The organism is Bradyrhizobium sp. 23AC (genome assembly GCF_054863025.1).
In genome coordinates this window covers 280365-461773 of the sequence record NZ_JAVAYN010000005.1, presented here as the reverse complement: position 1 = coordinate 461773, position 181409 = coordinate 280365, and the positions used below count along the sequence as shown (strand labels likewise).

The following is a 181409-nucleotide window of genomic DNA, read 5'->3' as shown; positions in this document are numbered from 1 at the left end:
ATTTCCTTGGAGGCCATGACGTCGAAGGCGCCGCCATAGGCCTTGCGGGTGATGATGGTGACGAGCGGCACGGTGCACTGCGAATAGGCGAACAGCAGCTTCGCGCCGTGCTTGATCAAGCCGCCATATTCCTGCGCGGTGCCCGGCAGGAAGCCCGGCACGTCCACGAAGGTGACGATCGGGATGTTGAAGGCATCGCAGAAGCGGACGAAGCGCGCGGCCTTGCGCGATGCGTCAGAGTCGAGCACGCCGGCCAGCACCATCGGCTGGTTGGCGACGAAGCCGACGGTGCGGCCCGCGATGCGGCCGAAGCCGGTGACGATGTTCTTGGCGAACATGTCCGCGATCTCGAAGAAGTCCCCCTCGTCCACGACCTTCAGGATCAATTCCTTCATGTCGTAGGGCTTGTTCGGATTGTCGGGGATCAGCGTGTCGAGCGACATGTCGACCCGGCCGATGTCGTCGAAGCTCGGCCATTCCGGCACGCCGTCACTGTTGTTGGACGGCAGGAAGTCGATCAGGCGACGCATCTGCAAGAGCGTCTCGACGTCGTTCTCGAAGGCGCCGTCGGCGATCGAGGAGCGCGTGGCGTGCACCGAGGCACCGCCCAGTTCTTCCGCCGTGACGACCTCGTTGGTGACGGTCTTCACCACATCAGGGCCGGTGACGAACATGTAGCTGGTGTTCTTCACCATGAAGATGAAGTCGGTCATCGCAGGCGAATAGACGTCGCCGCCGGCGCAGGGGCCCATGATGACGGAAATCTGCGGGATCACGCCGGAGGCCAGCACGTTGCGGCGGAAGACGTAGGAATAGCCGGCGAGCGCAGCGACGCCTTCCTGGATGCGGGCGCCGCCCGCGTCATAGAGGCCGATGATGGGCGCCCGCGCCTTCATCGCCATGTCCTGGAGCTTGGTGATCTTCAGCGCGTGCGTTTCCGACAGCGAGCCGCCGAACACCGTGAAATCCTTGGCGAACACAAACGTCTTGCGGCCGTTGACGGTGCCCCACCCGGTAACGACGCCGTCGCCGGGCACCTTGTTCTTCTCCATCCCGAACTCGATGGAGCGGTGCTCGACGAACATGTCGAATTCCTCGAACGACCCCTTGTCGAGCAGCAGCTCGATGCGCTCGCGCGCGGTCAGCTTGCCGCGGGCGTGCTGCGCCTCGATGCGCTTCTCCCCGCCGCCGAGCTTTGCGCCGGCGCGACGATCTTCAAGGGCGTCCAGGATGTGTTTCATTTGCTCCCGCCAGTTCTTAAGTGATGCGGGGTTCTAACACGGCATTTTGCGGACCGGAAAGCGCCTTTCCGCGCCGCAGGGCTGCCCTGTCCGGGCTAAAAGCGTGAGAGATTACAAAGTTTTGCCCGGGAGGCGAGCATGGACGAGAGAATGGCCGAGACCGGTGCGGCGACGGGCGGCGTCAACATCCTGCTGCGGCTGGAGGGCCTCACCCTGTTTATCGGGATGGTGATGCTTTACTGGGCCTGGGACGGCTCCTGGCTGGTCTTTGCCCTGCTCTTCTTCGTCCCCGATCTCAGCTTCCTGGCATACCTGTCGGACGCCAAATTCGGCGCGCTGATCTACAACGCCGCCCACAGCTACATGGCGCCGGTGTCGCTGCTGACGCTGGGCTTCGGCCTCGGCTCGCCGCTCACCTTGTCCATCGCCTTGATCTGGCTCGCCCATATCGGCATCGACCGGGCACTCGGCTATGGCCTGAAATATTCCGTCGGGTTCGGCTTCACTCATCTGGGCCGGATCGGGCGGCAAAAGGACTCCTGACGCCCGCAAATTTGGTGGCTCGGCCCGGTTGACCGGGCCTGCCGATTCAGGCTTGCTTCGCGCTCGCGATCAGGCGCCGAATGTTGCGTGAGCTCAGTTGGTACGGCGGCGGTCATTACGCCTTGGCTCGAGCATCACGCAAGCATCACTGATGTCCGCGACGGTCGTCCCCCTGCCGCCGAACTCGTCATCCCAAACCATCGACTTCCTGCGGCGGATGGCCAGCATGGTGTCGGGGCGGAACGGCGAGATGCTGCTGCGTGCCGCAAGCCTGATCGAGTCGTTGGCACAGCGGGCAATGTCGGCAGAGCGGCTCTATCATGAGCAGCTGGATGCGAGCACGCGTAACGCCGAGCTGCGCGAGGCCGCCGATCTCGCCTCCGATGCCATGGTCGGCCAGATCGAGGTGCTGCGCGCACAACTTGCCGAGGTCACCGCGGCAGCCGCCGCCGAGCGCGCCGCCTTCGATGCGGAGCGCGGCAAGCTGATCGGCGTGATGCAGAATGCCGAGAGCCATATCGGCAAGCTCACGACCGAGCTGGACAGCTTGCGCGCCTCCGTCGACAGCTTCAACGCGACCGCGGTCTCGGTGCCGATCGAGGCGCTGCGGCTGGCGCGGACCCAGTTCGATTTCCTCTCCGCCGGCTTTGCCCGCAAGGGCGACGTGATCTCGCAGGCGATGAGCGAGATCGGCGGCTTTGCCATCGACCAGGCGCTGACGGCGAAGAAGAGCGACACCGCCTGAGGCGGTCGCCCCCTTGCGTCAAATTGACAGCGCGCGGGCCCCTTGTTCTACTGGCTCAAAATCATCAGGGAGGATCCGATGCCGACGGCATTCCGCATCGCAGCCGTGCTCATCGCGCTTTGCCTTTCAACTGAGCTGGCGAGCGCGCAATCCCTGCCGAAGGAAGTCGCCACCCGGGCCGAGATCTATCCGATCCCCTCGCTCACCCTCTCCGACCAGCAGTTCCTTAGCGGCGATGCGGCGGCCGGCAAGCCTGTGACAGTCGCCGGCGAATTCCGCGTCGCGCAAGGCAGCGGAAAGCTCCCCGTCGTGGTGCTGATGCACGGCTCCAGCGGCGTCGGCGCCACCACGGAGGCCTGGGTGCACGCGTTCAACGCCATGGGCATCTCGACCTTCGTGATCGACGGTTTCACCGGTCGCGGGCTGACGGTGGTGGGACCAAATCAGGCGCTGCTCGGCCGGCTCAACCTGATCATCGACATCTACCGCTCGCTGGAAATTCTGGCAAAGCACCCGCGTGTCGATCCTGATCGCATCGTGCTGATGGGCTTTTCGCGCGGCGGACAGGCGACGCTCTATGCGAGCCTCGACCGCTTCAACAAGCTCTGGAACAAGTCCGGCATCCAATTCGCCGCCTACATCCCGTTCTATCCGGACTGGTCGACGACGTATCGGAGCGACGACGAGGTCGCGGCGCATCCGATCCGCATCTTCCACGGCACGCCTGATGACTACAACCCCGTCAGGAGCTGCAAGGCCTTCATCGATCGGCTCAAGGCTGCGGGCCGCGACGTGGTGCTGACGGAATACCCTGACAGCGCGCATGGGTTCGACAGCGGTCTGCTTGGTGCCAACACCGTGGCCGTATCAGCCAATTCGCAGACCGTGCGCAATTGCCGGATCAAGGAAGGCGACGGCGGCGTGCTGATGAACGGCGATACCAATGCGCCCTTCACCTACAAGGACGCCTGCGTCGAGCTCAACCCGCATGTCGGCGGCAATCCGAAGACGGCCGCGGAGTCGCGCAAGGCGGTGGAGGAGTTCTTGCAGGTGTTGTTCAAGTTGGGGTGAGAGGCATCCCGGCCTGCACCGGTGCCGTAGGGTGGGCAAAGCGACTTGTCCGCCGTAGCTCGAAGAGCGAAGGCGGAAGCGTGCCCACGAATCGTCGCTTACGGCATAAAGATCGTGGGCACGGCGCTACGCGCCTTTGCCCACCCTACGGCGGCTGCGCGCGACGAGAACGATTGCACGACTCACAGGCTAGATCGCGCCGATCTCGGAAAGGCAGGCTTGCGTCAGCGTCATGCGCTCGCCGACGAGTCGCGGCTCCTTGCAATCCATGTTGAGCGCGAACACGGTGTGCGCCTCGCCCTTCTCGGCCCAGCCCACCATCCAGCCGAGCGACGGCTCGCCGCGTTCGGCTCCCAGCAGTCCGGACTTGGCGCGAATGACGCTGTCGCCGACCTTGATCACCGGCAGAATGTCGGCGACGAGATCCTGGCTGCGCTTGCTGATCGGCAGCGCGCGGCGCCGCAGCCGGTCGACGAAATCGATCTGCTCGACCGGATCGATGCGTAAATTCCCGGTCAGCCAGAACTGGTCGATGCCGCCGCCGATGTCGCGGTTGCCGTAGTCGAACTCGTCGACATATTTCTGCATGCGCTCCTGCCCGATCCGGCGCGCAATCTCCTGATAGACCGGCACTGCGCTGACCGCGATCGCGCTACGCAGCGTGTGATCCTTGTTCCAGGCCTCGATCGGCCGCTTCACGCCATCCCAGGCAAACACGTCTTTGTCGGGGTCGGTGACGACGCCCGTCTCCAGCGCAATCAGCGAGTTCGGAATCTTGAAGGTCGAGGCCGGCAGCTTGCCCTCGCCCGAGCGCTCCTTGTCGCTGGCGACGACCAGATAGTCCTCCACCTTGTAGCCGACGAAGGTGCCCGCCGTGCCGAGATCGGTGAAGCGCTTTGCGAGACTGTCGCGGATCTCATTGCGCGGCGGCGCGACATGGGCGAGCGCGCGCTGCGGCAGGATGGCAGATGCGGCGAGAAGGCCGAGGGTGGAACGGCGGGTGAGCAAGAGCGATGTCCATTGAGTCATGAAAGCGGCGCGACCATGCAGCCGCTCCGTGGTGAAACGATGACGGTTGAGTTCTATCGCCCCCGGCCCGACAGCCGCAGCACGAACACCAGCACTTCCGCGACGGCCTTGTAAAGATCGGGCGGGATCTCCTCGCCGAGCTCGACCTTGGACAGCGCGCCGGCCAAAACCTCGTTTTCCTCGATCGGGATGTCGTGGGCCTTGGCTATCTCCACGATCTTTTCGCCGATCGTGCCCTTGCCCTTGGCGACGACGACGGGCGCGTTGGTACCCTTTTCGTAATGCAGTGCGATCGCGAGCTTCGATGGGTCGCTCATGTCGCCCGATCCAGAAAGTGGCCGGCACGGGCCGGTGCCGGTTGAGGTGGCGTGCCCTCACGGACCAGAATGTCACCGGGCCTGAGCTCGGCTCGCGTTAGCGCCTGATTGAGCTCGCCGATGCCGGCGCGGAGCTGCTGGACCGTCGCCGGCCGCTCCGCCCACATCCGCACGAAAGTCTTGTCGCCGTTCAGCGTGATCAGCGCGTGCACAGGGCCGGCCGGCTCGACGTTAAGCGAGAAGCGCGCGCGCCAGGCGCGCTTGGCGGCATCGGCAGATTCGCCAGCGCCATCGCGCGAGATCTCGAACTGCGCCATCGCGGTGCCCTGCGGCGTTGCAAAGGGAATCTCGAAATTCCACTGCGGCACGGCCGGGTCAATGCGGTGGCCAGAGGCGTCGGTGCGATCGGGGAGCGAAGCGATTTGCAACAATGTCTGCCGCGCGATCGCGGCATCGGTGTCGTCGAGCAGGCGATGCACGGTTGCGGAAAGCGGCATGTCCGGCGCGAGCGCGGGCGAGGCAATCGCCTGCGGCGAGGGCAATGCGCCGCGGAACGGCGGTGGCGTCGCGCGTGCGGCTGCTTCGAAGATGTGGCCGTCCGGCACCGCCTTATTGGAGCCGGGAACGTTGCCGGTCAGACGCGGCAGGTTTTGCGTGGCCTCCTGCAGCAGGCTCGCGGCAAGGCCGGCGGACATGGTGCGCGGCATCGCGGCTTGCTGAGCGTTGCCGGCAATGTCCGCGAGCACCGCGGCCGCGAGATTGCCGTTGCGCGGCGTCTGCGCGATCTCGGGGCCGGAAGCGGACGCGGACTGCGCGGCCTCACCTGCGGCCTGAGCAGGCGCGGTGGCGACCTGCGGTGTCCCCGTCGTCGCAGCCGGAATTGCAGCGCCCTGTGGCGCGGCAGTCTCGAGCGTGGTCAGCGTCTGGCGCAGCACCAGCAGCGCCGCCTTCAGGTCGGGCGTCGTTCCGGCGGGCGGCCTCGCGCCCGCGGCCAGCGAAGCCTCGAAGAACAAGCCGGATTTCTGGAATGCGGTTTCGACATCGGCGCCATCGAGCCCGGGATTGAGCGGCGTCTGCTGCGCCAGCACGTCCAGCACCGCCTGCTTCAGACCCGCAGGCAGATCGCTGCCGGTGAGGACGGATGCCAGATTGGCGAACAGCGGCGCCTGGCTGCCCTGTTTTGTGGCGGCCTCGGCCGAGGCCGCGGTGACGGCGACCTGCTCCAATGGCGTCAGCGTGTTGCGTGTCGCGGTCGCGGACAGCGCCAGCGGCGGACTTTCCACCAGCGAAGCCGCACGCGGCGTCAGCGTGATCTGATCGACGGCTGACTCCCCTGCCCCGTTCATCACGGCGAGCCTGATGGCGCCGTCGTTCTGCGAGACCGCCAGCTGGAGATTCTGCCCAGGCGTCAGCGCCACCTCCGACATCACGTCCATCGAGAGGTTGGCGATCGCAATCCGCACCAGACTGTCGGCCATCACGCTGACGACCCTGGCATCGACGACGCTGCCGGCCTGCAGCACGAGGTCCGGCGTCGTCGCATCAGCCACGGGGCTGGCGGCACTGACGGGGAGGATGGAAGTGACCGGCGTCGGCATCTCAGGGGGCCCATGGAGCGCTGGCCATACCCTAAGGCCGCCGTCGTAAACCTCTCGTTAAGGACCTTCGGCCGCGGACGCCTTTGCCGCCGCCAGAACCGCCACGGCGGCCTCGAAATCCCTGAGACGGGTGGCCCGACGGCTGGCGGCCTCCTCGTCCACGCCCCATTGGTCGATATTCCAGTCCTCATCGACATGGGCGGCGGCCCAGACCTGGCCGGCATCGCGCACGCCATGAGCCAGCGCCAGCGCCAGCAGCGCCGAGCCGGTCAGGGTCGTCACCACGTGAAGTGCGGCGACCGACCAGGCGTCGCCCGGCAGCGCGGCGCGCGCGGCCTCGACGGCCTCGTCGGGCTGCTTCACATGCATGACGCCCTCGGACAGGATGAAATGCGCGCCCAGCGTCTCCGCGGCCCAGAACAGCACGGGATCCCAATGCGCGGCCTCGCGGGCGACCAGCCCTTCGGGATGGCCGGCACGATAGAACAGCAAATCGGACTCGAAATATTTCGCGAGGTCGTCGCTGACCAGCTCGACGCGGTCGACAACGCCCTCGACCACGCTGTTGGCGATCCGCGTCAGCGGCATGGTCATGGGGTCGATCGTCTCGCCCTGAGCCGCCCATTCCGCGGCCACGGCATCGGCGAGCGTCCGCGCAGGGATCACCACCTGGCGGCCGGACGGCGTGCGGATCGGCTTGCCGTCGAGCGTGATGGCGAAACCGCCTTCGCCATCGGCGACGCCGGCCTCCTTGTAGAAGCGCTTGCGCTGCGGCGGGCGCGCGGACGCGCGCGCCGATTCCCGCGGATCCGGCGGGGGCTGCCCTGCTGCTTCTTCGAACAATTCGCGCATGTGAGTTTTCGGTCCCGGTCGCTGGATGCTAGGCTTTTAAGATAAGAGCGGCGGCCGATAAAGCGAGCGCGGGCATGAGGGAACTTGCGGGCATTGCGGCCCTGTTCGCCGGGCTATGGCCGGCCGCGGCGGAGGCCGGCTTTCGCACCCCGGAATCGCTGGTCCGCAACGTCTACGCCCATTACGGCGACGGCGCGCCGGAGCTGTCCAAAGGCCTGCCGCGGGATGCGGCCACCGCCCGGCATTTCTTCGATGCGCCCCTGCGCAAGGCCTGGAGCGCGCCCCGGGTCGAGCCCTACGACTTCCTCGTACAGAGCCCGAGCTGGCAACTCGGCCCTGTTACGATCGCGGTCGTGCGCAGGCAATACGACAAGACCTATGTCGCGGCGAATTTCAACAATCGCGGCCGGAAGGTCGCGCTGAACTTCGTCCTGGTCGACGGCCCCGAGGGCTGGCTGATCACGGACATCGAGAGGCGCATGACAGTCTGCGGATGTTCCTGGAGCAGTTTCGGAAGTGAGCGGGCATCGTTATGGTCGCAACCACAAACACCGCTGTCATGCTCCGCGAAGGCGGGGCATCCAGTACGCCGCGGCGGATGTGGTGAGAGCGAGCTCTCTAACGCCGGCTTCTGGAATACTGGATCGCCCGCTTTCGCGGGCGATGACAGCTGAGAATGAGGCGACATTGCCTGCCCCTGCCCCTACTCCTCCGGCGCGTTTTCGATCGGATCAAACCGGCTTGCATCCAGCCCGAGCAGATTCCACGACTGCTGCATGTGCGGCGGCAACGGCGCGGTGGCGTCGATCACGCCGCCGCGCGGATGCGGAATGACGATGCGGCGCGCGAGCAGATGCAGCCGATTTTGCAGGCCGCCCGGCAGCTGCCAGTTCTCGATGTTGAAATATTTGGGATCGCCGACGATGGGATGGCCGATATGCTCCATGTGGGCGCGCAGCTGGTGGGTGCGCCCTGTCACCGGCTTCAGCGAGACCCAGGTCAGCTTGTTGCCGGCGGTCTCGACCACTGCGTAATAGGTCACCGCGTGGCTCGCGCCCTCGTCGCCATGCTGGGCGATGCGCATGATGGTGTCGTCCTCGCTCTCTTCCTTGGCCAGGAAGGTCGAGATGCGGCCCTGCTTGGGCTTCGGCAGGCCCGGCACCAGCGCCCAGTAGGTTTTTCGCGCCGACCGCGAGCGGAACGCGCCGGTCAGATGCGAGGCAGCAAACCGCGTCTTGGCGACCAGCAGACAGCCTGACGTCTCCCGGTCGATACGATGCACCAGGCGCGGCTTCTGACCCTTGGAATCGCGCATCACCTCCAGCATCTGGTCGATGTGCCGCGTCATGCCCGAGCCGCCCTGCACGGCAAGGCCGGCCGGCTTGTTCAGGACGAGGACGTCGTCGTCCTCAAAGATCGTCATCTCCTTCAGCGCCTTGAGCGTCTTCTGGGCAGCTTCCGAGAGCTCGCCGACGGCCTTCGGCGTATCGAGCTTGAGCGGCGGAATGCGGACGCTCTGGCCCTCCTCCAGGCGGTCCTTGCTATCGACGCGCTTGCCGTCGACGCGCAGCTCGCCTTTGCGAACGACGCGCTGGATGTGGGAGAACGACAGGCCGGGAAAGCGCGCCTCGAGGAAACGATCGACGCGCATGTTGTTCTCGTCGGCGGTCACCTTGACGGTCTGCACCTTGGTCGGCAGCAGCGCCTCGACGGGCTTTTCGGGCGCGGCCCTTTCCAACTCAGCCTTCTCCAGCCTAGTCTTGGGCGCGCGCCGCTCGGCGCGCTCGCCGGCGAAGCGCGGCGGCTTGCTGCCGCCGGGCTTGCCACCCGGCCGCGGTTCCGCGGTCTTCGCGCTACGCGCCTTGAACGGGCGGGATTCCTTGCGCTCGTCGCGCGAGCGGGGCTTTGGATCGGTTCTTTTGATGCGGCGGCTCATGGTTGCCTGCGTACCCTAAAAGCCGGGTCCCGTCACGGCGAAACGGCCGCTTTTAGCGCGAGCCACCTCGCTCCTTCCGCAGCTTGGCCCAGTAATCCAGCCGCTTCCTGATCTCGCGCTCGAAGCCCCGCTCGGGCGGGTCGTAGAAGGTCTGGCGGCCCAGGGCTTCCGGGAAGTAGTCCTGGCCGGAGAAGGCGTCGGGGGCGTCGTGGTCGTATTCGTAAGCCGCGCCGTAGCCTTCGGACTTCATCAGCTTGGTCGGCGAATTGAGGATGTGCTTCGGCGGCAGCAGCGAGCCGGCCTGCTTGGCGACCTGCATCGCCGTGCCGAAGGCGGTGTAGACCGCGTTCGATTTCGGCGCGGTGGCGAGATAGACCACGGCCTGCGCGATGGCGAGCTCGCCCTCGGGATGGCCGAGGAAATCGAAGGCGTCTTTCGCCGCATTGGCAATGACGAGCGCCTGCGGATCGGCAAGGCCGATGTCCTCCACCGCCATGCGCACGACGCGGCGCGCGAGGAACAGCGGGTCCTCGCCGGCATCTAACATGCGCGCGAGATAATACAGCGCGGCATCGGGATCGGAGCCGCGCACCGATTTATGCAGCGCCGAGATCAGATTGTAATGGCCGTCGGCCGATTTGTCGTAGATCGGCGCGCGGCGTTGCAAAATCTCCTGCAACTGCGCAGCATTGAAAATCTCGTCCGCCCGCGCCGAGCGCCAGACTTCTTCGGCAAGCGTCAGCGACGCCCTTCCGTCGCCGTCAGCCATGCGCACCAGCACCGCGCGCGCCTCGGCATCGAGCGGCAGCTTGCGACCCTCGACCTCCTCGGCATGCGCGAACAGCTTTTCGATCGCGGCGGCATCGAGCGAGCGAAACACCAAGACGCGCGCGCGAGAGAGCAACGCCGCGTTGAGCTCGAAGGACGGATTCTCGGTGGTGGCGCCGACCATGACCACCGTGCCGTCTTCCATGACGGGCAGAAACGAATCCTGCTGGGCACGGTTGAAGCGATGCACCTCGTCGACGAACAGAAGCGTGCCCTTGCCCATCTCGCGGCGGGCGCGCGCGGCGTCGAACGCCTTCTTCAGATCGGCGACGCCGGAGAACACCGCGGAGATCTGCTCGAAATGCAGGTCCGTCGCATCCGCCAGCAGCCGCGCCACCGTGGTCTTGCCGGTGCCGGGCGGGCCCCAGAACACCAGCGATCCCAACGTGCGCGTCTCCAGCATGCGCGTCAGCGCGCCGTCGGGACCGAGGATGTGGTCCTGGCCAACGACCTCCGACAGCGCACGTGGACGCAGCCGGTCCGGCAGCGGATGCGGAGCCTCGTGGTCGAGCCCCGCCGCGGCAAAGAGAGTTGGCGTTTGTGGTCGCTTCGGACTCATCCGCCCAGCGTGACGTTGATCTGCTGGCCGCCGCGCACCAGCGTGATACGCCAGATCCGCGGGCGCTCACCTGCCGCCTTCTCGAGGTCGCCGGTCCTGCTGATCTTCTGGTTGTTGACCGCCAGAATGATATCGCCCTTCTGGAAGCCGACATTTGCGGCCGCACTGTCCCCGCCGAGATCGGTGATCACAACACCCTCGGTATCGGCGTCAAGATGCAGCTCGTCGGCCACCGCCGGCGTGATGGTCGAAACCTTCGCGCCCTGGAACGGCGATCGCGCGGTGACGACGAGCTCGTTACGTCCCGTATCGGGCGCGGTCTCCAGCGCCACCGTCAGCTTGAGCGGCTTGCCGCTGCGCTGCACGTCGATCTGCGCGCTGCCGCCGAGCGGACGGGTGGCGAAGCGATAGTCGAAGGCGTTGGGATCATCCACGGTCTGACCGTCGATCCCGGTGATGAGATCGGAGGACTTCAGGCCGGCCTTCGCGGCGGGGCCGTTCGACACCACGCTCGCGACCAGCGCGCCGGTCGGCGAACGCAGGCCGAGGCTCTCGGCGATCTCGGGCGTCACCGCCTGCAATTTTGCCCCGAGCCACGGCCGCTTCACCGCCTTGCCGCCGCTCTTGGCGGAGGCGACGACGACACGCACCATGTTGGATGGAATCGCAAAGCCGATGCCTTGCGAGCCGCCGGAGCGCGAATAGATCGCGGTGTTGATGCCCGCGAGCTTGCCGCTCATGTCGACCAGCGCGCCGCCGGAATTGCCGGGATTGATCGCCGCATCGGTCTGGATGAAAAACTGATAATCGGTGATGCCGACCTGCGTGCGCGCCAGCGCCGAGATGATGCCGTGAGTCACGGTCTGGCCGACGCCGAAGGGATTGCCGATCGCGAGCACGACGTCGCCGACCAGCAATTCGTCGGAATTGGTGAAATCGAGGGTCGGGAATTTCTCCTTGGTATCCTTCAGGCGCAGCACGGCAAGATCGGTGCGCGTATCCTTCAGCAGGATCTCCGCCTCGAACTCGCGCTTGTCCGACAGCGACACCTTCACCTGGTCGGCGCCCTCGATGACGTGGACGTTAGTGACGACGAGGCCGGACGCATCGACGATGACGCCGGAGCCGAGCGAGCGCTGCATCTGCTCGGGCTGCTGGCCCGGCACGCCGAAGAAGCGGCGGAAGATCGGATCGTCCAGCAGCGGATTGCGGTTCTGCACCACCTTGGCGGCATAGACGTTGACCACGGCCGGCTGCACCCGCTGCACGATCGGCGCATAGGAGAGCCGCAGCTCGGCCGGCGACGACGGGACCCGACGGTCCTGCGCCGCGGCCGGGTTGAAGTGGGCGGAAAAGCCTATGCACAGTGCCGTGACGACGGCGGTCCGGATCGATCGAAACATTCCTACCTCTTGGAAAAGACGCCGGAATATAGGCGTGTTCGCCCCCCAATAGAAGGGCGCTAGGCGGCAATATTCGGCCTCCGTCGGGCGTCTGCGGCCTGCAAGCCAAGCGTGCGGAACGGCGATTTGTCTTGTCTCGTGGATTGGCATGACACGCATCATCTTGCATTCTTGGCTCACGGTGGATTCGGTTGCGGCGAATTTACATCACTGGGAACCACGCAACCGATGCGCGTCGTCGCGGGGCAGTCATCAATCGTTCCTAGCCTCACCGCCTGCGACTTGGGGAAATTGGTCAAACCATGGAGTCATGACGTGAGCAGGACAAGGATTGCAGCCACGGCGATCAGCCTCGCCGGAGCATTGGTGGCTTCGCAGGCCCAGGCCCAATCAGCAAGCAGCAGCGAGCAGGAGATCGCGCTGCTCAAACAACAGTTGAAGATGCTGGAGCAGAAGCTCGACAAGCTCCAGAGCCAGACCGCCGCGAACACGGCGGCCACGGCAAAAGCCAAAGCCGAAGCAAAGGCCGAAGCCAAAGCCGAAGCGCGGTCGGAGGCGAAGGCGGTGGTGGCCAATGCGAACGCGGCGATCCCCGTCAAGGGACCGGCGCCTGCGTCCGGCGTCGTCGTGACCATGCCGAACAACCGGCCGACCATCTGCACCGCCGACCAGGCCAATTGCGTCGCCATCACCAGCCGCCTGCACTGGGATGTCGGCGGCTATGACTATCGTCCCAACACGGCGGCGACCGTGCCGCAGAAGCTCGACAGCGGCCAGAACGTCCGCCGCGCGCGCATCGGCGTCACCGGCAAATTCTTCAACGACTGGAACTTCGCGCTGATCTACGATTTTGGCGGCTCGTCCGACGGTTTTGGCGGCACGGCTCCTGGATCACTGCCGGGCGGCGGCGTCTCCGGCGTCGAAAACGCCTATCTCAGCTACACCGGCTTGAAGCCATTCGGCGGCAAGATGGCGATCGAAGCCGGCATCATGGACCTGCCCTACACGCTCGATGAGGCCACGAGCTCCAACGACATCATGTTCATGGAGCGCGCCTCGGCCGGCATCATCGCCACCAATATCGCTGCCGGCGACTTCCGCTCCGCGGCCGGTACGCGCTGGTACAACGACCAGCTCTGGATCGGCGGCTATGTCACGGGACCCTCGACCGGCGCAATCCACTCGGCTTCGAGTGCGGCGCCGGCAGGCACGAGCGAGCAATACGGTGCTGTGGCGCGCATTGCCGGCAACCCCATCAGCGGCAAGGACTATTCGGTCCATATCGGCGCCGACGCCCAGTGGCTGATTCAGCCGCCGCGCAATCTCATCGCCAACACGCAAACCGTCACGCTCAGCGATCGTCCGGAATTGCGTCTCGATCCGACCACGCTGATCTCGACCGGCGCGATCGCCAATGCCTCGGGCGCGCAGGTCTACAGCGTCGAAGCGGCGGCGACCTACGGTCCGCTCATCGTTCAGGGCGAATACTTCTGGTACAATGTCGACCGGACCGCCAACACCGGCGTGCCACTGGTCGGCGCACCCAGCCTGAAATTCCAGGGTGGCTACGCGCAGGCCGGCTACGTGCTGACGGGCGAAGGCCGCAGCTACAACGCGGCGAACGCGGCCTATAGCGGCGTCAAGCCGGCGCATCCGTTCTCGCTCGAAGGCGGCGGCTGGGGTGCGTGGGAAATCGCGGGGCGCTTCTCGACGGTCGACCTCAACAATCAATTGGGCGCAGCGACCGGCATCGCCGGCGGCCGACAGACCGTCTACACGCTGGCACTCAACTGGTACGTCAACGGCAACGTCCGCTTCATGCTCGACTATCTGCACGGCACGGTGTCGAGGCAAGCCTCGCCGATCGCGACCGCAGATGTCGGCTCGAAGTTCGATGCGGTTGCGATGCGCACGCAGTTCGCGTTCTGAGGGGTATCTCTCCCGGGAGCGGCACGCCGCTCCCGGATCTCTAAGCTGCGCGCTTCGGCTTCTTCACGATCGCCGGCGGCGGCGCACCGGACAGCCGCTGCTGATGGCTCTCGCCCCAGGCCTTGAGGATATCGATCACCGGCCTGAGGCTCTCGCCGAGTTCGGAGAGGCAGTATTCGACGCGCGGCGGCACCTCGGCATAGACCTTGCGGATGACGAGCTTGTCCTCCTCCAGCGCGCGTAGCTGCTTCGTCAGCATGCGCTGGGTGATGCCGGGCATTCGGCGGCGCAATTCGCCAAAGCGCTGGGTGCCGCTCTGCAGGTGGTAGAGGATCACGCCCTTCCATTTGCCGTCGATCAGATCCAGCGTAGCTTCGACCGAGCAGCCCGGGCGACGGGCAAAATCGCGCCGTTTCATGCGTGTTTTTCCCAATAGTATCCAAACAGGGACTATATCCCCGAATTTACAGTACTTGCCAAATTGGAGCTAGCGCGACAGTTAGCAGGCTAGGCGCGCCCATGCCAAGCTGCGCCCCATCTGATGGAGACAAGCCATGAAGGCCGTCGGCTACAAGAAATCGCTTCCGATCGAGGATCAGGATGCGCTGATCGATTTCGAGACCGCAAAGCCCGAGCCCGGAGGGCGCGACATCCGCGTCGCCGTGAAGACGATCTCGGCCAATCCGGTCGATTACAAGGTGCGCAAGCGCGCAGCGCCGCCCGAGGGCGAGACCAAGATCTTGGGCTACGACGCGGCCGGCGTGGTCGATGCCGTCGGGCCCGAGGTCACGCTGTTCCAGCCGGGTGACGAGGTGTTTTACGCCGGCTCGATCCTGCGCCAAGGCACCAACGCCGAATTCCACCTGGTCGACGAGCGCATCGTCGGCAACAAGCCGAAGAGCGTGTCGTTCGCGCAGGCCGCCGCCCTTCCCCTCACCTCCATCACCGCCTGGGAATTGCTGTTCGATCGGCTCGGCGCGGTGCCCGGCAAGAGCGTCGATCCGCGTACGCTGCTGATCACGGGCGGCGCCGGCGGCGTCGGCTCGATCCTGATCCAGCTCGCCCGCCGCCTCACCGGCCTCACGGTGCTCGCCACCGCGACGCGGCCGGACTCGCAAAAATGGTGCCTCGATCTCGGCGCACACGCCGTGATCGATCACGGCAAGCCGATGAAGGAGCAGATCGAGAAGCTCAAGCTGCCGCCGGTCGCGCTGGTGGCGAGCCTCACCTTCACCGATCAGCATTACAAGGCGATCGCCGAGTTCATGGCGCCGCAGGGCCGGTTCGGCCTGATCGACGATCCCCCGGAATTCACAATGAGCACGTTCAAGGGCAAGGCGATCTCGGTGCACTGGGAATCGATGTTCACGCGCTCCTCGTTCCAGACATCAGACATGATCGCGCAGCATCATTTGCTGAACGACGTCGCCGACCTCATCGACAAGGGCGTGCTACGCACCACGCTCGACCAGACTTTTGGCACGATCAACGCCGCCAACCTCAAGCGCGCGCATGCGCTGCTCGAGAGCGGCAAGTCGCGCGGCAAGATCGTGCTGGAGGGATGGTAGGCGCCGCAACGTCGGTGCGGAGGTGGGTTAGCGTAGCGTAACCCACCTCCGGTTCTGCGAAAACACACGGCGGTGGGTTACGCCAGCGGACTGCGCTTCGCGCAGCCGCAGGCTAACCCACCCTACGGCTCCTACGCTTCCGCCGCGCCCTCGACGAACAGAAGCCGCCGTTCCAGCGCGGTCTGCCGCAACTTGAGCGCCTCGGCATATTCCGGCGAGGCGTACCATTCCTTCAGCCGCGCCATCGACGCGAATTCGACGATGACGACGGCCTTCGCTGGAAGGTTGCCTTCGGCAAGCTCGGCCTTGCCGCCGCGGACGAGATAACGCCCGCCATACTGCGCGATCGTCTCTGCGGCGAGCACACGATAGGCTTCGAACCCCTCGGGATCGCGCATCTCGACTTCGGAAATCACATAGGCAGTCATGCGCGGCTCAGGCGATGGTGTTGACGATGCCGCCCTCGGCCCGCAGCGCCGCACCGTTGGTCGCGGACGCCTCCTTCGACGCAACATAGACCACCATGTTAGCGATCTCGTCGACACTGGCGAAGCGTTGCAGCAGCGAGCTCGGGCGATGCTGCTTGACGAAATTGGCCGCAGCCTCGTCGACGGACTGGCCGTTCTGCTTCGCGAGATCCTTCACAAAGGTCTCGACGCCCTCCGACATGGTCGGGCCCGGCAGCACGGAATTGACGGTGACGCCGGTGCCGCGGGTGAGCTGCGCGAGACCGCGCGCGACCGAGAGCTGGGCCGTCTTGGTCATACCGTAGTGGATCATCTCGACGGGAATGTTGAGCCCGGACTCTGATGAGATGAAGACGATGCGGCCCCAGTTGCGCTTGAGCATGCCCTTCAGATAAGTGCGCGACAGCCGCACGCCGCTCATGACGTTGACCTCGAAGAAGCGGCTCCAGTCATCGTCCGGAATCTCGAAGAAGTCCTTGGGCTCGAAGATGCCGGCATTGTTGATGAGGATGTCGACTTCTGGCAGCGCCGCAACGAGCGCCTTGCAGCCCGCTGCGGTCGAGACGTCGGCGGCGATACCGCGCACCTTCGCGCCCGTCCCTTCCAGCTTGCGCACGGCGGCATCGACCTTGTCCTGGCCGCGCCCATTGATCACGACACTGGCGCCAGAGGCCGCCAAGCCTCTGGCGATGGCGTGGCCGATGCCGGCGGTCGAGCCGGTTACGAGGGCGGTCTTTCCGGAAAGGTCGATGTTCATGTCTCATCTCCATCGATGTCGGTGGAGATATCGGGCGCTCGATATGAGACCGCAATTGGCGCTCACTCAGGCGTGAGAAAGACATGGGCTCGTCATCACGGCGAAAGCCGGGACGATACCGCAAGCACCGATAAGGTACCGCGCCGGCCAAAAAAAAGCGGCGCCCGAAGGCGCCGCTCTCTGAATTCAATACCGATCGGCTTACGCCGCCTCGGCTTCCTTCTCCTGCACCGGACCGGAATCCTGGCCCTTGGCATCGACGTCGCGATCGACGAACTCGATCACGGCCATCGCGGCATTGTCGCCGTAGCGGAAGCCGGCCTTGATGATGCGGGTGTAGCCACCCTGACGGTCCTTGTAGCGAGGCGCCAGCACGTCGAACAGCTTCTTAACCTGGTCCTTGTCGCGCATCTCGGAGATGGCCTGGCGGCGCATGGCCAGCCCGCCCTTCTTGCCGAGGGTGACGAGCTTCTCGACGATCGGACGCAATTCCTTCGCCTTCGGCAGCGTGGTGACGATCTGCTCGTGCTTGATCAGCGCGGCGCACATGTTGGCGAACATCGCGCGGCGATGCTCGGCAGTGCGATTGAGCTTCCGATGAACCTTGCCGTGACGCATGTGACTATTCCTTACGTAAAAACTGCCGCGACGGTTCGTCGGACATGTTGCTCAGGTGGGCTGCCTGCGTTCGCCCAGATAGCGAGTAGTGAATGGCGAGTAGTGAGTTGTATTCGCTATTCGCCACTCCCTATTCGCCAAACTCAGTAGTGATCCTCGAAGCGCTTGGCGAGCTCGTCGATGTTCTCCGGCGGCCAGCCTGGCACTTCCATGCCGAGATGCAGACCCATCTGGGCCAGCACTTCCTTGATCTCGTTCAGCGACTTGCGGCCGAAGTTCGGAGTGCGGAGCATTTCCGCTTCGCTCTTCTGCACGAGGTCGCCGATGTAGACGATGTTGTCGTTCTTCAAGCAGTTGGCCGAACGCACCGACAGCTCGAGCTCGTCCACCTTCTTGAGGAAAGCCGGGTTGAAGGCGAGGTCCGGGATGATCTCCTGGGCGACTTCCTTGCGCGGCTCTTCGAAGTTGACGAACACGTTGAGCTGATCCTGCAGGATGCGCGCGGCGTAAGCCACGGAGTCATCCGGCGAGATCGCGCCGTTGGTCTCGATCGTCATGGTCAGCTTGTCGTAGTCGAGGATCTGGCCCTCGCGGGTGTTCTCGACCTTGTAGGAGACCTTGCGGACCGGCGAGTACAGGCTGTCGACCGGGATCAGGCCGATCGGCGCGTCCTCGGGGCGGTTGCGCTCGGCGGGCACGTAGCCCTTACCGGTGGCGACCGTGAACTCCATGCGGATCTCCGCGCCCTCGTCGAGGGTGCAGATCTGCAGATCGGGGTTCAGCACCACGACGTCGCCGACGGTCTGGATGTCGCCGGCGGTGACGACGCCCGGACCCTGCTTCTTCACGACCATGCGCTTGGGGCCTTCGCCCTGCATCTTGATCGAGATGTCCTTGATGTTGAGCACGATGTCGGTGACGTCCTCACGAACGCCAGCGATCGAGGAGAACTCGTGCAGCACGCCGTCGATGTGCACCGACTGCACCGCCGCGCCCTGGAGCGAGGAGAGCAGGATGCGGCGCAGCGCGTTGCCGAGCGTCTGGCCGAAGCCGCGCTCGAGCGGCTCGGCGACGATGGTCGCGAAACGGTTCGAATCGCTGCCGGGCGTGACCTGGAGCTTGTTCGGTCGAATCAGTTCTTGCCAATTTTTCTGGATCGTCACTGTTTCACCCATACAGGCCAGTCAATTTGAGAGTTCAAATACTGGCGTTGGAGAAAGGCCGCAGATCATTCCCGCGGCTTCTTAGAAAAGTCATTGCGGGCGCCAATGCGCCCGCAACTTGGGATCAAACGCGCCGACGCTTGCGGGGACGGCAACCGTTGTGCGGGATCGTGGTCACGTCACGGATCGAGGTGACGGTGAAGCCTGCGGCCTGAAGCGCGCGGAGCGCCGACTCGCGGCCCGAACCGGGACCTGCGACTTCGACTTCCAGCGTGCGCATGCCGTGCTCCTGCGCCTTCTTGGACACGTCCTCGGCGGCAACCTGCGCGGCGTACGGGGTCGATTTGCGCGAGCCCTTGAAGCCCATCGTGCCGGCGGAAGACCAGGCAATCGTGTTGCCTTGCGCGTCGGTGATGGTGATGGTCGTGTTGTTGAACGACGAGTTCACGTGCGCGACGCCGGAGGCGATGTTCTTGCGCTCACGACGACGAACGCGGGTGGCTTCCTTGCCCATAGAGTACCTTTCCTGAAGATCTCAAACGCCGCCGTAATGCCAGCGGCTACACCTGTGGAAGCGAATGGTGAGTAGCGAATGGCGAATAGGGAAAATCCCTACTCGCCATTCGCCATTCCCGATTCGCCAGTTTACTTCTTCTTGCCGGCGATGGCCTTGGCCGGACCCTTGCGCGTGCGCGCATTGGTGTGGGTGCGCTGGCCGCGCACCGGCAGGCCGCGACGATGACGCAGGCCGCGATAGCAGCCGAGGTCCATCAGACGCTTGATGTTGATGCCGACCTCACGACGCAGGTCGCCCTCGACGAGATAGTCGCGATCGATCACTTCGCGGATCTGGAGCACTTCGGCGTCGCTCAGCTGATTGACGCGACGATCCACGGGGATCTTCACCTTCTCCAGGATCTCACCGGCGATCTTCTGACCGATGCCATGGATGTACTGGAGCGCGATCAGCACGCGCTTGTTGGTCGGGATGTTCACGCCGGCAATACGGGCCACGGCCTTCTCTCCTGTTGCCGATCCCTCGTCAGGAACCGGTCTTTAAGTGCTTGGTTTCTCGGGCAGGTGTTCACAAACGCGAACACGACGCCCACCCCTGGTCTTCCTGGGGCCCGGCATCGTTTGAAACTATCCGACTTGGATGCGGGGCTTATTAGGGGATTCCAGGGGCTTTCGTCAACCGCTGCTAGCGCTTAGCTCGCTTTTTCGTGACCTTTTTTGCGGCCTTCTTGGCACCCTTTTTGAGAGCCTTCTTGGCGGTCTTTTGAGCTGCCTTTTTCGCCGCTTTCTTGACGGTCTTCCTGGCCGCTTTCTTGCCGGCTTTCTTGGCCGTCTTCTTGGGGCCCCTCACGGCCGTCTTGGCGGCCTTTTTGGCCGATTTTGCGGTTTTTTTGGTCGTTTTGGTCGGCTTTTTGGCTGTCTTCCCGGCTTTCTTACTCGCCTTGGCCTTCTTGGCCGGGCCCGCCTTGGTTGCGCTTTTGGCGTGGGTCTTGGGCTCGACTGCCCCCAACGCCAGGAGCTGGCGATGAATGGCGCGGGTGACCTCGTCGATCGCCATCATACCGTCGATGGTCGAGAGCTTCCGCCGCTCGGAATAGTAGTGAATCAGCGGTTCCGTCTGGTTGCGGTAGCTGGCTAACCGCTTGGTCAGGACCTCCGGCGTGTCGTCGAGTCGGACCTCCTCCCCGCGCTCACGCATCTGGGCGACGCGGGTCTCGACACGATTCAGCAGCGCGCTCTCGTTGACGCGAAGCTCGATCACGGCGTCGAGCTTGAGGTGCTTGTGCTTGAGCAGCTCGTCCAGCGCCTCGGCCTGCGGCACGGTGCGCGGGAAACCGTCGAGGATGAAACCGTTCTTGGCGTCCGGCTGGTCGATCCGATCGGAGATGATTCCGACCACGACCTCGTCGGGTACGAGACCACCGCTGGCCATGATCTCCTTGGCCTTCAGCCCGACTGGCGTACCGGCCGCAACCGCGGCTCGCAGCATCTCGCCGGTCGAGAGCTGGACGATGCCATAGCGTTGCACCAGCAACTGCGCCTGGGTCCCCTTGCCCGACCCCGGCGGTCCCAGAAGTATAATTCTCATCGGCGTACGCCCCCCGGATTGGTGAGCGATACGTCGCGCACCTGTGCTTTGATATCAAGAGCGGTGCAAACCACAACCAGCGCCCCACCGCCATTGATCATCATACTATAAGGCAGCCCGATCCCGTAAAGCTCGAAGACCTCCGGAATCAACTGCAACACAGTCAGGTAGACGGCTCCGACGACTGTCGTCAATGACACGACGCGGTCGAGATAGTCGGCGGTCGCCTCGCCCGGCGCGACACCGGGAATCGTGCCGTCGCGCGCGGCCAGCGATTTGGCCGCGTGCTCGGGATCGACGACGTAGGCAGTGTAGATGAAGGCGAGCACGAAGATCGCAACCGATCCAAGGACCAAGTGAGCCGGCATGCCAAACCCAAGTTGCCAGTAGGCGGCGGCGACCCACGGCGTATCGGCACCAAAGATGTAGGCCAAACCAGCCACCGGCAGAAACAGAATCCAGGGCGCCACGGTGGCCGGCACCAGAAAGCCTGCGCTGTTGATCTTGATCGGGAGAATCGCTGCTCGCGCGGGCAGCAGGCGATCTCCGAGTCTGCGCTCGGCGAACTCGACACGGACATTGCGTCGCGCACCTTCAACGAAGACGATCAATGCGACGACCACGATCCAGACGAGCGCGTGGAACAGCACGACACTGCCGGATACCTGGCCGTCCTGCAGAATGCGTGCGATGCCGGCGATGTCGACCGGGACATGAACGAGAATATTGACGCTGAGCAGCAGCGCCAGACCATTGCCGATGCCGTGGCGGGTGATCTGTTCGCTGAGCCAGACCAGGACGAACACGCCACCCACGATCGAGGCCGTGGCCGCGAGCACGGGCCATTCCTCGGGATCTGGGACCAGCGCCGGAATTGTCCGGATGGTCGAGGCGTAGCCGTAGGCCTGGAAGGTCGTGAAGACCAGGGTCACGATCAGCGTGTAGCCGGAGATCTTGCGCCGGCCGCGCTCGCCCGACCTCTCGAGGGAGCTCAAGCGCCGCGATACCAGCGAGACAAGCCGGACGACGATCGCGGCCGTCAGATAGGGAAGGATACCGAGCGCGAAGATCGAAAAGCGAACCACATGTTCGCCTGAGAACGACGGGCTCGGCACACCCATCCCGACGACCGGGATCTGGGTGCCGAGCCTGAAGAGGAGCAGCGCGCCAATCGTGAAAGCGATCCGGCGCGCGAGCTCCCTGTTCATCTACGGCGGCCGCGCAGCTTCGACTTGCGGATCAGGCCTTCGTACTGATGGGCCAACAGATAACCCTGCACCTGTGCCACCGTGTCCATGGTGACGCTGACCACGATCAGCAGCGAGGTGCCGCCGAAGTAGAACGGCACCGAGGCGTAGGAGATCAGGATCTCCGGGATCAAGCAGACGATCGCCAGATAGACCGCGCCGAGCACGGTAATGCGCGAGAGCACGTAGTCGATATATTCCGCGGTGCGCTCGCCGGGACGGATGCCCGGAATGAAGCCGCCGTGCTTCTTCAGATTGTCCGCGGTCTCGGTCGGGTTGAACACGATCGCGGTGTAGAAGAAGGCGAAGAACACGATCAGCGCCAGATACATGATCAGGAACAGCGGACGGCCATGGCCGAGCTGGGTCGTGATCCACTGGAACCATTCCGGCCCGCTGCCCGCGTTGAAGTTCGCCACCGTGGTCGGCAGCAGCAGCAGCGAGGACGCGAAGATCGGCGGGATCACGCCGGAGGTGTTGAGCTTGAGCGGCAGATGCGAGGACTGGCCCTCGAACATCTTGTTGCCGACCTGGCGCTTCGGATACTGGATCAGGAGGCGGCGCTGCGCGCGCTCCATGAACACGATGAAGGCGATCACGGCGACGGCCATGATGATGACGACCAGGATCAGGCCGGTCGACATCGCGCCCTGACGGCCGAGCTCGAGCATGTTGGCGAGCGCGGCGGGCAGCTCGGCGACGATGCCGGCGAGAATGATCAGCGAGATGCCGTTGCCGATGCCGCGCGAGGTGATCTGCTCGCCCAGCCACATCAGGAACATGGTGCCGCCGGTCAGCGTGATCGCGGTGGACAGGCGGAAGAACAGGCCGGGGTCGCTGACGACGTTGCCGGCGCCCTCGAGGCCCACCGCGATACCGTAGGACTGGAACGCGGCCAGGATCACGGTGAGATAGCGGGTGTACTGGTTCAGCAGCTTGCGGCCCGACTCGCCTTCCTTCTTCAGCGCCTCGAGTTGCGGCGAGACGGTGGTGAGGAGCTGGATGATGATCGAGGCCGAGATATACGGCATGATGTTCAAGGCGAAGATCGCCATGCGGTGGATGCCGCCGCCGGCGAACATGTTGAACATGCCGAGGATGCCGCCCGCCTGGGAGCGGAACACCTGCTCCCAGATATTGGGATCGATGCCGGGGAGCGGGATGTAGGTCCCGAGCCGATAAACGAGCAGCGCACCCAGGGTGAACCAGATGCGCTTCTTCAGTTCGTCAGCCTTGGCAAACGCACCGAAATTGAGATTGGCTGCCAGTTGTTCCGCTGCAGAGGCCATCTTGGACTTTCTCCCGCCGCCTATTGCGCCGTCATGCCCGCGGCCGGGCTACATTATACCGGACACCGGACATTATCTGGGGCTCGGCTTCGATAAGTCCACGTCCCGCACGCGTAAAGGCCCGCGAGCCGCGGGCCAATGACGCAGTTGTTACGCCGCCTCGCCTTCTTCCTTGGCAGGGGCGAGGATCTTCACCGAGCCGCCGGCCTTCTCGACCGCGGCGATCGCGGTCTTGGTGGCGCCGTGGACTTCGATGTTGAGCTTGGACTTGAGCTCGCCGCGGCCGAGCAGCCGCAGGCCACCCTTGGGCCGGCGCAGCACGCCGCCCTTCACCAGGGCCTCGACGTTCACGACGCTGCCGGCGTCGATCTTCTTGGCATCGACCGCTTCCTGGAGCCGGTCGAGATTGATCTCGGCGAACTCGACGCGGAAGATGTTGTTGAAGCCGCGCTTGGGCAGACGGCGATGCATCGGCATCTGGCCGCCTTCGAAACCCTTGATGCGCACGCCCGAACGCGCGGTCTGGCCCTTGCCGCCGCGGCCGGACTGCTTGCCCTTGCCCGAACCGATGCCACGGCCGACGCGCATGCGCTTCTTGCGCGAGCCGGCGTTGTCGGCGATATCGCTGAGCTTCATCGCCCTTCTCCTTATTTACTTCTCGTCGACGATGCGGACGAGATGGTGAACCTTCTCGATCATGCCACGGACTGCCGGGGTGTCCTGCAGTTCGCTGGTGCGACCGATCTTGTTGAGCTTGAGCCCGATCAGCGTCGAGCGCTGCGAGTGATGGCGGCGGATCGCGCTGCCGGTCTGCTCGAGCTTGATCGTCTTGCTGGCCTTGGCCATGGGAGTCTACTCCAGAGCTTCCGTTAGTCGGCAGCCGCCTCGGCATCACCACCGATACGGCGGGACTGCAGAGTGGACACCTTGATGTTGCGGCGGGCTGCGACCGAACGCGGCGAATCCTGATGCTTCAGCGCGTCGAAAGTCGCGCGAACCATGTTGTAGGGGTTCGACGAGCCGATCGACTTGGCGACCACGTCCTGGACGCCGAGCGTCTCGAACACGGCGCGCATCGGGCCGCCGGCGATGATGCCGGTACCGGCGGGAGCTGCACGCAGGTAGACACGGCCCGCGCCATGACGGCCGGCGATGTCGTGATGGAGCGTGCGGCCCTCGCGCAGCGAGACGCGGGTCAGGTTGCGCTTGGCGGACTCGGTGGCCTTGCGGATCGCTTCCGGCACTTCGCGCGCCTTGCCGTGACCGAAGCCGGCGCGGCCCTTCTGGTCGCCGATCACGACCAGCGCCGCGAAACCGAAGCGCTTGCCGCCCTTGACGACCTTGGCCACGCGGTTGATGTGGACGAGCTTGTCGACGAACTCGCTGTCGCGCTCCTCGCGCTCCCTGCGTTCACGTCCGCCGCCGCCGCGTTGATCGCGTCCACCACGTTGTTCGCGTTCTGCCATTTTTCCAATCCTTCAGAGGCTTGCGCCTCAATCCTCAAATTCTGTTAGAAGCTCAGCCCGCTCTCACGCGCTGCGTCGGCGAGAGCCTTGACGCGCCCGTGGTAGAGGTAGCTGCCGCGATCGAACACGACTTCCTTGACGCCCTTCTCGGCGGCGCGCTCGGCCAGCAGCTTGCCGACCGCCTTCGCCGCATCGATGTCGGCGCCGGTCTTGCCGCCGTCGCGCATCGACTTCTCGAGCGAAGAGGCAGAGGCCAGCGTCTCGCCCTTCAGGTCGTCGATGACCTGGGCGTAGATGTGCTTGGACGAGCGGAACACCGACAGACGCGGACGACCACCACCGGAGCGGCGCAGCTTCAGCCGCACACTCCGCTTGCGCCGGGCATTGGTAACCTTGGCTTTGGACATGACCGGCTCCGTTACTTCTTCTTGCCTTCCTTGCGGAAGATGAATTCGCCAACATACTTCACGCCCTTGCCCTTGTAGGGCTCCGGCGGGCGATAACCGCGGATCTCGGCCGCAACCTGGCCGACGCGCTGGATGTCGCTGCCCGTCACCGTGATCTCGGTCGGCTTCGGCACGGTGATCGTGATCCCCTCGGGGATCGTGTAGATCACGTCGTGGCTGTAGCCGAGCGCGAGCTGCAGGTTCTTGCCCTGCATCGCGGCGCGGTAACCGACGCCGGTGATCTCGAGCTTCTTCTCGAAGCCCTTGGTGACGCCTTCGACCAGATTCGCGACCTGGGCGCGAGCGGTACCGTAGAGCGCGCGGGCGCGATTGGTCTCGAGCCGCGGCTTGACCATGATCTGGCCGCTCTCGAGCTTCACCTCGACGTCGTCATGAACGACGAACTGAAGCTGGCCCTTCGGCCCCTTCATCTTGACGGTCTGCCCATCGACGGTCGCGGTCACACCCGACGGAACCGGCACAGGCCTTTTGCCAACACGTGACATGGATCAAAAATCCTTCTCAGAACACCGTGAAGAGGACTTCACCGCCCACATTCGCGTCGCGCGCGCTGTGGTCGGCCATGATCCCCTTCGGCGTCGACAACACCGAAATGCCGAGCCCGTTGTTGACCCGCGGCAGGTTCTTCACCGAGGCGTAGACGCGACGCCCGGGCTTGGAAACACGTTCGATCTCGCGGATGACGGGCTCGCCGTCGAAATACTTCAGCTCGATCTCGATCTCGCTGCGGCCCGAGGAGTGCTCGAGCGTGGCGTAACCGCGGATGTAGCCCTCGGACTTGAGGACCTCGAGCACGTTCTCGCGCATCTTCGAGCCAGGCGTGGAGACCTTGGTCTTGGAGCGCATCTGCGCATTGCGGATACGGGTGATCAGATCGCTGATTGGATCGTGCGTAGACATCTAAACGACCCTCCTTACCAGCTGGACTTCACGAGGCCCGGGACCATGCCCTTGGAGCCAAGTTCGCGCAGCGCGATACGGGACAGCTTGTTCTTGCGGTAGTTCGAGCGCGGGCGACCCGACAGCTCGCAACGCAGGCGGATGCGGGTTGCCGACGAGTTGCGCGGCATTTCCGCCAGCTTCAACGTCGCAGCGAAACGCTCCTCCATCGGCAGCTTCTTGTCGGCGATGATCGCCTTCAACCGCTCGCGCTTGGCGGCGGCGTTCTTCACCATCCGCTTGCGCCGGTTGTTCTTCTCGACTGAACTCTTCTTTGCCATGCTTGGCTCCTGGGTATCCGCGTTTGAGAGGCTTTAGGTCAGCGTCTCACTGCCGGAACGGGAAATTGAAAGCGGTCAACAAGGCCCTCGCCTCTTCGTCGGTCTTGGCCGTGGTGCAGACGGTGATGTCCATGCCGCGGGCTTCCGTGACCTTGTCGAAGTCGATCTCGGGGAAAATGATGTGCTCCTTGATGCCGAGCGAGTAGTTGCCGCGGCCGTCGAAGCTCTTCGGGTTCAGGCCGCGGAAGTCGCGGACGCGCGGCAGCGCGACCGTCACCAGGCGATCGATGAACTCGTACATGTGGGCCTTGCGCAGCGTGACCTTGCAGCCGATCGGCTGGTTTTCACGCAGCTTGAAGGTCGCGATCGCGATACGCGAATAGGTCACGATGGCCTTCTGGCCGGCGATCTGGGTCAGCTCGGCAGCGGCGGTCTCGGCCTTCTTGCGATCGTTGACGGAATCGCCAACGCCCATGTTCAGCACGACCTTGTCCAGACGCGGAACCTGCATGACGTTCTCATAACCGAACTTCTCGGTCATGGCCGTGCGGATCTTCGCATCGTATTCCGCGCGCAGGCGCGGCGTGTAAGCGGCCTCAGCCATCGATCTCAGCTCCCGAGCTCTTGGCGATGCGGACCTTCTTGCCGTCCGCCAGAATCTTGAATCCGACGCGGGTCGGCTTTCCGTCCTTGCCGACATACGCGATGTTGGACAGTTGGATCGGCGACTCCTTCGAGATGATGCCGCCCTCCTGGGCCTGCGTCTGCTTCTGGTGACGCTTGACCATGTTGATGCCGCGCACCAGCGCCGTGCCGGCGTCGGGACGCACTTCGAACACTTCGCCGGTGCGGCCCTTGTCGCGGCCGGTCAGCACGACGACCTTGTCGCCCTTGCGGATCTTGGCAGCCATCACAGCACCTCCGGCGCGAGCGAGATGATCTTCATGTGGTTCTTCGCGCGCAGCTCGCGCGGCACGGGCCCGAAGATACGGGTGCCGACCGGCTCGGACTGGTTGTTGATCAGAACGGCGGCGTTACGGTCGAAGCGGATGACCGAACCGTCGGCGCGGCGGATGTCCTTGCGGACGCGCACCACGACGGCCTTCATCACGTCGCCCTTCTTCACCTTGCCACGCGGAATTGCTTCCTTGATCGAAACGACGATGATGTCGCCGATCGTGGCGTAGCGGCGCTTGGAGCCCCCGAGCACCTTGATACACATGACACGGCGTGCGCCAGAATTGTCGGCCACGTCGAGGTTGGTCTGCATCTGAATCATTGATGCACCTCGTCCTCTTCTCTTTGCGCCAGCCCAGCCGGCGCTCAACATTTCCCTGAAGTCAGTCGGCTAAAGCCAACAGATCAGGCGCTTTTCTTGTGTTCGCCCCGGATCACGACCCAGCGCTTCAACTTCGAAATCGGCTTCGATTCCTCGATCCACACCATGTCGCCCGGCTTGAATTCGTTGCTCTCGTCGTGCGCGTGGTAGTTCTTCGAACGGCGGATCGTCTTCTTGTAGATCGGGTGCGTGAAGCGGCGATCAACGCGCACCACGATGGTCTTGGCTTGCTTGTCGCTGACGACCACGCCCTGCAAAGTACGTTTCGGCATCTTCGTAAGCCTCTTACTTCTTCTTCGCGCGCGTCTGCGCGGCGACGGTCTTGATCCGGGCGATGTCACGGCGGGCCTCGCGCAGGCGCGAGGTGTTCTCGAGCTGCCCGGTGGCGCGTTGGAAGCGCAGGTTGAAGCGCTCCTTCTTCAGGTTCAGGACGGCGTCGTCCTGCTGGTCGGGGCTCATCGCGCGGATGTCTTCGATCTTCATCTGGGCCATGGCCATTACTCCGCAATGCGCTCGACGAAGCGCGTCTTGATCGGCAGCTTGGCGGCCGCCAGGGTCAGCGCCTCACGCGCCGTCTGGGTGTTGACGCCGTCGATCTCGAACAGCACCCGGCCCGGCTTGACGCGCGCGACCCACAATTCCGGCGAACCCTTGCCGGAGCCCATGCGGACTTCGGCCGGCTTCTTCGACACCGGAACGTCGGGGAACACGCGGATCCAGACGCGGCCGGCGCGCTTCATGTGGCGGGTCAGCGCGCGGCGAGCGGCTTCGATCTGGCGCGCGGTGACGCGCTCAGGCTCCGTCGCCTTCAGGCCGAACTGGCCGAACGCCAACGTCGCGCCCGAAGACGCAACGCCGTGGATGCGGCCCTTATGCGCCTTCCGGAACTTCGTTTTCTTAGGTTGCATCATGGCTTTAAGCCCTCAAATTCCTGTGCGGCTTTAGGCTGCAGCCGTATCGCGGCGCTGACGGCCACCACGATCACCACTGCCACCCGTCTCGCCTTCGGCCATTCTCTTGTCCTGGGCCATCGGATCGTGCTCGAGGATCTCGCCCTTGAAGATCCAGACCTTGACGCCGCAGGTGCCGAAGGTCGTGAACGCGGTCGCAACGCCGTAGTCGATGTCGGCGCGCAGCGTGTGCAGCGGCACGCGACCTTCGCGGTACCACTCCATGCGCGCGATTTCCGCACCGCCCAGACGTCCCGAGCAGTTGATGCGGATGCCTTCCGCGCCGAGACGCATCGCCGACTGGACGGCGCGCTTCATGGCACGGCGGAACGCCACGCGGCGCTCGAGCTGCTGCGCGATCGACTCGGCCACCAGCGTCGCATCGAGCTCCGGCTTGCGGATTTCGACGATGTTGATGACGACGTCGGACGAGGTGATGTCCGCGACCTTCTTGCGCAGCTTGTCGATGTCGGCGCCCTTCTTGCCGATCACCACGCCCGGACGAGCCGAGTGGATGGTGACGCGGCACTTCTTGTGAGGACGCTCGATCACGATGCGGGCGACGGCCGCCTGCTTGAGCTCCTTGTGCAGGATCTCACGGATCTTGACGTCTTCGTGCAGCAGCTTGCCGTATTCCTGCTTGCCGGCGAACCAGCGGGAATCCCAGGTGCGGTTGATGCCGAGACGCAGACCGATCGGATTGATCTTTTGACCCATCGTGTTCTCCTGCGCCCTTAAGCGGCTGCTTCGGCTTCGACCTGACGAACGATGATCGTCAGCTGCGAAAATGGTTTGTAGACACGGCCCGAGCGGCCACGGCCGCGAGCGGCGAAGCGCTTCATCACGAGGCCGTTGCCGACGAAGGCCTGAGCCACGACGAGATCGTCGACGTCGAGATCGTGGTTGTTCTCGGCATTGGCGATAGCCGATTCCAGGCACTTCTTCACGTCGACCGCGATCCGCTTGCGCGAAAACTGCAGATCGGCGAGCGCAGCAGCTGCCTTCCGGCCGCGAATGAGCTGGGCGACCAGGTTGAGCTTCTGCGGGCTCACCCGCAGCATCCGGGCGACCGCCTTGGCCTCGTTCTCGGCGAGGCTCCGTTCGCGCTTAGGTTTGCTCATCGTTTAATCCTCAAGCCTTCTTGGCTTTCTTGTCGCCGGAGTGGCCATGGAAGGTCCGGGTCGGCGAAAACTCGCCGAACTTGTGACCGACCATTTCCTCGTTGACGGCCACCGGCACGTGCTTCTGACCGTTGTAGACGCCGAAGGTCAGGCCGACGAACTGCGGCAGGATCGTCGAGCGACGGCTCCAGATCTTGATGACGTCGTGACGGCCGGACGCGCGGGCGGCATCTGCCTTCTTGAGCAGAGAACCCTCGACGAACGGGCCTTTCCAGACTGAACGAACCATGTCCGGCGTTCCTTACTTCTTCCGCTTGTGGCGGCTTAGGAGAATGAATTTGTTGGTCGACTTGTTGGTGCGGGTCTTCTTGCCCTTGGTCGGCTTGCCCCACGGGGTGACCGGGTGGCGACCGCCCGAGGTACGACCTTCACCACCGCCGTGCGGATGGTCGATCGGGTTCATCGAAACACCGCGGTTATGCGGCTTGCGGCCCAGCCAACGGTTGCGGCCGGCCTTGCCGATCGAGGTGTTCATGTGATCCGGGTTCGACACCGCGCCGATCGTGCCGCGGCAGCGGCCGTGAACCAGGCGCTGCTCGCCCGAATTCAGGCGGATGATCACGTAGTCCTGGTCGCGACCGACGAGCTGGGCATAGGTGCCCGCGGAACGGGCGAGCTGGCCGCCCTTCCCGATCTTGAGCTCGATGTTGTGAATGATCGTCCCGACCGGCATGTTGCCGAGCGGCATGACGTTGCCCGGCTTCACGTCGACGTAGTTGCCGGCGATGATGGTGTCACCCACGGCCAGACGCTGCGGCGCCAGGATGTAGGCCTGCTCGCCGTCCTGATACTTGATCAGCGCGATGAAGCCGCTGCGGTTCGGATCGTATTCCAGCCGCTCGACGGTCGCGGGAACGTCGATCTTCTCACGCTTGAAATCGACGGTGCGCAGCGTCCGCTTGTGACCACCGCCGCGGAAGCGCACGGTGATGCGACCGGTGCTGTTGCGGCCGCCCGAGGAGTGCTTGCCCTCGGTGAGCGCCTTGACCGGCTTGCCCTTGTAGAGAGCCGAACGATCGACCATGACCAGCTGGCGCTGGCCCGGCGTCGTGGGATTGAATGTCTTCAGTGCCATCGTCGTGCGACCTTACAGACCGGTGGTCACGTCGATCCGGTGACCCTCTTCGAGGGTCACGATCGCGCGCTTGGAGTTCGACTGCGAGCCGAGATTGCCGCGGAAGATCTTGGTCTTGCCCTTGCGGACCAGCGTGTTGACGCTCTTGACCTTGACGTCGAACAGCTTCTCGATCGCTTCCTTGATCTGCGGCTTGGTCGCCTTCGCAGCCACCTTGAACAGCACCTTGTTGTGCTCCGAGGCGATCGTCGCTTTTTCGGTCACGACCGGCGACAGGATCACGTCGTAGTGGCGAGCCTCGATGTTCTTCGTCATTTGAAGCGCGCCTCCAGCGCATCGATGGCGGCCTTGGTCAGAACGAGCTTCTGACGGCGCAGGATGTCGTAGACGTTGATGCCCTGGATCGGCAGCACGTCCATGTTCGGGATGTTGCGGGCCGCAGCGGCAAAGCCGTTGTTGAGCTCGGCGCCGTCGATGATCAGCGCGTTGGTCAGACCCAGACCCGAGAAGTGACCGAGCAGCGCCTTGGTCTTGGCGGCTTCCAGCGCGGCCTTCTCGATCACGACGAGATCGCCGTCCTTGGCCTTGGCCGAGAGCGCATGCTTCAGCGCCAGCGCGCGGACCTTCTTCGGCAGGTCGGTGGCGTGCGAACGCACCACCGGACCGAAGGCACGGCCGCCGCCGCGGAACTGCGGCACGCGGGCCGAGCCGTGACGAGCACCGCCGGTGCCCTTCTGCTTGTACATCTTCTTGCCGGTGCGCCAGATCTCGGCGCGGCCCTTGGCCTTGTGCGTGCCGGCCTGACGCTTGTTGAGCTGCCACTGCACGCAACGCGCAATGATGTCCTGGCGCGGCTCGAGGCCGAAAATGGTGTCGGACAGCTGGACCGAGCCGGCTTCCTTACCTTCGAGGGTGGTGACCTTCAATTCCATCTCACGCACCCTCCTGCTGGGCCGCAGCCTCGGCTTCGCCACCGGCAACCTTGAACTTGCCGGGCTTCGGAGCTTCCTTCGGCAGCGGCTTCTTGACGGCGTCGCGCACGCGGATCCAGCCGCCCTTGGAGCCGGGAACGGCGCCTTCGACGAGGATCAGGCCGCGCTCGACATCGAGCTGAACGACGCGAAGGTTGAGCGTGGTGATGCGGTCGACACCCATGTGGCCGGGCATCTTCTTGTTCTTCCAGGTCTTGCCGGGGTCCTGACGGCCACCGGTCGAACCGATCGAGCGGTGCGAGACCGAGACGCCGTGGGTGGCGCGCAGACCGCCGAAGTTCCAGCGCTTCATGCCGCCGGCGAAGCCCTTACCGACCGAGGTGCCGGTGACGTCGACGAACTGGCCGACGACGAAGTGGTCGGCAAGGATCTCGGCGCCGACCGGGATCATGGCATCCGCGGTGACGCGGAATTCCTCGACCCGGCGCTTCGGCTCGACCTTGGCGACCGCGAACTGGCCGCGCTCAGCCTTGGGCATGTAAACGGTCTTGCGGGCACCAGAACCAAGCTGGAGCGCCACGTAACCGTTCTTCTCTTCGGTACGGTGGCCCACGACCTGGCAATTGCCGAGCTTCAGCACGGTCACGGGGATATGTTCGCCGGCCTCAGTAAAGACCCGCGTCATCCCGACCTTTTGTGCGATCACTCCGGAGCGCATCGGCTTGCTTCCTGTTCTTTCTGTCCGCTTGCGCGAACGGGATCCAAAAATCTTAGAGCTTGATCTCGACGTCGACACCCGCGGCCAGGTCGAGCTTCATCAAAGCATCGACGGTCTGCGGGGTCGGATCGACGATGTCGAGCAGGCGCTTGTGAGTGCGCATCTCGAACTGCTCGCGGCTCTTCTTGTCGACGTGGGGCGAACGGTTGACGGTGAACTTCTCGATGCGGGTGGGCAGCGGAATGGGTCCGCGGACCTGCGCGCCGGTGCGCTTCGCCGTGTTCACGATCTCGCGGGTCGACGTATCGAGGATTCGATGGTCGAACGCCTTGAGACGGATACGAATGTTTTGGCCGTTCATTGCCGTGGTCTCTCTTCAGTGGGGTGGCGAATAGCGAATAGCGAATGTCACCATTCGCTACTCGCCGATCCCTATTCTCGTAATTACTCGATGATCGAGGCGACGACGCCGGCGCCGACGGTGCGGCCGCCTTCGCGGATCGCGAAGCGGAGCTTCTCTTCCATCGCGATCGGCACGATCAGGTGCACTTCCATCGCAATGTTGTCGCCCGGCATCACCATCTCGGTGCCTTCCGGCAGGTGCACGACACCGGTCACGTCGGTGGTGCGGAAGTAGAACTGCGGACGGTAGTTGGTGAAGAACGGGGTGTGGCGACCGCCCTCTTCCTTGGTGAGGATGTAAGCCTCAGCCTTGAACTTGGTGTGCGGCTTGACCGAACCCGGCTTGCACAGCACCTGGCCGCGCTCGACGTCTTCGCGCTTGGTGCCGCGGAGCAGCGCGCCGATGTTGTCGCCGGCCTGGCCCTGATCGAGCAGCTTGCGGAACATTTCGACGCCGGTGACGGTCGTCTTCTGGGTCGCACGGAGACCGACGATCTCGATTTCCTCGCCAACCTTGACGATGCCGCGCTCGACACGGCCGGTCACGACGGTGCCGCGGCCCGAGATCGAGAACACGTCTTCAACCGGCATCAGGAACGGCTGGTCGATCGGACGCTCCGGCTGCGGGATGTACTCGTCGACGTTCTTCATCAGCTCGAGGATGGCGTCGTGGCCGAGCTTCTTGTCGGAATCTTCGAGAGCGGCCAGCGCCGAGCCCTTGATGATCGGGATCTTGTCGCCCGGGAAATCGTACTTCGAGAGCAGCTCGCGGACTTCGAGCTCGACGAGTTCGAGCAGTTCCGGATCGTCGACCATGTCGCACTTGTTGAGGAACACGACGAGCGCGGGCACGCCGACCTGGCGGGCGAGCAGGATGTGCTCGCGGGTCTGCGGCATCGGGCCGTCAGCGGCCGACACGACCAGGATCGCACCGTCCATCTGGGCGGCGCCGGTGATCATGTTCTTGACGTAGTCGGCGTGGCCGGGGCAGTCGACGTGGGCGTAGTGGCGGTTCGGGGTCTCGTACTCGACGTGCGCGGTCGAGATCGTGATGCCGCGCGCCTTCTCTTCCGGCGCCTTGTCGATCTGGTCGTACGCGGTGAACGTCGCACCGCCGGCTTCGGCGAGAACCTTGGTGATCGCCGCGGTCAGCGACGTCTTGCCATGGTCAACGTGACCGATGGTGCCGATGTTGCAGTGCGGCTTGTTACGTTCAAACTTTGCTTTGGCCATTTGACTCTCCGTTCAATCGTCAGTTCGTGACCGACGACAATCAGGCAAACTTCTTCTGGACTTCTGCCGACACGTTGGCCGGCGCTTCTGCGTAGTGGTCGAACTGCATGGTGAAGGTTGCGCGCCCCTGGCTCATCGAGCGCAGGTTATTCACGTAACCGAACATGTTCATGAGCGGCACCATCGCGTTGATGACGTTGGCGTTGCCGCGCATGTCCTGACCCTGGATCTGACCGCGCCGCGAATTCAGGTCGCCGATGACCGAGCCGGTGTAGTCTTCCGGGGTCACCACTTCGACCTTCATGATCGGCTCGAGCAGGACGGACTTGCCCTTCTGCAAGGCTTCGCGGAATGCCGCGCGCGATGCGATTTCGAAGGCGAGCGCCGACGAGTCGACGTCGTGATACTTGCCGTCGACGAGCTGAACCTTGACGTCGACCACGGGGAAGCCCGCGACGACACCAGAGCTCATCACGCTGTTGAGACCCTTTTCAACGCCGGGGATGTATTCCTTCGGAACCGCACCACCGACGATCTTGGACTCGAACTCGTAGCCCTTGCCGGGCTCGTTCGGCTCGACCACGATCGACACTTCCGCGAACTGACCGGTACCGCCGGTCTGCTTCTTGTGGGTGTACTTGACCTCGGCCTTCTTGGTGACGCGCTCACGGAACGCAACCTGGGGCGCGCCGATGTTGGCGTCGACCTTGTAGGTGCGGCGGAGAATGTCGACCTTGATGTCGAGGTGGAGTTCGCCCATGCCCTTGAGGATGGTCTGGCCGGACTCCTGGTCGGTCGACACACGGAAGGACGGATCCTCCGCAGCGAGCTTGGCCAGCGCCACGCCCAGCTTTTCCTGGTCGGCCTTGGACTTCGGCTCGATCGCGATCTCGATGACCGGCTCGGGGAATTCCATTTTCTCGAGGATCACCTGCTTGTCGGGATCGCACAGCGTGTCACCGGTGCGCGCTTCCTTCAGGCCGGCCAGCGCGACGATGTCGCCGGCATAGGCTTCCTTGATGTCTTCGCGGTTGTTCGCATGCATCAAGAGCATGCGCCCGATGCGCTCCTTCTTCTCACGGGTCGAGTTCACGACGCCGGTGCCGCTCTGCAGAACGCCGGAGTAGATGCGGCAGAAGGTGATGGTGCCGACGAACGGGTCGTCCATGATCTTGAACGCGAGCAGCGCGAGCGGCTCCTTGTCGTCCGCCTTGCGCACGACTTCGTTGCCGCGATCGTCGGTGCCCTTGATCGCGGGCACGTCGATCGGCGACGGCAGATAGTCGACGACGGCGTCGAGCAGCGGCTGGACGCCCTTGTTCTTGAAGGCCGAGCCGCACAGCACGGGATAGAACGCGCCGGTCAGGACCGCCTTGCGGATCAGCCGCTTCAGCGTCTCTTCGTCCGGCTCCTTGCCGTCGAGATAGGCGGCCATGGCGTCGTCGTCGAGCTCGACGGCGGCTTCCACCATCTTCTCGCGGTATTCCTTGGCCTGCTCGACCAGATCCTCGGGGATGTCGACATAGTCGAACTTCGCGCCGAGCGATTCATCGTTCCAGATGATGCCCTGCATCTTCACGAGGTCGACGAGACCCTTGAAGTTGTTCTCGGCGCCGATCGGAAGCTGGATCGCGATCGGCTTGGCACCGAGGCGGTCGACGATGTCGGCCAGGCACTTGAAGAAGTCGGCGCCGGTCTTGTCCATCTTGTTGGCGAAGACGATGCGCGGAACCTTGTACTTGTCGCCCTGGCGCCAGACGGTCTCGGTCTGGGGCTCAACGCCCTGGTTCGAGTCGAGCACGCAGACGGCGCCGTCGAGCACGCGCAGCGAACGCTCGACTTCGATGGTGAAGTCGACGTGGCCGGGGGTGTCGATGATGTTCAGACGCTTGCCGGCCCAGAATGCAGTGGTCGCAGCCGAGGTGATCGTGATGCCACGCTCCTGCTCCTGCTCCATCCAGTCCATCGTCGCGGCACCTTCGTGCACTTCGCCGATCTTGTGGCTCTTGCCGGTGTAATAGAGGATGCGCTCGGTGGTCGTGGTCTTACCGGCATCGATATGCGCCATGATACCGAAGTTGCGGTAATTCTCTATGGCATGAACGCGGGGCATAGGGTGTTCCTTAGATTCCGTGTGTCGCCGTTACCAGCGATAGTGCGAGAAGGCGCGGTTGGCTTCCGCCATCCGGTGCACGTCTTCGCGCTTCTTGACGGCATTCCCGCGGTTGTTCGACGCGTCGAGGAGCTCGGCCGAGAGCCGCTCGGTCATGGTCTTCTCGTTGCGGTCACGCGCAGCGGAGATCAGCCAGCGGATGCCCAGCGCCTGACGGCGGGTCGAACGAACTTCGACCGGAACCTGGTAGGTCGCGCCGCCGACGCGGCGGGAGCGCACTTCGATCGTCGGCATGACGTTCTCGAGTGCCTGCTCGAACACGCCGAGCGGGTTCTGCTTGGTCTTGGTTTCGATGATACCGAACGCACCGTAGACGATGCCTTCGGCGACCGACTTCTTGCCGGCGTACATCACCGAGTTCATGAACTTCGTGACGATGATGTTCCCGAACTTCGGATCGGGAAGGACTTCGCGCTTTTCCGCTGAGTGGCGACGAGACATGGACCTGGTTCCCGCTTACTTCGGACGCTTCGCGCCGTACTTCGAACGACGCTGCTTACGGTTCTTGACGCCCTGGGTATCCAGAACGCCGCGGAGGATGTGGTAGCGCACGCCGGGCAAGTCCTTGACGCGACCGCCGCGGATCATGACCACCGAGTGCTCCTGGAGGTTATGGCCCTCACCGGGGATGTAACCGATCACCTCGAAGCCGTTGGTCAGGCGCACCTTGGCGACCTTACGAAGCGCCGAGTTCGGCTTCTTCGGGGTCGTGGTGTAGACGCGGGTGCAAACACCACGCTTCTGCGGCGACTGCTGCAGCGCCGGCACCTTCTTGCGCGACTTCTGCACTTCACGCGGTTGAGCGATCAGCTGGTTGATCGTCGGCATCCTGGCCTTACCCTTTGTTCTGTCGCAGACCCTTTTCGGATCCGCTGTCTTGCCGCAGCCCGTTGCCGGGACTGCAAATTCTTTCGAGCTACCCGCCCGACGAGGCCGCCTTCCGCGGAACAATCCGCACAAAGCGAAATCGCGCCAACCGCCCCATCAACGGGCGGAAAGCGCTTCGACGCCACAGAGGACCGCAGTATTGAGGCCGGTCAGCATAAAGCCGCGGCCCGCGCACTGAGGTCATGCATCCGAATTCGATCTCAAGAGAATAAGCTCAAGAGAACTAGAATCGCACTGGCATTGCCTAGCTATGATCGACAGCGTTTGAGCGGCATTCGTCGAGGTTGGTGCCCGCCTTTAGCGATCCCTATTGGCTTTAGTCCTTGGGGATCTAACGGGTGGCCCGTTCCGACGCTGGCGATGCTCACCGCCTGTCGTTAAGTGAGGCGCTTTCTATAAGTGAGAATCGATCAAGTCAAGGCGAAACGACAGCCACGAACCGCTTCAGGAGCCTGTCAAAATCGCTGTTTGCCGCCCTCGCCGCGCTACTCCGATATGGGAACGGACTCTCGGTTCCGCTAGCCTGATTATAATTATACCCGGGCGAAAAGAACTTTTATAACCAGAGCTAAGGCTTTTTTTCCTGTTGATGCGCCAATCTGCGGCCTTCGGCAGGGATGAGCGCCATGCGGTACACCGACACTGCCATTATCGGCGGCGGATTGGCTGGCTCGACCGCTGCCGCGATGCTCGGCCGGGCCCACATTTCGACCGTCCTGGTCGATCCGCATGAGAGCTATCGGCGGACTTTCGCGTCGAGAAACTCAGTGGCCAGGAGCAGGTTGCGCGATTCCTGAGGACCGGAATCGCAGAATCAGTGCTGCGCCGCGCGACCTTTGCCGGCGAGAACTGGATCGCCCGCTTCGGCCGCCTGCTCGACAAGGCGCCGAGCCAGCAGTTCAACATCCTGTACGATTCCCTGGTCAACGCCGTCCGCGACGAAATCCCCACTTCCGTCGAGCGCATCTGGGCCAAGGCCATCGCCGTCGAGACGAGCGAGGAGCGGCAGAGGGTCGTGCTCTCCAATGACGAGACGATCTCGGCCCGCCTGGTGGTGCTCGCCAATGGCTTGAATGTCGGCCTGCGCCACCAGCTCGGCATCGCCCGAAAAGTCATCAGCGCCTGCCATTCGATCTCGATCGGGTTCGACATCGTCCCGGTCGGGCGCCCAGCATTCGCCTTCCCGGCTCTGACCTACTTCTCCGAACGTCCGAGCGACCGCATCCCGTACATCACGCTGTTTCCGGTCGGGACGCGGATGCGCGCCAATCTGTTCGTCTATCGCGCCTGCGACGACCCCTGGCTGCGCGAGCTGCGCCGCGCCCCGACCGAGACGCTGGATGCGGCCCTGCCCCGGCTCAAGGCCATCTCCGGCCCGTTCGATATCCCGGGCGAGATCAAGATCCGCCCGGTCGACCTCTATGTGAACGATTGCCGCGGCCAGCCCGGCCTCGTGCTGGTGGGCGATGCCTTCGCGACCTCCTGCCCCGTCGCCGGCACCGGCTGCGACAAGGTCTTCACCGACGTCGAGCGGCTCTGCAACGTCCACATCCCGGACTGGCTCGCCTGCGACGGGATGAGTGCGGCCAAGATCGCTGCCTTCTACGCAGATCCGGTCAAGCGGGCCTGCGACGAATGGTCGGCCGCGAAGGCGTTCGACTTCCGCTCAGTCTCAATCGCGACGAGCCCCTACTGGACGGCGCAGCGCTGGGCCCGCTTCATCGCCTGGTCGGCTCAAGGCCTGCTGCGGCCGCTTGGAGGCGCCTTCGAGCTCGAGCCGAACTTGCTCGGTCATTCCTCCTCGTCGTCCTCGTCCTCGGCATCCTCGAGGTCGTCTTCGTCCTCATCGTCCCTGCCGTCGTCGGCGTGAGCCGCCGCGCCGTGCGGCTGGTGGATCTGGTCGTTCCACAGCTTGCGATAGGTCCCGTTCTTGGCGAGCAGCTGGGCATGCGAGCCGCGCTCGATCGCCCTGCCCCCTGAGATCACGATGATCTCGTCCATCTCCACCACCGAGGTCAGGCGGTGGGTCGACCAGATCATGGTGCGGCCCTTCGCGACCTTGAGCAGCGTGCGGTTGATCGCGGCTTCCGTGGTCTGGTCCAGCGCCGAGGTGGCTTCGTCCAGCAGCAGCACCGAGGGATTGCGGATGACCGCGCGCGCGATCGCGATGCGCTGGCGCTGACCGCCCGACAGGGTGTCGCCGCGCTCGCCGACCGGCGTGTCGTATCGCTGCGGCAGGCTCATGATATAGCGGTGGATCTCGGCCTTCTTGGCCGCCTCCTCCACCTCCTCGTCGGTCGCGCCCTCCTTGCCGAGCCGGATGTTCTCACGGATCGACATGTTGAACAGCATGTTCTCCTGGAACACCACCGCCATGCTCCGGCGCAGCGAATCCAGCGTCACCTTGCGGACGTCGACACCGTCGATGGTGACCCGCCCCTCGTCGGGCACGTAGAGCCGCAGGATCAGGTTGAGCAACGTGCTCTTGCCGGAGCCGCTCGGGCCGACGATCGCGATGCGCTTGCCCGCGTTGAGCTTGAGACTGAGATTGTCCAGCACCGGCGTCTGGCTGCCCTCGTACTGGAAGGTGACGTGGTCGAAGGTGATGTCGTTGGTGATGCGCGGCAAATCGGGGGCGCCGGGGCGGTCGGCGCCGCGGGTCGGCTCGTCCAGTAGTTCCTGGATATGCCGGATCGCCGCGGCGGAGGAGATCGACACCGGGATGAAATGCATCACATGGGCGATGTTGTAGGAGACCTCCCAGAAGGCGCTCTCGAAGGTGACGAAGGTGCCGATGGTGATCTGGCCCTTGGTGGCAAGATAAGCGCCGATCGCGAGCACCACGAGGTGCAGCATCAGCACCGAGATGGTGACCGTCCGCTCCACCATGGTCGACAGGAACGCGGCTGAGGCAATCTTGTCGCGCGCCTCGTGGTTGCGGAAGGTGAAGAAGCCGAACATCTTGCGCTGCAGGCTGAACGCCTTGATCACGGCCTGCGCCGCCACGTTCTCCTGCACCATGCCGAGCAGCGCGCTTTCGTTGAGCTTCTGCTCGTAATTGGCCTGCACCGCCTTGGGCGTCAGGATCCGCGGGCCGATCAGTGTGATCGGGAACACGAGCAGCGCGACCGCCGCGAGCTGCCAGTTCAGGAACACCATCAGGATGATGCCGGCGATCAATTCCAGAAACGGCAGCGCGGCACTGTTGGCAAACGTCTTGACCGAGCCTTCGAAGGCCGAGAGGTCGACGGAGAAGCGCGACAGGATCTCGCCGCGCTTGGTGCGGCCGAAATAGGCCGCCGGCAGGTCCTGAACGTGCTCGAACAGGCGCTTGCGGACGTCGGAGATGATGCAGGCAGCCAGCCGCGCGTCCCAGCGCTCGTACCAGACCGCGACGATCGAGGTGAAGATGCCGGCGACGGCGAGCACGCCGAGGATCTTGTACAGCGCCTGGAAGTCCTCCTCCCCGAGCGCGTCGTCGATCAGGAACTTGAGGCTGAGCGGCATGATGACGTTGAACAGAGTCTCGACGCAGACGCCAAACGCCACGAAAGACAGCATCCGCTTGTAGTTGGCCAGGAACGGCTTGACGAACCCGACGATGGTTGCGAGCGCGCCGGCGGCCTCGCGCGCGGTAAAGACGACGAGGTCCTCGTCCTCATCATCGTCGTCGACCTCCACCTCGTCATCCGCCTCGTCTTCCGCATCCTCGTCGTCTTCGAGGTCCGGCTTGGCAGTCGAGGCGAGCTTGTCGTCGAGCTCGGCCGCCTCTTCGGCGGCGAGCTTCTGTTTGTCGGGCGAAAGAGGCTTGGATGCCATGAAACCAACCGATGCTGACGGCCGGCATGACCGCAGAGAAAGCAGGACAAAGCGGAAAGCCGCTATTGCACCGATTCTATGCGATCAGGATGAATTCGGCAAAACAATTGGCGAATTCAACGCGCGCTCCGCGGCTAATCCTCGTCCTCGTCCTCGACCTTGTCGAAGAAGGAATAGCGCAGACTGTCGGCGTCGGCGTACCATCGCCCCGGCCCCTTGTTGGCGGCGAGCGTCGCCTCCCACAGGGCATCGGTGCAATCCTTGCGGTGCATCGAGAGGTCGAAACCGTTGCCGAAGAACAGTTCGGACCATTCCCACCACGTGCCGAGTTTTTTGACGCCACGCAGAAGGTCGTAGCGGTCGATCAGCGCCGGCGCCATGTCCGAGGTGATCGAGCCGAACACGAGGCCGGTCTTGACCACGCGGTTCAGTTCCTTGATTGCGCGGACCACCTGCTTCGGGGAAACGTGGCAAAGGCTGGTCTCGAACACGAAGTCGAACGCGCCGTCCTTGAACGGCATGTCGGTGATCGAGCCGAGCTTGTTGTACTTCTTCAGCGCCTTCGGCGTCCTGGCGTGGATGGCGCGGTTGCTCTCGATGCCGAAGGCATCGATGCCGCGCTCGCGCAGCGCGCCGACCAATTCGCCGCTGGCCGAGCCCGCGACGAGCAGCTTGGCGCCCTTGGTCTTGCCCCAGACGATGCCGAGCAGCCGGGTGAGGTAATCGGGATCGGTGAAGTGCCGCCACGCCTCATGATAGGGGCCGAGGCCGCGATAATTATCGAAATAGTCGCGATCGATCTTGTCGGAGAGCGGCTTGTCGTCCTGCGCGCGCTCGCGGCGCAGGCGCATCATCTCAGTCAGGATGATGTCGGTTGCCGCATCCGAGGAGTCGAGCAGGCCGTTCAGCGTCGAATCGAACAGATAGTCGCCGACCACCACGATACCGGGATGCTCCTTCGGCTCGGGCCGGTGATTGGTCATGACGTCGCGCACCGGCAGGCCGCCCGGTATAGCGTTCACCGACGACAACCAGCGATGGATCTTGCCTTCCATGAAATGCAGGCGCGCATCGCCGAGCGAGGCCGGCAGCGATTTCAGCGCGGCATCGATCAGCTCCTGGTCCGACAGATTGGCGAAGGCCAGCGCGTCGGAGCCGGGAATCAGCCAGTTCAGCACGCCGTGCTTGCCGACGTCGTGGCGCGCGCCCTCGTTGTAGACGCAGCAGCCGCCGAAGGCTTCCGACATGAACCAGGCGCCTGAAATCTTCTCGCCCCAGAACGGCGTGTCGAACAGGATCGAGACGCGCAAATAGTGCGCGGGACGGTCGAAATAAGAGACGTGCTTGACCATCGACTTGCGGAGCTGTTCGCCTTCCCACCGCATGGTGGCGAGCCAGGAATGCGGCAGGCAGACCAGCACGAGATCGAAGTCGCGCGTCTCCGGTCCCTTGCCGTTCATCATCTTGAGCTGGTAGCGGCCGGTCGGCGCCTTGCCGACGGTGAGCACGCGGTGATTGAGCTGGATGTCGGCGTTGACCTCCGACTGCAGGCACTCGATCAGCTGCTCGTTGCCGTTCTGGATGGAATAGAGGCCGATATAGCCGTCGACATCCATCAGATAGTTCTTGAGCGCGTTGAGGCCGTTGGTATTGTGGCTCTCGGTGGCGATGTCGGAGCGCGCCATCACCTTGAAGAAGCGCTTTGCAGTTTCGTCCTCGACCTCCTCGTCGAGCACCTGCTCGGCGGTCTTGTAGGCCCAGGGGTTCTCGTTGTCGTGCGCGCCGACGCCCTCGTAATATTCGATCGGTGACATCGCCTCAGCACAGCGCTTGCGGAACGCCTCGATCGCCGCGGCGGTCTTGGCGCCATACTTGCGGCGCATGCCCGGCACGTCGTTGAGGAGCTCGCCGCCGAACTGCACCTGCTCGGCATCCATCGGAATCGTCTGCAGCCCGAAATGCTGGATCAGCTCGCGCAGCGGATCCGGCCCGGTCATCGAGTAGTCGTAGATCTCGGCAACGCCGGCCTCGTACATCGCGGGCGCGGAATCGAATTTGCGGGTGACGATCTTGCCGCCGAGCCGATCGGAGGCCTCGTAGATGGTGACGCGACAGAGGTCGCCGAGCTTGCGCTTCAGATACCAAGCGCTCATCAGCCCGCCGGGGCCGCCGCCTACGATTGCGAGATCAAGCATGTGAGTTCCGTGGTCTCCGGCCCGCCCCCTTCACGGGACCACCGGTCTAAACTCTCCTAGCAGAAGCGCTTTTGCGGCTGAAGGAAAGATGAACAAAGGTTGATCCCGCATCGCAACAGACAAGCAAAGCAACAAAAAGGCCGGCTTTCGCCGGCCTTTTCATTGTCCTCGGTAGTCCTACGGATGAACGATCATTCCGCGGGCGGCAGCGCAGGAAGCTCCGCTTCCGGCGCGGGCGACACGACCGCCGCCTGCTTCTCGCGCTCGTCCAGGATCAGCTTGTCGCGCTTCATGGCGACTTCGCGAATCTTGGCCATGGAGGCGCCGGTGCCTGCCGGAATCAGCCGGCCGACGATGACGTTCTCCTTGAGGCCTTCGAGCGGATCGACCTTGCCGTTGACCGCCGCTTCCGTGAGGACGCGGGTGGTCTCCTGGAACGAGGCCGCCGAGAAGAAGGAGCGGGTCTGGAGGCTCGCCTTGGTGATGCCGAGCAGAACCGGCGTACCCGTGGCGATCTTCTTGCCCTCTTCCTTCGCCTTCTCGTTGAGCGCGTCAAACTCGATCTTGTCGACCTGCTCGCCGGAGATCATGTCCGTGTCGCCCTGGTCGGTGACTTCCACCTTCTGGAGCATCTGACGGACAATCACCTCGATGTGCTTGTCGTTGATGAGCACGCCCTGGAGCCGGTAGACCTCCTGGATCTCGTTGACCAGATAGGCCGCGAGTTCCTCGATGCCCTTGACCGCAAGGATGTCGTGCGGTGCCGGATTGCCTTCCACGATGAAGTCGCCCTTTTCGACGACGTCGCCGTCCTGAAGGTGGATGTGCTTGCCCTTCGGGATCAGGTACTCGCGTGCCTCGTCGGTCTTGTCCATCGGCTCGATCGAGATGCGACGCTTGTTCTTGTAGTCGCGTCCGAACCGGATGGTGCCCGAGATTTCGGCAATGATCGCCGCATCCTTCGGACGCCGTGCCTCGAACAGTTCCGCCACCCGCGGCAGACCGCCGGTGATGTCACGCGTCTTGGCACTTTCGGTCGAGACACGGGCGAGGATGTCGCCCGGGTTGACCTTGGCTCCGACGTCGACCGAGAGAATGGCGTCGACCGACAGCATGTACCGGGCATCGCCGCCACGGGCGAGCTTGAGCACCTTGCCGTCCTTGCCCTTGACCACGATGGCCGGACGCAGGTCCGCGCCGCCGCGGGTCGAGCGCCAGTCGATGACCACGCGCTTGGCGATACCGGTGGCCTCGTCGAGCGTTTCCGAGATCGACTGCCCCTCGACCAGATCCTCGAAGCCGATCGTACCTTCGACTTCGGTGAGGAGCGGACGGGTGTAGGGATCCCATTCGACGATGCGCTGGCCACGCTTGACCATGTCGCCTTCATCGACGTGCAGGCGCGAACCGTACTGAACGCGGTGCGTCGCACGCTCGGTGCCGTCGGCATCGACGATCGCCACCACCATGTTGCGCACCATCGCGACCAGATGGCCTTCGCTGTTGCGGGCGATGGCCTTGTTCCGGATCACGATCTTGCCGTCGAAATTGGCTTCGACGAACGACTGCTCGTTGAGCTGCGCCGCACCACCGATATGGAAGGTGCGCATGGTGAGCTGGGTGCCCGGCTCGCCGATCGACTGCGCCGCGATGACGCCGACCGCTTCGCCGTGGTTGACCGGCGTGCCGCGGGCGAGGTCGCGGCCATAGCACTTGCCGCAGATGCCGTTGACGAGTTCGCAGGTCAGCGCCGAGCGGATCTTCACCTCCTGCACACCACCCTGCTGGATGGCGTCCAGATGGCTTTCTTCCATCAGCGTATCGCGCTTGATGATCACCTTGCCGGAGCTGTCACGGATATCTTCGCAGGCCGTGCGTCCGAGGATGCGCGAGCCGAGCGAAGCCACCACGGTGCCGGCATCGACGATGGCGCGCATCTTGATGCCGAGCTTGGTGCCGCAGTCGCTCTGCGTGATGATGCAGTCCTGCGCCACGTCGACGAGACGACGGGTCAGGTAGCCCGAGTTCGCGGTCTTCAACGCGGTGTCCGCGAGGCCCTTGCGGGCGCCGTGGGTCGAGTTGAAGTACTCGAGAACCGAGAGACCTTCCTTGAAGTTCGAGATGATCGGCGTCTCGATGATCTCGCCCGACGGCTTGGCCATCAGGCCGCGCATGCCGGCGAGCTGGCGCATCTGGGCCGGCGAACCGCGGGCGCCGGAGTGAGCCATCATGTAGATCGAGTTGATGTCGGCATCCGCTCCACTCGCCGTCTTCTTGGTGGAGGAGATTTCCTTCATCATCGCCTTGGCGATTTCTTCCGTGGCCTTCGACCAGGCGTCGACGACCTTATTGTACTTCTCGCCATGGGTGATCAGGCCGTCGTTGTACTGCTGCTCGAAATCCTTCGCCAGCGTACGGGTGGTGTCGACGATCTTCCACTTGGAGTGCGGCACGACCATGTCGTCCTTGCCGAACGAGATGCCGGCCTTGAACGCATTGTAGAAGCCGAGCGCCATGATGCGATCGCAGAAGATCACCGTCTCCTTCTGGCCGCAGTGACGGTAGACCTGGTCGATGACGCCGGAGATCTCGCGCTTGGTCATCAGCTTGTTGATGATCTCGTAGGGGACGCGCGGGTTCTTCGGCAGGAGGTTACCCAGCATGACGCGGCCAGCGGTGGTCTCGATCCAGCGCTTGGAGATCTTGCCGGTCTCGTCGATGCCTTCCCACCGGTACTTGATCTTGGTGTGAAGGTGGATGACCTTCGCGTGCAGCGCGTGCTCGAGCTCGGCCATCTCGCCGAACACCTTGCCCTCGCCGGGCAGGCCTTCGCGCATGATCGAGACGTAGTAGAGACCGAGCACGATGTCCTGCGACGGCACGATGATAGGCTGGCCGTTCGCCGGATGCAGGATGTTGTTGGTCGACATCATCAGGACGCGCGCTTCCAGCTGCGCCTCGAGCGACAGCGGGACGTGCACGGCCATCTGGTCGCCGTCGAAGTCGGCGTTGAACGCGGAGCAGACCAGCGGGTGAAGCTGGATCGCCTTGCCCTCGATCAGCACGGGCTCGAACGCCTGGATGCCAAGACGATGCAGCGTCGGTGCGCGGTTCAGCAGCACCGGATGCTCGCGGATGACCTCGTCCAGGATGTCCCAGACCTCGGGCCGCTCCTTCTCGACGAGCTTCTTGGCCTGCTTCACGGTGGTGGACAGGCCCTTGGCGTCAAGCCGCGAGTAGATGAACGGCTTGAACAGCTCGAGCGCCATCTTCTTCGGCAGGCCGCACTGATGCAGACGCAGCTCGGGACCGACCACGATCACCGAACGGCCCGAATAGTCGACGCGCTTGCCGAGCAGGTTCTGACGGAAGCGGCCCTGCTTGCCCTTGAGCATGTCGGCGAGCGACTTCAGCGGACGCTTGTTGGCGCCCGTGATGACGCGGCCGCGGCGGCCGTTGTCGAACAGCGCATCGACCGCTTCCTGAAGCATGCGCTTCTCGTTGCGGATGATGATGTCGGGCGCGCGCAGCTCCATCAGCCGCTTCAAGCGGTTGTTGCGGTTGATGACGCGGCGGTAGAGATCGTTGAGGTCCGAGGTCGCGAAGCGGCCGCCGTCGAGCGGCACCAGCGGACGCAAATCCGGCGGGATCACCGGGACCACGGTCATGATCATCCATTCCGGCTTATTGCCGGAGTGGCGGAACGCTTCCACGATCTTCAGGCGCTTGGCGAGCTTCTTGTGCTTGATGTCGGAGTCGGTCTCCTGCATCTCGAGGCGCAAGGTCGCCTCGAGCTTCTCGAGGTCCATGCCCTTGAGCAGCTCGCGGATCGCTTCCGCACCAATCATAGCGGTGAAGCTGTCCTGGCCGTACTCGTCCTGCGCCTTCAGATACTCGTCTTCCGACAGCAGCTGGCGGTCCTTCAGCGCGGTGAGGCCCGGCTCGAGCACGACGTAATATTCGAAGTAGAGGATCCGCTCGAGATCCTTCAGCGTCATGTCCAGCAGGAGGCCGATGCGCGAGGGCAGCGACTTCAGGAACCAGATGTGGGCGACGGGGGCAGCGAGCTCGATATGGCCCATGCGCTCGCGCCGGACGCGCGACAGCGTGACCTCGACCGAGCACTTCTCGCAGATGATGCCCTTGTACTTCATGCGCTTGTACTTGCCGCACAAGCACTCGTAATCCTTGATCGGCCCGAAGATGCGGGCGCAGAACAGGCCGTCGCGCTCGGGCTTGAAGGTGCGGTAGTTGATGGTCTCCGGCTTCTTGATCTCGCCGTAGGACCAGGACAGAATCTTCTCTGGAGACGCGATCGAGATCCGGATCTGGTCGAAGACCTGAGCCGGCGTCGTCGGGTTGAAGAGATTCATAATTTCTTGGTTCATCGTCTTCTCCTCGCGTGCCGGTCGCCTCCGGCCGCAAATTCGAAAATCACTCAAGCAGGCGCCCTGCCCTCAAGGCATCGGGAGGGGCGCCAATGCCCGGCCGTGAAGGCCGGGCATGAAAGGTCGTGTTACTCGGCCGCTTCCGACGTCGGCGCCGGTCCAACCTTGGAGTTGTGCAGGTCGACGTTGAGGCCGAGCGAGCGCATTTCCTTGACCAGCACGTTGAACGATTCCGGAATACCGGCCTCGAACGTGTCGTCGCCGCGCACGATCGCCTCGTACACCTTGGTACGGCCGGCGACGTCGTCCGACTTCACCGTCAGCATCTCCTGGAGCGTGTACGCCGCGCCGTAAGCCTCGAGCGCCCACACCTCCATTTCGCCGAAGCGCTGGCCGCCGAACTGCGCCTTGCCGCCCAGCGGCTGCTGGGTGACGAGCGAGTACGGACCGATCGAACGCGCGTGGATCTTGTCGTCCACGAGATGGTGCAGCTTGAGCATGTAGATGTAGCCCACTGTCACCTTGCGATCGAACGCATCGCCGGTACGGCCGTCATAGACGGTCGACTGACCCGAAGCGTCGAGACCGGCAAGCTTCAGCATCTCCTCGATGTCGGCTTCCTTGGCGCCGTCGAACACCGGCGTCGCGATCGGCACGCCGCGGCTGAGGTTATGGCCAAGCTCGATCAACTCGTTGTCGTTGAGCGTCTTGATCGTCTCGTCCTCGCCGTAGACCTTCTTCAAGGTCTCCTTCAGCGGCTTGATGTCCTGCTTCGACAGGTACGCATCGACGGTCTGGCCGATACGTTTGCCGAGGCCGGCGCAGGCCCAGCCGAGATGGGTCTCGAGGATCTGTCCGACGTTCATGCGCGAAGGCACGCCGAGCGGGTTGAGCACGATGTCGGCGTGCGTGCCGTCTTCGAGGAACGGCATGTCCTCGATCGGCACGATCTTCGACACCACGCCCTTGTTGCCGTGGCGGCCGGCCATCTTGTCGCCGGGCTGGATCTTGCGCTTCACCGCGACGAAGACCTTGACCATCTTCATCACGCCGGGCGGCAATTCGTCACCGCGCTGAAGCTTCTCGACCTTGTCGAGGAAGCGCTGTTCCAGCCCCTTCTTCGACTCGTCGTACTGCTTCCGCATGGCCTCGATCTCGGCCATCAGTTTGTCGTTCGGCGAGGCGAACAGCCACCACTGCGACTTCGGGTACTCCTCGAGCACCGCACGGGTGATCTTGGTGTCCTTCTTGAAGCCCTTCGGGCCCGCAATGCCCTGCCGCCCCTCGAGCAGCTCGGCAAGACGGTTGTAGACGTTGCGGTCCAGGATCGCCTGCTCGTCGTCGCGGTCCTTGGCCAGACGCTCGATCTCTTCCCGCTCGATCGCCAGCGCACGCTCGTCCTTGTCGACGCCGTGACGATTGAACACGCGAACTTCCACGATCGTGCCCTGCACGCCCGGAGGAACGCGCAGCGAGGTATCGCGAACGTCGGAAGCCTTCTCGCCGAAGATGGCGCGCAGGAGCTTCTCTTCCGGCGTCATCGGGCTCTCGCCCTTCGGCGTGATCTTGCCGACCAGGATGTCGCCGGCGCGGACTTCCGCACCGATATAGACGATACCGGCTTCGTCGAGGTTCTTCAGCGCTTCTTCCGAGACGTTCGGAATGTCGCGGGTGATTTCCTCAGGTCCGAGCTTGGTGTCGCGGGCCATCACCTCGAACTCTTCGATATGAATCGAGGTAAACACGTCTTCCTTCACGATCCGCTCGGAGAGCAGGATCGAGTCTTCGAAGTTGTACCCGTTCCACGGCATGAACGCGACGAGCACGTTGCGGCCGAGCGCGAGCTCACCGAGATCGGTCGACGGACCGTCGGCGATGATGTCGCCCTTCTTGACGATATCGCCGACCTTCACCAGCGGACGCTGGTTGATGCAGGTCGACTGGTTGGAGCGCTGGTACTTCATCAGGCGGTAGATATCGACGCCCGACTTGGTCGGATCGAGATCTTCCGTGGCGCGGATGACGACGCGGGTGGCGTCGATCTGGTCGATCACGCCCGAACGGCGTGCCGCGATCGCGGCACCCGAGTCACGCGCAACCACGCCTTCCATGCCGGTGCCGACGAACGGGGCCTCGGCGCGAACCAGCGGCACCGCCTGGCGCTGCATGTTCGAGCCCATCAGCGCGCGGTTGGCGTCGTCGTTCTCGAGGAACGGGATCAGCGCCGCGGCCACCGAAACGAGCTGCTTCGGTGACACGTCCATGTAGTCGACCTTGTCAGGCGTCACCGGCAAGACTTCGCCGGCATGACGGCAGACCACGAGGTCTTCGGTGAAGCGGCCCTTCGGGTCGAGCGGCACGTTGGCCTGCGCGACCGTGTAGCGGCCCTCTTCCATCGCCGAGAGATACACGACCTCGTCGGTGACGCGGCCGTCCTTGACCTTGCGATACGGCGTCTCGACGAAGCCGTACTTGTTCACACGCGCGAAGGTCGCGAGCGAGTTGATCAGGCCGATGTTCGGACCTTCCGGCGTCTCGATCGGGCAGATGCGGCCGTAATGCGTCGGATGCACGTCGCGCACCTCGAAGCCGGCGCGCTCGCGGGTCAGACCGCCCGGTCCAAGCGCCGAGAGACGGCGCTTGTGGGTGATCTCCGAGAGCGGGTTGGTCTGGTCCATGAACTGCGAGAGCTGCGAGGAGCCGAAGAACTCGCGGACGGCGGCAGCCGCCGGCTTCGCGTTGATCAGGTCCTGCGGCATGACCGTGTCGATGTCGACCGAGGACATGCGCTCCTTGATCGCGCGCTCCATGCGCAGGAGGCCGATGCGGTACTGGTTCTCCATGAGCTCGCCGACCGAGCGCACACGGCGGTTGCCGAGATGGTCGATGTCGTCGATCTCGCCCTTGCCGTCGCGCAGGTCCACCAGCGTCTTGATGACGGAGAGGATGTCTTCCTTGCGCAGCGTGCGCTGGGTGTCGGGCGCATCGAGGTCGAGGCGCATGTTCATCTTGACGCGGCCGACCGCGGAGAGGTCGTAGCGCTCGGCATCGAAGAACAGCGACTGGAACATGGCCTGCGCCGAATCCAGCGTCGGCGGCTCGCCCGGACGCATCACGCGGTAGATGTCGAACAGCGCGTCTTCACGCGTCATGTTCTTGTCGGCCGAGAGCGTGTTGCGGATGTAGGGGCCGATATTGACGTGGTCGATGTCGAGGAGCGGCAGTTCCTTGTAGCCGTGCTCGTTGAGCACCTTCATCGACTTGTCGGTGATTTCCTCGCCGGCTTCGGCGTGGATCTCGCCGGTCTTCGGGTTGACGAGGTCCTCGGCGATGTAATTGCCGACCAGCTCCTCATCAGCCAGGCGCAGCGCCTTCAGCCCCTTTTCCTGGAGCTGGCGGGCGGCACGGACGGTGAGCTTCTTGCCGGCCTCGAGCACGACCTTGCCGGTATCGGCGTCGATCAGGTCGTTGACGGTCGAGTAGCCGCGGAAACGGTTGGCGTCGAACGGAACGCGCCAGCCTTCCTTGGTCCGCTTGTAGAGAATCTTCTTGTAGAACGTGGACAGGATCGCCTCGCCGTCGAGGCCGAGGGCGAACATCAGCGACGTCACCGGAATCTTGCGGCGACGGTCGATACGCGCATAGACGATGTCCTTGGCGTCGAACTCGATGTCGAGCCAGGAACCGCGATACGGGATGACGCGGGCGGCGAACAGCAGCTTGCCCGAGGAATGGGTCTTGCCCTTGTCGTGATCGAAGAACACGCCGGGCGAACGGTGCATCTGCGAGACGATGACGCGCTCGGTGCCATTGACGATGAAGGTGCCGTTCATCGTCATGAGCGGGATATCGCCCATGTAGACGTCCTGCTCCTTGATGTCCTTCACCGACTTCGCGCCGGTTTCCTCGTCGATATCGAACACGATGAGGCGCAGCGTCACCTTGAGGGGAGCCGCGAAGGTCATGCCGCGCTGGCGGCACTCGTCGACGTCGTATTTCGGCTGCTCGAACTCGTAGCGGACGAATTCCAGCATCGAGGTGCCCGAGAAATCGGAGATCGGAAACACCGAGCGGAATACCGCCTGCAGACCCTCGTCGAGACGGCCACCCTGGGGTTCATCGACCATCAGGAACTGATCATAGGACGCCTTCTGAACCTCGATGAGGTTCGGCATCTCGGCGACTTCCTTGATGTGTCCGAAGAACTTGCGAACGCGTTTGCGACCGGTGAATGTCTGCTGCGCCATCGTGGCCTCTCATTTTCGTCGCCCGCTCTGGGCGCGCCCTCCGGAACGCGGCTGCCACCGCTCCCCGGGTTGAATTTTTCGAACCCGCTTTGGGGGCCGGAGACTCAAGTTCAGGCCGGAATGTCCTGAATCTGTTCTTCAGACCTTCAAAACGCAAAACGACGCGCGGGGCGCTGATGCGCGCCCGCCCGTCACAACCATCCTCTTCACGGACTGCAAAAGCCCGAAATAGCCTGCTCTCCCAACGGCTTACAGAGAATCCGGTATCCCTGCCCACCGCGCTTTCGTGCTGCCGAACCGATATGGGGCGACAATAGTGGAGATTCGAGGGGTGAACCCTCAAATCCCCACACTTTTTCGTGTTCGACCTGCGTCGGGACGTTCCGTCGCACGCCTTTTGCATCAGGCTCGCCCCTTTTTGAGGGGGCAAGCCAGGATCTCGGGCCTGCTTACGCTCGCCCGAGACCTCGCCAGTAAGCGGTGCTTACTTGAGCTCGACCTTCGCGCCAGCCTTCTCGAGCTGGACCTTGATCTTGTCGGCTTCGTCCTTGTTCACGCCTTCCTTGACAGGCTTCGGCGCGCCCTCGACGAGGTCCTTTGCTTCCTTCAGGCCCAGGCCGGTGATGGCGCGGACTTCCTTGATGACCTCGATCTTCTTGTCGCCGGCGCTGGCGAGAACGACCGTGAACTCGGTCTTCTCTTCCGCCGGAGCGGCGGCAGCGCCACCACCAGCCGGGCCGGCCACGGCGACAGCCGCGGCAGCCGAAACGCCCCACTTTTCTTCGAGGAGCTTCGCCAGTTCAGCAGCTTCGAGCACGGTGAGGCTCGAGAGGTCGTCAACGATCTTCTGCAAGTCAGCCATTGTTCAGTTTCCTTACGTGTAAGTCTGGTTCGGGTTTGAGTTTTGCGAAGGGCGTCAGGCCGCTTCGCCCTTTGAGGCATGAGCCTGGATGACGCGCGCGAGCTTGCCCGCGGGCGCATTGGCGAGCTGAGCGATCTTGGTCGCCGGGGCCACAAGCAGGCCGACGATCTTGGCGCGCAGTTCATCAAGCGACGGCAGCGAGGCAAGCGCCTTCACGCCGTCGACATTCAGGACGGTCTTCCCCATCGAGCCGCCGACGATGACGAACTTTTCGTTCGCCTTGGCGAATTCGATGGCGACCTTTGGCGCCGCTACCGGATCGTTCGAAGTGGCGATCACAGTCGGTCCCTTCAGCATGGGGCCGATGGCAATGACGTCAGTGCCTTCAAGAGCAATTTTGGCGAGACGGTTCTTCGAGACCTTCACCGAAGCGCCAGCCTGCTTCATCTGCATGCGCAGCTTCTGCATCTGGGCGACGGTCAGGCCGGAATATTGAGCAACGACCGCGACGCTCGTGGTCTTGAAGACCCCGTTGAGCTGTTCGACCGCTTCCTTTTTTGCCGCTCGTTCCACAGCAAGCTCTTTCCGGTTGGCGGTCATCGCGAAAAGCGGGACCGCCGGGTTGCACCCATCGCCCCACCCAAAACCTGAACCTCCGGGTCAAAACCCATCGGACACGCGCCGGGCGAGACGACGATTCAAAGCCTGCCCTCCGGGAGCTCGTGAGAGCCCACGGCGTGTCGAGGTCCGAACCAGACCCGTTTCGCAACCACCCTTAAGGTGGAAGGCGAAGTGAAATCCGGTCTTCACCCGTCTATGCAGGCCATGCGATTAAGCCGTTGAGAAGTCGAAACTTCCCGCGAGCGCCTGCAGTCTTGGACAGGACAAGGTCAGCCGGCGAACCGTCCGACCCCTGCCCGCACTCCACCAACCGACGGGTTTTCCTTCCTTTTCGGGCAAATCCTCAAGGACGTTCCTGAAAAGGAATGATCTCCTGTCGTGTCGGGTTTTCGAAATGCGTGCACGAACGCGCCAGCCGAGGCCGGCACGTCCGGAAGCGGTTCTTTAACCGCTCTCCGCCTGCTTGCCAAGAGCAAAATTCACACCAGTTCCAATCTGTTGCCCTGGGCGCTTGATCCGGGTCGATAAGGACCGATTCAGGCCGATTTGACCTCATGAGGCAGCGGCTTGCCCTCGAAAAACGCCGTCAGGTTCGCGAGCACGCAGTTCTGCATGGCGACGTGCGATTCGAGGGTGTGGCCGCCGATATGGGGCGCGAACACCACGTTCGGGAGCGCGGTCAGAGCGTCGGGCGCGTGCGGTTCCTTTTCGAAGACGTCGAGGCCGGCGCCGGCGATGGTCTTGTCGGTCAGGGCCGCCACGAGCGCCTCCTCGTCGATCACCGAGCCACGGGAGATGTTGACGACGTAGCCGTTCGCCCCGAGACGCTTGAGGATATCGGCATTGACGACGTGCTGGGTCTCGGCCCCTGCCCGAACCGCGATCATCAGCACGCTGCACCAATCGGCCAGAGCCTCCAGCGTCGGGAAATATTGGTACGGCAGATCGTATTTGCTGCGGCTGAAATAGCCGACCTCGCTCTCGAAGGCGGCGCAGCGGCCTGCGATCTTGCGACCGATCTCGCCCATGCCGTAGACGCCGATACGGCGGCCGGGCATGCCGGCCTGCGGGCGCATCATCGGCGATTGCTTCGACGCCGCCCAGTCGCCGCTGCGGACATATTGGTCGGCGACGAGGATCCGGCGGGTCGTCGCCAGCATCAGGGTCATCGCGATGTCGGCGACCGAAGCGGCATTGGCGCCCGGGCTGTGGCCGACTGCGATGTTGCGACTGGCTGCCGCCTTCAGGTCGACACCGTCATAGCCGGTGCCGTAGCAGACGATGGCACCGAGTTTTGGAAACATATCCATCGCCTCGGCACCGAGCGGCGAGCCGCCTGCGGTCAGCAGTGCGCGGATGCCACTGAGCTCCTCCGCCGAAAACACCTCCCAAGCGGGCTTGCCACCGGTGTCGAGCAATTCGAACCGCTCGGCAAAGCGCGCCATCATCGTCTTGGGAAAGCGCGAATAGATCAGGACCTTGTCAGCCATTGCTCTTGTTTCCGGTGAGCCCTGCCACAAACGACGAGGGGCGGAATCGGTTGCCCAATTCCGCCCCTCGCCTCATGCAATTTCCAGACTTAGCCGAGAATGGTGCCCGGCTCGACCTTCACGCCCGGGCCCATCGTCGAGGACACCGCAACGCGCTGGATGTAGGTGCCCTTGGAACCGGCCGGCTTCGCCTTCGAGACAGCATCGGCGAGAGCCTTGATGTTCTCGACCAGCTTCTCCTCGGAGAACGAGGCCTTGCCGACGCCTGCCTGCAGGATGCCGGCCTTCTCGACCCGGAACTCGACCGAGCCGCCCTTGGCACCCTTCACCGCACCGGTGACGTCCATGGTCACGGTGCCGATCTTCGGGTTCGGCATCAGGCCGCGCGGGCCCAGCACCTTACCGAGACGGCCGACCAGCGGCATCATGTCGGGGGTGGCGATGCAGCGGTCGAAATCGATCGAGCCGTTCTGCACCTTCTCGACCAGGTCTTCGGCGCCGACGACGTCGGCACCCGCAGCCTTGGCCTCATCGGCCTTGGCGCCGCGGGCAAACACGCCGACGCGGAGCGTACGGCCGGTGCCGTTCGGCAGGGTCACGACGCCACGGACCATCTGATCGGCGTGACGCGGATCGACGCCGAGATTGATCGCGACCTCGATGGTCTCGTCGAACTTCGCTTTCGCGCGTTCCTTGACCATCTTGATGGCGTCCGCGAGCGGGTAAAGCTTTTCGCGGTCAACACCTTCGCGGGCTTTGTTCAAACGCTTTCCGATTGCCATGACCGCTTACCCCGCCACTTCCAGGCCCATCGAACGGGCAGAGCCCTCGACCATCTTCATGGCCGACTCGATGGAATCGCAATTGAGATCCTTCATCTTCTTCTCGGCGATCTCGCGCACCTGCGCCTTGGTCACCTTGCCGGCCTTGTCGCGGCCCGGCGCCTTCGAGCCGGACTGGATCTTGGCGGCCTGCTTGAGGAAGAAGGACATCGGGGGCGTCTTCATCTCGAACGTGAACGAACGATCGGCGTAGATCGTGATCACGACGGGAATCGGGGTGTTCTTCTCTTCCTTCTGGGTCTGGGCGTTGAACGCCTTGCAGAACTCCATGATGTTGAGACCGCGCTGACCGAGCGCGGGACCGATCGGGGGCGAAGGATTCGCCGCACCGGCCGGGACCTGAAGCTTCAGGTATCCGGTCACTTTCTTTGCCATGTATCACTCCTGTTGTGCCGGCTGGCTGCCAGCGGTTTCAGGTTCGTGGTCTGGGTCGGATGCGGCTGGCAACCGCCCTCTCCCTCCCACGGCCTCTCTTTGCGCGAAGCTTTTCGGCTTCACGCGCTACCCGGTCAGACCTTCTCGACCTGACCGAATTCCAGTTCGACCGGCGTGGCACGGCCGAAGATCGACACCGCGACCTTCACGCGCGAGCGCGCCTCGTCGATTTCCTCGACGACACCCGAGAACGAGGCGAACGGGCCATCGGCCACGCGCACGTTCTCGCCGATCTCGAACGACACCGACGCCTTCGGCCGTTCCACGCCCTCCTGCACCTGGTGCAGGATGCGCATGGCCTCGGATTCCGAGATCGGCATCGGCTTGTTTTCGGCGCCGAGGAAGCCCGTGACCTTCGGCGTGTTCTTGATCAGGTGAAACGCTTCGTCGGTCAGCTTCATCTTCACCAGCACGTAGCCGGGGAAGAACTTGCGCTCGGCGTCGATCTTGCGGCCGCGGCGCACTTCCGTGACCTTCTCGGTCGGAACCAGCACCAGCTCGAACAGCTCCTCAAGCCCGCGCTGCTTGGCCTGCTCGCGGATCGATTCGGCGACCTTCTTCTCGAAGTTCGAGTAGGCGTGGACGATGTACCAGCGCTTGTCGGACAGTTGAGCGGTTGCGGTTGCCATCAGTGAATGCCCAGAAGGTAAGTGATGAGGACACGGATGATCTGGTCGGCGGCGAAGAAGAAGATCGAGGCCACGGCGACCATGACGAACACCATGATGGTGGTGATCGTGGTCTCGCGGCGGGTCGGCCAGGTGACCTTGGCGGTCTCCGAGCGCACTTCCTGCAAGAACTTGAACGGGCTGACTGCCATCGTTTTGATGTCCAACGTCCGTAGACAGACGCGAATGAATTTCAGGGATCCGAACAGCCGCCGTTGGCCCAGCCCTCTGTCTCGAAGGATGAGCCGGAAACCGGGCTCGATTGTTCGGGGATTTCAAAGCCGCGCCGGAGATCCGCGTCTAACGGGCCGGCTGCGAGTGCGGGGTATCTACTGCGGATAGGACCAAAGGTCAAGATATAGAGGGCCAGACTGGACCAGCCGACCTTCCCGGGCGCTAGAGTAGAGCCCAGCCGGATCAAAGGCTTATCCACCCACCCTTCAGGGCGCAATCGCAGCGCCCGTCCGGTTCCTCCCAGACGCTCCCCCGGAGCGTCCGCCTCGGCCCTATTGCGCGGGTCAGTCGGCCCGCTCGACCATGGAAATGCCCGGCAGCGGCACCACGAACTTTCCGCCTTCGGCGAAGTAGCGGGCGTGCTTGGCCCGGATCGGGTCGACGTAGCGCCAGGCGAAGACGACGACGAACGCCGGCTTGCGCTCGTAAAGAGCCGCAGGCGGCAGGATCGGGATATCGTAACCCGGGCCGGCCATCACGTTCCCCTTCTTGGGATCGTCGTCGACCAGGAAGTCGATCTTGTTCTCCAGACCGAACTGGGGCAGCAGCGTCGTGGTGCCGACCGAGACGCCGTAGCCGGCAACGAGCTGCCCACGCGCATGAGCGGCATCAGCCATCGCGACCAGCTCGTCGCGGATCGCGGCGATCCGCTTCACATAGGGCGCATAATAGGCCGGCTGATCGACGCCCAGCCGTTCTTCCTCGGCGACGAAGCGCGCGACCTCAGCCGACGGCTTCTTGGCGCCGCCGGCGCGCTGCACGGTCACGCGGATCGAGCCCCCCTTGGTCCAGATGTGCTGGACGTCGATCAGCTCCATGCCGAGCCGGGCAAAGAAACGGATCAGCGGCTTGATGTTAAAATACGACAGATGCTCGTGATAGACGGTGTCGAGCAGGTTCTTCTCGGTGACGTCGACGCCGTATTGCGTTTCGAAGACGAACAATCCGTCCGGCGCAAGCACGTCGCGAACCCCGATCACCAGCGGATCGAGATTGTCGACATTGGCGATCATGTTGTTGGCGATCACGACGCTCGCCGCACCGTGGCTCTGCAGGATGCGGTGACCGATGGCATCTGTGAAGAAATCGCCGATGGTCTCGATCCCCGCCTCCGTCGCGCGCTTCGCGATGTCCACAGCGGGATCGACACCCAACACCCGCATGCCGCGCTCTTTGAAGAAGCCGAGCAGCGATCCGTCGTTGCTGCCGAGCTCGACGACCAGCGAGCCCGGCGCGACACCGAAGCGGCTGACGACGTCGTTGGCGTAGCCGGCGAAGTGCTCCCGCAGACCGAGCGAGAGCGAAGTGGTGTAGACGTAGTTGCGGTACTGGATCTCGGGATTACCGACATGGAGAATCTGGAGATGGCCGCAATCCCTGCACAGATGCAGCGCCATCGGCACCGCGGCGCGGAACACCGGATCGTCGACGCTGGCGTCCGGGACCTGGAAGTTCGGCGTGCCGATCGGCATGCCTGCCATCGGGACGACAAGCTCCTGCTTGTCCGAATGACAAAGGCGGCAGGTGTGGCGGACGTAGAACAGGTTTTTCATCGTGGAACCGAAAAATGAGATACGCGATCGGGTGAGGCAATCCCACCCTGTGAAGACCAGACCGCCAGCAACGGGCTCAAGCGGGTCATGGGTGGCTCGAGACTTCCTTGCCCAGCCCGTCGTAGCTGGGGGCTTCCTCCGCCGCCTTGGCGGCCTTGTCCGCTGAATACGATCCGCGCTCCGGACTTGCCAGCCAGATCGCGCCGCCGACGAGCCCGATGATCACGCTGATGGCGCCCAGCAGCAGCGAAACCGACAGCGCTTCCTCGGAAGGAACGCCCGCCAGACCGAGGCAGGCGACCATCGCCCCCTCGCGAACGCCCCAGCCGCTGATCGAGATCGGGACCGCGGTCAACAGCACCACGGGCGGAATCAGGATGCCGGCGTCCACCACCGAGAGCTGCGCTCCGACACCGCGCGCCAGAGCGAAGCAGGCCGCCGCGGTCACGAGATGGATGAGCAGCGCCGACCCGAACAGCAAAGCACGGCGCTCGGACTGCAGGAGGAGAAACCTGACCAGCGCTCCGAACCGGACGAAGCTTGCGATCGCCGGATGGGCGATGAGGCGCTTGGGCAGACGGTCGAGCGTCAACAGAACCACGGTGCCGGCGACGCCGGCCAGCGTCAGACCGCCGATGGCCAGAATGGCGGCATGATCGGACACGCGGGACAACAGGAACGGCAATCCGGCCACCATCAGCGCGATCAGCCCGATCAACGCCGTGAAACGGTCGGCCGCAACGCCCTTGACCGCCTCCGGCCACTGCACGCCGCGCTGGCGCAGCAGCCACATCCGCACCGCATCACCGCCGACCGAGGACGGCAACACTTGGTTGAACCAGAGGCTGATCATGAGGATCCGCCAGCCCGCGAGCCAGTCCAGCGACACGCCGAGCGCGCGCATAATCAGCTCCCATCGGCCGTTGAGCACGAAGGTCTGGAAGAAAATCAACGCCAGCGCCAGGACGAACAGCAAAGGATCGACCGAGACGAGATGGCTGCGCAACCGCTGCAGATCGAGACCGCGCGCGATGTAGACCAGCACGGCAATCGACAGCAGCAGCTTTATCGAAAACAGGGCCGCCTGTTTGAACCGCGACTGCATCGGATGCCCGCCTCAGGATGCCGGATATTCCGCGCGACCGATCACGAGGTCGATCGCGGCCATCATCCAGAACTGGTGCGTGGTCTCGACAATGTTGTAGCTGCGGCTATCGACGAAGAAATTGACGTCGCCGAGATTGCGCAGCGGATTGTCCGCATTCATGCCCGACAGCGTGATCACGTCGAGCTTCATCGTCCGCGCCTGCGCAACCGCGTTGAGGATGTTCTTCGAGCGCCCCGACGAACTGATCGCGACGAGACAGTCGCCGGCACGCGCGCTCAGCCGCACGGCGTGCGCGATCCAGTCCTCGAACCCGTAATCGTTGGCAAGGCACGACATCATGCTCGCGTCGCTGAAGCAGAGCGCAGGCACCGATGCGTTCTTTGCCAGATCGATCGCCAGATGCGAAGCGATGCCGGCCGAGCCGCCATTACCGATGAAAATGACGCGACCGCCCTGCTCGCGCGCGCGCAACCAAGTGGCGCGGGTGGCGGAGATTGCGGCGAAAGCGCCGTCGTCGACCGCCGTCGCGCGATGGAGGCGCCCCACGTAATCGTCGAGGAAAGCCTTGTGATCGGGATCGACGGACACGGCGGGCATGGGCTGGCGGCTCGATTGCAACATGACCGGGTGATACCGGCTATTACCAAGGATTGCAAAGGTATAATACTTGCAAAGTCGGCGAGCGGCTGGTAGTCGGCTTTCGGGTTTCACTCAACATTGGCGGGCCTGTTTCGCTGGGCATTCGCGTCACGGATGTTCCTCATGAAATGCATCGTTACTGGCGGCGCCGGTTTCATTGGAAGTCACCTCGTCGATCGTCTCCTCGACGACGGCCACGAGGTCATCGCGCTCGATAATTTCGTGATCGGGCGCCCCGAAAATCTGGCCGCACGCGCCGGTTCGAGCCAGTTGAAGGTCGTGCGGGCCGACGTCACCGATCTCGAGTCGATCAAGCCGTATTTCCACGGTATCGACTGGGTCTTCCATCTCGCGGCGCTGGCCGACATCGTTCCCTCGATCGAGTCCCCGATCCCGTATCATCGCGCCAATGTCGACGGCACGGTCAACGTTCTCGAAGCGGCGCGGCACGCGGGCGCCAAGCGCTTCGTCTACGCCGCCTCGTCGTCCTGTTACGGCATTCCCGACGTCTATCCGACGCCGGAGAGCGCCGAGATCCGGCCGATGTATCCCTACGCGCTTACCAAGAATCTCGGCGAGCAGTGCGTCATGCACTGGTGCCAGGTCTACAAGCTGCCTGCGGTCGCGCTGCGCCTGTTCAACGTGTACGGGCCGCGCCATCGCACCACGGGCACCTATGGTGCGGTGTTCGGCGTCTTCATGGCGCAGAAGCTTGCCGGAAAGCCCTTCACCGTGGTCGGCGACGGCGAGCAGACGCGCGATTTTACCTTCGTCAGCGACGTCGCGGACGCCTTCGTGACCGCCGCGCGCTCCGATATCTCGCACGAGATATTCAATGTCGGCTCTGACAACACCTACAGCGTCAACCGGCTGGTCGAGCTTCTCGGCGGCGACAAGGTCCACATTCCCAAGCGACCGGGCGAGCCCGATTGCACCTACGCCGACATCACTGAGATCAAGCGGGTCCTGAACTGGACGCCGAAGGTGAAATTCGAGGACGGCGTCGCGACGATGCTGAAGTCGATGGATCAGTACAAGGACGCGCCTCTCTGGACGGTCGACAAGATCGCCGACGCCACCAAGGACTGGTTCAAATATCTCGGTGACGACGACGGCTCGCCGCAGAAGGCAAGCTCTTGAACAGGCTCGCCGGATATCGTTGCTGCGAGTCGATCATTTCAGTCCGGCCATCTGAGACCTGCCGGCGCTTTGGGTAATCCACATGGGTAATGCTGCGACAGACAAGCCGACCGGCCATCCGGCACCGCACGACAAGATCAGGACGATCGAGGAGGTGGGCGAGATTGCGCGCGCCGCGCAGGCCAAGGGCCAGACCGTCGCGCTCTGCCACGGCGTGTTCGATCTGGTGCATCTCGGCCACGTCCGGCACATCCTGGCGGCGCGCAACGAGGCCGACGTGGTCATCGTGACCATCACCGCCGACCGTTTCGTCAACAAAGGCCCGGGACGGCCGATCTTTCCGGAAAACATGCGCGCCGAGATGCTGGCCGCGCTCGGCACGGTCGACTGGGTCGGCATCAACCGGACCTCCAGCGCCGAGCCGGTCCTCGATGCCGTGCGCCCCGACATCTACGTGAAGGGCTCGGACTACGAAAACCCAGAGGATGACGTCACCGGCAAGATCGCCACCGAGCGCGAGGCCGTCGAACGTCATGGCGGACGGATCGTCTTCACGCGCGACGTCACCTTCTCTTCCTCGTCGCTGCTGAACCGCTATTTCGACATCTACGATCCCCCCCTGCGCGACTACCTCCAGAAGGTACGCGAAGGCGGCGGCGCCGAACGCCTGCTGAAGCTGATCGACAAGATCCAGGACATGCACGTCGTGCTGGTCGGCGATACCATCATCGACGAATACCAGTACGTCACGGCGCTGGGGAAGGCTTCGAAGGAGAACATCGTCGCCACCCTGCTCAAGAATGGCGAGCAATTTGCCGGCGGCGTCATTGCTGCGGCCAATCACGTGGCGAGCTTCTGCAAGTCGGTGGAGATCGTCACGACGCTCGGTGGCAATGACTACCCCGAGGAGTTCATTCGCGCGCATGTCCGCCCGAATGTCACGCTGACACCGATCCGCATTCAGGGCCGACCGACGACCCGTAAATTGCGGTACGTCGAGATGGGCTACCTGCACAAGCTCTTCGAAGTCTACACCATGGACGACACGCCGCTCGACGAGGCCGAGCGCAAGGAGATCGACCGAATCACCGCCGAGCGCGTTCGTGGCGGGGACGTGGTGATCGTCACCGATTTCGGTCACGGCATGATCGCGTCCAGCACCATCGACACGCTCATCGCGAACTCCAAGTTCCTGGCGGTCAACGCCCAGAGCAACAGCGGCAACCACGGCTATAATCTTATCACCAAGTATCCGCGAGCCGACTACGTCTGCATCGACGCGCCGGAAGCGCGGCTGGCCGCGACCGACAAGTTCAGCGACATCGCGTCGGTGATCGAGAATCGCCTGCACAGCAAGATCGATTGCGACAACATGATCATCACGCACGGCTCCTTCGGCTGCTACCCCTTCTCGTCGAAGACCGGCGTCGCGCGCGTGCCCGCATTCACCAAGACCGTCGTCGACACGGTCGGCGCCGGCGATGCCTTCCTGACGATCACGGCGCCACTGGTGGCGGCCGGCGGCAATATCGAGGACGTCGCCTTCATCGGCAACGCGGCGGGCGCGATCAAGGTCGGCATTGTCGGTCACCGCAACTCGGTCGAAAAGGCGCCGCTGGTCAAATTCGTCACCGCGCTATTGAAGTAACGCGAGCGGGAAATCTGGAGAACGACAGTGATTGATCAGAAATGGAACGTGATGGTCACCGGTGGCGCCGGCTATGTCGGCAGCGTGCTGGTTCCCCAGTTGCTGGCAGCGGGCCACAAGGTCACGGTGCTCGACCTGTTCATGTACGGCGAATCCGTCTTCGACGCGGTTCGCAACAATCCGAACCTTCGCCTGATCAAGGGCGACATCCGCGATGAGGCCGCGATCAACGAGGCCCTGCGCGGCAACAATGCGGTGATCCACCTCGCCTGCATCTCCAACGATCCCTCGTTCGAGCTCGATCCGGGGCTCGGCAAGTCCATCAACTACGACTGCTTCCGGCCGATGGTGCGCGCCGCGAAGAAGGCCGGCATCAAGCGCTTCATCTACGCCTCCTCGTCCAGCGTCTATGGCATCAAGGACGAGGCCGAGGTGACCGAGGAACTGTCCTGCGAGCCGCTCACGGACTACTCCAAATTCAAGGCGATGTGCGAGACCGACCTCGCCGAAGAGGCTGCGTCCGGCTTCGTCACCTGCACGGTTCGTCCCGCCACCGTCTGCGGCTACGCACCGCGGCAGCGCCTCGACGTCGTCGTCAACATCCTGACCAACCTCGCGGTCAACACCGGCCGCATCCGCGTGTTCGGCGGAACGCAGAAGCGGCCCAACCTGCACATCGAGGACATGTCGGCCGCCTATCTGTTCCTGCTGCAGCAGGATGACGCGAAGATCGACGGCAAGACCTACAATATCGGCTACGAGAACCACTCGCTGATGAAGATCGCCGACATCGTCAAATCGGTGGTCGGAAACAACGTCGACGTGGCCGTCGAGCCGACCGACGATCTGCGCTCCTATCACGTCTCCTCGGAGAAGATCCGCCGCGAGCTCGGATTTGCACCAACGCACACGATCGAGCAGGCCGTGTCCGGCCTCGTGGACGCCTTCAGGTCCGGCCGCCTGCCGAACTCGCTGAACGATCCCCGGTATTTCAACATCAAGATGATGCAGAACATCAGCCTGAAGTGAGCGGCGTGCGGATCGGCATCGATTTCGACAACACGATCATCTGCTACGACAAGGTCTTTGCCGCCGCGGCGCGTCAGCGCGACCTGGTGCCGGAGGGCTGGGAGGGGCTGAAGAACGATGTGCGGGATCTCTTGCGGTCCCGCACGGGTGGCGAGCTCGCCTGGCAAGGCCTGCAAGGCTTCGTCTACGGCAAGGGCATTGGCGGCGCCGAAATCTATCCGGGCGTGCGCGAATTCCTCGCGGCGTGCAGACAGGCCGGCGCCAGGGTGTACATCGTCAGCCACAAGACCCGATTTGGTCATCAGGACCCCGACCATACCGACCTGCGCGAGGCCGCACGCGGCTGGCTGCGTGGCGCCGGCCTCATCGACGCTGCGGAGGCGGCGGTGGCCAGCGGCGATGTTTATTTCGAGGACACGATGGCCGCCAAGGTCGACAGGCTCGCGAGCCTGGAGCTGGACATCTTCATCGACGATCTCGTCGAGGTCTTCGAGCAGCCGCATTTCCCGAAGGACACGCGATCGATCCTGTTCACGCGCTCGCAGTCCCCGCACCCCGAACATTGCAAGCCGATCGCGACATGGGCCGGCATCCGCGACGAGGTGTTTGCGGCATGAGCGAGCCCGACATCAGCGCAGCGGATGCGATCTCGATCGGCAGCCGCCTTGCCGGAGCAACGGTCGCGGCCGCTCACCCGGCGCGGTCCGGCGGCAACAACAGGGTGTTTCGGCTGGAGATGGCGGAGGGCCGACCCCTCGCCCTCAAGCATTATCCGTCCGACGGACGCGATCGGCTGGGACAGGAATATGACGCACTGACGTTTCTGTCGCGCCACGACATCAATTCGACACCACGGCCCATCGCAAAGGACGCCGATGCGTTCTGCGCGCTGTATCAATGGTTCGACGGCGAGGCGGCGGTGCTGCATCCCCAGGCCGACGATGCGGACCAGCTGGCCGATTTCCTGATCGAATTGCAGAAGCTCCGCGACGCCGAAGGTGCACAGACCTTGCGGAACGCGTCGGCCAGCATCTTTTCGCCCGAGGAAGCCATCGCCCAGTACGAGCAGCGCCTCGACGGGTTGACGCGCGAGTCGCAGGATCACCCCGAGCTGCGTACATTCATCGACGGCAGCCTGGTTCCCAGCACTGCCACCGCCATTCAGCGGCTCCGCCAGCGCTATGCGGAACTGGGGCGGGATCCCGCCGCGGACCTCTTGCCCGCGCATCGCGCATTGAGCCCGTCCGACTTCGGACTGCACAACGCGCTGCGCGGCGAAGACGGCCGCCTGCGCTTCATCGACTTCGAATATTTCGGCTGGGACGATCCGGTCAAATTGCTGTCCGATACCGCGATCCACCCCGGCAGCGATCTGCCCGCAACAAGCGCGAATCGCCTCATCGAACGCCTCACGCAAGCCTTCGCGGCTAGGGATGACGCGTTTGCGATCCGCCGTGACGTACTGTATCCTGTGTTCGGGGCGATCTGGTGCCTGATTGTCCTTAATGCCTATTTGCCCGAAAGCCGCTCCCGGCGCGCCTTGGCTGCGCAAGGTGGCGATCTGACGGTCCGCCTTGCCGGTCAGCTCGACAAAGCACGCCGGCTTCATCAAACGATTTGCCAACGTGATCCAGATCTCACCCCACGCTGAAGCCGCCCTCACCTGCACGCTGGACGAGCGCAGTCTCTATTTGCGCCGCCTGGTCCTCGGTTCTGTCCGCTCCGCGGGACGCGGCCATGTCGGTCCGGCCCTGTCGCTGATCGAAATGGTCCGCGTGCTCTACGACGACATCCTGCGGATCGATCCGAACAACCCGCGCGATCCCGAACGCGACCGCGCCATCCTCAGCAAGGGGCACGGTTGCCTGGCGCTCTACGCGCTGCTCGCCGATCGCGGCTTCTTCCCGCTATCGGAGCTCGACGGCTTTTGCGGCTCCGACAGTATCTTGGGCGGACATCCCGAATACGGCATGGTGCCGGGTGTCGAGGCATCGACCGGCGCGCTCGGACACGGCCTGTCGATCGGCGTCGGCCTTGCGCTCGCCGCCCGCATGCGCGAGCGCAGCTACCGGACCTTCGTCCTGCTCGGCGACGGCGAGATCAACGAGGGATCGGTGTGGGAGGCCGCGATGGGCGCGGCCAAGCACGGGCTCGACAACCTCGTCGCGATGATCGACTACAACAAGCTTCAGAGCTACGGCCCCACCGACTACGTGCTGCCGCTGGAGCCGCTCGCGGACAAATGGCGCAGCTTCGGCTTTGCCGTGCAGGAGCTCAACGGCCACGACGTCGGCGCCCTGCGCACCGTCCTGAAGCAGGTCCCTGCCGTTCCGGGCAAGCCCACCGCGATCATCTGCCATACCGTCAAGGGCAAGGGTCTGCCGGCCGCGGAATCCAACGCCGATTGGCATCACAAGAACAAGCTGTCCGACAGCGAGCTCGACGCCATCCGCGTCGCCGTCGGCGATTTTTGATCGGCTCCCCATGCGCAACACCGCGATGAACATGGTCCACAAGCTCGCCGCGCGCGACGAGCGTGTGCTTTACATCGGCTCCGATCCCGGCGCCGGCACGCTGCGTGCGATGAGCAAGGAGTTTCCCAAGCGCCATCTGATCGAGGGCATTTCGGAAGCGCACATCATCGGCATGTCGGCTGGCCTGGCGATGGAGGGCTTCGTGCCCTACGTCAACACCATCGCGACATTCCTCACCCGCCGCTGCTACGAGCAGGTGGCCGTCGATCTCTGCCTGCACAATCTGCCGGTGCGGCTGATCGCCAATGGCGGCGGGCTGGTCTACGCACCGCTCGGTCCGACCCACCAGGCGATCGAGGACATCGCCATCATGCGGGCGCTGCCGAACATGACGGTGGTCTGCCCGTGCGACGCCGACGAGGCCGCGCGCATGATGGACAAGACGCTCGACTGGACCGGACCGATCTACATCCGGCTCGGCAAGGGCGGAGACGCCGTCGTCTCGAAGGCCGAGCACGGCTTTGAGATCGGCAAGGCCATCCTGATGCGCCCGCCGGGCGACGTTCTCATGGTGACGACCGGCATCATGCTCCAGCGCGCCATCGCCGCGGCCGACCTGCTGGCCGCGCAAGGCGTTCGCGCCGGCATCCTGCACATGCATACGGTGAAGCCGCTCGACACCGAAGCCCTGCTGCAGGCGATCCGCGGCATCAAGCTCGTGGCAACGCTGGAGGAGCACGTGCCCTCCGGCGGCCTCGGCAGTGCGGTCGCGGAGACGCTGATCGACAAGCTCGGCTCCGGCCTGCCAGCAATGCTGCGGCTGTCGCTGCCGGACCGCTTCATGCACAATTACGGCTCGCAGGACTCGCTGCTGAAGAAGCACGGCCTCGCGCCCAACGCCATCGCGACCTCGATCGAGCATGCGCTCGCGGCGTCGCGCACATCCTCCCCTCAACTTCATTCCACCTGACGGGTCACATGTACGACGTTCGATATTCCTATCTGCTCGAGCAATTCTCCGACCCCGCTCCGATCCTGGCCGAGATCGGCCGGCTGGTTGCGACCGGTGACTTCACCCTTGGCAAGCCCGTCGCCGAATTCGAGAAGCGATTTGCCGAACTGATCGGCGTGCGCCACGCCATCGGCGTCGGATCCGGCACCGACGCGCTCAAGTTGCCGCTCAAGGCGCTCGGCATCGGCCATGGCGACGAGGTCATCACCGCCGCCAACACCTTCATCGCCACCGTCGGCGCGATCGCGGAGACCGGTGCCACCCCGGTGCTGGTCGACTGCGACGATTCCTTCTGCATGAACGTCGATCAGGTCGAAGCCGCCATTACCAAGAAGACCAAGGCGATCATGCCGGTTCAGCTGACCGGCGAGGTCACCGACATGGGCAAGCTGATGGCGATCGCGCAGCGCCATAATCTCCCCGTCGTCGAGGACGCCTGCCAGGGCATCCTGTCGGAGTTTGCGGGCAAGCGTTCCGGCACCCACGGCATCGCCGCCGGCTTCTCCCTGCATCCGCTCAAGAACCTCAACGTCTGGGGCGATGCCGGCGTCGTCGTCACCAATGACGACGGCATGAACGAGAAGCTCCGCCTGATCCGCAACCACGGCATGAAGAACCGCGACGAGATCGCGATCCTCGGCTGCAATTCGCGGCTCGATTCCTTGCAGGCCGTCGTCGGCAACTGGCTGATCGGCCAGACCAGCGAGATCACGCGGCGCCGGATCGAGAACGCGGCCTATTACGACGCGGGCCTTGCCGGCCTGCCCGGCCTGCGCGTCCCGCCGCGCCGGCCCAACGTGAAGCACGTCTACCATCTCTACATGGTGTTCGCCGAACGCCGCGACGAGCTCTACCAATACTGCCTGGACAACGGCATCGAGGCCAAGATCCACTATCCGATCCCGCTGTATCAGCAGGAAGGCCTCAAGCATCTCGGCTACGCGCCCGGCACCTTCCCGGTCACCGACCGCCACGCCAAGGAAGTCATCAGCTTCCCCGTCGACCAGCATCTGACGCGCGCCCAGCAGGACCGCGTCATCGAGACCGTCAGGAAGTTCTGCCATGGACGCTGACACCGGCCGCCGTCGCATCGGTTACGTCAATCTTCCCGCCCAGTTCGAGGAAGAGCGCGCCGAGATCATGCAGGCGATCGAGGGCGTTTTCCAGCGCGGCGATTTCATCGGGGGCGTAGCGGTTGGAAAGCTCGAGGAGGAATTGTCCGCCTATCTCGGCTCGCCCCATGTCGTGACGCTGAATTCCGGCACCGACGCACTGATCCTCGCCTTGCGGGCGCTCGACATCGGTCCCGGCGACGAGGTGATCACCCCGCCGAATTCGTTCGTGGCATCGACCGCGGCGATCGTCGCGGTCGGCGCCACGCCGGTCTTTGCGGACGTGCTGCCGGACCAGAACATCGACCCCGCCGCGGTCGAGGCCGCCGTCACGCCGCGCACCAAGGCGATCATGCCGGTGCACCTGACCGGGCGCATGGCCGACATGACCCCGCTGATGGCGATCGCGGACAAGCACGCGCTGGCCGTGATCGAGGATAGCGCCCAGGCGATCGGCTCGACCTATGACGGCCGCATGAGCGGCACCATCGGAACGTTCGGCTGCTTCTCCGCCCATCCGCTGAAGAATCTCAACGCCGCGGGCGATGCCGGTTTCCTCGTCACGGCCGACGCCGAGATGGCCGCACGCATCCGCCGCCTTCGCAATCACGGCCTCATCAACCGCAGTGACGTCCAGGAGTGGGGCATCGTGTCCCGGCTCGACACGCTGCAGGCCGAGGTGCTGCGCATTCGCCTGCGTCACCTGCCCTCGGTGATCGAGCGTCGGCGGCGCAACGCCGCGCAATACCGCGCCGAGCTCGCGGGGCTCCCCCTGTTCATTCCGCCCTGCCGCAACATCGAGTTCAACACCTTCCACACCTTCGTGGTGCAGACGGACCGCCGCAACGACTTCCAGAAATATCTGGCCGACAAGGGCATCGAGACCGCGATCCATTATCCGGTCCCGATCCATTTGCAGCCGGCGGCGGCGCATCTGGGTCAAGGCCGCGGCGCGTTCCCGGTGACCGAGCGGCAGGCGGACCAGATCCTCACGCTTCCCATCAACCAGTTCCTGTCGGCCGCCGATATCAGCTATATCTGCGCGACCGCCCGGGAGTATTTTGCATGACGGATACGGACTTCCTTCAGGCCGATGAGCAGGCGCTGGCGCAGCGCTTCATCGACAACGGCTTCGTCACCACGCCGGCCGATGACCGCGCAGGCCTCGACCGCATCCAGCGGCGCGCCGCGGAGCTTGCGGCGGACTATCTCAAGCTGCCGCACAGCAACGATCCCTATGCGATGCTCGACAGCATCCACACCCGGGTGAGCGTGGACGATCTCAACGGCCTGCGGCTGCACGTCTTTAACGGCCTCAACGCCGAGGCGTGGTTTCGGCCGACCTATTTCCGCCTGGCGCGCTCGACGATCGAGACCATCGTCGGCAACGAGCTCTGCATGCAGCGCCGCGTCAATCTCAGCATCCAGATGCCCGGCGACGATTCCTCGCTGCTTGCCACCCATTCCGATGTCTGGTCGGGCGACTCGCCATTCGAGGTCGTGGTGTGGGTGCCGCTGGTCGACGTCCACCACACCAAGGCGATGTATCTGCTGCCGCCGTCGCTGAACGGCGACATGCAGGACCGGATGGCCGACCTGCGCAGCGCCGAGGAGCTGTACAAGACGATCAAGCCGCACGCGACCTTCATCGAGATCCCCTACGGTCATGTGATGCTGTTCAACCAGACCCTGATGCACGGCAATCGCGTCAACGAGGAGCCCGGCACGCGCTGGAGCATGAACTGCCGCTTCAAGAGCATCATGTCGCCCTATGCGGACAAGCGCTTCGGCGAGTTCTTCGAGCCGATCCTGCTGCGCCCGGCGACGCGGGTCGGCATGCAATACAAGCTGCCGGGAGGCTTCCATGGCTGAGCGAGCCGGCCATCGCGGCTATATCGGCGCGCGGCCGCTGAACGGCAGCCGCACCCCGCAGCACGTCCAGAACATCGTGATCCGCGACTACGCGCGGCGCAAGAACCTGCAATTTCTGCTCAGCGCCGTCGAGCACATCATGCCCGGCAGCTACATGGTGCTCGAGGACATCCTGGACGAGTTGCCCCGCCTGAATGGCCTGATCCTCTACAGCATCTTCATGCTGCCGCCCGACGAGGCACGGCGACGGGAGATCTACGACCGCGTGCTGCGCGAGGGCTGCGACCTCCACGCCGCCGTCGAGGAGATCACGCTGTCGTCGCAGAAGGACATCCAGGCCGTCGAGGACATCCTGCTGGTCAATAAATACGCCACCATCCTGTGACGATGCCGCGGACCGGTTGGGCCCCATGAGCGAGATCAACCTGCTCCAACCGATGCACGCATCGACCAGGCGGAACTACGTTCAGCGCGTGGTCGAGCACGACAAGGCGGAATCCGCCACCGTCGCGCGGCAATGGGGACAGGACTACTGGGATGGCGACCGGCGCTACGGCTATGGCGGCTATCGTTATGACGGACGCTGGCGCCCGCTCGCCCAGACCTTGATCGATCGCTACGGAATCAAGCCCGGCATGAGCGTGCTCGACGTCGGCTGCGGCAAGGGCTACCTGCTCTACGAATTCAGCCAGCTTGTCCCCGACCTCAGGATCGCCGGCATCGACATCTCCGACTACGGCATCGCCAACGCCAAGGAGGAGGTGCGGCCGCTGCTGAAGGTCGGCAGTGCCGTCGAGCTCCCCTACCCCGATCACAGCTTCGACCTCGTGGTGTCGCTCGGCGTGCTGCATAACCTTCCGCTCGAAGACGTATTCCGCGCGGTGTCGGAGATCGAGCGCGTCGGGCGCGGCACCTCGAAATATCTGATGGTGGAATCGTTCCGCAACGAGCGCGAAAAGGCGAACCTCCTCTACTGGCAGCTCACCTGCCTGAGCTTCCACGGCCCGGAAACCTGGGCGTGGATCTACGACAAATACGGCTATCGGGGCGACCATGGGTTCATCTTCTTCGAGTGAAGCCGGCCTGCGCCGGCCGACGTCGCTGCGCGCGCAGAATCCGGAAGTGTATTATTCGGACGACGCCATCGTCACGGCGGACGACGCCACGATCGCGGAGCTGAAACGCATCGCCGCCGGCAACCCGCGTCTGCGCAGCCGGCTGTGCACGCACCCCGATCCCGCGTCCAGCCTGCACGAGATGCTGATCGTGCATCATCGCGAGGCCTATGTCCGGCCCCACAAGCATTTTGGCAAACCTGAATCGTTTCACGTGATCGAGGGCACTGCGCAGGTCGTGATCTTCGAGGATGACGGCCGCATTCGCGACGTGCTCGAGATGGCGCCCTACGGCCAGGGCAAGCGCTGCTATTACCGGATGCCCGAAAAGGTCTTCCACTCGATCCTGATCACCTCGGAATGGCTGGTGTTCCACGAAACCACCGCCGGCCCGTTCGATCCCTCACGCACGGCATTTCCCGACTGGGCCCCCGATGGCGGCGACGCTGCCGAGGTCCAACGCTACGTCACACAGATCGGTGCGCTCGCCGTGGAGCATCTGGCGAGACGGTAGATTTCGACCCCACTCGCTGCTCGACGATCCCGCGTGAATGATCGAGGACGAAACCAGACGATGAAGCCGCCTGCAAAAGCACTGGTTACCCTGGTCAAGTTCGCGGTGTCGATCGGGATCCTGGTATTGCTCTTGCGCAGCCAGGACTTGTCGTCCCTGAAAGCCGATCTTCTCGCCGTCAACTTGAACATGCTCGCGCTTGCAGTGTTGCTGCTGTTCGCCCAAACCTTCGTTCTCTGCCACCGCTGGATCCTGATCCTGCGCGCCATGAGCGTGCCCCTGGGTTGGCTACCCGGCTGGCGCATTCTCATCATCAGCACCTTTTTCAATCAGGTGCTGCCCGCGGGCGGTGACGCGGTCCGGATCTGGATGCTGCGGCGGAATGGCGTGCAATGGTCGCAGACGATCGGCAGCATCGTGGCCGATCGCTTCCTGGCGCTGCTGGCGCTCGGTCTCATCGTCCTGGCGGGAATGCCGTTCCTGCTGCCTCGTGTCCACGACAACTCACTCCTTTTCGCGATCGTGACCGTTCTGGCGGCTGCATGCCTCGGCGCAATCGCCCTGGCGACGCTGGACCGGTGGCCGCCACGCTTGATCGCGGCCGTACCGGCCAGGGTCGTGCAATTCGCGATGCTGGTCAGGGCTCCGTTGCTGACGGCCGGAGGGCGGGCAATGTTGATCGTATCAGCCATTGTCGTCCACTTGATCACCGTTGCGACCTGCTATGTCCTCGCGATCGGACTGGAGGCGCCCCTCACCGCACTTGACGCCTTCGTGCTGGTCCCGCTCGTCATCTTGTCTTCGGCGGTCCCCATCTCGATCGGAGGCTGGGGCGTGCGCGAAGGCGCGATGGTCGCTGCGCTTGGTCTTGCCGGAATCGCATCCGACAAGGCGCTCGCAATATCGGTTTTGCTGGGGCTTGGCGGCCTGATCGTCGGCCTGTTCGGCGGGCTGGTATGGCTGATCGCGCCCGAGCGCACCAGCTTCAGCCCTGACGAGGCACGGGCCATCGCCGAACGAACCGATGCAGCGCCGGTCTAGCATGGGCACCGCCGGACAAGACCAAGCGATGACATCTGCCGAGGTGCGCTTACGCAGTCTCGCCGAGACATGGTCGTGGCGCGTGCTCATTTTCGCGCCAGCCGCTCTTTCCATCTGGTGCCTGAACCGCGACGGCATTTATCGAACGCTGCTATTTGACGGTGGCTGGACAACGCGATTTTACGTCCTCGTCTGGATCGTCCTGACGCCGTATCTCGGCTGGTTCATCATGGCGACCGGCCGCCTGACGTTCTCGCTCATCAGGCACGAACCCACTCAGCGCGTCGACGAGTTCTTTGTCGGCGCGGCCACGCTCATCTTGACGGGATTTGGACTCGGCGCTCTTTCCATCCTGTACCCACAAATCGTTCTCGGATTTGCGATCGCGGTGCTGCTGTGGGACAGCCGCAGCTTTCGGAAGCCGCGGAAGCTCGCCGTAACTTTGCCGCTGGTCGCAATGTCGCTGCTGGGTCTTTGGCTTCTGGCAGCGGTGTTCCTCGATCGCGCCGTCATACCCGACGTCATTTCGACCGACGTTCAGCAGCTCTATGCCCCGTATCTTGCCGAGGTTGCGAGAAACCACAGCATCTGGCTTGCGGCCGACAATCCCATCTTCTCCGACTTCGAAATCGGCCACGGAAACGGCCTGCATCTGTTGCTGGCGACGTTCCTGCCGCCTCATGTTGCCCAGATCATTTCGTTTCTCTATTTCGTCGGGATCGGCGCGGTCATTTTCGAGCTCGGCCGCCTCGTTCTTCCATTCCAGGCTTTCGGACGCCGGTGCGAAGAGGCTGCGATCCCGATCGCACTCGGCCTGGCAATTCTCGGGCTTGCTTGGCCGAGGACGGTGCCGACCGTTACACCCGGCCTCCACATCATGGAGTTTGGAAAGTACCACCTTCAGACCGCGGCATTCTTCGTCTATTTCCTGCTGGTCGTCATCCGCTCTTCCCAAAGTCGAGACAGGCTCGCCGCCGGCATTTGCGCCTTTGCCGTCGCGGCTTCCTATCCGCTCTACGCCGCGTTCGTCTTTTTGATTTCGGCGTTGGGAGTGCTCACCAAGGCGCTTCAGCGCGACCTGTCTGGCGTCATGACCGGCGTGCTGCTCGGGGTCGGAGCGATCGCTGGGTGCATTTTGGCCTTCTCCGTCAATTATCTCTACCTCGGAATCCCGGCCACCAACCCGTACTCGCTGTTCCGGGGCGCCGCATCGGTAGAGCGTTTCTCACAATTCGGCAGCCTCGATATCCTCGACTATTTCGTGCTGGCGCAGTCGCTGGAGGTCAGCGACTTCCTCAGCAAGGCGGGGTTGTTCGCCTTCTTCAAGCAGGTCAGGTCCGTTCTCCTCGTTGCCATTGTTCTCGCGGCGGCAACTTGCGCCGTGGCTTACATCGACTCGAAGCTGTTTCCGGATCGCTCCGGCGCCTCGAAGTCGCGAATGACGTTCAATGCTGCGGGGCTCTTCATCATCATCGCCTACGTAGCCAGCGTCCGACTTCTGGATATGACGCTGAATATTCCGAGCCTGATCAGGCTATCCGTTCACGTCACCGCGCTATTCCCGCTCGCGACCGTGGCCATCGCCTGTGGAGTGCTGGTCATCGTGCGGCGGCTGACCTCAACCTGGTCCCCCGGGCGTTACGCGCCTCATGTGGCCCTTCTGGCGCTCCTGATCACCTGCGCCTGGACAACCCTTTCCTATCCCTGGCAGAGTTTCAGGGACGACGGGACCGTCGCTTTTGTGACCGGGCGCCCCCTTCGCCAGTTGCCCCGTGTCAGCCTGGACTGGCAGCGCTGTGACGAACTGCAGCAATCGACGGGGTCTGAGCGCATTCTGCCTCTCAACGGCTATCGCGCGTTGGTGCCATGCTACTTCTCGCCGCTCCTCACGCGAGGCAAGATCATTCATACCTATCAGAGCGATGTCGCGCGCGATTTCAAGAAGGTCGCACTGGGGACTGCCGATACGGCGGAAGCCACGCTTCGCGGGTTGGGGGTGAATCTCTTCTACGTCCAGAGGGAGAATTGCGATTTTTGGCTGAATGGGTTCTCAGACCTCTTCCAGAAAGAAGAACTGGCGAGACGCTTTGCGGTCCGCGCCGAGACTCCGCATTACTGGCTATTGACGTGGCGGGCTGGTGATCAGCCATTGACTCCGGAAACGGCAGCGGCAATCTCGACGCTTAGGACGAGATCGAAGGATATTTATCGAATGGCTTACGGTGTCGAGCCCTTTGAGGTGGTGAGGCACCAGTTGCCACCAGACGGCAAGCCAAGAGACCTCGCGATTCTCGATCAGCTGTCCAAATGCCGCTGAGGGTTGCTGAGTTGACGACGGAAAGCGATCCTCCGCGGAGACATCTACATGCATCCCGGTAAACGCTGGTCTTGGGGAGGCTGGCGAACAAGCGCGCGTGCCGGCTTGATGACGGCTCCATTCCTCATCGCGGCCTTAGGCCTGCTGGTCAAGGTTCCTCCCGAGGTCCAGTTCTTCAGCGGCGGTCCCTTGGTCGCCTGGAACAGCTTGTGTCTCGCTGTCCTCGCTCCCTACGTGGCTATTGCGTTTGTCGGAATGGGGGCTCTGCTCGTTCACCGGCTCGACGAAGGCAACGACCTCGACGCCGCCGATTTGCTCGTGCTGCAGTTCTTCGGCGGCGCTGCGCTGTGCGTCTTGATCGGCGTTTGCCTCGGTGCGGCGGGATTGCTCTTCCCGTGGATCACCATCCCATTCTTGACGGGGTATCATCGCCTGGCACCTTGCGCGTCCATCCCGTGGCCGTTGGATACCATCTACGGCTGCCGAGTGGCTGCTGGTTGGACTAATCGGTCTGTCGGCCGTCGTGCTTCTGCTGGTGAAGGGCGTCGTGCTCGACGCGACCCGCGGTGATATCCCGCAACTTTATCTTCCGCTCCTCGCTGACCTGCAGAACCGCCACACCCTCTGGCTCGACCCCGAACAGCCAAAGCTGTTCTGGTTCTTGCTCGGCCGCGGCCACGGGGCCGACATGTTGCTCGTGAGCTTCGGTGGTCCGACGGCTCATCAAATCCTTTCCGTTGTCTACTTGCTGTCCATCGCGGCGCTGGTCCATCGCATGGCGGTGCGGCTGACAACGGGCTGGATATTGCCGGGGTGCGCGGCCTTGATCGCAATGTGGTCGAGCTTCATCGGATTGGAGACGGGGCGCTTTCACTATGAGACCGGCGCCTTCCTCCTGTTCGTCTGTTGGGCGGGGCCGCTCTATGCCACCACCAAGGCCCGCGTGATCTTCCGCGCATTGGTGCCAACCGTGATGTCCATCGCCATCATGGTCCCCCAGGCGGCTATCATCGCCACGGCCTTCTTGATGGCGGGAGCGGGCGCCGGCTGGTTCGCTCATGGCCCGCGCGGCATCGTGCGGCCACTCGGAGTGGCCGCAATCGGTCTTGGCACAGCGGCTCTCAGCCTTCTGGTCAACCAGATCTATCTCGGCATCGCCGAGGTCAATCCGATCGGCGTGTTCATGCCGCTCATCAACGTGGAGCGCTTTCGTCAAATCTCGAGCCTGGAGCTCATGGTCTACGTAAACAACGCGCAAGGCATCAAGTATGCAGGATTTTCGATGCGCGACATCGTGGCCGCAGTCGGTCGCCTGCGGGAGATGCTCTGGAGTCTTTTCCTTGCGACGAACTTCTGGACATACCCGGCTTTCATTGTCGCGTGCGCAGCCTTGCTCAGAGTACGACGCCCCCAAGGAAATGGCCCATTCGTCGTAGGTCTCGCTCTCTGCCTGCTCGCTGTCGTCAGCCTGATCACACTCACTTCACATGGAAGTCTGGAGCGCATGCTGGCCTTCCGATCGGTCGCAACTCCGCTGATTGCCATTTCAATCATCGTGCCGCTCGCCGATCTTTTTCGGCGGCGTCAGTTGCAACTTCGCCTCGTCTCTCTGCCTTCTGCGATGGTGACGATCTGTTTGGCGACCCTTGTCGCAACTGTGGTTGCGAGGTCGCAGGGCGAGATAACGCGCGTGCGCGTGCAGGGCGCCTTGGCGTTTGTCACTGGTCGCATCGGCCTGGTTGGCACCTCCCCGTCCTTTGACGACCTCGATCCACGCCGCTGTCGGGAGGTTTCAAGTCACGTCCCTGCTGACTGGCACATCCTCCCCGTCAACTCCGCTTTGCGTTTTCTGCCGACCTGCGCCGAATCCCCTCTCCTGCCATCTGGCCGGGTCGTGGATACCTTGCATCCGGTGTTTCTGCCGGATTATGGAGACGTCCTGCTTGGGCCCGCCCCAATCAGCATTGCCGCGCTACGCCGCCACAATGTGAATGCCTTTTACATAGAGAGCGACCGGCTGGATTTCTGGGCGCATGGGCAAAGCCCGCTTTTTGATTCAGACAGCATGCCGCGCAATCTGGACGTCCTCCACGTTGGAGCTGATTACATCTTGCTGACGTGGAAGGGCTTGGGAGCGCCAATCAGCGACGAACAGGTTGCAGCGATCACCGCGCTACGGAACCGCAGCCGCGTGACCGGTCCAGGCAAAGACTATTGGGATGGTATCGCAACGCTTGCGGCGTGGCGGTCCCGGCAAGACTCTACCGAAAAGTGAGCAGCCGCGCGCTTCCGCCCGCACCGCGGCGCGGCACGCGCCAAGAGTCTTCGCGCGAAGCCGGACCCCATCCTGAATAGTCACCGCAAAATCCTGCCGAATCGGCTCTGTTTTTCGCGAGTCCGACGATCGGATAAGATGCCGGCGGACAGCGTGGGGGATCTCAACTTATCAATTGAGGTGCACGCTGTGGCCCTATATAGCCGTACAATGGCTGCCAGCCGCGGGCCGTAATGGCTCGGAACGCCGATTCCAGACCTGCTCCTGCAAAGAGTTAAAGCCGTGACCGACCATTGCCGCCTCTGCCATTCGACCAACCTGCGTCCGGTCATCGACCTCGGACTGATGCCGATTGCGCATCGGCTTCGGCATAGCCGAAACGAACAGGATGAACGATATCCGTTCGAGGTGCTGGCCTGCGGAGATTGCGGCCTGCCCCAGATCGTCAAGCCGATCGATCCCGACATTCTGTACCGGCAGTTCAACTACAATTTCAGCAGCTGGAAGCCGGAGCCGCATCAGGCGGACGAGCTCGATACCATCGCGAAATTCTCCAAGCACCAGTCCGTGTTCGAGATCGGATGCAACGACGGCCTGTTCATGGACAAGCTGCGCGAGCGCGGCACCAAGGTCATGGTCGGCGTCGAGCCCAATCCGGTGTCGGGCAAGATCGCCCGCGAGCGCGGCATCAAGGTCTATGCCGACATGCTCAGCCCGGCGATGGCCCACGATGCTGTCGCTCAGTCCGGCAAGTTCGACCTCGTCATATCGCGCCAGGTGCTGGAGCACATCGTCGATTTCGAGAACTTCTTCGACTGCGTCAAGATCGCGCTCAGCGACGACGGACTGCTGTTCATCGACGTGCCGGATTTCGCGCCCGGCTCGGCAGTGGGCGACCTCTCCGTCCTCTGGGAGGAGCACGTCAGCTATTTCACCGAACCGACCCTGCTCACGCTGCTGGCGCGCCACGGCTTCGAGGCGGTGTCCGTGAAGAAATACAATTTCAGCGGCGGCAGTCTCGCGATCGCCGCCCGCCGTGCCAAGGGCGCCGTGACGCCGCCGCCCGCGCCGTCCGGCGTCGGCGAGAAATTCGGTCAGCGCGCACGCGAGTATGGCGCGCGTCTCCGCCCGATTCTCGCGAAGGCCCGCGCCAACGGCGCCGAGATTGCCATCTACGGCGCTGGCTGCCGCGCCTGCACCTTCACCAACGCCCACGAGCTGGCGGATCTCGTCGACCTCTCGGTCGACGACCAGAAGGAGCGCCAGGGGCTGTTCCTGCCCGGCACCGGCATTCCGATCCGCTCGCCCGAGGATCTCGCCGGCAAGTCGGGTCCGCTCGTCTGTCTCCTGGCCGTGAACGAGGAGAACGAGGCCAAGGTCAGCAGCCGGCTGCGCGAGAGCGTGAAGCGTCCGCTGCAGATCGTTTCGATCTTCGCGCCGAACGACATCTGGAGCGAGCTCGACCGTCTCGAGGCGGCCGCAGGGTCGCGGCATGGCTGAGGACAAGCTCTTCAACTATTACGAACGTCAGGATGTTCTGCCGACGTTCGGGAATTTCAAATCGTCCACCGAGCTCGAGGCCTACGCCAGCCAGCGGCGCGAGCTGTTTTCGGACAAGCTGGTGCTGCCGCCACGGCTGTTCCGCGATGCCGATGTGCTCGAATTCGGTCCCGATTCCGGCGAGAACGCGCTGGTGTTTGCCGGTTGGGGCGCGAACATGACGCTCGCCGAACCGAACCGGCATGCACACCCGAAGATCCAGGCCTACTTTGCACATTTCGGCCTGACCCAACGTCTCCGCGAGCTCGCACTCGCCGACGTCGAGGGCTTCAGCAGCGATCGCCGCTTCGACATCATCGATGCCGAGGGCTTCATCTACACGGTGCAGCCGAGCGAAAAATGGCTCGGCGTCTTCCACCGCCTGCTCAATCCGGACGGTTATGCCGTCGTGTCCTATTACGAGCGCTATGGCGGCTTCTTCGAGCTCGCGCTCAAGGCGATCCATGCGGCCGGCAAGGCATTGGGCGGTCGCGCTCCGCTCGACACTGCAAAGATGCTGTTCGAGGCGAAGTGGGACAGCATTCCGCACACCCGCAGCTTCGAATCCTGGCTGATGGACGTGCTGGAAAATCCTTTCGTCCGGCATCGCTACTTCCTCGACGCGGCCAGCTTGTGCGCGGCGGCGCATCAACAGGGGTTCGACGTCCATTCGGCGTGGCCGGCCTACCGCGACAGCCTCGACATCTACTGGCACAAGAAAGTCCTGTCCGGCGACGAGAAGCTGCATCGCGCCAGACGCCATCTCGACCGCAGCCGGCTGAGCTTCCTCGGCGGACGAAAGCTCTATCTGGTCGGCAAGGCCGATGACGTGCAGGCGATCTCGGCATCGATCGAGGCACTCGTGCTCGACGTCGATGGCATGATCGATGATCCCTTCGGCGAGAGCCTGCCGCGCGTGGTCGCGGGCCTCGCGTCGCTGCGCGAGACGATCCGGACCACCGACATTCTCGCCGACGATGCCGCCGACATCGAAGCCATCATCGCGACGCTCGACAGCTTCCATCGCATCTTTGGCGCGATCGGGCGCCGAGATGCGTCTGCGGTCGCCGCCCTCACCCAGTCGGATCCGGCCTTCATCAACACGTGGGGACAGCCGGCGCATTTCCTCGTGATCCGGAAGCGCTAAGGGATCGTAGCCAGTGAAGCCAGGCATTGGCATCATCGGAACGGGCATGGTCGGCCAGATGTGCCACCTCGCCAATTTCGCTGCCAATCCGGCCTGCCGCGTCGTCGCGATCGCCGATCTCCGGCCGGACCTCGCCGCCGCCGCGGCGCAGAAGTTTGGCATCCCCCGGGTTTACGGCACGCACCGGGAGCTGCTTGCGGACAGTGCGGTGTCCGCCGTCGTCGTCGTGACGAAGCGTCGTGCCACAGGACCGATCGTCCTGGACGCGTTGACCAGCGGCCGGCACGTGCTGTCGGAAAAGCCGATGGCCTACACGACGGCCCAGGCCAGTTCGCTGGTCGAAGCCGCGCGGCAGCAAAACCTCGTCTACAGCATCGGCTACATGAAGCGTCACGATGCCGGCGTGGCACGGGCGCTGCAGATGCTGACGCGCTTGCGCGAAGACCAGTCGCTCGGACGCATCGTCCGGGCAAAAGGCTGGTGCTTCGGCGGCAACACCGGCCGGTCGCACGACAATTTCGTGATGACCGGCGAAGCGCGACCGGACGGAATCGAACTCTGGCCGGATGGTCCCGACTGGATGCCGCGCGCGATGCGTCCCGGCTACGACAATTTTCTGAACGTCTTCAGCCATATCATCAACCTGGCGCGTTACCTGCTCGGATCGTCGCCGACGGTCGCCGAAAGCGCGATCGAGACTTCGGGAGCCGCGCGCATCACGCTCGACTTCGACGGCATCGCCTGCACGCTGGATCTCGTGAACGGCTCCGAGGGCAGCTGGCGCGAGGGGCTGACGATCGATTTCGAGCGCGGCGCAGTGACCCTGGAATTGCCGCCACCTTTCGCCGAGCAAGAGGCGGAGGTCATCGTCGATCACGATGGTCAGAGCACGCGGCTGACGGGCGAAAAGAGCTGGGCATTTCGGCGCCAGGCGGACGCCTTCGTTTCCGACGTCGCCGCGCGAGGCATCCCCTTGGCCCCCGGCGCGGATTCAGTGACCGACATCGCGCTTGCGGAGACGGTTTGGAAACAGTGGGCTAGCGGCTAGGCGCGGCATCCTTGCTTGCGCCCTCGAGCGGCAGAATGCCCGCGATGGGCCCAAGCTTGATGGTGACCTGCGCAAGTTGAGCCAGGAACTCTGCAACATCGCAGCGCGCCAGGAACCGGCACGCATAGTACTTCCGCACCAAGGTCTGGTTCGGTGCTGCTCCCGGGCCCGGCTGGAACGAGATCGTCGCCTGCGGCCCCGTCGGATCGAAATGATGGAAGGCGCTTCCCGGAGCCGTCCGCGCCTCGTCCATTCCGCGCAGGATGTCGGGCCGCTCGGCGCGCAGTGCAAATCCGAAGAAGGGCTGATTGCCCCAGGCAAGGCGCAGCATGCCGGTGACCTCGGCGAGGCCGAACGGCACATGCCGTGAGGGGTAGTCGAAAAAGCCGTCATCGAGCGCATAAACCGTCGCCGCTGGCTGGGCCCGGCCGGCAAGGTTGCGCGTCAGGGCCTCCTGCTTCAGCGTTCGCGCCTGCATGAAGACGTAGTCGCTCCACAGCATGCCGATCGACATGATCAGGCCCGATCCGAATATGGCTGCAAAGGCGATGCTGGGATTGGTCCAACGTTCGGCCAGCCGCTTGATTGCGAGAAACCCCAGCGCCGAGGGCACGCCGAGCATCAGCAGATGGCGGCTCTCGTAGAAATGCGTCGACGACGGCCGCAGGCCGGCGATCAGATAGGGCGACGACAATGCGAGGAACAAAACCACTGCGAGCACGAGCGGCAAGGCGATCGCGGTTCCGGACATGGTCGGCTTCGTGTCGGCGCGCAGCAGCAGCAAGACGATGCCGACGAGCACCGCCGCCAAAATGAACAGCCCCGGGACGGCGATCGCCGCGCGCAACGCGTGGGCCAGGACGTCCCTGTAGCCCGTGATGAAGAATGCCAACCATCCCTTCGCCAACTCGCCGAGCGTCGGGAAATGGGCATCATAGTGCTGCGCGTACACGCCGATCCGCTTGAACCAGATATTGAGCGTGCCCCAGTAGATCAGCGGAAGCAGGATCAATTCCGGATAACCCAGGGCGCTGCGCCAGGATGCGAGCCATGTGCGGCGAACGAAACCGTCCGTCGGCTTCCCGCCCCGCCATATCGCAACGAAGAGACCAAGCATTACGAAGGCATAGAGCACGATCGTCGAGTTGAGCGCGAAGCTCAGCAGGAACACGAGCGCACAGGCCACGCGAAGCAGCACGCGCCGCAGGCCGCGGGCGCTGAAGGCCAGCGTCAACAGCCATGCGCCTATAAACAGCAATCCGAAGCTGAAGACGTAGACCGCGTTCGCCTTGCCCGCCCAAAGCTGATAGCCGGGATAGGTCCAGACGATCAGCGCGAAACCGACCGCCTCGGCGCGGTCGAGCAGGCCGAGACGCGTTGCGGTCAGCGCGAGCGATGTTGCGCCGAAGATGATTCCAACAATCGCCAGCGAGACCATCACGACAACCGGGGCGCCCGTCCAGTTCGCGAATGTGTCGTAGCTGTAAAAGATCGGATGACCGGCGCCGTTCAGCAGGAAATCGATGTTGATGAAATAGTCGGGACGCGGCTTGAGCACCAGCCAGTCGTCCATGAAGAGACCATCGTTCACGAGCATCGGCGCATGCGCAGCCAATAGCACGACGAGGAGGACGACTATCGCACGCAGCAATGGGGGCATCTCGGACGGAGGAACGGCATCGCCGGCAGGATTCGCACGCCCACGTGACGTCCGCAAGGCGGGATGATGGGCTCCCTTGACCGGAAAAATGCGACCTTTTATAGACTTTCGCTCTGGCTGGGCCTGAGAGGCGTCCGGGACGATTTTCCGCAATGAACATGCTCCCGGGCCCGGCGCAAGCCGCTGCGATTGGTCTCAGTGTCGCGCTGCCGCTGCTGCTATTGTGCTACGCGCGCATCGCCGCCACCGGCGGATCCGGCCGCCGCTTCCGGCTCGGCTGCATCACCGTCTTGGCCCTCTACGCGACCGCCTGTCTCGCGCTTCCCGGTCAACGCCATTATGACGACGTGCTTGGCGGCTTGTTCCTGCTCGCGACCGCGATGATGTTTTTCTACATCCTGTTCAGCCTGCTCGCCTGGGGCTTTACGCTGACGCTGCTCACGGCACTTGTTAAGGCCGGGCGTCCCCTCACCCTGGAGCAATGGGCCGTAGCCTACATGCAGGGCGGAGATCTCGGCACCTTCACGCACAACCGCCTGAAGCTCCTGGTCGGCGCGGGGATGGTGATCACGGCCGACGGCAGGCTGGCTCCGACGGCCAAGGGGGTGGCGGTCGCGCGTCTCGTCAAGCTCGTTCGTCTGTCGACGGGCCTTGGGTGAGAGGCCACGATGTCCTTTGTTGTCGGATTTCTCGCCGCCCTGACCTTCGCGCTGCTGGCGCCTGCCTTGCAGCTCATGGCCCGCGCTCGCGGATGGTCGCTTGGAGCCGTGACCCTGCTCGCGATCGCCGCGATCCTCACCCATGGTCTCGGCGTGATGCTCGGAATCCTCGTCATCCCGGAATTTCAGTACTGGGACGCCGCGTCGATTTTCGGTTTTTGCGTGATGGGTTACGTGTTCGCTTTTGGCGCAGTGTACAAATCGGTTTCCCTGGAGATTCTGCTCGGCCTCGTCGACCGGCCCGAGCGGAAGGCTCCGCTTTCGGAGATCGCCGAACGGCAGGTTCCAGATCTGTTCCAGGGACGAATTGGGAACCTGGTCGACGGCGGCCTTGTCGAACCGGTGGATTCACACTTCGCAGCGACGGCGGCGGGCCGGAATATGGCAGGCCGCGTCGGACAACTGCGCCGCGCCTTCGGCATCGGCGATACCAGTCTCTATGATTTTTCCGAATAGTTGCCGGGATCACACACATCGCCGGTTTCGTGCCGATTGTGCAGGGCATATCTGCGGGCCCCTTATTGTTCGCCCGGCTCAGATGACCTAGAGTTGCGCTGGGGTTCCACCAGTAAAGAGTGGCCGGCAACAGGCGGCATGAGATGACACCTTCCAGGGCGGCAAAACGGCTTACGATCGTCATCCCTGCACTGAACGAGCAGGACAAGATCGCCGACACCATTGACGGCGTGTTGCCGCTCGCCCGCGAGCTGCTCGACGATTTCGAGATCTTCCTGATCGACGACGGCAGCACCGACGCTACCGGCGCGATCATGGACGAGTTCGCAGCCGGCGAGCCGCGCATCATCGTGCAACATAACGCCCAGCCGCGAGGTGTCGGTGCCGGCTTCGAATACGCGCTATCGCGCGCAAAATTCGATGCCATCACGCTCATTCCCGGCGATCACGCCTTTCAGAACGAGGGCGTTGCCCGGATGTTCAAGGCGGCGGGCGCCGCCGACCTCGTGATCACCTATCGCGACAACCAGTCGGACCGCTCCGTCAACCGCTCGCTGCAGTCGCATTCGCTTCGGTTCATCCTGAATTGCCTGTTCGGCTTCTGGCTGTCCGACTATCACAGCATGATCGTCTACCCCGTGAAATGGCTGCGCCAGATCGCGGTCAAGGCCGACGGCTACGGCTATCAGATCTGCGCGTTGATCTCGCTGCTCCAGCTCGGCCTCACCTACGTCCAGGTGCCAGTGAGCCTGAACGCGGAGCTGAAGGGGTCGTCCCGTGCGCTGCGGCTGCGCACCTATTTTGAGCTCGGCGGCACCATCGTCTCGCTGCTGCGCCGCGTTCCGATCCGGAACGTCGATCTCAGCCAGATTCCCGACGACGCGGAGCGGGCCCCGGCGCGCTAGGCGCCGCTTGGCCTGCCAACCCCGACATCAAGTAGATTGGCTCACGCGCGGTGAGATGGGCTCATGCGTGGCGATTCGCTCGCGGGACGCCTCGTCCCTACCCTGCCAGCAGCTGACTTAAGTGATTGATTTTACTGGCAGGAGTGGCAGGGCTCGAACCTGCGACCCCCGGTTTTGGAGACCGGTGCTCTACCAATTGAGCTACACTCCTACAGACCTCGGGTCGCCCCAGGATCAGGGCCGCTTTCAAGCACAGGCGACGGCCGGTTTGCAAGGGTGAACCGCGCCCGCTTCGCTTGTTTGTACCGGGGTTTCTGGGCCACAGTCCGTTGCCGATAATCAAAAACAAACTGGGAGTGCCCATGACCGCCACAGCGACCGCTCCAGCCGCCTCACAGGCCACGATCGCAGCCTCCACCCCGCCTTTGCCGGAGGCAAGGCCAGAGACGCTCGGGCTGTCGCGGCTGCGCCTGCAGGCCATGTCGGACGCCTTCAAGCGCGAGATCGACAAGGGAACCGTCCCCGGCGTCACCGTGCTGGTGGCGAGGCGCGGCCAGGTCGGCTGGTTCGAGGCCCTCGGCCGGCAGAGCCCGGCGGCCGCCACGCCAATGGCGCGGGACTCGATCTTCCGGATCTTCTCGATGACCAAGCCGATCGTCTCGGTCGCCATCATGGCGCTGGTCGAGGACGGCCGCCTGCTGCTCAGCGACGCCGTCGCAAAGTTCATCCCGGAATTTGCCAGCCAGCAGGTCGGCATCGTCAAGGACGGCAAACTGGAGCTGGTGCCGCCGGCGCGGCCGATGACCGTGCAGGACCTGCTCCGCCACACCTCGGGCCTCACCTACGAGCACCAGGGCGACGGCCCCGTGCACAAACTCTACCAGGAGTCCCGCGTCCGCAGCCGCAAGATCACCAACGCCGAGCACGCCGCCCTGGTGGCGAGCTTCCCACTGGTCTGCCAGCCCGGCGCGGAATTCAACTACAGCCGCTCCACCGACATCCTCGGCCGCATCATCGAGGTCGTCAGCGGCAAGTCGCTCGGCACGTTCCTCACCGAACGCGTGCTCGGCCCGCTGCAGATGGCCGAGACCGGCTTCTCGACCTCCGAGGCCAATGCGGGCAGGCTCGCCGAGCCGTTCGCGGCCGATCCCTGGACCGGCGACAAGGTCGCGCTGTTCAACATGCTCGAGCAGCCGGTGATGGAGTCCGGCGGCGGCGGCCTGGTCTCGACCACGATGGACTATGCCCGCTTCTGCCTGATGCTGCGCAACGGCGGCACGCTCGACGGCCACAGGATCATCGGCCGCAAGACGCTGGAGCTGATGGCGTCCGATCACCTCGGTCCGCAGGTTCAGACCAATGGCACCCTGCTCTCACCCGGCCACGGTTTCGGTCTCGGCTTCGCCGTGCGCCGTGAGGCCGGCATCGCGCCGTTCCCCGGCAGCGTCGGCCAGTATTTCTGGAGCGGCATTGCAGGCACGTTCTTCTGGATCGATCCGAAGGAGGATCTGTTCGCGGTGTTCATGAGCCAGGGCCCGGGCCAGCGCGACTTTACGCGGACGCTGGTGCGGGATCTGGTTTACGCGGCGGTGGAGTGAGACGGCGTCGCTTGAGTTGAATGATCAAGCGCCAAGCTCGGTGCAACCTCTCCCGCTTGCGGGGGAGGTCGGCACGAAGTGCCGGGTGGGGGCTCTCTCCTCTTGGGGGTCCTCGATTGTGGAGAGACCCCCTCCCCAACCCTCCCCCGCAAGCGGGAGAGGGAGCGCACCGTCACTCGCGGCCGCATCGTGGCCTACAACGCTTCTCAACTGATCGTCGCGCCGCCGTCGATTACCATGGTCTGGCCGGTCATGAAGTCGCCGGCCTTGGACCCCAGGAACACCGCGGCGCCGGCGATCTCGTCGGGGATGCCGATGCGCAGGAGCGGCGAGCGCGCGGTCGAGGCCTTCAGGTTCTCCGGATTGTCCCACAGCGCCTTGGCGAAGTCGGTCTTGATCAGGCCGGGCGCGATGCAGTTCACCCGGATGTTGTCCTTGCCGTATTCGCAGGCGAGGTTGCGCGCGAGCTGCATGTCGGCAGCCTTAGAGATGGCGTAGGCGCCGAGGATGGTCGAGCCTTTCAATCCGCCGATCGAGGAGACGATGATAATGGAGCCGTCCTTGCGCTCGATCATCTGCGGCACCACCATCGAGATCAGCCAGTTGTTGGCGACGATGTTGTTGTCCAGGATCTTCCTGAACTGATCGTCGGAGATGCCGGCGAGCGGACCGTAATAGGGGTTCGAGGCGGCGTTGCACACCAGCACGTCGATCTTGCCGAAGGCGCGATTGCTCTCGTCGACAAGGTTTTGCAGATTCTCTTTCGATGAGATGTTGGCGGCGACCGCGACCGCGGTGCCCTTGCCGAACTTGTCGTTGATGCCCTTGGCCACCTGCTCGCAGACGTCGGCCTTGCGCGATGAGATCACGACCTTGGCGCCGTGCTCGGCCATGCGCTCGGCAATCGCAAGCCCGATGCCGCGCGTCGAGCCGGTGATGACGGCGACTTTCCCCTTCATGTCGAACAAGGTCATGTTTCTCTCCCAGATTGATCTTTGATATTCAACGTCATCCCGGGGCGATGCGAAGCATCGAACCCGGGATCTCGAGATTCCGGGTCTGGTCCTTCGGACCATCCCGGAATGACGCCTCACTCACGCAAGCTTCTTGACTTCCGGTCCCGCCGGCTGATGCATCGCCGCGTGCGCAGCATCCGCGATCCACGGTTGCTGGTTCACCATCGGCAGCCGCCAGACCTTGCGCTCGGGAGTTGCGAAATAATCCAGCCGCGTCACCGAGCAATTGTCGATGTCGAACGACAATCCCCGCTCCGGCTGGCCGTCGAGCGCGAGCCCCAGCGCCGCCTTGATGGTGCCGCCATGGGCGACCGCGATGATGTCCTGGCCGCCCGCCTCAGCGTTGATCCGCTCGATGGTGCGGCGCGTGCGGTTGTAGAGATCCATGAAGCTCTCGCCGCCGGGGGCAGGCTCGTTGATGTCGGCAAACCAGCTCGTGCCGACGGGGCGGCTGGCGATGAACTGGGCGCGGTTCATGCCCTGCCATCGGCCGAGGTTTTGTTCGGCGAGGTCCGCCTCCCATTTCATCGACGCGGGCCTTGGGAAACCGGCCGCCCAGATCGCTTCCGCGGTCTGGTGCGTGCGCATCAGATTGCTCGAATACCAGACCGCCGTGCGTGGCAGCACCTTGGCAACAGCATTGAACACATAGGTATCGCTGGTGTCGCAGGCGATATCGCTCTGCCCGTAGATGTTGCCGCCGTCGTTGCGCACCGGCGCGTGACGGACCCACCACCACCGTGTCATGACCACATTGGGCTTGTCTGCGCCTGCCATCGAAACCCTTCCATCCCGTTTGATGTCGCTGTACGTCAGGTGTGAACGTGTCTCAAGACACTTTACCGTTTGAAATCTTGTTTGAAATTCCGTCGCGCGGCAAGCGTCGCGCGGGGCACCACAGGGAGAAACGCATGGGCCGCCTGCAAGGCAAATCCGTCATCATCACCGGCGCCGGCAGCGGCATCGGTCGCGCCGCCGCGCTGCTGTTCACCCGGGAAGGCGCCAAGCTGATCGCGGTCGATCGCACCGAAGCGGTGAAGGAGACCGTCGACCAGGTGAAGAAGGCCGGCGGCGTCGCGGAAGCCATGATCGCCGACGCGGGCTCGGAGACGGACGTCATCGCCGTGATCGACAAGGCGGTAAAGACGCATGGCCGGCTCGACGTGATCTGGGCCAATGCCGGCGTCTCCGGCGGCCTCGTTCCGCTCGGCGAGCAGACCGTGGAGCATTGGCAGGAGGTGTTGCGCGTCAATCTGATCGGGCCGTTCCTCGCGGTGAAGCATGCGATGCCGCATATGGTGAAGCAGCAGTCCGGCGCCATCGTGCTGACCGCGTCCGTCGCGGGCCTCAAGGCCGGCGCCAGCGGGCATCCCTATGCCGCGAGCAAGGCCGGCGTGATCAGCCTGGTGCAGACCACGGCGTATTCGCTCACCGGCACCGGCGTGCGCATCAACGCGGTGTGCCCGGGCCTGATCGAGACCGGCATGACAAAACCGATCTTCGACCGCGCCAAGGAGCGTGGCACCCAGGACAAGATTGGCCAGCTCAATCCGCTGAAGCGCCCCGGCCAACCGCATGAGCTCGCGGCGATGGGCCTGTTCCTGGCCAGCGACGAAGCCTCGTATGTCAACGGCCAGGCGTTCCCGGTCGACGGCGGCCTCACCGCGTCGATGCCGTATACGGGCAAGCCGGTTTAACTCTCGCGTGTCCCGGACGCGCTGCAGCGTTCTTACGGTGCTGCGCAGCGTCCAGGGCACGAGAGGCGAGTTTGGCAGCTCTCTCCACATCGTCATTGCGATGCTCCAGTGCAGATCCAGCCGCCGTGCCGTAGGGTGGGCAAAGGCGCATAGCGCCGTGCCCACGATCTCCTTCCATGAGCCACAGGGCGTGGGCACGCTGCGCTTTGCCCACCCTACGAGATCGAGATCGTGGCACGTAGCTCAAACCGCAGACACACCTTCGCAGCCTCGCGGCGCATTTCGCCCGAGCTTTGCTTCGTCGCTTCGCCCTCATAATTGAAAGAGGGCGCAGGGAAGACCGGGAGCCCGCTGGCACCCGAGGTCCACTGTGCGAAGTTGGAGTAAGAAGTTTGCACAGCGGCATACAGGTGTAGCCAGGACATCCGGCCTTCCCTGCGCAGTGGTTTTACGGCTTATGTCGTGCTCTCCCCGGGGAGCGTTGCACTATTGCCCCCGTCGCCTTGCAGATGGCTGACGGATGCGTCCGGTTGGACGACACCCATCACCACAAGACTTGGCGCTCAGACCCCGGGGCGCCAGGACCACACGATTTTGCCGTACGCGGATCACACCGGTCGTGTGCGCGAGGTGTTTCGCTCACGGTTGCCCGCCCTGCGAAGTCCTTCGCGCCGATGTCACCTGCGTCCACCGCCGCCCGGCCCGCGTTCGTGACGATCGCGATACGCCCCTCTTCCTTGGGCCGGGTTGCCGCGACACATACGTCGTTTCCGAATTTCGGTAAAGTGGAATATTTTCGCCGCGGTGCGTTGACCCATTGCTGGCGTGTTTTGCCTGACGGGCAACGCAAGGGATTGTGGCCTTGTAGCCCGGATGAAGCGCAGCGTAATCTGGGGCCTTCGTGCTTCGTGACAGGACACCCGGATTACGCTTCGCTCCATCCGGGCTACGGGCCTGTGTTGATTTGCGCAATCAGCCACCGCGTTGGTATGGTTCCTGCAAGCACTTCGGCTTCCATACTCCCTGACAGAACGAGACAATGCCAAGCTCAAGACCCGACCGTATCCGCAAACTCCTCGCCGACCTCGTCGGCTTCGACACCGTCAGCGACCGCACCAACCTGCCCCTGATTGCCCATATCGAGAGCTACCTCGCCGCGTTCGGCGTCAAGGGCGAGCGCATCACCGACGCGACCGGGCAGAAGGCCTCGCTGTGGGTCACGATCGGCCCTGAAGATCGCCCCGGTTTCGTGCTGTCAGGCCATACCGACGTCGTGCCGGTGGTGGGCCAGGACTGGAGCCACGATCCCTTCAGGCTGATCGAGCGCGACGGCAAGCTCTACGGCCGGGGCACCACCGACATGAAGGGTTTTGTCGCAGTGTGCCTTGCCATGGTGCCGGAGATGCTGGAGGCTAAGCTCACAACACCGATTCATCTGGCGATCTCCTATGACGAGGAGATCGGCTGCGTCGGCGTGCGGCCGATGCTCGGCGAGGTCGCGAAAAAACGGATCACACCGCTCGGCGCCTTCATCGGCGAGCCGACCGAGATGAAGGTCATTATCGGGCACAAGGGCAAGCACGGCGTGCGCGCGACGTTTCGCGGGCTCGCCCGCCATTCCTCGATCGCACCCGACGGCGTCAACGCGATCGAATACGCCGCCGAGCTGATCGTCGAGATCCGCCGCCGCGCCGTGGCGCTCGCAGCCGTGCGAGCGACCGACAGCCTCTACGACGTTCCGCATTCGACGCTGCTCACCAGCATCGTGCACGGCGGCGCAGCGCTGAACATCGTGCCCGATACCTGCACAGTGGATTTCGAATGCCGCGGCATCGGCATCACCGAGTCCAGGGAGGTGACGGACGCGATTATCGCCTGGGCCAAGGCCGAGCTCGAGCCCACGATGAAGAAGCAGCATCCGGAGTGCGGCATCGATTTCGAGGAGATCCTCGACTACCCCGCCCTCGACACCGCCGCCGACGCCGCGATCGTCACGCTGGCCAAGAGCCTTGCCGGGCGCAACGACCACGCCAAGGTCGCCTTCGGCACCGAAGCGAGTTTGTTTGCCAGCATGGCCGACATTCCCTCGGTGGTGATCGGCCCCGGCTCGATCGCGCAGGCGCACACGCCTGATGAGTTCGTGGAGATGGCGGAGCTGGAGAAATGCGCGGGGTTTGTGGAGAGACTGATCGCGCATTGTGCGAAGGCGGCGTCGTAGGTGCCGTAGGGTGGGCAAAGCGAAGCGTGCCCACCATCTGGCTGCGATCACGGGGAGATCGTGGGCACAGCGCTACGCGCTTTTGCCCACCCTACGAGAGCTGTCGCGGGCCGCCTCATCTTTCCTGCAGGGCCAGCCGTACGCCCACGGCGCAGTAGATGGTCCCGACCACCTTGCCTTGCCACTTCACCACTGTGGGATGTCTGCGAAGAAGATTCCCGAGCCGACCGGCGCTGACGGCGAACACGACGGTGCTGAGCAGGCCGAGCAGCACGAAGACGACACCGAGAGTGGCAAGCTGAAGTGCCGCAGCGCCGTGCTCCGGCTTCACGAATTGGGGCAGGAACGCCAGGAAGAACAGCGCGGTCTTGGGATTCAGCACTTCGGTGAGCACGGCCTGCCGGAAGGCACGGCCCGCGCCAATCGCGGGCGCGGCGCCGTTCAACTCGATCGGCGCCTTGTCGAGCATGGCGCGAATGCCGAGATAGACCAGGAACGCCGCGCCGGCATATTTGACGATGCTGAACATCAGCGCAGATGTCGCGATGATCGCCGACAGCCCAACGATCGCCATCGCGGTGTGGATCAAGTCACCGGCCGCGATCCCCGCTCCTGTCGCGATGCCGACCTTCATTCCCGAGCTTGCCGCCCGAGCCATCGTGAGCAACGTCGCCGGACCTGGAATGAACACGAAGCCGAGCACGATGAGGATGTAGGTGATCAGGGTGGTGTGGTCGATCATGCACGGATCTCCCGGGCGGATTAACGCGGCTTCTCGGTTCAAACACTAGCGTCTCTGGAATACTGGATTGCCCGCTTTCGCGGGCAATGACACCGCGTGTTTGGAGGCGGCGACGCGCCACAAACAAAAAGGCGCGGCGACAGCGGCCGCGCCTTCGTCATTCCTACACTGCGCCCGCCTTCTGCGCGTATTCCCATGAGGCCTGCGACAGCGGCACGGTGCGCTTGGCGGATTCGAGGGCCTTGGCGTTGGCGGCGGTGCCGTCGCGGACGCGGCCGGCGATGCCTTGCGTGATGCCGGCGAGACGGAACAGATTGTAGGCGAAGTACCAGTTGAGATCAGGCACCGTCATCTTGGTGACGTTGCAATAGATCTGCGCGGCCTCTTCCACGCTCGGGATGTTGAGCGCCTTGAGGTCGGCGCCCTGCAGGCCCGGCATGATCCACTGCATCAACAGATAGGTGAAATCGGCCATGGGATCGCCGAGCGTCGACAGCTCCCAGTCCAGCACGGCCTGCACGCGCGGTTCCGTTGCGTGGAAAATCATGTTGTCGAGACGATAGTCGCCATGGACGATCGAGACGCGCGCCTGCTCCGGCACGGTCTTGGGCAGCCATTCGGCGACCTTCTCGAACTCGGGAATGTGCTGCGTCTCGGACGCGCGATACTGCTTGGTCCAGCGGTCGATCTGACGCGCGAAATAGTTACCGGGCTTGCCGAACTCGCCGAGCCCGATCGCCGCGGGGTCGTACATGTGGAGTTTCGCCAGCGTCTCGATCTTGCTGGTGAAGATCTTACGCCGCGCATCGCCATCCTGGCTCGGAAGCGTCGGATCCCAGAACACCCGGCCCTCCTCCATCGACATGATGTAGAAGGCCGCGCCGATGACGCTGTCGTCCTGGCACAGCGCATAGGCGTGCGCGACCGGGAAACCCTGCTTGCCGAGCGCTGCGATCACGCGATATTCGCGATCGACCGCGTGCGCCGAGGGCAGCAATTTGCCGAACGGCTTGCGGCGCATCACGTAGGAACGGTTCGGCGTGTTCAGCCGATAGGTCGGATTGGACTGGCCGCCCTTGAACTGGAGCACGACCAGCGGCCCCTGATAGCCTTCGACGTTGTCGCGCATCCAGGCTTCGAGCCGCATCTCGTCGAAGCGATGACGCTCCTCGACCGGCTTGGTGCCCGAGAACTCTTCGTCTTTCCTGACGCCGTCAGCCACGATGACGCTCCCTCTTCAGTCCTGACCATTTCAGGTCGAGCATGATCCTAATCGGTAACCGCTGACGCACTTGCGTCAAGCGGTCACCGCATCATGTCCTGCCGTTTCTTCAGATCGGGAGCGCCGCCCGGCTCTCCCTCTTAGTGACCGGGAGAGTTTGCATACTTCCGAACCTCAAGTCTGGCAATGGCGCGATTATGCACCTCGTCCGGACCATCGGCGAGACGGAGCGTGCGGATGTGGGCGTAGTCCTTGGCAAGGCCCGCCTCATCCGAGACACCGGCGCCGCCGAAAGCCTGGATCGCCTCGTCGATGATCTTCAGCGCCATGTTGGGCGCTGCGACCTTGATCATGGCGATCTCGGCCTGCGCGGTCTTGTTGCCGACCTTGTCCATCATGTCGGCAGCCTTGAGGCAGAGCAGGCGCGTCATCTCGATGTTGGTGCGGGCATCGCCGATGCGCTGCTCCCACACAGAGTGCTCGACGATCTTCTTGCCGAAGGCGCTGCGCGAGGACAGGCGCTTCACCATCTTCTCGAGCGCCTCCTCGGCCTTGCCGATGGTACGCATGCAGTGATGGATGCGGCCCGGGCCGAGCCGGCCCTGCGCGATCTCGAAGCCGCGGCCTTCGCCGAGCAGGATGTTCTCCTTCGGCACCCGGACGTTGTCGAGCAGCACCTGGGCGTGGCCGTGCGGCGCGTCGTCGAAGCCGAACACCGGCAGCATCTTCTCGACCTTGATGCCGGGGGTATCGAGCGGAACCAGGATCTGCGACTGCTGCTGATGCTTGGCCGCCTTGAAATCGGTCTTGCCCATCAGGATCGCGATCTTGCAGCGGGGATCGCCGACGCCGGACGACCACCATTTGCGGCCGTTGATGACGTAATGATCGCCGTCCTTCTCGATGCGGGTCTCGATGTTGGTCGCATCCGACGAGGCCACCGCCGGTTCCGTCATCAGGAAGGCGGAGCGGATCTCGCCGTCCATCAGCGGACGCAGCCATTTGCGCTTCTGCTCCTTGGAGCCGTAGCGGATGAACACTTCCATGTTGCCGGTATCGGGCGCGGAACAGTTGAACACTTCCGAGGCCCAGGTGATGCGGCCCATCTCTTCCGACAGCAGCGCGTATTCCAGATTGGTCAATCCCGCGCCGCGGAATTCATCATCCTCATGCTCGGACGGCGGCATGAACATGTTCCAGAGGCCTTCGGCCTTCGCCTTCTTCTTGAGGTCCTCCAGGATCGGGATGACCTTCCAGCGCTCGCCGGCATGATCCTGCTGATCATAGATCGGCACTGCCGGACGCACGTGCTTGGCCATGAAAGACCGCACGCGGTCGAGCCATTCCTTCTGCTTGGGGGACAGATCGAAATCCATGGGACGCTCCTCGTCTCTCTTTGCGAACCTGTTTGTTTCGCGAGCCTGTTTTGCGCCGGACTGTCCTCCCGCTGCGCGCAGCCCGCAAGCGCGCAGCTTGCGGACGCTTCGGAACCGGCTTCGCAAGTTGCGAACGAGTCCCGATTGCGATTGACATCTCCGGCCTTCAAACGATAGTTTCATACAACTGTTTGAATTGCAACTCCCTGCCCTCCGGGACATCCATGGCCAGCGATCATACGAGATCTGCCATTCTCGCCGCCGCCGAACGGCTCTATGCCGATCGCGGCTTCGGCGACGTGACGCTGCGCGACATCGTCGCGGAGGCGGGTGTCAACCTCGCCGCGGTGAACTATCATTTCGGCTCGAAGGACGAGCTGATCGCGGAATTATTCGTCACCCGCTCGATCGCCACCAACCGCGAGCGCCTGCGCGAATTGAAGGCGGCGGAAGAGCAAGGCGGCGGCCGTGCGCCGATCGAGGTGATCTTGCACGCGCTGGTCGGGCCGACGCTGCGCGGCTGCCTCGGCCCCGAAAACCAGCGCTCCACCGCAGCGCGCTTCATGATCCGCGCCTCGATCGAATCCGTGCCGCCGATCCGCCGCATCAAGAACCGCGAGATCGACCATTTGCGCAAATTCGCCGGCGCGATGCGCCGCGCCCTGCCCGACCGCAGCGACGTCGATATCTACTGGGGCCTCAACTTCGCGCTCGCGATGGCGCACCACACCATCCGCGAGAGCGAGCGGCTGACAAAGCTGTCGGAAGGCAAATGCGACCTCGACGACGTCGAGGACGTGGTCGCGCGCGTGGTCAGCGTGGCGACGATGGCGCTGACGGCGGGAAAGGCCGAGACGAAGGCGCCGGCGCGGCTAGCGGCGCGGTAGTCCCTCACATCATCGCGATGCAGTCGATCTCGACGTCGAAGGGGCCGAACCATTCCGGCGTGCAGACGAAGATCCGCGCCGGCGGATCGATCGGGAAATAGCGCGCATAGATGGCGTTGAACGCGGCGAAGTGTTTCGTCGAGGTGCAGTAGACGTTGCACTTCATGACGTTGTCGAGCGAGGCGCCGGCCGTCTGGAGGCACAGCTTCATCTGCTCCAAGACGATCTCGCTCCGCCGCTCGATCGGCATTTGCGCAATCTCGCCCGTCTCCGGGTCGAACGGCGGCAGGCCGGCGACAAAGATCATGTTGCCGGCGCGCGTCACCGGCGAGACCGGCGCGTTGCGGCGATTGAGAAAGGTCGAGATCGGTTCGACGCGGAGCGCTTCGCGTTTCATGCAGCCACCTTCGGTTCAAGCGAGACCGACGCCTGTCTACATCATCCTGCAGCCGGCATGCTTCGCTTCTAATCGAAATGTGGTTGTCGCGGCGGGTTCAGGCCCGCTGCGGCATCTCCTCGGCCTCTTCCTTGGCGAGCAGCAGCAGCATCTCGATGCCCATCTCACCTTCCTGCGGCGAGCGGATGAACTTGATCTCCTCGGCACTCTGCCGCAGTGCAGCAACGATGGCGACGGCCTGATTGGCGGTTGCTGCCTCGGTCGCCAGAATTGCCTTCTGGTCCTTGGCCTGGAACCCGATCGTGTAGGACATCCATTTCCCTCCCGACGTTAGTGGAGAGATCGAAACAGAGTCTCGCGCGGAACGGAAGCCTGTGAGACTACGGACCGGGACTATCTGGGGATGGCGCGCAAGCCTCAGGCAAGGCCGGGCGTCGCCCGCGCGTCCTCAGCGGCCGCCGCTTTGCTGCGAACCACCCTCTCCCACGAGGAAAGAGGGTAAGAGCTTCTGCTGAGTTAGATGATCCCCTGCTGCTTCAGCGTCTCGATTTTGCCCGCATCATAGCCGAGCTTGCCGCCGAGGATCTCTTGCGTGTGCTCGCCGAGCAGCGGCGGGGCGCGATATTCGGTGATGGGGGTGCCCGAAAGGGTCAGCGCGTTGCGGATCAGCGAGAGCTCCGGTTCGAACTTGTGCTCGGTCTTCACCCGCATGCCGCGCGACTGGACGTGCGGATCGGAAAACACCTGCTCGAAATTGTTGATCGGACCCGAGGGCACGCCGGCCTCCTCCAGCTTCTCCAGCCAGTACGCCACCGGCTGCTTCAGGAACAGGCCGGCGAAGATCGCCATGATCTCCTTGCCGTGCACGACGCGGTCGTTGTTCTTGATGAAGCGCGGGTCGCTCGCAAGCTCCGGCGCGCCGAGCACGGCACAGGTTTTCCGGAACTGGCCGTCATTGCCGACCACCAGCATCAGTTCGCCATCGGTGCAGCGGAACACGCCGGCCGGCATGCCGCCATTGCCCCAGGTGCCGCGGCGCGGCGGCGTCTTGCCATTGACGAGATAGATCTGCAGCCAGTGCGACAGCGATGCGATCACGGTGTCGAACAGGCAGACGTCGATGTGCTGCCCCTGCCCGTTATTGACGTCGCGATGATAGAGCGCCGAGAGAATCCCGATCGAGGTGTTCATGCCGGTCATGTAGTCGACGATCGACGGGCCGACCTTCATCGGGCCCTCGCCGGGCTCGCCGTCGATATGACCGGTGACGCTCATCAGGCCGCCCATCGCCTGCAGGATAGCGTCATAGCCGGCGCGCGGCGCATACGGTCCGGTCTGGCCGAAGCCGGTCACCGAGCAATAGATGATGCCGGGGTTGATCGCCTTGATCGTCTCGTAGTCGAGGCCGTAGCGCTTGAGATCGCCGACCTTGTAGTTCTCCATGAAGACGTCGACGTCCTTGGCGAGCTCGCGGATGATCGCCTGGCCCTCGGGCTTGGCGATGTTGACGGTGACCGACTTCTTGTTGCGGTTGGCGCAGAGATAGAAGGAATTGTTGTTGTTGGCCTTGCCTTCGGGATCGCTGAGGTAAGGCGGGCCGAAGGCGCGCGCGTCGTCGCCGGTGCCCGGCCGCTCGATCTTGATCACCTCGGCGCCGAGATCACCCAGCATCTGGGCCGACAAAGGCCCGGCAAGCACGCGCGTGAGGTCAAGGATCTTGATGCCTGAAAGCGGCAGGGCCGACATGTCGATTTCCTCCGGGGAACTGAATTTTGGCGCGGCGGCTCTGAGCGGCCGCGCTCCCCAGCGGATACACTATTTTGGCGCCTTGAGCACTGCACTGGCGGCATACGGCTATCCGCAGCTCCGGCAGCAAGCCAATTCCTGTCCGCAACTTTCCGCGCCGCGAATATTGCCTGATCGGCTCAGGACACGGCCGCCGCCACCACCCGCGGCCGCCGCCGGCCGAGCAGGATCAGGATCAGCACCGTTGCGCAGGAGCAGACGAAGGTGAGACCGAGCGCGCCGCGGCTGCCGAATTGGGTGAGCAGGCCGACGAGGAGCGGCGGCGAGATCGCGGACGCCAGATTGAGGGGCAGCGCGATCATCGACATCGCCTTGGCGAACTCAGCCTGGTCGTAAAATACGAGCGGGATGGTGGCCCGCGCCACCGCCATCGCGCCGCTGCCGGCGCCGTAGAGCAGGATGAAGACCGCGACCGCCCAGGTCGCGCCCTCGCTCAGCATCAGCAGCAGCATGGCGACGGGCAGCGCCGTGCCCGCGACGAGCCCGGTCGTGATCCCGTCCCATCGCCCGCCGCCGAGGAGATCGAGCCCGCGGGCGCTGACCTGGATCACGCCCAGCATGGAGCCGAACGCGAGGGCTTGCGCGGGCGTGAGCCCCTCCGCCCGCAACAGCTCGATCATGATGGCGCTGATGCCGAAATTGACGAAGGCGTTGAGCGTGATCGCGGCGACGACGAGGCCGAAGGTGCTCCTCGGAATCGCGGGCACATCGGCAGACTTGGCCGGCGTGCCGCCATCGTCCTTCGCAAGTCTCCGGCGCGGCGCCACGAATGCATAGAGCGGAAGCGACACGAGGATCAGCATGGCCGCGTAAACCAGACACGTCCCCCGCCAGCCGAGGTGCCCGCTGAGAAACGAGGTCGTCGGCCAGAAGATGCTGCTGGACAGGCCCGTCACCAGCATCAAGGCCCCGATCGCGTTCTTGGCCTGCCGCCCGGCGATCTCGTTCAGCATGATATAGGCGCCGGTCGACAGCGTGGCGCTGCCGGCGATGCCGAGGACGATCCAGGCGGCGAAATAGAGCATCGGCTCGTGCGCGAGGGACAGCAGCACGAAGCCCGGCGCGGTGACGACCGTGCCGAACATCATGACCGTCCGCGCGCCATGCCGTGCAAACGATTTGGCGAGCCACGGCGCGCACAGCCCCATCGAGACGTAGAGAACGGATGTCCCGGCGAACACCGCCGGCAGGCTCATGCCGAGATCGGCGGCGAGATCGCGCCCGACGATGGCGGGAAGACCTATTGTACCCCAGCCAACAAGCTGGGTGATCGCGAGCACCAGCAGGACCCCGATGAGCCTGCTGTCAGATTTCAAGAACCGCATTCCAACCGTCGCCTGCCCGGCAGGCGCCGATCACGCCTGTGACACCTCTCTTAGCCGGAGACTCAGCGCACGGGAACGCCGGCCGCCGAATGGCAGAAGGCAGCCCGGAGCATGTCAGGAGGAGGCAGTATCCCCTACCGCGCGATCCCAAGCAGGGATCGCGCCTCGGCGGCGGTCGCAACGCGGCGACCGTGGCGCGTGACAGCCTGGCAGGCGATGGTCACGAGCTCCGCATTGCTGGCGGCCAGGCGTGTCTTGTCGATCCTGATATTGTCCTCGAGCCCGGTCCGAACCGCGTCGGCGCCTCGCGCCAGCGCCCAGCCCATGACCTCGGCCTGGTGACGTCCGATCCCGGCCGCGGTCCAGGTCGCGTGCGGGATCAGCCGCCTGAGCTCTGCCAGCAGGATGTCGAGAACATGCTCATCCGCCGGCATCGCGTTCTTGACGCCCATGACGAACTGCACGTGCGGACGTGAGTCCATCAGCCCCGCCTCGATCAGGCGGCGGGCACCATGGATATGCGACAGATCGAAGATCTCGATCTCCGGCCGGATGCCATTCGTCCGCATGCCGGTGGCGAGGGTCTCAACCAGGGCGGCGCTATTCTCATAAACAATCGTCGGGAAGTTCACCGATCCCGTGGACAGCGAGGCCATGTCCGGCTTCAGATAAAGCGACGATCCACGCGCCGAGGGATCGCGGCCCCGCCCGCCGGTCGAGAACTGGACGATCATGCCAGGACAATGCTTCCTGATCCCCTCCGCTACCTTCGCGAAACGTTCGGGATCGGACGACGGCGTCTCGTCATCGTTGCGAACATGGATGTGGGCAAGCGTGGCGCCGGCCTCGAAGGCCTCCTGCGTCGAATCGATCTGCTCGGACGGCAGAATCGGCACCGCCGGATTGTCCTTCTTGCGCGGAACGGAGCCGGTGATAGCGACAGCAACGACGACGGGGTTCATCCTGCAACCTCATGATGATTGCGCTCACGCGCACCAAGTTGGATCAGGCCCTGACATAACGCGCGGAGCCCTGCCGCCGCAAACATCAATTGTCGCGGCGGCACGGCTTCCTTGCGTTCGCGTCAGGTCTGAACTGCGGCCACACCACTCGCCGCTTCCGCCCGCTGCCGCTCATAGTCGGCTCGGGCGATCGGAACGGCCTTGGGATTGCCGAGATCATCGATGCTGATCCGATAGGTCTCCCGGGCCGTGACGGCCGCGAGCGCCGCGATCACCGTGATGCCGAAGGCGATCGCGCCCACCGTCAAGGGAATGTTGGCCGAGCCGGGAGGCGCTACGATGGCGAACAGGGCCGGAAGCAACGCGGTGATGGTCGTTCCGATGTTCTGCGAGATCGCCATCGCCGACACCCGTGTGCGGGTCGGAAACAGCTCCGGGTAAAAGCTCGGGAAGATCGCGTTATAGCCCTGATAGACGACGCCCCACATCAGGAGCGACAGCAGGATCGCCAGCGGCACGTTCCTGATGCTGATGGCATAGAGATAGCCGAAGGCGAGCAAGCCGGAGAGCAGCGCGCCCACGACGATCGGAGGCTTGCGCCCGACCTTGTCCGAGAGATTGCCGACGAAGGGAATGACGAACACGGCCAGCATGTTTCCGAGGACCGGGATCCACAGATAAACGTCCTTGGCAAAGCCGATGCCGTAAGCCGGCTGCACCGCGTAGGCCGCGCCGAAGATGGTCGCAACAACCGGAATGACATTCATCAGCGCCATGCAGATGACCCTGAGCATGTCGGGCCAGTTCAGCTTGATGGCCTGAACGATGGGCGCCCGCGGCGTTTCTCCCCGCTCGCCCTCGCGCGCAAAGGCGGGGGTCTCGTCGACTTCGCGGCGAATGATGTAGCCCGCGACGATGACGAAGAAGCTGAGCAGGAAGGGAATCCGCCAGCCCCAGCTGTTGAAGGCGTCGGTCGGCATATAGGCCGCCAGCGGCAGGAAGACCGCAGCTGCGAGAATTTGTCCAGCCTGTACGCCCTGAAGGGCGAAGCTTGCATAGAAGCCGCGTCGACCGAACGGCGCATGCTCCAGAATCATCGAGCTTGCGCCGGAGATTTCGCCGGCAACGGCAAATCCCTGCACGAGGCGCAGCATGACGAGCAGGATCGGCGCCAGGATGCCGACCTGCTGATAGGTCGGCAGGATGCCCACCGCCATGGTCGAGATGCCCATCAGGAACATGCAGACGATGAGGACGGTCTTGCGGCCATGGGTGTCGCCCCAATGTCCGAGCACGAAGGCGCCGATCGGCCGGGCCACATATCCAACGCCATAGGTCGCCAGCGATGCGACGATCGCGACCGTGGGATTGTCCGACGGGAAGAAGATCTGCGGGAAGATCAGCGACGCAGCGGTCGCGTAGATGAAGAAGTCATAATATTCGAGAGCCGACCCGATCCAGCCGCTGGCAGCAGCCTTCCTGGACTGACTCATGTCGTGGATCGCGCGCGTGGTACCCATCACAAAAGTTCCTCCCGATCTGTTCGTTTGTTGACGTCCCGTTGGCGGGCTTCGCTGGACAATTGGACAGCAATCCCCGGTCGCTCTGCGGAGCTCCGCGAGCGCTTGGCACTGCCGGTCGGTGTCTTGAGTGAGGACGACAGTAGGCTTTCGCCGGGCTAACACAATTACCCAGTTATGCGATAAACCTAACATGATGTTATCAGGGCTAAGAGGCCGGAACAGGCCATCCTGCACGCTGACCGACGGCTCGGCATGCCGCCGCGGAATTCATTCCGGCGGATTGAACGTCCGCACGAAGTACACGGGCTCCCTGCCCTTCTTCAGGCGATAGAGCTGCGCCGGACGGTTGGGGCCGCGCCGCATCTTCGCGACCGGCTCGATCATGTCGGCCGACAGGATCCGGGTGCGGAAGGCGCTTTTCTCGAGCGGGCGGTCGAGCACGATCTCATAGACGCGCTGCAGATCCGGCAGGGTGAATTCCGGCGGCATCAGATAGGCCGGCAGTGAGGTGTACTCCACCTTGTTGCGCAGGCGCTGGATTGCGGTTGCCAGGATGTCGCCGTGATCGAAGGCGAGCTTGTCCTTGAGCCTTCCGCCTCGAATCGGAAACCACCGCGCATCGTTCGCCAGCACGCCTGCTTCCGCCGGGATCAGCGCGAAATAGGCGTGCGTCGCCGACCAGCCGCGCGGATCGCGCGTCGCGCTTCCCCAGCTTCCGAGTTGCTCCAGATAAGGGCTGGTGACCCCGGTCTTCTCCCTCAGCTTGCGGGCCGCGCAAGCCGCAAGGTCGCGGTCCTTCGTGACGTCCACGAAGCCGCCCGGCAGCGCCAAGCTGAGCGGAAACGGCTCGCCCTCGCCGGCCGGGCGCTGCATCAGCAGCACCTGAAGCCTGTCGTCGAGGATCGTAAAGATCACGACATCGACCGTGGTCAGGGGTCGTGGGAAGTCCAATTGCCCTGATTTACCAGACCCTTCAGCCCGACCTTCGCCCGCCATCGGCAGCCTCCCCTATTCGAACTTGACAGTAGCATAGTTAGTTGTACAGTCCAACTTACTTAGTTGCCCAGACACACTTATTGCAGCCGTTGGAGAAACACATGTTCGGCGTCAGGTTCATCAAGGCCCAGCCCACCACCTATCTGATGAAGTACCGCGCCGGCGCGGTCGTCGCCGAGGGCACCGGTCTTTCCGCGCTCTATTACGCGCCCGTGACCATGCTGGTCGCGGTGCCCATCGGCAGCCGCGACGCCTCGTTCATCTTCGAGCAAACCGCGCGCGACTTTCAGACGCTGACCGTGCAGGGTCAGGTGACTTATCGCGTCAGCGACCCGAAGAAGGCGGCATCGATGCTCGACTTCACCCTGAAGGCTGACGGCAAGACCTATGCGAGCGATGATCCGGAGAAGCTGCCGGAGCGCATTCTCGGCACGGTCGAGGTCCTCGCCCAGCAAGCGGTCAAGGAGCTGACGCTGAGGGACGCATTGCAGGCGTCCGATCGCATCGCCGACATCATCGCGGGCGGATTGAGGGCGCGCGCCGACATCGCCGCTCTCGGTCTCGAAATCCTCGGCGTGTCGATCCGCGGCATCAAGCCAACGCCGGACACCGCAAAGGCGCTGGAGGCACAAGCGCGCGAGGCGATCCTGAAGAACGCAGACGAAGCCATCTTCGCCCGGCGCAACTTCGCCGTCGAGCAGGAGCGAGCTATTCGCGAGAGCGAACTCGACACCGAGATCGCGGTCGAGCAGAAGAAGCGGTCAATTCGCGAGACCCAGATGGATGCCGAGGCGAGCGTTGCAGCAAAGCGCAATGAGCTGCGCGAGGCCGGCATGGCCGCGGACATCGTGCTGGAAGGCAAGCGCAAGGATTTCGTCGGCCTAAACGCCGAGAACACCAGGACGCTGGCCGACGCCGAGGCCTACCGCGTCGGCGCGCTGATGAAGATCTTCGAGGGCGTCGACACCCGCGTGATCCAGGCGCTTGCCGCCGCCGGCATGCAGCCGGGTCAGCTGATCGCACAAGCCTTCTCCGGCATTGCCGAGAAGGCCGAGAAGATCGGCCAGCTCAACGTCTCGCCGGACCTGCTCAGCCAATTGATGGAGAAGCCGAAGGAGGCCGCCAATGCCCGCCGCCAATGACCGCAAGGTGGTGCTGGTGACGCGCAAGACCAGGCTGGAGGACCTGATCGCGCGCCACCTGACGGCGGCGCAGGCGCGCTTCTATGTCGAGCATCTCGGTGCCGACTTCTCCGACTATGAGCGCGAGCACGAGGTCTATCGTGCGCAGCGTCACACGACGCTGCAAGTGCTGGAGCAATGGGGGCGCTATCAGGTCATCGACCGTGGCTTCCTGCCGAACTTCCTCTTCGGGCCTGATGACATCGCGGTCGCGCTCGGCCAGGACGGCGTCGTCGCCAACACGATGAAATATCTCGACGACCATCCGCTGATCGGGCTCAATCCGGATCCCGCGCGCCACGACGGCATCCTCCTGCCCTTTGCGCCGCATGACCTCGCCAAGCTTTTGCCGGAGGTCGCCACTGAGAAGCGCGGCAGCCAGGCCGTGACGATGGCCGAAGCGCGGCTCAACAACGGCCAGGTGCTCTACGCCGTCAACGATTTGTTCGTCGGCGCCCGCACGCATGTCTCCGCGATCTACGAGCTTGCGGCCGGCGGGGCGACGGAACGGCAATCTTCGAGCGGACTGATCGTCTCGACCGGGCTCGGATCGACCGCCTGGTTCAAGAGCATCGTCACCGGCTCGCTGGCCATTGCCGGCAACTTCGGCCGGCCGCCCCCGCTGACCGGTTACGAGGCCCTGCCCTGGGACGCGCCGGAGCTGCGCTTCGCGGTGCGCGAGCCCTTCCCGAGCCGCCATTCGCAGACCAATCTCGTCTGCGGCCGGCTCGCGTCGGCGGACCAATTGCGCATCCGCTCGCTGATGGCGGAAAACGGCGTCATCTTCAGCGACGGCGTCGAAGCCGACCGCCTCGACTTCAACGCGGGTGCCGAGGTCACGATCGGGATTGCCGCGCGGCGCGGGCGGCTGATCGTCTGATCATGTTGCGCCAAGCCGCGTCAGGCGGTGTGGCCGGGATCGATATGCTTCGGCGTCTTCTTCTCGCGCTGCGGCGTCATCTTGGCCGGATCAGGCGCACCGGGCACGCCGCGGGGACCGAGCTGCTCGCGCTGGATGTCGTCCTCGGAGCGGGATGGCTCGACGCCGTTCGGCTCACGCGGCTTGGTCATCGCGTGTTCCTTCTCAAGCGTTGTCCTGGACGCCGAGCGCGTTGCCTCCAGCCTCGCGGCCGGGCACGCTGACCTGGACTTCATGTCCCTCACGCAGCGCTAGGGATGCGGCAGCGACTGCGGACTCGAACGCAGCTTCCTTGGTGGCGTAGGTGTTCTTGACGTCGCCGTCGTGCAGCACGCCCCATTCGTCCTGCACCGGCACGATGGCATATTGAGCAAGGCCCATTGTCCAACTCCTGGCTTGAGTTTCAGAATTTGGCTTTCTCCGTCTGTCCGATAACGCGCGGGCGGGCCTAACGTTGCGTCAGCTGCGGATGCGCGGCGGTGACGCGCCACACCGTGTTGCCGCTGTCGTCTGCGACCAGCAACGCGCCTGATTTATCGATGGCGACGCCGACGGGACGACCGCGCGCCTGGTTGTCGCTGTTGAGGAAGCCGGTCACGACGTCCTGCGCCGGTCCGCTCGGCTTGCCGTCCTTGAACGGTACGAACACGACCTTGTAGCCGTTGAGCACCTGCCTGTTCCAACTGCCATGCTCGCCGACGAAGGCGCCGCCACGATTGGCGGCCGGCAGGCTGGAGCCAGTGTTGAAGGCCATCCCGAGCGGGGCGACATGCGAGCTCAGGGCATAATCCGGCACGATCGCCTTGGCGACGAGGTCCGGCCGCTGCGGCTTGACGCGGGGATCAACGTGCTGGCCGTAATAGCTATAGGGCCAGCCGTAAAAGCCGCCATCCTTCACCGAGGTCATGTAGTCAGGGACGAGATCGGGACCGAGCTCGTCGCGCTCGTTCACCACCGTCCACAGCGCGCCGCTCTGCGGCTCGAAGCTGAGCCCGTTGGGATTGCGCAGTCCGCTTGCGAACACCCGCCAGCGGCCGCTGGCACGATCCACCTCGAGGATCGCGGCGCGATTGTGCTCGGCCTCCATACCGTTCTCGGTGATGTTGCTGTTGGAGCCGACGCCGGCATAGAGTTTCGAGCCGTCGGGGCTCGCGACCAGGCTCTTGGTCCAGTGATGGTTGATCGGCCCGCCCGGCAGCGGCGTCAGCACCGTGCCCGGCGCGGTGATCTTGGTGTCGCCTTCCGTGTAGGGATATCTGACGATGGCATCGGCGTTGGCGACGTAGAGGTCGTTGCCGACCAGCGCGACACCGAACGGCGAGTTGAGATGATCGAGGAAGACGCTTTGGGTATCCGGCACGCCGTCGCCATTGCTGTCACGCAGCAGGGTGATGCGGTTGCCCGGCCCGGTGTCGTTGCCGCCCGAGGTCGCCCAGGACTCGATATAGCCCATGACGATCTCCTTGGGCCGCTTGATCCCGGCCCCCTTCGGCGCCTTGGATTCCGCCACGAGCACGTCACCGTTGGGCAGCACGTAGATGAAACGCGGATGCTGCAGCCCGGTCGCGAAAGCCTTGACCTGCAGGCCCTCAGCCACATCAGGCGTCTCGTCCTTCTTCCAGCCGACGATGCGCGCGATGTGGACGGGCGGCAGCAGATATTGCTGGATGTCGGGAAGCTCAGGGTTGGGCCCGATTTGCGCCTTGGGGTCGCCGCTGCCGTCGTTGCAGCCGGCCAAAAGCAGCAGTGAGGCGCACAGCAGCGCGCGGCCGATCGAGAAATTCATCGCGCAACTCCCACGCCGTGGCGATAGACCATGGCCCAGCCGAGCCAGCCGGTGACGGGCAGGATCAGCACGGTGATCACCGAAAGAACGAGGCCGGTCGGCCACACCGAGGTCCAGGCATCGCGCGTATGGATCAGCGCGTTGACGATGGCCAGGATCAGCGCCACGGCATTGCCGATCAGATGCGGCCAGGCCGGCGTCTGCGCCCGCACCAGGCGGTTGCTGAGGAAATCAATCAGGCCCGCGATCGCCGCCAGCACGCCGAAGACGACACCAACGAGCAGAAGCCAGGCGGAAAAATCCGCCCACATGATCTCGGCGCTGGCGACATAGGCGATGTCGGTCAACAACGCCCCGACGAAGCATGCGATCGGAATCGGCACCAGCATCGGATGAATGGGATGACCCGCGATCTCAGCGGTAGTGCGCACGCGCACGTCTCGTTGCACGGTTTGGCCTCGTGTGACTTTCGGTCCTGCCCGACCGGCCAACTCGTGCGCAGTGTGATGGTTCCTGGGGCTTCGTGCGCCGCAACCCGACAGCGCGTCAGATCCAGCCTTTCGCGGACCTCGTCATCTTCGATCGCCTGATCCAGACGCGCATTGTTCTTGCCGGCGCAGGTCAATATGCTCGGTGCATTGCTTTTTTGGGGGGATCGCATGAAGTTGATATTGTCTGTGGCGACGTCCTTGACGCTGGCGTTGTGCACAACTGCTCACGGGCAGCCCGCGGCGAGTTGCGTTGGCAAGTTCGTCGGCACCTGGATTCACCATGGCATTGCCGGCCAGACCAACACCGCGAACCTGCAACCGGATGGGCGGGCTCTCTGCAGCGACAACAAAAACTGCGTTGAGGGCACGTGGACCTGTAGTGGCAACGTGCTGAATTACGACAACGGGATGTACAAGACCGACTACACTCTTCAGGCCGACGGCACCATGACTGCGCGCGGCGGCATCGTGGTCACCCGCGTCGGACCCGCCCCAAAACTATCGGCGCCGCGCGAACCTGCAGGATCGAACACGACAGCCGCCTGCGGCGGTCTTCTTGTACAGGAAAAGCAGGATAACGGCATCAAGGGCGGCAACGTTCACGAGCGATCGTACGTCGTCTGTCAGAAATTCGAGAACAAGTGCGGCTACCCGGTGTCCTTTGCCGTGAAGAGCAACAAAGTCAAAATCAAGCTGTCCGCCACTGTTCAGCCGGGCAAGATGGAGAAGATTTGCGCCACGTCCGAGACTGAGACGCTGCAATATCTCGGCTGGAAGCAAACCCTCTGAGGACGGGAGACGTGCAGGGGTTGCAGGGGCGTGCGGGCGCCGTCGCCTAGACGCGGCGGGCGCTGAGGATTGGAGCGGGTGAAGGGAATCGAACCCTCGTATTCAGCTTGGAAGTCACAGAATTTCGTAGTCCGTGCAAGGGCCATTCCGACACTGTACAGCCCTCCCGGTGATTGACACCACAAGGGAATTTCTCTTTGTCGGAATGGCGACTACTAGAAGCGTTGGTTTTTGCTGCTCTGTAGGCTCTCGATAGGAACTGCTACTCATGTTTCTTCCCGCAGAGTTGCGGGCGGTCCGGACTGCGCCCATCGCCGTACCGAACGTCGCTGGCCGAGGAGCTATTCGGCCGCGCCTTCGAGGGCTCGCACCTCGGCGCGCTGCGGGGGCTCGGGCACCTGACAGCCCGTCGTGCAGCAGCGGCCCGGCTGCCTCGAGACGCGGCGGCCTTCTTCGAGGATGCCGCGGTCGAGAAGGCCCTCGACGAGTTCGATCTTCTCCATCACCGGATAGTTGCGCCAAATTTCGCGTTTCATCGCCTCCGGCGAGCCGCCTCCGTGCAGCGAGATGACCGAGTACCAGCCGGCTTCGTGCGAGACCGTGAGGTCTTCGATGAAGCGGGCGACCTCGGCGCGCTTGTCGGCGGGGATGTCCGACCTGCCACCCATGACCGCGGCGAGCGACGCCTTGGTTTCCGGGTTGTGGTCTTCCTCCGGACCCGGCAGGGCGACGATCAAGCCGCCCGAGACGTAGTGCGCCACGCGGTGCATGTCGTAGATTTTGGTCGCGAGCAGAAGTTTGCCGATGTTGGAGAACACCGCATCCGGCATCACCGAGCCGGCTGGATCCTTGGTGCAGTAGATGGACGAAGCGACGCCGCAGGCGTAGAAGCTCTCCGTGATTGTGATGAGTTCGACCATGGCCTCGCGGATGTGCGCATGACGGTCGATGTCGAGGCCGTTGGCTTCGATCATCAACGCGCCAGCGCCGATCAGGAGATCGCCGAATCCGGCGCGGGCGCCGATGCAGGAATGCCGGTGGTGGGTGGCGTAGGACGTGGTGAGGAAGCCCCCTTCCTCGGTCTCGCCGGCCAGGAAGACGCGGTCGTGCGGCACGAAGACATCCTCGAACATCACGACGCCGACCGACTGGCCGTACTTGGCCGAGAACTTGGCGGACGCCTCGCCGGGACGCCCGGCCGGGCGGGCGATGATGGTAACGCCCGGCGCATCGCAAGGCACCGCGCAGCACACGGCGAAATCCCTGTCCTCCGGATTGTGGGTCCGGCACGGCATGACGAGGAATTCGTGCATGTAGGGCGCGCCGGTAACGATCGCCTTGGTGCCGCGGATGACGATGCCGTCTGGACGGCGTTCCTTGATGTGCACGTAGACGTCGGGATTGACCTGCGCGCCGGGCCGCTTCGAACGATCGCCCTTGGCGTCGGTCATCGCCACGCCAAGCGTCAGGTCCCTGTCCTGGATGTCATGCAGATAAGCGAGGAAGCGCTGGCTGTAGTCGGTGCCGTGACGGTCGTCCGTCAGCTTGGTCGACTGATAGAGGCCATTGAGCGCATCGTGCGTGAGGTAACGCTGCGCGCAGCCGACGGTCCTGCAGACCAGGCGCACCGCCTCGAGCTTGAAAAGCAGATCCTGCGAGGTCTCGTTGATATGCAGCATCCGGTTGACGATCTTGCCGGAGGTGCTCTGCCGCGCCGTCATGATCGGCACGTGCTCCTGCTTGAGAGCAAAATCGTAGGTCACGCCGACACCGGCAACGCCGGGCGCGAGCAGCAGCTCGTCGGCGACGCTTTCGACGACCTTGCCGTTGACGAAGACCCGCGGCTTGTAGGCGCGAAGGGAATCCCGGTAGTCGGCACCCGACATCAGCATGGCGTCACTCCCTATTGTTTAAATAATTAAACGCCGTTAGAATTTTTAACGCTGTTAGAATTGGTGTCAAGCGGGATTCGAGGGGCGGATGGTCGAAAGGCGACAGAGCCGGCGTGATGCGGTCAGCGGGCACAAACGGGAACTCATTCTGGGCGCTGCGAAGCAAATCTTCGCGGAGGAAGGGCTCGAGGGCGCAAGCCTGAGGGCAATCGCTGTCCGTGCCGGGTACACGCCCGCCGCGCTCTACTTCCACTTCGAATCCAAGGAAGCGATTTACGCGGAGGTGCTGAAGGCCTCCCTCACCTCGCTCGGAGCCGCGGTCGATCGCGCGGTGGCGCAGACCCGGACCGCGGGGCAACGGCTGAAGGCCGCGGCGATGTCATTCTTCCGTTTCTACGCCGAGAATCCGCGCGATCTCGACCTGGGGTTCTATCTGTTCCGCGGCGGCATGAAGCCCACCGGCTTGGGACCCGACCGCGACGAGGTCTTGAACGCGGCCTTGGAGTCCGCGCTGCGCCCGATCGCCGAAGCCGCGATCGAACTAGGAGCTTCAAGGCAGAAGGCGAACCTCCTGATGGTCGACTGCTTCGCGCACGCGACCGGATTGCTGCTTTTGCTCCATACCGGCCGCATTCGGATGTTCGCGGCCTCCGCGCCGGACCTGATGGAAGCCTATGTGAAGGATCGCATCGCCCACCTGACGGAGGAGTGACGCCCATGCTCACCATCAACCCCAAGTGCTCGATCCTTCTCATCATCGACTTCCAGTCGCGGCTGATGCCGGCGATTCACGACGGCGAGGCCGCGGTTCGAAACGCCAACCGCCTCATTGAGGCGGCGAAGCTGCTTGGCATTCCCCGCCTGTTCACCGAGCAGAACGCCAAGGGCCTTGGACCAACCGTTGGCGAGATCGCGATCGAGAATGACCACTTGGTCCACAAGCAGTTCTTCGACGCCTGCCGCGAAGAAGGCTTCCTGGACCGCGTCCCCGCCGACGCCATCGTCGTCGTCGCGGGCTGCGAGTCCCACGTCTGCGTCCAGCAGACGGTGCTCGGCCTGCTGCACGCATCCCGAAAAACCTACGTCGTTCGGGACGCCCTTGGCTCGCGCCATCCGGAAGACAAGGAAACCGCGATCCGCCGCATGGAGCATCACGGAGCGGAAATCGTTACGACGGAAATGGTCGTGTTCGAATGGCTACAGACGGCGGACAGCGCGCACTTCCGGCCGGTCATCACGCTCATCAAGTAGATTGATCTCTTCAGCCGTACCGCGTCGAGATTGTCGGAATGGCGTCAGCGTGGAAATCTAAGAATCCCAGCTAAGACACTGAAATCGCAATTGGAGCGGGTGAAGGGAATCGAACCCTCGTATTCAGCTTGGAAGGCTGAATCCTCAACCTTTATAGAACACATTCATGCGACCTCAACATATTGAAAGTACTGTTATTTCTGCTATATTTGGACCTTATCTCGGCGATGCTCCTTGAATAGCTGTTTTTGTACGATCGTTGTACGAGGCCGTAATGACCAACAAGCCCGTTTACGAAAGAAGGCCCGTTCACTTCCGAGACACTTGGGACGTTCAGAAGGCTTTCCAGTATGCCTCGAGCGGCCAGATTAAAGGCAAGGTTGCAGAATGGCGCGACACCAAAACTGTTGGTCTCACGCTGCGAATAACGCCGGGGAAAGTCGTTTGGTATGTCCGTCGACGCGAGGTAACACTCCGAATTGGGCTCGCCTCGGAGATTGACCTGGATACCGCGCGGTACGTCGCACAACAGACGCACTTGGCCGCGGGCCGAAAGCGCAATCTTCGCGAGTTTGTCGATACGTTGGTGCGACTCACAACGGACAGCGGGAGGTACAAGGACCCATTCGGAAACGTCGAGACCGCAGATCAGTTTGCCGACGAAACCTCCCTATTAGCCTACCGCAAACGCATTGGAGATGCTGGGATCACGTGGACTTGGAAGGCTCTCACACAGCATTTCCTCGATTATCAGCTTCCGAAGCTCAAGGCGAAATACCGCAATCAATATGAGCGTTATCTAAGACTGCGGGAGTTTGCATCGATCAACGATAAACTCGTCAGTGAAATCAAATTGCGTGATCTCGAGCGAGTACGCGATCAAGTCCATCTCAATCATGCCCCCTCCGCGGTTCACCGGGCCCTCACTCAATCCAAGCGAATGCTCAGTTGGGCCTGGAAATACCGCGCTGCCCAGTCTGGTTTGGAGGAAGTCGAGTATGAGTGGTGGAACAGGTGGTCATTTGAGTACAGGACAGGCGAGCGAACGCGCACTCCGTCAATTAATGAAATAGCTCGTACGCTTGCTATCGCAGAGCGATTTCGGCACCTCGCCGACGGCGAGCACGACACATATGCTGGAACGATTGGTGCGCTGTGGGGCGTTGCGCTAACTGCGCAACGTACTGGGGCTTTTGTTCAATTGCGCCTCGATCGCCTTTTTGAAGCAGCCAAGACCTATCCGAAGTTGCGAGGTTGGAAGATCGCCAACTGGACATCTGACGAAATGAAGGGCGGCAAGGACGGGGGGCGGCCTCACTCGCTTCCTTTGCCACCGGAGGTCCTCAAAATTCTCAAGCAGTTCCACGCGGAATCTGGAGGAAAGTCCGAGTGGATGTTTTCGGGGCGCGACATCACAAAGCACATCACTCCGGCGGCATTAAACCAACTCATGTATCGGCTTCAGGGCCGGGTCTACGATCACACGATCCGGCAGAAGCCGGCCCGAAAAGGTAAGCCCGGGCCGAAGCCACAGCCCAAAAAGGAGCGTCCAGATCTATTTGACAGGTTCGACATTGAACCGTGGACCTTGCACGATTGCCGAAGAACGCTAACAACGTACCTCGACGATAAGCGATTGGGCGGTGCAGCCACCGCGATTCTTGGCCACAAGACCGCTCACGATCGCACGAGCGAGCGGGAGAAGATGGCCTCGGTTACAGAGCAGCACTACAACCGATCGCAGAAGATCAGCCTGAAGGCAGAGGGAATGGCTCTCTGGGTCAAGGCTCTGTTGATCGCGTACGAGAAAGAACGTCGCAAGCTTTCCCAAACGATTGAGCCGCGCCGTCGCGCTGCCTAATGGTAGAACTCGAGCCCGAGTTCGCGCACTATGTCTCGGCGACCGATTGCGCGGGATACCCCACGGGCAAATTCAGCGTACGCGTCCGGGCAAGACCCTGGTCCCGCAAGCTCGCCGTTGACTCCGTGGTTTGGCAGCCAGATTGAGCGAGAAACGACACCATTGAGTTGTTGCTGCGGCATTTGTATCTTATAAAATACGGCGTGGCGTAGGTTAGAGAAACCGTCCAATTGTCTTAATTCGCTACGTAATTTGGCGCGCTCGCCAGTGATGTTGGAGAAGAGCAATGGCCAAAACCAGACCATTTGACGCATCCGAGTATCTGGACAGTACTGAGGCGATCGCCGCTTACCTAAGTGAAGCCTTCGAAACCAATGATCCAAGCTTCGTCACCGACGCTATCGGCATTGTTTCCCGCGCACGCGGTATATCCACTCTTGCTAAGGATACAGGTCTTTCACGCGAAAACCTTTATAAGGCCCTTAGTTCAGAGGGACATCCCGAGTTCAGCACCGTTATGAAGGTACTTGGTTCTCTTGGCGTTGAACTGCACGCCCAACCGAAACGCGTACTACGATATCAGCGTCGACGTCGTAGCCTAAGACGAACTCGAACGTCTCTGCACCCAGGTTATCGGTGAAGGGAGCGTCCGGATCGGTTTCGAGTCGAACTCATATGCCATTTCGCGGACATACTGTATTTCCATAGGATATCCCTCAGACTTCCGGATCGATGCTGCGCAGGAGCCGTTGCCGCTCCGCATGGCCAAGCCGGATCTGCATGAGCGCAGACTATCGCCTTATGATCCGAAGCCGGCGTGTCGATCCTTATGTGACTCGTTCAGGACGCCGGCGAGCCGAAGCCCTTCAAGGATACCTTCGATCCGCTGCTCCCGCAGCGTAGCGGCAAGCAGCGCAACGGCCTCGGCCTGGTCAACCGTAAAGCGAACCTCACGCGACCGTTGCAGCAAAGCATCGAGAAAAGACGGAACGCTCGCGGTGTAGTGGCGAAGTGCCGATGCGGCCTCTGCCGCCAGATAAGTTGCCAAATCCGCATCGCGTGCCGAGCTTGTACCGGGCTCGACATCCGCACGCTGATTGATCGCCTCTCGCAGCAGAGCGCTCTGCCGCTTTGCGTCCATCGCAAGCATGAACACCGCATCCGCGAGCTGCTCGCGCGGCAGGCCTCTCAAGCCTGCAATGCGCTTTTGAATGTGGTCGTCTGGACTTAGTTGAGGCTGACGCCGCGGACGGGATCCGCTCGTTTGCTTTTGAACCATCGACTGCTCTCTGGCGGAGCGATATATCCCCGGGCAGCGCGAAGTGAAAGCGCAAACTCAGGCCGCTGCCGACTCGCGAGGACTCCAAATTTTCGCCGGCGCTTGCGACGTCAGAACGCGTGAATTTCGTGGTCGGATCGCGCCTGCGCGTCGTAGACCCGGACCTGGAGCATGGGAAATCGCCGCTTCAGATCTCGCGCGCCGTGTTCGACGCCATCTTTCGTCTCGAACTCCGTCTTCACGCAACCGTCGACCACGATCGCATAACCACTCGTCGGCAGATCTCGCGTAGAATTTGGCATCTTTGGACCCAAGTCCTGGAGGTGAGTTTCTAATGGCTTAAGGTGAGTCTCGCCGCAGCGACAAGCCCGGCTATGTCTTGCAGCGGACTTGTCAGCCGCAGTTTTGAAGCAAGGTGGGTACCGCTCGGAACAGGAGAACCGCCATGCTCACGAACGTCGAACCCGTGACGACGAAATAGGCGATGAGCCTACCGCTGGCTGAGCAGGCCTCGTTTCCATTGCCGCCTGACATTGCAACCGTCCTGTTTTCCTAGAGCTGGACGAGACATAACCTGAGTCGCAAAATCGCAAGCGGATCAAATCTTTCCGGCAATTTACTCCTCGTTAACGACTCGGCACCGCGTCCCGACGGTTTTCCGACGCTATCATTTGCAGGCCGATTCGCGCGGTCCAGGCAACCCGTTCGAATCCGGGATCGCTCCCAGTAACCCTAGTTGCGGCCTCCCATCTCATCGATCAGCTTGCGCGCCTCGTCGCGTTCCGGAATCGGGCGTCCGCTGTCTCGCCATTCGATGGCTGCCTTGAAGCCGTGCTTCTGAGCGTACCTCCTGAACCATAAGCCCTCCGGATTGTGACGTGTGATGCCGTCAAACAGGGTCGCGAGGGACTGCGTCTGCTCGAGACCCATGGTCAGCATCACCTGATTGACGACCATCTTGTGCATGGCGAGGTGGCTCTTCGGAACGCCGGCGATCCGGTCCGCTAGCTTTCGTGTCGCGGTCTCAAGCTGCTCCACCGGAACGCAGACGTTCGCCAATCCCCACTCCGCCGCCTTGCGCCCATCGATCATGTTCCCTGTAAACATCATCTCCTTGGCGCGCGTGGGTCCCAGCTTGAACGTCCACATGGCGGTGGTGGGGCAGCCCCAGACGCGTGTCGGCATGTAACCGATGCGGGCATCCTCGGCCATCACGATCAAGTCGCAACAGAGCGCGATATCGCTGCCGCCAGCAACCGCGGCGCCGTGAATCTTGGCGATGGTCGGCTTGGAGCATTTCCACAAGCTCATGAAGTTATCGGTGTTCTTCTTCATATATGCGTAGTCGACAATCGGATCCCAAGGCTCGCTCTCCTGCTGGCACGGGTGCTCGATCTCGCTTTCCGCATAGGCGACCAGATCATAGCCGCCGCAGAATCCCTTGCCTGCGCCTTCGATTACGATGACGTGCACATCATCGTTTGTCTCGGCCCACTCGATCGCTGCCCGGATCTCTCCGGGCATCGCATCGTCGATGGCGTTGAAACGACCGGGACGGTCGAGGATGAGACGGGCGATATTTGGCGCGTCCTCGCGGACCGCGATGCTGAGGGTCGAGAAATTCGGCATGTTAACCTCCCGAATGTGGAAACAGTCAGCATTGACTGTAGCAGCTAATGCGATACAGTCAATGCTGACTGTTGAGGGGACACATGCCTAGCATAGCGAAGAGCGGAAGCCCGGACGGGCCAGCCGAGACCACACGATCGCGGATTCTGAACGCCGCCGTCGACTGTTTGATCGACGTCGGCGTCGCCGGTACAACGACGCTTGCCGTTCAGCATCGGGCGGACGTCAGTCGCGGCGCCCTTCTCCATCACTTTCCCACCCACGCCTCTCTGTTGGCCGCGAGCGTCGCCGAACTGGTCAGCCGGAACGAGAAGGCCGTCTCGCAAGGGCGCGCAGGCGCAAGGCCGGCCGATACGTTGGTCGCTGCTGTCGAGGCCCTCGCATTTGCTGCACGTCAACCAGCCTATCTAGCCGAACTGGAGCTCTGGGCGGTGGCTCGCACGGATGCTGCCTTGAAACAGGCGTTGACCACGGCCGAACGTGGTGCGCGACGCGATCTCGAGCGCGTCTACGTCCAGCTATTCGGCGAGTGGACGGATTCCGAGGCCTACGGCGATGTCATCGCGCTAACTCTCCACTTCATAAGAGGGCTCGCGATTTCTGAGAACCTTCGCGGTTCTGCGGGACGACGTGAGCGACTTGTAACTATCTGGGCAGATGCGATGCGAACGCTGCTCGAAACGAAAAGGAAGGCGCGACACAATAATTAACGCGAGGGAGGATGGACATGGAAACGACGAAGCTTCTGGAATCCTATTGGCCGGCGGATACGACGCGAGCCATTATCGACGCCAGCATCGGGACGGCGCTCGCCACGACGACCGTTGAGGTTCCCGATCGCATCGCGCTCGTCGAGGTCGTGCCGACATCCGTTCCGTCGCCGGTGGGCGAAGCACAAACCGACCGTCGCTGGACGTACGCCCAGTTGCAGGCCGACGCGACTCACTGCGCGAGCTGGCTGCTAGGGAAGTTCAAGACAGGCGACCGCATCTGCGTCTGGGCACCCAACGTGCCCGAGTGGGTAGTTCTGCAGTACGGCACCGCGCTCGCTGGTATGGTCCTGGTGACGGCCAATCCGGCGTTCAAGCCGAGCGAACTGGAGTTCCTGCTACGTCAGTCCAAGACCTCCGCCCTCTTCCATCTGTCGAGCTTCCGCGGCGTTGATACCGGAGCCATCGCCCGCGACATGGAGAAGATTGGCCTCAAGTGCTACTCTTTCGATGGGTGGCTGAACGAGATCCGGAGCACGCCGACAACGAAACTTCCCGAGATCGAGCCGGGACATGCTGCGCAGATCCAGTACACCTCCGGAACCACAGGCCATCCCAAGGGCGCCCTGCTGCATCACCGCGGCCTGGTGACGAACGCGAGCTACGTTGCGGCCAGGACCGGGCTAGAAAGCAGCGTGCTGCTCAGCCCGATGCCCCTCTTTCACACGGCCGGGTCAGTGATGAGCGTCCTCGGCTGTATGACTTCCCGCGCGACATTGGTTCTACCGCTCCTCTTCGATCCGCCTACGGTCCTGCAGGCCATCGAAGCCACAAAAGCCGAGATCATGTTCGGCGTCCCGTCAATGTTGCTCGCGCTGATCGACGTTATGAAGACCGAACCGCGCGACCTTTCGTCGTTGCGCGTCGCGTTGTCCGGAGGCGCTCCCGTCTCCCCGGAGATACACCGGCGCGTAAAAGAAGCGCTTGGTCTTCCCGTCGTCACGGTCTTCGGCCAGACCGAACTCAGCCCAATTGTCGCACAGACAAGCGTCGACGACCCCGAGAAGGAGCTTGTCCACACAGTCGGAAAGCCGCTCTGGAATGTCGAGGTGCGGATCGCGGATCCAATGGATCTGCGGCTGCGGCCGATCGGCACCGAGGGCGAGATTCAAGCCCGCGGTTATCAGACCATGATCGGCTATTTCGACGCGCCCGAAGACACACGCCAGGCCATCACGACCGACGGATGGCTGCGCACAGGCGATCTTGGAACGCTTGATGAGAGGGGATACCTGCGCGTCACCGGCAGGCTGAAGGACATGATCATCCGCGGTGGAGAGAACATCTATCCGGTCGAGATCGAAGCCTGCCTTTTGCGGCATCCTGACGTCGCCGATGTCGCTGTGTTCGGGGCACCGGACGAAAAGTGGGGAGAGGTCGTAGCGGCCGCCGTCTGTTTGTCACCAAACGCGTCCGGCTGCGCGGAAAAGCTGATCGAGCACTGTCGTGGGGCGATGGCGCACCACAAGCACCAACGCACTGGTTTACCTGCACCGAATTTCCGCTGACAGCATCCGGCAAGGTCCAGAAATTCAAGCTCCGAGAGGCTCTGGCTGCCGGCGCGCTCGACAAACTAGACTAATGAATGGCGTTCAGCGGAAACACCACGCCCAGTATGCGCCCCCCGATCCCGTCGCTCGTGACGTCGATCCTTATGAAACGGTCGAGCGCCAGTGCGGCGGAACGTGTCGAGGCCACTCACGGCCCACTGCGTACGGAAATGCAGGGCGTCGGGAACGTCTTCGCCGCGCGAACTCCCGGCTGGACCGTCTGAATCCGGCTCCTGCTGTCGGCCAGGATTCCGCGGAGATCCTTTCGGGCGGCTGGCCAGCTCATTGGCATCGCCTGTCTTCGCGTCTGGGCCTTCTCCGATCGGACCTGAGCATCGCGTTTCTCAATCGCTTCGAAGAAGCGACCGGTCTAGTTCCCTTCAACTTCAACATCGCGTGGTAGATCTCAGTATATGATGCCGAGCTTCGCGAGTGTGAGATTGTCCATGTTACCCGTTTCGAGCAATCGTTGCAGGATTTGAAACGCCCTGATCGACTCCCGCAGCTCCTGGGTGATGCGCCCGTCGATCGGGCCCGCATACAGATTGCGAGCCTTGAGCTCGAGTTGAACGCGCATCACTACGATCTCGGGCTTTTCCGGCCTGGGTGGCAGCGCCGACGGCATGGTGGGTGTTGGCGGCCGTCGCATCGGTGCCACAGGCAACCCGTTCGGCCCAATGAGTTGCAGTGGAGCTCCCGGAGCCTGTTGTGTCGGCGGAGCTGGTGGCTTCGGGGCGTCCTGTTCCTTGGTCGTGCTCGCAGGCACCGGATTGCTGGCCGCAGGTGCCGTTGTCGTAGAGGGACTCGCTGCGCTTGACGGAGCGGTCTGCACCGGTGCGACACTGGGGCTTGTGGCAACGCCCGGCACCGGCGGCGTCACGGGATAGGAGTATGAGCCGCCGCTGCCCGAATAGTGGCTGCTGTGGCTAGAGTGACTGCTGTGGCTCGAGTGGCTGCGGTGGCTCGAATGGCTGCGGTGGCCCGCATAAAGATTCGGTCCATCGATGTAGTTGGGCCGCTCGAAGGTCAGCGGAGCCTTGTGAGGCCCTGGTTCGGTTGCCAGCGGGGCCGCAGCTCCGTCGGTCGGCAAAGCTGCTGCCACTGGTGACCAGACCGTGGCTGTCGCGGCAGCCGGCATCGTCCACGCCAGTACGCTTTTGACGAACTCCTGCCAATTCCGCCTCATGCCGCGATCCCGTCAATCGGTCGCGCCACCGCATCACGCCAACTCATTGGCGCTGACTTGAAGAAGCCGCAGCAATCCGGCCTGGCCGCGCAGGTCTCGCAAGCTTGCGCGTAGTCATTCTTCCAGTCCGAGATGCTCTTGCGCGCAAACGGCCACAACGGAGGCGCCAGCGCGCAGAGCGGTACATTGTAGATCGAGACATTCATGCCGACCTGTTGCAGCAGGCTGACCGCCGGCGCGATGAGCGACGACAGCTGGAAGAGATCGCTCTCCAGCAGCGCCATGTTCTTGCGCGCAAGGCCCATCGGCTCAAGGCCCATGAGGGCGACGTGATCCGCGAACGGCAGATTGCGGTAGATGAAGCGCGCCAGCTCATCGATGCGTGGCAGGGTCTGCCCATGCAGGACCGTTCGGATTTCGATCCTGTGCCGCCGTTCGCCGAGATGATGCAGGCCATGCATGGTCTCGTCGAACGCGCCGTCGGACTGGACGACGAAGTCGTGGACGCGCGCGACGTCGCCATAGAGCGGGACCGCCCAGGTCACCTGCCCGCGCAGCTCGTCAAATCGGTCGGCAAATGCGCGATCGCTGAGCGCTCTGGCATTCGTGAGCACGTGCAGATGCGTATTCGGCAGCAGCCCCCGGGCCTGCGTGAGCAGGCGGATCAAATCGGATCCGAGCAGCGTCGGCTCGCCGCCCGTGACGCCAAGGACGTCAAGATCGGGATCGAGCAGCGGCAGCAGGTCAATAAGCTCGGCGACGCGCCATCCATCGTCGACATCTCGCGGTGGCTGGCTGCACATCAGACAAAGACTGTTGCAGCGCTCCGTCACGAACAGCGTATTCGCGTTGGCGCCGCGCCGGAACAGTATGTTGATCTGGCCGCTGCCGTGGACGCGGGCCGCATCGCCCGGGTCGAGGACCTCGCCGTGAGCCAACGCATGCAACTGCGGCAGATCGTGATCGATCCGCTCGTTGCAAATAGCGCCGGCGATGCCGAAGGACGCGAGCGACGATATGTCGATGACAGGCCCGGTGCGCAGATCGACCAGGACGCGGTTCAACGGGAAGCGCTGTTCCAAGGCCTCGGCGATGCCGAGCACTTTGTAGAGTCCCGGCGCGACGCCGTCGTTGCGGGCATGAAGGTGCAGCGGCCGCGCCATCAAGCGACCTCCAGAGCCGGCCGGCCGAATGCCCATTCCTCACAGGTCCGGCGCGTTGCGGCATCGCCCTTGGCGAGCTTCGTAAACAGCAGGTTGAACAGCCCGGTGTGTCGCTTGCAGTGCTCACTGAAGGCACGATGGCCGACAGGATCATTTGAGGTCGCCAGCGAACCGGCCGGATCCGGCCCGCAATAATGGACGAATGCGCAGTCCGAGCAGCCCGGCATGGCTTCGGCGAGCCCGCCGCCCGCCAGCAGCTGCATGGCGTCGGACGCGATCAGGTCCGCGTAGCGGTCCTGCACTGAGCCGAGGCGCAGGGCCTGGATACCCATCTCCGCCAGCATGCGCCCTTCGTCGGAAGCGTACACCCCGCCATCGTAGTTGTAGACCATGGTGCCGAAACCGGCGCCGACGGGCGAGCGCAGATCGACATAACCTGAGGGAAACGCCGTCAGCATGCTGCCGAGCAAGAGGCTCGCATAGACCTCGACGATGGCCGTTCCGGCGCGGTTGAGCCGGAAAATATGATCGAGCGCGCGTTCGTAGAACGACAGATACTGCTCGGACGTGTAGCCGATCCGCCGTTCGGCCTTCGCCGCGAAGCCGAACGGACTGAGCGGGCGCAGGAAGATCGCGCGAAACCCGAGGCGGACATATTCGTCGATGATGGCCTCGGGGCTCTCCAAGCTCCTCGCGGTCAACGTCGTCAGGGCGCAGAGACGATTCTCACCAAGCGCGGCACGAACGCGAGCGATCCCGTCCAGCGAGCGGGCATGCGAATTACGCCCCGGCAGCGGGCGGTTAACGTCGTGCAGCTCTGCCGGTCCATCAAGCGAGGTCGAGACATGGAACTGATGCTGCAGGAGGAAGGCGAGAATCTCGTCCGACACATGATGCAGGGTCGAGGTGATGGTGTATCGGATCTGCCGCCGCTCGGCTTCGTTGCGTCGCGAGATCATCTCGACGATAGACCTGATGCGGTCGAATGCGAGCAGCGGCTCGCCGCCCTGGAATTCGACCGTGAGGTCCGCACCCGGCGCATCGAACAACCGGTCGATGGCAGCATTCGCGGTGGCCTCGGACATGTCGAAGCGATCTGATTGATCCGACGCCCGCGACACCTGGCAATATCGGCAGGAATGATCGCAGCGCAACGTCACGACGAAGATGTGGAGCTTTGGTCCGCCGCGCAGGAAGGATTTTCGCGTTCTCAGCTTGGTCGCGAGCAGACGGACCGGCAGGTCGGACACCCCACGCCGGATGATCTGGATAGCTTCCAGCTCATCGGCGATCTGCTCCGGCAGCGATCTGCCCTCCGCCAAGGCGCTGAGGTCGTCGGGCGAGACAAACGCAAACTCCCCGGCTTCGGAGGTCACAAGGATATCTTCCGGGGCGCCCGGCAGCCGCGCGAACCGGAATGGCAGCAGGTTGTATCGGTCCAAGACGCCATTGGTTGAAGCGGTCATGAGCCGCCCCGCCCGTTCGCCTCCGCAAACGCTGTCTGCCAGATCAGGTCGCGAAGTCCTTTCGTCCGCGCCTCGATCTCTTCGCGGATCGTGAAGTCGACGAGCAGGACTCGAAACCGCTCCCGGACCAGATCCAGCGTGGCCGGCGGTATCACTGTGACGCGCACCAGCAGCAGGTTGCCAGCCTTTGACGTCTCGAAACCGGCAAGCTGGGCGAGCGTGTAGCAGGTCCGCAGCACAGCGGAGGCCGGATGGACCTCACTGTCGATTTCGATCACATGGTCAGCACAATCAGCTGTGGGCCGGAGCGGCTCCGGCCCTGGAACGTTAACATTCATCCTTATTCCCCCGCTCGAACATCTCGCAACGCGAGTGCCTGTGCAAGGGCAACCCACAGTTCCGCGGCGCTAGCGGCACGCGACTTTCGACCAATGAGATCGGCCCGAGCAACTGCCCAGTGCTCATCCGAGTAACGATGCTCCGATCAGCGGTGGACGATGGTTGTCCCCTGCCCCTTGAGAAGCGCGGATGTGGGCCATCGCCGTGGTCGATGCCGTCGTGCCCGGCCCCCGAAGGGCCGGTTGTCCTGACAGGTGACGAGCATAGCGCTTCGGTGGCTTGCTCCGCTACGCCTCCCCACGCGCCTGCCCGTCTAATTGACGACGACTCCCGTCTTCGCGAGCTCTGATCGAACCCGATCGCCGATTCCGCGCAGATCTGCCAACCGGCCCAACGTCGCGAGGGCGTCAGTTCGGCTGGGAAACGGCGCCGCGACGATCCGATCAAGTGCCTTTCGCAGACCCGATCGTGCGCCGTCCCGACAGAGGACGGCAAACGCCACGTCCCCGAGGTTATCACTGTTGAGGAGCGGCTCCGGATCGATGTCCCGCGCGTCGACAAAGCCGTGCGAGTAGTAAAGACCGAGGTCCTTGATCTCGGTTTTCGGCTTCCAAGGCTTCGATCCGACATAGACCACCGTCTGACGGAGTCGCGTCCCTTCGAATTGGCGCTGGGTGATCGCCCAGTTTCGGATGGCTGACAAGAATGTCAGCATCCACGTGGTCATATTTGGATCGCGGGTGGCTTGGAGCTCGATCTGTACCAGCGACGCACGTTTGCGGGTTTGGTCCACCGACGTAAGATATCCGACCTTGTCGCCCCATATCGTGCGGATGTCGGCGGCGACCGGAATGTGATCGCCCGGAAATTCGAGCAGATCAGGAAGCCTCGATCTTCCAGACCTTAGGATTGTCTCCAAGGAAATATCGATGTGGGCCATGGGCGCGATTCCTGTGCGAACTCGCATATGTGGATGAGACAGACTGTCAGCGAGAGCTACGCCCCCCAGATCAACGCGGAAGCCGGCTCAGCAGCTTTTCAGGCTTTCGACGGTGTAAGTCTCGGTTTGTCCGCGCAAGAGTTTGCGAAGCTCCTGCAGCGGCGTCCTCATGATCCGAGCGGCCTCGGCATCGGCCAAGCCGCGTGTCTTGATCGCCTCGTCGATCGCGATAACGAGGTTCGCCTTCGTGAGTTCAGTCTCCGAATCTGCAAATCCAAGGTCGGCAAAAACATTGCCCGAGCCGATCATGCCGAGGGAGGTTTTTCTCAGTCCATGATGCCGAACGGTCATCCAAGCACCTTGCCCGGCTTTAGAAGGAGTGCGCTGACGGGCCCTAGCGAAGTCGCCGCAGCGCGGTGGTTAGGCGCACGCGCGTCCATGCGACGGCATTCGACTTTGCACCTTCCTGGTCATCCGCAACACCCTGCGCTTCGACATAGTCGGTGCCGGACAGGACGCACCATCGCCAAGCGCCTTCGTAAAAGAAGGTCTCGAGCCGAAAAATTCCAGTGTCGAGGAAATGGCCGCCAGCTGGGCCTTGTTTCCACTCAGCCGGAATTTGCATTTCGTCCATCAACAGTTCCGCATCTGATTGATCGGCATCATCGTAGGACGACTTGCCCCTTGCCGCAAACCCCTCCGACGCGGGGGACGCTGCTTTCCGGTCGTCTCACACTGCTCCCGAGACTGTGCGACATGTCAGCACGGTTCGCGCGGGTCGGTGTCTAGCGAATCCTTTCTTCGCGACAGCTGCCACCCTGGATCTGGCGACCACGAATCCTTGCACACCGCAATGGCTTTCCGCTTCAAGTGGCAGAGTTAGGCGCTATGCTGCCCGTCGCTCGAGCGATTGGGCAGACAGGTTCGGAGCGGACGATGGCGCTATCTGAATCCTTCGTTGAGAACCAATCCTTGCTCCGGGACAGCCTGGCCCGCAGGATCAGACAGCTTCGTCTTTCCTTGCGGCTGAGCCAGCGTGACCTCGCCGATCGCGCCGGCGTGCGGCAGGCGCTGATCAGCCAGATCGAGCTCGGCGAGGCCAATGTGACCCTGGATTCCCTGTTGAAGATCGCAATCGCCCTTCACGTTGACTTCGACGCCCTGTTCGCAGCCGGCGCTGACGCAAGGCCGGATGCGGCCACCCAGGTCCAGCGTCGTCATTTACCATGACTGGGTCCCTTACCGGTTCCGCACCTTGATACTTTATAACGTATCCATATGTTCGGGGGATGCGAGGCAATGGGAACCAAATACGGCCGGGTCATGGAGTGAAGCTGGCCCGTCAGCCCCCGGAGAACGCTGTGATTGAAGTTGTCGTCAGTGAAAACGGCCACGTGATGCAGTTCGACGCCGATACCCTGGTCTCCAACACCGGCGACGTCGTCGCCATGCACCGCGCCGTCATGCGCGACGTTGGTCCTTCGGAGGATCTCTGGCAACGGGTCGCCCATGCCGCCGGCTATCTGGCCCGCACCCGCGCCTTTAAAAATGCATCCAGAAGGCTGGAGAACTTTGCCTTTGCGCGGCGCTTGCGTACCGTTCCGCCCCTCAGCCGGACTGTTCGGGCGGTGTATTCAAGGCCGTCGATCGAGATCGAGGACGACGATCTCTACCGCTTGCAACGCGACCGGGACGAATGTGAAGCCGACTATCTTGCCCGCTGCGAGATGCTCGGTTGCGATCGGGAAGGCTATATCCGGCTTCCACGCCGTTCCTAGGACCCGGATTTGGCGCGGCCACGTGGTGACGCCGCCTCGCTGAACCACTTTTTTGTCGCGTAGATCCGATTGCCATATCTTCGGCGTAATTTTATCGGATACTATATAACGTATCTTTTGCTTCAGCCATCGGGTAGCAGCCGTCCCGAACTTCTGGCACCTGCAATAGCGGCATGCAGACTGGCGCTTTCGCCGGTAGAGTGAAGCAGATCGCGCTAATCGAAATCATCACGCGCCTAATTCCTCTGTTCGCTACCACCGCGACGCCCGCTCAGGCGCTCGCAGCAGCGTCGTGCGCCGGTCGGCCGCGGCAGGATTGTCCGTCGCCGAACGGTAGAGCAGGAGCGTCCCATGTTCATCGATCATCACCGTCCCCGTCCCGAACACAGCCGTCCCTTCCCGCAACGTGTTCAGGATACTGCGTCATGCATGGCCAAGCTCTCCATAAGCAATTTCTTCACAACGCGAACCCGCCTCTCTTCCTCGGCCCGAAATGCTCGGTCGCCATTCCCCTCGAAAGCTTCCTGCAGCGTGACGCGCTCAGGGAGGCGAGCCTTGATCCGGCGGTTTGCACGATCCACTATCGGGCGGCTCCGAACCCTTATGGTGCGCCGCCCGCGCTGATGGGCGTGGTGCTGGAAAGAATCGATGGCGACTTCCTGCTTGACGTTTGCCGGGTCCGGCCGCACAGGTCTGAAGCTGCAAACGCGCTCCTTGCCGAACAGTTGGCGGCAACGGGGCTACGACTGCTGGAGCGGGATGCGGCCGACATAAGGCGCGAGCCGATTTACTCCAACGTGCACGAGGTCTGGTCCCACGAGCATTACCCGGTCCCGATTGTTGATCGATTGCGGATCGGGGCGGCCCTTTGCGAAAGCGGCCCGCAAACTGTCCGCGAGCTACGTCTGCGTGCACGTCCAGACTGCCATCCCCTGTCGGCCGTCTGCGCCTTGAGTTGTGAAGGTCTTCTGACAGTCGATGTTTGCGAAAGCCCCCTCGGCGAGCAGACCATGGTGCGACCGATCTAGCACGCGCCGATCCATCACCGAACGCTTTGAACATGGCGGGCCGGATGCCGGTCCGCCGCGAACCTCTTGTACCCCGCGTCGGCCGCGAACCCGAAACACTCGTCCATTTCCGAAACCGGAGCGATCGATGAACCTGCATTTGCAGCGCCCACGCGACCTGCTCGGCCGTGCGTACCTGGACATGTTGGCCACGGAGGCTGGCGCTGTGTCGCGGCCGCTTCTGCGCAGCGGCGACCCCGACGACCCGATCGAGCGACTGATCGACGAATTGACAGCCAGGCCGGCCTCGGACGCGCGGTCGTCGATCCGGGCCGATCTGGCTGCGGCGGCCATCCTTGTCGCGCGCGCCATCGAACCGATCGAGGAGCTGACGCGGGAGCTGCGGCGCGGTTCGCCGGTCGTATCGCTGGCGGTCCTGGGAGCTGAAGCCGTTAGGCTGGTCTGGCGTGTCCTGGGGGCCTGTGCGTTTGGAACAAGCGCAAGGGTGCTGGACGAACGGACTTTCAACGACCGTCACACGCGTCCGGTCCTGCTGATCGCCAGGGACGGCACGGCAAACGATCACAAGGCTGAACGCGGCAACGATGTCGTCGCCGATGCCCTGCACGCGCGGGTCCCCGTATTCGGGGTCGCCCCTGACCCGCGCCGCCATCTGCCTCGCGATCTGCTTCGTGCGTGCGACCATCATCTCTCTCTGGGCACGCTCGACGCTTCCGCCATCGCGCTCGTAATCGAGGCCGTGACCGGACGCCCGCCTGCGGCCCCCATCGACGAGCAACTCGTACGGGCCCTCGAGTTCTCGGACCTCACGCTGGCGATCCGGGCCGACCGAGATCCGGACGACTGCATCGCGCGGCTGAAGAGGACCATCGCCAGCAAATCGTATTTTGACCACCGCGGTCCCAGTCTCGAGTCGCTTCCAGGTTATGGCCGCGCGCGCGACTGGGGGCTCAATCTCGTCACTGACCTACGCGAGTACAAGGCCGGTCGGCTATCCTGGGACTGCATCGAAAAAGGGCTGCTACTGGTCGGGCCTCCGGGTGTCGGCAAGACGCAATTTGCTCGCGCCCTGGCAAAATCCGCGAACGTAGCCCTGGTCGCGACGTCGGTGGCGGACTGGAACGCCTCCGCCTACCTTTCTGGAACCCTGGCCGCGATCAAGAGCTCGTTTGAGCAGGCAAGACGGCTCGCCCCGTGCATCCTGTTCATCGACGAGATCGACGGAATCTCCAATCGCGCAACGCTAACCTCCGAGTACAGGGAATACTGGACCCAGATCGTCAATCTGCTGCTCGAGATGCTGGCCGGCATCGAGGACCGACCGGGTGTCGTGGTGATCGCGGCGACCAACCACCCCGAGCACATCGATGCGGCGGTCAAACGCGCCGGACGGCTCGATCAAACCGCCGAGATCGAGCTGCCCGACATCGAAACGCTGGCGCAGATCTTTCGCTTTCATCTCGGCGAAGAGACCCTTACAGGGGTTGACCTCATGCCCGCCGCACTGCTTGCGGCAGGCAAGGCCGGAGCGGACGTCGAGGCCTGGGTCCGGCGTGCCAAGTCACGCGCGCGACGTGCCGGACGCGATCTAACGCTCGATGACTTGGTGCTCGAGATCCGGTCGGGACGCGATGTCATGCCTGACACAACGCGGCTTGTGTGTGCGGTTCACGAGGCCGGCCATTTCGTGGTCGGACATGCGCTTTCCGTATTCGAAGCCAGGATGCTGGCAATCCTCGATCACGGGGGCACCACCGGCATCAAGATCTTGCGGGCTAACGTGCTGACCGAAGCCGGAATTGAGAACTACATCACCGCATTACTGGCGGGGCGCGCCGCCGAGGAGATCGTTTTGGGGCCGCCCGCCGTCACAGCCGGCAGTGGCATCGGCGAAGACTGCGATTTTGCGCGGGCCACACAAGCTGCGATCGACCTTGAGCTACGCTTCGGATTCGGCGCACTTGGTGTGATGCATTTTCCAAACAGCGTAACCGAGATTCTTCCGCAGGACATCGCCATGACCCGTTTGATCAGCCAGCGCCTCGACCGCTGCATGGCGCGGGCACGCGACCTGATCACGGAGAATCGCGAGACCGTGCAAGCCGTGGCGGATCGGCTCCGCATCACAGGATATCTCGATCGTGCGGTAATCGATGAGCTTCTGACAGCCCATCCGATCCGAACGACCGTCGGCGTGAGCAGCAGTACTGAGCGCTAAGCCGTTCAATGGACTATGTCGCCTACATCACGAGCGCCGCCTGGCGCAACAATCCGGCTCGCTTGCGCGAACTGGCGGCCGCGAATTTTGCTTGTCGCCTCTGCCCCAATGCGACGGCGACGGGCGCCAGGATCGAGGTTCATCATCGCACTTACGAACGCCTGGGCGACGAGATCGACGGCGATCTCGTCGCGCTCTGTAGCGAATGCCATCGGGGAGTCACGTCGATGCTGCGAGCACGGCGTTACGCCAATACTGCTATTCCCGAGGCGACCGATACCTGGATCCAGCTCGCAAAGCCCCTGTTCGATTGAGGAGACAGCGCATGAGCATCGAACATCTCGCATTGAAGCTTATCGGGGTCGGTCCCATGCTGATGCACTCGTCAAGGCTCGCCGATCCGCTGGATCCGATGACGAAGGCACTAGCCGCTATCACCTCCAAGCGGGTGAAGACCGATGCCGATTATGATCGCATCGCCGAACTAGAATGGCGCGGCGGCTTGTGGCTCGCTGAAGGCCGGCCGTGCCTGCCCCCACATTGCCTCAAGGCGGTGCTGGTCGAGGGGGCAAGACGGCGCAAGAAGGGGATGATCGCGAAGGCGGCCTTTCTGGCGGATGGTCCGGCCCTGCTCGAATACGACGGCCCAACAACGCTGAGCGAGCTTTGGGCCGACGCCCGGTTTCGTCATCGCGAAATGGTCCGCGTGCGAGATGCACTCACAGCGCGGACGCGCCCGTGCTTTCCCCAATGGAGCGCGCGTGTTGATGGCACCTACCTGCCTTCCATGATCAACCGAGGCGAGTTGATCGAGTTCTTCCGGCTCGCTGGCCCGCACGGACTCGGCGACCGTCGTCCCGACTATGGTCGCTTCCGCGTCGAAGAAATGGGAACGAGCTAGCCGCGGACCGCGCGTGGCGGGGCGTGGCCCGGCCTGGCATGGCACGGCCCGGCGTGGCTTGAACTTTGCGGGGAGTTCATCCGATGCAGCGAAAGCACCAACGATGCGCGCGACGACAAAGTCGCGGTGGTCGGCAACGGAACGCGGAAGACCCTTTCAGCTACTGGCGCCGACTGCCGCCGGAAGACTTCGATCGTTGCCGACGGGCAAATCTTGCGAAGGGCATTTCGAAGATGGGGTCGATCTTTTCTGTCTGGCAGGCAGCAATCGCAGGGGATGCCGGCGCCGCGATTGGCATTGTGCTACGCCTGAGGCCACCATTCCGCGTCTCGGGACGAGTGGATCTGGCTATGAGCCTGCTCCTCAACTGCGCATTCGACAACGCCAGCGCCGCGCTGGTGCTGTCCCATGCGTTCCGACGCGTGCACCTTGCCCGCGTGCAACGTATACGACTCGCTGAGGCGTGGCTGGCGCACCATCGACATTTGGCAGGCTCTCGGCGGAAGGCGGGTATCGCCAGCCGCCTCAAGCCTCGCTCGGATCGCGATGCAGTGAAGACCCGCCGTCTCCAAAAACGAAGTCCGACCGTCTTACGATTCTGAGGGAGGTTCAGATGACGCAGCATAAGAACGGCCCGCCGGCGCGCGTTTGCGCGCGTCCAGATCCAGCCTCCTGGAGCGAAGACGAATTGATGACGCTTGGCGAGGCCGCCGCGCTGTTCTGGCCATGCGGACCTTTGAGTGAGGACACGCTCAGAACGGCAGTCCGCGACGGTCGCTTGCCGGTTTCCGAGATCGCGCGAAAGCTGTTCACCACAAAGCGGGCGTTGAGTGCGCTTCACGTCTGTACGCCAAGATCGGTCGAAATGCGGGCCTCCGCCGACGCGACAGAGCCAGCGTCTTCGACAGCACCGCCTCTTTTTGCCCACTCGGTGCGCAGCGATCCTGGCTAGTCGGAGCCCCCCGAGCCGCCCCCGCCCCTCCGTTTCGAACTGTTCTGAGCGTCGGAACAAGGTCGCCGGTGCAACCCGGGCTTCCTGGATTCCGAGCCTTAAGAGCTCTGCCGTCCCCGTAATTCACAGGGTCCCAACCACCCTGCGGTTGCCAAAGCGGGGCGCTGGATGGCAATAGACACGAGTGATTTACAGTCACATTCACTCACACAAGGAGAAAACCTATGAAGATCCGTCCTGCACGCAAGGCCGCGGAACTCCGCGGCAGCGAGAATCCCCTGATCGATTTTGCTTCGGCACTTAACCGCGGCGCAGAAGGTGGTACCCCCGCACTCGAGGCGCGCCTCGAACTGCGGGCCCCTCGCCGTTCGCAGAACAGCAGGCGTCGCAAGAAGCTTGGTATCTATTACGTGGTCGACCGCGATGGTGCAGTGAGCACACGCATCCGCGAAGACCAGTTGGCTCGCGCACAACGGTATCTGGAGGGCCACAAGGCACGAAAGCTGAACGAGCTGCTCGGCCGGGTACTGCCCGGTTCGATCAAGTTCTCGACTGTCATCGCGGACCACGTCGACAACGTCTACAAGTCGGCCAAGACGCGGGGCCAGCGCCGTCGCGCCGCCGCGGTCGAGTACCAGTCCGTTATTTTGAATCGCTTTTTCGGGGACAAAACGCTGTCCGAGTACCGGATGCAGATGTCGATCGATTTCAAGAACCAGTACATCGACGAACGCAGCGCGTTCTACGATGCCAACCCGCACCTCCTCCGGAAGAGCTCCGAAACCACCGTTACCCAATTGCTGCGACTGCTGAGGTACGCCGTCCGATCGTATCCTGAGCGCCACGGCTGTTTCTGGGTGCTAAACATCCACGTCCCGAAGCCGGGCCCGAAGAATCCGGCACGCTGGTTGCGCCGGCAGGAGGTCGCTCGTCTGCTACTCGCATGCAAGGGCTACAAGTGGGACTATGAACGCGGCGAGTGGATGACGAAAGAGATCGCACGCCCGGATGGGACCGTGGTGACGACCCGCAAGGTGGCCCCCGAAAACGTGGCCAAACGCAAGCCCCTCGCGCGCCTGATCCGGTTCATTATCCGCACCGGGACTCGGCACGACGTGATGCTGTCGCTGGCTTGGGGCAGTCGGATGAAGCTGCCCTGCGTCGTCGCGGACGCCGAAGGAGAAGGGTGGATCCACCGTCGTGGTCTCGCCGAGATCGACACATTGAAAGCCCGGCCGTCCACTGAAATCGTGGAGGACTTGAAGTGCCTCATCCGCGCTTGGGCTCGCGAGGATGGCTATATCCTGCCGGGCGGTACCATCAGCAAGGAGCCCATGCATAAGTACCTGATCCGTCCGCCGGCTGGCGGCAATTACGAGAGCTATCTGAACGTTCAGTTCCGCAAGCTCTGCAACGACGCGGGTGTTTCCCGCGACGTGACGATCCATTCGCTGAAGCATACCGCCGTCAGCTGGGCGTATCAGCGCGGCATCTCGTTGGCAGCCGCGGAGCAGATGCTCGGCACAACGGCGGAGACGCTGCTGAGCCACTATGTCCACTGGGGCCGGGACAGCCTCGTTAGCGCGAAGAGCGAATTCAACGACCGCGCCTCGCGCCGGAAGTTGCGCAACATCCACCATCACGACCCGGCTCCCGACGACCGGGTTCGGCCGTACGATCGCCCCTTCAAGGGGCGTGCGCGGCGGAGATAGTGACGACTTCGTAAAAAAAGATCGGCCTTTACGCAAATCAATCGCCGCATCCCCCGGGGTGCGGCCAACTTTTCTCCCTCGCTATTGCAAGGGCATTTTCCCAAGATCGGCATCACCTCAATGTATCCGCTGACGGGACTGATCGCTCCGCATTTCATCCGGACGAGTATCTTCGCACAGGAGGACCTGCTCGACCTGTTCGATCCAATGATTTGGCGGCAACCCGGCACCGAAGAAGCCATCTGGCTTCGCGGCCCCGCGCTTTGCGCGATGATCGTGTGCTGTGGAGCCACTATGGCTGAAATCACTCGTATCGAATGCTCGCAATGGCTGAATGGCAATCAAGAAAAGGTTGAATTGTCTGGTGGTCATCACCGCGCACCGAGAACGATGCCCGTCCTTGCGATCGCCAAGTTCGTCATCGAACGCTATCGAAAGGCAGCAAAGCGCCTCGCTGGCGTCGACCACCTCTTCGTGGATCGCAACGGCAATCCGATAATCGTGAACGGGATACTGGGACAATTCGCCTGGATGACGAAGAATCATGGCTTTCCGTGCAAGAGCCTCGGAATGGCCCTTCATCAGGCGTTCGAAAGATGGGCCAGTTCGGGCGAGGAGGTCATGGCTCGCGCCCTAACCGGCCGCCTCCCAAAATTCTGGATGGAGCGCGATCCTCCAACTGATCTACGGGACAAACTTCACTTCCTCGAGGACGAACACCCCCTAGGAAGGTTCGACCGCGCTATGCTCAAGTGGCGCGGCCCCGCCGCGCGCTTGCATTCTGATCCACACTTTCCGCGTTTATCGCCCAAAGCGAGGAATGATCTCGCTTCCGCTCTGAAGATCCGCGGGAGTTTCTACCCGGCCGAGCTCCGGCAGGCGGTGCAAACGGCATTGTCGTCCGGAAAAAAGCCGAAGGAAATTGCAGCGCACTACGGCATTAGCGCTAGATTCGTCTACGACGTCCGTGACGAAAATTGCTCCACTGCATCGACCCTTCTCACGCTGCGGACGGCTTCGATTCAGAAAATTCTCGCTGCGCGAATGCGCGCAGTGCCGGACGCGAGCGCAGGTGATTTGCAAGCCTGGATGCTCAAAGAGCACGGGTTGGCCTTAACTGGCTTGTCAATCCGAAAATTCGCCAGGAAGAAGAACATCAAACTGCTTCCAACCCGTCGAGGCCCCAACCTCGCCAAATATGAGCCGCTGTTTCGGGAAATGCTCTCCCAACATCCGGCGCACGACTCCCTCGCCCTGGCCACTGCGCTCCGTCTCGATCACGGTGTCGTAGTATCCGACCATGCGATCTGGTGCTTCCTGCGCAAGGTTGGTTTGCTAAGCCCCCAACAGCAGCATCTACTTGTTGGACATGAAGACGCTTTGGGAGAGTTCTTCAAGATCCGGCCGGATGCCAAATACAAGGAGATAGTCGTCTGGTTGCGCGATGAGCGCGGGGTGGTATGTAGCACACACGAATTGATGCAGGCGATGAAGCGCGCTGACATTCGTAGACCGTCGTACCGCCCGCGCCTGCATCGAAGGAAGCAATGGCGGCTCTTAAACCGGGCCTGATCCATGGAATTCCAGCAAGGTTTCGGCGTGGCCTTCGATCATCGAGTGACCGCCTCTAGTCGGCGGTCAGCGGTTCGGGCCCAAAGCGACAAAGCGGAGAATTGCATTTGTCTTCACACGGAATAGGACCTCTTATGCTAAGATCAACGCATCACCTCAATGTGCAAAGGGGAAAGCGCGCCTTACCGCGCTGAATGGACGGTGTTTCTATGAAACAACTCGAAGACCGTATGACCGCAGAAGCGCGCAACGCAGTGCTTGAAAGCGGTGACTGGTTGACCGAGGCGCAGATCGTCCAGATTTCGGGGTTCAGCACTACGAACCCAAGTGACCAGCCGACTAAATGGAAGGAAGACGGGCGGATCTTCGCCGTGTCCCATCGAGGTGTAGATTACTTCCCCGCTTACGCTTTGGACCCTGCAACCAACTATCGGCCAGTCGAGGCCCTCGCGACAGTGCTCGCCGTGTTTCGCGGGCGAAAGGACGACTGGGGCCTCGCTTACTGGTTCGTGTCCATCAACAGTTGCCTTGGCAGCAAGCGTCCGCAGGACCTTTTGATTAGCGAGCCCACGCGCGTGCTCGCTGCGGCGGAAGATGAAGTCGCCGGCGCGCTGCACGGCTAATCCGCGCGTCAGACTAGCGACAGCTGGCTCCGGCGCACATTTGATTTGTTGTCGTGGATCACGCAGACCCAAGTAATCGTGGTTGGAGAAGGCCGAGTTTCGCGCGGCCACCCACTTGTCGTTTGACGAGTTTGAGTTTCGTAACTTGGGCAGTCCGGATTTGTGTGGACTTCGCGCGGAGTTACTCTTTTCCGAACTGACCTGCTTCGGTGGTGGGGTAGCTTCCCCATGCTTAAACTCGATATGGAGGTCAAGCTCTCCAAGGCGAGAATTGCTCCTTGGCTTGCCCTGACGATGGGCATTCGTACCCCACCGTCGCCACTGAGGCGCATGGACATCCGCAGGTCCGGGAAGCCGTATGATCCTCAAGCCTTTTCAGATGCTGTGCTTGGTCACTGATTGGATGGCGGCGGACAGCGTTTGTGCCGCTGTTTCGGGATCGAATTCCGGATCGAGCAGGTCGTCCAACGAGAACGGACAGGCCGACGGCAATTGAGGCACGACGACTCCGTGCTTTGCCAGCGAGCGTGTAGCTCCGTTGCACGCGACGCGCCAGATTTTCTGGAGATCGAGTCGCTGCCCGAGGCCGGGTGAGAATGCTAGGACGGCGTCGCCCTGGAAGGTGACGATTTCATCGAACCAGTGAGTTGCGGCCTGGCTGTCCGGCTCGATGGCTGATTTCAACAGGTGGATGAGGGTCTGCCGAAGCAGGCTGGATATCGCCAGGATTTCGGCACGTCCCATATCTTCGATCTCTTCGGCCAGATTGGCGGTGTCCAGGCGCGAGTCTACCGGCGGCGTTTCCCGCAGGATGCCGGCTTGCTCCTGGGTCCACCCATAGAAATCGGTATCGTGTTTGCTGGCTTGTTTGGTAAGCATGGTAACCTCTGAGCGCCCTTAAGGTAACGGCGGGGATGGAATAATCCAAGGGCAGAGGCCCGGCCCTGCGACGCCGAGGAGGCTTGTTCGGTACCGCTTTCGGCAGTCTTGTGGAACCAAACTCGGCGGTGCGCCGCCTTTATTGACCTCGCAGACCCCCAAGTGTTGCGCTTCACGGGGGAGCTTCCCTCTCGGATGCGTGGCGGGGGCCGAGATGCCACGCGGGCGGTATTGCGGTGCGACGGCTGTGCAGGTGGCGACGACTAGGACTTCGCCCACTCTTCCGTCCACGCACGTCTGGAAAATATGTTGCTCTTCGAGACCACACAGAAATCCATAGCCGTAATTTGTGCTTCGACCTGGCCGGATCGGATCAGGGGTCTTCTCCATGAGGGCGCGCAGCTTCAGTCGCAAAAGCGAGACGCTTGCATCGCGTCCAGGTGAAGCCGAAGGATTTGCAACCCAATCCTGCCGGAGAAACTGCCGGTGCCCCTGCAAAGCCGCCCGCCCGCTACGGCGCCATGTAAGGGCGCGCGTCCGGACGGCTCTGCTCCACTGAGCCGCACTGGACGCGACCCGGCCAGGATATGCAGCGACGAGAACTGCGTCTGGAGGTTTCAGGTTCACGCTCAAATTGCGGACCTTGTCCGGTGCAGCCAGAGCGAAAAACCATTGCAGCTCAACGACCAATTCAATTTATGACAGTTTTATGACAGTCGCCATCTTGGTAGTCGGCTGGCGCCGAGATCATCTCGGATGAGGCCCGTTCAGGCCGTCTTAAAACCCGTCAGAGCGGACAAAACCCCTTCAAAACAAGTCATTTCCCGAGTGACGGATTGTGAGGCGAATACACGTGACGTTAGGAAAATCAATGATTTATGAGCTATCTGGTGAGCTTTTGGCGGGAGATCGTTCGTGATCGAACCGCAGCAAGCGAAGCCGCATCTTCCGGTTGGAAGGCCCTTCAACGCGCTCACCACAGATGATCAATCTGCTAAGGGGCGCGCCAGGAGAAAGCGACGAATGAGCGGAGCCTACCTTGGCGACCCGGACAAGGCAAACCGGCTACAGGCCGCCCGGAAGCAGGCCGGCTTCAGGTCAGGGCGAGCTGCCGCACTCCACTTCGGCTGGTCGGCCGCGACCTACTGCGCCCACGAGACTGCGACCCGCTTTCTCCACGATGAGACCGCCAACATCTATGCTTCTGCTTTCAAGGTTAACGCTCAATGGCTGCTCAGGGGGATCGGCGAAGGCCCGGCAGTGGATCCCGTCCGAGCCACCCAGTTCCGAAACAAGATCGAGCGCAAGGCCGAGCAGGCCAAGAATGATCCCGCTGCTTCATCCTGCCGCCGGCTTCGGCTCGCGCGGCGCTTGGCGGGGTTCCGCTCAACTACCGACGCGGCTAGGGCAACGGGGCTGATGCGCACCACCCTCAGCGCGCACGAGACCGGCCAAAATTCTATTTCCGACAAAATGGCTCGCCTGTACGCCGAAGCGTTTCGCGTCAGCCCGGAATGGTTGAGAACAGGTGCCCTACCGTCGGGCTACCCGCCAGAGATCGAGCGGCAACTGCCTTCCGTCGTCGACACGTACGGCGAGTCCGACAAAGTCGCCATGGCGAACCTGAGTCCACTGCTGCCTGTGGTCGGTCTGACCTCGGAGACCCGGAAGGTTGCTCCCCCGGTCCGGTCCCTTGCCCCAAGGCCCCTCAAGGCAGACATGGTGCCGGAGATTGCAGGACGACATCTCTTCCGGGGCCTGGAGTCTGGCAGTCTGGCCGATGCACCTCAAGAACACATCTGGTCGTTGCCCCACCGGTATGTCGCAGAGGTTCTCGGTGGGCTTTTGCCGGCGACCATTATCGTGGCGCCCGGGTCGGAGGTGGAAGGTTTGAACCGTGCCGACCGTGTTATCGTGGATACGTCCGCCCGGACTGCCGTGGCCGGGGAAACCTTCGTATTAGTCGATCGGAACGGGCATTTCGTCCTAATCAAGCCTCAAGCGGGTCAGCCTTTAGACCCCCCAGACTCTCGGTGGAAAGTCCTCGGGAAGAAGATTGGTCGGGTTACCTCGCGTTGAACGGTGTCAGCGCAAGGGTGGAGCCTTGCCGGTTGGCTATTCTGGAATCCATGCTCGCGAGTCGCGCTTCGGCGCGATCGCCTTTGATGCCATTGGCGGACCTTGTTCGTCTTCACCGATGTGGAGATTGACGCGTTCCTGCCGCCCCAACTCAAGCGCGATTGCAGTCAGACTCGGCTGTCTATTCGGCCGTGAAGTACAGCTGGCGAATCGCCCGCCGCGCACGTCGACCGGCCCGGCTTGCTTTCGGATCCTTGAACAGAGCCACCGCTGAGCCGCCCATGTTCCGGGCCGGCTGCGGACGCATCCGGCGCGTGGTCGTGCGTCGCTCCACCACCTTGTGAGCAAGGATTCACTTGCGGTCGCGAGGGCCGCCCCATCGCTCTTCCGTGGCGACCATCGACCCGCCCGCGACGCTACCCCGCCCGGATCTGCCGCTGGAGGGGCAAGGATTCGATTGGCGGGCCAAAACCTGTGGACAGCGTCACAATCCGCGCTTGCCTGAACAAAACCCCTCCCCCACATCGACCGGCAACGGGCCAACCACGGCCAGCGATATGGCTAGGGACACGACCAAGGGCATTCATGGGCGTCGGGGAAGATTTTCAAAAATTCAAAGGCAACTACCAGATCACGAGCGAGCTGATCGAGTCGATCTCGCGCCGCTACAAGCGCATCACCCGCCAGCTCAACACCGATTTCTGGAGCACCAATTCCGACACCGCGCACAGCCTCTATGTCGGTTCCTACGGCCGCGACACCGCCGCCAAGGGCCTGAGCGACCTCGACATCGGCTTCATTCTGCCCAACGCCGCCTATCACCAATACAATGCCCATCAGGGCAACGGACAGTCTGCGCTGCTCCAGGCGGTCAAGCGATCGATCCAAAAGACCTATCGCACCTCGGAGAGCTTTGGCGATGGCCAAGTCGTCGTGATCTCGTTCGACGACAATCTGACCTTCGAAGTGCTGCCGGCCTTCGAGAACCACAACAGCGACAGCTGGACCTATCCGAACGCCAACAATGGCGGCCGCTGGCAGATCTGCAATCCCCGGGCCGAGATCGCCGCGATCGACACCCGAAGCGCTCTGACCAACAAGAACCTGAAATATCTCGGCCGGATGATGCGGATCTGGGCGAACCACTGCGCGGTCCCGATCAGCGGCATGCTGATCGACACGCTGGCCTATCAGTTCATCGAGACTTATCCGCATCGCGACAAGTCGTTCTTTTATCACGATTTCATGGCGCGTGACTTTTTCGACTACCTCGCAAAGCAGGATCAGAACCAGACCGTCTGGCGTGCGCCCGGCAGCGGCTCTCACGTCCACCGCAAGGGCGTGTTCGAATACAAGGCGCGCAGCGCATATCTTCGCGCGACGGAGGCGATCCAGTACAATGACGACAATCATCAATGGTCCCGACGACAGAAATGGAGAGAGGTGTTTGGCTCCCTCTATCCCGGCTGAGCCGGAGCGCTACGCCTTCGAAAGCCAGGTGCGGGAAAGTTTTGGACGCTGCGCCTACACCCACAAGACCCACGAGAAGATGGCCGAGGGCTATGCTGCCCGTCTCGGCCACATCAAGCTCGGCCAGATCGTGCTGTCCGGACTGACTACGATTGGTGCCGTCGGCGTGATCTTCGACCCCAGCTCGGTCTACTTTCCTTACGCCACGGCCGTGCTTGCGTTCGCCTTGTTCTTCGTCAACGGCTACGTCAAGGATATCGATCCCGGCGAGGCCGCGCAAAGGCATCGCGAGGCTGCCTCAGACATCTGGAATATAAGAGAAGCCTATCTCAGCCTGCTCGCCGACACCCGCGATGACGCGATTTCGCTCGCTGAACTGCGCCGACGCCGCGACGAGCTACAGGCCCAGCTGCACAAGATCTATCGCATCGCGCCCCACACCGATGGCAAGGCCTATGGCAAGGCCCAGGACGCCTTGAAGAACAAGGAAGACCTGACGTTCACCGACGAGGAGATCGACGCGTTCCTGCCGGCGCCGCTCAAGCGGACCGTCAAGGGCGGTTCAGGACCGAGTCGATAGAGCGCGAGCCGGCTGGATCGGGTCAGCGTGGCCGCGATTTCGCAGGACTCTCCGCCTTTTTCGTGGACTTCTTTCCCCGGCCACGCTCGGCCGGCTTCGTCCCGCGCGCAAGCACGGTGCCTTGTGGCAGCAGCAGCTCGGCGACCTGGACGCCGAGCGCGGACGCAATCTTGTGCAACGACAGCAGCGTGGGATTGGCTTTTTCAGCCTCGATCTGGCTGACCAGCGCCTGGCGCAAGCCCGTTTCGTCGGCCAGGTCATACTGCGTCCATGATTTGCGCAGCCGACGTTCCCGCACGTTCCGCGCGAGCAATCGCTGGGTATATGCCGGTCTCCGGGGCCTCATCCGGCAGGATGATGCATTTCGGAAGCCCGGACAAAACACGCTATAACGTATGAAATACGTTTTGACGTGTCCTGTGCACCGATTTTCCGCCCTGGTTTCGATGGGCGCCTGGCGGCCCGGGAGCCCGGCTCAGCCCGGAAGGACGGCGCCACCGCGTTCTAGCTCTGCCGGCGCTATCTGCACGCCTGCTCGACCAGGCCAATGAACCGCCAAACGACTGTGCCAAGCGGACCTGCCAAGCGGATCTGCCAAGCGGACTTGCCAAGCGGACTTGCCTTGGGCACCGCCCCCGCCCGCCCAAGGCAGCAACCGAATCGGATATGCTCCCGGCCCGATCAGCTTGCACGCTTGGGTCCCGTCATGATGCAACGATCCGACATTCCGCCGCGCGCCGAACTCGACGACATGCTGGCCTGCCCGTCCTCGACCGACGTACCGCCTCTGGCTCGACGCGCTATCCGGAGCAAGGGCCTGCCTCGATCCTTCGGACACCCTGGAGGACGGCTCGCCACATCTTTGCCGGCTGATCGACGCCGCCGGTGAGATCGAGGAGGCAGCGATAGGGGCTCTGTCGCAGGTCGCAGCGTGATCGGCGAATGGCTCGGTGCTCCTGCCCGGCGCCGCCTCGGCTGCGAAGGCGGCCTACGACCGCGTGGTCGGAAAGTCGCCCCGGCTCAACTTTGACACCGCGAGCGGCGGCATCGAGCTTCACGTTTTCAATACGAGGGACGAGACCATCATCGTCGAGAGTCGCCGCCGCTACTCGGCTTCTCCGAAGGAGAAGCACTTCGCGACGTCCTCAGGGCCGCAACGCATCAGGTCAATGATGCAGATGGGGATCGCCCGATTGCCGCGTGATATCTCCCGGCGAAAGGGCGGAGATCGGGATTTTAAGGACTACACTGCAGGGCAATCAAGCCGATCAGATCATTCGCGTCACCGCCCGCTGGCGCACTGCCCGCCGTCGCGCGTTCTCGCGAAGCACGGTTTCGGTTTCGATCAGCGTTCGGGACATTCGCGATCTGCTTGTCGAGGTTGACAGCAAGCAGCCGGGAATCGTGCTTGTCTGAATTTCATCGCGAAGGCCACTCGAACCCCATGATCTTGTACCACTACACCTCCGCCGCCGGCCTCCATGGCATCGTTGCCAGCGAGTCCCTGTGGACCTCGCACTACCGTTTTCTCAACGACACGTCCGAGTTCCGGCACGGCTGGGATATCGTGCTCGCGGCCATCGAGCGCCGGGCCGCCGAGATCAGACAGATACCCTGCTCGCATTCGGCGCTGTGTGGACAGGTATACACCTGGATGCAGCTCGATTCGGCGCCGCCATAAGCTCTGCTGTTGCGACGAGAGTATCGTCTAAGAAGTCGCGTCGGTCCTAGAGCTGTTGCCCTTCGAAGGCGAAGGCCACGCTTTAAATCGTGTCGAGTGCGCTATTCTACGCCAGAGCACGATATCCACACTTCCACCTCAAGGCTTCGGCGCGCATCGGTTCGAACGTGGCAGATCTTCAAGCCTGTTGCGTCGGGTAGAGGGTAACGGATGTTGACATTTAGATGCGGCGGCTGGATCACGTAGAGGATAGCCGCGGCAACGTCCTCGCTCTCTAGCGCGATCGCGGCCTGAGGTCGGCCCAGTTTTGGCTTCAAGACTGACGGCCAGTAAGGCCGTTTTTACACGGCCAAGACCCAAACCGGCCATTTCGCGCGGCGGCCCGGACAAAAATAGCCTTTGGAAAACGCCCTTATCTCAACGAACTTGGCGACACTGATCCCAGGAGTCTCTCCGACTTGCTGCTTTGTTTTTCGCCACAAACGTTCTCAATGCCTGTCACCTTCAACGCTCATATGTGAAACAACGATACCAGCGCCTCGTCCGTGCGACCAAACACAAAGGAGGAAACGTTATGAGCGCGATCTGGCCGGAAATCCCGTTCGAGGCATGGCGCGAAACCTGTTCCGCGCTTCGTTTGTATTGCCAAGTTGTCGGCAAGTATCGGCTCGCGAGGACGCCGTGGGTCAACCATTCATGGCACGCGACTTTCTACGTGAATGCTCGCGGGCTCACGACTTCGCTGGTCCCAGACGCCTCAGGTATCGAGATCACCTTCGATCTCTCCCGTCATATCGTGATCGGAGAGGCCTCTGACGGGCACCGGGTTGAAATGGCGCTCGGGCCGATGTCCGTCGCCGACTTTCACGCCCGGTTCTGTGAGTTGGTGGGACGTCTCGGCGGTACACCGGAATTCGACGGCCGGCCCAATGAAGTCCCCGATCCGATCCCTTTCCGGGACGACCGTCAGATCCGACCCTATGATCCAGACGCCGTGACGCGGTTCTTCAGGGCCCTGGTTGCGATCGACGGTGTGTTTCATCGGTTTCGGACGGGCTTCACCGGAAAGGTCAGTCCGGTCCATCTCTTTTGGGGCAGCTTCGATCTCGCGGTGACGCGCTTCTCCGGACGTCCTGCTCCGCTTCACCCGGGGGGCGTACCGGGTTTACCGGATGAAGTGACGCGCGAGGCCTACAGTGATGAAGTCTCATCCGCCGGCTTCTGGCCGGGCGGAGGCGGCACAGACTTCGCGGCTTTCTACTCCTATGCCTATCCCACTCCGAACGGCTTTGCCGACGAACAGATTTTGCCGACGGGCGCATATTTCGATCAGAAGCTCGGAGAATATCTCCTGGCCTACGACATTGTGAGGAAGTCGAGCGATCCGGAGGCGACGCTCATGTCGTTTCTGGAAAGCACCTATCGAGCGGCAGCCGATGTCGGACGCTGGGATCGTGCCGCGCTCGAATGTCCGATTGGTCACCCCCTTCGGCCCCGCCCTCTGGACAGGAAGAGATGAAGTTCGGCGAGCCTTCTCCTTGTCAAGCAGAGCACCTTAGGCGCGACGTCGAGCCACTACGCTGTGCCGACGGGGCTGCTCGTCAAACGCGAATATCTGTCGACGATTGGCCCTCAATGGTGGTCGCCCGACTCGGACCTCCCTTGATGTCCGCTTTCAACGCGCCGCTTGCGGTCCAATCGGTCGGATCCACAACCGAAGAAGAATGCCGCCTAGCAAGGCGCAGAGCGCCGCCACTTGCAACACTATGCGTAGCGCGCGTTCGAACGCTGTCGTTGCGGCTTCGGTGATACCGGCTTGGCCGGCCAGTATTGCATTCAGCGCTTCGTTGGCTTGTGCCGGCGGCGCACCGGCAAGATGATACGAAAAGCTGGTGAATAGAACGGCGCCAAGCGCCGCGACCGCAAAGAGACCTGCCACCCGGGCGACCGCGTTGTTGATGCCTGAAGCGACCCCGGCGTGGGCGTCGCACACTGACGACATTACCATCGAGGTCAGTGGGGGGACGGTGATGGTCATACCGATGCCAAATACGCAGATCGCCGGAAACGCTCCGGCCCAGTAGGATTGTCGGAAATCGGCAAAAGCCAGCAGCGCCAGACCGCAGCCTGCGATTACGGGTCCGAAGGTGAGCGACTGCTGCGGCCCGAAACGGTCGGAAAGCATGCCGGCGAATTGCGCGCCGACACCCATGATGAGAGCAAATGGAAGCAGCGCTGCACCGGCCTGCGTCGCGGAGTAGCCGCCGAGCCGGATCAAGCCAAACGGCAGATAATACAGCGCACCGCCTAGCGCGAAATAGAGCAAAAGCGTCAATACGTTGGCTGCGGTAAAACTGCGCGAACCGTACAACGATAGCGGCATCATTGCTCGTGCGCCGAGCCGGGCTTCTATTGCGAGAAATAACACGAGCAATACAAATCCCAATCCGAGTGCGCCGAGTACGGTTCTGTCAGAAAATCCCGACGCCGGAATGGCGCCGAGCCCCCAGGTGATCGCGGCAAGACCGGCGGCGACCGTGGCCGCTCCGGCCCAGTCCAGCGATTTTGCGTTGTTATTTCGGCTTTCGCCTGCGAAGCTCGCAAGTCCCGCCGCGACGGCCGCCAGCGGCACATTGAGCAGAAAAATCGCACGCCACGACACCTGATCGACAAGCCAGCCGCCCAATACCGGGCCGACGGCAGCGGTCAGCGCGCCGACACCAGCCCATACTCCGATCGCATGGTTGCGCTCGTGCTCGTCAAAAGTCGCTCCCAACATCGCGAGGCTTGCCGGGATGAGGAGCGCGGCGCCAACGCCTTGAATTGCGCGGCTCGCGACTAACACCGTGATGTTCGGTGACAGGCCGCACGCAATGGAAGCCATGGTGAATATCGTAATGCCGAGAACAAAGATGCGTCGACGGCCGTAAAGATCGGCAGCCGCCCCTCCAACCAGCACCATAGCGCTTAGCAGCAGCAAATAAGCATTAACGATCCATTGGGTCGCGGCCAGGCTTGCATGCAGGACGTGCTGAATCGCCGGCAGGGCGATATTCACGACCGAGCCATCGACCAATGCCATGCTCGACCCGAATATGGTTGCCGCCAGCGTCAGCCGCTTGCGCCTCTGCGACGGTGCCGCGTCAAAGGCCGGTGTCGCCCGGATAATGTTGTCCTCGCAGGGCGGTTGTGTGAAACCAATCATTGGGCGCTCGAGAAGCGTGGCCGTCGCAGTCATCGTGCGCCTCGAGGGTACCGCTGGCAACCGCCGGTTCCGCCTATTTCGCCGAGATTGATTGTTGCCTGCTCAGGCCGATGTCGCCTTCTGCTATCGCGACATATTGCGCTGCCGCACGAACTCGGTCTGTATAGGGCAAAGCGGACATTGCGATCGTCGCATCACGTCGCTGGGTTTATGGGTACAAAAGCTTGTCAGTTGAAGCAAACGAGGCAATTGGTACGACGAACGCACTGCGATCGACGCGATTTACTTTTTACTTTCTTTGACCGCTGCCATTGTTAGCCGAGCGAGCAAGAAAGACGCTTGGCGCAAAAATTCCATAAGGGACGCGTTTCTCCATATTATGGAGATTATGGAGGCTTGGCCCACGCTCGCCCAACAAGCGACGGAACTGAGCTGATGCCGGCGCGGTCGAGGAGCCGACGCGAGTCACGACAATCTCCGATGCGTTCGATAGCGCCACTTCGACGTATGTGGGCACGAAGGAGACGCCCGCGCGAATGAGGCCTGCGCCTGCTTAGTAGTGATTCAAAATATCGCTGGTCGAGCTTTGTCAGTCGCCACCGCGGTGGCGGGACCGTGCTCAACGACCTCCCCCTCGTGCCGGGTTCCGAGGCGATGATTTTGCCGGCCGGCGTCATCAGGGCAGTCGCATCGGTGGGCGCGTCCGGAACAACGCCACTACGGCTCCGACGACGGGAATCTCCACACACGTAGAGGCGATGCGGGCCTCCGCGCCCATCGCGGACGCGCCCCACCTCTGTGCTGAACGCACGCTCGCACTCCAAGCGCTACGCCAGCCTTGTCCACAGACCCTGACAACGTCCTTCAGCAGCATTTCGACCGTCGGATGAAAGGGCAAGTGTCTGTTCGATCTGCATCGCGGCGCTCCGGACCTGCGATCGTCCAACGGAGGGAATCACTACCATTCATCGAACCGATACACGGTCGTTATCATCACTCGCTCGCGGCTTCACGCCGCCGCGCCCTACGCAACTTGCCCCTCTGTGAAGGGAAGTGAGGGCGGTCGCGGCACAATTCCACGCCGCTATGGAAATTATAAGTACAGGCCATTGGACATTTTCGTCCCGCGCCGCGATCAATGACATCAGCCAACACGAACAGGAGACCTGATGTCCAACTCTTATCCGCTCCCTCCTGAACCCGTAGGCATTGTCACCTCGCTGGTCGAGCGATTTCATTCGGGCGATGCCAGCGTGACGATGCTCTTGTACGATCCAGAAGCCGCGCTCGTCCCGGATGACACACCGAGATCGCAGCCGGACTCGAACGCGATCTCGGGCTCGGTATGCCACTGAAGGAAGGCGCACCATGTGTTCGTTGCTGGCGATATCGCCCGGATCAACCTGGGCTAGTCAGCTGATGGCACATTTGCCGAGGGCAAACAGCGTGGAGGCTCGGCGCGCAACATTGTACGGCGCGCCGCGACGAAGGACGGCGGTACCTGATCGACAATAGCCAAGCAACAGCAGTGCGATAGCACTGCCTGACACACCTGAGCGATGGCAACTCTCAGACATGGGGTTTGACGCCGATAATCATCGCCACCTGCCGAGGCTAACTAATCGGAGATTGAGACCTGCGGGGCCGAATTCTCCGGAAGACGGATTCGCGGATCGATGCAAAACTTGCAATCAGTGGCCAACCAGGCTCGGAGCGGAATGCTCCCGCTGGCATTTTTATCTGCGGTCGTTTCCTTGGTGGTCTCATTCGCCGCGGCGGCCGCTCCGATCCCCCTTTACAACACCTACCGGACAGAAGAAGGGTTCACTAACGCCGGTATCTCGATGGCTGTCGTCGCGTACGCCGTCGGCACTATAACCGCACTGTTGGTGCTGGGACGGCTGTCTAATCATCTGGGCCGCCGGGTCACTGCGATCACTAGCCTCGGTGTTCTCCTGCTCGGCGGCCTGCTGTTGCTGCATGTGCACAACATCGACACTCTGCTGGCCGGTCGGTTCCTTGTTGGCGTTGGCACCGGGTTGGCCAGCAGCAGTCTGACCTCCTACATCGTCGATGCGGCACCCAGCAGACCGGAATGGTTGGCGTCCGTTGTCTCCAGCCAAGGACCGATGCTCGGCGTCGCTATCGGCGCCATAGCATCCGGCGCCCTTGTCGAGTTCGGCCCCTGGCCGCGCGAGCTCATCTACCTAGTCTGCATTTGCTTCCTATTACTGTCTGTTGCACTCGTCGCAATCAGTCCGGAAACAACAACTCCGACTCCGGGCGCTTGGCGATCGCTGTTACCCGAGGTCAGCGTACCGGCGCGGGTCAGGCATCTGCTCCCTGTCGCGGCGGCGGTATTTCTGGCCACTTGGGCGAGTGGGGGCTTCTATCAAGCGTTCATGCCTGCACTTGTCCACGATGAACTCAACACCCGCAGCCCGCAGATCCCCGGGCTAGTGTTCGCCGCCTATATGACCCCCAGCGTCCTCGGCGCTCCCATCGGTGGATGGTTCACATCCGCCGTAGCCCAACGCGTCGGTATGATCACTTTTATGGCCGGAATGACCGGCATCAGCACTGCTATCTTGGCAGGCACACTGGTGTTGTTCATCACCGCGACCATGGTTGCCGGTGCCGGCCAGGGCATCGCCATCAGCGCCGCCACGCGCGGCCTGCTTCACGGCAGCGACCAGGCCGAACGGGCACCGATCTTTAGCACAATCTATCTTCTCTGCTACAGCGGTGCCGCCTTCCCTAGCCTCATCTCCGGCCAACTTTCCAATACGTTTTCGCTAGTGCAGATCACGCTCGGATACGGCGGACTCGCCGTCGTCACCACCCTGTTCACTGTTCTCGGTGCGCGCAATCCGCACACCGACAGGACGGGGAAGAGCACGTCCGACGGCTCGAACGCTACCGGTTCACCAGTACAGGGAACAGTGTCATGAGAATCGTCGCTGTCCAGGGCGCCGCCTCTTCCGGGTTGAAGCGCAGATTATAGCCGCAACATACCACCATGAGACGAAGAGGAGATCATTTGATGAAAGCGATCGTTGTGACGGAGCAGGCTGCGGGAACGGCGGGGATGAAGCTGGTGGAACGGCCAGAACCGCAGGCAGCGATAAACGACGTCGTCGTTCAGGTTCATGCGTCTGGATTCACTTCGGGTGAACTGATGTGGCCTTCGACCTGGACCGATCGCCTCGACCGTGACCGGTCGCCGACGATTCCCGGCCAGGAGCTGGCAGGTGTTGTCACCGCTCTCGGCTATGGCACGACCGGACTGTCGGTGGGACAACGAGTGTTCGGTCTCTCGGACTCGTATCGCGGCGGCACCCTGGCCGAGTATGTGGCCGTGGAGGCGCGCAATCTCGCACCGCTTCCGGGCGACGTCGAGTTCTCGGTCGGTGCGGCCGTCGCGATGCCGGGCCTGACCGCTTGGCAGGGACTCTTCGTGCACGGTCGCCTTCAGGCGGGGCAGAGCGTCCTTGTGCACGGCGCGGCCGGCGCGGTCGGCTCGATGGTGACGCAGCTCGCACGAGAGGCCGGTGCCTACGTCATCGGCACAGGACGCGCCGTCGACCGTCAGAAGGCACTCGACTTCGGCGCGCGGGAGTTCGTCGACCTGGAGAACGACGATCTCGAAGGCGTCGGCGGAGTCCATCTGGTTTTCGATGTCATCGGCGGCGACATCGGGAAGCGATCCGCCGGCCTGGTTCGAAACGGAGGAACGCTGGTGACGATCGCCGGGCCGACCGAAGCGCAGCCCGCCGACGGCCTGGCCATCGACTTTGTTCTGATGTCCGATCGCGCCCAACTGGGTGAGATCATCCAGCGGGTACGGGACGGACGGCTGCGTACAAATATCGGCAACATCGCGAGCCTTGACGAGGCAGTCGCCGCATTCAATCCGACGCGGCGGATCAGCGGGAAGACGATTATCCGAGTTCGTCCGTGAGGAAGCAGCGAAGGCGAGCGGCTCTCCGCTGCCACATGGATTGTCGGCGCCTTCCGTGCGAGCCCGTGCGACGCGTCGGGCCAGGCCGGGCCCATCCATCCCGTCGTCTCTCAGCAGATCTGCACGGTCGTGCCCGGCTAATCATCCCCTACCGCGGTCGAATGATTGCCTGCTGTTCTGGATGCAGCGGGCCAGCTCGGCTCGCATCCTGGTGGAGGATTCGCCTTTGTCCCGGCCCGGTGCGGACCGCTTATCTAGGAGGAAGAAAGTGACAGTCGACCATCCAATATTTGCGCGCTGGCCGGCTCGATATCGCGATCGGCTGCAACTCTGTTCCACTTCCAAGCCCAATGGAGTGAAGGTCGGCATCATGCTTGAGGAAACGAGCCTTGCTTACGAGCCACACCGGATCGACATCATGGCAAACGAAACCCAGGACCCGGCCTTTCTTGCGCTTAATCCCAGCGGGAAGAGTCCCGCAATCTACGATCCTGACCAGCCTAGCGGGAGCGCACCCTCACGCAAGAAACCCGCGTAAGCAACGACGTTCAAGAAGGTCGAGGTCATGATCCGTCGCGCTACCATTAGGCGAGCTAGCCGGCATCTCACTTAAGCCCCCCTACCATCCTTTTTACCGAGCACGCAGCGCCATGCCGCAAGGCGCTCGGTCGGATGCTGATTCATCCAATCGGCGAGCTGCGGTGCGCCCATTAGGCACGACTGTATCGAGACGGCAGCGAAGTCCGAGGTGGTGACGGTCTGCTCGTGACAATTTTCTGGAGATGACAAACTGCAGAGCACGGCGATGATGGCGATCATGATAAGCCACCCTCTCCGCGATCGACCTCTGCGCCCACGCGTACCTGGCTTGCGAATGCATTATGTCGCTCCTCGCTGACGCAATCAGACGGTGGGAAGATGCTGTCGTAGATCGCTCGAGCTTCTCGAACGAGGTGCGCTCGCTCCCGCTCCGACTTTCCCACAAATCGAGTGACCTTACCCATGTTCGCTCCTATCATATCGCGGCCCGATTTCGAAAGCCGACGCAGGTTGTATCGAGGGGTAAGAACTAGTGACGGATCGGATGTTGTAGGCATGAGTCCTTTGACCCGGCCGAGTTAGGACGCCACACCGCTGCGTGCCACCGGGCGCGCGGAACGATCGGCGTAGATGTAGAGCGGACGCCGTTCCTTCCACGACTTCGCGCGAAATCACGACCTCTTCCACACCTTCCAGGCCCGGCAGATCGAACATGGTCTCGAGCAGGATCGCCTCGAGGATCGAACGAAGGCCCCGCGCACCGGTCTTGCGCTCGATCGCCTTGCGGGCAACCGCGCCAAGCGCCTCGTCGGCGAAGGTCAGCTCGATGTTCTCCATCTCGAACAGCCGCTGGTACTGTTTCACCAGCGCGTTCTTCGGCTCGGTGAGGATCTTCTTCAGCGAGGCCTCATCGAGGTCCTCGAGCGTCGCCACGACCGGCAGACGGCCGACGAACTCGGGAATGAGGCCGTACTTCAGGAGGTCCTCAGGCTCGACGTGACGGAAGATCTCGCCGGTCCGGCGGTCTTCCGGCGCCATCACCTGAGCTGCGAAGCCGATCGAGGTCGACCGTCCGCGCGCCGAGATGATCTTCTCGAGGCCGGCGAAGGCGCCGCCGCAGATGAACAGGATGTTGGTGGTATCCACCTGCAGGAACTCCTGCTGCGGATGCTTGCGGCCGCCCTGCGGCGGGACCGAAGCCACCGTGCCTTCCATGATCTTGAGCAGCGCCTGCTGCACGCCCTCACCCGACACGTCGCGCGTGATCGAGGGATTGTCGGACTTGCGGCTGATCTTGTCGATTTCGTCGATGTAGACGATGCCGCGCTGGGCGCGCTCGACATTGTAGTCGGCGGCCTGGAGCAGCTTCAGGATGATGTTCTCGACGTCCTCGCCGACATAGCCGGCCTCGGTCAGCGTCGTCGCGTCAGCCATCGTGAACGGCACGTCGAGGATGCGGGCGAGCGTCTGCGCGAGCAGCGTCTTGCCCGAGCCGGTCGGACCGATCAGCAGGATGTTCGACTTCGCGAGTTCGACGTCGTTGTGCTTGGTCTGGTGGTTGAGGCGCTTGTAGTGGTTGTGCACCGCGACCGACAGGACCTTCTTCGCATGGCTCTGGCCGATCACGCAGTCGTCCAGCACCTTGCAGATTTCCTTCGGCGTCGGAATACCGTCGCGCGACTTGACCAGCGAGGACTTGTTCTCCTCGCGGATGATGTCCATGCAGAGCTCGACGCATTCGTCGCAGATGAACATCGTGGGTTCCATGATCAATTTGCGGAGTGTCGTGTCTGAGAGTGACTGCACTGCCACGGCGGCCTCAAACCACATCGACGCGGTTGCGAGCGGGAAGATGATCATTTGCGGCCCTCGCGGATTGTCTTTTGTCAGGGAACAGTGAAGTTCAGCCGCCGCATTTCGGCAACGACCGATCGTTGAAAATGTTGATCATGGAATCGAGCGTAGCTAGGACCCGCGCGCCATCAATGCCATCAGCAGCGGCTTGCCGCAGCATCACGGACTCATAGAGTGAGGCGGCGTGAACGCGACACATTTTCTCTGTGTCGGCCGCATTGGCGGCTTTGCCGTGTACAGCCGCCGAGGCCACGCGCGGGGCGTTGACATCCCTCTCTAAGGTGGACTCCGCCGCAAGCCCCGGATTAGAAAATGCGCTGATTAAAGCAGAGGCTACGAGAACTGTGGTTCTTCTCATGATCAGGCTCCAGAATGGCAGCTCTCGTGAGAGAATTAGTTTCTGGCAGACGATAAGACATTCAAGTCTCCTTTGATCGGTGTTTTCTGGTGCGCCAAAACTAATGGGATTGCCCCGAGCGGCTCAATTGAGCAGGGGTTGAGCTAGAGCACCCAAAAGGGAGCGGGACGATGATCCGAAGGCTTAGGGCAATCGAATAAATCCTAGCGTTCGTCCGCTCCGATCATACGATTACATCCGACCGGCGGGACCACAATTCACCCTAATTTGCTTCGCAATCCGACTCGCACGCTTCGCTCACTCCGGGGAGCGCCCTGGCTGTCGGCGAGCACAACAACAGCCGGCGGGCTCTCGGTCGGGCTGCTGGAAGGGGTATCTCATTGATCCGCATATCAAGGCTAGTCCTCGCGCGTACACGAGCCGCGGGCGACGGAGTTGCAGATTCTCGTTTAGGACGGGTTGAAGTAGATGTCGCATTTCGCGTCGCAGCTGCGAGCGGTCACCAGCCGGAGCGGTTGAGCCACGCCTTCCTACCGGCGAGAGTGCCGGCCACGTTCCAGCAACATTGGCTTTGCGGAACTCTCGGTTCCAAATTGCCTCGTTCCCCCACGACTTTTGGCGCCTGGCTCTGCGTTAAGCGGCCGCCGCCGTGGCCTGTAAGACCGACCAATCCCTCATTGTTGCTAAAATGAAGAAGGATCGGCGTCCGCCTCACGTGGCAAGACCAACGACGGCTGGCATTTCACGAGCGATTGAGTACGATTTCTCTATGCCGGAGAGACCCCGCGTGTATGGAGCGCGAAGAGCTTGATCAGCGGACTTCAAGCCGATGCCCGACGCCGGAGTTTGAAAGATGGTGCGGCAGTGAACGTCACCTACTCGGAAGGTAGCTCTCAGGTCTTGTGGGGGGACGGCGAGCGCATGTTCAGCCGTGGCTGGCGACTGGACGACAACGGCAATCGCCTCGCTGTGTTACTTGTTACCGCTGCCGCCGGCCACCCGTTTCCCTCAGGACTCGAACGCCTCACGCACGAATAGGAGCTGAAAGATGAGCTCGACAGGGCATAGGCGGCGCCGCCGCTTGCCCCGATGCGCGACGCCGGTCGCACGGTGCTGGCACTCGATGATCCGGGCGGCGAGCCACTCGACCGTTTGCTCGGTGCGCCCTTGGAGGTATCACGCTTTTTGCGCTTGGCTATCGCGGTAACCTCGGCTCTGGGCAGGCCGGCTTGTCCACAAAGACATTAAGCCGACCAATATCCGTTTCAACGAAGCGACTAGCGAAGTGCGGCTGACTGGGTTCGGCATGGCTTCGCGCTTCGCGCGCGAACGTCAGTCGCCTCATTCTTCCGAGACGATCGCGGGTACACTTGCCTACATGGCGCCGGAGCAGACCGGACGTATGAATCGATCGATTCGCGCTGTGATCTCTATGCGCTCGGCGTCACGCTTTACCAGATGCTCACGGGGGTTCTGCCCCTAACAGCGACTGATCCCATGGAGGGGGTCCACTGCCATATAGCCGGTTCCGCCGAGCGAACGCTTAGAGGGTATGCCGACGCCCGTTTCGGCGCTCATCATGAAACTGCTCGTCAAGACACCCGAGGATCGTCCCGCGGCTTCCCGGTTTTTTTTGAAGCAGCATGCAGAGCTGAAGGTCGAGTTAGTGACGAACGACCGCTGCCAAGACCTCGTGACCGAGGGCATCGACGTGGCGTTCCGGTTCGGAGCCCTGCCCGACTCGAGCGCGACAGCTCGCAAAATCATGCAGCGCTCGAGAGTACTCGTTGCCTCGCCGGATTACCTACGAGAGCGCGGCACGCCCACGACGCCATCGGACCTCGCTCACCACTCGGTGATCATCGGCCCGGCGCACTCATCGCCTACCTTCTCCTTACGCAAAGACGGGCCGCGTCTCCTCCGTGCGCGTTGAGGGCTAGTTCGCAATCACCATCAGCGAACGAGCCACAGCAAGCGCCGTCGCCAGGCTGGGGATTGCCGCGTCGGGCGAAAGCAGCGTACGGGCAGAGCTCGAGGCCGGGCAGCCCGTGCGGGTGCTGCCTGACTAGGATTTCGGCTCGGTGGAAGTGAATGCGCTCTTCGTCAGCGGAAACACCATAACGCATACCGCACGGGCATTTGCCGATTTCCTACTCAGGGAGCTCCGCCCGTCTCGCGGTGCACTCGCCCGGCTCTCAGAGGCTCCAGAAAGCGTGTCCGTGCGTCCAAACCAATAGACCGAGACGTTCCAACATGTGCACGCAAGTGGCATCCATATGCCGTGATTGATGTCCCCCGTCACGTCGCCAAGAGCATAAACAGGAGCAACTTATCGGAGAACCCATGGAGCTTCATCAAGTTCGCTATTTCCTCGCGGTCGCGTCCACACTCAACTTCACCCGCGCGGCGGAGCAATGCAATGTCACGCAGCCTGCCCTGACCAAGGGGATTCAGAAGCTGGAGCAGGAACTCGGCGGCCAGTTGATTTACCGAGAGCGCCAACTAACGCAGCTCACAGACCTCGGGAAGGAGATTCTCCCGATGCTGGCGCGCATACTGTCCTCGGCGGAGACGGTGCGTCGCAGAGCTAAGGAATTCCAGCGCAAAGAAGTCGCGCCACTGAAGGTCGGCCTCGCCCCCTCTATCTCGGCTTCGCTCGTCCTCGATCTGATCGCAGAGATCGCGAAGTTCGTCCCGGGACTTAATGTCGAACTGCGCGAGGGCGCAGCGGAGAAGCTCAGCGACCTGTTGCTTGAGGGGGAGATAAGCGCCGCAATCGTCGGGGACGTTAAGGACATCCCAGCCCGCATCGACGACTGGTTGCTCTTCGAAGAGCGCTACGTCGCGGTTCTGGCGCCGACACATCCGCTCGCAAATCGTCCCTCGATCGGAATTGACGACCTCCGCGAGACCGTCTTGCTGGAGCGCGTCGGATGCGACGTAGCCCCGAAGATCCAAAGGTCGTATTTCCCCGAGGAACCGCCCCATCTGGGCCACTGCAGCGGTCACGACTTGCACCTGCAGTACTTGGCCGCCGCTGGCTTCGGCGTGATACTCGCGCCCGAGCACATGCCACGCCTTCCGACGCTCAAGACCATTCCGCTCGAGGGCGACCCGATTTCGCGGGAGGTGCGGCTGCTAGCCGTGCAGGGGCGCCGCTACTCGCCGGCACTGGACGCTTTTATCAAAGTCGCGCGGCTTCGGGACTGGTCGATCGAAGTCCCCCAGAGGGACATGCCGCACGTAAGGCTCCCGGAGATTGCGGCCGCGCCCGCGCTGGCGCGCACGCAGACGGTAAACCGCTCCCAGCGCATCGATCCCACGGCCTGAGGCCTTACCCGGTCCAAACGAGCCTTGTAAATCGCTCGCTTGGATTCGCACCGAGCGGCTAACTACCTTCAGTGCCGCCGCCCTCTCGATGGATGCGTGATAGAGCCGTGGCATCAACTCGTTGAAGGTCGGGGCTTCTGCGAGATGCCGGAGCCACCTCCACGAGCAGCCGCGCCGAAACGGATACTCGCCTTGAGCTTCGACTGCTTTCCATTCCGCACCGCTGAGCTGTGCGTCTTAGTTCGAGAGCGTCGGCGCGTCCTCGCACTCGCGGCACCCGACACGAGGAACTTACCTGGCCGGTAACGTAAGGCCCGCGCATCGCGCCACAGCTGTGATCGGCAGAAGATTGATCGCCGGCCTTCCGGCCTTGGGGTGTCGATCGCAGATCCTTCGAGCGTTGCGTCGCAGCGGAAAAGTGTGATTTCGAGTTGCCCTCTAGATCCTCCTAAGCGGCCCCGCACCTGGAGTACGGCGCATCCTGGACGGCTCATCCGCCGACATCCGGAACCGCGTCCACACCGCTTTTCAAATACGAGGCCTCCCGTCTATCGAATGTATGTCTAAACGGAATTTCTAAACTCGCTGGTAGCGCGCGATGCTGAAGTCCGCTTGGCGGCCCGAACGCGCGAGCCGTCTCAATAGGGATTGAAGCGCTTGCGCCGCTCTGCGCGAGCAGCAAGGGATACTCCCATGTTCTTTTCGAGAACATTGGCCTTACTGTGGCTATCTCGCACTCAATGTTCCTGCGAGCCGCCCTCACATTGCGCCACGACGGCAGCAACCGAGACGCCTCGCGATGACCTGAGGCCTGCCCAACCTATGCTTAAGTTGCGATCCGCGGAGGAACGAGCTTCTCTTGCGCTCGATCTTCTTTCGCTGGGAAGCCGCGCGGCACTTGGGGTCTCTTTCCTATTGTCGGTCAGCGACCGGCTCGGGTTCTACGGCAATCCAGGCGGGCGGGGCGTTTCCTGGGGAACGTTCGAGCGATTCTTGGGCTACGCGGCGAAGGTAAATGCGTTCGCACCAGCATGGATGATACCCTTTCTCGGCCTAGCCGCGACGGTGCTGGAACTCCTATTTGGACTTGCGCTGGTACTCGGACTCGCGCTGCGGTGGGCGGCTTTCGGCAGCGCGGGCCTGCTCTTCCTCTTCGGTTCAGCCATGGCCATCTCGTTTGGGATCAAGTCGCCATTTGACTATTCCGTATTCGCTGCGATGTGTTGCGCCCTATTTTTGGGTCTCGCCGGCTCAAACCGATGGACCGTCGAGTCTTTACTATGACGCTCTACGAGGTTGAGAAACGTTGGCCGCTTGTCGTTTGATCACTACGTGATCAAGTATGGCAACAGCAAGGGTAAGCAGTGCCGGCACCCTCACGGGCTCGCTCAGGTAACCCCGGTCAACCCCGTCGCTTGGCGTGCGGCCTTTGGCAAGCGAGGTCACGTCGACCACCGGCAATGCTCTATTCCGTGTTCGGCGGAACTTACCCATGCCTAGCCTGAGATGTCGACCAGAAAGTCACGAGCCCGCTTAGCTCGCGCCCCGACCCGAGAGGACACTGAGTTGATCGAGCTCAGATGTCACCAGCGGCAGTGATCTCACCGGCGGCGACGTCAACGCTCCTGCAGTACAAACGATTATCACGCGGCGTCGGATTGCTCGATCGCCTCATCAACGGGAGCAGGCCTTGAGGACCGTTCACTCTGCGCTTTGGAGCGGTATTCTGACGGGTCGCTGCCGTAATACCTGCGAAAACTGCGCGTAAAGCTGCTCCGGCTCTGATAGCCGACGTTTAGGGCGACTTGGTCGATCGATAGCGCGTTAGCCGAGAGCAGATCGGCAGCCTGGCGCATTCTTAGGCGGCGCAGCAGTGACATGGGTGCCTCTCCGAAGGCAGCGGAGAACCGCGCCATGAAAGCTGAGCGGCTGAGACCGACGGCGTGCGACAGACTTTGAACGGTGTGCGGAAGGGAGGGACGCGAGGCCATCTCAGCGAAAGCTCGTGCGATTGGCGGGTCACGTAAGATCGCGAAGCGCTCCACCCAGGCTTTCGTAGAGACTAGGCATCGTCGAAGCAGGGCGAGTAATACGACCTTCAGCAGCGCCGCCGACATTGGCCCCATACCGACGTCCTGACCCGCGAGCTTGGCTACTGCGCAAGCGATCACCTGGTCGAGCTGGTCATGTACGTCGAACGTCTCAACAATCGGCGTTGCAAGAGATGCGAACAAGTCAAGTGCTGGGCCGTAGGTAGCTCGAAAGGTGCCGCACGCAAGCACGAGTGTCGGTTGGCCAGCTCCGACAGTGTGCCGGTACGACGAACCGGGCACGAAAAGGCTTACGCTGCTCTTGTCGACGTTCTGTAGTGCGGTCGGGCGCTCCGTGGCGACGATCCTCATTGCTCGTCCGGGCGGAACGATTACCAATGTATGCGGCGTCAGTCGGATGGGGGTTTCTCCCTCCATGAGGATGAAACCAATCCCTCGAAGGCAGTAGTGGATGGTGCACGCGTCCACGCAGGCAATGGCTAGGTGCGCACCCGCCGCAAGCAAGCATTGCGACAGCCTGACGAAGGTAATGTCCAATGTGGTCATCAACTTGTCGAGATCTTTTCGCGATATACGCCAGAACGGCTCATCTGCCACGTCCGAAAGCCTTTCGTTGCTCAGATTAATATGAACTCAGCTCCGGACGGCGGGACGACGCCAGCTCACGCGAGCAGCCAGCCTCAAAATCGAGGGCACGGTCCTTCCGCGCTCTGACTTGATCTGGAGTTTTGATTGGTTCGGTCTTCGTTGCGTCCGACTGAACACGCTGAAGAAATAGCCAACTGCGGCTCACGGAGTAGTGGTTGCAGCTGAATTAGATATATTCATCCACGACATGAATAATCCGGATGAGCGTTCAAGCGCCTTGCAACTGTCATGAATTCACGCGAACGAGTCCCCCACGCGCGTCAGCAGGAAGCCCTCAGCCCGATCGCACAACCAGGTTCGAGACCAACTCATCACGTACAGTGTCGGGCCCGCAGGTAGTTGTCACCCTCGACTGCTTTGGTCTATCCCGCAATACTCATGCGAATAATCGTGAGACCGCAGACTGCCCTTTTTATGTCCTGCTATGACGACCGACACCTCGACTACTCAGTGTTCAACCGCTCATCGCAATAAAGCCGGCGGCAGACACGATAGCGCTCCGGACGATACCCCGCACTTATCGAATGCATATCCAAAAGCAATTTCCAATTTCCCCCGCTGTATCCGATCTTCCGCCTCGCGAGCCCGACCAGCACATGCGAGCGCCCCATAACGACTGAAGGCAATCGCGCCAATTAGCACAGCGCGGGAGGCAAAGGAGGTCCAATGAAATCACTAAATGTCGGCTCGGCTGTCTCCGCGTATCAAGCCATCTAGAAATTCTCATGCTTTAACTGGGCGACGATCTCAACTTTTGTTGCGCGGCTGCGCCACCTTTGAGCTAGATAAAAGGGATGTTCGCAATGAACAACGCAGGAATGATTGGAGCGATTCTCGCGGCGCTCTTGTTCGCGGGAGCAGCCGCCGATCCGGGCTACGCGCAGGATGTCGAGCACGGAAAAATTATCTTCCAAGCTTGCGCTGCGTGCCACACTACGGATCAGGCCAATCGTGTTGGACCCGGCTTGGGAGGACTCATCGGCAGGAAGGCAGGTACGGCAACGGGATTCCGCTACAGCGACGCGATGAAGAACTCCGATATTGTCTGGGATGCTAAGATTCTCGATTCGTACCTTGAATCGCCCCAGAAAGTGGTTCCCGGAAACAAGATGCCCTACGCTGGGTTGAAAAACCCAGCGGATCGGGCCGACCTCGTTGGCTATCTTGCAACACTGAAATAGCGGCTCGTTAGGCGAGAGGTCAGCAAGGTACTGCCCATTTTGACGTGAAACGTCCTTACTGCCGACCGCATGTGCAGGCGTTCGAATTGTGTGATCCTATGTTGACCGGCTGATGAGCGAGCGAAAGCCAACTCCAGGCGATGAGCCGATTTGAAATGTGCTTCGGCGACGGTGTGCTCGCAGTCGCCTACTAAACGCTGAGGACGGGCGCATCGTGCTTCACACGGAGGCGCCGCCGAAGCTCAATGCCCTGGGGCACGGATCACGACTGGCGCCCCGCGTTTTTCGAAGCGTTGCGAAACGACTTGGAAAAGAGTAATCGCGAAGTGCCGCTTCATCTCTTCATGCGCCTCCCGAAGCCCCGAGTACATCGTGCTCCTCGATGGTTGATTGATAGGCCCAATGCAGCCTGCAATCGCCTGCGGGTTGGCGACAGTAGTCGTGGTTCGACGCAGACAGACGATCTCTACCGAGTAGCGCACCGATTGCTTGGAGGGCTCATGTCCCCCGCCGAGCCCCCGAATTAACACGAGCGGACCTCCTGTCCTCATTAGACGACCGCATGCATGCGCGCTCTCTCCTTGTTCGCGCTTCACGCAGGGCAATATCGAATCCGGCAAGTTTTCGTGTATCACGCCGCAACAAAGATGAAGTCATCATGGCCATTCGTTTCGGTTATCGATCTACGGGGTCCGAACTGACGTTTAGAGTACAAACGAGCGCGAGGAGGTCAGGTGTCATTCTCGGTCTATGAAATCACCGTTCCTGTCATGGTACATGGACTGAACGTGATGGATAAATATCTCGACGACGCTAAGGCGCTCGAACGGTCTAAAGGGTTTGAGGCCGGGAGGATTCTCGGCGAGAGGCTTGCGCCCGACATGCTCACTTTCGGAGAACAGTTCTCCGTGAGTTGCAATAAGGTCGAGGCACACATGGCAAAATTAATGCAAGAATCTCCGCCGGAACCACGCAACATCCCGATGTCGTATCCGGCGTTGAATAGGAGACTCATTGAAACTCGCAGCTTCCTGCAAAATGTGCAGCCGGACGCGATCGCCGGTGCGCAGTCTCACACATACGAACTTACGCCGCCTATCGTTCGTGGCTGGTTCGGAGGCAACGACTACATCCGACACCTAGTACTACCGGATTTCTTTTTCCATATCTCAGTTGCGCACGCGATCCTCCGGCAGCTCGGAGCCAAAATCGGAAAGCGCGACTACCTCGGCAATCTTGCTCAGCAGAGTGGCGCTGACTACTCGTGAGAGGCGGGCGCGGCGCGTGGCACGATCCGGCAAGGCAGCGAGGCGAGCTTGACGGATGCCGTAGGCGGCCACTCTGCGAGAGGGCATCCGTACGGCACGGTTTGGCGGCGACATACTAACCTTCCCCGCTTCGAGGACGGGCAGCAGGTTCGAACGCATCAGACCTTGCTCGCGGCCGCCGTTAGGTCGTCCGCCGGCAACTTTTGTGGCAGCAACGGGCGAAGTCGCCGCACGGCTAACGGGCGTGGTTCGGGTGGGCTGTTAGGCTTGTTTCGACGGCGAGAGGAAGTCCCTTTGTGTGAGTGGACCGGCGCCAACTCTTGCGATCGTGAGTATTCTACGCTTTCAGGCGGTCTCTTCGAGCGGTTAGATCCCACAAGGTGTGCGCTGAGACTCAGTGTATATCTCGACCACTCGTTTTCGTTATCGTTGCGCTCTGAAGCGCACGGGATTACTGGGAGGCGTTAAGATGACGATTTCAGCGACTCCGCCTCTATCGGCAATCTGCGCACTCGCTTGCCAGTCGCGTCGAAAATCGCATTGGTCACTGCAGCGCTAACAATGGCTGTCGACGCTTCACCAACGCCACCTGGCGCTTCCGCATTTTTGATCAAGTGCGTCTCCACAAGCGGCACCGCGTCGATACGCATCGGTAGATAGTTGTCGAAATTGCTCTGCTCGACGCGTCCATCCTTGAAAGTGATCGAGCCATGGAGCGCAGCGGTCAACCCAAAAAGCGTTCCACCCTCAACCTGTGCTTCGACCGTATCAGGATTGATGTACATGCCGCAATCAATCGCACAGACGATCCGCTTGACTTTAACAGAGCCATTGGCCCCCACCTCGACCTCGGCAACCTGCGATATGTAACTCCCGTATGCGTATTGTACTGAAATTCCGCGGCCATGCCGCGCGGGAAGGGGTGATCCCCACCCACCTTTTTCCGCCGCAAGCGACAGAACAGCGAGCGCTCGCGGATTGTGGCCAAGCAATCCCTTGCGATAAGCTACGGGATCCTGCTTCGCGGCATGAGCGAGCTCATCTATGAAGCTTTCGACTACAAAAACATTGTGAGTCGGTCCAACGCCGCGCCACCAAGATGTTCGAACACCGGGAGGCTCGACCCGGACAAAGTCGACGTGGATATTGGGCAGCGCATATGGCGGCACGGCCGCCGCTTCTACGGCATCGGGGTCCAATCCATCCTTAAAGTAAGGAGGATAATAGCGAGCCATGACTGAGGAGCCGGCGATCCGATGCGTCCAGGCAACAGGCCTGCCGGCCGCGTCAAGTCCGGCCGACAGCCGATCGAAATAGTACGGCCGATACATATCGTGCTGGATGTCTTCCTCGCGGCTCCAGATTACCTTCACCGGACCATCGATGTGCTTGGCGATCTTGACGGCCAGCACCGTACCATCGGCCTCCAGCCTGCGGCCGAAACCGCCGCCAATCAGATGATTGTGAATTTTGATCGCATCCTTTGGCAAGCCGGTGAGTTCGATCACCAGAGACTGGGTGATCGTAGGCGCTTGGGTCCCGACCCAGATGTCGCAACGATCCTTCTGCAGATGAACTGTGCAGTTCATCGGCTCCATCGCCGCATGGGCCAGGAAAGGCACCTGATAGATGGCATCAAGCCGTTGCGCCGATTTCGCAAGAGCCTTCCTTGCATCGCCATCATTGCGGGCGACCGCGCCCGGCTTTTGGGATTCCTCCTCCAATTGTTTGACGATGTCGGCGCTGCTGATCTTGCCGTTCGGGCCGTCATCCCAGGTGATGGACGCAGCCTCGAGCCCCTTCTTGGCTGCACCCGTGTGATCCGCTACCACGGCAACAGCCTCATCGATATTGACCACCTGTCGGACGCCCTTCACCGCCAGCGCGGCCTTCTCGTCGACTGTTTTCGCTTTGCCACCGAGCACGGGCGAAATAGCAACCACGGCAACCCTCATACCCGGCAGTCGCGTATCGATCCCGTAGAGCGCGCGCCCATCGACCTTTATCGCTGAATCCACGCGCTTGGCACGCGTGCCGATCAGAGTGAAATCCTTCGGATCCTTCAATTTGACGTTTGCCGCAGGCGGTACAGGCAATCTCGCCGCAACTTTCGCAAGTTCGCCGTAGCTCAGATGCTTCGAGCCCGATGCATCGAACACGACCCCATCCTTGGCGCGGCAGGTCGCTGGATCGACATTCCAGCGCTTTGCGGCTGCCGCGATCAGCAGATTGCGACCCACTGCCCCTGCCTGACGCAGCGGTGTCCAGAAGGCACGGACTGATGCGGAGCCACCTGTATTTTGAATGCCTATGATTGAATTGACGTAAAGCGCATGATTTGGCGGTGCATGCTGAACCTGAATCTGGTCAAGCCTCACTTCGAGTTCCTCAGCGAGAAGCATCGAGAGCGACGTGTAAACGCCCTGGCCCATCTCAATCATCGGAATGACCAGGGTCACGGCGTCGGTTGGATTGATCCGTACAAATCCGTTCGGCGCGAAAGTGCCCGTGACCTCGTTTTCGACCACCTGCGAGGCAGGTGCCGCGAAGACGGGCTCCGTGCTTGCACTGGTCAGCGCAAAACCAAGCAGCAAACCTGTGCCCTGAAGGAAGGCGCGCCGCGACATCGCTGTTTCATCGACAATCTGCTCTTTCAGAACAAGCTCATCCATGGTCTCAAACTCCTGCAGCACGCTTGATCGCGGCGCGGATGCGCTGATAGGTGCCGCATCGGCAGACGTTGCCCGACATGGTCGCGTCGATGTCATCATCCGTCGGCTTCGGCTTGTCCTTCAGCAATGCCGCCGCCGACATGATCTGGCCGGACTGACAGTAGCCGCACTGAACCACCTCGAGGTCCAGCCACGCCTTCTGCAAGGCCGCGCCCTCTGGCGCCTGGTCGATGGCCTCAATGGTGGTGATCGAGCTATCGCCGATGCTGTCGACCGGGGCCTGGCAGGAGCGGACCGGCTGACCGCCGACATGCACCGTGCAGGCGCCGCACAGCGCCTGCCCGCACCCGAACTTGGTCCCCGTCAGACCGAGCACATCGCGGATCACCCACAGCAGCGGGGTGTCGCCGTCGACATCGACATCATGGAGTGTGCCGTTGATCTTTAACGTGAAAGCCATGGATGCCTCGTGTTGGCTAGGGGTTAAGACGCAGGCGGTCGATCCGGGACCGCGCCGGCCGACTGCATGCATCAATGGGCACGGGTCCCTACGGACGAACGCGGATGATAGTCTTCCCCTTGCGCCGCTCGGGCCGGCTGAAAACGGCGACGGCATCGTTGAGGGTCGCAATGGCGCCGACGTTCGTCCGCAATCGTCCGTCCCGCACCCGCTGGACGATCTCACGCAGTTGGGCGCGATTGGACTCGACGACGAAATCTACCCCCAACCCGTTGGAGGGCCGTGCCTCGGTCGGCCCGGCGATGGTCACCAACGTTCCTCCGGCTCGAATCAGGGCCGTAGACCGCTTCCCGAAGTCGCCGCCGAAGACATCGAAAACCAGATCGACTGGGCCGACGTCTTCCAAAACATCGTTCTCGAGGTCGACGAACTCTTGCGCGCCGAAGTCGAGAGCCTTCTGACGGTCGGCACCACGTCCGGTGCCAATGACGTAGGCGCCGGCCTCACGTGCGAGCTGGACTACCATAGAACCGACTACGCCAGCCGCGCCGTGCGCCAGGACGCTCTGCCCCGCCTGGAGGCGGCCGTGCTCGAACAGTCCCTGCCATGCGGTCAGGCCGGGCATCGGCAGGCTCGCGCCCACCGCAAAATCGACATCGCCTGGCAGCGGCGCGAGGTTGCGGGCCTCGACTGCCACATACTCAGCCAGGGTGCCGTCGTGATACCAGTCGGCGAGACCAAACACTCGTTGCCCGACCGACAGCCCTGTCGTGCCGTAGCCGAGCGCGGTAACCACTCCAGCCAGCTCGTGTCCAGGGATCGAAGGTGTTCGGTTACGATCGAGGCGATCGGTCCAACTCGAGGGCCAGGTCAGCTCATCCCAGGTAAACCCTGACGCATGAACCTCAACTACGACGTCGTTTATTGCTGCCTGCGGCTGCTGCCGCTCCACGAGCTTCATCCCGGCCGTTCCGGCAGCCTGGTTGGTCACAATGATCGCCTTCATGGGAATTACCTCTTCGGTCATTTTGTCCGTTTGGTGGAGTCCTGTTCCGACCTCATCGCGCAACCTCACTCCGCCGCGGCTGCTATCGACTGGGTCGGCTTGCCCTCGTTCTTGCCTTCCGCGAGGTTGCGCACCACCATGTAGAAGATCGGCGTGAAGATCAGGCCGAACAGGGTGACGCCGAGCATGCCGAAGAACACGGCGACGCCGACCGCCTCGCGCATCTCCGATCCCGACCCGGTGGAGAAGACGAGCGGCAGCACGCCGAGGACGAAAGCGAACGAGGTCATCAGGATTGGCCGCAGTCTCAACCGGCAAGCCTCGATAACCGCCTCCGGGCGCGGTTTGCCCCTAAGCTCGATGTCCCGAGCAAACTCGACGATCAGGATCGCGTTCTTGGCCGCAAGTCCCACCAGCACCACGAAGCCGATCTGGGTCAGGATGTTAATATCCTGGCCCATGATGCGCACGCCGATCGTGGCCGCGAACAGGCACATCGGCACGATGAGGATCACCGCCAGTGGCAGGGTCCAGCTACCGTACTGTGCCGCGAGGACCAAATAGACGAACAGCACGCAGATCGGGAACACATACAGTCCAGCATTGCCACCCGTCACCTGCTGATAGGACAGATCGGTCCATTCGAAAGAAAAGCCGCTCGGTAATGTTTTATTCGCCAATTGCTTGATGGTGTTGAGCGCTGTCTTCGAGCTCACGCCTGGTGCCGGCTCGCCCTGCAGCTCGGATGCTGAGTAGAGATTGTAGCGCGCGACACGATCGGGCCCGGAGATATCCTTGAAGTCTACTACGCTGCCGAGCATAACCATGTCACCGCCCGCGTTGCGGGTGCGCAGCCGCGCCAAATCGGAGGCCTCTCTTCGGAATGGCAGATCGGCTTGCGCGGTGACGTGATAGGTGCGCCCAAACAGGTTGAAATCGTTGACGTAGGTCGAACCGAAGTAGGTCTGAATCGTGTCGTTAATGCTGGCGATGGGAACACCGAGCTTCTGCGCCTTCACGCGATCGATCTCGACGAATAGCTGCGGCGTATTCGCCGTGAACGGCGAGAACACCGACATTAGGTCTGGCGACTTTCGTGCGGCGGCCACGAGCTCATCCGTGGCAGCTCCGAGCAGCTCGGGACCGCGCCCCTGTCGATCCTGGATGCGGATGGCGAAGCCCCCGCCGGTGCCGATGCCTGGCACCGCAGGCGGTGGAATAACGATGATGAAGGCACCCTGGATCGCCGACAGCCGCTTTCGCAGATTCGCAGTGATCACGCTCGCAGTCAGACCCTTCCTAACCCGCGCCTCGGGATCGTCGAAGACGGGGAACAGCGCCGCGGCGTTGCCCGCCTGCGTGCGCGTCGCGCCCGAGAAGCCAGCAAACGCCGCCACACGGATGATCCCTGGTGTATCCAGCGCGATTCGCTCGATTTCCCGCACCACCGCGGTGGTCCGCACCAGCGACGCGGCGCCCGGCAATTGCACCGAGATGATCAGGTAACCACGATCCTGTGCCGGGATGAAGCCCTGAGAAGTGGTCGCGAGCAACCAGCCGGCGCCGCCGATAAGCGCGAGGTAGATTGCGAGCATAACCACCATATGTCGGATCACGAAGGCGGCGGCGGCCGCGTAGCCATCCGCCAGGCGATCAAAGATGCAATTGAACAGCGCGGTGAAGCCGTTCCAGCCACGCGCAACGATGTTCCAGCGTGCCGTTAGCCGCTTCCGCTCATGCGGAGTCAGAATCTGGGACGCCAGTGCTGGCGACAGCGTTAGCGAACAGAAGCAAGAGATCGCGGTCGCGACCGCGATCGTGACGGCGAATTGCTGGAAGAATCGCCCGGAGATGCCGCCGAGGAACGCAGTCGGCACGAACACCGCGCAGAGCACGAGGGCGATCGAGACCAGCGCGCCGCCGACCTCCTCCATCGTCTTGAGAGCCGCCTCGCGCCGGCTCATACCGACCTGTAGATGTCGCTCGACATTCTCCACAACCACGATTGCGTCGTCGACTACGATGCCGACCGCAAGTACGAGGCCGAACAACGTGAGGTTATTGATGCCGAAGCCGAGCGCCGCCATCGCTGCAAATGTGCCGACCAGCGACACCGGGATCGCGACAATTGGGATGATCGCGGGCCGCCAGCCTTGAAGGAATGCCAGCACCACGATGACCACGAGCCCCATCGCCTCGTAGATCGTCTTGATCAGCTCATGAACCGACTGAGCGATGAATTCGGTCGGATTGTAGCCGATGTTGTAATCGAGTCCCCTTGGGAAGCTCGCCTTGAGCTTCATCATCGTCTCGGAAATATGCTTCGCGGTGGCCAGCGCATTCGATCCGGGCCGCTGCGTCACCACCATCGCAACGGCTGACTTCCGTAGTATGAAGCTGTTGGTGGTGTAGGCAAGCGCGCCAAGCTCGATCCGCGCAACGTCGCGTAGCCGTACCGTACGCCCGTCGGAACCAGCCTTCACCACGATGTCCCCGAATTGCCTGATATCCTTGAGGCGGCCGGTGAAGACGAGGTTCGGCTGGAATGCGCGATCGGCAATCGGCGGCTCCGCGATCTGGCCGCCGGCGATCTGCAGGTTCTGAGCGCGGACCGCGGCAATGACGTCGCTCGATGTCATGCTAAGACTGGCGATCTTGTCGGGGTCGAGCCATAGTCGCATCGAGTAGTCGCGCGCGCCAAACATCTGGATGTCGCCCACGCCGTCGATCCGCAGCAGCTGGTCGCGCACCTGCAACAGTGTGTAATTTGAGATGTAGAGCTGGTCGAAGCTATCGTCGGGCGACAGCATGAACACGACCATCAGAATGTCGGGCGAGTTCTTGCGGGTGACTACTCCGTTGCGCTGGACCTCCTCCGGCAGCCGCGGCTGCGCGATCGCGACGCGGTTCTGCACCAGGACTTGGGCTTTATCCAGATCGGTGCCAAGCTTGAAGGTCACGGTTATGGTGAGTTGGCCGTTGGAGGTAGCCTGGCTGTACAAGTACAGCATGTCCTCGACACCATTGATCTCCTGCTCGATGGGAGCTGCGACCGTGTCGGACACAGTCTGTGCCGAGGCGCCGGGATATTGCGTGGTGACCGTAACCGTAGGCGGCACTACCTGCGGATATTCAGAGACGGGCAGTGTCTGGTACGCGATCGCGCCTACAATCAAGAGCACGATCGACAGCACCATCGCCAGAATGGGCTGACTGACGGAAAGACGCCCAAGATTCATGACTTACGGCCGCTGATCTCGACGCTGCGCGGGCTCACCTTAGCGCCAACGCGGGCGCGCTGGAGGCCGTCGATGATGACGCGGTCCTCCGGCTGCAGGCCTGTGCGAATTACACGCAATCCTTGATCCAACGGACCGAGTTCGCACGCACGCGCTTCCACAGTGCTGTCATCCTTGACTACGAACACGATCTTGCGCGACTGGTCGGTCGCGATCGCTGCATCTGGCAAAAGAAGCGCGTCATAGGGCGAGGAGCCAATCAGCCGGACGCGGCCGAACTGGCCGGACAGGATGGATAGATCGTGGTTCGGGATGATCGCGCGGCTGCGCAGCGTGCCGGTGGAGACATCGAGCCGGTTGTCGATGAAATCCATATGGCCTTCGTGCGATGGTTTTGTTTCGCCGGTCAGCGCCACCTGCACTGGATTAGGCGTATCGCGTGAGCTCGGCCGCTTACCCTCGAACCACAGCTTGTTGTTCTTGAGATAAGTCGCCTCGTCAACGTCGAAATATATGTACATTGGGTCCATCGACACAATCGTGGTAAGCAGCGTCGAGCCACCATTGTCGCTCCCCTGCACGAGGTTACCGACGCTCACGAAATGGCGGCTGACGCGGCCGGTGATCGGTGCCACCACATGCGTGAACTCGACATTAAGCTGGGCGGCCTTTAGCGCGCCTTCGGCGATAGTTTCGGCGGCGTGAGCGGCCTCCAAGGCCTCGCGACGCTGGTCGACGACTTGCTCGGAGACAGCACTGGTCTTTACGAGGGTGAGGCCCCGCTCAAGCTCGCGCTTGGCAAGCTGTGTCTTGGCGCGCGCATCGGCAAGCTGACCGTCGGCTTGGGTCGCCACCGCCTCGAAAGGGCGGGGATCGATGATGTAGAGCAGATCACCGGCGTGCACCATGTCGCCGTCTTTGAACTCGACACTGGTGACGAAGCCGCCGACGCGGGCGCGGACTTGCACCTCCTGGATCGCCGCGAACCGGCCGGTGAACTCGTCCCAGTCAGTGACGGTCCGTTTGAGCGGTTGTGCCACCGTCACCGACGGCGGAGGCGCCGCCACCTGCGATTGCGCCTTCTCGTTGCAGCCCGCCAGCGCAAGCGCAAACAGCATACAGATCGATGCGTCGACGCATCGACGAAAGCGACGAACCGGACGTCGGATGAACCGGATCGCCACAGCCATTCCGTCAGCCGCACTCACTTCCGACTCTCCCAAACGAGCTAGAGCGCTGAATTGACTGAGACAGGTCGACAGTGTCATCTTGCGGCAATCGGTCATTTTCGATCGATACAAAGGCAATTACCGCAGGACGGGCAGCAATATCTTGGAAGCAGATAACTTGGCTGACGGCACCGCCAAGAGACGCGACAGCCTCAATTGCGCCACTGCGTTGCATCTCGAGTCTCCAGCAGCATCGTGTTCCGCGTGTCAGTCCAGCGTTCAAAGTTGCGGTACTAAGATGCTTTAGAAAGTGACCCTGAAGCGCGGCGAAGGGAAATTACAATTCGCCATGGACTCGATAAACGATTGTTATTGCGGCTTTCCGATTGGCGTGATTCTATAGTCGGAATGCACGACCACAGCGCACAGTGAGCCCGGCGTATCCTTTCAGCAGACACTTCTGAGCCACGTTGAGTCGCCGAATCCGCAATAACGCCGTTATGACCCACACAACGTCGACGCTACTTAGGTCGCGAGCCCAGAGAGACGCTCATCCGCAATCTGCGCGAGCGACACGCACTAGGAACTGTAAAGTCCGCCACACCATCCAGACACCTGCGCATTCATCTATCTCCCAGCTAATCCTCCGCTGGCTATTATTTTTTTGCTAAAGATTTGAGGTGGCGGACAAAGCCGAGCACATCATCAGGCATCAGACGGCCGATCGCGCGGGTCGAATAGACGGCCGTCACCACCCGACCTTCGGGATTCAGGACGAAGCCGGTCGCCTGGAGGCAGACGGGATCGTCATTGACGAAGGCACCGGTCACCGCGGAAACCGCTCGCGCGTCAGCACCGTACGCGACAGGGAAACCAATTTCGTGCTTTTCGACGAGCATCTCCGACTGTTCCCGGTCGTCTACCGATACCGAGACGACCTTGATGCCTTCACCGGCGAATTTGTCCGCCGCGCGCGCGAAAGCGGCCAGCTGAGCGTTGCAGTACGGGCACCAGGAGCCGCGGTGGAATATAACCACGCCGAACCAACCTGCCAGATCGGCAGGCAAGTTGATTCTGCCGCCCCCGACGCGGGCAAAGGTAAGAGAGGGAAAACTGTCGCCGTTCTGTAGCATCACTATCGGTCTCACTGTTTGAACCGCATGGCGCTCAAACCGCCCGCGGCTTCGTCAAGAACGGTCCGCGCATCCAAGGACCACGTCAACTCGCTGATTCCATCTCCGGCGCGCCGATTTGGCGAGGCGGTTGTCTGGCATATCGAGCCTTCTAACTTCTCAGGCCGACATTGCATGTCGGTCTCAGGATCGAATTCTACGACGTTGGCTTGGAGAATGATCCCAGAACATCGGCGACGCAAAATCGCTTGTCGCCATAAAGTCAATAAACGATAGTTATTGCCGCCAGCCGCGCAGTACCACTTCGAGCCAGATGCGAGTGTCCGCGTCTGCAGAAACTCACCGCCTCGGCAATCGGTCACTGTCCCAGCCTGCAAGAAACCGCCGCCTATCATTCCGGACTGACATCGCAGCACGTCAATGATGTCGTGCGTGGCGTTGACGTGGAACGCCTAATCGACAGGTGCGTGCGGCACGTGGGTCCCCCCGCCGAACGATCAGAAAGGAGCCGCCTCTCCGTGCACCTTCGACCTCATAAGCACGATTGTCGCGTTGGAATGGAAACCATAACAGTCAGACATTTCCCCGTGAGATGACGCCAGCTTAGCATCGCTCGAGCCAAACGAGCCACCCCGAGGCGCGCAAAGCAAGGATTAAGCTCATGAAGATCCGGACCATCATCAGCGCCGCTCTAGCCTTCTCATTGACCGGCCCTATTTGCGCCCATGATAGCCGGGCGCAGACCGTCACGAAAAACTTCGAGGCGACTATTCCCAATATTTCTGGCAAGTCGCTAATTGCTGTGGAAGTCGATTACGCGCCGGGTGCGGCCTCTCCGCCCCACACCCATGCGAAATCGGCTTTTATTTATGCCTATGTGATCTCAGGCGCGATCGAGTCGAAGGTAAATGATAGCGGGACGCGCATCTATCGGGTCGGCGAGAGCTGGTCTGAATCTCCGGGTGCGCTCCACTCGATCAGCCGCAACGCAAGCAAGACCGAGCCGGCGAAGCTGCTCGCTGTGTTCGTCCTTGACACCAATGACAGCCCGCTCACCACGCCTAGCAACTGACGCTTTAGACGCAGTGAGACAACAACGGTTCTCAAGGAGCCAAAAATAGACGAGTGCAAGAGTTCACTCGGTTCACCGGCCTGCATCGCATTAACGCTCTTAGCCACACCGCTTGCACATTCACGGCAAGCCAACTGCGATAACCCAACGCAGATCTTCACTTGAGTCGATTGCTTAAACTACTTGCGCGACGTCAGAACCAACGAACCTCAATATTGCTATACTTGTTGATAACCAGCAATTCGGCCACTCAAAGTGCGCCAGCTAAGGCGTGTGCTCATAAATTGAGTGAGCCCGTGCGGCATGGCGAGGTCTGCGTACCCTCAAAAGCGGACATCTGCGGCGGACGAACGCATGTTCGCTAAAGGGCCCAAAACCAGACTTCTCGGAGTGATCGATCTTCCTCATCTCTTGTTGGCGACCGATGAGAATTTCTGAAGATCACGCCGCCGAACGCGCGGATGCCGTGGCTTGATCGTTGATCGGCAAAGTGAATTGCAGGGTGATGCCTGGTCCGGCGTTCGGGGTGGCCCATATGCGTCCCCCGTGAGCTTCGACAATCGAACGGCAGATCGATAGCCCCATGCCCATGCCGCCGGGCTTGGTGGTGTAGAATGAGTCGAACAGGCGTCCAAAACTCTCCGGGTTGAGTCCCGGGCCAGAATCCTGCACGGAGACGAGCACTCTGTCCGATGCATCTTTCCCAGTGCCGATCAGCAACTCGCGCGACCCTTCGCTGACACCGCTCATCGCTTGGACGGCGTTGATGATCAAGTTAAGGATCACTTGCTGCAGTTGGACTCGATCTCCTTGAATGAGCGGCAAGCCCTCCGCGAGTTGCGTCTGCACCGAGACATTGTTTTTCATCACTTCGCCACGGGTCAGGGCAATGACCTCAACGAGCGCTTCGTTGACCTCCAAAACATCCTTCCGCGGGGGCTCCTTCTTGACGAGGCTACGGATGCGGCCAATGATCTCGGCCGCACGATGTCCGTTTTCGACGCTACGACCAAGCGCGTCGCGGGCCTTGTCCAGATCTGGCGGCTGGGCACCCAGCCAGCGCAAGGCCGCCCCGGCATTGTTCATTCCCGCCCCGAGCGGCTGCATGACTTCATGTGTAATGGAGGCCGCCAGCTCTCCCATGGCAGTGACCCGTTGGACATGGGCAAGATCCGCCTGCGTCTGACGCAGGGCCTCGTCGGCGCGCTTGCGCTTGTACGCGGAGGCGAACAGGGCGGCCAGATCGGCGAGCACGAAACCGGCGATCCCCACCGCCAGGGGGGTCCGATCGAGGGTCGCGACCTCGTTGGCCCTCTCCGTCGTGGCCTGAGCGGTACAGATGGCCGCCCGCATGCCGGTGTAGTGCATGCCGGAAATGGCGACGCCCATGACGATGGCGGCCGCAAGCTTCTGCCCAGGGTCCGTGGTTCCGAACGCCAGCCACAGCGCCGCCACCGCCGCGCCGATCGCGATGAGTACGGAGAGCGCGAACCACAGGGGGTCGTAGCTCAATACGAGGGGTCCCCGCATGGCGGCCATGCCGGTGTAGTGCATGGCGAGGATGCCGAGCCCCATGAAGACGCCGCTGAGGACGAGGCGGGAGCGCCATGCGCCCGGGCGACTGATGACGTAGAAGCTGCCGCTTGTGCCAATGATCGCCAGCACGAGGGAAAGGACAGTCAAGCCAACATCGTAGGACACCGGCAACGGCAGCTCGAATGCGAGCATGGCGACGAAGTGCATCGACCATATGCCGCCTCCCATGGTGAGCGCGGCCGCCGCCAGCCAGATGCGGTGCGTGGGTCCTTGGGCCAGCGTGGGTCCTTGAGCCAGTGCCACACGTCCGCCCAGATCCAGGGCCGTGTAAGCCGCGAAGCCAGCGACCAGAATGGACAGGGCAACGAGATACGGATCGTACGTTGGGGTTATTACCATCGGGATCGTCCCCATTTCGGAGCAGAGACGAGCTAGGCACCATCCGAGGCATCACAACCGACATTCCCCGGATGCCGGCTCCTACGATTGCGCCACGCAAGGGCAGTTGTCAGCAACATGGGGCAAGGACTCGGTTGCCTCAAGGGCTACGATAGTTCAGCAGCGAGGCTGTCTCAAGCGAGGCGCGATCCGCACGGTCGGCGGCGGCACCGGTTCGGATGGGCCACCACCAGCCAGAACCCCGCGCAGGCCGTGGCTGGACACCCGAAGCCCGCGTTTGGTGGTGATCGGCCGGACTCGTATCATCAATGCGCGCACCGTTTGCCGGATGTCCGAGTCGGGTCATTGCAGACAGTCTCTGCCGGTCAGGCCAATGTCTGCTCTACGCTTGGATGCGGACCAATCCCGGGATTTATGATGGGGTGGACGCCCCGCCCGACGGCATCGATGTGCCAAAGTGGAGGTGTTGAGCACCACTTAAGGGAGGCGTCCGTGTCAGAGGTTATCACAATCGGTCTGGATATCGCCAAGCACGTTTTCCACGTTCACGGAGCGGATGAGCGGGGTCGAGCGATGTTTAGCAAGCGGATCAGCCGAGGAAAGCTGTTGGATTTCTTCGCAGCACAGCCGAGTTGCACGGTAGCGCTGGAGGCATGTGGTGGAGCCCATCACTGGGCTCGTCAGCCGACCCAGCTTGGCCACGAAGTTCGGCTGATCCCGCCCGCCTATGTAAAACCGTTCGTGAAGCGGCAAAAGAACGATGCGATCGATGCCGAAGCGATCTGCGAAGCGGCGCAGCGGCCGAGCATGCGGTTCGTGGCCGTGAAGAGCGAACAGCAGCAGGCTGCGGGTCTGGTGTTCCGAACCCGTGATCTGTTGGTGCTGCAGCGAACTCAGCTCATCAACGCGATCCGGGGACACCTCACTGAATATGGTTGGATCGCACCTAAGGGGCCTTCGCACGTCGCGATGCTTACCGACCTGATCGAGGAAGAAGAGATGGCCAGCTCGCTTCCCAAAGCGACCCACGCCATGTTCCGATTGATGTTGGGCCTGCTAGCCGAGCTCAATGGCAAGGTCGCGGACCTCGACCAGGAGATCGCGCGACGTGCTCGCGAAGACGAAGTATCGCGCCGGCTAATGACCGTTCCCGGCATTGGCCCAATCTCCGCCACCGCGATCGCGGCTCTAGCACCGCCGGCCGAGACCTTGCCAAAGGCCGTGACTTCGCGGCCTGGCTCGGTCTCACGCCTCTTCAAAGATCGACAGGCGGCAAGCAGAAGCTCGGTGCGACATCCAAGATGGGCGAACGCACGCTCAGACGCCTCCTCATCATCGGCAGCAGCGCGGTCGTGCAACAGGCGAGCAAACGCGGTGCGCCAAGGGGTTCGTGGCTCGAACAGATGCTGGCTCGCAAACCGCGGATGCTGGTAACCGTCGCGCTCGCGAACAAGATGGCGCGGATCGTCTGGGCGCTACTCGTCAAGTGCGAAAACTATAGAGCTCCGGTTGCCGCCAAGGCGTAATCTTGGCGGGCCAGAGGTCGTCAGAGGTGTAGTCGGTCGAAGGAGTGTATGGCGCAACAGTCGGCGAGACGGGGCCGGAAGAACCAGATGTACTCATCGTGCCTAGAGCACGCATTTATGATTTGGTTCCGGTCCGCGAACTCCCATACGGGCCCGCAGCTTCATCGCTGCACCATCAGAGGCCGGACAGATGGCCGCATCCGACCACGTGCCGCACGTCTTCAAAAATCGCTTGCATCTCGCGGGGCGTCCACAGATGAGTACACGCCCTAACAACGGCGGTCTGAGGCGGCTTCGGCATCCTGCAAGACTGCACGGACTTTGACACATCTACCGTATTTGTGTCAGTGCGCCGTCTCAAGGAGCTCCCGTCGGTTGGAGCGGCGGCGCATTAGATTAAGTGAGTTTGCAAGCGTACATCGCAAAGTTCAGAGAGAACACAGCTCTCCGCGGTGCTCGGACTAATCATTCATGCGCCGGGAATCATAGACTGAAGCACTTCATCGCGCAGATAAACGTAGTGGAAGAGAGCCGCGGCTGTATGCACGCAGGCAACCCAGAGGATGGTGTAACCCAGCGTGGTATGTATTCCCATGATCAGATGACCAAGACTACGCGCCTTCGTGATCTGGGGAGCGATGTCGAATCCGGGAAGGGTGACGGGGATCCCCTCAAGCCAGGTACCAAGCACGGCCGTCGTAGGAATCGCAATGAGCAACACATAAAGCGCGAAGTGGACGAGCTGCGCGGTTAGGGTCATCCATCGCGGCATCGGCTGCTTCACTGGCGCGCCGCCGATCAGGCGCCATATCAACCGCAGTGCGACGACACCAAAGACAAGAACCCCGAGCGTCTCGTGTATCCTTCGGAGCCCGTCCGCGGAGGCGGAATAGAGCGAGTAGCCATCGCCACTGCTCAGCACATAAGCAACAAGAACCAGCATGACCGTCAACCAATGGAACAATCGGGCGCCGGCGCCGTAGCGAGAAGAAGTGCTGCGCAAAGCGATTACCTAACTTTAAGAGCGCTGCGGCATTTGATGAACTGTTGCGCCGCGTTGCGAGAGATGTGAGCGCGGATTACCTCTGGTTCAATATGCCGGCGGACAACTCGTTGCCTTCCGCTTGGTCGCGTCCCGTTGGCGGCATTTAGCATTTGAACGACGCTGGTTGAAGAATGACCCTGTAACTGCGGCGCGTGAACTCACCTTTAGCCATAGATTCGATAGGCAATCGTTATTGCCGCCTCCGCGGCGTGGCGACGTCATAGCGTGGAATGCCTGCAGGCCCAAGAGACCCGCGCTCGCGCCTTCGGACAACTCGACTTGGCTCGTTCCACGACGCCGCTCGCTTACCGTGTCGCCAACAAGGCGATCGGCATACGGCAACCTGGATCTCTGGAGACGCGACGGGTGACATTCCTCGCCACGACGCCGTCGGTCGCCAATAACGGTCGTCTATCGACTCTATGTCGAAAGGTGATTTCCTTTGGCGGTCTTGCAAGCTCATTGTCCAACGCGTCGTCGACCGCAGCTTTCAAAGGGCGTCACCAACACGCGATCAGTTCGAGAAGCCGGGAGGCTCACATGCAAAGCAACGGCGTAATACCGACCTCAGTAGGTGGTAAGGTCGGCTATTTCGGTAGGCCATGGAAAGATGGTGACCGGTACGTAACGGCGATCAAGATTGGCGAGACGCTCCATGCCTTCGGCCCGCCCAGCCACAAAGAAGTGTACAACTTGATCGCGGCGGATTTTCTCGATCAAGCCGCCCGGTTGCAGCGCCGCTGACGTCACGCTTTTGGTGCCCTCAGGGCAACGCTGAATAACGTCGTCGAGGAGACGGATGATGTCAGGTAGCCCTGCAGCAATTCCACTTCGCGCGCTCCCTCCGGATGACCGCGTTTTGGCGCGGGTGCTCGCGGCGTACGTGGCGTCGGCCACAATCTGGCTTGTATTCGCCACGGCCGTGGGGCTCCTCGTCAGCTTCAAATTCGCTTACCCCGATTTCGCGACCACGCCGACGCTGTCGTTCGGTCGGCTGCGCGCGATACACACCAGCGGAACATTTTATGCCTGGGCGAGCCAGGCGCTGATTGGGCTTGCGCTGTTCGTCGCTGCTCGCAGTTCTGGCGTAAGGCTCTACAGCGAGCGCCTCGCATGGATCAGTCTTGCGCTCCTTAATCTTGCCGCGGTACTGGGCACGGTCACGCTCGATCTCGGGTTCACCTACGGCCAGGAGTATCGCGAATGGCTGTGGTGGATTCGTGTAATCCTTGGACTTGGTTTGATCACCGCGGCCTTGAATATGATCGCCACTGTCGAGCGCCGGGATGGCGAGCATATCTATATTTCTAACTGGTATACTATCGGCGGCACACTGTGGACGATTGTTATGGTCGCGGTGTCGATGTTGCCCTGGTATCAGTACGGCCTGGGTCAGGTCGCGGTACAGGCCTTCTTCATGCATAACGCCGTCGGACTATGGTTCACGCCTCTATCACTCGGTGTGTCCTACTATGCGCTGCCGAAGCTCCTTAACCGGCCGATCTATTCATATTCTCTAGGCGTCTTTGCATTCTGGACCAACCTCATCTTTTATCCCATCATCGGCGCTCATCATTTTGAATTCAGTCCACTACCATGGTGGCTGCAGACTACAGCTATCGTCTTCAGTGTGGCCATGCTCGTTCCAGTGTTGAGCGGCTCCGCAAACTTCCTTCTCACCTTCCGGGGGACTCACGAATGGATATATCGCTCGCCCGCGGTTTTCATCCTCGTCGGCGTCTACGGCTATTTACTGGGTTCGGCGCAAGGCACGCTCGAGGCATTTCGTTCGCTGCAGCAGCTTTGGCATCTGACGAATTACACGGTAGGGCACTCGCACCTCACGATGTATGGCTTCGTCACCTTCGCGATCTGGGGCGGCATCTATGCACTGTTGCCGCGCGCAACCGGGAAGTATCCCTACAACCTAGCGATGGGCATTCATTTTTGGCTGTCTGCCGTCGGTGTAGTCATCTATGTTGCGGCGCTGTCGGCCGCCGGCACCATTCAGGGGTTCGATTGGTTCCGAGGACTCACCTTCATCCAGTCGGTCGAAGATGCCGCGCCATACTGGATGTGGCGCTCCATCGGCGGCTCCCTGATGTTCGCCGGCCATCTAGTCTTCGCTTTCAACGTCTGGACGATGACCTACGGTAGGTCCTGCGCCGAGCTTGCAGCAGCCAAGACGGTGCCAGCATGAACAGGACATTGGCCATTTCTGGCGGTTCAACGCTGATCTACACTGGATTAGCGGTTCTTATGGGCGTGCTGCCGGGGATCTGGCTGTCGAAAGTACCGCCAACGCCGGGCCTTAAACCACTAACTCCGATTGAGGCGCGGGGGCGAGATGTTTATGTCTCAGAAGGCTGCTTCTATTGCCACACTCAGCAAGTACGTCCGCTCTCCGGAGATAAGCCGTTTGGCCGTCCGTCTGCTCCGGGCGATTATGCCTACCAGACTACGGAATTGCTAGGCTCGGAGCGAAACGGTCCAGACTTAAGCAATATCGGCACGCGGCAATCAAGTAGCATATGGCAGTACATCCATCTCTATCAACCGCGTGCAGTTGTACCGCAATCGATCATGCCGGCCTTCCCTTGGCTGTTCAGGACTGTGGGCAAACTACCTCCAGGGGAGAAAGCGGTGCCATTGCCGCCCCAGTTCGCGCCAGGGAGCACCGTCATCCCCAACGACGACGGCAAGGCGCTAGTTGCCTATCTGTTGTCGCTGAAGCAGCCCCCGCTCATTCCGACACAGTCCCGCGCTGCGACTGAGAGCCCTTCGAGCGGATCCCTGGGGTTTGACGCCACCAAGGGTGCTGCATTGTTCGCCGACAATTGCGCATCCTGCCATGGCGCGGAAGGCAAGGGTGTGCCGGGAACGTTTCCGCCGCTCGCTGGAGATGCGGTGGTTAACGACGCCAATCCCACTGCACATATTGGCGCTGTGCTGCACGGACTTAGCGGGCACGTAATCAATGGCCAGAGCTATGAAGCGCAAATGCCGGCATTTGCCGATCAACTGTCTGATCAGCAGATTGCTGACATCATAGATCACGAACGATCCTCGTGGGGCAATCGTGGTGCCTTAATCAGTGCGGCTGATGTCGTCGCGGCCCGCGCCAACGAACCATTGCAGAAGCAGACAACGACGCCGAAACAGGTCTCGCCGGTAGCGGCGCCGGCACCGACGTACGATGCTGCGGAAGGATCGAAGCTTTTCGCCGACAACTGCGGCGTCTGTCACGGTGCCGAGGGCAAAGGCGTTCCCGGCACATTTCCGCCACTTGCCGGCGATCCGGTCGTTAATGCCACTGATCCTGCCGAACACATCACCACCATGCTGCGCGGCCTTAGCGGCAAGGCCATCGACGGCCAGAAGTACGAAGTGGAGATGCCGCCGTTCGCTGACCGACTCTCTGATCAGCAGATCGCCGATATCATCAATCACGAGCGCACGTCATGGGGTAACCACGGGCCGTTGGTGACGCCTGCCGAGATCACGAAGCTCCGCGCCGAACAATAGGAGGCGACGATGACCGATGCGATTACGGCCTGGATTCTCTCGGCGCTCGGCTACCTCTGCACTTCGCCTGCGACCGCTGGTGGCGCTGGCGGTCCTAGCCTTGCCGGACCACTGCTCGGCAACGTTCTGGTGGCGGGCGGGGCCGGGCTCGTGACACTCAGCTGCATCGTGGCGGCGGTGTGGATGCTCATCGCCCCCGGCGAACGGGATCCCAATCATCCAAAATATCGGGTCCTGCATGCCGACCGTTAAAGGAATGCAGCACGTGTCCGATCCGCGCATCCGAATCTATCTCGACGAAGCGACCGATCCCGTGACTGATCAGCAGCCGCCAGCGCAGATAGCGCTCGACACAAAGAGCCTTGCCGACGGCGAGCACGCCCTGCGCATCGAAGCCCAGGACGCCACCGGCCAGGTCGGCGTCCGACGCCTCCGATTCCAGGTTCGCAATGGCCCGGGGATCACAGTTAGCGGGCTTGGTGATGGGGCCCTCGTTCACGGTACGCTGCGCTTCATAGTCAACGCGTTTGGAGCCGAAGAGCCATTCGAGCCGCACCGGGCGGAATCGCCCTCGCCGATCCCTGTTTGGGTGTGGGTGCTGAGCCTCCTGATCGTTGCTTGGACCGCCTGGTATATTGCAACGCTTTGGAACGTTCCGGCGGACTACGCCAAAACGCCAACCTACTCCGCGTCAATGAATCCGTTCAAATAGCGCGCCGCGAGGAAAGCAAGCTTAACGATGAGGGGCCTCGCCCAGTAGCCGGGATCAAGCTCACATGCCACGCACCATAGTCAACAAACACGGCTTCCCCGGCGTCAGGAAGCGGTCGGACTATACTAGGCGGCGAAAGCCCTACTACGCCCGCATCAGCAATGGTTGCGAAAACTTCATCTATAGCAAGAACTTCGCGACGGCCGAAGAGGCCGCTTCGGAATATCAGCGAATGAAAGCTGAAAAATCATCGCCGCTATCGTCCGAGGACTATCCGTCCGCATCCTGCGGCGAGCTACTCAACAAATAAGAGGTTTTATCATGGAAATTCGCCTCGGCACCAGGCGAAGTGACCTGGCCCGCTGGCAAGCCAGTCACGTCGCCAATCTTATTCACGTCGTCGAGCCGGCCGCTGAGGTAAGAATTGTCTTCACAAGTTCGGTTGGCGATAGAGATCGACGGTCGTCCTTTCAACAGTTTGGCGGAGTCGGAGCATTCACGAAGGAGAGCGAAGATGCGCTTATGCGCAAAGAAGTTGACCTGGTCGTTCATTCTCTCAAGGATCTTCCGACTAGATTGCGGCCGGGCTTGGTATTAGCGGCTGTTCCCAAGAGGGAGGATCCTCGTGACGCGATTTGTGGCGCTACTCTGGATCAGCTACGACCGGGGCTACGCGTCGGCACCGGATCAATTCGCCGCAAAGCGCAACTTCTCGCTCTATGCAGTGGTCTCGATGTTCGACCCATCCGTGGGAATGTTCCTCCAAGGCTTCGTAAGGCAAAGATCCGAGACGGAATAGACGCTACTCTATTGGCAGCGGCAGGGCTGTCCCGGCTAGGGCTGCTACATGAGGCCTCACAGGTTCTAGACGCTAATGTCTTTCCGTATGCAGTCGGCCAAGGCGCTCTTGCGGTCGAAGCTCGCGAAGAGGATACGGCATTCATAGCAGTGCTTAAGAAGATTGAAGATCGGAGATCGCGCACCGAAGTAGATGCAGAGCGCGCCTTGATGAGAAGTCTCGATGCTGGTTGCGGCTTACCCGTCGGTGTTTCCGCCACATGGGTCGCCGGGACATTAATGCTTCGAGGACAGGTGACTCATCCAGATGGCCACACGAAGATTGCTGATGAATCGGTTGGTCCGGCCGATCAAGCCGAGGCGATAGGCATACGTCTCGGGCGCAAACTTCTTCAGCAAGGTGCGGACGAGATACTGAAGACCGTACATCGTATCATGGAAGAGCAAACGCCAACCTGAATTCGATGCCTGGCAGGACGACGGACTCGGGGCCTGGCAGACAGCATGCGATTTCAGCGCGATCAGCTGCAAAGCCTAACGCTTGGCCCACCACCTAAACGCAAATCTGGCGAGCGCGTTTGTTGCCCAGCGCGCTCGCGCCCTCCTCCGCATTCGTGTCGGCGCGTCGGGTCAATCTTGACCTTGCTGAGTGACGCTGAACATAACTTTGTCAGGCTGCAGCCGCCTACATTTCAAGCGGGGCATATGCGCCTTGGCCCAAGGGTCATTGCCCGGAACACGGCGACCTTAATTCGGCTCGCCGAGCACGAACGTGAAGGGCACAACGAAGAGCTCATCGCCCTCATCATCGCTGACATGCAGAACCCAATCGCGCCAATCCTCGAGGCTACGCTCTCTTGTGAGGGAGTGTACGATACGGTTCGCACGATCCCGCGCTTCAGCGAGATCGTCCACCACGGCGCCGCGGCGATCGACGAAAACCTTCTTGGTGTTCGAGCAGTGGAAATATACGTGCGTCATTTCGACTCCTTCAAACGCAACCGTTGGCCACGATACTGCAGCGTTGCTGGTTTCATCGACGACGGGATGCCGAGAGATCTCGACCGGGTGCACCCCAGGCTTCACGCTCGGTTGTGAAACAAGCGCACTACCTCGTCACACTGGCAGGTAGGGCGAATCATCTCCCTTCCATTTTCCATAAGCGCCGCAGGCTATTACGATTTCATGCCGACGCTCCGCGACGCATCTCCGATAAGCTCCCGGTGCGTAGCTCCCCAGAGCAGGACAGTCCCAACGGCGGCAGAAAGAAGCGAGGCAGCGAACACAGCAATTTTTGCGGCCGAGAAGTCCGTGGCGCTTGGAAATGCCTGACCGGCGATGAAGAGCGACATCGTGAAACCAATCCCAGCGAGGGCTCCTGCCCCGCCCAACTGCCGCCACGTGTACTCGTCCGGCTTGACCGCTATGCCTGTGCGCACGGCCGCGGCGGCCGCGAGGAAGACGCCGAGCGGCTTTCCTAAAGCGAGACCAGCGACGATCGCGGTCGTGAGCCGACCATGGCCTACGAAGACGCCTGGGTTGATCGTCACTCCGGCATT

General features: G+C 62.5%; 173 protein-coding genes, 1 tRNA gene and 5 pseudogenes (1 of these 179 only partly in view). 74 read left to right on the top strand and 105 right to left on the bottom strand.

The features are described 5' to 3' along the window. On the bottom strand, positions 1-1241 hold a 1241-nt coding region (locus RAD10_RS15905; protein WP_461618232.1), incomplete at its 3' end, for an acyl-CoA carboxylase subunit beta. A 138-nt stretch (positions 1242-1379) separates the two neighbouring features. Here RAD10_RS15905 and RAD10_RS15900 point away from each other — a divergent pair. The 3 genes from RAD10_RS15900 to RAD10_RS15890 all read left to right on the top strand — a co-directional run bounded on the left by RAD10_RS15900 (position 1380) and on the right by RAD10_RS15890 (position 3600). Then, the gene (locus tag RAD10_RS15900; RefSeq protein WP_461618231.1) at positions 1380-1784 is read left to right on the top strand and encodes a DUF4260 domain-containing protein; all 405 of its coding nucleotides are present in this window, start codon (positions 1380-1382) and stop codon (positions 1782-1784) included. 151 nt (positions 1785-1935) lie between these two features. After that, positions 1936-2529: a hypothetical protein gene (locus RAD10_RS15895; RefSeq protein WP_461618230.1), complete on the top strand. Its 594-nt coding sequence runs from the start codon at positions 1936-1938 to the stop codon at positions 2527-2529. 78 nt (positions 2530-2607) lie between these two features. After that, the gene (locus RAD10_RS15890; protein WP_461618229.1) at positions 2608-3600 is read left to right on the top strand and encodes a dienelactone hydrolase family protein; all 993 of its coding nucleotides are present in this window, start codon (positions 2608-2610) and stop codon (positions 3598-3600) included. A 189-nt stretch (positions 3601-3789) separates the two neighbouring features. Here RAD10_RS15890 and blaOXA read toward each other — a convergent pair whose 3' ends face one another. Genes blaOXA through RAD10_RS15870 form a run of 4 tightly spaced genes read right to left on the bottom strand, consistent with a single transcriptional unit; the run spans position 3790 to position 7396 of the window. Further along, the gene (gene blaOXA / locus RAD10_RS15885) at positions 3790-4629 is read right to left on the bottom strand and encodes a class D beta-lactamase (protein ID WP_461618228.1); all 840 of its coding nucleotides are present in this window, start codon (positions 4627-4629) and stop codon (positions 3790-3792) included. Positions 4630-4682: 53 nt separating this feature from the next. Further along, entirely contained in the window at positions 4683-4946 is a 264-nt protein-coding gene (locus tag RAD10_RS15880) for an EscU/YscU/HrcU family type III secretion system export apparatus switch protein (RefSeq protein ID WP_028140989.1), read from the bottom strand. Beyond that, the gene (fliK, locus tag RAD10_RS15875; RefSeq protein WP_461618227.1) at positions 4943-6544 is read right to left on the bottom strand and encodes a flagellar hook-length control protein FliK; all 1602 of its coding nucleotides are present in this window, start codon (positions 6542-6544) and stop codon (positions 4943-4945) included. Before fliK ends, RAD10_RS15880 begins: the two co-directional genes overlap by 4 nt. A gap of 57 nt (positions 6545-6601) precedes the next feature. Continuing rightward, a complete protein-coding gene (locus RAD10_RS15870; RefSeq protein WP_461618226.1) occupies positions 6602-7396 on the bottom strand; it encodes an ATP12 family chaperone protein in 795 nt (264 codons plus the stop codon). Positions 7397-7470: 74 nt separating this feature from the next. Here RAD10_RS15870 and RAD10_RS15865 point away from each other — a divergent pair. Continuing rightward, positions 7471-7916, top strand: a pseudogene (locus RAD10_RS15865) (hypothetical protein). Positions 7917-8099: 183 nt separating this feature from the next. Here the strand turns inward: RAD10_RS15865 and RAD10_RS15860 are convergent. Genes RAD10_RS15860 through RAD10_RS15850 form a run of 3 tightly spaced genes read right to left on the bottom strand, consistent with a single transcriptional unit; the run spans position 8100 to position 12122 of the window. Continuing rightward, positions 8100-9332, bottom strand: coding sequence for an RluA family pseudouridine synthase (locus RAD10_RS15860; protein WP_461618225.1), 1233 nt, complete (start codon positions 9330-9332; stop codon positions 8100-8102). Between the two features lie 52 nt (positions 9333-9384). After that, entirely contained in the window at positions 9385-10719 is a 1335-nt protein-coding gene (locus tag RAD10_RS15855) for a replication-associated recombination protein A (protein ID WP_461618224.1), read from the bottom strand. Beyond that, the gene (locus RAD10_RS15850; protein ID WP_461618223.1) at positions 10716-12122 is read right to left on the bottom strand and encodes a DegQ family serine endoprotease; all 1407 of its coding nucleotides are present in this window, start codon (positions 12120-12122) and stop codon (positions 10716-10718) included. Before RAD10_RS15850 ends, RAD10_RS15855 begins: the two co-directional genes overlap by 4 nt. 315 nt (positions 12123-12437) lie before the next feature. On the opposite strand from RAD10_RS15850, the gene RAD10_RS15845 reads away from it, so the two are divergent. Beyond that, on the top strand, positions 12438-14051 hold the full coding sequence (locus RAD10_RS15845) for an OprO/OprP family phosphate-selective porin (protein WP_461618222.1): 1614 nt from the start codon (positions 12438-12440) through the stop codon (positions 14049-14051). Between the two features lie 40 nt (positions 14052-14091). Here the strand turns inward: RAD10_RS15845 and RAD10_RS15840 are convergent, their stop codons facing one another. Then, positions 14092-14469: a winged helix-turn-helix transcriptional regulator gene (locus tag RAD10_RS15840; RefSeq protein ID WP_461618221.1), complete on the bottom strand. Its 378-nt coding sequence runs from the start codon at positions 14467-14469 to the stop codon at positions 14092-14094. A gap of 136 nt (positions 14470-14605) precedes the next feature. On the opposite strand from RAD10_RS15840, the gene RAD10_RS15835 reads away from it, so the two are divergent. Then, positions 14606-15619 carry a zinc-binding alcohol dehydrogenase family protein gene (locus tag RAD10_RS15835; RefSeq protein ID WP_461618220.1) on the top strand — a complete coding sequence of 338 codons (1014 nt, stop codon included), beginning with the start codon at positions 14606-14608 and terminating at the stop codon, positions 15617-15619. Positions 15620-15750: 131 nt separating this feature from the next. Here the strand turns inward: RAD10_RS15835 and RAD10_RS15830 are convergent, their stop codons facing one another. The 34 genes from RAD10_RS15830 to rpsL form a co-directional block, all read right to left on the bottom strand. Next, positions 15751-16047, bottom strand: coding sequence for a DUF1330 domain-containing protein (locus RAD10_RS15830; RefSeq protein ID WP_461618219.1), 297 nt, complete (start codon positions 16045-16047; stop codon positions 15751-15753). 7 nt (positions 16048-16054) lie between these two features. Continuing rightward, positions 16055-16843: an SDR family NAD(P)-dependent oxidoreductase gene (locus RAD10_RS15825; protein ID WP_461618218.1), complete on the bottom strand. Its 789-nt coding sequence runs from the start codon at positions 16841-16843 to the stop codon at positions 16055-16057. Positions 16844-17044: 201 nt separating this feature from the next. After that, complete coding sequence (gene rplQ, locus RAD10_RS15820) at positions 17045-17461, bottom strand: 50S ribosomal protein L17 (protein ID WP_018322277.1); 417 nt, start codon at positions 17459-17461, stop codon at positions 17045-17047. A gap of 143 nt (positions 17462-17604) precedes the next feature. Beyond that, complete coding sequence (locus RAD10_RS15815; protein ID WP_008136316.1) at positions 17605-18636, bottom strand: DNA-directed RNA polymerase subunit alpha; 1032 nt, start codon at positions 18634-18636, stop codon at positions 17605-17607. Between the two features lie 112 nt (positions 18637-18748). After that, the gene (gene rpsK / locus RAD10_RS15810; protein WP_007603045.1) at positions 18749-19138 is read right to left on the bottom strand and encodes a 30S ribosomal protein S11; all 390 of its coding nucleotides are present in this window, start codon (positions 19136-19138) and stop codon (positions 18749-18751) included. 131 nt (positions 19139-19269) lie between these two features. Further along, a complete protein-coding gene (gene rpsM, locus RAD10_RS15805) occupies positions 19270-19638 on the bottom strand; it encodes a 30S ribosomal protein S13 (RefSeq protein WP_008549231.1) in 369 nt (122 codons plus the stop codon). 187 nt (positions 19639-19825) lie between these two features. Beyond that, complete coding sequence (locus RAD10_RS15800; RefSeq protein ID WP_461618217.1) at positions 19826-20728, bottom strand: adenylate kinase; 903 nt, start codon at positions 20726-20728, stop codon at positions 19826-19828. Beyond that, positions 20725-21936 carry a preprotein translocase subunit SecY gene (locus RAD10_RS15795; RefSeq protein ID WP_461618216.1) on the bottom strand — a complete coding sequence of 404 codons (1212 nt, stop codon included), beginning with the start codon at positions 21934-21936 and terminating at the stop codon, positions 20725-20727. Before RAD10_RS15795 ends, RAD10_RS15800 begins: the two co-directional genes overlap by 4 nt. Next, a complete protein-coding gene (gene secY / locus RAD10_RS15790) occupies positions 21933-23264 on the bottom strand; it encodes a preprotein translocase subunit SecY (RefSeq protein ID WP_028141002.1) in 1332 nt (443 codons plus the stop codon). The genes RAD10_RS15795 and secY overlap by 4 nt, the downstream gene beginning before the upstream one ends. A gap of 150 nt (positions 23265-23414) precedes the next feature. Then, positions 23415-23900: a 50S ribosomal protein L15 gene (rplO, locus tag RAD10_RS15785; RefSeq protein ID WP_028141003.1), complete on the bottom strand. Its 486-nt coding sequence runs from the start codon at positions 23898-23900 to the stop codon at positions 23415-23417. A 15-nt stretch (positions 23901-23915) separates the two neighbouring features. Next, positions 23916-24110: a 50S ribosomal protein L30 gene (rpmD, locus tag RAD10_RS15780; RefSeq protein WP_018322272.1), complete on the bottom strand. Its 195-nt coding sequence runs from the start codon at positions 24108-24110 to the stop codon at positions 23916-23918. Between the two features lie 23 nt (positions 24111-24133). After that, on the bottom strand, positions 24134-24730 hold the full coding sequence (gene rpsE / locus RAD10_RS15775) for a 30S ribosomal protein S5 (protein WP_018322271.1): 597 nt from the start codon (positions 24728-24730) through the stop codon (positions 24134-24136). Between the two features lie 44 nt (positions 24731-24774). Further along, positions 24775-25137 carry a 50S ribosomal protein L18 gene (gene rplR, locus RAD10_RS15770; RefSeq protein WP_007603036.1) on the bottom strand — a complete coding sequence of 121 codons (363 nt, stop codon included), beginning with the start codon at positions 25135-25137 and terminating at the stop codon, positions 24775-24777. An 11-nt stretch (positions 25138-25148) separates the two neighbouring features. Further along, positions 25149-25682, bottom strand: coding sequence for a 50S ribosomal protein L6 (gene rplF, locus RAD10_RS15765; protein ID WP_461618215.1), 534 nt, complete (start codon positions 25680-25682; stop codon positions 25149-25151). 16 nt (positions 25683-25698) lie between these two features. Further along, positions 25699-26097: a 30S ribosomal protein S8 gene (gene rpsH / locus RAD10_RS15760; protein ID WP_018322269.1), complete on the bottom strand. Its 399-nt coding sequence runs from the start codon at positions 26095-26097 to the stop codon at positions 25699-25701. A gap of 14 nt (positions 26098-26111) precedes the next feature. Then, the gene (gene rpsN, locus RAD10_RS15755) at positions 26112-26417 is read right to left on the bottom strand and encodes a 30S ribosomal protein S14 (RefSeq protein ID WP_018322268.1); all 306 of its coding nucleotides are present in this window, start codon (positions 26415-26417) and stop codon (positions 26112-26114) included. A gap of 46 nt (positions 26418-26463) precedes the next feature. After that, positions 26464-27021 carry a 50S ribosomal protein L5 gene (gene rplE, locus RAD10_RS15750; protein ID WP_018322267.1) on the bottom strand — a complete coding sequence of 186 codons (558 nt, stop codon included), beginning with the start codon at positions 27019-27021 and terminating at the stop codon, positions 26464-26466. Beyond that, positions 27014-27328 (bottom strand): 50S ribosomal protein L24, encoded by a 315-nt coding sequence (gene rplX / locus RAD10_RS15745; protein ID WP_007603031.1) that lies wholly within the window; start codon positions 27326-27328, stop codon positions 27014-27016. Before rplX ends, rplE begins: the two co-directional genes overlap by 8 nt. Next, positions 27328-27696, bottom strand: coding sequence for a 50S ribosomal protein L14 (gene rplN / locus RAD10_RS15740; RefSeq protein ID WP_007603030.1), 369 nt, complete (start codon positions 27694-27696; stop codon positions 27328-27330). Before rplN ends, rplX begins: the two co-directional genes overlap by 1 nt. An 83-nt stretch (positions 27697-27779) precedes the next feature. Beyond that, positions 27780-28028 carry a 30S ribosomal protein S17 gene (gene rpsQ, locus RAD10_RS15735; protein ID WP_007603028.1) on the bottom strand — a complete coding sequence of 83 codons (249 nt, stop codon included), beginning with the start codon at positions 28026-28028 and terminating at the stop codon, positions 27780-27782. Between the two features lie 13 nt (positions 28029-28041). Further along, positions 28042-28248: a 50S ribosomal protein L29 gene (gene rpmC / locus RAD10_RS15730; RefSeq protein ID WP_026202715.1), complete on the bottom strand. Its 207-nt coding sequence runs from the start codon at positions 28246-28248 to the stop codon at positions 28042-28044. A gap of 5 nt (positions 28249-28253) precedes the next feature. Beyond that, on the bottom strand, positions 28254-28667 hold the full coding sequence (gene rplP, locus RAD10_RS15725; protein ID WP_008136349.1) for a 50S ribosomal protein L16: 414 nt from the start codon (positions 28665-28667) through the stop codon (positions 28254-28256). 30 nt (positions 28668-28697) lie between these two features. Next, on the bottom strand, positions 28698-29423 hold the full coding sequence (gene rpsC, locus RAD10_RS15720; protein WP_014494500.1) for a 30S ribosomal protein S3: 726 nt from the start codon (positions 29421-29423) through the stop codon (positions 28698-28700). 17 nt (positions 29424-29440) lie between these two features. Beyond that, positions 29441-29827, bottom strand: coding sequence for a 50S ribosomal protein L22 (gene rplV / locus RAD10_RS15715; protein WP_008136353.1), 387 nt, complete (start codon positions 29825-29827; stop codon positions 29441-29443). A gap of 10 nt (positions 29828-29837) precedes the next feature. After that, entirely contained in the window at positions 29838-30116 is a 279-nt protein-coding gene (rpsS, locus tag RAD10_RS15710) for a 30S ribosomal protein S19 (RefSeq protein ID WP_008136357.1), read from the bottom strand. A gap of 12 nt (positions 30117-30128) precedes the next feature. Further along, positions 30129-30962 carry a 50S ribosomal protein L2 gene (rplB, locus tag RAD10_RS15705; RefSeq protein ID WP_091957434.1) on the bottom strand — a complete coding sequence of 278 codons (834 nt, stop codon included), beginning with the start codon at positions 30960-30962 and terminating at the stop codon, positions 30129-30131. 12 nt (positions 30963-30974) lie between these two features. Next, entirely contained in the window at positions 30975-31277 is a 303-nt protein-coding gene (locus RAD10_RS15700) for a 50S ribosomal protein L23 (RefSeq protein WP_063195096.1), read from the bottom strand. Continuing rightward, positions 31274-31894 (bottom strand): 50S ribosomal protein L4, encoded by a 621-nt coding sequence (gene rplD, locus RAD10_RS15695; protein ID WP_020508797.1) that lies wholly within the window; start codon positions 31892-31894, stop codon positions 31274-31276. Before rplD ends, RAD10_RS15700 begins: the two co-directional genes overlap by 4 nt. Position 31895: 1 nt before the next feature. Further along, entirely contained in the window at positions 31896-32612 is a 717-nt protein-coding gene (rplC, locus tag RAD10_RS15690; protein WP_018322262.1) for a 50S ribosomal protein L3, read from the bottom strand. A 52-nt stretch (positions 32613-32664) separates the two neighbouring features. Then, the gene (rpsJ, locus tag RAD10_RS15685) at positions 32665-32973 is read right to left on the bottom strand and encodes a 30S ribosomal protein S10 (protein WP_002712302.1); all 309 of its coding nucleotides are present in this window, start codon (positions 32971-32973) and stop codon (positions 32665-32667) included. Between the two features lie 83 nt (positions 32974-33056). Continuing rightward, positions 33057-34247 (bottom strand): elongation factor Tu, encoded by a 1191-nt coding sequence (gene tuf, locus RAD10_RS15680; protein WP_008136415.1) that lies wholly within the window; start codon positions 34245-34247, stop codon positions 33057-33059. A 40-nt stretch (positions 34248-34287) separates the two neighbouring features. Beyond that, the gene (fusA, locus tag RAD10_RS15675; RefSeq protein WP_038950207.1) at positions 34288-36360 is read right to left on the bottom strand and encodes an elongation factor G; all 2073 of its coding nucleotides are present in this window, start codon (positions 36358-36360) and stop codon (positions 34288-34290) included. Positions 36361-36390: 30 nt separating this feature from the next. Next, positions 36391-36861: a 30S ribosomal protein S7 gene (rpsG, locus tag RAD10_RS15670; RefSeq protein WP_018322260.1), complete on the bottom strand. Its 471-nt coding sequence runs from the start codon at positions 36859-36861 to the stop codon at positions 36391-36393. Between the two features lie 15 nt (positions 36862-36876). Then, positions 36877-37248: a 30S ribosomal protein S12 gene (gene rpsL / locus RAD10_RS15665; protein WP_007603006.1), complete on the bottom strand. Its 372-nt coding sequence runs from the start codon at positions 37246-37248 to the stop codon at positions 36877-36879. 686 nt (positions 37249-37934) lie between these two features. On the opposite strand from rpsL, the pseudogene RAD10_RS15660 reads away from it, so the two are divergent. Further along, positions 37935-39178, top strand: a pseudogene (locus RAD10_RS15660) (FAD-dependent oxidoreductase). On the opposite strand, the gene RAD10_RS15655 reads toward RAD10_RS15660, so the two are convergent. The 14 genes from RAD10_RS15655 to RAD10_RS15590 all read right to left on the bottom strand — a co-directional run bounded on the left by RAD10_RS15655 (position 39100) and on the right by RAD10_RS15590 (position 60367). Continuing rightward, positions 39100-41127 (bottom strand): ABC transporter ATP-binding protein, encoded by a 2028-nt coding sequence (locus RAD10_RS15655; RefSeq protein ID WP_461618214.1) that lies wholly within the window; start codon positions 41125-41127, stop codon positions 39100-39102. The pseudogene RAD10_RS15660 and the gene RAD10_RS15655 sit on opposite strands and share 79 nt — an antisense overlap. A gap of 134 nt (positions 41128-41261) precedes the next feature. After that, a complete protein-coding gene (locus tag RAD10_RS15650; RefSeq protein WP_461618213.1) occupies positions 41262-43322 on the bottom strand; it encodes an FAD-dependent oxidoreductase in 2061 nt (686 codons plus the stop codon). A gap of 191 nt (positions 43323-43513) precedes the next feature. Beyond that, positions 43514-47710, bottom strand: a complete 4197-nt coding sequence (rpoC, locus tag RAD10_RS15645) for a DNA-directed RNA polymerase subunit beta' (RefSeq protein ID WP_461618212.1) — start codon at positions 47708-47710, stop codon at positions 43514-43516. 128 nt (positions 47711-47838) lie between these two features. Beyond that, positions 47839-51957, bottom strand: coding sequence for a DNA-directed RNA polymerase subunit beta (gene rpoB / locus RAD10_RS15640; protein ID WP_212249006.1), 4119 nt, complete (start codon positions 51955-51957; stop codon positions 47839-47841). 484 nt (positions 51958-52441) lie between these two features. Next, positions 52442-52819: a 50S ribosomal protein L7/L12 gene (gene rplL / locus RAD10_RS15635; RefSeq protein ID WP_018322255.1), complete on the bottom strand. Its 378-nt coding sequence runs from the start codon at positions 52817-52819 to the stop codon at positions 52442-52444. Between the two features lie 54 nt (positions 52820-52873). Further along, positions 52874-53392 carry a 50S ribosomal protein L10 gene (rplJ, locus tag RAD10_RS15630; protein WP_271594135.1) on the bottom strand — a complete coding sequence of 173 codons (519 nt, stop codon included), beginning with the start codon at positions 53390-53392 and terminating at the stop codon, positions 52874-52876. Between the two features lie 584 nt (positions 53393-53976). Beyond that, entirely contained in the window at positions 53977-54930 is a 954-nt protein-coding gene (locus tag RAD10_RS15625; protein WP_461618211.1) for a 2-hydroxyacid dehydrogenase, read from the bottom strand. 89 nt (positions 54931-55019) lie between these two features. Continuing rightward, positions 55020-55712: a 50S ribosomal protein L1 gene (gene rplA, locus RAD10_RS15620; RefSeq protein ID WP_014494487.1), complete on the bottom strand. Its 693-nt coding sequence runs from the start codon at positions 55710-55712 to the stop codon at positions 55020-55022. A 6-nt stretch (positions 55713-55718) separates the two neighbouring features. Then, positions 55719-56147, bottom strand: a complete 429-nt coding sequence (rplK, locus tag RAD10_RS15615; protein ID WP_006611824.1) for a 50S ribosomal protein L11 — start codon at positions 56145-56147, stop codon at positions 55719-55721. Between the two features lie 134 nt (positions 56148-56281). Then, complete coding sequence (nusG, locus tag RAD10_RS15610; protein ID WP_008136441.1) at positions 56282-56836, bottom strand: transcription termination/antitermination protein NusG; 555 nt, start codon at positions 56834-56836, stop codon at positions 56282-56284. Further along, entirely contained in the window at positions 56836-57027 is a 192-nt protein-coding gene (gene secE / locus RAD10_RS15605; protein ID WP_026202711.1) for a preprotein translocase subunit SecE, read from the bottom strand. Before secE ends, nusG begins: the two co-directional genes overlap by 1 nt. A gap of 366 nt (positions 57028-57393) precedes the next feature. Then, a complete protein-coding gene (locus RAD10_RS15600) occupies positions 57394-58662 on the bottom strand; it encodes a class I SAM-dependent methyltransferase (RefSeq protein WP_028141015.1) in 1269 nt (422 codons plus the stop codon). Positions 58663-58747: 85 nt separating this feature from the next. Further along, on the bottom strand, positions 58748-59767 hold the full coding sequence (locus tag RAD10_RS15595) for a lysylphosphatidylglycerol synthase transmembrane domain-containing protein (RefSeq protein ID WP_461618210.1): 1020 nt from the start codon (positions 59765-59767) through the stop codon (positions 58748-58750). A 12-nt stretch (positions 59768-59779) separates the two neighbouring features. Further along, the gene (locus RAD10_RS15590) at positions 59780-60367 is read right to left on the bottom strand and encodes an SIS domain-containing protein (RefSeq protein ID WP_461618209.1); all 588 of its coding nucleotides are present in this window, start codon (positions 60365-60367) and stop codon (positions 59780-59782) included. A 165-nt stretch (positions 60368-60532) separates the two neighbouring features. Here RAD10_RS15590 and RAD10_RS15585 point away from each other — a divergent pair, with 165 nt between their 5' ends. From RAD10_RS15585 to RAD10_RS15515, 15 genes are all read left to right on the top strand, one after another. Further along, positions 60533-61549, top strand: a complete 1017-nt coding sequence (locus RAD10_RS15585) for an SDR family oxidoreductase (RefSeq protein WP_461618208.1) — start codon at positions 60533-60535, stop codon at positions 61547-61549. An 82-nt stretch (positions 61550-61631) separates the two neighbouring features. After that, positions 61632-63197, top strand: coding sequence for a PfkB family carbohydrate kinase (locus RAD10_RS15580; protein ID WP_461618207.1), 1566 nt, complete (start codon positions 61632-61634; stop codon positions 63195-63197). Between the two features lie 27 nt (positions 63198-63224). Continuing rightward, positions 63225-64226, top strand: coding sequence for an NAD-dependent epimerase/dehydratase family protein (locus RAD10_RS15575; protein ID WP_104461133.1), 1002 nt, complete (start codon positions 63225-63227; stop codon positions 64224-64226). Between the two features lie 5 nt (positions 64227-64231). Then, entirely contained in the window at positions 64232-64843 is a 612-nt protein-coding gene (locus RAD10_RS15570) for a hypothetical protein (RefSeq protein WP_461618206.1), read from the top strand. Further along, positions 64840-65877, top strand: coding sequence for an aminoglycoside phosphotransferase family protein (locus RAD10_RS15565; protein WP_461618205.1), 1038 nt, complete (start codon positions 64840-64842; stop codon positions 65875-65877). Before RAD10_RS15570 ends, RAD10_RS15565 begins: the two co-directional genes overlap by 4 nt. Then, positions 65852-66700, top strand: coding sequence for a transketolase (locus tag RAD10_RS15560; RefSeq protein WP_461618204.1), 849 nt, complete (start codon positions 65852-65854; stop codon positions 66698-66700). Before RAD10_RS15565 ends, RAD10_RS15560 begins: the two co-directional genes overlap by 26 nt. Positions 66701-66710: 10 nt before the next feature. After that, complete coding sequence (locus tag RAD10_RS15555) at positions 66711-67670, top strand: transketolase family protein (protein WP_461618203.1); 960 nt, start codon at positions 66711-66713, stop codon at positions 67668-67670. 8 nt (positions 67671-67678) lie between these two features. Then, complete coding sequence (locus RAD10_RS15550; RefSeq protein WP_028141025.1) at positions 67679-68785, top strand: DegT/DnrJ/EryC1/StrS family aminotransferase; 1107 nt, start codon at positions 67679-67681, stop codon at positions 68783-68785. Then, positions 68775-69893 carry a DegT/DnrJ/EryC1/StrS family aminotransferase gene (locus tag RAD10_RS15545; RefSeq protein ID WP_461618202.1) on the top strand — a complete coding sequence of 373 codons (1119 nt, stop codon included), beginning with the start codon at positions 68775-68777 and terminating at the stop codon, positions 69891-69893. The genes RAD10_RS15550 and RAD10_RS15545 overlap by 11 nt, the downstream gene beginning before the upstream one ends. Continuing rightward, on the top strand, positions 69890-70696 hold the full coding sequence (locus tag RAD10_RS15540) for a sporadic carbohydrate cluster 2OG-Fe(II) oxygenase (RefSeq protein ID WP_339034246.1): 807 nt from the start codon (positions 69890-69892) through the stop codon (positions 70694-70696). Before RAD10_RS15545 ends, RAD10_RS15540 begins: the two co-directional genes overlap by 4 nt. Then, the gene (locus tag RAD10_RS15535; RefSeq protein WP_018322238.1) at positions 70689-71081 is read left to right on the top strand and encodes an LIC12192 family sporadic carbohydrate cluster protein; all 393 of its coding nucleotides are present in this window, start codon (positions 70689-70691) and stop codon (positions 71079-71081) included. The genes RAD10_RS15540 and RAD10_RS15535 overlap by 8 nt, the downstream gene beginning before the upstream one ends. A 25-nt stretch (positions 71082-71106) precedes the next feature. Next, positions 71107-71772: a class I SAM-dependent methyltransferase gene (locus RAD10_RS15530; protein ID WP_461618201.1), complete on the top strand. Its 666-nt coding sequence runs from the start codon at positions 71107-71109 to the stop codon at positions 71770-71772. Continuing rightward, positions 71750-72325, top strand: a complete 576-nt coding sequence (locus RAD10_RS15525) for a WbuC family cupin fold metalloprotein (protein WP_461618200.1) — start codon at positions 71750-71752, stop codon at positions 72323-72325. The genes RAD10_RS15530 and RAD10_RS15525 overlap by 23 nt, the downstream gene beginning before the upstream one ends. Before the next feature lie 60 nt (positions 72326-72385). Continuing rightward, entirely contained in the window at positions 72386-73366 is a 981-nt protein-coding gene (locus RAD10_RS15520) for a lysylphosphatidylglycerol synthase transmembrane domain-containing protein (RefSeq protein WP_461618199.1), read from the top strand. Positions 73367-73394: 28 nt separating this feature from the next. Further along, positions 73395-75683, top strand: a complete 2289-nt coding sequence (locus RAD10_RS15515) for a hypothetical protein (protein ID WP_461618198.1) — start codon at positions 73395-73397, stop codon at positions 75681-75683. 135 nt (positions 75684-75818) lie between these two features. Here RAD10_RS15515 and RAD10_RS15510 read toward each other — a convergent pair whose 3' ends face one another. After that, a complete protein-coding gene (locus RAD10_RS15510; protein WP_461618197.1) occupies positions 75819-76112 on the bottom strand; it encodes a hypothetical protein in 294 nt (97 codons plus the stop codon). A 118-nt stretch (positions 76113-76230) separates the two neighbouring features. Here RAD10_RS15510 and RAD10_RS15505 point away from each other — a divergent pair, with 118 nt between their 5' ends. The 4 genes from RAD10_RS15505 to RAD10_RS15490 all read left to right on the top strand — a co-directional run bounded on the left by RAD10_RS15505 (position 76231) and on the right by RAD10_RS15490 (position 81692). Then, positions 76231-77958: a hypothetical protein gene (locus RAD10_RS15505; protein ID WP_461618196.1), complete on the top strand. Its 1728-nt coding sequence runs from the start codon at positions 76231-76233 to the stop codon at positions 77956-77958. A gap of 282 nt (positions 77959-78240) precedes the next feature. Next, positions 78241-79458: a class I SAM-dependent methyltransferase gene (locus tag RAD10_RS15500; protein WP_183234640.1), complete on the top strand. Its 1218-nt coding sequence runs from the start codon at positions 78241-78243 to the stop codon at positions 79456-79458. Beyond that, positions 79451-80644, top strand: a complete 1194-nt coding sequence (locus RAD10_RS15495; protein ID WP_461618195.1) for a class I SAM-dependent methyltransferase — start codon at positions 79451-79453, stop codon at positions 80642-80644. Before RAD10_RS15500 ends, RAD10_RS15495 begins: the two co-directional genes overlap by 8 nt. 13 nt (positions 80645-80657) lie before the next feature. Continuing rightward, positions 80658-81692 carry a Gfo/Idh/MocA family protein gene (locus RAD10_RS15490; protein WP_461618194.1) on the top strand — a complete coding sequence of 345 codons (1035 nt, stop codon included), beginning with the start codon at positions 80658-80660 and terminating at the stop codon, positions 81690-81692. Here the strand turns inward: RAD10_RS15490 and RAD10_RS15485 are convergent. After that, positions 81682-83352, bottom strand: coding sequence for a hypothetical protein (locus RAD10_RS15485; RefSeq protein WP_461618193.1), 1671 nt, complete (start codon positions 83350-83352; stop codon positions 81682-81684). The genes RAD10_RS15490 and RAD10_RS15485 overlap by 11 nt on opposite strands. A gap of 152 nt (positions 83353-83504) precedes the next feature. On the opposite strand from RAD10_RS15485, the gene RAD10_RS15480 reads away from it, so the two are divergent. From RAD10_RS15480 to RAD10_RS15470, 3 genes are all read left to right on the top strand, one after another. Then, positions 83505-84011, top strand: coding sequence for a hypothetical protein (locus RAD10_RS15480; RefSeq protein WP_461618192.1), 507 nt, complete (start codon positions 83505-83507; stop codon positions 84009-84011). A gap of 108 nt (positions 84012-84119) precedes the next feature. Further along, positions 84120-84527, top strand: a complete 408-nt coding sequence (locus RAD10_RS15475; protein ID WP_461618191.1) for a hypothetical protein — start codon at positions 84120-84122, stop codon at positions 84525-84527. A 143-nt stretch (positions 84528-84670) separates the two neighbouring features. Beyond that, positions 84671-85432 (top strand): glycosyltransferase family 2 protein, encoded by a 762-nt coding sequence (locus RAD10_RS15470; protein ID WP_461618190.1) that lies wholly within the window; start codon positions 84671-84673, stop codon positions 85430-85432. 135 nt (positions 85433-85567) lie between these two features. Here the strand turns inward: RAD10_RS15470 and RAD10_RS15465 are convergent. Further along, a tRNA-Trp gene (locus RAD10_RS15465) sits at positions 85568-85643 on the bottom strand. A 151-nt stretch (positions 85644-85794) separates the two neighbouring features. Here RAD10_RS15465 and RAD10_RS15460 point away from each other — a divergent pair. Then, on the top strand, positions 85795-87030 hold the full coding sequence (locus RAD10_RS15460) for a serine hydrolase domain-containing protein (RefSeq protein WP_461618189.1): 1236 nt from the start codon (positions 85795-85797) through the stop codon (positions 87028-87030). A 206-nt stretch (positions 87031-87236) separates the two neighbouring features. Here the strand turns inward: RAD10_RS15460 and RAD10_RS15455 are convergent, their stop codons facing one another. Further along, positions 87237-88004, bottom strand: a complete 768-nt coding sequence (locus RAD10_RS15455) for an SDR family NAD(P)-dependent oxidoreductase (protein WP_141934334.1) — start codon at positions 88002-88004, stop codon at positions 87237-87239. A gap of 120 nt (positions 88005-88124) precedes the next feature. Continuing rightward, positions 88125-88823: a histidine phosphatase family protein gene (locus RAD10_RS15450; RefSeq protein ID WP_165637397.1), complete on the bottom strand. Its 699-nt coding sequence runs from the start codon at positions 88821-88823 to the stop codon at positions 88125-88127. A gap of 134 nt (positions 88824-88957) precedes the next feature. Here RAD10_RS15450 and RAD10_RS15445 point away from each other — a divergent pair, with 134 nt between their 5' ends. Continuing rightward, positions 88958-89743, top strand: coding sequence for an SDR family NAD(P)-dependent oxidoreductase (locus RAD10_RS15445; protein ID WP_461618188.1), 786 nt, complete (start codon positions 88958-88960; stop codon positions 89741-89743). A gap of 1039 nt (positions 89744-90782) precedes the next feature. After that, complete coding sequence (gene argE / locus RAD10_RS15440) at positions 90783-91961, top strand: acetylornithine deacetylase (protein ID WP_461618187.1); 1179 nt, start codon at positions 90783-90785, stop codon at positions 91959-91961. Positions 91962-92076: 115 nt separating this feature from the next. On the opposite strand, the gene RAD10_RS15435 is transcribed toward argE, so the two are convergent. The 3 genes from RAD10_RS15435 to RAD10_RS15425 form a co-directional block, all read right to left on the bottom strand. Beyond that, the gene (locus RAD10_RS15435) at positions 92077-92703 is read right to left on the bottom strand and encodes a LysE family translocator (RefSeq protein ID WP_461618186.1); all 627 of its coding nucleotides are present in this window, start codon (positions 92701-92703) and stop codon (positions 92077-92079) included. Positions 92704-92866: 163 nt separating this feature from the next. After that, complete coding sequence (locus tag RAD10_RS15430) at positions 92867-93925, bottom strand: phosphotransferase family protein (protein WP_461618185.1); 1059 nt, start codon at positions 93923-93925, stop codon at positions 92867-92869. 140 nt (positions 93926-94065) lie between these two features. Continuing rightward, positions 94066-95301 carry an acyl-CoA dehydrogenase family protein gene (locus tag RAD10_RS15425; protein WP_461618184.1) on the bottom strand — a complete coding sequence of 412 codons (1236 nt, stop codon included), beginning with the start codon at positions 95299-95301 and terminating at the stop codon, positions 94066-94068. Positions 95302-95525: 224 nt separating this feature from the next. Here RAD10_RS15425 and RAD10_RS15420 point away from each other — a divergent pair, with 224 nt between their 5' ends. Beyond that, positions 95526-96188, top strand: a complete 663-nt coding sequence (locus RAD10_RS15420; RefSeq protein ID WP_461618183.1) for a TetR/AcrR family transcriptional regulator — start codon at positions 95526-95528, stop codon at positions 96186-96188. Positions 96189-96192: 4 nt separating this feature from the next. On the opposite strand, the gene RAD10_RS15415 is transcribed toward RAD10_RS15420, so the two are convergent. From RAD10_RS15415 to RAD10_RS15385, 7 genes are all read right to left on the bottom strand, one after another. Further along, entirely contained in the window at positions 96193-96585 is a 393-nt protein-coding gene (locus tag RAD10_RS15415; RefSeq protein WP_461618182.1) for a RidA family protein, read from the bottom strand. Between the two features lie 97 nt (positions 96586-96682). After that, the gene (locus RAD10_RS15410; protein ID WP_018322217.1) at positions 96683-96898 is read right to left on the bottom strand and encodes a hypothetical protein; all 216 of its coding nucleotides are present in this window, start codon (positions 96896-96898) and stop codon (positions 96683-96685) included. A 203-nt stretch (positions 96899-97101) separates the two neighbouring features. After that, positions 97102-98331 carry a CaiB/BaiF CoA transferase family protein gene (locus tag RAD10_RS15405; protein WP_461618181.1) on the bottom strand — a complete coding sequence of 410 codons (1230 nt, stop codon included), beginning with the start codon at positions 98329-98331 and terminating at the stop codon, positions 97102-97104. A gap of 179 nt (positions 98332-98510) precedes the next feature. Beyond that, on the bottom strand, positions 98511-99716 hold the full coding sequence (locus tag RAD10_RS15400; RefSeq protein ID WP_461618180.1) for an MFS transporter: 1206 nt from the start codon (positions 99714-99716) through the stop codon (positions 98511-98513). 134 nt (positions 99717-99850) lie between these two features. Then, the gene (locus RAD10_RS15395) at positions 99851-100678 is read right to left on the bottom strand and encodes a beta-keto acid cleavage family enzyme (protein WP_461618179.1); all 828 of its coding nucleotides are present in this window, start codon (positions 100676-100678) and stop codon (positions 99851-99853) included. A 122-nt stretch (positions 100679-100800) separates the two neighbouring features. After that, positions 100801-102198 carry an MFS transporter gene (locus tag RAD10_RS15390; protein ID WP_461618178.1) on the bottom strand — a complete coding sequence of 466 codons (1398 nt, stop codon included), beginning with the start codon at positions 102196-102198 and terminating at the stop codon, positions 100801-100803. 270 nt (positions 102199-102468) lie between these two features. Further along, positions 102469-103197: an NUDIX hydrolase gene (locus RAD10_RS15385; protein ID WP_461618177.1), complete on the bottom strand. Its 729-nt coding sequence runs from the start codon at positions 103195-103197 to the stop codon at positions 102469-102471. 101 nt (positions 103198-103298) lie between these two features. Between RAD10_RS15385 and RAD10_RS15380 the strand changes: the two genes are divergently transcribed. Continuing rightward, positions 103299-104339, top strand: a complete 1041-nt coding sequence (locus tag RAD10_RS15380) for an SPFH domain-containing protein (RefSeq protein WP_461618176.1) — start codon at positions 103299-103301, stop codon at positions 104337-104339. Then, complete coding sequence (locus RAD10_RS15375; RefSeq protein ID WP_461618175.1) at positions 104323-105258, top strand: diacylglycerol kinase catalytic domain-containing protein; 936 nt, start codon at positions 104323-104325, stop codon at positions 105256-105258. The genes RAD10_RS15380 and RAD10_RS15375 overlap by 17 nt, the downstream gene beginning before the upstream one ends. A 20-nt stretch (positions 105259-105278) precedes the next feature. Here RAD10_RS15375 and RAD10_RS15370 read toward each other — a convergent pair whose 3' ends face one another. The 4 genes from RAD10_RS15370 to RAD10_RS15355 all read right to left on the bottom strand — a co-directional run bounded on the left by RAD10_RS15370 (position 105279) and on the right by RAD10_RS15355 (position 107532). Beyond that, positions 105279-105449, bottom strand: coding sequence for a hypothetical protein (locus RAD10_RS15370; protein WP_162832278.1), 171 nt, complete (start codon positions 105447-105449; stop codon positions 105279-105281). A gap of 13 nt (positions 105450-105462) precedes the next feature. After that, a complete protein-coding gene (locus RAD10_RS15365; RefSeq protein WP_461618174.1) occupies positions 105463-105678 on the bottom strand; it encodes a hypothetical protein in 216 nt (71 codons plus the stop codon). Between the two features lie 67 nt (positions 105679-105745). Next, positions 105746-107083, bottom strand: coding sequence for a PQQ-dependent sugar dehydrogenase (locus RAD10_RS15360; RefSeq protein ID WP_461618173.1), 1338 nt, complete (start codon positions 107081-107083; stop codon positions 105746-105748). Further along, positions 107080-107532 carry a DUF2231 domain-containing protein gene (locus tag RAD10_RS15355; RefSeq protein ID WP_461618172.1) on the bottom strand — a complete coding sequence of 151 codons (453 nt, stop codon included), beginning with the start codon at positions 107530-107532 and terminating at the stop codon, positions 107080-107082. The genes RAD10_RS15360 and RAD10_RS15355 overlap by 4 nt, the downstream gene beginning before the upstream one ends. A gap of 210 nt (positions 107533-107742) precedes the next feature. Here RAD10_RS15355 and RAD10_RS15350 point away from each other — a divergent pair, with 210 nt between their 5' ends. After that, on the top strand, positions 107743-108363 hold the full coding sequence (locus tag RAD10_RS15350; RefSeq protein WP_461618171.1) for a hypothetical protein: 621 nt from the start codon (positions 107743-107745) through the stop codon (positions 108361-108363). Between the two features lie 341 nt (positions 108364-108704). Here RAD10_RS15350 and RAD10_RS15345 read toward each other — a convergent pair whose 3' ends face one another. Beyond that, the gene (locus RAD10_RS15345) at positions 108705-110255 is read right to left on the bottom strand and encodes a 4-hydroxyphenylacetate 3-hydroxylase family protein (protein WP_461618170.1); all 1551 of its coding nucleotides are present in this window, start codon (positions 110253-110255) and stop codon (positions 108705-108707) included. Positions 110256-110343: 88 nt separating this feature from the next. Between RAD10_RS15345 and RAD10_RS15340 the strand changes: the two genes are divergently transcribed. The 4 genes from RAD10_RS15340 to RAD10_RS15325 all read left to right on the top strand — a co-directional run bounded on the left by RAD10_RS15340 (position 110344) and on the right by RAD10_RS15325 (position 114007). Then, the gene (locus RAD10_RS15340) at positions 110344-110967 is read left to right on the top strand and encodes a TetR family transcriptional regulator (protein WP_461618169.1); all 624 of its coding nucleotides are present in this window, start codon (positions 110344-110346) and stop codon (positions 110965-110967) included. A gap of 5 nt (positions 110968-110972) precedes the next feature. After that, the gene (locus RAD10_RS15335) at positions 110973-111506 is read left to right on the top strand and encodes an isochorismatase family protein (protein WP_461618168.1); all 534 of its coding nucleotides are present in this window, start codon (positions 110973-110975) and stop codon (positions 111504-111506) included. Between the two features lie 274 nt (positions 111507-111780). Next, a complete protein-coding gene (locus RAD10_RS15330; protein WP_461618167.1) occupies positions 111781-113367 on the top strand; it encodes a hypothetical protein in 1587 nt (528 codons plus the stop codon). Between the two features lie 286 nt (positions 113368-113653). Then, positions 113654-114007 carry an addiction module antidote protein gene (locus tag RAD10_RS15325; protein WP_461618166.1) on the top strand — a complete coding sequence of 118 codons (354 nt, stop codon included), beginning with the start codon at positions 113654-113656 and terminating at the stop codon, positions 114005-114007. 159 nt (positions 114008-114166) lie between these two features. Here the strand turns inward: RAD10_RS15325 and RAD10_RS15320 are convergent, their stop codons facing one another. From RAD10_RS15320 to RAD10_RS15310, 3 genes are all read right to left on the bottom strand, one after another. Further along, positions 114167-114646, bottom strand: a complete 480-nt coding sequence (locus tag RAD10_RS15320; protein ID WP_461618165.1) for a hypothetical protein — start codon at positions 114644-114646, stop codon at positions 114167-114169. A gap of 110 nt (positions 114647-114756) precedes the next feature. Further along, positions 114757-114888 carry a hypothetical protein gene (locus RAD10_RS15315; RefSeq protein ID WP_461618164.1) on the bottom strand — a complete coding sequence of 44 codons (132 nt, stop codon included), beginning with the start codon at positions 114886-114888 and terminating at the stop codon, positions 114757-114759. A gap of 490 nt (positions 114889-115378) precedes the next feature. Continuing rightward, positions 115379-116290, bottom strand: coding sequence for a crotonase/enoyl-CoA hydratase family protein (locus RAD10_RS15310; protein ID WP_461618252.1), 912 nt, complete (start codon positions 116288-116290; stop codon positions 115379-115381). Positions 116291-116358: 68 nt separating this feature from the next. On the opposite strand from RAD10_RS15310, the gene RAD10_RS15305 reads away from it, so the two are divergent. Continuing rightward, the gene (locus tag RAD10_RS15305) at positions 116359-116985 is read left to right on the top strand and encodes a TetR/AcrR family transcriptional regulator (RefSeq protein ID WP_461618163.1); all 627 of its coding nucleotides are present in this window, start codon (positions 116359-116361) and stop codon (positions 116983-116985) included. A 17-nt stretch (positions 116986-117002) separates the two neighbouring features. After that, entirely contained in the window at positions 117003-118553 is a 1551-nt protein-coding gene (locus RAD10_RS15300) for an AMP-binding protein (protein ID WP_461618162.1), read from the top strand. Between the two features lie 448 nt (positions 118554-119001). On the opposite strand, the gene RAD10_RS15295 is transcribed toward RAD10_RS15300, so the two are convergent. The 7 genes from RAD10_RS15295 to RAD10_RS15265 form a co-directional block, all read right to left on the bottom strand. Further along, positions 119002-119220 (bottom strand): peptidoglycan-binding protein, encoded by a 219-nt coding sequence (locus RAD10_RS15295; protein WP_461618161.1) that lies wholly within the window; start codon positions 119218-119220, stop codon positions 119002-119004. Positions 119221-119777: 557 nt separating this feature from the next. Continuing rightward, positions 119778-120944 carry a His-Xaa-Ser system radical SAM maturase HxsC gene (gene hxsC / locus RAD10_RS15290; protein ID WP_461618160.1) on the bottom strand — a complete coding sequence of 389 codons (1167 nt, stop codon included), beginning with the start codon at positions 120942-120944 and terminating at the stop codon, positions 119778-119780. After that, positions 120944-122410, bottom strand: a complete 1467-nt coding sequence (hxsB, locus tag RAD10_RS15285; RefSeq protein ID WP_461618159.1) for a His-Xaa-Ser system radical SAM maturase HxsB — start codon at positions 122408-122410, stop codon at positions 120944-120946. Before hxsB ends, hxsC begins: the two co-directional genes overlap by 1 nt. Further along, entirely contained in the window at positions 122407-122688 is a 282-nt protein-coding gene (gene hxsD, locus RAD10_RS15280; RefSeq protein WP_461618158.1) for a His-Xaa-Ser system protein HxsD, read from the bottom strand. Before hxsD ends, hxsB begins: the two co-directional genes overlap by 4 nt. 374 nt (positions 122689-123062) lie before the next feature. Then, on the bottom strand, positions 123063-123689 hold the full coding sequence (locus RAD10_RS15275) for a hypothetical protein (protein WP_461618157.1): 627 nt from the start codon (positions 123687-123689) through the stop codon (positions 123063-123065). An 87-nt stretch (positions 123690-123776) separates the two neighbouring features. Next, positions 123777-124040 (bottom strand): XRE family transcriptional regulator, encoded by a 264-nt coding sequence (locus RAD10_RS15270; protein ID WP_461618156.1) that lies wholly within the window; start codon positions 124038-124040, stop codon positions 123777-123779. Positions 124041-124083: 43 nt separating this feature from the next. Beyond that, complete coding sequence (locus tag RAD10_RS15265; protein ID WP_461618155.1) at positions 124084-124323, bottom strand: hypothetical protein; 240 nt, start codon at positions 124321-124323, stop codon at positions 124084-124086. Between the two features lie 302 nt (positions 124324-124625). Here RAD10_RS15265 and RAD10_RS15260 point away from each other — a divergent pair, with 302 nt between their 5' ends. The 9 genes from RAD10_RS15260 to RAD10_RS15220 all read left to right on the top strand — a co-directional run bounded on the left by RAD10_RS15260 (position 124626) and on the right by RAD10_RS15220 (position 134473). Beyond that, complete coding sequence (locus RAD10_RS15260) at positions 124626-124919, top strand: helix-turn-helix domain-containing protein (RefSeq protein WP_461618154.1); 294 nt, start codon at positions 124626-124628, stop codon at positions 124917-124919. A gap of 131 nt (positions 124920-125050) precedes the next feature. Next, entirely contained in the window at positions 125051-125467 is a 417-nt protein-coding gene (locus RAD10_RS15255; RefSeq protein WP_461618153.1) for a hypothetical protein, read from the top strand. A gap of 425 nt (positions 125468-125892) precedes the next feature. Beyond that, positions 125893-126495 (top strand): hypothetical protein, encoded by a 603-nt coding sequence (locus tag RAD10_RS15250; protein ID WP_461618152.1) that lies wholly within the window; start codon positions 125893-125895, stop codon positions 126493-126495. Between the two features lie 127 nt (positions 126496-126622). Next, positions 126623-128713: an AAA family ATPase gene (locus RAD10_RS15245; RefSeq protein WP_461618151.1), complete on the top strand. Its 2091-nt coding sequence runs from the start codon at positions 126623-126625 to the stop codon at positions 128711-128713. Positions 128714-128721: 8 nt separating this feature from the next. Next, entirely contained in the window at positions 128722-129027 is a 306-nt protein-coding gene (locus tag RAD10_RS15240) for a hypothetical protein (protein WP_461618150.1), read from the top strand. Between the two features lie 11 nt (positions 129028-129038). After that, positions 129039-129614, top strand: a complete 576-nt coding sequence (locus RAD10_RS15235; protein WP_461618149.1) for a hypothetical protein — start codon at positions 129039-129041, stop codon at positions 129612-129614. A gap of 1176 nt (positions 129615-130790) precedes the next feature. Beyond that, positions 130791-132278, top strand: a complete 1488-nt coding sequence (locus RAD10_RS15230; RefSeq protein WP_461618148.1) for a site-specific integrase — start codon at positions 130791-130793, stop codon at positions 132276-132278. 120 nt (positions 132279-132398) lie between these two features. Then, the gene (locus RAD10_RS15225) at positions 132399-133850 is read left to right on the top strand and encodes a hypothetical protein (RefSeq protein ID WP_461618147.1); all 1452 of its coding nucleotides are present in this window, start codon (positions 132399-132401) and stop codon (positions 133848-133850) included. 209 nt (positions 133851-134059) lie between these two features. After that, positions 134060-134473, top strand: coding sequence for a hypothetical protein (locus RAD10_RS15220; RefSeq protein ID WP_461618146.1), 414 nt, complete (start codon positions 134060-134062; stop codon positions 134471-134473). A 375-nt stretch (positions 134474-134848) separates the two neighbouring features. On the opposite strand, the gene RAD10_RS15215 is transcribed toward RAD10_RS15220, so the two are convergent. Then, entirely contained in the window at positions 134849-135352 is a 504-nt protein-coding gene (locus RAD10_RS15215; protein WP_461618145.1) for a DUF29 domain-containing protein, read from the bottom strand. Between the two features lie 915 nt (positions 135353-136267). Between RAD10_RS15215 and RAD10_RS15210 the strand changes: the two genes are divergently transcribed. The 3 genes from RAD10_RS15210 (at position 136268) to RAD10_RS15200 (ending at position 139481) form a co-directional block, all read left to right on the top strand. Beyond that, entirely contained in the window at positions 136268-137431 is a 1164-nt protein-coding gene (locus tag RAD10_RS15210) for a helix-turn-helix domain-containing protein (protein WP_461618144.1), read from the top strand. Positions 137432-138016: 585 nt separating this feature from the next. Continuing rightward, the gene (locus RAD10_RS15205; protein ID WP_461618143.1) at positions 138017-138901 is read left to right on the top strand and encodes an SMODS domain-containing nucleotidyltransferase; all 885 of its coding nucleotides are present in this window, start codon (positions 138017-138019) and stop codon (positions 138899-138901) included. Next, complete coding sequence (locus tag RAD10_RS15200; protein ID WP_461618142.1) at positions 138879-139481, top strand: SLATT domain-containing protein; 603 nt, start codon at positions 138879-138881, stop codon at positions 139479-139481. Before RAD10_RS15205 ends, RAD10_RS15200 begins: the two co-directional genes overlap by 23 nt. Positions 139482-139503: 22 nt before the next feature. On the opposite strand, the gene RAD10_RS15195 is transcribed toward RAD10_RS15200, so the two are convergent. Next, a complete protein-coding gene (locus RAD10_RS15195) occupies positions 139504-139827 on the bottom strand; it encodes a helix-turn-helix domain-containing protein (RefSeq protein WP_461618141.1) in 324 nt (107 codons plus the stop codon). Between the two features lie 1062 nt (positions 139828-140889). Between RAD10_RS15195 and RAD10_RS15190 the strand changes: the two genes are divergently transcribed. Together RAD10_RS15190 and RAD10_RS15185 are read left to right on the top strand one after the other, a co-directional pair. After that, the gene (locus RAD10_RS15190) at positions 140890-141162 is read left to right on the top strand and encodes a hypothetical protein (protein WP_461618140.1); all 273 of its coding nucleotides are present in this window, start codon (positions 140890-140892) and stop codon (positions 141160-141162) included. 574 nt (positions 141163-141736) lie between these two features. Beyond that, positions 141737-142681: a DUF5996 family protein gene (locus tag RAD10_RS15185; RefSeq protein ID WP_461618139.1), complete on the top strand. Its 945-nt coding sequence runs from the start codon at positions 141737-141739 to the stop codon at positions 142679-142681. 156 nt (positions 142682-142837) lie between these two features. On the opposite strand, the gene RAD10_RS15180 is transcribed toward RAD10_RS15185, so the two are convergent. Beyond that, positions 142838-144367 carry an MFS transporter gene (locus tag RAD10_RS15180; protein WP_461618138.1) on the bottom strand — a complete coding sequence of 510 codons (1530 nt, stop codon included), beginning with the start codon at positions 144365-144367 and terminating at the stop codon, positions 142838-142840. 1169 nt (positions 144368-145536) lie between these two features. Between RAD10_RS15180 and RAD10_RS15175 the strand changes: the two genes are divergently transcribed. From RAD10_RS15175 to RAD10_RS15160, 4 genes are all read left to right on the top strand, one after another. Next, entirely contained in the window at positions 145537-145722 is a 186-nt protein-coding gene (locus tag RAD10_RS15175; protein ID WP_461618137.1) for a hypothetical protein, read from the top strand. Positions 145723-146085: 363 nt separating this feature from the next. Continuing rightward, entirely contained in the window at positions 146086-147318 is a 1233-nt protein-coding gene (locus RAD10_RS15170; RefSeq protein WP_461618136.1) for an MFS transporter, read from the top strand. 92 nt (positions 147319-147410) lie between these two features. Next, on the top strand, positions 147411-148328 hold the full coding sequence (locus tag RAD10_RS15165) for an NADP-dependent oxidoreductase (protein WP_461618135.1): 918 nt from the start codon (positions 147411-147413) through the stop codon (positions 148326-148328). Positions 148329-148509: 181 nt separating this feature from the next. Beyond that, positions 148510-148866, top strand: coding sequence for a thioredoxin domain-containing protein (locus RAD10_RS15160; RefSeq protein WP_461618134.1), 357 nt, complete (start codon positions 148510-148512; stop codon positions 148864-148866). Between the two features lie 71 nt (positions 148867-148937). On the opposite strand, the gene RAD10_RS15155 is transcribed toward RAD10_RS15160, so the two are convergent. From RAD10_RS15155 to RAD10_RS15140, 4 genes and pseudogenes are all read right to left on the bottom strand, one after another. After that, the gene (locus tag RAD10_RS15155) at positions 148938-149147 is read right to left on the bottom strand and encodes a hypothetical protein (RefSeq protein WP_461618133.1); all 210 of its coding nucleotides are present in this window, start codon (positions 149145-149147) and stop codon (positions 148938-148940) included. After that, complete coding sequence (locus tag RAD10_RS15150; RefSeq protein ID WP_461618132.1) at positions 149144-149332, bottom strand: hypothetical protein; 189 nt, start codon at positions 149330-149332, stop codon at positions 149144-149146. The genes RAD10_RS15155 and RAD10_RS15150 overlap by 4 nt, the downstream gene beginning before the upstream one ends. Before the next feature lie 114 nt (positions 149333-149446). Continuing rightward, a pseudogene (clpX, locus tag RAD10_RS15145) lies at positions 149447-150698 on the bottom strand (ATP-dependent Clp protease ATP-binding subunit ClpX). A gap of 73 nt (positions 150699-150771) precedes the next feature. Beyond that, positions 150772-151080: a hypothetical protein gene (locus RAD10_RS15140; RefSeq protein WP_461618131.1), complete on the bottom strand. Its 309-nt coding sequence runs from the start codon at positions 151078-151080 to the stop codon at positions 150772-150774. Between the two features lie 921 nt (positions 151081-152001). Here RAD10_RS15140 and RAD10_RS15135 point away from each other — a divergent pair. From RAD10_RS15135 to RAD10_RS15125, 3 genes and pseudogenes are all read left to right on the top strand, one after another. Next, positions 152002-152692, top strand: a pseudogene (locus RAD10_RS15135) (serine/threonine protein kinase); the annotation flags it as partial. Positions 152693-152713: 21 nt separating this feature from the next. Beyond that, the gene (locus RAD10_RS15130) at positions 152714-153013 is read left to right on the top strand and encodes a LysR substrate-binding domain-containing protein (protein WP_461618251.1); all 300 of its coding nucleotides are present in this window, start codon (positions 152714-152716) and stop codon (positions 153011-153013) included. A gap of 410 nt (positions 153014-153423) precedes the next feature. Further along, complete coding sequence (locus RAD10_RS15125; protein ID WP_461618130.1) at positions 153424-154410, top strand: LysR family transcriptional regulator; 987 nt, start codon at positions 153424-153426, stop codon at positions 154408-154410. A gap of 1643 nt (positions 154411-156053) precedes the next feature. On the opposite strand, the gene RAD10_RS15120 is transcribed toward RAD10_RS15125, so the two are convergent. Further along, entirely contained in the window at positions 156054-157007 is a 954-nt protein-coding gene (locus RAD10_RS15120; RefSeq protein ID WP_461618129.1) for an AraC family transcriptional regulator, read from the bottom strand. A gap of 905 nt (positions 157008-157912) precedes the next feature. Here RAD10_RS15120 and RAD10_RS15115 point away from each other — a divergent pair. Then, positions 157913-158290 carry a c-type cytochrome gene (locus RAD10_RS15115; RefSeq protein ID WP_461618128.1) on the top strand — a complete coding sequence of 126 codons (378 nt, stop codon included), beginning with the start codon at positions 157913-157915 and terminating at the stop codon, positions 158288-158290. A 734-nt stretch (positions 158291-159024) separates the two neighbouring features. After that, positions 159025-159558: a DUF1993 domain-containing protein gene (locus tag RAD10_RS15110; RefSeq protein ID WP_461618127.1), complete on the top strand. Its 534-nt coding sequence runs from the start codon at positions 159025-159027 to the stop codon at positions 159556-159558. Between the two features lie 464 nt (positions 159559-160022). Here RAD10_RS15110 and RAD10_RS15105 read toward each other — a convergent pair whose 3' ends face one another. From RAD10_RS15105 to RAD10_RS15080, 6 genes are all read right to left on the bottom strand, one after another. After that, positions 160023-162230: a xanthine dehydrogenase family protein molybdopterin-binding subunit gene (locus RAD10_RS15105; protein ID WP_461618126.1), complete on the bottom strand. Its 2208-nt coding sequence runs from the start codon at positions 162228-162230 to the stop codon at positions 160023-160025. Between the two features lie 4 nt (positions 162231-162234). After that, positions 162235-162690 (bottom strand): (2Fe-2S)-binding protein, encoded by a 456-nt coding sequence (locus RAD10_RS15100; protein WP_461618125.1) that lies wholly within the window; start codon positions 162688-162690, stop codon positions 162235-162237. An 88-nt stretch (positions 162691-162778) separates the two neighbouring features. After that, positions 162779-163696, bottom strand: a complete 918-nt coding sequence (locus RAD10_RS15095; protein ID WP_461618124.1) for an NADP-dependent oxidoreductase — start codon at positions 163694-163696, stop codon at positions 162779-162781. 65 nt (positions 163697-163761) lie between these two features. Beyond that, positions 163762-166935: an efflux RND transporter permease subunit gene (locus tag RAD10_RS15090; protein WP_461618123.1), complete on the bottom strand. Its 3174-nt coding sequence runs from the start codon at positions 166933-166935 to the stop codon at positions 163762-163764. Beyond that, positions 166932-168125 (bottom strand): efflux RND transporter periplasmic adaptor subunit, encoded by a 1194-nt coding sequence (locus RAD10_RS15085; protein WP_461618250.1) that lies wholly within the window; start codon positions 168123-168125, stop codon positions 166932-166934. The genes RAD10_RS15090 and RAD10_RS15085 overlap by 4 nt, the downstream gene beginning before the upstream one ends. 635 nt (positions 168126-168760) lie before the next feature. After that, complete coding sequence (locus RAD10_RS15080) at positions 168761-169237, bottom strand: redoxin domain-containing protein (protein ID WP_461618249.1); 477 nt, start codon at positions 169235-169237, stop codon at positions 168761-168763. Positions 169238-169898: 661 nt separating this feature from the next. Between RAD10_RS15080 and RAD10_RS15075 the strand changes: the two genes are divergently transcribed. Continuing rightward, positions 169899-170309 carry a cupin domain-containing protein gene (locus RAD10_RS15075; protein ID WP_461618122.1) on the top strand — a complete coding sequence of 137 codons (411 nt, stop codon included), beginning with the start codon at positions 169899-169901 and terminating at the stop codon, positions 170307-170309. Between the two features lie 441 nt (positions 170310-170750). Here the strand turns inward: RAD10_RS15075 and RAD10_RS15070 are convergent, their stop codons facing one another. Further along, positions 170751-172244, bottom strand: a complete 1494-nt coding sequence (locus RAD10_RS15070) for an MHYT domain-containing protein (RefSeq protein ID WP_461618121.1) — start codon at positions 172242-172244, stop codon at positions 170751-170753. A 492-nt stretch (positions 172245-172736) separates the two neighbouring features. Between RAD10_RS15070 and RAD10_RS15065 the strand changes: the two are divergent. Then, positions 172737-173770 (top strand): annotated as a pseudogene (locus RAD10_RS15065) (IS110 family RNA-guided transposase). A 469-nt stretch (positions 173771-174239) separates the two neighbouring features. Here RAD10_RS15065 and RAD10_RS15060 read toward each other — a convergent pair. Further along, complete coding sequence (locus RAD10_RS15060; protein WP_461618120.1) at positions 174240-174713, bottom strand: cytochrome b; 474 nt, start codon at positions 174711-174713, stop codon at positions 174240-174242. A gap of 642 nt (positions 174714-175355) precedes the next feature. Between RAD10_RS15060 and RAD10_RS15055 the strand changes: the two genes are divergently transcribed. From RAD10_RS15055 to hemC, 7 genes are all read left to right on the top strand, one after another. Further along, positions 175356-175559 carry a hypothetical protein gene (locus tag RAD10_RS15055; RefSeq protein WP_461618119.1) on the top strand — a complete coding sequence of 68 codons (204 nt, stop codon included), beginning with the start codon at positions 175356-175358 and terminating at the stop codon, positions 175557-175559. A gap of 55 nt (positions 175560-175614) precedes the next feature. Next, complete coding sequence (locus RAD10_RS15050) at positions 175615-177015, top strand: cbb3-type cytochrome c oxidase subunit I (RefSeq protein ID WP_461618118.1); 1401 nt, start codon at positions 175615-175617, stop codon at positions 177013-177015. Then, positions 177012-178340, top strand: coding sequence for a c-type cytochrome (locus RAD10_RS15045; RefSeq protein WP_461618117.1), 1329 nt, complete (start codon positions 177012-177014; stop codon positions 178338-178340). Before RAD10_RS15050 ends, RAD10_RS15045 begins: the two co-directional genes overlap by 4 nt. A gap of 9 nt (positions 178341-178349) precedes the next feature. After that, complete coding sequence (locus tag RAD10_RS15040; protein ID WP_461618116.1) at positions 178350-178592, top strand: hypothetical protein; 243 nt, start codon at positions 178350-178352, stop codon at positions 178590-178592. Continuing rightward, a complete protein-coding gene (locus tag RAD10_RS15035; protein WP_461618115.1) occupies positions 178579-179052 on the top strand; it encodes a cytochrome C in 474 nt (157 codons plus the stop codon). Before RAD10_RS15040 ends, RAD10_RS15035 begins: the two co-directional genes overlap by 14 nt. A 64-nt stretch (positions 179053-179116) precedes the next feature. Next, positions 179117-179362 carry a hypothetical protein gene (locus RAD10_RS15030; RefSeq protein ID WP_461618114.1) on the top strand — a complete coding sequence of 82 codons (246 nt, stop codon included), beginning with the start codon at positions 179117-179119 and terminating at the stop codon, positions 179360-179362. A gap of 11 nt (positions 179363-179373) precedes the next feature. After that, positions 179374-180309 carry a hydroxymethylbilane synthase gene (gene hemC, locus RAD10_RS15025; protein WP_461618113.1) on the top strand — a complete coding sequence of 312 codons (936 nt, stop codon included), beginning with the start codon at positions 179374-179376 and terminating at the stop codon, positions 180307-180309. A gap of 288 nt (positions 180310-180597) precedes the next feature. Here hemC and RAD10_RS15020 read toward each other — a convergent pair whose 3' ends face one another. Then, positions 180598-180831: a DUF6894 family protein gene (locus RAD10_RS15020; protein ID WP_461618248.1), complete on the bottom strand. Its 234-nt coding sequence runs from the start codon at positions 180829-180831 to the stop codon at positions 180598-180600. A 194-nt stretch (positions 180832-181025) separates the two neighbouring features. After that, on the bottom strand, positions 181026-181409 hold the end of the coding sequence (gene nhaA / locus RAD10_RS15015; protein WP_461618112.1) for a Na+/H+ antiporter NhaA. Its footprint extends 1482 nt past the window's final position; 384 of the gene's 1866 nt are visible here — the last part of the coding sequence; its start codon lies beyond the right edge, outside the window — the gene reads right to left on this strand; the stop codon is at positions 181026-181028.

Bases quoted from the DNA above. Each gene is read 5' to 3' on its own strand.
- RAD10_RS15900 (WP_461618231.1), top strand. From the start codon at position 1,380: ATGGACGAGAGAATGGCCGAGACCGGTGCGGCGACGGGCGGCGTCAAC.
- RAD10_RS15895 (WP_461618230.1), top strand. From the start codon at position 1,936: ATGTCCGCGACGGTCGTCCCCCTGCCGCCGAACTCGTCATCCCAAACC.
- RAD10_RS15890 (WP_461618229.1), top strand. From the start codon at position 2,608: ATGCCGACGGCATTCCGCATCGCAGCCGTGCTCATCGCGCTTTGCCTT.
- blaOXA (WP_461618228.1), bottom strand. From the start codon at position 4,629: ATGACTCAATGGACATCGCTCTTGCTCACCCGCCGTTCCACCCTCGGC.
- RAD10_RS15880 (WP_028140989.1), bottom strand. From the start codon at position 4,946: ATGAGCGACCCATCGAAGCTCGCGATCGCACTGCATTACGAAAAGGGT.
- fliK (WP_461618227.1), bottom strand. From the start codon at position 6,544: ATGCCGACGCCGGTCACTTCCATCCTCCCCGTCAGTGCCGCCAGCCCC.
- RAD10_RS15870 (WP_461618226.1), bottom strand. From the start codon at position 7,396: ATGCGCGAATTGTTCGAAGAAGCAGCAGGGCAGCCCCCGCCGGATCCG.
- RAD10_RS15860 (WP_461618225.1), bottom strand. From the start codon at position 9,332: ATGAGCCGCCGCATCAAAAGAACCGATCCAAAGCCCCGCTCGCGCGAC.
- RAD10_RS15855 (WP_461618224.1), bottom strand. From the start codon at position 10,719: ATGAGTCCGAAGCGACCACAAACGCCAACTCTCTTTGCCGCGGCGGGG.
- RAD10_RS15850 (WP_461618223.1), bottom strand. From the start codon at position 12,122: ATGTTTCGATCGATCCGGACCGCCGTCGTCACGGCACTGTGCATAGGC.
- RAD10_RS15840 (WP_461618221.1), bottom strand. From the start codon at position 14,469: ATGAAACGGCGCGATTTTGCCCGTCGCCCGGGCTGCTCGGTCGAAGCT.
- RAD10_RS15835 (WP_461618220.1), top strand. From the start codon at position 14,606: ATGAAGGCCGTCGGCTACAAGAAATCGCTTCCGATCGAGGATCAGGAT.
- RAD10_RS15830 (WP_461618219.1), bottom strand. From the start codon at position 16,047: ATGACTGCCTATGTGATTTCCGAAGTCGAGATGCGCGATCCCGAGGGG.
- RAD10_RS15825 (WP_461618218.1), bottom strand. From the start codon at position 16,843: ATGAACATCGACCTTTCCGGAAAGACCGCCCTCGTAACCGGCTCGACC.
- rplQ (WP_018322277.1), bottom strand. From the start codon at position 17,461: ATGCGTCACGGCAAGGTTCATCGGAAGCTCAATCGCACTGCCGAGCAT.
- RAD10_RS15815 (WP_008136316.1), bottom strand. From the start codon at position 18,636: ATGGGTGAAACAGTGACGATCCAGAAAAATTGGCAAGAACTGATTCGA.
- rpsK (WP_007603045.1), bottom strand. From the start codon at position 19,138: ATGGGCAAGGAAGCCACCCGCGTTCGTCGTCGTGAGCGCAAGAACATC.
- RAD10_RS15800 (WP_461618217.1), bottom strand. From the start codon at position 20,728: ATGAGAATTATACTTCTGGGACCGCCGGGGTCGGGCAAGGGGACCCAG.
- RAD10_RS15795 (WP_461618216.1), bottom strand. From the start codon at position 21,936: ATGAACAGGGAGCTCGCGCGCCGGATCGCTTTCACGATTGGCGCGCTG.
- secY (WP_028141002.1), bottom strand. From the start codon at position 23,264: ATGGCCTCTGCAGCGGAACAACTGGCAGCCAATCTCAATTTCGGTGCG.
- rplO (WP_028141003.1), bottom strand. From the start codon at position 23,900: ATGAAGCTCAGCGATATCGCCGACAACGCCGGCTCGCGCAAGAAGCGC.
- rpmD (WP_018322272.1), bottom strand. From the start codon at position 24,110: ATGGCCAAGGCCAGCAAGACGATCAAGCTCGAGCAGACCGGCAGCGCG.
- rpsE (WP_018322271.1), bottom strand. From the start codon at position 24,730: ATGGCAGAACGCGAACAACGTGGTGGACGCGATCAACGCGGCGGCGGC.
- rplR (WP_007603036.1), bottom strand. From the start codon at position 25,137: ATGTCCAAAGCCAAGGTTACCAATGCCCGGCGCAAGCGGAGTGTGCGG.
- rplF (WP_461618215.1), bottom strand. From the start codon at position 25,682: ATGTCACGTGTTGGCAAAAGGCCTGTGCCGGTTCCGTCGGGTGTGACC.
- rpsH (WP_018322269.1), bottom strand. From the start codon at position 26,097: ATGTCTACGCACGATCCAATCAGCGATCTGATCACCCGTATCCGCAAT.
- rpsN (WP_018322268.1), bottom strand. From the start codon at position 26,417: ATGGCAAAGAAGAGTTCAGTCGAGAAGAACAACCGGCGCAAGCGGATG.
- rplE (WP_018322267.1), bottom strand. From the start codon at position 27,021: ATGGCTGAGGCCGCTTACACGCCGCGCCTGCGCGCGGAATACGATGCG.
- rplX (WP_007603031.1), bottom strand. From the start codon at position 27,328: ATGGCTGCCAAGATCCGCAAGGGCGACAAGGTCGTCGTGCTGACCGGC.
- rplN (WP_007603030.1), bottom strand. From the start codon at position 27,696: ATGATTCAGATGCAGACCAACCTCGACGTGGCCGACAATTCTGGCGCA.
- rpsQ (WP_007603028.1), bottom strand. From the start codon at position 28,028: ATGCCGAAACGTACTTTGCAGGGCGTGGTCGTCAGCGACAAGCAAGCC.
- rpmC (WP_026202715.1), bottom strand. From the start codon at position 28,248: ATGGCCCAGATGAAGATCGAAGACATCCGCGCGATGAGCCCCGACCAG.
- rplP (WP_008136349.1), bottom strand. From the start codon at position 28,667: ATGATGCAACCTAAGAAAACGAAGTTCCGGAAGGCGCATAAGGGCCGC.
- rpsC (WP_014494500.1), bottom strand. From the start codon at position 29,423: ATGGGTCAAAAGATCAATCCGATCGGTCTGCGTCTCGGCATCAACCGC.
- rplV (WP_008136353.1), bottom strand. From the start codon at position 29,827: ATGAGCAAACCTAAGCGCGAACGGAGCCTCGCCGAGAACGAGGCCAAG.
- rpsS (WP_008136357.1), bottom strand. From the start codon at position 30,116: ATGGTTCGTTCAGTCTGGAAAGGCCCGTTCGTCGAGGGTTCTCTGCTC.
- rplB (WP_091957434.1), bottom strand. From the start codon at position 30,962: ATGGCACTGAAGACATTCAATCCCACGACGCCGGGCCAGCGCCAGCTG.
- RAD10_RS15700 (WP_063195096.1), bottom strand. From the start codon at position 31,277: ATGACGAAGAACATCGAGGCTCGCCACTACGACGTGATCCTGTCGCCG.
- rplD (WP_020508797.1), bottom strand. From the start codon at position 31,894: ATGGAATTGAAGGTCACCACCCTCGAAGGTAAGGAAGCCGGCTCGGTC.
- rplC (WP_018322262.1), bottom strand. From the start codon at position 32,612: ATGCGCTCCGGAGTGATCGCACAAAAGGTCGGGATGACGCGGGTCTTT.
- rpsJ (WP_002712302.1), bottom strand. From the start codon at position 32,973: ATGAACGGCCAAAACATTCGTATCCGTCTCAAGGCGTTCGACCATCGA.
- tuf (WP_008136415.1), bottom strand. From the start codon at position 34,247: ATGGCCAAAGCAAAGTTTGAACGTAACAAGCCGCACTGCAACATCGGC.
- fusA (WP_038950207.1), bottom strand. From the start codon at position 36,360: ATGCCCCGCGTTCATGCCATAGAGAATTACCGCAACTTCGGTATCATG.
- rpsG (WP_018322260.1), bottom strand. From the start codon at position 36,861: ATGTCTCGTCGCCACTCAGCGGAAAAGCGCGAAGTCCTTCCCGATCCG.
- rpsL (WP_007603006.1), bottom strand. From the start codon at position 37,248: ATGCCGACGATCAACCAGCTGATCGCTCAACCGCGTGAAGTGCAGAAG.
- RAD10_RS15655 (WP_461618214.1), bottom strand. From the start codon at position 41,127: ATGGCATCCAAGCCTCTTTCGCCCGACAAACAGAAGCTCGCCGCCGAA.
- RAD10_RS15650 (WP_461618213.1), bottom strand. From the start codon at position 43,322: ATGCTTGATCTCGCAATCGTAGGCGGCGGCCCCGGCGGGCTGATGAGC.
- rpoC (WP_461618212.1), bottom strand. From the start codon at position 47,710: ATGAACCAAGAAATTATGAATCTCTTCAACCCGACGACGCCGGCTCAG.
- rpoB (WP_212249006.1), bottom strand. From the start codon at position 51,957: ATGGCGCAGCAGACATTCACCGGTCGCAAACGCGTTCGCAAGTTCTTC.
- rplL (WP_018322255.1), bottom strand. From the start codon at position 52,819: ATGGCTGACTTGCAGAAGATCGTTGACGACCTCTCGAGCCTCACCGTG.
- RAD10_RS15625 (WP_461618211.1), bottom strand. From the start codon at position 54,930: ATGGCTGACAAGGTCCTGATCTATTCGCGCTTTCCCAAGACGATGATG.
- rplA (WP_014494487.1), bottom strand. From the start codon at position 55,712: ATGGCAATCGGAAAGCGTTTGAACAAAGCCCGCGAAGGTGTTGACCGC.
- rplK (WP_006611824.1), bottom strand. From the start codon at position 56,147: ATGGCAAAGAAAGTGACCGGATACCTGAAGCTTCAGGTCCCGGCCGGT.
- nusG (WP_008136441.1), bottom strand. From the start codon at position 56,836: ATGGCAACCGCAACCGCTCAACTGTCCGACAAGCGCTGGTACATCGTC.
- secE (WP_026202711.1), bottom strand. From the start codon at position 57,027: ATGGCAGTCAGCCCGTTCAAGTTCTTGCAGGAAGTGCGCTCGGAGACC.
- RAD10_RS15600 (WP_028141015.1), bottom strand. From the start codon at position 58,662: ATGAAAAACCTGTTCTACGTCCGCCACACCTGCCGCCTTTGTCATTCG.
- RAD10_RS15595 (WP_461618210.1), bottom strand. From the start codon at position 59,767: ATGCAGTCGCGGTTCAAACAGGCGGCCCTGTTTTCGATAAAGCTGCTG.
- RAD10_RS15590 (WP_461618209.1), bottom strand. From the start codon at position 60,367: ATGCCCGCCGTGTCCGTCGATCCCGATCACAAGGCTTTCCTCGACGAT.
- RAD10_RS15585 (WP_461618208.1), top strand. From the start codon at position 60,533: ATGAAATGCATCGTTACTGGCGGCGCCGGTTTCATTGGAAGTCACCTC.
- RAD10_RS15580 (WP_461618207.1), top strand. From the start codon at position 61,632: ATGGGTAATGCTGCGACAGACAAGCCGACCGGCCATCCGGCACCGCAC.
- RAD10_RS15565 (WP_461618205.1), top strand. From the start codon at position 64,840: ATGAGCGAGCCCGACATCAGCGCAGCGGATGCGATCTCGATCGGCAGC.
- RAD10_RS15555 (WP_461618203.1), top strand. From the start codon at position 66,711: ATGCGCAACACCGCGATGAACATGGTCCACAAGCTCGCCGCGCGCGAC.
- RAD10_RS15550 (WP_028141025.1), top strand. From the start codon at position 67,679: ATGTACGACGTTCGATATTCCTATCTGCTCGAGCAATTCTCCGACCCC.
- RAD10_RS15545 (WP_461618202.1), top strand. From the start codon at position 68,775: ATGGACGCTGACACCGGCCGCCGTCGCATCGGTTACGTCAATCTTCCC.
- RAD10_RS15540 (WP_339034246.1), top strand. From the start codon at position 69,890: ATGACGGATACGGACTTCCTTCAGGCCGATGAGCAGGCGCTGGCGCAG.
- RAD10_RS15535 (WP_018322238.1), top strand. From the start codon at position 70,689: ATGGCTGAGCGAGCCGGCCATCGCGGCTATATCGGCGCGCGGCCGCTG.
- RAD10_RS15530 (WP_461618201.1), top strand. From the start codon at position 71,107: ATGAGCGAGATCAACCTGCTCCAACCGATGCACGCATCGACCAGGCGG.
- RAD10_RS15525 (WP_461618200.1), top strand. From the start codon at position 71,750: ATGGGTTCATCTTCTTCGAGTGAAGCCGGCCTGCGCCGGCCGACGTCG.
- RAD10_RS15520 (WP_461618199.1), top strand. From the start codon at position 72,386: ATGAAGCCGCCTGCAAAAGCACTGGTTACCCTGGTCAAGTTCGCGGTG.
- RAD10_RS15515 (WP_461618198.1), top strand. From the start codon at position 73,395: ATGACATCTGCCGAGGTGCGCTTACGCAGTCTCGCCGAGACATGGTCG.
- RAD10_RS15510 (WP_461618197.1), bottom strand. From the start codon at position 76,112: ATGATACCCCGTCAAGAATGGGATGGTGATCCACGGGAAGAGCAATCC.
- RAD10_RS15495 (WP_461618195.1), top strand. From the start codon at position 79,451: ATGGCTGAGGACAAGCTCTTCAACTATTACGAACGTCAGGATGTTCTG.
- RAD10_RS15485 (WP_461618193.1), bottom strand. From the start codon at position 83,352: ATGCCCCCATTGCTGCGTGCGATAGTCGTCCTCCTCGTCGTGCTATTG.
- RAD10_RS15480 (WP_461618192.1), top strand. From the start codon at position 83,505: ATGAACATGCTCCCGGGCCCGGCGCAAGCCGCTGCGATTGGTCTCAGT.
- RAD10_RS15470 (WP_461618190.1), top strand. From the start codon at position 84,671: ATGACACCTTCCAGGGCGGCAAAACGGCTTACGATCGTCATCCCTGCA.
- RAD10_RS15460 (WP_461618189.1), top strand. From the start codon at position 85,795: ATGACCGCCACAGCGACCGCTCCAGCCGCCTCACAGGCCACGATCGCA.
- RAD10_RS15455 (WP_141934334.1), bottom strand. From the start codon at position 88,004: ATGACCTTGTTCGACATGAAGGGGAAAGTCGCCGTCATCACCGGCTCG.
- RAD10_RS15450 (WP_165637397.1), bottom strand. From the start codon at position 88,823: ATGGCAGGCGCAGACAAGCCCAATGTGGTCATGACACGGTGGTGGTGG.
- RAD10_RS15445 (WP_461618188.1), top strand. From the start codon at position 88,958: ATGGGCCGCCTGCAAGGCAAATCCGTCATCATCACCGGCGCCGGCAGC.
- argE (WP_461618187.1), top strand. From the start codon at position 90,783: ATGCCAAGCTCAAGACCCGACCGTATCCGCAAACTCCTCGCCGACCTC.
- RAD10_RS15435 (WP_461618186.1), bottom strand. From the start codon at position 92,703: ATGATCGACCACACCACCCTGATCACCTACATCCTCATCGTGCTCGGC.
- RAD10_RS15425 (WP_461618184.1), bottom strand. From the start codon at position 95,301: ATGGATTTCGATCTGTCCCCCAAGCAGAAGGAATGGCTCGACCGCGTG.
- RAD10_RS15420 (WP_461618183.1), top strand. From the start codon at position 95,526: ATGGCCAGCGATCATACGAGATCTGCCATTCTCGCCGCCGCCGAACGG.
- RAD10_RS15415 (WP_461618182.1), bottom strand. From the start codon at position 96,585: ATGAAACGCGAAGCGCTCCGCGTCGAACCGATCTCGACCTTTCTCAAT.
- RAD10_RS15410 (WP_018322217.1), bottom strand. From the start codon at position 96,898: ATGTCCTACACGATCGGGTTCCAGGCCAAGGACCAGAAGGCAATTCTG.
- RAD10_RS15405 (WP_461618181.1), bottom strand. From the start codon at position 98,331: ATGTCGGCCCTGCCGCTTTCAGGCATCAAGATCCTTGACCTCACGCGC.
- RAD10_RS15400 (WP_461618180.1), bottom strand. From the start codon at position 99,716: ATGCGGTTCTTGAAATCTGACAGCAGGCTCATCGGGGTCCTGCTGGTG.
- RAD10_RS15395 (WP_461618179.1), bottom strand. From the start codon at position 100,678: ATGAACCCCGTCGTCGTTGCTGTCGCTATCACCGGCTCCGTTCCGCGC.
- RAD10_RS15390 (WP_461618178.1), bottom strand. From the start codon at position 102,198: ATGGGTACCACGCGCGCGATCCACGACATGAGTCAGTCCAGGAAGGCT.
- RAD10_RS15385 (WP_461618177.1), bottom strand. From the start codon at position 103,197: ATGGCGGGCGAAGGTCGGGCTGAAGGGTCTGGTAAATCAGGGCAATTG.
- RAD10_RS15380 (WP_461618176.1), top strand. From the start codon at position 103,299: ATGTTCGGCGTCAGGTTCATCAAGGCCCAGCCCACCACCTATCTGATG.
- RAD10_RS15375 (WP_461618175.1), top strand. From the start codon at position 104,323: ATGCCCGCCGCCAATGACCGCAAGGTGGTGCTGGTGACGCGCAAGACC.
- RAD10_RS15370 (WP_162832278.1), bottom strand. From the start codon at position 105,449: ATGACCAAGCCGCGTGAGCCGAACGGCGTCGAGCCATCCCGCTCCGAG.
- RAD10_RS15365 (WP_461618174.1), bottom strand. From the start codon at position 105,678: ATGGGCCTTGCTCAATATGCCATCGTGCCGGTGCAGGACGAATGGGGC.
- RAD10_RS15360 (WP_461618173.1), bottom strand. From the start codon at position 107,083: ATGAATTTCTCGATCGGCCGCGCGCTGCTGTGCGCCTCACTGCTGCTT.
- RAD10_RS15350 (WP_461618171.1), top strand. From the start codon at position 107,743: ATGAAGTTGATATTGTCTGTGGCGACGTCCTTGACGCTGGCGTTGTGC.
- RAD10_RS15345 (WP_461618170.1), bottom strand. From the start codon at position 110,255: ATGCTGATGTCGGGTGCCGACTACCGGGATTCCCTTCGCGCCTACAAG.
- RAD10_RS15340 (WP_461618169.1), top strand. From the start codon at position 110,344: ATGGTCGAAAGGCGACAGAGCCGGCGTGATGCGGTCAGCGGGCACAAA.
- RAD10_RS15335 (WP_461618168.1), top strand. From the start codon at position 110,973: ATGCTCACCATCAACCCCAAGTGCTCGATCCTTCTCATCATCGACTTC.
- RAD10_RS15330 (WP_461618167.1), top strand. From the start codon at position 111,781: ATGACCAACAAGCCCGTTTACGAAAGAAGGCCCGTTCACTTCCGAGAC.
- RAD10_RS15325 (WP_461618166.1), top strand. From the start codon at position 113,654: ATGGCCAAAACCAGACCATTTGACGCATCCGAGTATCTGGACAGTACT.
- RAD10_RS15320 (WP_461618165.1), bottom strand. From the start codon at position 114,646: ATGGTTCAAAAGCAAACGAGCGGATCCCGTCCGCGGCGTCAGCCTCAA.
- RAD10_RS15305 (WP_461618163.1), top strand. From the start codon at position 116,359: ATGCCTAGCATAGCGAAGAGCGGAAGCCCGGACGGGCCAGCCGAGACC.
- RAD10_RS15300 (WP_461618162.1), top strand. From the start codon at position 117,003: ATGGAAACGACGAAGCTTCTGGAATCCTATTGGCCGGCGGATACGACG.
- RAD10_RS15295 (WP_461618161.1), bottom strand. From the start codon at position 119,220: ATGCCGTCGGCGCTGCCACCCAGGCCGGAAAAGCCCGAGATCGTAGTG.
- hxsC (WP_461618160.1), bottom strand. From the start codon at position 120,944: ATGGCGCGGCCGCTGCACCTTCATGCCCGCAACGACGGCGTCGCGCCG.
- hxsB (WP_461618159.1), bottom strand. From the start codon at position 122,410: ATGACCGCTTCAACCAATGGCGTCTTGGACCGATACAACCTGCTGCCA.
- RAD10_RS15275 (WP_461618157.1), bottom strand. From the start codon at position 123,689: ATGGCCCACATCGATATTTCCTTGGAGACAATCCTAAGGTCTGGAAGA.
- RAD10_RS15270 (WP_461618156.1), bottom strand. From the start codon at position 124,040: ATGACCGTTCGGCATCATGGACTGAGAAAAACCTCCCTCGGCATGATC.
- RAD10_RS15265 (WP_461618155.1), bottom strand. From the start codon at position 124,323: ATGGACGAAATGCAAATTCCGGCTGAGTGGAAACAAGGCCCAGCTGGC.
- RAD10_RS15260 (WP_461618154.1), top strand. From the start codon at position 124,626: ATGGCGCTATCTGAATCCTTCGTTGAGAACCAATCCTTGCTCCGGGAC.
- RAD10_RS15250 (WP_461618152.1), top strand. From the start codon at position 125,893: ATGCATGGCCAAGCTCTCCATAAGCAATTTCTTCACAACGCGAACCCG.
- RAD10_RS15245 (WP_461618151.1), top strand. From the start codon at position 126,623: ATGAACCTGCATTTGCAGCGCCCACGCGACCTGCTCGGCCGTGCGTAC.
- RAD10_RS15240 (WP_461618150.1), top strand. From the start codon at position 128,722: ATGGACTATGTCGCCTACATCACGAGCGCCGCCTGGCGCAACAATCCG.
- RAD10_RS15235 (WP_461618149.1), top strand. From the start codon at position 129,039: ATGAGCATCGAACATCTCGCATTGAAGCTTATCGGGGTCGGTCCCATG.
- RAD10_RS15230 (WP_461618148.1), top strand. From the start codon at position 130,791: ATGAAGATCCGTCCTGCACGCAAGGCCGCGGAACTCCGCGGCAGCGAG.
- RAD10_RS15225 (WP_461618147.1), top strand. From the start codon at position 132,399: ATGTATCCGCTGACGGGACTGATCGCTCCGCATTTCATCCGGACGAGT.
- RAD10_RS15220 (WP_461618146.1), top strand. From the start codon at position 134,060: ATGAAACAACTCGAAGACCGTATGACCGCAGAAGCGCGCAACGCAGTG.
- RAD10_RS15215 (WP_461618145.1), bottom strand. From the start codon at position 135,352: ATGCTTACCAAACAAGCCAGCAAACACGATACCGATTTCTATGGGTGG.
- RAD10_RS15205 (WP_461618143.1), top strand. From the start codon at position 138,017: ATGGGCGTCGGGGAAGATTTTCAAAAATTCAAAGGCAACTACCAGATC.
- RAD10_RS15195 (WP_461618141.1), bottom strand. From the start codon at position 139,827: ATGAGGCCCCGGAGACCGGCATATACCCAGCGATTGCTCGCGCGGAAC.
- RAD10_RS15185 (WP_461618139.1), top strand. From the start codon at position 141,737: ATGAGCGCGATCTGGCCGGAAATCCCGTTCGAGGCATGGCGCGAAACC.
- RAD10_RS15180 (WP_461618138.1), bottom strand. From the start codon at position 144,367: ATGATTGGTTTCACACAACCGCCCTGCGAGGACAACATTATCCGGGCG.
- RAD10_RS15175 (WP_461618137.1), top strand. From the start codon at position 145,537: ATGTCCAACTCTTATCCGCTCCCTCCTGAACCCGTAGGCATTGTCACC.
- RAD10_RS15170 (WP_461618136.1), top strand. From the start codon at position 146,086: ATGCTCCCGCTGGCATTTTTATCTGCGGTCGTTTCCTTGGTGGTCTCA.
- RAD10_RS15165 (WP_461618135.1), top strand. From the start codon at position 147,411: ATGAAAGCGATCGTTGTGACGGAGCAGGCTGCGGGAACGGCGGGGATG.
- RAD10_RS15160 (WP_461618134.1), top strand. From the start codon at position 148,510: ATGCAGCGGGCCAGCTCGGCTCGCATCCTGGTGGAGGATTCGCCTTTG.
- RAD10_RS15155 (WP_461618133.1), bottom strand. From the start codon at position 149,147: ATGATCGCCATCATCGCCGTGCTCTGCAGTTTGTCATCTCCAGAAAAT.
- RAD10_RS15150 (WP_461618132.1), bottom strand. From the start codon at position 149,332: ATGGGTAAGGTCACTCGATTTGTGGGAAAGTCGGAGCGGGAGCGAGCG.
- RAD10_RS15140 (WP_461618131.1), bottom strand. From the start codon at position 151,080: ATGAGAAGAACCACAGTTCTCGTAGCCTCTGCTTTAATCAGCGCATTT.
- RAD10_RS15125 (WP_461618130.1), top strand. From the start codon at position 153,424: ATGGAGCTTCATCAAGTTCGCTATTTCCTCGCGGTCGCGTCCACACTC.
- RAD10_RS15120 (WP_461618129.1), bottom strand. From the start codon at position 157,007: ATGACCACATTGGACATTACCTTCGTCAGGCTGTCGCAATGCTTGCTT.
- RAD10_RS15115 (WP_461618128.1), top strand. From the start codon at position 157,913: ATGAACAACGCAGGAATGATTGGAGCGATTCTCGCGGCGCTCTTGTTC.
- RAD10_RS15105 (WP_461618126.1), bottom strand. From the start codon at position 162,230: ATGGATGAGCTTGTTCTGAAAGAGCAGATTGTCGATGAAACAGCGATG.
- RAD10_RS15100 (WP_461618125.1), bottom strand. From the start codon at position 162,690: ATGGCTTTCACGTTAAAGATCAACGGCACACTCCATGATGTCGATGTC.
- RAD10_RS15095 (WP_461618124.1), bottom strand. From the start codon at position 163,696: ATGAAGGCGATCATTGTGACCAACCAGGCTGCCGGAACGGCCGGGATG.
- RAD10_RS15090 (WP_461618123.1), bottom strand. From the start codon at position 166,935: ATGAATCTTGGGCGTCTTTCCGTCAGTCAGCCCATTCTGGCGATGGTG.
- RAD10_RS15085 (WP_461618250.1), bottom strand. From the start codon at position 168,125: ATGGCTGTGGCGATCCGGTTCATCCGACGTCCGGTTCGTCGCTTTCGT.
- RAD10_RS15080 (WP_461618249.1), bottom strand. From the start codon at position 169,237: ATGCTACAGAACGGCGACAGTTTTCCCTCTCTTACCTTTGCCCGCGTC.
- RAD10_RS15075 (WP_461618122.1), top strand. From the start codon at position 169,899: ATGAAGATCCGGACCATCATCAGCGCCGCTCTAGCCTTCTCATTGACC.
- RAD10_RS15070 (WP_461618121.1), bottom strand. From the start codon at position 172,244: ATGGTAATAACCCCAACGTACGATCCGTATCTCGTTGCCCTGTCCATT.
- RAD10_RS15060 (WP_461618120.1), bottom strand. From the start codon at position 174,713: ATGCTGGTTCTTGTTGCTTATGTGCTGAGCAGTGGCGATGGCTACTCG.
- RAD10_RS15055 (WP_461618119.1), top strand. From the start codon at position 175,356: ATGCAAAGCAACGGCGTAATACCGACCTCAGTAGGTGGTAAGGTCGGC.
- RAD10_RS15050 (WP_461618118.1), top strand. From the start codon at position 175,615: ATGATGTCAGGTAGCCCTGCAGCAATTCCACTTCGCGCGCTCCCTCCG.
- RAD10_RS15045 (WP_461618117.1), top strand. From the start codon at position 177,012: ATGAACAGGACATTGGCCATTTCTGGCGGTTCAACGCTGATCTACACT.
- RAD10_RS15040 (WP_461618116.1), top strand. From the start codon at position 178,350: ATGACCGATGCGATTACGGCCTGGATTCTCTCGGCGCTCGGCTACCTC.
- RAD10_RS15035 (WP_461618115.1), top strand. From the start codon at position 178,579: ATGCCGACCGTTAAAGGAATGCAGCACGTGTCCGATCCGCGCATCCGA.
- RAD10_RS15030 (WP_461618114.1), top strand. From the start codon at position 179,117: ATGCCACGCACCATAGTCAACAAACACGGCTTCCCCGGCGTCAGGAAG.
- hemC (WP_461618113.1), top strand. From the start codon at position 179,374: ATGGAAATTCGCCTCGGCACCAGGCGAAGTGACCTGGCCCGCTGGCAA.
- RAD10_RS15020 (WP_461618248.1), bottom strand. From the start codon at position 180,831: ATGACGCACGTATATTTCCACTGCTCGAACACCAAGAAGGTTTTCGTC.